At 61.0% G+C, this 195,927-nt stretch carries 175 protein-coding genes and 4 tRNA genes (1 of these 179 running past the window's edge); 83 read left to right on the top strand and 96 right to left on the bottom strand.

What is annotated here, in order from left to right:
• The first annotated feature begins 140 nt into the window (after window positions 1–140).
• Complete coding sequence (locus IE091_RS03255) at window positions 141–1,037, top strand: LysR family transcriptional regulator (protein WP_189462830.1); 897 nt, start codon at window positions 141–143, stop codon at window positions 1,035–1,037.
• Between the two features lie 83 nt (window positions 1,038–1,120).
• The gene (locus IE091_RS03250; RefSeq protein WP_039183474.1) at window positions 1,121–2,584 is read left to right on the top strand and encodes a metal-dependent hydrolase family protein; all 1,464 of its coding nucleotides are present in this window, start codon (window positions 1,121–1,123) and stop codon (window positions 2,582–2,584) included.
• Between the two features lie 20 nt (window positions 2,585–2,604).
• Here the strand turns inward: IE091_RS03250 and IE091_RS03245 are convergent, their stop codons facing one another.
• Window positions 2,605–3,501, bottom strand: coding sequence for a LysR family transcriptional regulator (locus tag IE091_RS03245; protein ID WP_039183475.1), 897 nt, complete (start codon window positions 3,499–3,501; stop codon window positions 2,605–2,607).
• A 48-nt stretch (window positions 3,502–3,549) separates the two neighbouring features.
• On the opposite strand from IE091_RS03245, the gene IE091_RS03240 reads away from it, so the two are divergent.
• On the top strand, window positions 3,550–3,957 hold the full coding sequence (locus tag IE091_RS03240) for a RidA family protein (protein ID WP_229800719.1): 408 nt from the start codon (window positions 3,550–3,552) through the stop codon (window positions 3,955–3,957).
• A 183-nt stretch (window positions 3,958–4,140) separates the two neighbouring features.
• On the top strand, window positions 4,141–4,569 hold the full coding sequence (locus IE091_RS03235; protein ID WP_039183486.1) for a membrane protein: 429 nt from the start codon (window positions 4,141–4,143) through the stop codon (window positions 4,567–4,569).
• 60 nt (window positions 4,570–4,629) lie between these two features.
• On the opposite strand, the gene IE091_RS03230 is transcribed toward IE091_RS03235, so the two are convergent.
• A complete protein-coding gene (locus IE091_RS03230; protein ID WP_189462828.1) occupies window positions 4,630–5,400 on the bottom strand; it encodes a potassium channel family protein in 771 nt (256 codons plus the stop codon).
• 244 nt (window positions 5,401–5,644) lie between these two features.
• Here IE091_RS03230 and IE091_RS03225 point away from each other — a divergent pair, with 244 nt between their 5' ends.
• The gene (locus IE091_RS03225; protein ID WP_189462827.1) at window positions 5,645–6,178 is read left to right on the top strand and encodes a hypothetical protein; all 534 of its coding nucleotides are present in this window, start codon (window positions 5,645–5,647) and stop codon (window positions 6,176–6,178) included.
• A 22-nt stretch (window positions 6,179–6,200) separates the two neighbouring features.
• Window positions 6,201–6,497 (top strand): DUF1330 domain-containing protein, encoded by a 297-nt coding sequence (locus tag IE091_RS03220; protein ID WP_189462824.1) that lies wholly within the window; start codon window positions 6,201–6,203, stop codon window positions 6,495–6,497.
• A 296-nt stretch (window positions 6,498–6,793) separates the two neighbouring features.
• Here IE091_RS03220 and IE091_RS03215 read toward each other — a convergent pair whose 3' ends face one another.
• Window positions 6,794–7,270 (bottom strand): LabA-like NYN domain-containing protein, encoded by a 477-nt coding sequence (locus IE091_RS03215; protein WP_189462823.1) that lies wholly within the window; start codon window positions 7,268–7,270, stop codon window positions 6,794–6,796.
• A gap of 324 nt (window positions 7,271–7,594) precedes the next feature.
• Here IE091_RS03215 and cml point away from each other — a divergent pair, with 324 nt between their 5' ends.
• On the top strand, window positions 7,595–8,782 hold the full coding sequence (gene cml / locus IE091_RS03210) for a CmlA/FloR family chloramphenicol efflux MFS transporter (RefSeq protein WP_422822511.1): 1,188 nt from the start codon (window positions 7,595–7,597) through the stop codon (window positions 8,780–8,782).
• Window positions 8,783–8,816: 34 nt separating this feature from the next.
• Here the strand turns inward: cml and IE091_RS03205 are convergent, their stop codons facing one another.
• Entirely contained in the window at window positions 8,817–9,398 is a 582-nt protein-coding gene (locus tag IE091_RS03205; RefSeq protein WP_189462819.1) for a DedA family protein, read from the bottom strand.
• A 333-nt stretch (window positions 9,399–9,731) separates the two neighbouring features.
• Window positions 9,732–10,643: a LysR family transcriptional regulator gene (locus tag IE091_RS03200; protein ID WP_189462818.1), complete on the bottom strand. Its 912-nt coding sequence runs from the start codon at window positions 10,641–10,643 to the stop codon at window positions 9,732–9,734.
• A gap of 101 nt (window positions 10,644–10,744) precedes the next feature.
• On the opposite strand from IE091_RS03200, the gene ectA reads away from it, so the two are divergent.
• Genes ectA through IE091_RS03185 form a run of 3 tightly spaced genes read left to right on the top strand, consistent with a single transcriptional unit; the run spans window position 10,745 to window position 12,453 of the window.
• Complete coding sequence (gene ectA, locus IE091_RS03195) at window positions 10,745–11,236, top strand: diaminobutyrate acetyltransferase (protein ID WP_189462816.1); 492 nt, start codon at window positions 10,745–10,747, stop codon at window positions 11,234–11,236.
• Entirely contained in the window at window positions 11,233–11,601 is a 369-nt protein-coding gene (locus IE091_RS03190) for an ectoine synthase (protein ID WP_189462814.1), read from the top strand. The genes ectA and IE091_RS03190 overlap by 4 nt, the downstream gene beginning before the upstream one ends.
• A 12-nt stretch (window positions 11,602–11,613) precedes the next feature.
• Window positions 11,614–12,453 (top strand): EamA family transporter, encoded by an 840-nt coding sequence (locus IE091_RS03185; RefSeq protein ID WP_189462812.1) that lies wholly within the window; start codon window positions 11,614–11,616, stop codon window positions 12,451–12,453.
• On the opposite strand, the gene IE091_RS03180 is transcribed toward IE091_RS03185, so the two are convergent.
• A complete protein-coding gene (locus IE091_RS03180; protein WP_229800715.1) occupies window positions 12,450–12,887 on the bottom strand; it encodes a DUF4357 domain-containing protein in 438 nt (145 codons plus the stop codon). The two genes, IE091_RS03185 and IE091_RS03180, sit on opposite strands and share 4 nt — an antisense overlap.
• Before the next feature lie 541 nt (window positions 12,888–13,428).
• Here IE091_RS03180 and IE091_RS03175 point away from each other — a divergent pair.
• The 5 genes from IE091_RS03175 to IE091_RS03155 all read left to right on the top strand — a co-directional run bounded on the left by IE091_RS03175 (window position 13,429) and on the right by IE091_RS03155 (window position 19,481).
• Window positions 13,429–15,303, top strand: a complete 1,875-nt coding sequence (locus IE091_RS03175) for a KAP family P-loop NTPase fold protein (RefSeq protein WP_229800714.1) — start codon at window positions 13,429–13,431, stop codon at window positions 15,301–15,303.
• Window positions 15,284–16,198, top strand: a complete 915-nt coding sequence (gene qatB, locus IE091_RS18605) for a Qat anti-phage system associated protein QatB (RefSeq protein WP_189462810.1) — start codon at window positions 15,284–15,286, stop codon at window positions 16,196–16,198. The genes IE091_RS03175 and qatB overlap by 20 nt, the downstream gene beginning before the upstream one ends.
• Window positions 16,195–17,463, top strand: coding sequence for a Qat anti-phage system QueC-like protein QatC (gene qatC / locus IE091_RS03165; RefSeq protein WP_189462809.1), 1,269 nt, complete (start codon window positions 16,195–16,197; stop codon window positions 17,461–17,463). The genes qatB and qatC overlap by 4 nt, the downstream gene beginning before the upstream one ends.
• Window positions 17,464–17,728: 265 nt before the next feature.
• Window positions 17,729–18,748: a retron Ec67 family RNA-directed DNA polymerase/endonuclease gene (locus tag IE091_RS03160; RefSeq protein WP_189462808.1), complete on the top strand. Its 1,020-nt coding sequence runs from the start codon at window positions 17,729–17,731 to the stop codon at window positions 18,746–18,748.
• Window positions 18,690–19,481 carry a hypothetical protein gene (locus IE091_RS03155; protein WP_189462806.1) on the top strand — a complete coding sequence of 264 codons (792 nt, stop codon included), beginning with the start codon at window positions 18,690–18,692 and terminating at the stop codon, window positions 19,479–19,481. The genes IE091_RS03160 and IE091_RS03155 overlap by 59 nt, the downstream gene beginning before the upstream one ends.
• A 7-nt stretch (window positions 19,482–19,488) precedes the next feature.
• On the opposite strand, the gene guaA is transcribed toward IE091_RS03155, so the two are convergent.
• From guaA to IE091_RS03135, 4 genes are all read right to left on the bottom strand, one after another.
• Window positions 19,489–21,066 (bottom strand): glutamine-hydrolyzing GMP synthase, encoded by a 1,578-nt coding sequence (guaA, locus tag IE091_RS03150; protein WP_189462804.1) that lies wholly within the window; start codon window positions 21,064–21,066, stop codon window positions 19,489–19,491.
• Window positions 21,067–21,154: 88 nt separating this feature from the next.
• Window positions 21,155–22,624 carry an IMP dehydrogenase gene (gene guaB / locus IE091_RS03145; protein WP_039183498.1) on the bottom strand — a complete coding sequence of 490 codons (1,470 nt, stop codon included), beginning with the start codon at window positions 22,622–22,624 and terminating at the stop codon, window positions 21,155–21,157.
• A 162-nt stretch (window positions 22,625–22,786) separates the two neighbouring features.
• On the bottom strand, window positions 22,787–23,473 hold the full coding sequence (locus tag IE091_RS03140) for a phosphate signaling complex PhoU family protein (protein WP_039183500.1): 687 nt from the start codon (window positions 23,471–23,473) through the stop codon (window positions 22,787–22,789).
• Between the two features lie 25 nt (window positions 23,474–23,498).
• Window positions 23,499–24,698: a Na/Pi cotransporter family protein gene (locus IE091_RS03135; protein WP_229800710.1), complete on the bottom strand. Its 1,200-nt coding sequence runs from the start codon at window positions 24,696–24,698 to the stop codon at window positions 23,499–23,501.
• Between the two features lie 228 nt (window positions 24,699–24,926).
• Between IE091_RS03135 and xseA the strand changes: the two genes are divergently transcribed.
• Entirely contained in the window at window positions 24,927–26,270 is a 1,344-nt protein-coding gene (gene xseA, locus IE091_RS03130) for an exodeoxyribonuclease VII large subunit (protein WP_189462802.1), read from the top strand.
• A 14-nt stretch (window positions 26,271–26,284) separates the two neighbouring features.
• Here the strand turns inward: xseA and IE091_RS18570 are convergent, their stop codons facing one another.
• On the bottom strand, window positions 26,285–26,419 hold the full coding sequence (locus IE091_RS18570; protein WP_254893829.1) for a hypothetical protein: 135 nt from the start codon (window positions 26,417–26,419) through the stop codon (window positions 26,285–26,287).
• A gap of 406 nt (window positions 26,420–26,825) precedes the next feature.
• On the opposite strand from IE091_RS18570, the gene IE091_RS03125 reads away from it, so the two are divergent.
• Window positions 26,826–27,680, top strand: a complete 855-nt coding sequence (locus tag IE091_RS03125) for an SDR family oxidoreductase (RefSeq protein ID WP_096922386.1) — start codon at window positions 26,826–26,828, stop codon at window positions 27,678–27,680.
• Window positions 27,681–27,792: 112 nt separating this feature from the next.
• On the opposite strand, the gene argA is transcribed toward IE091_RS03125, so the two are convergent.
• The 3 genes from argA to IE091_RS03110 form a co-directional block, all read right to left on the bottom strand.
• A complete protein-coding gene (gene argA / locus IE091_RS03120) occupies window positions 27,793–29,109 on the bottom strand; it encodes an amino-acid N-acetyltransferase (protein ID WP_039183507.1) in 1,317 nt (438 codons plus the stop codon).
• Window positions 29,110–29,266: 157 nt separating this feature from the next.
• A complete protein-coding gene (locus IE091_RS03115; RefSeq protein ID WP_189462801.1) occupies window positions 29,267–30,532 on the bottom strand; it encodes an inorganic phosphate transporter in 1,266 nt (421 codons plus the stop codon).
• Between the two features lie 9 nt (window positions 30,533–30,541).
• Window positions 30,542–31,222, bottom strand: a complete 681-nt coding sequence (locus tag IE091_RS03110; RefSeq protein WP_039183511.1) for a TIGR00153 family protein — start codon at window positions 31,220–31,222, stop codon at window positions 30,542–30,544.
• 131 nt (window positions 31,223–31,353) lie between these two features.
• Between IE091_RS03110 and IE091_RS03105 the strand changes: the two genes are divergently transcribed.
• Together IE091_RS03105 and IE091_RS03100 are read left to right on the top strand one after the other, a co-directional pair.
• Window positions 31,354–32,250 (top strand): CYTH domain-containing protein, encoded by an 897-nt coding sequence (locus tag IE091_RS03105; protein WP_189462799.1) that lies wholly within the window; start codon window positions 31,354–31,356, stop codon window positions 32,248–32,250.
• 38 nt (window positions 32,251–32,288) lie between these two features.
• Complete coding sequence (locus IE091_RS03100) at window positions 32,289–33,179, top strand: ion transporter (RefSeq protein ID WP_039183515.1); 891 nt, start codon at window positions 32,289–32,291, stop codon at window positions 33,177–33,179.
• Between the two features lie 71 nt (window positions 33,180–33,250).
• On the opposite strand, the gene IE091_RS03095 is transcribed toward IE091_RS03100, so the two are convergent.
• Together IE091_RS03095 and IE091_RS03090 are read right to left on the bottom strand one after the other, a co-directional pair.
• Window positions 33,251–33,871: an L-threonylcarbamoyladenylate synthase gene (locus IE091_RS03095; protein ID WP_016914813.1), complete on the bottom strand. Its 621-nt coding sequence runs from the start codon at window positions 33,869–33,871 to the stop codon at window positions 33,251–33,253.
• 81 nt (window positions 33,872–33,952) lie between these two features.
• Window positions 33,953–34,891 carry a PHP domain-containing protein gene (locus IE091_RS03090; RefSeq protein WP_189462798.1) on the bottom strand — a complete coding sequence of 313 codons (939 nt, stop codon included), beginning with the start codon at window positions 34,889–34,891 and terminating at the stop codon, window positions 33,953–33,955.
• Between the two features lie 145 nt (window positions 34,892–35,036).
• On the opposite strand from IE091_RS03090, the gene IE091_RS03085 reads away from it, so the two are divergent.
• Both IE091_RS03085 and mnmC read left to right on the top strand, forming a co-directional pair.
• On the top strand, window positions 35,037–35,336 hold the full coding sequence (locus IE091_RS03085) for a YciI family protein (RefSeq protein WP_016914815.1): 300 nt from the start codon (window positions 35,037–35,039) through the stop codon (window positions 35,334–35,336).
• A 207-nt stretch (window positions 35,337–35,543) separates the two neighbouring features.
• On the top strand, window positions 35,544–37,514 hold the full coding sequence (gene mnmC / locus IE091_RS03080; RefSeq protein WP_229800727.1) for a bifunctional tRNA (5-methylaminomethyl-2-thiouridine)(34)-methyltransferase MnmC2/FAD-dependent 5-carboxymethylaminomethyl-2-thiouridine(34) oxidoreductase MnmC1: 1,971 nt from the start codon (window positions 35,544–35,546) through the stop codon (window positions 37,512–37,514).
• Here the strand turns inward: mnmC and IE091_RS03075 are convergent.
• The 4 genes from IE091_RS03075 to IE091_RS03060 all read right to left on the bottom strand — a co-directional run bounded on the left by IE091_RS03075 (window position 37,508) and on the right by IE091_RS03060 (window position 43,210).
• A complete protein-coding gene (locus tag IE091_RS03075; protein ID WP_016914817.1) occupies window positions 37,508–37,780 on the bottom strand; it encodes a YheU family protein in 273 nt (90 codons plus the stop codon). The genes mnmC and IE091_RS03075 overlap by 7 nt on opposite strands.
• On the bottom strand, window positions 37,777–39,813 hold the full coding sequence (ligA, locus tag IE091_RS03070; RefSeq protein ID WP_096923409.1) for an NAD-dependent DNA ligase LigA: 2,037 nt from the start codon (window positions 39,811–39,813) through the stop codon (window positions 37,777–37,779). The genes IE091_RS03075 and ligA overlap by 4 nt, the downstream gene beginning before the upstream one ends.
• 140 nt (window positions 39,814–39,953) lie before the next feature.
• A complete protein-coding gene (gene zipA, locus IE091_RS03065) occupies window positions 39,954–42,089 on the bottom strand; it encodes a cell division protein ZipA (RefSeq protein WP_189462796.1) in 2,136 nt (711 codons plus the stop codon).
• Window positions 42,090–42,301: 212 nt separating this feature from the next.
• Window positions 42,302–43,210, bottom strand: a complete 909-nt coding sequence (locus IE091_RS03060) for a LysR family transcriptional regulator (RefSeq protein ID WP_189462795.1) — start codon at window positions 43,208–43,210, stop codon at window positions 42,302–42,304.
• 102 nt (window positions 43,211–43,312) lie between these two features.
• On the opposite strand from IE091_RS03060, the gene IE091_RS03055 reads away from it, so the two are divergent.
• Entirely contained in the window at window positions 43,313–44,482 is a 1,170-nt protein-coding gene (locus IE091_RS03055) for a mandelate racemase/muconate lactonizing enzyme family protein (protein WP_039183523.1), read from the top strand.
• On the opposite strand, the gene smc is transcribed toward IE091_RS03055, so the two are convergent.
• Genes smc through ccmA form a run of 10 tightly spaced genes read right to left on the bottom strand, consistent with a single transcriptional unit; the run spans window position 44,479 to window position 55,195 of the window.
• Complete coding sequence (smc, locus tag IE091_RS03050; RefSeq protein ID WP_189462793.1) at window positions 44,479–47,976, bottom strand: chromosome segregation protein SMC; 3,498 nt, start codon at window positions 47,974–47,976, stop codon at window positions 44,479–44,481. The two genes, IE091_RS03055 and smc, sit on opposite strands and share 4 nt — an antisense overlap.
• Before the next feature lie 33 nt (window positions 47,977–48,009).
• Complete coding sequence (gene ccmI / locus IE091_RS03045; protein ID WP_189462791.1) at window positions 48,010–49,257, bottom strand: c-type cytochrome biogenesis protein CcmI; 1,248 nt, start codon at window positions 49,255–49,257, stop codon at window positions 48,010–48,012.
• Window positions 49,254–49,724: a cytochrome c-type biogenesis protein gene (locus IE091_RS03040; RefSeq protein ID WP_081137339.1), complete on the bottom strand. Its 471-nt coding sequence runs from the start codon at window positions 49,722–49,724 to the stop codon at window positions 49,254–49,256. The genes ccmI and IE091_RS03040 overlap by 4 nt, the downstream gene beginning before the upstream one ends.
• Complete coding sequence (locus tag IE091_RS03035; protein ID WP_189462789.1) at window positions 49,715–50,242, bottom strand: DsbE family thiol:disulfide interchange protein; 528 nt, start codon at window positions 50,240–50,242, stop codon at window positions 49,715–49,717. The genes IE091_RS03040 and IE091_RS03035 overlap by 10 nt, the downstream gene beginning before the upstream one ends.
• Window positions 50,239–52,245 (bottom strand): heme lyase CcmF/NrfE family subunit, encoded by a 2,007-nt coding sequence (locus IE091_RS03030; RefSeq protein WP_189462787.1) that lies wholly within the window; start codon window positions 52,243–52,245, stop codon window positions 50,239–50,241. Before IE091_RS03030 ends, IE091_RS03035 begins: the two co-directional genes overlap by 4 nt.
• Window positions 52,246–52,303: 58 nt before the next feature.
• Window positions 52,304–52,813, bottom strand: coding sequence for a cytochrome c maturation protein CcmE (gene ccmE / locus IE091_RS03025; protein WP_039180034.1), 510 nt, complete (start codon window positions 52,811–52,813; stop codon window positions 52,304–52,306).
• Window positions 52,803–53,057 (bottom strand): heme exporter protein CcmD, encoded by a 255-nt coding sequence (gene ccmD / locus IE091_RS03020; RefSeq protein ID WP_189462785.1) that lies wholly within the window; start codon window positions 53,055–53,057, stop codon window positions 52,803–52,805. The genes ccmE and ccmD overlap by 11 nt, the downstream gene beginning before the upstream one ends.
• On the bottom strand, window positions 53,054–53,797 hold the full coding sequence (locus tag IE091_RS03015; protein ID WP_189462782.1) for a heme ABC transporter permease: 744 nt from the start codon (window positions 53,795–53,797) through the stop codon (window positions 53,054–53,056). Before IE091_RS03015 ends, ccmD begins: the two co-directional genes overlap by 4 nt.
• Before the next feature lie 14 nt (window positions 53,798–53,811).
• Entirely contained in the window at window positions 53,812–54,528 is a 717-nt protein-coding gene (gene ccmB, locus IE091_RS03010) for a heme exporter protein CcmB (protein ID WP_189462842.1), read from the bottom strand.
• 46 nt (window positions 54,529–54,574) lie between these two features.
• Window positions 54,575–55,195 (bottom strand): cytochrome c biogenesis heme-transporting ATPase CcmA, encoded by a 621-nt coding sequence (gene ccmA, locus IE091_RS03005; RefSeq protein WP_189462781.1) that lies wholly within the window; start codon window positions 55,193–55,195, stop codon window positions 54,575–54,577.
• A gap of 260 nt (window positions 55,196–55,455) precedes the next feature.
• On the opposite strand from ccmA, the gene IE091_RS03000 reads away from it, so the two are divergent.
• Both IE091_RS03000 and IE091_RS02995 read left to right on the top strand, forming a co-directional pair.
• The gene (locus tag IE091_RS03000; RefSeq protein WP_229800704.1) at window positions 55,456–55,875 is read left to right on the top strand and encodes a S24 family peptidase; all 420 of its coding nucleotides are present in this window, start codon (window positions 55,456–55,458) and stop codon (window positions 55,873–55,875) included.
• Between the two features lie 29 nt (window positions 55,876–55,904).
• Window positions 55,905–56,522, top strand: coding sequence for an IMPACT family protein (locus IE091_RS02995; protein ID WP_144982184.1), 618 nt, complete (start codon window positions 55,905–55,907; stop codon window positions 56,520–56,522).
• Window positions 56,523–56,604: 82 nt separating this feature from the next.
• Here the strand turns inward: IE091_RS02995 and IE091_RS02990 are convergent, their stop codons facing one another.
• The 3 genes from IE091_RS02990 to IE091_RS02980 all read right to left on the bottom strand — a co-directional run bounded on the left by IE091_RS02990 (window position 56,605) and on the right by IE091_RS02980 (window position 60,114).
• A complete protein-coding gene (locus IE091_RS02990) occupies window positions 56,605–57,927 on the bottom strand; it encodes a sodium ion-translocating decarboxylase subunit beta (protein WP_039180056.1) in 1,323 nt (440 codons plus the stop codon).
• Window positions 57,928–57,937: 10 nt separating this feature from the next.
• Window positions 57,938–59,764, bottom strand: coding sequence for a sodium-extruding oxaloacetate decarboxylase subunit alpha (oadA, locus tag IE091_RS02985; RefSeq protein WP_039180059.1), 1,827 nt, complete (start codon window positions 59,762–59,764; stop codon window positions 57,938–57,940).
• Between the two features lie 92 nt (window positions 59,765–59,856).
• Window positions 59,857–60,114: an OadG family protein gene (locus tag IE091_RS02980; RefSeq protein ID WP_039180064.1), complete on the bottom strand. Its 258-nt coding sequence runs from the start codon at window positions 60,112–60,114 to the stop codon at window positions 59,857–59,859.
• 127 nt (window positions 60,115–60,241) lie between these two features.
• On the opposite strand from IE091_RS02980, the gene IE091_RS02975 reads away from it, so the two are divergent.
• Window positions 60,242–61,213, top strand: a complete 972-nt coding sequence (locus tag IE091_RS02975) for a tRNA dihydrouridine synthase (RefSeq protein ID WP_229800701.1) — start codon at window positions 60,242–60,244, stop codon at window positions 61,211–61,213.
• Window positions 61,214–61,451: 238 nt separating this feature from the next.
• On the opposite strand, the gene IE091_RS02970 is transcribed toward IE091_RS02975, so the two are convergent.
• The 9 genes from IE091_RS02970 to IE091_RS02930 all read right to left on the bottom strand — a co-directional run bounded on the left by IE091_RS02970 (window position 61,452) and on the right by IE091_RS02930 (window position 68,803).
• A tRNA-Arg gene (locus IE091_RS02970) sits at window positions 61,452–61,528 on the bottom strand.
• Between the two features lie 67 nt (window positions 61,529–61,595).
• A tRNA-Arg gene (locus IE091_RS02965) sits at window positions 61,596–61,672 on the bottom strand.
• Window positions 61,673–61,716: 44 nt separating this feature from the next.
• Window positions 61,717–61,809: transfer RNA gene (locus IE091_RS02960), tRNA-Ser, on the bottom strand.
• A gap of 125 nt (window positions 61,810–61,934) precedes the next feature.
• Window positions 61,935–62,123: a carbon storage regulator CsrA gene (gene csrA / locus IE091_RS02955; protein ID WP_039180068.1), complete on the bottom strand. Its 189-nt coding sequence runs from the start codon at window positions 62,121–62,123 to the stop codon at window positions 61,935–61,937.
• A 192-nt stretch (window positions 62,124–62,315) separates the two neighbouring features.
• The gene (locus IE091_RS02950; RefSeq protein ID WP_039180069.1) at window positions 62,316–63,566 is read right to left on the bottom strand and encodes an aspartate kinase; all 1,251 of its coding nucleotides are present in this window, start codon (window positions 63,564–63,566) and stop codon (window positions 62,316–62,318) included.
• 106 nt (window positions 63,567–63,672) lie between these two features.
• Window positions 63,673–66,285, bottom strand: coding sequence for an alanine--tRNA ligase (gene alaS / locus IE091_RS02945; protein ID WP_189462779.1), 2,613 nt, complete (start codon window positions 66,283–66,285; stop codon window positions 63,673–63,675).
• Between the two features lie 333 nt (window positions 66,286–66,618).
• A complete protein-coding gene (locus tag IE091_RS02940) occupies window positions 66,619–67,092 on the bottom strand; it encodes a regulatory protein RecX (RefSeq protein ID WP_144982195.1) in 474 nt (157 codons plus the stop codon).
• A 35-nt stretch (window positions 67,093–67,127) separates the two neighbouring features.
• A complete protein-coding gene (gene recA / locus IE091_RS02935) occupies window positions 67,128–68,189 on the bottom strand; it encodes a recombinase RecA (protein ID WP_039180074.1) in 1,062 nt (353 codons plus the stop codon).
• Between the two features lie 89 nt (window positions 68,190–68,278).
• Window positions 68,279–68,803 (bottom strand): CinA family protein, encoded by a 525-nt coding sequence (locus IE091_RS02930; RefSeq protein ID WP_144982198.1) that lies wholly within the window; start codon window positions 68,801–68,803, stop codon window positions 68,279–68,281.
• Between the two features lie 123 nt (window positions 68,804–68,926).
• Here IE091_RS02930 and mutS point away from each other — a divergent pair, with 123 nt between their 5' ends.
• On the top strand, window positions 68,927–71,494 hold the full coding sequence (mutS, locus tag IE091_RS02925) for a DNA mismatch repair protein MutS (protein ID WP_189462777.1): 2,568 nt from the start codon (window positions 68,927–68,929) through the stop codon (window positions 71,492–71,494).
• A 151-nt stretch (window positions 71,495–71,645) separates the two neighbouring features.
• The gene (gene fdxA / locus IE091_RS02920; RefSeq protein ID WP_039180081.1) at window positions 71,646–71,969 is read left to right on the top strand and encodes a ferredoxin FdxA; all 324 of its coding nucleotides are present in this window, start codon (window positions 71,646–71,648) and stop codon (window positions 71,967–71,969) included.
• A gap of 473 nt (window positions 71,970–72,442) precedes the next feature.
• Here the strand turns inward: fdxA and eno are convergent, their stop codons facing one another.
• The 12 genes from eno to pilM form a co-directional block, all read right to left on the bottom strand.
• A complete protein-coding gene (gene eno / locus IE091_RS02915) occupies window positions 72,443–73,732 on the bottom strand; it encodes a phosphopyruvate hydratase (protein WP_144982204.1) in 1,290 nt (429 codons plus the stop codon).
• A 68-nt stretch (window positions 73,733–73,800) separates the two neighbouring features.
• Complete coding sequence (gene kdsA / locus IE091_RS02910; protein WP_096922340.1) at window positions 73,801–74,664, bottom strand: 3-deoxy-8-phosphooctulonate synthase; 864 nt, start codon at window positions 74,662–74,664, stop codon at window positions 73,801–73,803.
• Window positions 74,665–74,674: 10 nt separating this feature from the next.
• Entirely contained in the window at window positions 74,675–76,330 is a 1,656-nt protein-coding gene (locus IE091_RS02905; protein ID WP_039180087.1) for a CTP synthase, read from the bottom strand.
• 234 nt (window positions 76,331–76,564) lie between these two features.
• Window positions 76,565–77,983 (bottom strand): FAD-dependent oxidoreductase, encoded by a 1,419-nt coding sequence (locus tag IE091_RS02900; protein ID WP_039180089.1) that lies wholly within the window; start codon window positions 77,981–77,983, stop codon window positions 76,565–76,567.
• A gap of 32 nt (window positions 77,984–78,015) precedes the next feature.
• Window positions 78,016–82,458, bottom strand: coding sequence for a glutamate synthase large subunit (gene gltB, locus IE091_RS02895; protein ID WP_039180091.1), 4,443 nt, complete (start codon window positions 82,456–82,458; stop codon window positions 78,016–78,018).
• A 596-nt stretch (window positions 82,459–83,054) separates the two neighbouring features.
• Entirely contained in the window at window positions 83,055–84,161 is a 1,107-nt protein-coding gene (gene aroB, locus IE091_RS02890) for a 3-dehydroquinate synthase (RefSeq protein ID WP_189462775.1), read from the bottom strand.
• Window positions 84,158–84,724, bottom strand: coding sequence for a shikimate kinase AroK (aroK, locus tag IE091_RS02885; protein ID WP_096922335.1), 567 nt, complete (start codon window positions 84,722–84,724; stop codon window positions 84,158–84,160). The genes aroB and aroK overlap by 4 nt, the downstream gene beginning before the upstream one ends.
• Window positions 84,724–86,739 carry a type IV pilus secretin PilQ gene (locus IE091_RS02880; protein WP_189462773.1) on the bottom strand — a complete coding sequence of 672 codons (2,016 nt, stop codon included), beginning with the start codon at window positions 86,737–86,739 and terminating at the stop codon, window positions 84,724–84,726. The genes aroK and IE091_RS02880 overlap by 1 nt, the downstream gene beginning before the upstream one ends.
• A gap of 60 nt (window positions 86,740–86,799) precedes the next feature.
• Window positions 86,800–87,318, bottom strand: a complete 519-nt coding sequence (locus tag IE091_RS02875; protein ID WP_167385710.1) for a pilus assembly protein PilP — start codon at window positions 87,316–87,318, stop codon at window positions 86,800–86,802.
• Entirely contained in the window at window positions 87,315–87,959 is a 645-nt protein-coding gene (locus IE091_RS02870) for a type IV pilus inner membrane component PilO (RefSeq protein WP_039180103.1), read from the bottom strand. The genes IE091_RS02875 and IE091_RS02870 overlap by 4 nt, the downstream gene beginning before the upstream one ends.
• The gene (locus IE091_RS02865) at window positions 87,956–88,516 is read right to left on the bottom strand and encodes a PilN domain-containing protein (protein WP_189462771.1); all 561 of its coding nucleotides are present in this window, start codon (window positions 88,514–88,516) and stop codon (window positions 87,956–87,958) included. Before IE091_RS02865 ends, IE091_RS02870 begins: the two co-directional genes overlap by 4 nt.
• Window positions 88,513–89,574, bottom strand: a complete 1,062-nt coding sequence (pilM, locus tag IE091_RS02860) for a type IV pilus assembly protein PilM (protein ID WP_039180108.1) — start codon at window positions 89,572–89,574, stop codon at window positions 88,513–88,515. Before pilM ends, IE091_RS02865 begins: the two co-directional genes overlap by 4 nt.
• Window positions 89,575–89,765: 191 nt before the next feature.
• On the opposite strand from pilM, the gene IE091_RS02855 reads away from it, so the two are divergent.
• Complete coding sequence (locus IE091_RS02855) at window positions 89,766–92,294, top strand: penicillin-binding protein 1A (protein WP_189462769.1); 2,529 nt, start codon at window positions 89,766–89,768, stop codon at window positions 92,292–92,294.
• 104 nt (window positions 92,295–92,398) lie between these two features.
• Here the strand turns inward: IE091_RS02855 and IE091_RS02850 are convergent, their stop codons facing one another.
• The 4 genes from IE091_RS02850 to lhgO all read right to left on the bottom strand — a co-directional run bounded on the left by IE091_RS02850 (window position 92,399) and on the right by lhgO (window position 97,323).
• Window positions 92,399–94,411, bottom strand: coding sequence for a TRAP transporter permease (locus tag IE091_RS02850; RefSeq protein WP_039180114.1), 2,013 nt, complete (start codon window positions 94,409–94,411; stop codon window positions 92,399–92,401).
• Window positions 94,412–94,503: 92 nt separating this feature from the next.
• The gene (locus tag IE091_RS02845; RefSeq protein ID WP_039180119.1) at window positions 94,504–95,025 is read right to left on the bottom strand and encodes a DUF1850 domain-containing protein; all 522 of its coding nucleotides are present in this window, start codon (window positions 95,023–95,025) and stop codon (window positions 94,504–94,506) included.
• A gap of 13 nt (window positions 95,026–95,038) precedes the next feature.
• Complete coding sequence (locus IE091_RS02840) at window positions 95,039–95,998, bottom strand: TAXI family TRAP transporter solute-binding subunit (RefSeq protein WP_039180122.1); 960 nt, start codon at window positions 95,996–95,998, stop codon at window positions 95,039–95,041.
• 131 nt (window positions 95,999–96,129) lie between these two features.
• Window positions 96,130–97,323 (bottom strand): L-2-hydroxyglutarate oxidase, encoded by a 1,194-nt coding sequence (lhgO, locus tag IE091_RS02835; RefSeq protein WP_039180126.1) that lies wholly within the window; start codon window positions 97,321–97,323, stop codon window positions 96,130–96,132.
• A 111-nt stretch (window positions 97,324–97,434) separates the two neighbouring features.
• Between lhgO and csiR the strand changes: the two genes are divergently transcribed.
• The 6 genes from csiR (at window position 97,435) to gabT (ending at window position 104,009) form a co-directional block, all read left to right on the top strand.
• Window positions 97,435–98,124 (top strand): DNA-binding transcriptional regulator CsiR, encoded by a 690-nt coding sequence (gene csiR / locus IE091_RS02830; RefSeq protein ID WP_016914862.1) that lies wholly within the window; start codon window positions 97,435–97,437, stop codon window positions 98,122–98,124.
• A 100-nt stretch (window positions 98,125–98,224) separates the two neighbouring features.
• Complete coding sequence (locus IE091_RS02825) at window positions 98,225–99,403, top strand: acyl-CoA dehydrogenase (RefSeq protein ID WP_096922325.1); 1,179 nt, start codon at window positions 98,225–98,227, stop codon at window positions 99,401–99,403.
• Window positions 99,404–99,430: 27 nt separating this feature from the next.
• Complete coding sequence (locus IE091_RS02820; protein ID WP_039180133.1) at window positions 99,431–100,645, top strand: CaiB/BaiF CoA transferase family protein; 1,215 nt, start codon at window positions 99,431–99,433, stop codon at window positions 100,643–100,645.
• Between the two features lie 271 nt (window positions 100,646–100,916).
• A complete protein-coding gene (locus IE091_RS02815; RefSeq protein WP_096922322.1) occupies window positions 100,917–101,711 on the top strand; it encodes an EAL domain-containing protein in 795 nt (264 codons plus the stop codon).
• Window positions 101,712–102,650: a sensor domain-containing diguanylate cyclase gene (locus IE091_RS02810; RefSeq protein WP_189462768.1), complete on the top strand. Its 939-nt coding sequence runs from the start codon at window positions 101,712–101,714 to the stop codon at window positions 102,648–102,650.
• Between the two features lie 84 nt (window positions 102,651–102,734).
• Window positions 102,735–104,009 carry a 4-aminobutyrate--2-oxoglutarate transaminase gene (gene gabT, locus IE091_RS02805; protein WP_189462766.1) on the top strand — a complete coding sequence of 425 codons (1,275 nt, stop codon included), beginning with the start codon at window positions 102,735–102,737 and terminating at the stop codon, window positions 104,007–104,009.
• A gap of 62 nt (window positions 104,010–104,071) precedes the next feature.
• On the opposite strand, the gene IE091_RS02800 is transcribed toward gabT, so the two are convergent.
• Both IE091_RS02800 and ccoG read right to left on the bottom strand, forming a co-directional pair.
• Window positions 104,072–104,719 carry a hypothetical protein gene (locus tag IE091_RS02800; RefSeq protein ID WP_144982226.1) on the bottom strand — a complete coding sequence of 216 codons (648 nt, stop codon included), beginning with the start codon at window positions 104,717–104,719 and terminating at the stop codon, window positions 104,072–104,074.
• A gap of 32 nt (window positions 104,720–104,751) precedes the next feature.
• A complete protein-coding gene (gene ccoG / locus IE091_RS02795; protein ID WP_189462764.1) occupies window positions 104,752–106,182 on the bottom strand; it encodes a cytochrome c oxidase accessory protein CcoG in 1,431 nt (476 codons plus the stop codon).
• 206 nt (window positions 106,183–106,388) lie between these two features.
• On the opposite strand from ccoG, the gene mapR reads away from it, so the two are divergent.
• Complete coding sequence (gene mapR, locus IE091_RS02790) at window positions 106,389–107,873, top strand: GntR family transcriptional regulator MpaR (protein WP_308428114.1); 1,485 nt, start codon at window positions 106,389–106,391, stop codon at window positions 107,871–107,873.
• Here the strand turns inward: mapR and IE091_RS02785 are convergent.
• From IE091_RS02785 to IE091_RS02770, 4 genes are all read right to left on the bottom strand, one after another.
• Complete coding sequence (locus IE091_RS02785; protein WP_016914871.1) at window positions 107,833–108,081, bottom strand: YkoF family thiamine/hydroxymethylpyrimidine-binding protein; 249 nt, start codon at window positions 108,079–108,081, stop codon at window positions 107,833–107,835. The genes mapR and IE091_RS02785 overlap by 41 nt on opposite strands.
• 18 nt (window positions 108,082–108,099) lie before the next feature.
• On the bottom strand, window positions 108,100–108,912 hold the full coding sequence (locus IE091_RS02780) for an alpha/beta fold hydrolase (protein ID WP_189462840.1): 813 nt from the start codon (window positions 108,910–108,912) through the stop codon (window positions 108,100–108,102).
• Window positions 108,913–109,053: 141 nt separating this feature from the next.
• Window positions 109,054–110,100, bottom strand: coding sequence for a DNA polymerase IV (gene dinB, locus IE091_RS02775; RefSeq protein WP_189462762.1), 1,047 nt, complete (start codon window positions 110,098–110,100; stop codon window positions 109,054–109,056).
• A 63-nt stretch (window positions 110,101–110,163) separates the two neighbouring features.
• Window positions 110,164–111,657 (bottom strand): protein adenylyltransferase SelO, encoded by a 1,494-nt coding sequence (locus tag IE091_RS02770; protein WP_189462760.1) that lies wholly within the window; start codon window positions 111,655–111,657, stop codon window positions 110,164–110,166.
• Window positions 111,658–111,766: 109 nt separating this feature from the next.
• On the opposite strand from IE091_RS02770, the gene IE091_RS02765 reads away from it, so the two are divergent.
• On the top strand, window positions 111,767–112,381 hold the full coding sequence (locus IE091_RS02765; protein WP_189462757.1) for a DNA-3-methyladenine glycosylase: 615 nt from the start codon (window positions 111,767–111,769) through the stop codon (window positions 112,379–112,381).
• Here the strand turns inward: IE091_RS02765 and IE091_RS02760 are convergent.
• A complete protein-coding gene (locus IE091_RS02760) occupies window positions 112,378–113,244 on the bottom strand; it encodes an NAD-dependent protein deacetylase (protein ID WP_189462756.1) in 867 nt (288 codons plus the stop codon). The genes IE091_RS02765 and IE091_RS02760 overlap by 4 nt on opposite strands.
• Before the next feature lie 96 nt (window positions 113,245–113,340).
• On the opposite strand from IE091_RS02760, the gene IE091_RS02755 reads away from it, so the two are divergent.
• Together IE091_RS02755 and IE091_RS02750 are read left to right on the top strand one after the other, a co-directional pair.
• Window positions 113,341–114,513, top strand: coding sequence for a UbiH/UbiF/VisC/COQ6 family ubiquinone biosynthesis hydroxylase (locus IE091_RS02755; protein ID WP_189462754.1), 1,173 nt, complete (start codon window positions 113,341–113,343; stop codon window positions 114,511–114,513).
• Window positions 114,514–114,590: 77 nt separating this feature from the next.
• The gene (locus IE091_RS02750) at window positions 114,591–115,787 is read left to right on the top strand and encodes an E22 family MetX-like putative esterase (RefSeq protein WP_189462752.1); all 1,197 of its coding nucleotides are present in this window, start codon (window positions 114,591–114,593) and stop codon (window positions 115,785–115,787) included.
• Window positions 115,788–115,812: 25 nt separating this feature from the next.
• Here IE091_RS02750 and IE091_RS02745 read toward each other — a convergent pair whose 3' ends face one another.
• From IE091_RS02745 to IE091_RS02725, 5 genes are all read right to left on the bottom strand, one after another.
• A complete protein-coding gene (locus tag IE091_RS02745; protein WP_189462750.1) occupies window positions 115,813–116,508 on the bottom strand; it encodes an aspartate/glutamate racemase family protein in 696 nt (231 codons plus the stop codon).
• A 78-nt stretch (window positions 116,509–116,586) separates the two neighbouring features.
• Window positions 116,587–117,240: a DsbA family oxidoreductase gene (locus IE091_RS02740; RefSeq protein ID WP_189462748.1), complete on the bottom strand. Its 654-nt coding sequence runs from the start codon at window positions 117,238–117,240 to the stop codon at window positions 116,587–116,589.
• 64 nt (window positions 117,241–117,304) lie between these two features.
• Window positions 117,305–118,246 (bottom strand): cation diffusion facilitator family transporter, encoded by a 942-nt coding sequence (locus tag IE091_RS02735; RefSeq protein ID WP_189462747.1) that lies wholly within the window; start codon window positions 118,244–118,246, stop codon window positions 117,305–117,307.
• A 30-nt stretch (window positions 118,247–118,276) separates the two neighbouring features.
• Window positions 118,277–118,909, bottom strand: coding sequence for a PAS domain-containing protein (locus IE091_RS18565; RefSeq protein WP_189462745.1), 633 nt, complete (start codon window positions 118,907–118,909; stop codon window positions 118,277–118,279).
• A gap of 127 nt (window positions 118,910–119,036) precedes the next feature.
• On the bottom strand, window positions 119,037–120,008 hold the full coding sequence (locus IE091_RS02725) for a ribonuclease Z (protein ID WP_189462743.1): 972 nt from the start codon (window positions 120,006–120,008) through the stop codon (window positions 119,037–119,039).
• A 123-nt stretch (window positions 120,009–120,131) separates the two neighbouring features.
• On the opposite strand from IE091_RS02725, the gene IE091_RS02720 reads away from it, so the two are divergent.
• Complete coding sequence (locus IE091_RS02720; protein WP_189462741.1) at window positions 120,132–120,377, top strand: type II toxin-antitoxin system CcdA family antitoxin; 246 nt, start codon at window positions 120,132–120,134, stop codon at window positions 120,375–120,377.
• Window positions 120,377–120,694 carry a CcdB family protein gene (locus tag IE091_RS02715; RefSeq protein WP_189462739.1) on the top strand — a complete coding sequence of 106 codons (318 nt, stop codon included), beginning with the start codon at window positions 120,377–120,379 and terminating at the stop codon, window positions 120,692–120,694. The genes IE091_RS02720 and IE091_RS02715 overlap by 1 nt, the downstream gene beginning before the upstream one ends.
• Window positions 120,695–120,748: 54 nt before the next feature.
• Here IE091_RS02715 and IE091_RS02710 read toward each other — a convergent pair whose 3' ends face one another.
• The 7 genes from IE091_RS02710 to IE091_RS02680 all read right to left on the bottom strand — a co-directional run bounded on the left by IE091_RS02710 (window position 120,749) and on the right by IE091_RS02680 (window position 129,484).
• On the bottom strand, window positions 120,749–121,042 hold the full coding sequence (locus tag IE091_RS02710) for a HigA family addiction module antitoxin (protein WP_096922277.1): 294 nt from the start codon (window positions 121,040–121,042) through the stop codon (window positions 120,749–120,751).
• The gene (locus IE091_RS02705; RefSeq protein ID WP_139525088.1) at window positions 121,042–121,320 is read right to left on the bottom strand and encodes a type II toxin-antitoxin system RelE/ParE family toxin; all 279 of its coding nucleotides are present in this window, start codon (window positions 121,318–121,320) and stop codon (window positions 121,042–121,044) included. The genes IE091_RS02710 and IE091_RS02705 overlap by 1 nt, the downstream gene beginning before the upstream one ends.
• A gap of 409 nt (window positions 121,321–121,729) precedes the next feature.
• Window positions 121,730–122,434 (bottom strand): hypothetical protein, encoded by a 705-nt coding sequence (locus IE091_RS02700; RefSeq protein WP_189462738.1) that lies wholly within the window; start codon window positions 122,432–122,434, stop codon window positions 121,730–121,732.
• Window positions 122,435–123,073: 639 nt separating this feature from the next.
• Window positions 123,074–123,940: a DUF7281 domain-containing protein gene (locus IE091_RS02695; RefSeq protein ID WP_189462737.1), complete on the bottom strand. Its 867-nt coding sequence runs from the start codon at window positions 123,938–123,940 to the stop codon at window positions 123,074–123,076.
• Window positions 123,937–125,190, bottom strand: coding sequence for a hypothetical protein (locus IE091_RS02690; RefSeq protein ID WP_189462839.1), 1,254 nt, complete (start codon window positions 125,188–125,190; stop codon window positions 123,937–123,939). The genes IE091_RS02695 and IE091_RS02690 overlap by 4 nt, the downstream gene beginning before the upstream one ends.
• 8 nt (window positions 125,191–125,198) lie before the next feature.
• The gene (locus IE091_RS02685) at window positions 125,199–125,828 is read right to left on the bottom strand and encodes a condensin complex protein MksE (protein WP_081136542.1); all 630 of its coding nucleotides are present in this window, start codon (window positions 125,826–125,828) and stop codon (window positions 125,199–125,201) included.
• Window positions 125,825–129,484 carry an ATP-binding protein gene (locus IE091_RS02680; RefSeq protein WP_189462736.1) on the bottom strand — a complete coding sequence of 1,220 codons (3,660 nt, stop codon included), beginning with the start codon at window positions 129,482–129,484 and terminating at the stop codon, window positions 125,825–125,827. Before IE091_RS02680 ends, IE091_RS02685 begins: the two co-directional genes overlap by 4 nt.
• 185 nt (window positions 129,485–129,669) lie before the next feature.
• Here IE091_RS02680 and IE091_RS02675 point away from each other — a divergent pair, with 185 nt between their 5' ends.
• Window positions 129,670–129,975, top strand: a complete 306-nt coding sequence (locus IE091_RS02675) for a helix-turn-helix domain-containing protein (RefSeq protein WP_039180230.1) — start codon at window positions 129,670–129,672, stop codon at window positions 129,973–129,975.
• Here the strand turns inward: IE091_RS02675 and IE091_RS02670 are convergent.
• Window positions 129,972–131,012 (bottom strand): histone deacetylase family protein, encoded by a 1,041-nt coding sequence (locus IE091_RS02670; RefSeq protein WP_189462735.1) that lies wholly within the window; start codon window positions 131,010–131,012, stop codon window positions 129,972–129,974. The two genes, IE091_RS02675 and IE091_RS02670, sit on opposite strands and share 4 nt — an antisense overlap.
• Complete coding sequence (locus tag IE091_RS02665; RefSeq protein ID WP_189462734.1) at window positions 130,990–131,718, bottom strand: GntR family transcriptional regulator; 729 nt, start codon at window positions 131,716–131,718, stop codon at window positions 130,990–130,992. Before IE091_RS02665 ends, IE091_RS02670 begins: the two co-directional genes overlap by 23 nt.
• Window positions 131,719–131,934: 216 nt before the next feature.
• On the opposite strand from IE091_RS02665, the gene IE091_RS02660 reads away from it, so the two are divergent.
• The 6 genes from IE091_RS02660 to IE091_RS02635 all read left to right on the top strand — a co-directional run bounded on the left by IE091_RS02660 (window position 131,935) and on the right by IE091_RS02635 (window position 139,662).
• The gene (locus IE091_RS02660; protein ID WP_189462733.1) at window positions 131,935–133,494 is read left to right on the top strand and encodes an ABC transporter substrate-binding protein; all 1,560 of its coding nucleotides are present in this window, start codon (window positions 131,935–131,937) and stop codon (window positions 133,492–133,494) included.
• A gap of 61 nt (window positions 133,495–133,555) precedes the next feature.
• The gene (locus IE091_RS02655) at window positions 133,556–134,533 is read left to right on the top strand and encodes an ABC transporter permease (protein ID WP_081136550.1); all 978 of its coding nucleotides are present in this window, start codon (window positions 133,556–133,558) and stop codon (window positions 134,531–134,533) included.
• Entirely contained in the window at window positions 134,530–135,363 is an 834-nt protein-coding gene (locus IE091_RS02650) for an ABC transporter permease (protein ID WP_016914894.1), read from the top strand. Before IE091_RS02655 ends, IE091_RS02650 begins: the two co-directional genes overlap by 4 nt.
• Window positions 135,364–135,372: 9 nt before the next feature.
• Window positions 135,373–137,025: an ABC transporter ATP-binding protein gene (locus IE091_RS02645; RefSeq protein WP_189462732.1), complete on the top strand. Its 1,653-nt coding sequence runs from the start codon at window positions 135,373–135,375 to the stop codon at window positions 137,023–137,025.
• 119 nt (window positions 137,026–137,144) lie between these two features.
• A complete protein-coding gene (locus tag IE091_RS02640; RefSeq protein WP_189462731.1) occupies window positions 137,145–138,527 on the top strand; it encodes an FAD-binding oxidoreductase in 1,383 nt (460 codons plus the stop codon).
• A gap of 25 nt (window positions 138,528–138,552) precedes the next feature.
• Window positions 138,553–139,662: a pyridoxal phosphate-dependent aminotransferase gene (locus IE091_RS02635; RefSeq protein WP_189462730.1), complete on the top strand. Its 1,110-nt coding sequence runs from the start codon at window positions 138,553–138,555 to the stop codon at window positions 139,660–139,662.
• A gap of 28 nt (window positions 139,663–139,690) precedes the next feature.
• On the opposite strand, the gene IE091_RS02630 is transcribed toward IE091_RS02635, so the two are convergent.
• The 8 genes from IE091_RS02630 to IE091_RS02595 form a co-directional block, all read right to left on the bottom strand.
• Window positions 139,691–140,647: a branched-chain amino acid transaminase gene (locus IE091_RS02630; protein WP_189462729.1), complete on the bottom strand. Its 957-nt coding sequence runs from the start codon at window positions 140,645–140,647 to the stop codon at window positions 139,691–139,693.
• Window positions 140,644–141,750, bottom strand: a complete 1,107-nt coding sequence (locus IE091_RS02625; protein ID WP_189462728.1) for a class II histone deacetylase — start codon at window positions 141,748–141,750, stop codon at window positions 140,644–140,646. The genes IE091_RS02630 and IE091_RS02625 overlap by 4 nt, the downstream gene beginning before the upstream one ends.
• Complete coding sequence (locus tag IE091_RS02620) at window positions 141,747–142,778, bottom strand: histone deacetylase family protein (protein WP_189462727.1); 1,032 nt, start codon at window positions 142,776–142,778, stop codon at window positions 141,747–141,749. Before IE091_RS02620 ends, IE091_RS02625 begins: the two co-directional genes overlap by 4 nt.
• A 36-nt stretch (window positions 142,779–142,814) precedes the next feature.
• On the bottom strand, window positions 142,815–143,759 hold the full coding sequence (gene lhpI, locus IE091_RS02615) for a bifunctional Delta(1)-pyrroline-2-carboxylate/Delta(1)-piperideine-2-carboxylate reductase (protein ID WP_189462726.1): 945 nt from the start codon (window positions 143,757–143,759) through the stop codon (window positions 142,815–142,817).
• Between the two features lie 222 nt (window positions 143,760–143,981).
• A complete protein-coding gene (locus IE091_RS02610; RefSeq protein ID WP_189462725.1) occupies window positions 143,982–144,749 on the bottom strand; it encodes a helix-turn-helix transcriptional regulator in 768 nt (255 codons plus the stop codon).
• Window positions 144,750–144,868: 119 nt separating this feature from the next.
• Window positions 144,869–145,225 (bottom strand): RidA family protein, encoded by a 357-nt coding sequence (locus IE091_RS02605; protein ID WP_039180261.1) that lies wholly within the window; start codon window positions 145,223–145,225, stop codon window positions 144,869–144,871.
• 157 nt (window positions 145,226–145,382) lie between these two features.
• Window positions 145,383–151,850, bottom strand: a complete 6,468-nt coding sequence (locus tag IE091_RS02600) for a calcium-binding protein (RefSeq protein ID WP_189462724.1) — start codon at window positions 151,848–151,850, stop codon at window positions 145,383–145,385.
• A gap of 281 nt (window positions 151,851–152,131) precedes the next feature.
• A tRNA-Leu gene (locus IE091_RS02595) sits at window positions 152,132–152,218 on the bottom strand.
• Window positions 152,219–152,330: 112 nt separating this feature from the next.
• On the opposite strand from IE091_RS02595, the gene queA reads away from it, so the two are divergent.
• From queA to secF, 5 genes are all read left to right on the top strand, one after another.
• On the top strand, window positions 152,331–153,362 hold the full coding sequence (gene queA / locus IE091_RS02590; RefSeq protein WP_039180267.1) for a tRNA preQ1(34) S-adenosylmethionine ribosyltransferase-isomerase QueA: 1,032 nt from the start codon (window positions 152,331–152,333) through the stop codon (window positions 153,360–153,362).
• 53 nt (window positions 153,363–153,415) lie between these two features.
• On the top strand, window positions 153,416–154,543 hold the full coding sequence (gene tgt, locus IE091_RS02585) for a tRNA guanosine(34) transglycosylase Tgt (RefSeq protein ID WP_039180272.1): 1,128 nt from the start codon (window positions 153,416–153,418) through the stop codon (window positions 154,541–154,543).
• 74 nt (window positions 154,544–154,617) lie between these two features.
• Entirely contained in the window at window positions 154,618–154,944 is a 327-nt protein-coding gene (yajC, locus tag IE091_RS02580) for a preprotein translocase subunit YajC (protein WP_016914910.1), read from the top strand.
• A 135-nt stretch (window positions 154,945–155,079) separates the two neighbouring features.
• The gene (gene secD, locus IE091_RS02575; RefSeq protein ID WP_096922154.1) at window positions 155,080–156,933 is read left to right on the top strand and encodes a protein translocase subunit SecD; all 1,854 of its coding nucleotides are present in this window, start codon (window positions 155,080–155,082) and stop codon (window positions 156,931–156,933) included.
• 48 nt (window positions 156,934–156,981) lie between these two features.
• Window positions 156,982–157,908, top strand: coding sequence for a protein translocase subunit SecF (gene secF, locus IE091_RS02570; protein ID WP_189462723.1), 927 nt, complete (start codon window positions 156,982–156,984; stop codon window positions 157,906–157,908).
• Between the two features lie 83 nt (window positions 157,909–157,991).
• Here secF and IE091_RS02565 read toward each other — a convergent pair whose 3' ends face one another.
• Window positions 157,992–158,786 carry an inositol monophosphatase family protein gene (locus IE091_RS02565; RefSeq protein WP_039180303.1) on the bottom strand — a complete coding sequence of 265 codons (795 nt, stop codon included), beginning with the start codon at window positions 158,784–158,786 and terminating at the stop codon, window positions 157,992–157,994.
• A gap of 141 nt (window positions 158,787–158,927) precedes the next feature.
• Between IE091_RS02565 and trmJ the strand changes: the two genes are divergently transcribed.
• From trmJ to IE091_RS02490, 15 genes are all read left to right on the top strand, one after another.
• The gene (gene trmJ, locus IE091_RS02560; protein ID WP_144982376.1) at window positions 158,928–159,683 is read left to right on the top strand and encodes a tRNA (cytosine(32)/uridine(32)-2'-O)-methyltransferase TrmJ; all 756 of its coding nucleotides are present in this window, start codon (window positions 158,928–158,930) and stop codon (window positions 159,681–159,683) included.
• Window positions 159,684–159,802: 119 nt separating this feature from the next.
• Window positions 159,803–160,666, top strand: coding sequence for a serine O-acetyltransferase (cysE, locus tag IE091_RS02555; protein WP_039180308.1), 864 nt, complete (start codon window positions 159,803–159,805; stop codon window positions 160,664–160,666).
• A 76-nt stretch (window positions 160,667–160,742) separates the two neighbouring features.
• On the top strand, window positions 160,743–161,210 hold the full coding sequence (iscR, locus tag IE091_RS02550; protein ID WP_039180312.1) for a Fe-S cluster assembly transcriptional regulator IscR: 468 nt from the start codon (window positions 160,743–160,745) through the stop codon (window positions 161,208–161,210).
• 31 nt (window positions 161,211–161,241) lie between these two features.
• The gene (locus IE091_RS02545) at window positions 161,242–162,432 is read left to right on the top strand and encodes an aminotransferase class V-fold PLP-dependent enzyme (RefSeq protein WP_189462722.1); all 1,191 of its coding nucleotides are present in this window, start codon (window positions 161,242–161,244) and stop codon (window positions 162,430–162,432) included.
• Between the two features lie 28 nt (window positions 162,433–162,460).
• Window positions 162,461–162,787 (top strand): HesB/IscA family protein, encoded by a 327-nt coding sequence (locus tag IE091_RS02540; RefSeq protein ID WP_016914918.1) that lies wholly within the window; start codon window positions 162,461–162,463, stop codon window positions 162,785–162,787.
• 168 nt (window positions 162,788–162,955) lie between these two features.
• Window positions 162,956–163,381, top strand: coding sequence for a nucleoside-diphosphate kinase (gene ndk, locus IE091_RS02535; protein ID WP_039180317.1), 426 nt, complete (start codon window positions 162,956–162,958; stop codon window positions 163,379–163,381).
• Window positions 163,382–163,462: 81 nt separating this feature from the next.
• The gene (gene rlmN / locus IE091_RS02530) at window positions 163,463–164,641 is read left to right on the top strand and encodes a dual-specificity RNA methyltransferase RlmN (protein ID WP_039180320.1); all 1,179 of its coding nucleotides are present in this window, start codon (window positions 163,463–163,465) and stop codon (window positions 164,639–164,641) included.
• Between the two features lie 101 nt (window positions 164,642–164,742).
• Window positions 164,743–165,474, top strand: coding sequence for a type IV pilus biogenesis/stability protein PilW (gene pilW, locus IE091_RS02525; RefSeq protein ID WP_144982379.1), 732 nt, complete (start codon window positions 164,743–164,745; stop codon window positions 165,472–165,474).
• Window positions 165,475–165,514: 40 nt separating this feature from the next.
• On the top strand, window positions 165,515–166,462 hold the full coding sequence (locus IE091_RS02520; RefSeq protein ID WP_039180325.1) for a RodZ domain-containing protein: 948 nt from the start codon (window positions 165,515–165,517) through the stop codon (window positions 166,460–166,462).
• 8 nt (window positions 166,463–166,470) lie between these two features.
• Complete coding sequence (ispG, locus tag IE091_RS02515) at window positions 166,471–167,586, top strand: flavodoxin-dependent (E)-4-hydroxy-3-methylbut-2-enyl-diphosphate synthase (RefSeq protein ID WP_039180327.1); 1,116 nt, start codon at window positions 166,471–166,473, stop codon at window positions 167,584–167,586.
• 68 nt (window positions 167,587–167,654) lie between these two features.
• Window positions 167,655–168,971 (top strand): histidine--tRNA ligase, encoded by a 1,317-nt coding sequence (gene hisS, locus IE091_RS02510; RefSeq protein ID WP_189462721.1) that lies wholly within the window; start codon window positions 167,655–167,657, stop codon window positions 168,969–168,971.
• An 83-nt stretch (window positions 168,972–169,054) separates the two neighbouring features.
• Window positions 169,055–169,714 carry a YfgM family protein gene (locus IE091_RS02505; protein WP_096922148.1) on the top strand — a complete coding sequence of 220 codons (660 nt, stop codon included), beginning with the start codon at window positions 169,055–169,057 and terminating at the stop codon, window positions 169,712–169,714.
• Entirely contained in the window at window positions 169,714–170,895 is a 1,182-nt protein-coding gene (bamB, locus tag IE091_RS02500; RefSeq protein WP_189462720.1) for an outer membrane protein assembly factor BamB, read from the top strand. The genes IE091_RS02505 and bamB overlap by 1 nt, the downstream gene beginning before the upstream one ends.
• Window positions 170,892–172,295 (top strand): ribosome biogenesis GTPase Der, encoded by a 1,404-nt coding sequence (der, locus tag IE091_RS02495; RefSeq protein ID WP_039180340.1) that lies wholly within the window; start codon window positions 170,892–170,894, stop codon window positions 172,293–172,295. The genes bamB and der overlap by 4 nt, the downstream gene beginning before the upstream one ends.
• Window positions 172,296–172,485: 190 nt before the next feature.
• Complete coding sequence (locus IE091_RS02490) at window positions 172,486–173,100, top strand: hypothetical protein (protein WP_039180342.1); 615 nt, start codon at window positions 172,486–172,488, stop codon at window positions 173,098–173,100.
• Here IE091_RS02490 and IE091_RS02485 read toward each other — a convergent pair.
• Window positions 173,091–173,978: an ATP-binding protein gene (locus IE091_RS02485; protein ID WP_039180345.1), complete on the bottom strand. Its 888-nt coding sequence runs from the start codon at window positions 173,976–173,978 to the stop codon at window positions 173,091–173,093. The genes IE091_RS02490 and IE091_RS02485 overlap by 10 nt on opposite strands.
• A 97-nt stretch (window positions 173,979–174,075) precedes the next feature.
• Between IE091_RS02485 and IE091_RS02480 the strand changes: the two genes are divergently transcribed.
• Together IE091_RS02480 and IE091_RS02475 are read left to right on the top strand one after the other, a co-directional pair.
• A complete protein-coding gene (locus IE091_RS02480) occupies window positions 174,076–174,879 on the top strand; it encodes a M48 family metallopeptidase (RefSeq protein WP_039180348.1) in 804 nt (267 codons plus the stop codon).
• 26 nt (window positions 174,880–174,905) lie between these two features.
• Window positions 174,906–175,163, top strand: a complete 258-nt coding sequence (locus IE091_RS02475) for a hypothetical protein (RefSeq protein WP_016914931.1) — start codon at window positions 174,906–174,908, stop codon at window positions 175,161–175,163.
• On the opposite strand, the gene aroE is transcribed toward IE091_RS02475, so the two are convergent.
• The 5 genes from aroE to IE091_RS02450 form a co-directional block, all read right to left on the bottom strand.
• Window positions 175,160–175,981 carry a shikimate dehydrogenase gene (gene aroE, locus IE091_RS02470; RefSeq protein WP_189462719.1) on the bottom strand — a complete coding sequence of 274 codons (822 nt, stop codon included), beginning with the start codon at window positions 175,979–175,981 and terminating at the stop codon, window positions 175,160–175,162. The two genes, IE091_RS02475 and aroE, sit on opposite strands and share 4 nt — an antisense overlap.
• Window positions 175,978–176,955 carry an oxygen-dependent coproporphyrinogen oxidase gene (hemF, locus tag IE091_RS02465; RefSeq protein ID WP_189462718.1) on the bottom strand — a complete coding sequence of 326 codons (978 nt, stop codon included), beginning with the start codon at window positions 176,953–176,955 and terminating at the stop codon, window positions 175,978–175,980. Before hemF ends, aroE begins: the two co-directional genes overlap by 4 nt.
• A gap of 81 nt (window positions 176,956–177,036) precedes the next feature.
• Complete coding sequence (tsaC, locus tag IE091_RS02460) at window positions 177,037–177,594, bottom strand: L-threonylcarbamoyladenylate synthase type 1 TsaC (RefSeq protein ID WP_039180357.1); 558 nt, start codon at window positions 177,592–177,594, stop codon at window positions 177,037–177,039.
• Window positions 177,595–177,641: 47 nt separating this feature from the next.
• Complete coding sequence (gene dprA, locus IE091_RS02455; protein ID WP_189462717.1) at window positions 177,642–178,808, bottom strand: DNA-processing protein DprA; 1,167 nt, start codon at window positions 178,806–178,808, stop codon at window positions 177,642–177,644.
• A gap of 112 nt (window positions 178,809–178,920) precedes the next feature.
• The gene (locus tag IE091_RS02450) at window positions 178,921–179,964 is read right to left on the bottom strand and encodes a LysM peptidoglycan-binding domain-containing protein (protein WP_096922143.1); all 1,044 of its coding nucleotides are present in this window, start codon (window positions 179,962–179,964) and stop codon (window positions 178,921–178,923) included.
• Window positions 179,965–180,158: 194 nt separating this feature from the next.
• On the opposite strand from IE091_RS02450, the gene def reads away from it, so the two are divergent.
• The 8 genes from def to IE091_RS02410 all read left to right on the top strand — a co-directional run bounded on the left by def (window position 180,159) and on the right by IE091_RS02410 (window position 188,585).
• The gene (def, locus tag IE091_RS02445; protein ID WP_016914937.1) at window positions 180,159–180,671 is read left to right on the top strand and encodes a peptide deformylase; all 513 of its coding nucleotides are present in this window, start codon (window positions 180,159–180,161) and stop codon (window positions 180,669–180,671) included.
• A gap of 136 nt (window positions 180,672–180,807) precedes the next feature.
• Window positions 180,808–181,800, top strand: coding sequence for a methionyl-tRNA formyltransferase (gene fmt / locus IE091_RS02440; RefSeq protein ID WP_096922142.1), 993 nt, complete (start codon window positions 180,808–180,810; stop codon window positions 181,798–181,800).
• On the top strand, window positions 181,797–183,128 hold the full coding sequence (gene rsmB, locus IE091_RS02435) for a 16S rRNA (cytosine(967)-C(5))-methyltransferase RsmB (RefSeq protein WP_189462716.1): 1,332 nt from the start codon (window positions 181,797–181,799) through the stop codon (window positions 183,126–183,128). Before fmt ends, rsmB begins: the two co-directional genes overlap by 4 nt.
• Before the next feature lie 59 nt (window positions 183,129–183,187).
• The gene (locus IE091_RS02430) at window positions 183,188–183,394 is read left to right on the top strand and encodes a dodecin (RefSeq protein WP_016914940.1); all 207 of its coding nucleotides are present in this window, start codon (window positions 183,188–183,190) and stop codon (window positions 183,392–183,394) included.
• Between the two features lie 111 nt (window positions 183,395–183,505).
• Entirely contained in the window at window positions 183,506–184,879 is a 1,374-nt protein-coding gene (gene trkA, locus IE091_RS02425) for a Trk system potassium transporter TrkA (protein WP_039179559.1), read from the top strand.
• A 30-nt stretch (window positions 184,880–184,909) separates the two neighbouring features.
• A complete protein-coding gene (locus IE091_RS02420) occupies window positions 184,910–186,358 on the top strand; it encodes a TrkH family potassium uptake protein (RefSeq protein ID WP_039180372.1) in 1,449 nt (482 codons plus the stop codon).
• A 74-nt stretch (window positions 186,359–186,432) separates the two neighbouring features.
• On the top strand, window positions 186,433–187,677 hold the full coding sequence (locus IE091_RS02415; protein WP_189462715.1) for a TraB/GumN family protein: 1,245 nt from the start codon (window positions 186,433–186,435) through the stop codon (window positions 187,675–187,677).
• Complete coding sequence (locus tag IE091_RS02410) at window positions 187,674–188,585, top strand: DMT family transporter (RefSeq protein WP_096922139.1); 912 nt, start codon at window positions 187,674–187,676, stop codon at window positions 188,583–188,585. The genes IE091_RS02415 and IE091_RS02410 overlap by 4 nt, the downstream gene beginning before the upstream one ends.
• Here the strand turns inward: IE091_RS02410 and IE091_RS02405 are convergent, their stop codons facing one another.
• Window positions 188,586–189,362: a tRNA-uridine aminocarboxypropyltransferase gene (locus IE091_RS02405; protein WP_189462714.1), complete on the bottom strand. Its 777-nt coding sequence runs from the start codon at window positions 189,360–189,362 to the stop codon at window positions 188,586–188,588.
• A 168-nt stretch (window positions 189,363–189,530) separates the two neighbouring features.
• Between IE091_RS02405 and bioB the strand changes: the two genes are divergently transcribed.
• Genes bioB through bioA form a run of 6 tightly spaced genes read left to right on the top strand, consistent with a single transcriptional unit; the run spans window position 189,531 to window position 195,233 of the window.
• Window positions 189,531–190,619 carry a biotin synthase BioB gene (bioB, locus tag IE091_RS02400; protein WP_039180379.1) on the top strand — a complete coding sequence of 363 codons (1,089 nt, stop codon included), beginning with the start codon at window positions 189,531–189,533 and terminating at the stop codon, window positions 190,617–190,619.
• Window positions 190,612–191,751, top strand: coding sequence for an 8-amino-7-oxononanoate synthase (gene bioF, locus IE091_RS02395; protein ID WP_229800700.1), 1,140 nt, complete (start codon window positions 190,612–190,614; stop codon window positions 191,749–191,751). Before bioB ends, bioF begins: the two co-directional genes overlap by 8 nt.
• Complete coding sequence (locus IE091_RS02390; protein WP_096922137.1) at window positions 191,748–192,458, top strand: alpha/beta fold hydrolase; 711 nt, start codon at window positions 191,748–191,750, stop codon at window positions 192,456–192,458. The genes bioF and IE091_RS02390 overlap by 4 nt, the downstream gene beginning before the upstream one ends.
• Window positions 192,455–193,240, top strand: coding sequence for a methyltransferase domain-containing protein (locus IE091_RS02385; RefSeq protein WP_189462712.1), 786 nt, complete (start codon window positions 192,455–192,457; stop codon window positions 193,238–193,240). Before IE091_RS02390 ends, IE091_RS02385 begins: the two co-directional genes overlap by 4 nt.
• Complete coding sequence (gene bioD / locus IE091_RS02380; RefSeq protein WP_189462711.1) at window positions 193,237–193,959, top strand: dethiobiotin synthase; 723 nt, start codon at window positions 193,237–193,239, stop codon at window positions 193,957–193,959. The genes IE091_RS02385 and bioD overlap by 4 nt, the downstream gene beginning before the upstream one ends.
• A complete protein-coding gene (gene bioA / locus IE091_RS02375; protein ID WP_189462710.1) occupies window positions 193,956–195,233 on the top strand; it encodes an adenosylmethionine--8-amino-7-oxononanoate transaminase in 1,278 nt (425 codons plus the stop codon). The genes bioD and bioA overlap by 4 nt, the downstream gene beginning before the upstream one ends.
• Before the next feature lie 41 nt (window positions 195,234–195,274).
• On the opposite strand, the gene IE091_RS02370 is transcribed toward bioA, so the two are convergent.
• Window positions 195,275–195,927: the 3' portion of an SIR2 family NAD-dependent protein deacylase gene (locus IE091_RS02370; RefSeq protein WP_189462709.1), read on the bottom strand. 61 nt of this gene lie beyond the right edge of the window; only the last 653 of its 714 coding nucleotides appear in the window; its start codon lies off the right edge, out of view; its stop codon occupies window positions 195,275–195,277.

The following is a 195,927-nucleotide window of genomic DNA, read 5'->3' as shown; positions in this document are numbered from 1 at the left end:
GGGTGGCGGCGCATACCGCACTGGAGCAACTGTTTGCGGGGGAGGTGCCAGCCTTCATGCAGCAAGAAGCCCCGACTCAGCCAACCGGTGCTGAATAGTTACAAATCAACAATCACTTGCCACGACCAGGCCTGATAGCCATGCAAAGTACTCTGGAAGAGCAGCAAGCCTTCATTACCGTCGTGGACTGTGGCTCGATCACCGCCGCCGCCGAGCAGTTGGACATGACGGTCTCCGGCGTCAGCCGCGCCCTGCATCGGCTGGAACAGAAGCTGGGCACCACGCTCCTGCGCCGCACCACCCGGCGGCTGGAGCTGACGGAGGAAGGCGATACCTTTCTGGCCCACTGCCGCAGCATCCTGGCCGCCGTGGAAGCGGCCGAAGAGGCCGTGCAAGATCGTCATCAGCAGCCCAGCGGGCGGCTGCGCATCAATGCCGCGCCCAGCTTCATGCAATTCGTGGTGGTGCCGCTGATCGAGGAGTTTCGCGCCCGCTACCCGCAAATCACCCTGGAGCTGGATACCCATGACCGCTTTGTAGACCTGCTGGAACAGCGGGTCGACCTGGCCATTCGCATTGGCGCGCTGGAAGATTCGTCGCTCCATGCGCGCCCCCTGGGCCACAGCGCCCTGCGCGTGCTGGCCAGCCCCGCCTACCTGGCGCGCCATGGCACCCCCTCTCAGGTAGCGGAACTGGCCCAGCACACCCTGCTCGGCTTCAGCCAGTTGGACCACCTCAACCGCTGGCCGTTGAACGGCGCCAATGGCCAGCCGCTGCACATCACGCCCACCCTGGCGGCATCCAGCGGCACCACCCTGCTGGAGCTGGCAATCTCAGGCGTCGGTATCGTGTGCCTGGCCGATTTCATGACCCAGGCCCCACGCCAGCGTGGCGCGCTGGTGGAAGTGTTGCCCGACCACACCACGCTGATCACACAGCCCATCCATGCCGTCTACTACCGGCAGGCCACGCTTTCCCATCGTACCCGGCTGTTCATGGAGTTTCTGGCCGAGCGACTGCCACCGCATTACGTCTAGCAGCGCGCTACGGGCCAACATCGCTTAATCCACACCGCTGCCCTAAGATGCAGAGATAGCACCCCACCCACACGAGGCTACCCATGACGGTTGCTGCGCTGAACGCCCCGCTCTTTGCCCCCCATGCCCACGGCGCCTGCTGCTGCGGTTCACCGCTACTGCAACAGTTTCACGAACGGGTAATGGCCGACGTGAGCCGTAGGCAGGTATTGGGGGGCACCGCAGCCGTCATGGCCATGTTCGCCGGTCTGCAACTGCCGTCGCTGGCCAGCGCCCAGCCGCGCACCGCGAATGGCCCGCTGCTATTGACCCATCTACAGCTGTTCGATGGCAGCGGCAGCGCGCTGCAACGGGACGTGGCCGTACGGGTCGAAGAGGGCCGCATTCGCGCCATTCTGCCCGCAGATGCCGCCGCTGAAGGGGCCGAGGTCATCGATTGTGGAGGACGCACGCTGATGCCTGGGCTCATCGACGCCCATTGGCACACCACGCTGGCCGCCATCACCCAAACCACCGCCATGACCGCCGATGTGGGCTACCTTCACCTGGTGGCAGCTCAGGAGGCCCGGCGCACGCTGATGCGCGGCGTGACATCGGTGCGCGACGTGGGCGGCCCCGCCTTTGCCCTCCAGCGCGCCATCGATGAAGGCATCGTCGATGGCCCCCGTATCTTTCCGGCAGGCGCCATGATTTCCCAGACTTCCGGACACGGCGACTTTCGCCTGCGTCACGAGGTACCCAGAGGCAGCAACACGCCGCTCAGCGAACAGGAACGCCAAGGCGTCGCGGCCATTGCCGATGGTGAAGACCAAGTCCTGCGACGCACCCGGGAGCAGCTCATGCTGGGCGCGTCGCAAATCAAGCTGATGGCGGGCGGCGGCGTGGCTTCCCTCTACGACCCACTCGACAGCACCCAGTTTACCGAACGCGAACTGCGCGCCGCCGTGGAGGCCGCCGACGACTGGGGCACCTACGTGATGGTGCATGTCTACACCTCCAGAGGCATACAGCGAGCGCTGCGAGCCGGGGTGAAATCCATCGAACACGGCCAGCTGGCCGATGAAGAAGCCGCCCGCATGATGGCCGGTGAAGGTGCCTGGTGGAGCCTGCAGCCCTTTCTGCAAGACGAAGATGCCAACGTCTACCCAGACGCCGCCCGCCGAGAAGCCCAGCGGCAAGTCGCCGAAGGCACCGTCCGTGCCTACGAGCTGGCCCAGCGTTTCAACATCCACACCGCCTGGGGCACCGACATCCTGTTCAGCCCTCAGAATACGCCCAACCAATTGCGCCAGCTCGCCAAGCTCACGCGCTTCTACGACCCGCTTACCGTACTGGCCATGGCCACCGGGCGTAACGGCGAACTGCTGGCTCTTTCCGGCCCACGCAACCCCTACCCCGGCACGCTCGGCAAAATCGAGCCCGGCGCCTGGGCAGACCTGCTGTTGGTCGACGGCGACCCCAGCCGCAACCTGGACTTCCTGAACGACCCCGAGCAGAACCTGCGCCTGATCATGAAAGGCGGGCGTATTTATAAAGACACCCGCTAGCCCCAGCGCCAACACAAGCGCTAGAACGCCATGACCTCGACCACCCAATCGATGAATACGCGCAGTTTGGCGCTGACGTGTCGGTTGGGGGGAAAGGCGATGTACATCGGCATGGGCGCGATGTCCCAATCCTCGAACAGGCGCACCAGCTCACCGCGCGCCAGATGCCCCTGAGCAATGTAATCAGGAAGGCAGACGACCCCCAGCCCCGCCACGCCCGCAGCCAAGCAGGCATTGCCATCATCGACCGAAACGATGTAGCGGCCTTGTGCCTGAACACGCTGACCGCCCCGGTGCAGCACGCACGAAGAAGCGATTCCCGCACGCACCGACCGAAACCCCACAAGATAATGCGGAGGCGCCGACAACGCTTCAGGATGCGACGGAGAACCCGCTTTTTCCAGGTAACTGGGGGCTGCATAAACCCCCATCGTCAACTCGCCCACACGACGCGCCATCAAGGACAGATCGGTCAGCTCGCCGCCCCGCACCACGCAATCCACCCGCTCACCGATGATATCCACCATGCGGTCACTTACCCCCATCTCCAGTTGAATATCGGGGTATTTCGCGTGAAAGGCAGGCAACGCGGGTATCAGCATCATGCGCGCAAACGGGCTAGGCACATCGACCCGAAGCCGACCACGAGGGAGAACGGCGGCATTGGAAAGGCTGGTCTCGGCATCATCCAGCTCGGCCAACAGCTTGATGACGCGCTCGTAATAGGCCGCCCCGTCAGCCGTGACGTTCACTTTTCGCGTCGTTCTGTTGAGCAGCGTGACCCGCAGGCGCGCTTCGAGATACTGAACCTGCTGCGTCACGCTGGTTCGGCTGATCTGCAGTGTGTCAGCAGCCTTGGTAAAGCTGCCGGTTTCCACCACGCGGGCAAACGCCTGCATGGCATCAAAGCGATCCACGGTTGTCTTCCCTCCATGATTGTTTGGCCACAGCAAACAATGTTGATCATGATCCCGCGTTTATCCACACGCACGCCAGATTTACAGTGCTCCCACCATGAATCAAGGGTCGATCACAACGTCTACTCTGCGGCGGTACGCTCGGGTGATTTTCTGTTTGTCTCGGGCCAGGTAGGCAGCCGTGAAGATGGCTCACCGGAGCCAGACTTCGCCGCCCAGGTGCAGCTGGCCTTCGACAATCTGGCCAATGTCCTGAAAGCGGCCGGTGCCAGCTTCGAGGATATCGTCGACGTGACCAGCTTCCATACCGACCCCGAGGCCCAATTCGCTACCGTGATGGCAGCCAAGGCCCGCGCGTTCCCAGCAAAGCCCTACCCCAACTGGACGGCGGTCGGCGTCACATGGCTGGCGGGATTCGACTTTGAAATCAAGGTCATTGCAAGGCTGCCTGAGTAGGCACGCAGGGATGACATCGACAGGGCCATCAACCGCCAACCCTTTGAAAATGCTTGCTTCGCTTTGGGTATATGCAGGCTACTGACCTACACTGCTCAAGCAACACAGGAAGTCGTTGCTTGGCGGCTCAGCATGACACCCGCCAAGGATAGTCACTCGCTAGATCAGCATAAGGAGCATGCCGTGAAAGCTACCCATACACACACCTACCGACCGGGTCTCCCTCTCTTTCACTCAGTGTTGTTAGTGGGGTGCCTTCCGTTTTTTCTAGGGGCCACGCTCAGTAATTACGCCTACTACAGCAGCTATCAGGTTCAGTGGGCGACCCTTGCTTTCTGGCTCAACGCGGGCGGGCTGCTCTTTGCAGGCATTGCGCTACTCAGCGCCATGATCAGCTTTTTCCGTGCCAAGCCACGCAGCATGATGCTACTGGTATACCCTGCGCTACTGCTGCTCACGTGGATGCTCGGCTTTGTGAATGTCTTGATACATGCACGGGGTGCCTGGGGCATGATGCCGTTTGGTTTTGCACACTCATTGGTTGTCACCATTTTCGCGGGTACCGCCGTTTGGGTCGGATTTTCCCGTTTTGGCCACGGTGGCAAGCCATGAGCGAAGCGCTTGCCCCCAGAGTGCAGATAGGCAAACACGACACCACTTGTCATACCTGTTCTATTTCTCTGCCAGGTGGTCACGTTTCTGCTGAAACGCATCGCTGAATGCGGCCGCCAATATCCCTGTTGGCATGGCGATGATCCCAATGCCCGCCACGGCCGTTAAGCCCGCAAAAAATTTGCCCAGCGCCGTGACCGGTGTGACGTCCCCATAGCCCACCGTAGTGAGCGTGGCGATACTCCACCACAGCGCCCGGGGCACGCTGCCAAACGCTTCGGGCTGCGCGGCGGCCTCTACCAGATACAAGCAGCAAGACGAAAACAGCAGCAGCAAACCGGCCACGCCTGCACTGAGCCATAACTCATGGGAGCGCGACTTCAGCGCTGCCGCCAAGGCTGCCCACGCCTGGCTGAAGCGGCCCAGACGGGCAAGCCGCAGCATTCGCACCAAGCGCAGAAGGCGCAGCAGGAAAGCGTTGTTGTGGGCCATGAAGCCCAGAAAGTACGGCACGATGGCCAGTAAATCGACCAACGCCCAGAACGAGAACACATAGCGCACCCGCCCCGTCACTCCCCGATAGCGCGGGTCCTCCCCAACGGCATAAAGTCTCAACAGGTACTCGACCATAAACATGGCTACGAAGATCGCTTCCAGCGTCGAAAACAGCCTCGGTGACAGCGCTCGCAGCGTGGGTTCGGTTTCCAGGATCGCCGTGATCGATGCCAATAGAATCAACAGACAGATAATACGATTAGTGTCCGACAAGCCCTGCTGAAGGCGAGCTTCAGGAGCTAACTGCCGATGTAGCGCGGCTCTGAATGAGGTCATGTGATAGAAGCGCTCAGCCAGTAAGGGAAAAGAGACGTCACTATAGCGCTAAAATCTGCCAAGCTGCTTACCCGCCAATGGCTGCATGGCGGCACAGCGATTAGCATCCTTTTTGGCCGAGCCGACTGACCACGAAGCAACTTATGAAAGACAACGTACGAAAGATAATGTACGAAAGACACTGTGTAGAGAGGGCCAACATCCACTAAGGTGATGACACTCCATCGTTAAAAGGGATTGCGCAATGATCGAAACAAGGGAAGAACTCGACGCCATCAAGAAGTCCTGCCATGCCATGGTGACACGCAGCGCCGGCCTCTCCGCAGGTACGGCGATGATTCCCGTGCCGGGGCTGGACATTGGCTCGGACGTGGCGATCCTGATGCGCATCATCCCCAAGATCAACAGCCAGTTTGGGCTAACGCCGGAGCAGATCGACCGTCTGGATACCGAAAGCAAGCTGTTCGTCATGACCGCCATCTCCAATACCGGCAGCAAGATGGCGGGCAGGTACATCACCAAAAACCTGATCGTGACCCTGCTTGGCAAGATGGGCATCAAAGTTGCCGCCAAAGGCACCAGCAAATTCGTCCCGCTGATTGGCAGCGCCGTGGCGGGCGGCATCAGTTTTACCGCCATGAAATACATGGGCAACAGCCACATCGAAGACTGCTACAAGGTCGCGTTGGCCGCCCTGGAAAACCGTCAAATCGAACCGATGGCCGACGCCGACCCCGAAGCGCCAGCCGATGACTCCCCCCCGACCGAGACGCCGTAGCGTCGACCAACAAGGAAACACGATGCCTGCTTATGTCGTTTTGACCCGTGAACACACCCACAACAGCGAAGAAATGCAGCGCTACAGCGAAAAGGCCAAAGCCGCTCGGGAAGGCCACGACCCGAAGCCGCTGGCCTTCTACGGAGACTTCGAAGTGCTGGAAGGCAGCGCCATGGAAGGCGCCGTGATCCTGCGCTTCCCCGACATGGCCGCCGCCCGCGCCTGGTACCAAAGCCCCGCCTACCAGGAAGCCCGTCAGCACCGCTTCCTGGGCGCCGATTACCGCGTCTTTTTGGTAGAGGGTATTGAAGAGGTGTGATAAGCAAACACTCTCCTGCTGTCATCAGCGGGGGAGTGTCATCAAGGGACAGCTGCTATAGTGAACACTACAGAACGACTCAAGGAGCGCGGTGATGGTTCGCAATCCCCCCACAGATAAAGTCATCGTCTCTCGTGAGCGTATTGTGCGAGCCGTCGCCAGCTCAAGCGCGCTCGAGACAGGCGAGCGTACAGAGGTGATTGAAAAACGCCTGACGTCTCGCCCAAGGCTTTTCAACAAGTTGACCTTATCTTCCTGAAGCGAAGCAAACCACCCCCTCAGCTCAGCATTCTGTATCACCCCAGCAACAAGTCACCCTCGATGGGGATGAACTTGCTGGCGGCGTTGATCAGGGAAGCGGCGGTGAGCTGGGGCACGCCGTAGACTTCCACCCGTTTGCCGTGGGCCTCACGGATCTTCTGCGCCAACAGGTCGAAGTCGCCATCGCCGGAGACCAGCACCACTACATCCGCCTTCTCGGCGTATTCGATGGCATCGAGGGTGATGCCTACGTCCCAATCACCCTTGGCCGAACCATCCGCGCGCTGAATGAACGGCTTTAACCTGACCTCGAAGCCAATCGAACGGAGGATATTCTGGAACTCACGCTGCTTGGCATCGCCCTTGTCGATGGCATAGCAGCGGGCGGCCAGCACCTCCCGGTTCGCCGTTGCCTTGGCCCAGAAACGACGGTAATCGAAGTGCCTGCCGTAGGCGTCGCGTACGGTGTAGTAAACGTTCTGAGTGTCTACGAAGATGGCAACGCGGGTCATGGCATGGGGGCCTCGGCAATGAGTGTACTCCCATGGTACGCGATATATCTTGGCCCAGTGTTTTTGGCCGCTACAAGGATACTCCCCCGCCATTGCCTGGCCATGGGCTGAATAGCCTTTTATGGCTCGTCTCTGATACGCTAACAACGCCAAAGGCACCGCAACGTCGTCACCTCACGGAAAGCACCCATGGGTTCCAAAAAAGCAGACCGCTAGGCCGCAACAACCCTGCTTCACTCGTTGTTGCGGCAGCCTGACCATCCCATCGATGCCCTGCAGGCCGCCGTCGAATACGCTGATTCGTACGGAGCTTTTCCTGTGCCTATTCAAAACCCAAGCCCTTGGGCTTATCGCCTACCCCTGGCGCTGGCGTTGCTGGCCCCTTTCAATCTGCTTGCCTCACTCGGCATGGATATCTACCTGCCGGTGGTGCCTGCCATGCCGGGCATTCTCGATACCACGCCCGAGGTCGTTCAGCTTACGTTGACGCTCTACATGATCATGCTGGGCGTGGGCCAGATCCTCTTTGGCCCGCTTTCGGACCGCCTGGGCCGTCGCCCCATCCTGATCGGCGGCACCCTCGTTTTTGCGGCGGCCTCCTTCTTCCTGGCGTTCACCACGGAAGCCTGGCTATTCGTGGGGCTCAGGCTGGTGCAAGCCATGGGGGCCGCCGCCATGCTGGTCGCGATGTTCGCCACGGTGCGCGATGTGTACGCCAACACGCCGGAAAGCGCGGTCATCTACAGCCTGATGAATGCCATGCTAGCGGTGGTGCCTGCGCTGGGGCCCATCGCGGGCGCGCTGATAGCCCGTTACCTGGGCTGGAGCGCCCTGTTCATCACCCTGAGCATTCTGGCCCTGCTGACCCTCGGCTACGCCTTCCCGAGATGGCATGAAACACGCAAGGCATACGCCCCCACCCGCCTGGCGGATATAGGGCGCGTGCTCAACAGCGCTCATTTCTGGGTTTATACGGTCGCGTTCGGGACCGCCATGGGGGCGTTTTTCGTGTTCTTCTCGACGGCTCCCCGAGTGCTCATCGAAGGGGCGGGCTTTAGCGAGTTGGGGTTCAGCGTGGCCTTTGCGACGGTGGCCCTGGTCATGATCGTGACGGCGCGCTTTGCCAAACGTTTCGTGACGCGCTGGGGCATTCCCGGCTGCGCCCTGCGTGGCGCGCTGATTCTGCTGGCCAGCGCAGGCCTGCTGGGGCTGGGGGAAGTGTTCTTCACGCCAAGCCTGTGGTCGTTTGTTTTACCGATGTGGCTCGCCGCCGTGGGCATCGTGTTGATCACCTCCGTGACCGCCAACGGCGCGCTGCACGCCTTCAGCGACATGGCAGGCACCGCCGTGGCGCTGCACTTCTGTGTGCAGAGCCTGATCGTGGGTGGCGTGGGCACTGCGGTGGTGGTCATGCTGGATGGCAGCACGGCCTGGCCGCTGATTGCCTACACCGGCGGCATGGCAGCGCTCACGCTGGGGCTGCTCACCGAGCTATCTCGGCGGAGGCGGTAACGATAGGGTAATGCGTGTGCAGGGGTGGCTGCGCTCAATCGCGCATCTTCAAGCGCTGGGCCCTTCTCCGCTTGGCAGCCACCACGGCCACAATCGCGACGCAAAGCACGGCGGCCACCCCTGCCAACACCACATGGGAAAGGCTGCTCAGGCGCTCAAACAGTGGCGCGAGCGCCTGACCAAACAGATAACCGAGCGTGACCCAGGCGGCCGACCAGATCAGCGCCGACAGCGCATTGAGCACGATGAAACGGGGCCAGGGAAAGTTGGTCGTGCCGATGGTCACCGCACCGGCCATGCGCAGCCCATAAAGGAACCGCAAGGAGAACGCGAACGTATTCGGGTGGGCGTTGAACGTCGCCAGTACCCGCCCACCCGCCGCGCTACGCTGAACCGAGCGCACGATGGCGCTATTGCGCCACCCATGCCCGAGCAGGAAGAACACCTGGTCCGCCAGGAAAGCGCCCAAGGCAAGCGAGAGCACCGCTTCACCAAACCCGATCAGGTGCCGATGCATCATGATGCCGCCCAGCATCGCGACGGCTTCACCCTCCAGGCTCGCCCCCACGAACAAGCCGAGGCTGCCATAGTTCGCCACGAAATAATCAAGCGTCATGTGCATTCATTCATCAAGTAACCCCGCCAGGTGGGTGCCACGTCAACGCAATCTCTATCACGATTCAGGATGATGCGGAGGTGAATGAGGTTTATGGAAGGCAGGCAGCTGCTTCAGTTGGCAGCCAACCTGGCTGCCCCAAGCACATGAGCCGATTACCGCGCCTATTCGGCTCAGATGATGAGCCGATTATGGTTGATATTCGGCTCATGGGCTAGTGGATGGGCTTGCCCCGGCGACATCCCCCACTCTTTTCTCTGATGGGCCAAGAGTGCATCAAGATGATGCTACTTCTCACAAAGCGATGAATATGCTCTCCGACTTCTTGACTGGTTAGGCACGGCACGCCTGCAGCAGCTGCCGCCCGACGGGGCCAAGCGGCTTCTTTTTGGGCCAGAAGGCGATCAGTTGGCGAACGCCACGAGGCGACAACGGGCGCGTCACAAGATCGGCGTTGAGCTTATTCACCAACGCCAACGTGGGCACCAGACTGACGCCCACACCGTTAGCCACCATCTGTAGCAACGTGCGTGTATCGCGCACCCAAAAATCGACCTGCACCGCCCCTTCCGATGCTTCCAAGGAGTTTGCAAAAATTTGCTGAATCAACGCCTCACAGCCCCCGGATGACATGACCAACGGGTGCTCGGCCAGCGCTGAGACGCTTACGCTGGCGTGCTGGCTCAACGAATGGCTGCTGGGCAGCACAGCAACGATCTCGTCTTGTCTGATCAACTGCCAATCAAAGTGCTCACGCCAATAGCCCAGGTTGAGCCGCGTGGTATCCGTTGTGATGCCAACATCCACCACGCCGCTTTCTACCCACTCCTTGATTTCCTCCTCCACGCCTTCCAGCACCAGCCCCATGGCTTCTGGGTATCGGCTCGAAAAGACTGACAGCACCGAGGCTAACCAACCATGCAGCGCACTGGGTATCGCGGCAATCTTGAGCGTCGTGTCGGTTTCATGATGGTGGTGCGATACCTGATGACTGAGCACCTGTAGCTCACCCATGATCTTTCTCGCGCTAGCGAGTACTAACTCACCCAGCGCCGTCGGCTCGACTCCCTGCGGTGTTTTCACCATCAAGGCACCGCCGACACGCTGCTCCAATGACTGCATGGCATGGCTGACCCCTGATTGGCTAACACCCAAACGTTCAGCTGCACGGGTATACGACTGCGCTTCCTCAACGGCCAACAGTGCCCGTAACTGAGCAATGGTGATATCTGCGCCCCGGATCATGACCTCTCCTCATGGCTGGGATGAGCTAATCGAATTTTACACAAAAACCATTTAAAAAATAAAATCACATCAATCATTCTTAAAATCCGAAGGAAAAAAACATGAGCTATGAGTTTATACATCCTGGCATTGAAGATGCGCCATACATCTACCAACTTGCCCAGCAAACGCCACAACTGGACAGTTACCCTGAATATTTTTATCTACTTTGGTGCAGGGACTTTAAAAACACCTCGCTGATAGCTAAGAAAAACAACCGTATAGAAGGATTTATCATAGGCTACATGCGACCTAATGAGCCCTCAACCTTGCTCATATGGCAACAGGCCATGAGCAAAAGAATACTGAACAAAGGAATTGGGATAAAACTACTACACAAGCTAACAAGAACATGCAAAGCATCAGGAGCAAAACACATTGAAGCAACAATCTCACCAGAAAACAAAGTTGCTGAAAGGACCCTTATCGGAATCTCTAGATTACTAGACACCACTATAGAAAAAGAAGATATTTTCGACCAAAGTCATTTCAATGAAAGTCATCATAAAGAAATATTGGTCAGAGTAGGACCTTTTGAGGAGAAACAAAAATGAAAGTATTGACAACACCAGAAATGAAAAACTGCACAACTATTACAGAAGAAAAATTTACAAGCATAAGAGCAATAACTAGCCAGTACAATAAATTATTTTCGATTCACGAAACAACAGTTCATAAAAACAAAACATTAGAATTATGTTACGAAAACCATGATGAGTACGTCTATGTAATTGAAGGAAGAGGCGAGCTACACAACTATAAAACGGGAGAAAAACATCTCTTAAAACCCGGCACAATATATCATGTAGAAAAAAACGAAAGGCATTTATTAAAGACGCACGAAAGAATGCGCGGAGTGTGCATTTTCACTCCAGCATGCAAAGGTGACGAAAGACACAATGAAAACGGATCATATTAAACAGGATGATCAATGAGCATCACACTTGCTTTATCTGCAATGTTCTTAATTGGCATGACTCACTTTATCAATGGCATGATATCCCAACATTGCCCTGCCGTAAAAATTGCTTTATGCACTCATATCGGCGGTAGTTTTTGCGGGTTAATTTTATCATTTTCATTATCTAAATGGCACAACGATGCGATGATATGGGGTATGCTATCAGGAATAGGCTCAGCACTAGGAGCCCTTTTTCTATATCGAGCTCTATCAACCTCGCCTTTTGGTATCGTTGTACCCCTCAGCGCAGTATCAATGGTGTTGATATCAGTTCTACTGTCATTATTTTTTAATGGAGAAAACCCTAACTTAGCCGTTTGGCTTGGAATAGCAATATCTTTACCTGCTGTCTGGTTGATTTCAGGTGGAAAATCATTAAGAAAAAGACTACCCTCATTACATAAAAAATCCGGCTTAATTCTCGCACTACTCGCAGGACTTGGGTTTGCCGTACAACTTCACTTCTTGGGAAAAATATCCACTGAAGCGAATTTTTATGGAATATCCATCAGTATGGCCAGCGGAGCAATTCTTCTTCTCCCCTTTTGCCTAAACACTAAAAAAACAAAAAAAACGTTTTACACCTTATCATTCACAGCAGGTGGAATCAGTGTAGCAGGACTGGCTCTATACACCATCTCACAGGCAGGTCAGCTTGCTATAGTGAGCATCATCATTGTATCCATGTACCCATTAATCCCGGTAACACTAGGATCAATTGTAAGAAAGGAGAAGCTCAGCGGCTCCTCTATAATTGGTATAGTGCTCTCTATTGTGACGACAGCTCTTGTCACAATTGGCAGTTACTAAATCTTTGCCAAGCGCGCATCCTGCAAAGATTTTAACGTTACTCCATTTAGATCCTTCCAAGCCAAACGGCCATTGGCGCTACCGCCAACCAAGACGCCCGCTGCTGTTGAAGGAGAGGAAAATCGAAAATCCTGAGTGAATATCAACTTTCCATTTTGCGGTGCTAGTACGCCACGCATTTGCAGAAGTTGCCGCTGCTCGCGCATGTAGTCATGGATGGAAAGCGTCTCCTCAATACGTGCCAATGAGCATTTGAGTACCACAAAGCCATCAGCAACTTCTCTACCCGTGCCTTCGGCCCCACGTTCGTTGAGGTAAAGCGTCAGCGGCGGCTCGACTTGCTCTGAAGATGCCCCGGCGGCTTGGCTGCTAGCTGCTTCGACGCATCGATACCCAATAGCGGAAAAATCACCAGCATCCCGGCTAAAAACCACTCGGCATCAGCACGGTTGGCTTTAGAAAGCGGGGACGGGGTCCGAGCTAGGAAAGTGCCGTTATCTAGCACCCAATGGTCAGCGGTTTTCACCAGAGCTCATAGTCCTGGCTCCAGATAACGCGAGAAGGTATGGTGTCGGTAGCGGTCTGTCAGCAGCTACGTCGGTCATGATATCCATGTTTGAGACTTTCTACAGGGCCTCATCGCGGTACTCAGAGTGTAAGGTGCTAGAGCTCATAGCAACAATTATTGCTTTGCTTTCGATGAGATCTGCAATTATACGCTCCTACTACAGATTCTTAGAGATATCCGCATCCATTGTTAAAATGCACAATGCCGCGTTTGCTAGGATTCGGGCATGCATATCTTATTGACTTGTTAAAGATAGATGAATACTGATGGGCACTCTCTCATGGTGACGAATTATCTAGACCTCATACTGCCAAAAGTAGTAGAGGAATAGAGGCCACTGTCTACGTCTTATCCGCTACTATGTATACTTTTACAAATATTCATGCTGACAGCAGCCAAGGAGAGGCATGATGTGGGTCGATAACGAAACAGATACAGACTTCCTCAATTTTTCCGGGGTTGCCGACACCGTTGCTGAGATCGTTTACCAAGCCAATGGACGCCCCATTTCCATTGGTGTTTCTGGCGCTTGGGGGGCTGGCAAATCGTCAATGATCAAGCTTATTCAGGCGTCGTTGCGCAATCCGCCTGAGTCGGGGCATAAGCCTGAAAAAGACTTCGTTTTTGTCGAGTTCAATGCTTGGTTGTACCAAGGCTATGACGACGCCCGTGCGGCGTTGATGGACGTAATAGCATCCCGTCTACAGGAAGAAGCTAAGGCGCGTCAGACCGCTCTGGACAAGGCTTACGAGCTGGGTCAACGTGTGAATTGGCTGCGGGTTGCTAAGATGATGGGTATGTCGGCAGCTTCTGTAGCAGCCGGCGTACCGATGCCTGGCCTGATAGGTGATGCGTGGAGTTTGACCAAGCAATGGTGGTCTGGGGACGTCAATCAGGCGACAATTGACGCAACCCATGACAAAGCTGGAAAGGTAGCGGATGAAGCCAAACAGTTCATCAAAGCTCAACCTCAGATGCCTTCACCGCCCAAGGAAATCCAAGCACTACGAGATAATTTCGAAGCTGTCTTGGATGAGTTAGGCGTCACCCTCGTTGTGCTGATTGACGATCTGGATCGCTGCCTGCCCGAAACGACTATATCAACCCTTGAGGCTATTAGGCTGTTCTTGTTCCTGCGCAATACGGCCTTCGTCATCGCGGCAGACAACGAGATGATCAAGCATGCGGTGCGTCGTCACTTCAGTGGTGTCCCGGATGACGTGCTTGTCACCAGCTACTTCGACAAGCTTATTCAGGTTCCAATTCGAGTACCACCTCTGGGGACGCAGGAAGTTCGGGCGTACATGATGATGCTGTTCACCGAGAACAGCGGGTTACCTAGGGAGGAAATCGAGTCCATCCGCATCAAAGTCCGCGATCAGCTTCGAACAACATGGCAAGGTGGTCGGGTCGACCGGACTTTCATGCAGTCCCTATCCAAGAAATACCCTGCGGAACTGATTGGGAAATTCGATACAGCAGAACGTCTCGCGGCGGTGATGACCTCAGCGTCAGGTATTCACGGCAACCCACGGCTCATCAAACGTTTTCTTAACGCCCTGGCGATTCGGATGAGCATTTCACGCGCCCATGGCGTGGGTGTGGATGAAGCAGCACTGGTCAAACTGATGCTGTTTGAGCGTAGTGGTAATCCGAAGGCCTTCGAAGAACTTATGAAAGCGGTTGCGGCGGATAAGCACGGCAAGCCAGCAATACTCGCTGGTTGGGAGACCGATGTGAAACAAGGCAAGGATTTATCTTTGAATCAGCCTTGGGATCACCCGTTTGTGAAGGAGTGGCTAGCCTTGCCACCTGCGCTGGCAGACAAAGATTTGCGAGGTGCCATTTACGTCAGCCGCGAGCATGCACCGATCATCACGGACGAAGATCGCCTTTCTTCGAACGCTGCCGAGCTACTAACCGCGCTGCTCGATTCGCCTGATATGGCACCTCAACTCAGGGGGGCTCTTGGGCAGATTGCTCCCGTCGAGATCAGCGTCATCATGGATCGATTACTCGACAACGCGGGTAACGAGCAGGAATGGGGCGTACCGCCCGTTTTGGATGCGATGCTGGTCATCGCTGGCATCGATGGATTGCAGGGCCCGCGCCTCGCTGCCTTTTTGAAAGAGCGCCCACCCGCACAGATCCAGGCTGGGATCGTGCCAAAGCTCAAAGATGAGAGCTGGGCGAAGTCCGTATTCGATTACTGGCAAAGCCTTGATGTCAGCCCTCCTGTGAAGGCCGCGATAAGGAAAATGAATGGGAACATCACAAAATAGCGATGGGCCAGGCAAGGGAGTGCCAATGGTGCCTCCGTGGACGCCTCCATTGCCGCCGATGCCACCGGAACTACCTCAGCCTCCAGAGCCACCGGCTCCGCCAGCCCCTGAGCCGCCAGATCTTGAAGAGGATCAGGTTGATCAGGATAGTCATTCTGATGGCCCCCCTGAGGGGGATAACAAGCCCAAGACTGCACCGCAGTCGCCACCTCCATTAGCGCCGCCAGGCCGCTTTGGGGGCGCACGCAAGGGATTAAGTGACTACGCCAGGAACGGTGATCGCAGCGGCCTCCAACGCAGCCTGAAGCACTACGTCAAACATGGGTACGGCGGTGCTAAGACCACTACGGCTCGATTTGGTGGTACAGCGGCAGTTGCCGCGATGCTGGGCGGTACCCTTCAGTCGGTGGCAGAAGGAACCAGTCAGACCAACGCGAACCTCATTGACCCCGTCCTGCTGAAAGGTCGATCTGCCTCAGAAGTCATGGACGCGCTGGTCGAGGCCGTTCGACCTGTGGATGGGACTCAAGATGCAGAGGCAGAGCGGGCCTCGATTCGGGGGTCGCTGTCCGATGTTCTCGTGAAGTACCCTAACGCCGATCTGCTGAACTTGGCCCCTGAAGAGCGGGCCTACGCGATCGAACGCTTCACCGCAATGGATGTGTTTCACCGGTACGAGCTTGATCTGGGGAAAACCGTACAAGAGAAAGCCTCATCGGCTCTAGTTGCGGTACGTCGGCTGAAAGAGATCAAGGAATACATCAAAGAGTGCGTCTCGGCCTCGTTTCGCTCCATTGCAGCCACTGGAGTTCGGCTGACGACCGGACGTATTTCCCAAGTCGTAACCCAGGCGCTACAGGAGACTTTTGAGGTCTTCGAGGGGTATATCGAATGAAGTTTGTTTGCGGCCCCGCAGGATTTCAGGTGCAGGCTGTCGATCCCGCAATGCCGGTGGTGATCTATGGCCAGGCGGAAAAGGGGCAAGTCAGTGTTGGGGGATACACCCGTCACCTGATTAAGAAAACACACTTGGAAATCTCACCTCAGGCCTGGGATTTTCTGAGTATTGCCCTTTCCATAGTTGCGGCAGATTTCTCCGATCTACGCGCCAAAAGCGCAGACGGCTGGACGCGTACACTCGAACTTCATATTGCAGTTCAGGATCCTGTATTCTGGAATGCCCAAGCACGAGCGTTGGAAGCTGCGTTGCGCTTTTTGACGACAGACATTTGGACGTTCGTCTTTCATTCCGGTGGGTATGGACCACCTGCTCAGTTGCAAGCATTTCATCCTCAAGAGGATTCTGTCGCCTTGCTTTCTGGCGGGATGGATAGCCTGATCGGCACCATCGACTTGGTCAGCCAAGGGCGGAATCCTTATGCCGTCAGCCAGATTGTCCGTGGTGATGGGCAGAAGCAAGACGATTTCGCTCAGAGTCTTGAGTTGTCCAGGATTGGACTCAATCACGTTGCCAGGTCTCCAGGACTTCAAGAGCCTTCCCAGCGGGCACGATCCATCGTTTTCCTGGCATTTGGATTGGCCGTTGCGACATCACTTGATCGTTACCATCAGGGTGATCGCGTACCTCTTTACATCTGCGAGAATGGCTTCATCGCGATCAACCCTCCATTGACTGTGACCCGGCTGGGTAGCTTGAGTACCCGCACCGCTCATCCGGAATACCTAGGTCGATTGCAACAGATCTTCGATGCTGCTGGCATCAATGTTCAGATTCAGAACCCATACGCGCTGAAGACCAAAGGTGAGATGATGGCGGGATGTCTTAACCAGCATTTACTCAAACAGTATGCAGTGACATCCACCAGCTGCGGGCGTTTTCAGCGTTTTGGGTATAAGCATTGCGGGCGATGTGTTCCGTGTCAGGTCAGAAGAGCCTCCTTCATGCGATGGGGAGAGGTGAGAGACAGTACGCCATACGTTTACGACAACCTTAGTATCGATACCCCCCAGTATGGGCGCTTTGAAGATGTGCGCTCTGTAGGGATGGCAGTGGCGAGCGCTGCGCAGGACGGTTTCGATCAGTGGCTAGGTCACAGTCTTTTTTCGCCGTTTATTATTGACAGGGCTGGGTATAGGCGAATGCTCGTCCAAGGCTTGGACGAGCTGGCGACGTTGCACGCTTTCTATGGGCTTAAATGATTAGTGTAATATTCCCAGATTTCTTCTGCATACCCTACGCTGCTAATGCTGGATGTGCAAAACATGGCGACATGACACAGCCATTTAACTCTTGACATAGCGCCATAAAAAAATTTACCTTTAGGTTGCTTGCAGACAGATTTTTTTGTCATGCTTCGTGACAGGTGAAATCAATGTTAGGGGCTTTGCCATTTAGCATTCCTTGACGGTAGCGATGCTACCTGAACGCGCATAAGAGTGTCTGCAAGCATCAATGAGGATCAAAATGTCTGCTTTAAAAAAATTAAAATCAGCATGTGACATAAATGACTTGGCTAAACTTTTAAATTTCAAGTCTTCAAACATAGCTTATATAATTTACAGACTAAAAGAAGAAGAAAAATACTCTAGCTTCGAGATAAAGAAATCATCTGGCGGACTAAGAACTATCGACGCGCCAGAACCTAAACTTAAAAACCTACAGTCCAACTTAGCATACTTGCTACAAGAGTGCCTAACAGAGATTGAGAAAACATCTCAAATCAAAAGCACAGCATCTCAGGCTTTTCAGCCCAAAAAGTCAATAATCACAAATGCTTCTCTTCATAGGAAAAAAAGATTTCTATTCAATCTTGACATTGAAAATTATTTTGGCTCAATAAATTTTGGCAGAGTTCGTGGATTTTTTATCAAAAACAAAAACTTCGAGCTTGACCCAAAAATTGCAACTTTAATAGCCCAAATAGCATGCTACCGCAATAGACTACCACAAGGTTCTCCCGCATCCCCTATAATTTCAAATTTGATAAGCCATATCTTAGACATGCGCTTAATTGAATTATCAGCAAAAAACAAATGTTTTTATACACGATATGCAGATGATATAACTTTTTCAACAAACTTAACAGAATTCCCTCCAGAAATAGCTTACGAGAGTGAAGATAAAATATGGTCACCCTCCCAAAAACTAACAAAACTAATATTAAAAAATGGCTTTAACATAAATTACCAAAAAGTTCGAATGCAGCTTCATTTTTCAAGACAAGAGGTTACAGGCCTTACTACAAATAGAATCATCAATACGCCCATTGAGTATAGAAAAAATGCTAGAGCAATGGTTAGATCACTAATCATGAAAGGTAGTTTTCATATGCCTAAAGAAGAACAAGAGGCATCAGTTGAACAGCTTCACGGCATCCTATCTTTTATTGATCATGTAAAATTAGTCACAAAACATGGTCATAGCAATGATCCTCACTCTTTGCCAGCAGCTAAAGAAGAAAAAAAATCATCATTTGAAAAATGATTTTGCAGACTTTTTATTTTACAAATATTGCTACGCTCCAACTAAGCCTCTCATTATCTGCGAAGGTAAAACTGATAATATATATTTGAAATGCGCCATCAAATCATTGGACTCAAAATACCCGAAATTAATTCATCCAAACAACAAGCAAGATTTCAAAATAGATTTTTTTAAATACTCCCGCAGTCAAGGCGGAGATAGCCAAAAGGGAAGACTGCTTGAACTAAGAGGCGGCGAGGGGAATTTAAAAAACTTCATCTCAGCTTATGACAAAAAATGCACTAAAATACGCGCACCAGGAAAACTGCATCCTGTAATTGTATTAATTGATAATGACAAGGGTGGAAAACAAATACTTTCCTTAATAAAAAGCTTAAAAAGAGAAACGAGTACAGTGACAGGAAATGAAGATTATTACTTCATAAACAACAATTTATATGTCATACCAATACCCGACATAATGGGGAATAAGAACACTACCATTGAGGATTTTTTCTACAAAAAAACTCTTAACAGAAAAATAAACGGAAGAGTATTCAATAGAAAAAACGATCACTCTGGAAAAAATTTCTATGGTAAGTATGAGTTCGCCCAAAAAATAGTTCAGAAAGACTTAAAAAACATTAACTTTAAAAAATTTATCAAAATACTAGACAGATTTGAGCTTGTAATAAGCGATTACAAAAGACATCTAAAAAGTAAAGCCCTGCAGAATAGCAGGGCTAATCATTAAACAAGTATCACTCCCACTCAATCGTCGCAGGCGGCTTACTGCTCACATCATAGGTCACCCGCGACACGCCTTCCAACTCATTGATAATCCGGTTGGAGACCTTCTCCAGCAGCTCGTAGGGCAGGTGGGCCCAGCGGGCGGTCATGAAGTCGATGGTTTCGACGGCGCGGAGTGCGATGACCCATTCGTAGCGGCGGCCGTCGCCGACCACGCCAACGGATTTCACCGGCAGGAACACGGCGAAGGCCTGGCTGGTTTTTTCGTACCAACCGGCGGCGCGCAGTTCTTCGATGTAGATGGCGTCGGCATCGCGCAGGATGTCGGCGTACTCTTTCTTCACTTCACCCAGAATGCGCACGCCCAGGCCGGGGCCGGGGAACGGGTGGCGGTAGACCATGTCGTAGGGCAGGCCGAGTTCCAGGCCGAGTTTGCGCACTTCGTCCTTGAACAGTTCGCGCAGCGGCTCCACCAGCTTGAGCTTCATGGTTTCCGGCAGGCCACCCACGTTGTGGTGGGATTTGATCACATGCGCCTTACCGGTTTTGGAGGCGGCGGATTCGATCACGTCCGGGTAGATGGTGCCCTGGGCCAGGAATTCCACGCCTTCGATCTTGCTGGCTTCGTCATCGAACACGTCGATGAAGGTGTTGCCGATGATCTTGCGCTTGGCTTCCGGGTCCTTTTCGCCGTGCAGCTTCTCCAGGAACAGCTCTTCGGCGTCCACGCGGATCACTTTCACGCCCATGTGCTTGGCGAAGGTTTCCATGACCTGGTCGCCTTCGTTCTTGCGCAGCAGGCCGTTGTCGACGAATACGCAGGTAAGCTGCTCGCCAATGGCCTTGTGCAGCAGCGCGGCTACCACGGAGGAGTCTACGCCGCCGGAAAGGCCCAGCAGTACGTGGCGGTCGCCAACTTGCTCGCGTACGCGCTGTACCTGGTCTTCGATGATCTGGGCGGGGGTCCACAGTTTTTCGGCTTTACAGATATCCAGCACGAAGTGCTCGAGAATCCGCTGGCCTTGCAGGGTGTGGGTCACTTCCGGGTGGAACTGTACGCCGTAGAACTGCTTCTCTTCCCAGGCCATGGCCGCAATCGGGCAGCTCGGGGTAGAGGCGGTCACGGTGAAGGTGTCCGGGGCCTTGGCGACCTTGTCACCGTGGCTCATCCACACGTCCAGCAGGGCGTTGCCGGTGGCGGGGTCTACGTGGTCCTTGATGTCCTTGAACAGGGCAGTTTCGGCATCCAGACGGATCTGGGCGTAGCCGAACTCGCGCTGGTTGGAGCCTTCCACCTTGCCGCCCAGCTGCTCGGCCATGGTTTGCATGCCGTAGCAGATACCAAACACCGGCAGGCCCATTTGGAACACGCACTCGGGGGCGCGGGGGGAGTCCAGCTCGGTGACGGATTCCGGGCCACCGGCCAGGATGATGCCGTTGGGGTTGTATTCGCGGATCTCTTCTTCGGTGATGTCGAAGGCGCGGATTTCAGAGAATACGCCGATCTCGCGCACGCGGCGGGCAATCAGTTGGGTGTACTGGGAGCCGAAGTCGAGAATCAGAATCTTGTGGGCGTGAATGTCACTCATGGCGAAGCCTCTATAACGCGGAATGCCCGCATTGGCTAAAAAGCAGACGGCGGGGCAATGCCCGCCGCCGTGTCACTAACTGCGCTGGTTAGCTCACCCGGTAGTTGGGTGCTTCCTTGGTGATCTGCACGTCGTGAACGTGAGACTCGTTGAAGCCAGCGCCGGTAATCTGTACGAACTCGGGCTTGGTGCGCATTTCCTGAATGTCGCGGCAGCCGGTGTAACCCATGGAGGCGCGCAGGCCGCCCATCAGCTGGTGAACGATGGCGCTCATCATGCCCTTGTAGGGTACGCGGCCTTCGATGCCTTCCGGCACCAGCTTCTCGGCACCAGCGTCCTTGTCCTGGAAGTAGCGGTCGGCGCTGCCCTGGCTCTGCGACATGGCACCCATGGAGCCCATGCCACGGTAGGCCTTGTAGGTACGGCCCTGGTACAGCTCCACTTCGCCCGGTGCTTCTTCGGTACCGGCCAGCAGGCCGCCTACCATCACGGCGCTTGCGCCAGCGGCAATGGCCTTGGCCAAATCGCCGGAGAAGCGCACGCCGCCGTCGGCAATCAGCGGAATGTCGAAGGGCTTCAGCGCTTCGGCCACGTTGGCCACGGCACTGATCTGTGGCACGCCCACGCCAGCCACGATACGCGTGGTGCAGATGGAGCCGGGGCCAATACCCACTTTCACGGCATCGGCACCCGCTTCGGCCAGCGCGGTGGCGGCGGCGGCGGTGGCGATGTTGCCCCCGATCACTTGAATCTGCGGGAAGTGTTCCTTGATCCAGCGGACGCGGTCGATGACGCCCTTGGAGTGGCCGTGGGCGGTGTCGACGATGATCACATCGACGCCTGCTTCGGCCAGGGCCGCCACGCGGTCAGGGGTTTCCGGGCCGGTGCCCACCGCGGCGCCTACCAGCAGGCGGCCATCGCTGTCTTTGGCGGCCATGGGGTAGGTGCGGGCTTTTTCGATATCCTGGAAGGTCACCAGGCCGCGCAGGTGGAAAGCGTCATCGACGATGAGCATTTTCTCGATGCGGTGTTCGCGCATCTTGGCCTTGCTGACTTCAAGCTCGGTGCCTTCCGGTACGGTGACCAGGCGCTCGCGGGGCGTCATGATGTCGGCCACGCTGTCGCCCACGTTGGGCTGGAAGCGCATGTCACGCTCGGTGACGATGCCCACCAGGGTTTCGCCTTCCACCACCGGGAAGCCGGAGAAGCCGTATTCGCGGGCCATGGCCAGCAGGTCTTCCAGCTTGGCCTTGGGGCTCACGGTGACCGGGTCTTTGACGATCACGCTTTCGTGCTTCTTCACCTTGCGCACTTCCGCGGCCTGCTGGGCCATGGTCATGTTCTTGTGGATGATGCCGATGCCGCCTTCCTGGGCCATTGCAATTGCCAGACGCGCTTCGGTCACGGTGTCCATGGCGGCAGACAGCAGGGGAATATTCAGCGAGAGGTTACGAGTCAGGCGGGTTTTGAGGCTGACATCCTTGGGCAGAATGTCGGAGAAGCCAGGAACGAGAAGTACGTCATCGAACGTAAGCGCTTCTTGGGCCATACGTAGCATAGCGGCAACACCCAATGTAAAGTGGGAAGATGGGGCGTGAAAGGTTAATCGCCCATTATAACGTTTCGAGGGCCACCCCAGCAAACCATCCTGCGATGATCTGCTGAAGGTGGCCCTCTGCGTTGGCCTGGGCGAAGCCCACTGCGGTGTGGCGAGGGCGGTTTAGTCCAGCGCGCGGTCGTCGGCTTCGCTGGGGAAGTCGAGGTCTTCTAGGCGGCCCGTCACCGCCGTGGCGATGTTGGCCAGATGCGAGGCCACGCGCTTGTAGTGGCGCGCCAGCAGCGAGTAGGCCACGGCTTCGTGGAACTCGATGCTGTCCTCTTCCCGCAGCAGAGATTCGATCAGCTCGTCGCTGATGTGACGAATCTCCCGGGTGGCAGTGATGATGCCGTGGGCCTTTTTCTCGTCGGAGTTGCGCGTGGCCGCAATCAGCTCGCTGAACAGCCCCCGCAAGCGCTCGGAGATGCTGTCCAGGGGCTTCTGGTAACGGTCTACATGGAAGCCTTCGGTGTAGAACGCGCCTACCTCGAAGACGTTCTTGCAGTAATCGCCGATACGCTCGGCGTCCTTGGCCACGCTCATCAACGCCAGGCAAATGGCCACATCGTGGCCGGGGTTGACGGTCAGGTGGCGCAGCACCTTGCGGCGAATCGAGCGTTCCAGCTCGTTGACCGCCACATCGCGCTCGTACAGGGGCGTGCGTACGTCCTCGGCGGCCACGGTGCTGTACAGCACCTCGTTGGCTCGGGAGAACATCCAGGCGCCATGCTCCAGCATTTGGGTCAGGTCCGCGTAGGCCTGGTCGATGCTGGTTTCCGAGGTAAGCGCACTAAAAAGCTGTTTGAACATGGGGAAACCTCTCAACTGGCCGCGCTTAGCGCAGGCGGATAAAGAATTCGGTCAGCGTGATGCCCACCAGCGGCACGATCAGGAACACACCGATCAGGAACAGGAACGCATAGCGAATGTGCTGCCCTGCCAGGCGTCCATACCAGGTGGCAATACGCAGCGGAATGACCCGCAGCGGCCACCAGATCGCGGTGCCGGTAAGGTTGAAGATAACGTGAAACAGCGCCACCGTCATCGCCGCCGCAATCGGGTTGGCGGTCGCCGCCAGCACGCTGGTCACGGTGGTGCCCAGGTTGGCCCCCATCATGAACGGCAGCACGCGGCGCAGGCGCACCACCCCTGCCCCCGCCAGCGGCACCATCAGGCTGCTGGTGATCGAGCTGGACTGCACCAGCACGGTCGAGACCACGCCCACGCCGTAAGCCCGCGCATCGGTACGGAAGAAGTAGGTGCGGAACAGGCCATCCATATGGCGCAGCAGCGCGCCGCGCAGGTTCTGCACCATGAACACCAGGGCGGTGAACATCAGCAGCAGGCCGATGCCAGCCACCATCAGCCCGGCGGCAGCGGTGGTGGGCATCAGCGCCGCGCCCAGCCAGTTGGCGGCATCCACCACCGGGGCGGTAATGGTCTTGATCGGGCTGTTGGGGCGGGCAACTTCTTCCAGGCCAATCAGGTCTGCCAGCCAGGCCGCCAAACGGGTGAAGATGCCGTAGCCGCGCTCGTGGAACATGCCGGTCAGCCACTCCACCGGGAAGATCAGCAGCACCGTGAGGATGTTGAACAGGTCGTGCATCAGCGCCGCGGTGAACGAGCGGCGGAAGTTACGCTTGATGCGCACGTTGGCCAACGCCACGATGACGCCCGTGACGGCCGTGCCGATATTGGCCCCCATGATGGCGAACACCGCCGTGCCCAGGGTCATTTCGCCACTGGCCACCAGGGTCACGATCAGCGCCGAGGTGAACGAGGAGCTCTGCACGATCATGGTGACCAGCACGCCCGCCATCAAGGCAATGAAGGGGTTCTGGCCATAGGCGAAGGCGCGGGTCAGAACGTCGCTGTCGCTGCCGAAGGTGCCTAACCCCGCACCCAGAACGTTCAGAGCAGCCAGGAACAGATACAAGCACAAGCCAGCGTAGATACCTCTTAGCCAGGCGGGCACTTCGTGAGGCGCTTGGCGAGCCAGCGCAGGACGATCTTGTGAAGGTCCGAGATTCGACATGAGCAATCTGCCCTGTTGGTGAACATCTATTGTGACGCTTTCGTGACACTTTTGTGTCGGCGGGCACCCTAGCATGGTTTTGTGACATTTTGATGACGTTTATCTTGCAGCGCCGCCTTCCGCGCGCATGGTACGCCAGAGAACCCGTCAAGGCCATTGCTGTGCGCCCTGCACGTATTGTCTAATGAGCGGCCGCATCCCCGCTTTCACCCGCGACTGGAAACCCCCATGAGCGCTCCCAACGCCCCCCTGCTATCGGTCAGTCAACTCAACCTCAAGGCGCGCAAGGCGCTGGAGAACGACCTGGGCGATGTGTGGGTGGAAGGCGAGCTTTCCAACGTGTCGCGCCCGGCGTCCGGGCATATCTACTTCACGCTGAAAGATGACCGCGCCCAGGTGCGCTGCGCGCTGTTTCGCCAGCGGGCACGGTTCGTCTCGGCCCCCATGCGCGATGGCGACCAGGTCAAGCTGCGCGGCCGGGTCTCGCTGTTCGAGCCCCGCGGCGATTACCAGCTGATCGCCGACGCCGTGCAGGCGGCGGGGCTGGGCGAGCTGCTGGCGGCCTACGAGCGCCTGAAGGCGCAGCTGGAAGGCGAAGGAGTGTTTGCCAACGCCCGCCCGCTGCCCTTTCCGCCCCGTAAGCTGCTGATTCTGAGCTCCGCCAGCGGCGCCGCCATCCGCGATGTGCTGGCGGTGCTGGCAGCGCGTTGGCCATTGGCCGACGTAACGCTGATCCCCGTGCCGGTACAGGGCGCAGAGGCGGCCCCGGCAATGATCTCTGCCCTGGCGCTGCTCAACCGCCAGACGCGGCTCGACCCCGCCCAGGATGCGGTGCTGATCACCCGAGGCGGCGGCAGCCTGGAAGACCTGTGGGCGTTCAACAACGAGCACTTGGCCCGGGCCATCTTCCACTCCCGTTTGCCGGTGATGTCTGCCGTGGGCCATGAGGTGGATGTCACCCTGGCGGATTTCGCCGCCGACATGCGTGCCCCCACCCCTTCCGCCGCCGCCGAGCGGCTGGTGCCCGACCAGCACGCCCTCAAGCGCCAGCTCCAACAGGCCGAACAGCGCCTGCAGCGCGCCCTGCAAACCCGCCTGGAGCGCGATAGCCAGCGGCTGGACGCCCTGCGCGCTCGGCTCCGCCACCCAGGAGAGCGGCTGGCCCACCAGCGCCAGCACCTTCAAGCCCTTACCCAGCGGCTAGCGCGCGCCATGCAGTTCACGCTGAGCCAACAGCAGCGCCAGCTCGGCCAGCTCGGCCGCCGGCTGGCCAGCCAGGACATGGCCCGGCTGCACCGGGCAGAAAGCGAGCGCATCGAACGCCTGCAACGCCGCCTGGCCAGCGCCATGCAGCGCCAGCTGGAAGCGCGCCAGGCACGCCTGCACAGCGCCGCCCGGGCACTCAACGCGGTCAGCCCGCTGGCGGTACTAGGCCGTGGCTATGCCATCGCCCAGGACGAACAAGGCCAGATCGTGCGCCGCGCCCAGGATACTCAGCCAGGCCAGCTGCTCAAATTGAAGCTGGGTGAGGGGCGTTTGAACGTGGAAGTAAAACGGCGCTATCAGAAATAGCGCCGCACGGGTGATTACTTTTTGTCCGATGACTCGTCCGGGGAAGGATTGACGTGATGGGTATCCGGCATCGGATTGGCGTCGTCGTGATGATCGTCGCGCTGGTCTTTTTTCTGCTCTTGCTTCTGGTCGTGTTTATCCGGGGACATGCTACCTCCTGATCCTTGGTGGTGTGTGTTGCCTCCCTCACTATAGCCGCTCCCCACCCGCTTGCCATGAAGGCCGCACCGCTGAGCCGTGCAATGCCCTGCCTGGTTTTCAGGCTTCTCTTTCCAAAGCAGCGAGTTACCCCCTTCCCGGCCCGTTTGGCACCCACTCATGCAGTGTTTAAATAGCATTTATTAATTGTCGCTATCGGAAGTGATTGGCCTGCTCAGGCATTTGCCCCGGCCTGCGCCTTTGGTCTACGTTGTAAGCACGGCGCTGGAGCGCTCTGCACCCCAGGATGCGGGTGGCAGCGCTCGTCGCAGCGTCGTGTGTACTTGCCTTCATGAAATGTGTATTGGCCTTCATGGAAGGAGTTACGTGTCTGTGCCTAAAAAGGAGTGACCGCACATGAGCGACCAACAGCAACCCCCACAGCATCAGCAAAAACAGCCGGGCGATGAGCATGCCATGCGCCCCGAGCCCGAGTACATTCGCGACAGCTATCGCGGTGCCGAGAAGTTGTTGGATAAAGTGGCGATCATCACCGGTGGCGACAGCGGCATCGGCCGAGCCATTGCGGTGCATTACGCCCGTGAAGGGGCCGACTGTGTGATCGTGCACCTCAAGGAGAGCCGCGACGCCGAAGAGACCAAGCGGCTGGTAGAGGCCGAAGGCCGCCGCTGCCTGGTGCTGAAAGGCGATGTGGCTGCGCCCAGCTTCTGCCGAGAAATCGTCAACCGCACCCGGCAGGAGTTCGGCAAGATCAATATCGTGATTCACAACGCAGCCGAGCAGTACGACTGGGATGACATCACCGATATCCCGGACGACCAGCTGCAGCGCACCTTCCAGACCAACGTGTTCAGCCACTTCTATCTGACCAAAGCGGCGCTGCCTCATCTGAGCGAAGGCGACACCATCATCGCCACCTCCTCCATCAACGCCTTCAAGGGCAATGACACGCTGATCGACTACACCGCCACCAAGGGTGCCATTCAGGGGCTGATACGCTCGCTGGCGATGTCGCTGATGGACCGAGGCATCCGTGTCAACGCCGTGGCTCCCGGCCCCATCTGGACACCGCTGATTCCGGCCAGCTTCGATGAAGAGAAAGTCGCGGAGTTCGGCAATCAGGTGCCGATGAAACGTGCCGGACAGCCCAGTGAAATCGGCCCGGCCTACGTATACCTGGCCTGTGAAGAGTCATCCTACATGAGCGGCCAAACGCTGCACCTGAACGGTGGCGTGATTCTGAATACCTGAGCAGCCTTCCGGGGCGGCTCCTCGCCGCCCCTTCGCGGGTGCCTCGCTGCGCTCGTTACCACGCGCTACGATACTGCTACTGGCTCTTCACCCCTCACTCCTCACGCCAATACTAACCCGCCAGATTTTTCACCAGCACCTTGGATTTACGGGCGTGGTTGTAGGCCTCGCGTTTGAGGGGGGGCAGGTCTTCCAGGCTGGCGGCGCGGAAGCCGCGCTCCACAAACCAGTGGGCGGTATGGGTGGTGAGCACGAACATATCGGAAAGCCCCCGCTGGCGGGCGCGTCGTTCCAGGGCTTCGACCAGTCGCTCGCCGCGCTCGCCGCCCCGGTAGTTGCCATGCACGGCCACGCAGGCCAACTCGCCCACGGTGGTCTCGGGGAAGACGTGCAGCGCCGCACAGCCGATCACCATGCCGTCGCGCTCGATGACCATGTAGTCGTCGATTTCATGCTCCAGACGCTCCCGGGAGCGGGCCACCAACATGCCGCGCCGCTCCAGGGGTTCCAGCAGCTCCAGCAGGCCCGCCACGTCATTGAGCGTGGCCGGGCGAAGCTGCTCGTAGCGGTGCTGGGTGATCATGGTGCCCACGCCGTCGCGGGTGAACAGCTCCCCCAGCAGCGCATCATGGTTGCGCCAGGAGAGCAGGTGCGTGCGGGCCACGCCTTCCCGGGCGGCGGTGCAGGCGGCGTTGAGATGGCGCGCCAGCTCGCTGCCGGGTACGGCCTGCTGCAAGCGCGGTTCGGCTTCGAAAGGTGAAAGCTGGCGCAGCAGCGCGCCCTGCTCGTCTTCCAGGCCTTCGGATTCGCCCAGCAGAATCAGCTTGTCTGCCTTGAGCGCCACGGCGGCGTGCTGGGCCACTTCCGAGGCGTCCAGGTCGAATACTTCTCCGGTGCTGGAGAACCCCAGCGGCGGCAGCAGCACCAGCGAGCCCTTCTCCAGCAGCCCTTCGATGGCGCTGGCGCGCACCCGGCGCACCTCACCGCTGTGATCGAAGTCTACGCCTTCGCGCACGCCCAGCGGCTTGGCGGTGACCAGATTGCCGGAAATCACGCTCAGCTCCACGCCGTGCAGCGGCGTGCTGGGCAGCCCCAACGAGAGCCGCGCTTCCAGCCAGAGCCGCTGGTGCGCCGCTACCTGCTCCACATGGGCCATCACGGCGCGGTCGGCGACCCAGCGGCCATCCACCCGGGTGGGCTCCACGCCGGCGGCCGTCAACGCTTCATGCACCTGGGGGCGAATGCCGAACACCACCACCAGGCGCACGCCCAGCGTATGCAGCAAGGCCAGGTCCTGAATCAGCTGCTCTCCTCGGCCCGACGCCATGGCTTCGCCTTCAATCAGGATGACAAAGGTTCGCCCCCGGTGGGCATTGATGTACGGGGAGGCATTACGAAACCAGTCGACAAAGGGGAAACGTGTGTCCAAGGGCCGCTCTCCGGCAGCAGGTGAATGAAAGTGATCACGCTTACTTTAACAGAGCATAAAAAACAGCGGCACCTTCTATTGCAGCGATCTCCTGTCGAGACCGGCTGCCGAAGGTGCCGCCGTATACCCGCCAAGCGTTAGCCTGGGGAGAGGTGTATCAGCCGAACATGCCCTTGAACATGAAGAAGAACACGATGGCCAACCCAGCCCCGGCGGGCAGGGTAATCAGCCAGGACATGACGATGGTGCCGATCACCCGCAGGTTCAGCGCCGCCATGCCGCGGGCCAGGCCCACGCCGAGGATCGCCCCGACCAGCGTGTGGGTGGTCGAGATGGGCAACCCGGTGCCCGAAGCCAGCACCACGGTGGTGGCTGCCGCCAGCGTGGCGGCAAAGCCACGGCTGGGGGTCAGTTCGGTAATGCCGGTGCCCACGGTGGCAATCACCTTATGGCCGTAGGTCACCAGGCCAAACACGATGCCGCCACCGCCCAGCACCAGCACCCACCAGGGCACCAGCGCGGAACTGTCGATCACGCCGTCGCTGCGCACCACGCTGATCACCGCCGCCAGCGGGCCAACGGCATTGGCCACGTCGTTGGAGCCATGAGCAAACGCCATGGCACAGGCAGTGAAGATCATCAGCACGCCGAACACCCGCTCCACGTTGGCATAGCCGAAGTGGTCGCTGGCGCTCTGCACGTACTTGATACGCCGCTGCATGACCACCCCGACGCCCATGATCACGATGCCGATCAGAATCGACAGCAGGAAACTCTGGCCAAAGCTCAGGTCGAGCCCCACGTGGGTCAGCCCCTTGGTGAGGGTGACCATGGAGACGATGAAGCCTACCAGGAACACATAGCCCGGCACGTAGCGCTTGGCGGCGGCAAACGGGTCCTTGTTCTCGAAAATCAGGTACTGCACCGATTTGAACAGCACGAAGCCGATGGTGCCCGCCAACAGCGGCGAAATGACCCAGCTGGAAGCAATGGTGCCCACGCGGCTCCAGGCCACGGCTTCCACGCCCAGTCCCACGGCACCAAAGCCCACGATGGCGCCCACGATCGAGTGGGTGGTCGACACCGGCCAGCCTCTGGCCGAGGCAATCATCAGCCAGATACCCGCCGCCAGCAGGGCCGACAACATGCCGTATACCAGCAGTTGCGGGTTGGCTTCCAGCAGTGCCGGGTCCAGCATGCCGCCACGAATGGTGGCGGTGACTTCGCCCCCGGCCAGCCAGGCCCCCAGGAACTCGAAGATGACCGCAATGATGATGGCTTGCTTGATGGTGATCGCTTTCGATCCCACCGAGGTGCCCATGGCGTTCGCCACGTCGTTGGCACCCACCCCCCAGGCCATGAAGAAGCCAAACAGGCAGGCCAGAATGATAAAGATGTCACCGTGCTGAGCAATAATCTGCATGGGAGCCCCTTAGCGTGCGGTCAGGATCTGCAGGCGGCTGCCCACGCGTTCGGCGCGGTCGGAAACTTCGCCGACCCAGTCGATGATCTTGTAGAGGAAGATCACGTCCACGGGGGGAAGCTGGCTTTCCAGCTCGAAAAGACGGCGGCGAATCGCCACCTGCTGATCATCCGCCTGGTGCTCCAGCACGTGCAGCTCGCGGATCATGTTCTGCATCACGTCCGAGACGTTGCGCCCAAAGCCGGACTCCAGCAGGTCCTTCAACTCTTCCAGCGCCTGGCGCGCCTGGGCCACGCAGGCCACACTGGTGGCCATGTACTCGCGCATCAAATCGGCCAGCTCGTCGGGCACGCGCATTTTACGGCCCAGCATGATGCCGGTAATGTCACGCACCTTGTTGGCGATCTTGTCCTGTACGCTGATCAAGTCGAGCAGGTCCGAGCGCGATACCGGCAGGAACATGCTGTTGGGCAGGTTGAGCCGCAGCTCGGTCTTGAGGGTGTCGGCTTCGTGCTCCAGAGAAGTCACCTGCTCGCGCAGCTCGGCGGCGGCGTCCCAGTCACCGGCAAGGGTCGCTTCGAAGAACGGCAGGAGGAGGTCGGCGCATTCATTGGCCTTGACGATGTGGGCCAGCAGCGGCTGGAATGGCGAGCGGCCAAACATCGCGGAAAAAGGGTTGGAGGTTACCATAGAGCCTTTAGCCTGTTTTCGGGGAGCCTGGAAATGGCGGGCGACAGTATAAAGAGTGCGCTCGGCTTCGTCATAAAAAGTTCATTCAACCGTCATCAATAAGCAACATAGACCACTTGGCAGGAAGCGTCATGACCCAACACCCTCATCCGGCAGCCCCTCAGGAAGTCGAACTGAAGCTGGCCCTGGGGCCCGGCGCGCTCGACGCGCTGCTGGCCCATCCGCTCTTGGCAGAGCCGCCCCAGCAGCAGGCCTTGACCAACACCTATTTCGATACTCCCCAGGGCCATCTGGCCGCTGGCCGGGTCGCCGTTCGGCTGCGCCGACTGGGCCAGCGCGTGCTGCAAACGGTCAAGACCGCAGGCCAGGGCGGCGGCGGGTTATCGCGTCGTGAAGAGTGGGAGTGGCCGCTGGACGAGCACGCCCTCGACCAGGTCGGGCTGGCCAAGCTGCCGCCGTTTCAAGGGCCGTTGGCCGAACAGATAGCGGCGCTGCAACCCACGCTGAGCACCGATTTCCACCGCCGTACCTGGCAGCTGGCATGGCAAGGCAGCGCCATCGAGCTGGTGGTGGACGAAGGGGAAATCGTGGCGGGCAGCGCCCGCGCCCCTATTGGCGAGGTCGAACTGGAGCTGAAAGAGGGCAGCGCCGATGCGCTATGGGGGTTGGCCCTGGCACTGGCAGAGCGGGTGGCACTGCGCCCTTCCGACAGCAGCAAGGCCGCCCGAGGCAATGCCCTGGGCCAGCAGCAGTGGACACTGCCCGAGGCCAGCACCCCCAGCGCATGGCTGCACCGCGCCACCGTGGCGCTGGACGCCTTCCATGACAGTGGCCACCCCGAGCACCTGGCGGCGGCCCAACAGGCGCTGAGTGAACTGGCCCAACACCCAGCGCTGGATGACACCGCACGGCGCGAGGCCCTCACGCTGACGGCCGAGCTGGGCACCACCGGCCAGCCCACGGCGGCGTACGGCGTTGCAGCGTTGACGCTGGCCCGTCGCCTTGGCCAGCAAACCGCGCTACGCTGAAACGCATCCCCCTTGGCCGCTTATTTCAGGACGAAACCATGAGCTTTGACCTCAGCCCCGGTGCCGAAGGATTGCGCACGCGGTTATTCCACGTGATTTTCGAGTCGGATACCCCGGGGGCCAAAGCGTTCGATATCGCCTTGATCATCGCCATCCTGCTGAGCGTGGCGGTGATTCTGCTGGGCAGCGTAGAGCAGTACGCCCAGCGCTATGACTCGCTGTTTTTCTACATGGAGTGGATGTTCACGCTGCTGTTCAGCCTTGAGCTGCTGGTGCGTCTTTACTGCCTGGAGCGGCCCACCGTCTATCTCAAGAGCTTTTACGGGGTGGTCGATGTGATTGCGATCATCCCCACCTGGCTGGTGCTGCTGTTGCCCGGCGCCCATGCGCTGGTGATCGTGCGGATTCTGCGCGTGCTGCGCATTTTCCGCATCCTGCGCCTGATGGAGTTCGTCGGGGAAGCACGGCTGCTGCTGGATGCCCTGAAGCGCAGCCTGCGTCAGATTTTGCTGTTCTTTTTCAGCATTCTGATGCTGGTGACGCTGTTTGCCGCACTGATGTACACCATCGAGTCCGACGAGGCAGGTTTCACCAGCATCCCGATCTCCATTTACTGGGCCATCGTCAGCATGACCACGGTGGGCTACGGCGACATCGTGCCCGCTACGCCGCTGGGCAAGGCCATCACCGTCATCCTGATGCTGATTGGTTACTCGATCATTGCCGTGCCCACCGGGGTATTCTCGGCCCAGGTGATCCGCTCCATCCGCGAAGACCGCTACTCGGAAGAAGCCTGCCCCGGCTGCGGCCACGACCGCCACGAAAAGCGCGCCCGTTACTGCCTGCGCTGTGGCACCTGGCTGGACGAAGAGAGCGAAGACCCGCGCAAGCCCAAGGAAGAACCGCCCGAGGAAGCCCCCCAACAATAACGCCAGCGCCGGGAAGCGCTGGCGTCATGGCCAGCTGGAAAAAGGGCTTGTGAAAGAGAACGAGTGAAACGCTACTGGAAAGGCGTGGTGTCGCCGCGCCCTTCCCGCACGATGGTCGGCGGCAGTTCGCGCAGGTCGATGACGCTGGTCGGGTCCAGGTGGCAAGCGCCGCCGTCGATGATCAGATCCAGATGCGCCCCAAAGCGCTCGCGGATCTCTTCCGGGTCGCTCATGGGCAGCGTTTCCCCCACCGGAATCAGCGTCACGCTCATCAGCGGCTCACCCAGCGCTTCAAGCAAGGCGTGGGTAATCCGGTGGTCCGGCACGCGTACGCCTATCGAGCGGCGCTTGGGGTGCAGCAGCAGGCGCGGCACTTCCGTGGTGGCATCCAGAATGTAGGTGTAAGGCCCCGGCGTGTGGGCTTTCAGCAGCCGGAACACGGCGTTGTCTACCTTGGCGTAGGTACCGATCTCGGAAAGGTCCGAACACATTAGGGTAAAGTTGTGCTTGTCGTCCAGCGAGCGCAGCCATTTGATCTTCTCGATGGCCTTCTTTTCGCCCAGGTGGCAGCCCAGCGCATAGCCGGAATCCGTGGGGTACGCCACCACGCCCCCTTTGCGAATGATCTCGGTGGCCTGATCGATCAGCCGTTTTTGCGGGTTCTCGGGGTGAATCTGGAAATATTGGCTCATCGCTTGCTCCTGCCGTTCGGCGGTCCGTTCGTTGCACATTCGTTGGCGCGATACCTACAGCTTAGCCGATACGGCGCGTGATCACCCAGCCGCCAGCATGCCCGGCGCGGCATCGCGCATGTGCGCCAGCCGGGGGTGTTCCCAGATGGGCGGCGCGGCGGTACGTGGCACCACGCTCATGCTGCCGGGGGCGGCGTGGCTGCCGGGAAAATGAAAATCGCTGCCCAGCGAGGCGTACAGCGAGCGCTCCACCAGCTGACGCGCCAGGTCACGGGTGCTGTCCGGGTTTTGCTGGCCGCTGACCAGCTCGACCGCCTCGCCCCCTGCGGCGGTGAAAGCATCCAGCAACAGGCCGCGCTTGCGCCGGGTCAGCCCGTAGCGCAGCGGGTGGGCCAGCACCGCGACGCCGCCGGACGCCACCACCCAGCCCACGGCATCGGCAATCTCGGGCCAGTGGGCTTTCACATCGCCCTTCTTGCCGCTGCCCAGGTAGCGCTTGAAGGCTCCGGCCCAGTCGGCCACCACGCCTTCCGCCACCAAGGCACGGGCAAAATCCGGGCGCCCCAGCGGGCGGTCGCTGCCGGCCTGGGCGCGGGCCTTGGCCAACGCATCGGGCAGGCCCATTTTCTCCAGCCGCTCGGCTATCACTTCAGCCCGCTGGATACGCGCCTGGCGCTGCTGCTCCAGGCCCTCCACCAGCGCTCCCTGCAGGCCGCCCGGCATCAACGCCACCACGTGAATATTGATGCCCTGCCAGCGCGTGGATAACTCGCAGCCGGGCACCAGGCACAGGCCCGCTTGCTCGGCGGCCAGGCTGGCTTCTGCCGTGCCATCCATGGTGTCGTGGTCGGTGAGGGCAATGTGCGTCATGCCTCGGGCGGCGCACAGCGCCACCAGCTCGTCAGGCGGCAGCGACCCATCCGAGGCGGTAGAGTGCATGTGCAAATCGACCGGGTAGCGCTGATCGGCATCGAACACACGGGGCAGTGCAGGGGGAAAAGCTTCAGGAAGTCGTGGCATTAGCATGACGCCGTGTGGCGAGTTTGTCAGAATAGGCGTGTGGTACAACAACAGCTCGCCATGGTGCGCGTTAACCAGCACGCGGTCAATGCCGGGAGCGATTGCAAGGCTTCCCCAACCGCACTGCCTTCAAGGAGTTATCCCCATGCTGTATGCAATTATCAGTGAAGATGTGGCCAATAGCCTGGAGCGCCGACTGGCCGCCCGCCCGGACCATCTGGCACGGCTGGAAGCGCTGCGTGACGAAGGCCGTCTGGTATTGGCTGGCCCCCACCCGGCCATCGACACCGACAACCCCGGCGAAGCGGGCTTTAGCGGCAGCCTTGTAGTGGCCGAATTCGACAGCCTGGAAGCGGCCAAGGCCTGGGCGGACGCCGATCCATACATCATTGCCGGGGTCTATGCCAAGGTAATTGTTAAGCCGTTCAAGAAAGTTTTGCCTTGACCCACAAGGGCGACTGTGGAGGGTCCGCCTGCTTTTTCACAGAGCCTGTGGAAAACTCTGTGAAAACACGGCGGACGCTTTTCTATAAGCCAGAGATAGCGCCCTGCTGAACAAATTGATCATTTTTTGACCACCTTCGTTCACCCTTCGACCACCACGGATATTCGCGTGACCCAGCGCCCCACTGACCTGCCCCCGCTGGCGGCCATGACCGCCCCGACGCTCTCCTGGAGCGACGATGCCCCGCACTCCGATGCCTTCGGTGACGTCTATTTTTCCCGGGAGGACGGTCGCGCGGAAACCGAACACGTCTTTCTGGCGGCCAACCACCTGCCCCAGCGGTTTGCCGAGTGGCAGGCACCCCGAGCATTCGTGATTGGAGAAACCGGCTTTGGCACCGGGCTGAACATGCTGTGTGCCTGGGCCTGCTTCGAACGCCACGCCCCGCCAGGGGCACGGCTGCACCTGCTCTCTACCGAAAAATTCCCGTTAGGCCACACTGCCCTGGCGCGTGCCCTGAGCGCCTGGCCATCGTTGGCCAGTTATTCACAGGCGCTCTGCGCCCTGTGGCCCGATCCCGTCAGCGGCGTTCACCGTTTGCACCTGAGCGAACGCGTCACCCTGGACCTGCACTTTGGCGACACCACCGAACGACTGGAAGCCTTGCAAGGCCAGGTGGATGCCTGGTTCCTGGATGGCTTTGCCCCTTCCAAAAACCCGGAGATGTGGCAGCCCGAGCTGTTTGCTGCCATGGCGGCCCGTTCGCGGCCCGGAGCCACCTTTGCCACCTTCACCTGCGCGGGGATCGTCAAGCGCGGCCTGAAAGCCGCAGGCTTCGCCTGGCAGAAGGTGCCTGGCTTCGGTCGAAAGCGGGAAATGCTGGCCGGCAGTATTGCCACACCGCCTGTGGACAACCGCCGCCAGCGGACGCCGTGGTTTACGCCACCGCCCACCCTTCGCTCACAGCACATCGTGGTGATTGGCGCAGGCATGGCCGGGAGCAGCGTGGCGGCCGCCCTGGCACGGCGCGGCCGCCAGGTAACGGTGCTGGAGCGTGAGCAGCCCGGCGCGGGCGGGTCGGGTAATCGGCAGGGGGCGCTGTACGTGAAGCTTGCGGTGGAAACCAACCTGCAGAGCCGCTTCTACCTGGCGGGGCTGCTCTACAGCCAGCGCTGGCTGGGCCAACTCGCGGCCGCGGGGCCACAGCAGCCGCCGCTCTGGCAGCCCTGCGGCGTAGTGCAGCTGGCCTTGAGCGAGAAAGAGGCGAGCCGCCAGCAGCGCTTCATGGCCCACCACCCGCTGCCTGAAACGCTGGTCGCGGCCAGCGAGGCCCCCGACGCGCTGGCCGGAGTGCCCACGGCAGCGGCACAGGGCCTTTTTTACCCACAGGCGGGATGGGTACAGCCCAAACGGCTGTGCGAGCAACTGCTGCAACACCCCGGCATTACCCTGCGCCACGGGGAAGCCACGGCGCTGCACGCCACGCCAGCGGGCTGGCAGATCACCCTGGCCAACGGCGACACCCTGGCCACCGACCAGGTGGTGATTGCCACGGCGTCATTGGCCAACGGTTTCGCCCAGACGGCGGAGCTGCCGCTGCAGCAGGTGCGCGGCCAGGTGAGCGAGCTACCGCTGCCGGAGGGCACGGCGGCTCCTCAGCGCGTGGTGTGTGCGGGGGGCTATGTCTCGCCGCCGCTGGAGGGCGTGCTCACCTTCGGCGCCAGCTTCGTGCCCAACGATGCCACTACCCACACCGCCGACGCAGACCATCAGCGCAATATCGACGAGCTGCGCCAGGCCTTGCCTGACTGGGTCGCGGCGCTGGAGGCCGCCACAGGGCCGCTGACGCCCAGCACCTTGACGGGCCGAGCCGCCTTGCGCGCCGCCAGCCCCGACAAGACACCCTATGCCGGGCCAGTGCCCGACGCGGCGGCGTGGCGCACGGCCTACGCGGCGCTGGCCAAGGATGCCTCGAAGGTGCCAGAGACCCCAGGCCAACACCATGGCGGGCTGTGGATCTCCACTGCCCACGGCTCTCGTGGGCTGGCCAGCGCGCCGCTGTGCGCCGAAGTGCTGGCTTCCAGCCTGTGCGATGAGCCGCTCCCCCTGGAGCAGCCGCTGGTGGACCACCTGCACCCGGGAAGGCGCCTGATCAGTGCGCTGATCCGCGCTCAGTAATCGCCCTCTTCCTCGTCATCGGCCAGCTCTCGCCCAAAGGCACGCCATTGGGCGAGCGTCATCACTTCGGTCATTTCCAGCTCCAGGTCATGGGCGATGATCAGCTCGTGACGCTCCAGCTGCCGCTTGACCTCGGCGACCCAGCCGCGCATGCCTTCACCGGTATCGGTGGTATCGTAGCCCTGGCGGGTCACGAACGCCTCCAGCAGCGCATCCAGCGTCTCGGGCGGCAGCATGCGGGCGGGTACTTCTATGAAACGGCTCATTCGCTCTGCTCCCACGCGCTCAAACGCTCGATAAAGGTGGCTTCGTCGATCACTTCGACGCCTAGTTCCTCGGCTTTGGTAAGCTTGCTGCCCGCAGCCTCACCGGCCACCAGGCAGGTGGTCTTTTTGGACACGCTGCCCGCCACTTTGGCCCCCAGCGCCTGCAAACGCGCCTTGCCTTCGTCACGGGTCATGCTCTCCATGGCGCCGGTCAGCACCCAGGACTGACCTTCCAGCGGCGTGGGCCCTTGGGCCACCTCGGTTTCCTGCCAGACGACCCCCGCCGCAATCAGCGCATCCAGGGTGTCGAGGTTGTGCGGCTGCCGGAAAAAGGTATGGATGTGTTTCGCCACGATGGGCCCCACGTCGTTGACCGCTTCCAGCGCGGGCGTGTCGGCCTCCTGAAGGGCTTGCAGCGTGCCAAAGTGGTTGGCCACGTTGGCAGCGGTGGCTTCGCCCACTTCACGAATGCCCAGTGCGTAAATGAACCGTGGCAGCGTGGTCTGCTTGGCTTTTTCCAGCGCATTGACCAGATTGGTGGCGGACTTTTCCCCCATGCGCGGCAGGCTTTTGAGCTGCTCGACGGTCAGGTGGAACAGCTCGGCGGGGGTCTTGACCCAGTCCTGCTCGACCAGTTGCTCGATCAGTTTCTCCCCCAGGCCGTCGATGTCCATGGCCTTGCGGCTGGCAAAGTGCTTGAGCGCTTCCTTGCGCTGGGCCGCGCAGTAGAGGCCGCCGGAACAGCGGGCCACCGCCTCGCCTTCCAGGCGCTCGACCTCGGAGCCACACACCGGGCACTGGTCAGGGAACACAATGGCGCGGGCTTCGGCAGGCCGCTTCTCGACATCGACACGTACCACCTGAGGAATCACGTCCCCCGCCCGCCGAATGGCCACGGTGTCGCCAATCATGACGCCCAGCCGTTCGATCTCGTCGGCATTGTGCAGCGTGGCGTTGGACACGGTCACCCCAGCCACCGTGACCGGCTCCAGCCGTGCCACCGGGGTAATCGCGCCGGTACGGCCGACCTGAAACTCCACGTCGTTGAGCAGCGTGACCTCTTCCTGGGCAGGGAACTTGAAAGCCACCGCCCAGCGTGGCGCGCGGGCCACGAAGCCCAGCTCCCGCTGGTGGCGCAGGTCGTTGACCTTGATCACCACGCCGTCGATGTCGTAGCCCAGCTGGTCACGCTTTTCGCCCAGCCGTTCACAGTAGTCGGCTACGGCGTCTGGCCCCTGCAATACGCTCAGCTCGGCGCTGGTTTTGAACCCCAGTTGGGAGAGCCTGGCCATCAAGGCGCTATGGGTGGTATCGCCCATATCGGGCTCCAACCGCGCCGCCTGATAGGCGTGGAACTCCAGCGGTCGCGTTGCGGTGATGCGCGGGTCGAGTTGGCGCAGGCTGCCTGCTGCCGCGTTACGCGGGTTGGCAAACACCTTGCTGCCCTCGTCTCGGGCACGCTGGTTCAGCGCTTCGAACCCGGCGTGGCGCATGATGACCTCGCCACGCACCTCCACCAGCTCGGGCAACGTGCCTCCCATCAGCTTCAGCGGCACCGAGCGCAAGGTACGCAGGTTGGAGGTAATACCCTCGCCCGTACGCCCATCGCCGCGCGTTGCACCGCTGACCAGCACACCCTGTTCGTACACCAGCGAGACCGCTGCGCCATCCAGCTTGGGTTCGCAGCTGAATTCGATCTCCTCGGGCTGGCACTCCAGACGTTCGGCCACCCGCTGGGCGAAGGCGATGATGTCTTCACGGCTGAAGGCGTTGTCCAGCGACAGCATGGGAATGGCATGGGCCACTTCCGGAAAGCCTTCCGCCGGTGCCGCGCCCACTCGCTGGGTGGGCGAGTCTGGCGATATCAGGTCAGGGTGTTCTGCCTCGATCTGCTGCAAACGTTGCAGCTTGCGGTCGTAGTCGGCATCGGTCAGCGTGGGCTCGTCCAGCACGTAGTAGCGATAATTGGCGTCATCCAGATCAGCGCGCAATTGGCCAATCTCTTCTAGCAGGGCGGGGTCTAGCGAACTCATGCGGGCATTCCGAAACAGATGAAAAAAGGGGTCAGTGCGACATAAAAATGGACAGTATTAAAAACGCGCAGCAATCGAAACGGCAATAACAAAAACACCCGCCTTCGGGTAGAAGGCGGGTGTGGGCATGACAGAAACGTTTAGCGTGCCTGCAACTGGCGATGCAGTCGATGACGACGCTCGAACTCGCGCACCCGCTGGCGGGCAAACTCGATGGTTTGCGCCGTCATGACGCTACGGTTCTCGTCTTTCAATTCGCCGCCCATGTGGCGCACCACCACCATGGCGGTTTCCACCATGGCCTCGAAGGCAGCCGCACTATCCAGCGCGCCGGGCAGCGGCATCAGGAAGGTGATGCCAGGGGTGACGAACTCGTCCATCTCTTCGATGGGGAAAGTGCCGGGCTTCAGCACGTTCACCATGGAGAACTGCAGCTCGCTCTCGGCGCTTTCGGTTTCGAACCGGTGGAAGACACCCATGGTACGGCTGTAACGCAGGCCACACGCCATCATCAGTTCCAGAAGCTTGCTGCCGTCGAACCCTTCCGGGTCGCGAGACAGCACGCTGATGACGATCATCTCTTCGGCATCGGCCAGGGTTTCTCGTGCGTGTTCGCCGTTGACGTCGTGGCGCAGCGCTTTCTCCAGCGTCGGATGAGCGCGTACCACGCTTTCGCGTGCCTCATAGGCAGGCTCTTCATAGGCACCATCGAATTCTGCGTAGGCATCATCGTAGTCGGCAGCATCGGTGCGACCCGCATCATAAGCCGCATAGCGGTCATCATGATGGGAAGCAGCATCGTCATAGGCACCGCGGGCAGCGGCGGGGGCTGCGTAGCGGTCGGCGTCATCGTAGCTGTCCAGCGCCGGGGCCTTGCCACGCGAGGTGCGTTTGGCAGCAGCGTCCGTCGCCGCCAGCTCGCGAGCCTGGGCTTTTTCCTGAGCAATGCGCGCTTTCTCTGCTTCTGCCGCTTCCTTGGCCACGCGGCGCTGCTCGGCCTCCAGGGCTTTGCGCTCGGCTTTCTGCTTGGCCAGCGCTTCGGCACGCTTGGCTTTTTCGGCTTTCTTGATCGCTTTCTGTTTGCGGCGTTCGATGATACGGCGCTTGAAGGAGCGGCCAATACCTTCGAAGTCGACCAGGCGGTAGCGGTCTACCTCGTCGTCATCCAGCTCGTCCACGTCGCCTGCGATATCCGAACGCAGCTGCCGACGCCTGGGCGTCTCGGAGGACTTGGCAAAGACGGCATCTTTCGGCTCGGCGCGCAGCACCGGCTCGGCATCGGGTTCCGGCTCTACGGCGCTCAGCGGCGTGCTTTCCGGCGTGTCCGTGGCGGACAGAACAGGCTCGACGCTCTCAGCGGCAGCGGCCGCCGTGGCTTTGTGGTCGTCTTCAGCAGCCGCTGCGGTGGATACGGGCTCAACCGCAGGCTCGGATACCGTAGGAGCAGCCGTTTCTGGAGAAGGCTGCTGCTGGATGGCTGACTCGACGGGAACCGGAGCAGCAGACGCCACGGCGATAGCTTCAGGAGCCACAGCTTCTGGGGCTGCAGTTTCTTCTGACACCAGAGATTCTGGAGTCTTGGCTTCTGAGACGGTGCTTTCTGAAGCAATGGCTTTTGAAGCGATGGCTTCTGGAGCATTGGCTTCTGAAACAGTTGAAACAGTGGCTTCTGGAGCTACAGCTTCATGCTGAGACGCCGGCTCACCCGCGAACAGGCTGGGCTCACGGCGAGGCTCGCTATGGGCGGCTTCTCGGGAAGCAGCGGACGCTGCCTCGGGCACGGCACTGTGTGCAACAGGAGTTGAGACGGGCGACGGGGACATCGACGGTTCGGCACGTGATGGAGCCGCCTTCGGGGGCTCGCTGCGCTTGGCGGTCTCACCGTTCGCTGCTGCCGACTGGGCCACGGCAGGTTTGGAAGACTTCGAAGTAAACGACTTGGCGTTTGCGGTCACGGATTGAGCAAACGAGCGGCGGAAGTCAGAAAGGACTTTGGAAGGCCCGGGGTGGTCCTGACGCTTCAACTTGGGCTTTTGGCCCAGGCCACTGTAATCGGCGGGTTTGACGACCCGAGCACCGCCATTGGGCAGTTCCCAGTTGATTTCCGCTTCCTTGGCCTCGTCACTCAACTCTTCCGGCTTGACGGCGGGCAGATCCTTGCCAGCCTGATCCAGCTGCGGGACACGACGTTGACGCTGAAGCCTTCGCGCACCATCAACGACGATGAGCGACACCAGAGCCAGTCCTAGAATGATTAACCACTCTCTTAATTCCATGTCGAGCATTCCATGGGTCAACTAACCGGTTACCAGATGCAGCGCGTGCGCGGCACCCAAATATGGGGGACCTTCTTATCAAGATACGTTTAGTGCCAAGCATAGCGCGATTATTACAAAAAGGGCCACTTTTTGCAGGCATTTGCACTTTTAAACTTGCATATACGCTTTTTAGGCCAATCTAAAGACCTTATCAAGCCCATAAAGTGCCGCTATCGAGTGATCACTTTCTGACCTCTCTGAGTAGCCACCAGCGTTTGCCAAAACGCGCTGGCGAAGGGGCTGGCCAATTGGCGTGGCCGTGTCAGCTGAATGGCCACCGGCACGTCCCACTCCGGGGGCAGCGCGCGCACCAGGCGCCCTTCCGCAACTTCTTGTTCGGAAAGACTTTCAGGCAGCCAGGCCAACCCCTTGTTCTCGATGGCCATGGACATCAGCACGGCGGCCAGATGGCTGCTGAAATGGGCCTGGGAAGAGAGTGTGGCTGGCTGCCGCTGACCCAGACGATGGCGCAAGATGCGCCCTAGCCCCGAGGCGTCAGTGTACGCTAAATAAGGAAAAAAAGAGGAAGCCGCGCCAAGCCCCAGCTCGCGCCCCACCAGAGGAATCAATCGATCCTGACCGACGGTGAGACTCTCGAAGTGCTCCGCTTCCAGAGGCGAGTCGACGGCGGGGTCTCGATGGCTCAATAAAAACTGTGCCGTTCCGCGCAGTAAGAGCTGCTCGCAGTTGGCCATGGTATCGGAGTGAAGTTGTACGGCATGCAGCGCGGCACTTTGCTCCTGTTGGCGTATCCAGCGCGGAAAGAAAGTAAACGAGAGTGAATGAGTGGCCGCAAACTGGAGCGCCGCCGTTGCACGCTGGGCAACTTCCTGGGCTTCACTGCGTAAACGATAGAGTCGCCCTGTGGAATCGATGACACTGGCCTGAATATGCTGGCCCGCCTCGGTCAACGTGGTGCCTTGGGGCGTGCGCACGAAAAGGGCCACCCCCATCCACTGCTCCAGCGCTCTGATTCGACGGCTGAACGCGGGTTGCGTCACATGGCGCGCCTGGGCGGCACGGATGAAACTGCCGTGTTCGGCCAGGGCATTGAAGTCTTCCAACCAGTTCAGTTCCATCGCGGGCAATGCCATTTCAGCATGGGGTAGCTGACTAATAGCATTAGTCAGCCGCCACTGTCACCCCCTATGGTGATGCGACCACTGTTTGAGGAGCCTGCCATGCGTATTCTGGAAATTCGTGAGAAAACCGTCTCTATCGCCTCCCCCATCGCCAATGCGTACATCGACTTTTCCAAGATGACCTGTTCGGTGGTGGCAGTCGTCACCGACGTCATCCGTGACGGTAAGCCTGTGATTGGCTACGGATTCAACTCCAACGGACGCTATGGCCAGGGTGCTCTGATGCGCGACCGTTTCCTGGATCGCATCAAGGAGGCCGACCCGAACAGCCTGATCGACCATGCGAACGACAACCTGGACCCGTTCGCGATCTGGAAAACCTTGATGACCAACGAGAAGCCAGGCGGCCACGGCGAGCGTTCCGTGGCGGTAGGCACGATCGACATGGCCATCTGGGATGCCGTCGCGAAAATCGAGGGCAAGCCGCTGTATCGCCTGCTGGCCGACCGGTATCGCGGCGGGCAGGCCGACGACAAGGTGTGGGTCTATGCGGCAGGAGGCTATTACTACCCCGGCAAAGACCATTCCAAGCTGCAAGACGAGATGCGTAGCTACCTGGACCGCGGTTACGAGGTAGTGAAGATGAAAATTGGCGCGGCCTCTCTGGATGAAGACCTGCGCCGTATCGAGGCCGTGCTGGAGGTGGTGGGCGATGGCAGCCGCTTGGCGGTCGATGCCAACGGGCGGTTCGACCAGCCAACGGCCATTGCCTACGCCGAGGCAATGAAGCCTTACCGCCTGTTCTGGTACGAAGAGGCCGGAGACCCGCTGGATTACGCGCTGCAGGCGGAACTGGCCAACCATTACAGCCTGCCCATGGCCACCGGCGAAAACCTGTTCTCCCATCAGGATGCGCGCAACCTGCTCCGTCATGGCGGCATGCGCCCAGACCGAGATTTCGTGCAGTTCGACTGCGCGCTTTCTTATGGCCTGGTGGAGTACATGCGCACGCTGCAAGTCATGGATGAGCTTGGCTGGTCCTCACGCCGCGTGGTGCCTCACGGTGGCCACCAAATGTCGCTGAATATCGCGGCGGGGCTGCACCTGGGAGGCAACGAGTCCTACCCGGATGTTTTCCAGCCCTTCGGTGGCTTTGCCGACGGCATTCGCGTCGAGAATGGCTACGTGGGGTTACCGGACATTCCCGGCGTGGGCTTCGAAGCGAAATCGGCGCTGTACGCGGTGATGCGGGAGCTGGGCGAAGGCTAATCCACCAGCGCGGCGGCTTCGTCGATGCCCACCGACACCAGCCGCGAGACGCCGGGCTCCTGCATGGTCACCCCCATCAGGCGCTCGGCGGCTTCCATGGCAATCTTGTTGTGGGTGATGTAGATGAACTGGACGTTCTCCGACATCTCCTTGACCAGCTTGGCATAGCGCCCCACGTTGGCATCGTCCAGCGGCGCGTCTACCTCGTCGAGCATACAGAACGGCGCGGGGTTGAGCTGGAAGATGGCAAACACCAGCGACAGCGCCGTGAGCGCTTTTTCGCCACCGGACAGCAGGTGAATGGTGCTGTTCTTCTTGCCCGGTGGGCGTGCCATGATCGCCACACCGGTTTCCAGCAGGTCGTCTCCTGTCAGGGTCAGCCAGGCAGCCCCGCCACCGAACACTCGGGGGAACAGGGTTTGCAGCCCGGTATTGACCTGTTCGAAGGTTTCCTTGAAGCGCACCCGGGTTTCCTGGTCGATGCGCTTGATGGCGCGCTCCAGAGTCTCCAGCGCTTCGCTGAGCTCTGCATGCTGGGCTTCCAGGTAGTTGCGCCGCTCCGCCTGCTGGTCATACTCTTCGATGGCCGCCAGGTTGATGGCGCCCAGGCGACGAATCTTCTCGGAGGTATTCTCCAGCCGCTCCTGCCAGGTGGGTTCGCTGGCGTCCTGGGGCAGCGTCTCGGCCAGTTCATCGGCATTGTGCCCCAGTTCCGCCAGCTGCTCGTCCTGGGTGGCCGCCTTGAGCGCCAGCGCTTGCACATCCATGCGCCGCTGCTGTAGCTGTTCGCGGCTCTGCTCCAGATTGCGCTCGTGCTGTTGGCGAGCCAGCTCGTCATTGCGCAGCTGCTCGGCCAGGGCCTGGGCCTGCTGGCGCGTCTCGTTCAGGCGGCGCTCCTGCTGCTCGCGCTGATGCAGCAGCTCTTCCAGCTCTTCGCTGGCGAGTTCATCCGGCTCTACCAGCATTTCCCGCGACTCTTCCAGCTCGGCAATGCGCAGGGTCAGCCGCGCCTCGCTATCGCTGGAGCGGGCCTGCTGGGCTTGAAGGCTGTCACGCTCGGCCTTCAACCTTTCCCGCTCTAGCGCCAGCGCCTGTTGCCGTGCCTTGAGCGGGGCGTGCTGCTGATTGAGCCGCTCGCGCTGCTCACGCTGTTGATGGCGCTGCTCGGCGCTGGTTTCTCGGGCTTCGGAGGCGGCTTCCAGCTGCTCCATGGCGGTATGCCAGCGGGCGCGCTGCTCTTCCAAAGTAAGCGTTAACTCCGCCTCATCCTCTTGCAGCTGGGCCAGCTCATCGTCCAGCTCGGCGGCACGGCCTTGCAGATGCTCCAGCCGCTGGGCCAGGCGCTGCTCCTGGATGGCCAGCTGTTGGCGGGCGCTGGCGTGATCACGCTCCTGCTCGGCCTGCTGCTCACGCTGCTCCTCCAGCGCGTCCAGCGCCTCGCTGGCCGTGTCGCACTGCGCATCGAGCAGCGCCAGCGCCTCTTCGGCCTGGGCGCGCTGCTCGGCAAGCTCGGTGAAGCGGCGGCGGGTCACCAGCAGGGCATCCACGCCTTCGCCGTTGGCCTGCTGATGCAGCCACCCCCGCCCACGCCAGACACCATCGCGGCTGACCACGCTTTCACCCTTGGCCAGGCTGGGCAGCAGCGCCTCAATGTCATCCGCGCTGTCGACGAAGTGAATGCTCGCCAACCACTCGCTCAAGGCCCCCGCCCCGGTGACCAGTGCGTGCAGCCGCTGGCCCGTATTGGGCAGCCCGGCGGGCAGCGCCTGGTCGATCAGGCACCAGTCGGTGGCCAGTGCTTCGGGTAGCGCCTGCAGCTGTTGGGTGGCCACCAGCCGCGCGTTGAGCCAGGGGGCCAACAGCCAGGAAATCACTCGTTCCCAGCCCGCCGACACGTCGATGGCCTCGCCCAGCCGCGGCGCCTCGGCCAAGCCATGTGCTGCCAGCGCCTCGCTGGATTGAGGGTCGTGGTCCGCCAGAGCGGCATCGATCAATGCTTGCAGCGATGCCAGCTCGCCCTGCTGCTGGCTGAGCGCCTGACGCTGCTGGTCTCGCGCTTCCTGGGCTTGCTGATAAGCCGCCTTGGCATCGCTGAAGCGCTGCTGCCACTGCTCGCGCTGGCTCTGGAACGTGGCGGCGCGCTGGTCGGCCTCGGCCAAGCGAGCGTGATGCTCGGCGTGCTCCTGGCGCAAGGCGGCCATGTCGGCCAGCTCGCCGCGCTGTTGGCGGCGGCGCTGGCCTTGGGCCTGGAGGCGGGCAATTCGCTGCTCCAGATCACGCAGCTGATCCTGGCGGCGGTCGGCATCGCGGCTGGCTTCGCGCCAGCGATTCTCGGCATCGCTCCACTGCTGCTCGGCGGCCTCCAGCGCTGGCGTTGCGTCGGCCAGGGTCTGTTCGAGCATTTCGAGCTGCTCTTCCAGCGCTTCGTGCTCGGGCAGCAGCTCCTCAAAGCGCTCGTCGATCACCGCGAGCCGCTCTTGGTCGCCCTCGCTGACCTGGCGCTGCTCGTCGAGATCCCGTCGGGCGGTGGCAATGTCGTTAGCCAGCTGCGCTTCGCGGCTGCGGCGGTGGGCTTGGTCCTGCTCTAAGCGGGCAATGCGCGTGGTGGTTTCATAAAACTGCTGCTGGTGGCGGTCCAGCACGTCGGCCAGCTCGTCGTGCTGTTCGCGGGCTTGCTCCAGGCGGGTTTCGCACTGACGCACGCCAAACACGTCTTTCTCGACGGCAATTTCCAGCTCGCGGACACGGCTCTCTTGGTGAGACTGTTCGGCCCGCAGGGTGCGGCCGCGCAGCAGCGCCAACTCGCCTTTTAAGCGGTACTCTTGCTGTTTGAGCTCCTGGTAGCGTTTGGCAGCTTCGGCCTGGCGTTTGAGGCGCTCCAGCTGCTTGTCCAGCTCGTCGCGGATGTCGTCCAGGCGCTCCAGGTTCTCCTGGGTGCGGCGCATGCGGTTTTCGGTTTCCCGGCGGCGCTCCTTGTACTTGGAGATACCGGCGGCCTCTTCGAGGGTGGCACGCAGGTCGTCGGGGCGCGCTTCGATGAGCCGCGAAATCATGCCCTGGCCGATGATGGCATACGAACGCGGGCCAAGGCCGGTACCCATGAACAGGTCGGCGATGTCCCGGCGGCGGCACTTCTGGCCGTTGAAGAAGTAGTTGGACTGCCCGTCTCGGGTGACCAGGCGCTTGACGGCAATTTCAGCGTACTGGGCATAGACACCGCCCATGCCACCGTCGCGGTTGTCGAACTTGAGTTCGATAGAGGCCTGCCCGACGGGCTTGCGCCCCGTCGAGCCGTTGAAGATCACGTCGGCCATGGATTCGCCGCGCAAGGTCTTGGCAGACGACTCGCCCATGACCCAGCGCACGGCGTCGATGATATTGGACTTGCCGCACCCGTTGGGCCCCACGATGGCGGTCATGTTGCCATCGAAGGGTACGGTGACCGGATCGACAAAGGACTTGAACCCGACAAGACGAATGGAGGTTAAGCGCATTGTGATCCTTTCCTGCAGCGAAAGTCGCGGAGGTTACTCAAAAACGCGGTTGATGACCACCTCGGCCGCTTCATCGTCCGTGATCGGGCCTACCGTGACACTCTCCAGGTCACCGAACAGGTCCCCGGGTTGCGGCGTGGCCTGACCCGAAGGCGACACACGCACCATCAGGCGCGCTTCACGCACCTGTGAGATCTGGGCATCCGCCGACATCGCCGCCGCATCGTCCAGCACTACCGTCATCGGCAGCTCTGAAACCTGGGCACGAATCACCGCCAGGGGCGGTAGCTCACCGTCCATGTCACGGGCGGTGATGAACACCGTGGCGTCGTCACTGACGCTGCCTTCCAGCTCGGCGTCCAGCGAAACATTCACCCGAATTCCCTGGCTTTGTGCGGCCGCAGCATCAGCATTTTCCGGTACGACACCCATCCGCTCCTGAGCCACACGGATACCGTCGCGCAGGGAGGCCGTCGTTTCCGGATTTTCGATGTTGGCCACGGCCCGGCGCCAGCGGTCGATGGCCGTTTCGTAATCGCCACTATCGAAGGCGTGAATGCCCAGCAGGCCGAGTACCGTGGGCTGGCGCGGGTCTAGCTCCAGCGTCTCGTCTACCAGCGCCTGTACTTCCGGCGTCAACTGACGCTCGGCCATGAAGAACTGCAGCTGTGCCATTTGCGCCAGCAGGGGCGGGATACGCCCTTCGATGGCCAGCAAACGCTCCAGCGCTTCCTCGGCCTTCTCGGGCTGGCCAGTGTCGCGATAAATGGGAAACAGCGCGCTCCACACGTTGGGGTTGTTGGGCTGGCGCTCGGCTTCGGCTTCCATCCGCTCGGTGAACATGCTCAGCGAGCCTTCAGGGTGCTGACGCACTTCCTGCTGGATGGCGTACAGCGTCAGGTCACCTTCGGCACCATACTGCTGGTACCAGAACGTGCTGGCACCGACCACGGCCACCATCACCAGCGGCACCATCAAGCGGCCAGCACTGGCTGATTTCAGCGGCCGACGGGTCTCGTCGACGGTGTCTTCCAGCAGGCTGCGCTCCAGTTCCAGGCGATCTTCCTGGTAGCGTGCGTCGTCGATGTCTCCCCGATCCCGGGCGGCCTCCAGCGAGGCCAGACGGCGCTGAAAAATCGCCACGTTCTGCTCGGCCGTGGTGTCGTTGGCCTCGAAGGTTTCCAACTGGTCACGCAGCGTGCGAGCGCCGCGCATGGGTGCCACCAGCAGCCACAGCGCAGGTATCAGCAGTAAAGCAATCGCAATCCAGACCGGTGTCATGACGACCTCTCGCGGTTAATCAGGGCATTCAGGCGGGCGCGTTCTTCTGCGCTCAGGGCCTTGGCAGAGGCGTTGCGGCGGGCACGCACCACCATGATGACGACCACCAGGCCAATCAACACCAGAACGATGGGCAACCCCCACAGCAGATAGGTGCGGTTCTCCAGACGCGGGTTGTAGAGAATGTAGTCACCGAAACGCTGCACCATGTGGTTGATGATTTCGATATCGGCGTAGCCTTCGTTCAGCAGCACGTAGACGCGCTCGCGCATGTCCGCCGAAATGGGCGCATCGGAGTCGTCGATGGCCTGGTTTTCACACAGCGGGCAGCGCATGGAGGCGGTCAGGTCGCGGTAGCGCTTCTCCAGTACCGGATCATCGAACTCGCGCACTTCGATTCCGCCTGCCATGACGCTACCGGCGGTGGCCAGCAGCATGGCCGTCACTATCCAACGAATTATCGCCATTTTTCTACCTCCGGCAGGATACGGTCACGGACATCTTCCGGGGAGACATAGCCCTTGTGGTGATAGCGAATCACGCCCTCGGCATCCACCAGAAAGGTTTCCGGCGCGCCGTACACGCCCAGGTCGAAACCGAGGCTGCCATCCGGGTCAAAGATGTTGATCTCGAAGGGGTCGCCGAATTCGGTCAAAAACTCCAGGCCTTTCTCGCGGGTATCCCGATAGTTGATGCCCACCATGCGGATACCCTGATCCGCCAGTGACAGCAGCTGCGGCATCTCCTGTTTGCAGGCCGGGCACCACTCGCCCCAGACGTTGACCAGCGTCACTTCGCCGGTGAGCAGCGACTGGTCTACCTGGCGTTCGGCGTCACGCAAGGTAGTGGCCTGAAACTCGGGAAACTCCCGCGCCATGAGGGCCGAATCCCGCTGGGAAGGGTCCTGCCCCAACCCTTGATAGAGAAACAGCGCGATGCCCACAAAACCGATGGGTAAAAGAAGCAGCAGCAGGCGGCGTGTCATACCGTGGCCTCCTGTGACGGAGATTGATCACTACGTGAGGATGCAGGTTGGCGCGCGGCTGCGCGGCGGTAGCGCTTATCCGCTACGGCCAAGATGCCGCCGAAGGCCATGAGCAGGCCACCCAACCATAGCCAACGCACGAAGGGCTTGTATTGCACGCGCATGGCGTAGCTGCCATCGCCCAGGTCTTCGCCCATGGCCACGTAGAGGTCACGGAAAAAACCGGGGCGCAGCGCTACCTGGGTCATGGGCATGCCGGTGGCCAGGTAGAGGCGTTTTTCCGGTCGCATGACGAAGCTGCGTCCTTCTTCACCGCGCTGAACCTGAATGATCGAGGTATCCGCCAGGAAGTTGGGGCCACGACGATTGGTCAGTTCGGTCATGGTGAACTGGTATCCGGCAACTTCCACCGTCGTACCCGGCGACATGCGCACGTTACGCTCGATGTTGTAGTTCGACACCACGGCCACGCCCACGATGGTGACCGCCACGCCCAGGTGGCCCAGCACCATGCCCCAATAGGAGAGCGACAGCTTGCGCAGGCCCGCCACGAACGAACTGGCGTGGCGTGTCTTGTCGAACAGGTCGCGCACCATGGGCAGCACGATCCACAGCGCCGAAATGATGCCCAGCGCTACCCACAGGTTCCATTCACGGCCATACACCAGCGGCATGGCGATGCCCAGCGCCAGCGAAGCAGCGCCCGCCAGCCACAGTTTGCGCCACAGTTCCTTGCCGCTCATGCTCTTCCAGCGGGCCAGCGGGCCAAGGCCCATGAAGATACACATCACCACGGTCAGCGGAACGAACAGGGCATTGAAGTAGGGAGGCCCGACGCTGATCTTGCCCAGCCCCAGCGAATCCAGAATCAGCGGATACACGGTGCCCAGCAGTACCGTCACGGTCATGATGACCAGCAGGACATTGTTGATCAGCAGCAAGGAGTCACGAGAGAGCCAGTTGAAGCCCACCTTGTGGCTGACCCGCGGAGCACGCAGGGCAAATACCAGCAGCGACAGGGTGACCGTGATGGCCAGCAGCATCAGGATGAAAAAGCCACGGGACGGGTCGTTGGCAAACGCGTGGACCGAGGTGAGCACGCCCGAACGTACCAGGAACGTACCCAGCAAGGAGAGCGAGAAAGTCGAGATGGCCAGCAGTACGGTCCAGCTCTTGAACGAGCCGCGCTTCTCGGTCACCGCCAGCGAGTGCACCAGCGCCGTGCCCGTCAGCCAAGGCAGCAGCGAAGCGTTCTCCACCGGGTCCCAGAACCACCAGCCGCCCCAGCCAAGCTCGTAGTAGGCCCACCAGCTACCCAGCGCGATACCCACGGTCAGAAACGCCCAGGCAATGTTGGTCCAGGGGCGCGCCCAGCGGGTCCAGGCAGCATCCAGGCGGCCACCCAGCAGCGCCGCAATGGCAAACGCAAACACCACCGAGAAGCCCACGTAGCCCATGTAGAGCATCGGCGGGTGGACGATCAGCCCGAAGTCCTGCAGCAGCGGATTCAGGTCAGCGCCGTCGGCGGGCATGTTGGGCAGCAGCCGCTCGAAAGGGTTGGAGGTCATCAGGATGAACAGCAGGAAGCCGACACACACCATGCCCATGACGCTCTGCACCCGGGCCACCATGTCTCGAGGCAACTCCTTGGAGAACACCGAGGCCGCATAGCCCCAGCCTGCCAGCATCAGGCTCCAGAGCAGGACCGAACCTTCATGGTTGCCCCAGACGGCGCTGAACTTGTAGTACCAGGGCAGCAGGGAGTTGGAGTTGTTGGCCACGTTGGCCACGCTGAAATCATCCAGCATGTAGCTGGTGGTCAAGCACAGGTAGGCAATGGCCACGAACAGGAACTGGCCGGTTGCCATGGGGTAGCCATAGGCCATCCAGAGGGGGCGGCGGGTGGCGGCTCCCAGCAGTGGCATCACGGCCTGCACGATCGCCATCAATAGCGCGATGACCAGCGCAAAGTGGCCAATTTCAGGAATCATTTTAATCAGCATGAGCGCTCCGCATTGGCATTAGGCATTAGGCATTACCGAATGGTGCAGGGGTAAGCCGTTAGTAATCGCTTGCTTGTGGAACGCCCTGCTGCTCCAGGCGCTTACCCACTTCGGCGGCCTTGGCCTGGAAATCAGCGGGCGAGTAGCCAGCCTCTTCCAGTGCCTGGGCGACTTCCGGCGGCATGTAGTTTTCGTCGTGACGCGCCAGCACTTTATCGGCGTAGAGTCGGCCATCGGCCTGCAGCTGGCCCACCACCACCACGCCCTGCCCTTCACGGAACAGGTCGGGCAGGATGCCGCTGTAGTAGACCTCGACGTCGTCCACGTAGTCGGTCACCGTGAACGCTACGTCGAGGCTGTCGGGGTCACGCAGTACCGAGCCTTCTCTGACCATGCCACCGGCACGAATCTGGCGATCCAGAGGAGCATCTCCCTGGGCGATCTGTACCGGGCTGAAGAACAGATTGATGTTGGCGCGCAGCGCATACAGCGTAAGCCCCACGGCGATGGCGGTCAGCGAGACCAGTCCCAGAAAGATAAACAGCTTTTGCTTGCGTTTAGGCGTCATTGCGAACATCCCCTTGAGCAGAGTTAACCGGGTTCTGCGCAGGCGTAGCGCTATAGGGGGAAGCCGTGCGCTGCGCCTTTTCACGACGCATGCGGCGTTTGACGACCTTGATCAACTGCCGCCGCTCCAGGCGAGCGTGCAGCAGGATCCCCAACATCAGAAGCGCAGTTACGCCCCAGGCAGCCCATACATAGAGACCGTGGCCGCCCATGGCAAAGAATTCGTTCAGCGAGGCAAAGGTCATTGGCCCACCTCCTCGGCGAGTTCACGCACCCAGCGCTTGTTGGCTTCCCTGCGCAGAATTTCACTGCGGGTACGCATCAAGGCAAGCGCAATAAAAAAGCTGTAGAAGCCCAGCACCATGATCAGCAGCGGCGCCCACATTTCCATCGGCATGGCCGCGCGCCCGGTGATGGTGAACGTGGCCGGCTGGTGCAGGGTGTACCACCAATCGACGGAGTACTTGATGATCGGGATATTGATGACGCCCACCATGGCCAGCACGGAAGCCGCCCGCGACCCGCTGTCACGACTGGTGAAGGCGCCACGCAGAGCGATGACCCCCAGATAGAGGAACAGCAGGATCAGCATCGAGGTGAGCCGAGCATCCCACATCCACCAGGTGCCCCAGGTGGGCACGCCCCAGACGGCGCCCGAAAACAGCGCGATGAAGGTCATGGCGGCGCCCAGCGGGGCAATCACGGTGGCCAGCATGTCGACGACCTTGATTTTCCAGACCATGAACACCAGCCCGGAAATGGCCATGGAGACAAAGATGGACTGGGCCAGAAACGCAGCAGGCACATGCACGTAGATGATGCGAAAACTGTTGCCCTGCTGGTAGTCGGCGGGTGCGAACACCAGCCCCCATACGGTGCCCACGGCCAGCAACAGCGCGGCTGACACCCAGAACCAGGGTTGCAGCTTGGCACTGATCGCATAAAACCACTTGGGAGATCGCAGTTTGTTTATAAAGCCCCACATGGTTTTCCCATCCTTTAACCGTTAATGCTGATGCGTAGCGACGCGGCAATCGCCCAGGGTGCCAGCATGAGCGACACCGCCAGCAGCGCTCCCAGTATGGCCAGGTGAGCGGCCATCCCATCGCCCAGAATGGCGGCCTGCACCGCGCCTGCCCCAAAAATCAGAACCGGGATATACAGCGGCAGTACCAGCAGGGAGAGCAGTACCCCGCCCTTGGCCAGCCCCACGGTCAGCGCTGCGCCAATGGCCCCTATCAGGCTCAGGCTCGCGGTGCCCAGCGCCAACGACAGCGCCAGCACCCCGTAGCTGCCTGCTGGCAGCGACAGCATGATGCCCAGCACCGGCGCCATCAGCGCCAGCGGCAGCCCGGTCAACAGCCAGTGCACGGCCACCTTGGCAAGCCCCAGCGCCGCCAGCGGCTGGGGGGCCAGCAGCAGCTGCTCCAGGCTGCCGTCTTCGTAATCGCTGCGAAACAGGCTATCCAGCGACAGCAGGGCCGCCAGCAGCGCCGCTACCCACAGCAGTCCTGGCGCGATGCTGGCCAGCAAGACAGGGTCAGGCGAAATGCCAATGGGAAACAGCGTGATGACCAGTGCAAAAAACACCAGCGGATTGAGCACCTCACCCTTGCGCCGCAGCATCAGCGTCAGGTCGCGCTTGAGCGTGGCATGAATGGCCACTCCAAGCCCCCCCTGCGGTGTATGCAGAACCACCTCAGGAGCACTCGACAGGGCATGTGAAGATAGGGCGTGTGAACGTTGCAACGCTGACTCCTTTTTACCCCAGCTGAATACGTCTCAGCACCGATGATTCGGTCAGTGCATGGTGGGTCGTCACCAGGACACAGCCGCCAGACTGGGCATGTGCGACCAGCTGCGCTTCCAACGCCATGACACCGTGGCGGTCAATCGCCGTGAAAGGCTCATCCAGGACCCATAGCGCGCGCGGCGTCAGCGTCAGCCTGGCCAGGGCAATACGGCGCTGCTGACCAGCGGAAAGCTGCCCTGCCGGGACATCTTCAAAGCCCGCAAGGCCAACCTCGGACAGCGCTTGTTCGCGCTGTTTATCGCTGCCTTTTTCGCCATTGAGCGCTTGATACCACGCCAGATTTTCCAACGGCGTGAGACCCGCTTTAACGCCGGGGGCATGCCCTAGATAGAGTAGGTTTGCGAGAAAATGTTCACGGGTCTGGTGCATGGGGGCACCGTTCCAGAATAGCTCGCCACGGTAGTCGGTCAGTTGGCCGGAGAGAATCTTCAACAACGTGGTTTTACCACTGCCGTTGGGGCCTTCGACGCGGACGATCTCGCCGCCCTTGATGTCGAGGTCAAGTCCTTCAAACAGCCAACGATCATCGCGTTCACAGGCCAGTTGTCGGGCTTGCAGGCACAGGCTCAAAAGACTCTCCAGACGCATTAATTTTGGGTCGAACTCTACACGGAAAGGCGCTTTCTCGCCAGTCACCCTCTGCGGCCAGGGGTCGCAGCATGACACAGCTCAAGCTCTCGCCATAAAAGCGACGCGTCAAACAGCACTAGCACTGTATGCAAAAACAGGCTTATACTGTAACCACTGTATGAATAGACACCCATCAAACCCCGTTTGTCCATTCACTCACTCGACCGCCTTGGCACAGGCGCTGCATGGGAGAACACACAATGACGATCTGCCTCGCCCCTCAGGTAACGTCTCACGTACCTTCTCAACCGCTGCCACCGTCCAACGTGCGCCAGCGCCTTGCCCCTCACCCCCGCGAGGCAAACCAGGACGGTCAAGTGACCCGGCACAACACTTATGCCCTGCGCATTCGCGGCGACCGCCTGCAGGCCAGCCAGCTCTTCGACGGTGATCTGGTCATTATCCACCGGCATCAGCACGACACCCAGCAGGAAACGGCGACCCTGACCATCAACGATCGCCAGCTTCCCTTGAGCCATTTATCGATTACCCGCCTGGGGGTGCACTTGCGCCCCGAAGATACAGCAGTGCCCGCGCTATTCCTGCATAATGGCGACATCCAGGTGCTGGGCATGGTCATGGGCGTGGCGCACCACACCCGGCAGACTCGGCACCACTGATTCGCGCTTATGTTGGCCAGGAGTCCTGCTTGCGTTACCACGTTCCCGACATTGCCCCCGAGGCGTGGCACTCCACCGAGACCGAGGTAGAGAAAAGCCAGTTTCTGACCTGGCTATGCCACGCCCCCAGCCCCAGCGCCTTCGACGCCTTGCTGCAGGCCGCCAGACTGGCCCACCCCAATGCCAGCCACCACTGCACCGCCTTTATCGCCGGCCCACCAGGGGAGCAGACCCGCATTGGCTTTTCGGATGACGGCGAACCGGGTGGCACGGCGGGACGGCCCATGTTCCAGGCGCTGCAAGGCAGCCAGTTAGGAGAAGTGGGCTGCGTGGTGATTCGCTACTTTGGCGGCACCAAGCTGGGCACCGGCGGCCTGGCCAGAGCCTATGCCCAGGCCGTCAATGCAGGGCTGGAAACCCTGCCCACTCGGGAAGTGATCGAACGCGACAGCTATCGGTTACGCGTAGGCTTCGCCCATGAAGCGCAGGCCCGAGCCTGGTGTGAAGAGCAGGCACTGCCTGTGGAACAGGCTGAATACGATGGGCATGGCGTGTGCCTGACCATCGGCTGGCCCAGCGATGTAGCGCTGGATATCGGCAGCCTGGAGAATCGACTGAAAACGACCGTGGCGTTCGAAGCGCTGTAAGTAAGTTCACGGCCTGCCGATGAAAGCTCGGCAAGCCGTGAAAGGGCTCAGGTTCAACTCGGCTCTATCCCAGTCACCCGTTCTATCCCAGGTACTTGATCATGACCCCGGCGGCCACCGCCGAGCCGATCACCCCGGCCACGTTCGGCCCCATGGCATGCATCAGCAGGAAGTTATGCGGGTTTGCCTCCAGCCCCACCTTGTTGGCAACCCGCGCCGCCATCGGCACTGCCGAGACGCCAGCCGCGCCAATCAACGGGTTGATGGGCATCTTGCTGACCATGTTCATGAGCTTAGCCATCAATACACCCGCCGCCGTCCCGATACCAAAGGCAACGATGCCCAGGCCCAGAATCCCTAACGTCTCGAACGTCAGGAAACTGTCGGCCATCAGCTTGGAGCCCACGGACAAGCCCAGAATGATGGTCACGATATTGATCAACGCATTCTGCGCGGTGTCCGACAGCCGCTCCACCACGCCACACTCACGCATCAGGTTGCCAAAACAGAACATGCCCAGCAGCGGCGCTGCATCCGGCAAGAACAGCGCGACGGCAATCAGCAGCATCAGCGGGAAGATCACCTTCTCAAGCTTGGAGACCGGACGCAGCTGCGTCATGGTGATCTTGCGCTCTTTCTCGGTGGTCAACAGCCGCATGATCGGCGGCTGAATGAGTGGCACCAACGCCATGTAGGCATAGGCCGCGACGGCAATGGCTCCCAGCAACTCTGGCGCCAGGACGCTGGACACATAGATCGACGTAGGCCCGTCCGCCCCACCGATGATGCCGATGGCGGCCGCCTGATTGAGCGAAAAGTTCATGACGCCCAGAGAGGTAAGCAGCACTGCACCAAACAGCGTGGCAAAAATCCCGAACTGGGCGGCCGCTCCCAGAAACAGCGTACGCGGGTTGGCCAACAGAGGACCAAAGTCGGTCATCGCACCTACGCCCATGAAGATCAGCAGTGGTGCAATGCCCGAGGCAATGGCAACACGATAGAAGCTGTAGAGCATGCCATCGTTGTAGCCTGCGCCCAGGGCAATGTCCTTGGCCACACGTAGCTGATCGTAGGCCGCCGTATCGTGAGCGACGGCTTTCAGCACCTCACGCCACCCCTCGACCCCCGCCAAGGGGTCCAGGGTAACGCCCAGCGCAGCCGCCATCTGTTGCAGCACGGCAGGCTTGGCCACCTCGATGGCCTGATCGAGCGCCGAAATGGCCAGCCCAGCTTCCGGAATATTGGCCAGGATGCCACCGAAACCAATCGGCACCAGCAGCAGCGGCTCGAATTTCTTGTAGATCGCCAGGTACAAAAGCCCCAGCCCTACCAGAATCATGACCGCCTGGCCAAGCTCCAGGTTATAGAGCCCGGAGCCTTCCCATAAGGTGATTAGTTTGTCCATGCGGGTGCCCTTAAAGCTCGATCAGCGCATCGCCAACGGCGACGCTATCGCCCTCGCTGACATTGACCTTGGATACCGTTCCAGCGCTGCTGGCACGCACTTCGGTCTCCATTTTCATGGCTTCGAGGATGATGACCACGTCGCCTTCGGCCACTTGGTCGCCGGGGCGTACGTTGACCTTGAAGATATTGCCTGCCAGCGGCGCATCGATACTTTCGCCGCTACCTCCAGCGCTTTCTGCCGCACCCGCTCCAGCGCTAGCGCCTCCACTGACGGCAGCTTGCTCCTTGATCTCGCCAATATCGCCACCCGGAGATACCTCGACCACATAGGCTTTGCCGTTGAGCTTGACGGTATAGGTTTCCGGACCGCTGTTGACCACAGCAGCAGGTGCAGCCGGTTCTGCCTTGGCAGGCACGGCTGCCTTTGTTTCTACTTGTGGCGCGGGCTCGAAGGCTTCCTTGTCGTCACGGTTCTTGAGGAACTTGAGGCCAATTTGCGGGAAGAGTGCGTAGGTCAGCACGTCATCCACCTGCCGCTCGCCTTCTGCCAGGCGCAGCTTGTCGGCACTGGCTTTCTCTTTCAGCTCCGTGGCCAGGCGCTCCATCTCTGGTGACAGGTTGTCCGCAGGACGGCAGGTGATCGGCTCGCCGCCTTCCAGCACGCGCTTTTGCAGCTCCGCATTGAAGGGGGCAGGTGCCGAGCCGTATTCGCCTTTCAACAGCGCCTGGACCTCTTTGGAAATCGACTTGTAGCGCTCGCCCATCATGACGTTCATCACTGCCTGGGTGCCGACGATCTGCGAGGTCGGCGTCACCAGCGGGATGAAGCCCAGGTCTTCACGTACGCGCGGAATTTCACCCAGCACGTCGTCCAGCTTGTCGCCAGCGCCCTGCTCTTTCAGCTGGCTCTCCATGTTGGTCAGCATGCCGCCCGGCACTTGCGCCACCAGAATGCGTGAGTCGATACCCCGCAGCGAGCCCTCGAATGCCGCATACTTCTTGCGTACCTCACGGAAGTAACCGGCAATGTCTTCCAGCAGCTCCAGGTCCAGCCCCGTGTCACGGTCCGTGTCCTTGAGCATCGCCACCACGGATTCGGTGGGGCTGTGTCCATAGGTCATCGACATCGATGAGATGGCCGTATCCACGTTATCGATGCCGGCTTCCACGGCCTTCAAAATGGTGGATGTCGAGAGCCCTGTGGTCGCGTGGCAGTGCAGGTGGACGGGAATGGAGAGTTCTTTCTTCAGGCGCGTCACCAGGTCGAACGCCGTGTAAGGCGTCAACAGTCCCGCCATATCCTTGATAGCCAGTGAATCTGCGCCCATGTTGGCAATGGTCTTCGCAAGATCTACCCAGCTATCCAGGGTATGTACCGGACTGACGGTATAGGAAATGGTCCCCTGGGCATGACCACCCACGGCACGCACTGCCTTGATGGCACGCTCCAGATTACGCGGGTCATTCATGGCGTCGAACACGCGGAACACATCGACCCCGTTGGTCTTGGCTCGCTCGACGAACTTGTCGACCACGTCGTCGGCATAGTGACGGTAGCCCAGCAGGTTCTGCCCGCGCAGCAACATCGCCTGCGGCGTGTTGGGCATCGCCTCTTTCAGGGCGCGAATGCGCTCCCAGGGGTCTTCACCCAGATAGCGAATGCAGGCATCGAAGGTGGCGCCGCCCCAGGTCTCCAGCGACCAGTACCCGACCTTGTCGAGCTTTTCGGCGATAGGCAGCATGTCATCGAGCCGCAGCCGAGTCGCGAATAGCGACTGGTGGGCATCGCGCAGCACAACATCAGTGATTCCTAACGGGCGTTTTACGTCGTTCATGGTCGTGACTCACCGTTTAGCATTATTGATTTGTAGTAAATTTAACAAAACTTATTCTTGAAACGCCGCCATGGCGCCTTCTGTATCCGTACTCAGCGGCGCTGGGCGGCTCGATAACGATGCACTGCAGCACTGATCACGGCCACGACCTCGTCGTCAGGCCCGGCCTGAGCAGTGGCCGGACGTTTTTTTCGGCCAGCAGCGGGAGCCGCCACCGCCGGTTGAAAACGCCCTACCAGTTTCGACATCAGCGTTACGCTGACCACCAAAACCGTAAGAAAAACAAAAACAAACCCCATGCCGAGCCCCATCAGGGCGAGCCCCTCCTGGAGTAACTCCGACCCTTGCATAGCGTGCTCTCCTTGTTGTTTAAGGTGGTTGGCACACCAAACGCCCTCAGAGGCGCTTGGCGGAGTAAGGGTAATACACTAACCTGCCACATCCAGAATAGAATGCAATCGCGCCATAGTGGAAGTCATGGTTGTTAATTTACTACATAAAGGCAAGATCGGCCTTGCGCCAATGGAAGGGGTCATCGACGCGCTCACCCGCGACCTGCTGACCCGCCAGCCCGGTTTCGACTGGACGGTGACAGAGTTCGTACGGGTGGTGGATACACGCCTTCCGCCCAGAGTGTTCTACAAGCACTGCCCCGAGCTCCAGCAACGCCCTGTGGCCACCCCAAGCGGTATTCCGGTGCACCTGCAGCTGCTCGGCTCCGACCCCAGCGCGCTGGCCGAAAATGCTCGTCAGGCGCTGGCGCTGGGCGCCATCAGCGTCGACCTCAACTTTGGCTGCCCAGCCAAGCTGGTCAATCGTCACGACGGCGGGGCCTCTCTGCTGCGCCAGCCCGAACGGGTCTATCAGGCCGTCAGGGCGGTGGCCGACGCCTTGGCAGGCGAGATCCCGGTAACCGCCAAGATACGCCTGGGCTTCGCCAATCGACGCCTGGCCGTGACCTGCGCCCAAGCGACCCAGGCAGGCGGCGCCGCGCGGCTGGTGGTACATGGCCGAACCCGCGATGAGGGCTACCGCCCGCCCGCGCACTGGGAGTGGATCGGCAAGGTTCGTCACCACGTGGACATCCCCGTGGTGGCCAATGGCGATATATGGACGCTGGAGGACTACTGGAAGGCGCGCACGCTGTCGGGCTGCCGTGACGTCATGCTGGGCCGCAGCGCCCTGGCAGACCCCTGGCTGGCCCCACGTATTCGCCACTGGCAGGAAACCGGCGAGCGGCTGCCAGAAACCACCTGGGCAATGCGCGCCAGCGTGCTACAAGAGTACGCCGAGCATCAGCGTCAGCAGCTGCCGGATCGCGTCGTGGTTTCTCTGGTGAAACAGTGGCTGGCACAAATGCGCCAAGGCAATGCCGAAGCCGAGCAGCACTTTCAGCGCCTGAAGCGGGTCACGGACCTGGACATACTGCTCGACAGCCTTGTGCCGTAACGCTTCGCCCTCTGGCACAGAACCCAACGCTACGAACAAGAAGCTATCGAACCAGAACCTATCGAACCTGAACCTATCGAACCTGAACCCACCGAACCATAAACTACCGAGCAAAAAAAAGCGCCCTTCCGCAAGATGCGGGGGCGCTTTACACGATCGCAAGATCAACGCGCGAGCCACGTCGATCAGGCTAGAAGCAGAAAACCCGCCCTCTGATAAGAGAGCGGGTTTTGGAATCTGGCGCGCCCGGGAGGATTCGAACCTCCGACCACCTGATTCGTAGTCAGGTACTCTATCCAGCTGAGCTACGGGCGCTTGACAGTCATGCTTTTCTCGAAAAGCAATGAAACTACTGTAACATCAAAACCTTACGTTTGCAACTTGGCGCGCCCGGGAGGATTCGAACCTCCGACCACCTGATTCGTAGTCAGGTACTCTATCCAGCTGAGCTACGGGCGCGTATCGAACGATGCTACGTATCAAACAATGTTACATGGTGCGGCTGGCGGAGAGGGAGGGATTCGAACCCTCGATAGGGCTATAAACCCTATACTCCCTTAGCAGGGGAGCGCCTTCAGCCACTCGGCCACCTCTCCTCAACAGCACGGCGCGAATGTTACCGATTATGAGGGCTGGTGTCCACCCCTGTGCCGATTTTTTTTCGCGCCGACCTGATAGTTACCGCTAAAGCGCCCTTTGTGAGCGCGACACTGGCGGCCATTTATTCTGCTTCGCTTTCGCTATTACGTTCACGCTGAATGCGCTGATAGATCTCTTCACGGTGTACCGCGACATCTTTTGGTGCGTTCACACCAATGCGCACTTGATTACCTTTCACACCTAACACTGTGACGGTGATTTCATCACCGATCATCAGCGTTTCGCCAACGCGGCGGGTTAGGATGAGCATGGCTGATCTCCTTCTCAGACGTTTTTATACAACGGGATGTGTCCGCCGGTGGCGTCACCACGCCATTATGCGGCATGGTGACCCCTGCCACCAATGGCTTTAACCCTATGACACCTTAACCTCCCGTTGAATGGAAGCCCACCACCACTCGGTAGCGAGTACCTTCAGCGTAGAAGGTTTGAGGGACAATTGTTATTCAGATTCGATATCGGCCTTGTCCAAGCCGAATGCCTTGTGCAAGGCATTGACCGCAAGTTCCATGTGTTTTTCGTCGATCACCACGGAAATCTTGATCTCAGACGTCGATACCATGCGAATATTCACGTTCTCTTCGGCCAGCACGCGGAACATTTTCGATGCCACGCCAGCATGCGAGCGCATACCTACGCCCACCAGCGACACCTTGGCAATGTTGTCGTCGCCGCGCAGTTCGCCGCCGCCGAGATCGGGAATGACGGTCTCTTCCAGCAGCTTCTTGGTGGCCTTGTAGTCACCTTTTGCTACCGTGAAAGTGAAATCGGTGTAGTCACCGGCCGGTGCTACATTTTGGACGATCATGTCCACTTCGATGTTGGCGTCGGCAATGGGGCCCAGGATTCGAGAGGCAACGCCGGGCACATCGGGCGTGTGCAGCAGGGTCAGCTTGGCTTCGTTCTTGGTAAACGCGATACCGGAGATTAGCGGTTCTTCCATAGAGTCCTCGTCTTGGTCAGAGTCTGCAACAATCAGGGTGCCAGGGCCATCTTCAAAGCTCGACAGTACCCGTAGCGGTACGTTGTACTTGCCAGCGAATTCCACCGCGCGAATCTGCAGCACTTTGGAGCCCAGACTGGCCAGTTCCAGCATTTCCTCTACCGTGATGCTCTCCAGGCGCTGAGCCTTGGAGCAGACGCGTGGGTCCGTGGTGTAGACACCGTCCACGTCGGTATAGATCTGGCACTCATCGGCCCCCAGGGCCGCTGCCAGCGCCACGCCAGTGGTGTCCGAGCCGCCACGCCCCAGCGTGGTGATGTTGCCGTTTTCGTCCACCCCTTGGAAACCGGCGACCACCACGACCTTGCCAGCATCCAGATCGGCTTTCAGGTCATCGGTTTCGATACGCTGGATACGCGCTTTGGTATACGCGCTATCGGTATGAATGCCTACCTGTGCACCGGTATGGGACGTTGCCGAGACGCCAATGTGCTGCAGCGCCATGGCCAGCAGAGAGATGGTGACCTGCTCGCCTGTCGAGAGCAGCATATCCATTTCACGCGGGGCGGGGTCTTCGTTCAGGGCATGCGCCATATCGGTCAGGCGGTTGGTTTCGCCACTCATCGCAGAGACGACGACGACGACCTGGTGCCCCTGGTCACGAAAGCCTTTGACCTTTTCCGCCACGGCTTTGATACGGTCGACAGAGCCCACCGAAGTGCCGCCGAACTTCTGTACGTATAGTGCCATATGCCGTTTTTCCTTTACGTTCGGGAATGGAGGGTGAATGTTGTTATTGCCAATTTTCCTGACGAACAAAAAGGCCGGCAGCAAATAATGCCACCGGCCTTCCTTTTTAGCTAAGCGTGTTTTCCAACCAGGCCGGAACGCTATTCAACGCTCCTGGCAGCGCATCGGGCTGGCTACCGCCCGCTTGAGCCATATCGGCACGACCGCCCCCTTTACCGCCGACCTGGGAGGCCACATGGTTGACCAGCTCGCCAGCCTTCACACGGCCAGACAGATCGTCCGTGACGCCGGCAATCAGGCTGACCTTGCCAGCAGCGGCATCGGCCACGCCCAGCATGATGACGCCCGAGCCCAGCTTGTTCTTGAGCTGATCCAGCACGCCGCGCAAGTCCTTGCCAGAGACGCCTTCGAGCTGAGTGACCAGCAGCTTCACGCCAGCCACTTCCTGAACCTGGCTGAGCATGTCGCTGCCTGCCGCGCTGGCCAGCTTGGCCTTCAGTTGCTCCAGCTCTTTCTCCAGGCTGCGGTTGCGCTCGACCAGCGATTCCACGCGCGCTTCTACCTGCTCGGGCTTGGTTTTCAGACGCTCGCCCAGGCGCTGTACTCGGGCCTCCTGCTCGCGGAAGTACGCCAGCGCGTTTTCTCCGGTGATCGCCTCGATGCGGCGTACGCCGGAGGCAATACCCACTTCGCTGACCACATGGCAGCAGCCGATGTCGCCACTGCGGCTTACGTGAGTACCGCCACACAGCTCGATGGAGAAATCGTCGGCACCAATGGTCAGTACGCGCACGTTGTCGGCGTATTTCGCCTCGAACAGTGCCGCCGCGCCTTTGGCCTTGGCATCGGCCAGGCTCATCTGCTCGATCTTCGTCGGAGCATTGGCCAGGATCTGAGCGTTGACGATGCGCTCCACTTCAGCGAGCTGATCAGCGGTCATCGGCTCGAAATGGCTGAAGTCAAAGCGCAGGCGCTCGGCGTTGACCAGCGAGCCTTTCTGCTGAACGTGATCGCCAAGCACCATACGCAGCGCTTTGTGCAGCAGGTGGGTCGCCGAGTGGTTGCGAATGGTCGCGCTGCGCAAGCTGGCGTCCACTTCACCGCGTACGTGGGCACCCACGCTCAGCGAGCCTTCCACCATCACCCCCTGATGCAGGTGATGGCCGCGCTGCTTCTGAGTATCGGTGACCTGGAAGCGGCCACCATCGACGTGCAGGTAGCCCGTGTCGCCCACCTGGCCGCCGGACTCGCCGTAGAATGGCGTGCGGTCCAGCACCACGGTGCCCTTCTGGCCCGCTTCCAGGGCCGCCAGAGCATTGCCTTCGCTGTCCACGAGCGCCGTCACGGTGGCCCGATCTTCCAACTGCTCGTAGCCGGTAAACTGCGTCTCGCCTTCCAGTTCGATGGAGGCGGTGTAGTCGGCCCCGAACTGGCTGGCGGCACGCGCGCGTTCACGCTGCGCTTCCAGTTCACGCTGGAAGCCTTCTTCATCCAGGGTGACTTCCCGCTCGCGGCACACGTCGGCGGTCAAATCGAAGGGGAAACCGTAGGTATCGTACAGCTTGAACACGGTCTCACCGGGCAGCACGTCGCCTTGCAACTCTTCCAGCGCAGCATTCAGCAGCCCCATGCCATGATCCAGCGTACGGGCGAACTGCTCTTCCTCTTTCAGCAGCACGCGAGCAATCTGCTCGCTGGCCTCACGCAGCTCGGGGTAGGCATCGCCCATTTCGGCATCCAGCGCGCTCACCAGCTTGTGGAAGAACGGCTCGGCCGCGCCCAGCTTGTGGCCATGGCGAATGGCGCGACGGATGATACGACGCAGTACGTAGCCGCGCCCTTCGTTGGAAGGCAGCACGCCGTCGGCAATCAGGAAGGCGCACGAGCGAATATGGTCGGCAATCACGCGCAGTGATGGCGTCGTCGTGTCCTGATGCCCGGTCGCCTGGGCCGCGGCTTGCAGCAGGTTCTGGAACAGGTCGATCTCGTAGTTGGAGTGTACGCCCTGCATCACCGCCGCCACGCGCTCCAGCCCCATGCCGGTATCGATCGACGGCTTGGGCAGCGGGTGCAGCGTGCCATCGGCTGAACGGTCGTACTGCATGAAGACCAGGTTCCAGATTTCGATGAAACGGTCACCGTCTTCCTCAGGCGTTCCGGGCGGGCCACCCCAGACTTCCGGGCCGTGATCGAAGAAGATCTCGGAACATGGGCCACAGGGGCCGGTGTCGCCCATCTGCCAGAAGTTGTCCTTGGCACCAATGCGCGCAATGCGTTCGCGTGGCACACCAATCTCATCGGCCCAGATGGCGTAGGCCTCGTCATCTTCGGTGAACACCGTGACCCACAATTTTTCGGCAGGCAGCCCCAGACGCTCGGTCAGGAACGTCCAGGCAAAGCGAATGGCATCACGCTTGAAATAGTCGCCAAAGCTGAAATTGCCCAGCATTTCGAAGAAAGTGTGGTGGCGCGCGGTGTAGCCGACGTTATCCAGATCGTTGTGCTTGCCGCCAGCACGCACGCAGCGCTGCGCAGATGCCGCACGAACGTAGGGTCGCGGATCTCGGCCTAGGAACACATCCTTGAAGGGCACCATGCCTGCATTGGTGAAGAGCAGCGTCGCGTCGTTGCCCGGCACCAAGGAGCCGGTGGGCACAACGGTGTGCCCCTGCTGTTCGAAATAATCGAGAAAGGCCTGTCTGAGTTCTGCGCTTTTCATAGGGTATCCGTGACAAGAAAGCGTGATGCCCCAGGGCGCTGTCGCCGCTACCCGCTGGGGTCGCAAAACGCCCATTATAACGCAGTTGTCAAACGACTAAAGCCGCAGATAGTGGCAGAGCCCCTAATGACACAATAAATAGAGGGCGGGTGGCACGATAATTTAGAGGTAGGGAACCGCGTGGTGAACAGCCTTGGGCGGGCTTATAAACAGCCCTGAGCGGGGTTATAGACAGCCTTGAGCGGGTTTATAGACAGCCTTGAGCGGGCTTATAAACAACCCTGAGCGAGGTACTAGACAGCCCTGAGCAGGCAGATGAAACCCCTGAACGGGTTAAGAAGAGGGCGACAAACAGGAGATTGCATAGCGAATTTGCTCGAAATCGAAGCCACGCCCGGCCAGAAAACGTTCTCGCTTGGCGCGCTCCTTGGGCGTCTCGCCCGGCGAGCTGAAGCGGCGCTCCAACGTTTGGCGGGCCAGCTCGAACCAGTCCACGGCTTCGCGCGCTTCCACCGCCACCAGCGCAGCGGCAAAGGTTTGCGCATCGACACCGCGCTGGCGCAGCTCTCCCTTGATGCGAATCACTCCCTGTCCGCGAGCGATGCGTGAGCGGATGAAGCTTTCGGCAAAACGCTCGTCCGACTGCAGCGCCTGCTCGGCCAGCGCATCGAGGCAGGCGCTGATCTCGTCAGCCTCGAAGGCCTTTTGCTCGAGCTTGCGGGCCAGCTCGGCGCGGGAGTACTCGCGCCGAGCCAGCCACTGAATCGCCCACTCTCTTGGCGAAGCATCGGCTTTAGCAGAAAACATTCACGTCTCCTGCCCGACAACGCCAACAGCCTGGTTCAAAGCAGATCGTCATCACCCTCGGCTGCCACATCTGCTGCTGGGGCTTCTTCTTTCTTCGGCTCTACCTTGGCCAGCAGTTGCTCACGGATTTGAGATTCGATCTCTTCCATGATCTCGGGATGCTCTTCCAAGTACTGGGCCGCATTGGCCTTGCCCTGGCCGATCTTGCTGCCCTTGTAGCTGTACCAGGCGCCCGCCTTGTCTACCAGGCTGCACTGCACGCCCAGGTCGATGACTTCGCCTGCGTGATAAATGCCCTTGCCGTAGAGAATCTGGAACTCTGCCTGGCGGAACGGCGGTGCGACCTTGTTCTTCACGACCTTGACGCGGGTTTCGTTACCCGTGACTTCGTCGCCAGACTTCACGGAGCCCGTACGGCGGATATCCAGGCGCACGCTGGCGTAGAACTTCAGGGCATTACCCCCGGTGGTCGTTTCGGGGCTGCCGAACATCACGCCGATCTTCATGCGGATCTGGTTGATGAAAATCACCAGACAGTTGGCGTTCTTGATGTTACCGGTGATTTTACGCAGCGCCTGGGACATCAAACGCGCCTGCAGGCCCACGTGGGAATCACCCATTTCGCCTTCGATCTCGGCACGGGGCGTCAGCGCCGCCACGGAGTCGATGATGATCACGTCCACGCCGCCCGAGCGGACCAGCATGTCGGTGATTTCCAGCGCCTGCTCACCCGTATCGGGCTGGGAGACCAGCAGGTCGTCCAGGTTGACGCCGAGTTTTTCGGCGTAGCTGGGGTCCAGCGCGTGCTCGGCGTCCACGAAGGCACACACTTTGCCCTGCTTTTGCGCCTGGGCAATGACTGACAGGGTCAGCGTGGTTTTACCGGATGACTCTGGGCCAAAGATTTCGACGACACGACCAAACGGCAGCCCGCCGATGCCGAGCGCAATGTCCAGCCCCAGCGAACCGGTGGAGACAGACGGCATGACGACGCGAGGCGCATCGCCCAGACGCATGACGGTGCCCTTGCCGAACTGACGATCGATCTGGCTGAGTGCCGCGTTCAGCGCTTTTGTGCGGTTGTCTTCCTGAGCCATGCAGAGATTCCTCATAACAAGCTGTATAATTAGCCAGTAGTATGCCAAAGATCAGCGATGAAACAAATCCTCGGCGGCAACTTTAACGATTATTTCTTGGCGGCCAGGGCAGAAAGCCGAGCGACCAACCCTGCCAGAGCTTCACGGACCGCCTGCTCGCGCACCGCCTGGCGGTCACCTGGAAAATGAAAACGCTCTGCCTGCTGGCTCTCGGCATCGCCCCAGGCCAGCCACACGGTGCCCACCGGTTTCTCCTCGCTACCGCCTTCCGGCCCGGCAACCCCGCTGACCGCTACGGCCAGGTCGGCACCGCTGTCACGACAGGCGCCCGCTACCATGGCCCGCACGACCGATTCACTGACCGCGCCATGGGCTTCCAGCAGCGCAGGCTCGACCCCCAGCAGGCGAGTCTTGGCAGCGTTGGAGTAGGTCACATAGCCTGCGGTGAAGTAAGCCGAGCTACCGGCCGTGGAGGTAATGGCGCTGGCAATGCCACCTCCCGTGCACGACTCGGCGGTGGTCACTTCGACGTGCAGCTGCTGGCAAAGCCGCCCAAGTCGTTGAGCCAACAGTGATAAATCGAGATTCTTGAGACTGGAAACACTGGGGGCCATGGTGACTCCTTCATGTAAGACCTTAGGGTAGCGTAGAATACTGCGTTTAGCTTTCTCAACGAAATTGCCCAACGAACATGCCGCATGCCGTTCAGGTCTGCGCCACGCTCAATCAGGACGCTCATGTCACAGGCCAGCCCCGCCCATACGCCGATGATGGCGCAGTATTTGAAAATCAAACGCGAGCACCCCGAGGTATTGCTGTTCTACCGCATGGGGGACTTCTACGAACTGTTTTTTGACGACGCCAAACGGGCAGCAGCGCTGCTGGATATCACCTTGACCCAGCGCGGTCAGTCGGGCGGCAAGCCGATCCCCATGGCAGGCGTGCCTTATCACAGCGCCGAGGGCTACCTTGCCAGGCTGGTAGCGGGTGGCGAATCGGTGGCCATTTGCGAGCAAATTGGCGACCCCGCCACCAGCAAAGGCCCTGTCGAGCGCCAGGTGGTGCGCATCGTGACCCCTGGTACGCTGCACGACGAGGCGCTGCTGGATGCCCGACGCGACAACGTGCTGGTGGCCGTGGCCCCGGGCAAGGAAGGCTGGGGGCTTGCCTGGCTGGAGCTTTCCAGCGGGCGCTTCAACGTGCTGGAGGTAGAGAGCGAGGCCGAAATGCTGGCCGAGCTGACCCGCCTGTCACCTGCCGAACTGCTGGTGCCTGAAAGCCTTTCGCTGCCCGACGCCTGGTCGCACAAGCGCAGCCTGCGCCGCCAGGGTGAATGGCTATTCGACCTGGAAAGCGCCACGCGCAGCCTGTGCGACCAGTTCGAAGTGAGCGACTTGCGCGGGTTTGGCTGCGCGCATCTCTCCACCGCTTTGGTGGCCGCAGGCGTCTTGATCGACTATGCCCGGGACACCCAGCGCTCGCGGCTGCCCCATGTCACGTCCATCAGCGTGGAGAATCGCGACGACGCGGTGGTGATCGATGCGGCCAGCCGCCGCAATCTGGAAATCGACATCAACCTCGGCGGCAACGGCGACAACACCCTGGCCAGCGTACTGGACACCTGCGCCACCGCCATGGGCTCACGGTTGCTCAAACGCTGGTTGAACCGCCCCCTGCGCCAACGAGACATCGTCGAAGGACGCCAGGCGGGCGTTGCCCTGCTCTCCATCGATGCCGCTTACATGAGCCTGCGCGAGACGCTGAGCGATGTAGGCGACGTGGAGCGGATTCTCGCCCGGGTTGCCCTGTACAGCGCTCGCCCACGTGACCTGGCAAGACTGCGTGACGCCCTCACCACGCTGCCTACCCTGGAAGCGCTGCTGGCCGATATCGATACCGGTAGCGCTCTGGACGGCCTGACACCGAACATCCGCCCCTACCCGACGCTGGCCGAGACGCTGAACCGAGCCCTGGTCGACAACCCACCGGTGGTGATTCGTGACGGCGGCGTGATTGCCGATGGCTTCGATGCCGAGCTGGATGAACACCGGGGCATGGCCGAGAACGCGGGCGATTACCTGGTCCAGCTCGAACTGCGCGAACGCGAGCGCACCGGCCTGGCCAACCTCAAAGTGGGTTACAACCGCGTCCATGGCTACTTCATCGAGCTGCCCCGCTCCCAGGCCCAGCAGGCGCCTGCAGACTACATTCGTCGCCAGACGCTGAAAAACGCCGAACGCTTCATCATTCCCGAGTTGAAAGAGTTCGAAGACAAGGCACTGTCCGCCAAGTCACGCGCACTGACCCGAGAGAAATGGCTCTACGAACAGCTGTTGGCCACCCTGAATGAGCAGCTGCATGCCCTGCAAGCCACCTCGCGGGCCTTGGCCGAGCTGGACGTGCTGTGCGCCTTTGCCGAACGCGCCGAGGCGCTCAACTGGGTGCGCCCACAGTTGGTCGCGACCACGGGCATTACCATTACCGCGGGCCGCCACCCGGTCGTGGAGCAGGTCAGCGACAAACCGTTCGTGCCCAACGACGTCATGCTGACGCCTGAACAGCACATGCTGATCATTACCGGCCCCAACATGGGGGGTAAATCGACCTACATGCGCCAGACGGCACTCATTGCCCTCCTGGCACACAGCGGCAGTTTCGTGCCTGCCGATGCCGCCGAGGTTGGCCCCGTCGATCGCATCTTTACCCGTATCGGCTCCTCCGATGACCTGGCAGGCGGGCGCTCCACCTTCATGGTGGAAATGACCGAAACCGCCAATATCCTGCACAATGCCACCGAGCACAGCTTGGTACTGATGGACGAGATCGGGCGCGGCACCAGCACCTTCGACGGCTTGTCGCTGGCCTGGGCCAGCGCCGAACATTTGGCCCGGGCCCGCGCGCTGACGCTGTTCGCGACGCACTACTTCGAAATGACCGCGCTGCCCGAGCAGGCCGAGGGGGTGGCCAACATTCACCTGACGGCCACCGAGCACGGGGATGGCATCGTCTTCATGCACCGCATCGAAGCCGGCCCCGCCAGCCAGAGCTACGGGCTACAGGTCGCTCAACTGGCCGGGGTGCCGGGGCCGGTGATTCGTCGCGCACGGGAGAAGCTGATGACGCTGGAACAGCGCGACGTGGACACTCAGCAGCGGCCCTTGTCAGGCTCCCAGGCGCCTCAGCAGAACGACCTGTTTGCCAGCGCGCCACATCCGGTAGTGGACGCACTGACCAGCACTGACATCGACGATTTATCACCACGCGAGGCGCTGGATCTGCTCTACCAGTGGCGCTCGATGCTGTAAACACGGGTGAGATTGATGCCTGGCGCTTGCCGCCATGGGGCAGCACTACTAAAATGGCGCCACATTTAGCTTATAAAAAACGGCTAATCTATAACCATTCGCGATTAAACACGACCGGAGAACGCTCCGGTCCCGCAAGAGGGATAGTGAGATGACGTTTGTCGTTACCGAGAACTGCATCCAATGCAAGTACACCGACTGCGTGGAAGTTTGCCCGGTCGACTGTTTCTATGAAGGCCCCAACTTCCTGGTCATCCACCCGGATGAGTGCATCGATTGCGCCCTCTGCGAGCCGGAGTGCCCCGCCGAGGCCATTTTCTCGGAAGACGAGATACCGGATGGGCAAGAGCAGTTCATCGAGATCAACGCCGAGCTGGCCGACGTGTGGCCCAATATTGCCGAGAAGAAAGACCCGCTGCCCGATGCCGAAGAGTGGGACGGCAAGCCCGGCAAGCTCGAAAAGCTGGAGCGCTGATCGCAGCGACACGGCATTTCCTGAGAACCAGCGTTCGCGCTGGTTTTTTTTGGCCTGACTAATGCGCACGCAAAAAAAAGGCGGCCCGTAGGCCGCCCGCTCCAAGCACTTCCTCTGACCACTCCCTGGGTCAACCTCCTCAGGTGACTTCCTTGCCAGGGCTCACATCACTGTGTCACCCGGCGCACCTGCATACATCCCGTTGCATCCTGCCTGAAGCATCCTTGCCTCCCCTTGTCCTGAATGCATTGTGGCAGAACAGCGCAACTTCTCAAGCGGACCCAATACGCAAAAGGCGAGCCCAAGGGGCTCGCCTTTCTTTCATAAAACCCAACCAAGACAATCACTTAAAGTTGGATTAGTGAAAAATTTCGCTTTTTCTTACAAGGTTTCGAGCGAATGTCGTCGGCATTTGTAAGAGATCTCTTACAAATTTTTGAGAGATCTCTTACACGCCGCCTCTGGTTTTTCGCTTATTGGCCCTTGATGGCCTTCAAACCGGGGTAGGTCACTTCCCCCAGCTCTGCTTCGATGACCAGCAGACGGTTGTATTTGGCCACACGGTCAGAACGACACAGCGAGCCGGTCTTGATCTGTCCTGCACACGTGCCCACGGCCAGGTCGGCAATGGTGGTGTCTTCGGTCTCACCACTGCGGTGAGAGATGACCGCCGTGAAGCCAGCGTCCTGGGCCATCTTGATCGCATCGAGGGTTTCGGAGAGCGAGCCAATCTGGTTGAACTTGATCAGGATCGAGTTACCGATCTGCTCGTCGATGCCACGCTTGAGGATCTTGGTGTTGGTCACGAACAGGTCATCGCCCACTAGCTGCACCTTGTCGCCCAGCTTGTCGGTCAGGGCTTTCCAGCCCGCCCAGTCGGATTCGTCCATGCCGTCTTCGATAGAGACGATGGGGTAGTCCGCACACAGGCCCGCCAGGTAGTCGGCAAACCCTTCGGAGTCGTAACGCTTGCCTTCTCCGGCCAGGTCGTACTGACCGTCCTTGTAGAATTCGGAGGCAGCGCAGTCCAGCGCCAGGGTGACATCGCTGCCCAGGGTATAACCGGCATCGGCCACCGCCTGCTTGATGACGGCCAGTGCCTCGGCGTTGGATGTCAGGTTGGGCGCGAAGCCACCCTCATCCCCTACCGAGGTAGACAGCCCCTTGGCAGACAGCACTTTCTTCAGCGCGTGGAAAATTTCCGCGCCCATGCGCAGGCCTTCACGGAAGTTGGCAGCGCCGACCGGCTGCACCATGAACTCCTGAATATCCACGTTATTGTCGGCGTGCTCACCGCCGTTGAGGATGTTCATCATCGGTACCGGCATGCTGTACTGGCCTGGTTGACCGTATAGCTCGGCAATGTGCGCATACAGCGGTACGCCCTTGGCGTTGGCAGCGGCTTTGGCAGCGGCCAGCGACACGGCCAGAATGGCGTTGGCGCCCAAGGTGGCCTTGTTGTCGGTGCCGTCCAGCGCCAGCATGGCGTCATCCAGACCGCGCTGGTCCCGTGCATCCATCCCCAACAACGCATCACGGATCTTGCCATTCACGGCGTCCACGGCTTTCAACACGCCTTTGCCGAGGTAACGCGCCTTGTCGCCATCACGCAGCTCGAGTGCTTCGCGGGAGCCGGTAGAGGCACCGCTGGGCGCGCAGGCGCTGCCTACGGCACCGCTTTCCAGACGCACGGTTGCCTGAACGGTCGGGTTGCCGCGCGAATCGAGCACTTCCAGCGCACTGATTTCAACAATTTTGGTCATGACAGTGTCCTTTGGTTGTCGGTCTGATGGAGGTTAGGTCCAATGTATACCACGGTTTATCGCAGCGATTAACGGATGGTCAAAGGGTCGAAGCCTTTCACCAAGGTATCCAACTGCGCCAGCTGCGTCAGGAAGGGCTCCAACTGGTCCAGCGGCAGCGCACACGGGCCGTCGCATTTGGCGTTGTCCGGGTCCGGGTGGGCTTCCAGAAACAGCCCCGCCAGGCCTACCGCCACGCCCGCACGGGCCAGCTCGGCCACCTGGGCACGGCGGCCGTCGGCGCTGTCGGCACGGCCACCGGGGCGCTGCAGGGCGTGGGTCACGTCGAAAAACACCGGATAGCCGGTGTGCTTCATATCGCCAAAGCCCAGCATGTCCACCACCAGGTTGTTGTAGCCAAAGCTGGTGCCGCGCTCGCAGAGCATCAGGCGGTCATTGCCCGCTTCCTGAAACTTGCTGAGGATATGGCGCATTTCATGGGGTGCCAGAAACTGAGGCTTCTTGATGTTGATGGCAGCGCCCGTCTTGGCCATGGCCACCACCAGATCGGTCTGGCGCGCCAGGAAAGCCGGAAGCTGGATGATATCGGCTACCTCGGCCGCAGGCGCAGCCTGCCAGGGCTCGTGCACATCGGTAATGATGGGCACGTTATAGCGCGCCTTGATATCGGCCAATATCTGCAGCCCTTTCTCCATCCCAGGGCCACGATATGAGTGAATCGAGCTGCGGTTGGCCTTGTCGAAACTGGCCTTGAACACATACGGCATGCCCAGCTTTTGCGTCACGGCCACGTAAGCCTGCGCGACTTCATCGGCCAGTTCCGCCGACTCCAGCACGTTCATGCCGCCCAGCAGCATGAGTGGCAAAGAATTGCCGGCGGTTAAGCCGGCAACGTGGATGTGATGCTCTGGGAATTGGGATTGAGAAGACATGCTTCCCCCTTTATTCCTGAGGTGTGGCGTGGGCACGGGTACGTGCCGTCTTGTACTCGAGCGCGGCGTTGACGAACCCGGAGAACAGCGGATGGCCATCACGCGGCGTGGAGGTGAATTCCGGATGGAACTGACACGCCACGTACCAGGGGTGGTCGGCAAGCTCGACCATCTCCACCAGCGACTGGTCCACGCTCTTGCCTGAAATCACCAGGCCTGCACGCTCCAGCTCGTCGATGAACTGGTTGTTGACTTCGAAGCGATGGCGATGGCGCTCGACGATCTCGTCAGCGCCGTACGCCTCGCGCGCCTTGCTGCCTGACGTCAAGTGACACACCTGGCCACCCAGACGCATGGTGCCGCCCAGATCAGAGGCCGCATCGCGCAGCTCGATCTTGCCTTCGGCGTTGATCCACTCGGTAATCAGCCCCACTACCGGGTGCTTGGTGTCGTGGGTGAACTCGGTGGAGTTGGCGTCTTTCCAGCCTGCCACGTTACGTGCGAACTCGATCACCGCCACCTGCATGCCCAGGCAGATACCCAGGTAGGGGATGTTGTTTTCACGGGCGAACTGGGCGGTCAGAATCTTGCCTTCGACGCCACGCTCACCAAAGCCGCCCGGCACCAGAATGGCGTCTTTGCCAGCCAGGCGCTCGGTACCGTGACGCTCGATATCTTCGGAGTCGATGTAGTCCACGTTGACCTTGATACGCCCCTGGATACCGGCGTGGATCAGCGCTTCGTTCAATGACTTGTAAGCATCCAGCAGCTCCATGTACTTACCGACCATGGCGATGCTGATGGATTTCAGCGGGTTGAGCTTGGCATCGAGTACCTTGATCCACTCGGAAAGATCGGCCGGTGCCGCTTCCAGGCGCAGCTTGTCGCAGACGATATCGTCCAGACCGTGCTCGTGGAGCATCAGCGGAATGCGGTAGATGGTGTCGGCGTCTTGCAGCGGCACGACCGCACGCTCTTCCACGTTGGTGAACAGCGCGATCTTGCGACGCTCGCTCTCTTCCAGCTCGACTTCGCTGCGGCAAATCAGAATGTCCGGCTGGATACCGATGGAGCGCAGCTCCTTGACGCTGTGCTGGGTCGGCTTGGTCTTGGTTTCGCCAGCGGTCTTGATATAGGGCACCAGAGTCAGGTGCATGTAGATGGCGCGGCTGGCGCCCAACTCGCTGCGAATCTGACGAATGGATTCCAGGAAGGGCAGCGATTCGATATCGCCGACCGTGCCACCGATCTCCACCAGCGCCACGTCGAAGCCTTCGCCGCCGGCGTAGACACGCTGCTTGATCTCATCGGTGATATGGGGAATGACCTGTACCGTGCCGCCCAGGTAGTCACCACGACGCTCCTTGCGCAGTACGTGCTCGTACACTCGGCCGGTGGTGAAGTTGTTGCGCTGGGTCATCTTGGTACGGATGAAGCGCTCGTAGTGCCCCAGGTCCAGATCCGTCTCGGCGCCATCCTCGGTGACGAACACCTCGCCGTGCTGGAAAGGACTCATGGTGCCCGGATCCACGTTGATGTACGGGTCGAGCTTGAGCATGGTGACCTTAAGGCCGCGAGCCTCGAGAATCGCCGCCAGCGAGGCCGACGCGATGCCCTTGCCAAGAGAGGACACAACGCCGCCGGTCACGAAGATATATCGTGTCATGGAAAACCTGTCGAAACGTGATCAAAAGGCGTAACAGAAAGCCACACCAGGATGGGACGACAGAATAGCAGATTACACCCTTCGGCTCAATTTGAACTGAAATGAGCGCCGTGCCGGGTCGCGAGCTAAAGCTGCCTCCCACACTAACCACTGGCTACCCATAAGCAGTGGGAGGCCGATTTATCGGGCAAAGGGGTGCCTCAGGCACCCCCTATCAGCCGCCTCGTTACACGCTTAAACGCCCAGGTAGTCCAGAATGCCTTCGGCGGCCTGGCGGCCTTCATAAATGGCCGTCACCACGAGGTCCGAACCGCGCACCATATCGCCACCAGCAAAGATTTTCTCGTTGCTGGTCTGGAACGCATACTGGCCATGCTCGGGTGCCTTGACCAGATCCCAGTCGTTGACCTCGATATTGGCGCTTTTGAACCATGGGGCCGGGCTTGCCTGGAAACCAAAGGCCACCACCACCGCATCGGCGGCAATGATCTCTTCGGAGCCGGGCACCACTTCCGGGCGACGGCGACCGTTTTCATCCGGCTCGCCCAAGCGCGTCCGCACGACCTTCACGCCCTCGACCTTGTCGTCCCCAACCACCGCCACCGGCTGGCGGTTGAACAGGAACTCGACGCCCTCTTCCCGGGCGTTGGCCACTTCACGGCGCGAACCCGGCATGTTCTCTTCGTCGCGGCGATAGGCACAGGTCACGCTGGCAGCACGCTGACGAATCGAGGTGCGGTTACAGTCCATGGCGGTATCGCCACCACCCAGCACCACGACCCGCTTGCCTTCCATGGAGATGAAGTCGCTGGGGTCTTTTTCGAAGCCCAGGCGGCGGTTGACGTTGGCAATCAGGAAGTCCAGCGCCTTGTAGACACCGGGCAGGTCTTCGCCGGGGAAGCCACCCTGCATGTACTTGTAGGTGCCCATGCCCAGGAACACCGCATCGTACTCCTGCAGCAGCGTCTCGAACTCGATGTCGGTGCCGATTTCGGTATTCAGGCGGAACTCGACGCCCATCTCCTCGAAGACCGCGCGGCGGCGCTCCATGACGTTCTTTTCCAGCTTGAACTCCGGGATACCGAAGGTCAGCAGGCCGCCAATTTCCGGGTACTTGTCGAACACCACGGGCTTGACGCCGTTACGCGCCAGAATGTCGGCACAGCCGAGGCCCGCAGGCCCCGCCCCTACAATGGCGACCTTCTTGTCGGTCCAGACCACCTTGGACATGTCCGGGCGCCAGCCCATGGCAAAGGCGGTATCGGTAATATACTTCTCTACGGAGCCGATGGTGACGGCACCAAAGCCATCGTTCAGAGTGCAGTCGCCCTCGCACAGGCGATCCTGCGGGCACACGCGGCCACACACTTCCGGCAGCGAGTTGGTCTTGTGGGACAGCTCGGCGGCTTCGATGATGTTGCCTTCCACCACCAGCTGCAGCCAGTTGGGAATATAGTTATGTACCGGGCACTTCCATTCGCAGTACGGGTTGCCACAGTGCAAGCAGCGATGCGCCTGACTGGCCGCATCGGTGGGCTTGAAGGGCTCGTAGATTTCCGCGAACTCTTTGGCACGGGTATGTGCCGGTTTTTTCTCGGGGTCTTTACGACCCACGTCGACGAACTGAAAATCGTTATTCAAACGGTTGGCCATGATCTCTCTCCTCGAAGCGTAGGCGCGGACGGTTATTGCGGCTGACGCCGGGATTGATCCAGCAGACTACCCAGGCTGGCGGCCTTGGGCTTCACCAGCCAGAAGTGGCGTGCGTAGTCGCTGAAGTCTTCCAGAATCGCCGCACCACGCGCAGAGCCGGTCGCCGCCACGTAGGCTTCGATCATTTCGCGCAGGTGACGACGATAGGCTTCCATCGCTTCGGTATTCACCCGGTGGATTTCGACCAGCTCGTGGTTGTACTTGTCCACGAAGGTACGATCTTCATCCAGTACGTAGGCAAAACCACCGGTCATGCCTGCCCCAAAGTTGACGCCCGTCTCACCCAGCACACAGACCAGGCCGCCGGTCATGTATTCGCAGCAGTGGTCCCCGGCGCCTTCGATCACCGCCGTGGCGCCAGAGTTACGCACGCCAAAGCGCTCGCCTGCCGTACCCGCCGCAAACAGCGTGCCGCCGGTGGCACCATAGAGGCAGGTGTTGCCGATGATGGCAGTCTTGTGGCTTTCGAACTGGCTGACCTTGGGCGGCACGATCACGATGCTGCCACCGTTCATCCCCTTGCCCACGTAGTCGTTGGCGTCGCCTTCCAGGTAGAGATTCAAACCACGCGCGTTCCAGACACCAAAGCTCTGGCCCGCCACCCCTTTGAAGCGCGCGGTGACCGGCGCCGCTTCCAGGCCATCCTCGCCGTAGCGCTTGGCAATCGCCCCCGAGGTGAGCGCGCCCACGCTGCGGTCGCAGTTGGTGATGGTGAAATCGAAGGTGCCGCCGGACTGAGTGTCGATGGCCTCTTTCAGCGCCGCCAGCACTTCCTGGTTCTTGGCACCGGGGTCGTGGGGCACGTTGCGGCTGACCACGCAGAACTGCGGCGCGTCGGCAGGCACGAAATCGTTGGCCAGCAGCGGCGTCAGGTCCAGCTTGCGCTGCGACGCGGTGTTGCCTTCCAGCACTTCCAGCAGGTCGGTACGGCCAATCAGGTCGGTGAGTTTGCTCACGCCCAGCATGGCCATCAGCTCGCGCACTTCCTCGGCAATGAAGCGGAAGTAGTTCTTCACCATGTCCACGGTGCCACGGAAATGCTCGCCGCGCAGGAAGTCATCCTGAGTAGCGACACCGGTAGCACAGTTGTTGAGATGGCAAATGCGCAGGAACTTGCAGCCCAGCGCCACCATGGGCGCCGTGCCAAAGCCGAAGCTTTCGGCCCCCAGAATGGCCGCCTTGACGACATCCAGTCCGGTTTTCAGGCCGCCATCGGTCTGTAGACGAATCTTGTCGCGCAGGCCATTGATCCGCAGTGCCTGATGCACTTCCGGCAGGCCCAGCTCCCAGGGGGAACCGGCGTGCTTGATGGAGGTGAGCGGGCTCGCCGCCGTGCCGCCATCGTAGCCCGATACGGTGATCAGGTCCGCGTAGGCCTTGGCAACGCCGGTGGCAATGGTACCGATGCCGGGCTCGGAGACCAGCTTCACCGACACCTGGGCATCAGGGTTGACCTGCTTCAGGTCGAAGATCAGCTGCGCCAGGTCTTCGATGGAGTAGATGTCGTGGTGCGGCGGCGGCGAAATGAGCGTCACGCCGGGCACCGAGTAGCGCAGGCGGGCAATCAGTTGATTGACCTTGCCGCCTGGCAGCTGGCCGCCTTCGCCGGGCTTGGCCCCTTGGGCAACCTTGATCTGCAATACGTCTGCATTGACCAGGTAGGCCGGCGTCACGCCGAAACGGCCAGAGGCGATCTGCTTGATCTTCGAGCTGCGGATGGTGCCGTAGCGGGCTGGGTCTTCACCGCCTTCCCCGGAGTTGGAGCGACCTCCGGCCTCGTTCATGGCCTGGGCCAGCGCCTCATGGGCCTCGGGGGAGAGTGCGCCCAGCGACATGCCTGCGCTGTCGAAGCGTGGAATCAGCGCTTCGATGGGCTCGACCTCTTCCAGCGGAATCGGCGTAGCCGCAGGCTTGAGTTTCAGCAGGTCACGAATGGTGGCCACGGGGCGCTCGTTCACCAGCTGCGCGAACTTCTTCCACTTGGTGTAGCTGCCCTCTTGCACCGCCGCTTGCAGCGCCTTGACCACATCCGGGTTATAGGCGTGGTACTCGTGGCCGTGCACGTACTTGAGCATACCGCCCTGAGAAATGCCCTTGCGCGGAATCCAAGCGTCCTTGGCCAGCAGCTCCTGCTGGAGCTGCAGCTCGGCAAAGCCGGTGCCCTGAATGCGCGACGCCATGCCGACGAAACAGGTATCCATCACTTCATCGGCCAGGCCCACGGCTTCGAACAGCATGGAGCCACGGTAGGACGCCAGCGTCGAGATACCCATCTTCGAAAGAATCTTGAACAGCCCCTTCTGCAGGCCCTTGCGGTAGTTCTCGCGGGCATCTGCCGGGTTACCGGTGAGTTCGCCAGTGCGGTGCATGTCGGCCATCACCTGATAGGCCAGCCACGGGTAGACCGCCGTGGCGCCCACGCCGAACAGTACGGCCATCTGGTGGGCGTCGCGGGCATAGCCGGTTTCGACCACGATGTTGGCATTCGGGCGCAGCGCCAGACGCCCCAGGTGCGAGTGCACGGCACCCACGGCCAGGGCTGCCTGGATGGGCAGTTGGCCCTTGGGCAGTTCGGCATCGCTCAGTACCAGAATTACCTTGCCCGCCTTGACCTGCGCTTCGGCTTCCTGGCACAGCGCCACGATGGCTTGCTGGAGGCTGGTGCTTTCCGGGTCGTAACCCAGCGGCAGCAGATGGCTGGCAAATGCAGGGTCGTCCTGACTCACCAGCGCAGTGAACTTGCGTGGCGACAGCACCGGCGTGGTCAGGATCAAGCGGTGCGCGTGCTCCGGCGTGGCCTTGAAGACGTTCAGCTCGGCACCGCAGCAGGTTTCCAGCGACATGACGATCGCTTCGCGCAGCGGGTCGATGGGCGGGTTGGTGACCTGAGCAAACTTCTGACGGAAGAAGTCGGTCAGCAGGCGCGGACGGCTCGACAGGACCGCCATGGGCGTATCGTCGCCCATGGACCCGACGGCTTCCTGGCCGCTTTCTGCCAGCGGACGCAGCACCTGGTCGCGCTCTTCGAAGGTCACCTGGAACATCTTCTGCTGGACGTTCAGGGCGTCGGTATCCATGGTCTGGAACCGCGCCAGCTCGGTCAGCGCCGACTCCAGGTAGCTGGCTTCCTGCTTCAGCCAACGCTTGTAGGGGTAGGCAGATTTCAGGCGGTCATCGATGTCCTGGGTGTGCAGCACTTCGCCGGTGTGGGTATCCACGGCCAGCATCTGACCAGGGCCGACTCGACCTTTGGCCACCACGTCTTCCGGCTGATAGCCGTAGGTGCCGATTTCCGACGCCAGCGTGATGTAGCCATTCTTGGTGATCACCCAGCGCGCCGGGCGCAGCCCGTTACGGTCGAGCATACACACAGCCTGACGGCCGTCGGTCATGACCACGCCAGCGGGGCCATCCCAGGGCTCCATGTGCATGGAGTTGTATTCGTAGAACGCCCGCAGCTCGGCATCCATGGTTTCCACGTTCTGCCAGGCAGGTGGCACCATCATGCGCACGGCGCGGTGCAGCTCCATTCCCCCGGTCAGCAGTACTTCCAGCATGTTGTCCATGCTGGAGGAGTCGGAGCCGGTGGTGTTGACGATTTCATCCAGCTTGGCGATATCGGGCAGACGCTCGTTGACGAAGTTCGCCTTGCGCGAGTTCGCCCAGCCGCGGTTGGCTTCGATGGTGTTGATTTCACCGTTATGTGCCAGCAGGCGGAACGGCTGCGCCAGGGGCCAGCGCGGCGCCGTGTTGGTCGAGAAGCGCTGGTGGAAAACACAAATGGCGGTTTCCAGGCGCGGGTCGTTCAGGTCCTTGTAAAAAGCTGGCAGGTCTTCCGGCATCACCAGGCCTTTATAGGAGACCACTTCGCTGGAAAGCGACGCCACGTAGAAGTCTTCATCACTGCGCAGGGCCTGCTCGGCATAGCGGCGCGCCATGAACAGGTCGACATCGAAGTTGTCGCTGCTGCCGGGCGCCACGAACAGCTGCTCGATACGCGGCAGGCAGTCCAGTGCCATGGGCCCACAGACACTGGAGTCGGTGGGCACGACTCGCCAGCCCAGCACGTCCAGGCCGCGGGCGCTCAGCTCGCCGACCAGGGTTTCCCTGGCCTTGCTGGCACGCGCATCGTCGTCAGGCAGGAATACCACGCCCACGGCAAAGCGCTCGCCCAGCGCCACACCGAGCGCCTCTTGAGCTGCCGCACGCATGAACTGCGCTGGCATCTTGAGCAGCAGACCACAACCGTCGCCGGTTTTGCCGTCTGCCGCGATACCACCGCGATGCGTCATGCAGGTAAGTGATTCAATGGCCGTTTTCAGCAAGTCGTGACTGGCCTGCCCTTCCATATGGGCAATCAGGCCAAAACCACAGTTATCGCGAAACTCGCCAGGCTGGTGAAGACCTCTATTCATTGGGCGTGCCTCTAGTCAGCGTATTTTACCAGCAGCGTTTTTATGGTATTATTTCGGGTTTTTCTTTTTTTATGACTCTTATTACCCGCCTGAAATAAGGCCTTTCCCGCATCCGCTGCTGCAAGAAAATGGTTGCTCAGCATAGCGATTTGCAGCCGCGTAGCGCAATCACCCAGAACTCGCCAACTGCAAAAAAACCTTGTCAAATCCTGTAGTTGCATGCTCAAACTACAAAAAAATACATACACTTCAAGCACTTGCACAGTCATTGCACGATTTTTAAACGCTGCCTACAAAGCATTAGACTTTGGTCTAAAATAAAGCAAAAAACCCATGCCGATAGCGCATAAGCCATGCTGATTGGGTACTGACAGCCAATAAAAAGCCCGCCGTGGCTGGGCGGGCTTTGCCATTGTCATGACTGACGCATGATCAGCATCCGGCGCTACCTCGCTAGGCTTTGTACGAAAAGTCGGCGAGCGATGGCCAGACAAGGCAAAAATCGGCGAAAAGACGGAGTTTACAAGGTGTAAATGAGTACTTTGAGCCGATTTTTAACGCCGTATGGGCGAGCGTAGGCAGTTTTCGTACAAAGCCTAGGCGCGAGGGTAGCCGGTCAGCAGCTCGGTCAGCAGTTCCGGGGGCGTGGCATCGCTGACGCAGGCATCCCCCAGCGCCTTGAGCAGCACCAGCCGCAGGCGCGCATCGACGTTTTTCTTGTCCAGGCGCATGCGCACCAGAAAGTCGTCTGCGCTCATATCGCGCGGCGCGGCCAGCGGTAGTCCGGCACTTTCGATCACCGACCGAGTGCGCGCCAGCGCATCCTCCGTGATCCAGCCCAGCTGGCATGACAGCGTGGCCGCCATGGCCATGCCCGCCCCCACCGCCTCACCGTGCAGCCAGTTGCCATACCCCTGATGCGCTTCGATGGCATGGCCAAAGGTATGCCCCAGGTTCAACAGTGCGCGAACCCCCTGCTCGGTTTCGTCTTCGGCCACGATGTCGGCCTTGATCTGGCAGCTTCTGGCAATCGCCTCGGCCACGATGCCTGGCTCCACCTGACGCAGGGCATCCATGTGCGCTTCCAACCAGCCCAAAAAGTCTTCGTCACGAATGAAGCCATACTTCACGACTTCTGCCAGGCCCGCCGACAGCTCCCGGGGCGGCAGCGTGACCAGGGTATCGATATCGACGATGACGGCTTTGGGCTGCCAGAAAGCGCCAATCATGTTCTTGCCCAGCGGATGGTTCACCCCGGTCTTCCCGCCCACCGAGGAGTCCACCTGCGAGAGCAGGGTGGTGGGCACTTGAATGAACGCGACGCCACGCTGATAGGAGGCCGCCGCATAGCCCACCATGTCGCCAATCACTCCACCGCCCAGCGCAATGAGCGTACAGCGGCGGTTGAACCCCGCCTCCAGCAAGGCATCCCAGATACGGCTGACCTGTTCGATGCTCTTGTACTGCTCGCCATCGGGCAGCACCAGCGTGCGTACGTCAAGGTGCTCGGGCAAGCTTTGGCACAGCGCGTCGAGATAGTGCGGCGCAACGGTCTCGTTGGTGATCACCATGACCTGCTCACCCGCCAGGTAAGGCACGAACCGCTCAGGGCGGTTCAACAACCCCACGCCGATATGAATGGGGTAGCTTCGCTCACCCAGATCCACGTTCAGAGTGCGTTCTATGCCTGAGGGCTGTGTCATGACGATACCTTTGTTTGCGTTGTGCCTGTTGCTTCCAGCGGGTCGACCAGCCGGTGGACCCGGCGCAGAATTTCATTGACCACGGCACGCGGGCTGCGTCGATCCGTACGTACGGTAATATCGGACGTGGCGCGATAGAGGGGGTCACGGGTGGCGAACATGTCGTTGAGCACCTGCTCCCGATCGGCACACTGGAGCAGCGGACGATTACGGTCCTTGGCCGTGCGCTTGAGCTGTTGCTCTACGGTGGTCATCAGGTATACCACGGTACCGCGTTCACGCAGTGCACGGCGATTCTCTTCGCGCAGCACCGCCCCACCTCCGGTGGCCACCACCACGCCAGCAAGCCGTGTCAGCTCATCGATCATCTGGATTTCGCGCTGACGAAAACCGGGCTCCCCTTCCACGTCGAAAATCCACGGGATATCGGCACCGCAACGATCCTGTATGGCATGGTCGCTATCATGAAAGGAGCGCGACAGCTCCGCCGCCAACAGGCGACCTATCGTGCTCTTGCCAGCCCCCATGGGGCCGATCAAAAAAATATTGGGTAAATCCTGCATCAGCGAACCGCCAAACCATCATCAAGTAATCGGGGAGTGATAAAGACCAGTAACTCTACCTTTTCATTGCTCTCTTCGGTATAGCGGAACAGCCGACCGATAAAGGGCAGATCACCCAGCAGCGGCGTCTTGGCCATCTGGCTCAGTTGCTCGGTGGTCAGGATACCGCCCAGTACCACCGTCTGACCGTTGTCCACCAACACCTGGGTTTCGATCTGATTGGTGTCGATGGGCGGCTCGCCGCCAAACTCGCTTTCACGGAAACTGTCGTTCTTGATTACCAGATCCATGATGATGCGATTGTCCGGGGTAATTTGCGGCGTGACCTCCAGCGACAGCTCCGCCTCCTTGAACTCGGTATCGGGGTTGCCTTGGGCATCGACGCTTTGGAAGGCCCGCTCTTCGCCTTGGCGGATGGTGGCCGTACGCTGGTTGGCGGTAATCACGCGTGGCTGCGAAATGGTCTGGCTCTTGCCTTCGCTTTCCAGGGCGCGCAGCTCCAGGTCGAGCAGAATATCCCCCGAGAGATAGCCAAAGCTGAAGCCCGTGCTGGCCGCGGCGGTAGAACCCAGGTCAACGGCCAGCCCACCCTGGGCACGGTTGAGGCCGCCAGGATTGATGTTGCGCGGCACGAACTGCCCGGCTTCGTTTTCCAGGAAGCCTCGCGTGCTGGAGACGCCCCAGTTCACCCCCAACTCCCGGGAAGCGGTATCTCGGGCAATCACGATACGTGCCTCGATCTGCACCTGACGCACCGCCACATCCAGCCTGTCCAGAGTACGCATGATGTCGCGCACCTGTTCCGCCGTGTCTTGAATGAGCAGCGTATTGGTACGCTGATCGACGCTGACGCGGCCACGGTCGGTCAACAAGCCAAACCCGTCACCACCGCGCAGCAGCTGCGCCAGGTCTTCTGCCCGCGCGTACTTGACCTCAACGAACTCGGTGATCAGCGGGGCAAGGGTCTGCTGCTGGTTGCGCGCCTCGATCTCCTGCCGCTCCAGGTCAGCCAGCTCGCTGGCGGGGGCCACCACGATGACATTGCCCTGCTCGCGACTGGAGAGCCCCTGGCTTTGCAGAATCAATGCCAGCGCCTGGTCCCAAGGGACTTCGTTCAGGTTCAAGGTGACGCGCCCCGTCACGCTGTCGCTGGCCACCAGGTTCAGGCCAGTAAACTCGGCCAGCGTCGCCAGCACGGCACGCACTTCGATATCCTGAAAGTTGAGACTCAGGCGATCACCCGTGAACGACTGCCCTTCGCGCTCGCGCTGCTGCTGCGGTGCCTGGCTCACCGGCTGGACCTCGATGGTCAACGTGCGGCCACTCTGCGAGGACAACATGGCGTAAGGGCCTTCCGTTTGCAGCTCCAGCAGCGTGTCACGCTGCCCGGAACGGGGCGTGATGCGGGTAATCGGCGTAGCAAAATCGGTGACATCGTAAATCTGGTTCAAGGCATCGGGGATGTCCACGTCTCGCAATTCGGCAATCACGCGCCCCCCGCTGCCTTCACGCACCTGAGTGACGACACCGTCACGGTCGAAGGTCACCAACAGGCGCCCCGAGCCATCCGTACCGCGGCGGAAGTCGATATCACTGACCTGGGGGCCTTGCGACGTTTCCAGGCCTCCCTGAGGCGAGGCATCAGGCGAGAGCGTAATCCTCAACCGGTCGCCGTCGACCCGTGAGGTGTATTCCAACGGCTGGCTCAGGTCGACCACCAACCGCGTTCGGCCATTGCCTTCCAGCGCCGTGATGCGTTCGACGTCTGCGCTGCCGACATTGATGCGACGCTGTGCCAAGCCGCTTTGCGTATCGGCCAAGTCCAGCGCCAGACGCGGCGGCGCATCCAGGCGATAGCCGCTCAGCTCCGCCACGCCACCGCTGAACTGCAGCAGCAGCTCCACATCGCCACGCGAGGTTTCTCGAACGTCCAGCGCAGTGAGCACGGAGCCCCAGGCCAGCGCAGGCATCATGGCAAACAGGGAAAGCGTTATTTGGCGGAGCGTGATGGCCATAAAAAGTCATCCAGTAACTGAAAAAGGTCGAAACACGTTATGTGGCAGGGCGCTTGCGGCTTACTCCAACGTCAGCGCCGCCGGGCGCTCCTGCCAGCCTTGCTGCTGATTGAAAATGCGCTCGGTCAGCCGCACCTGCTGCGGTTCAATGGCCGTGATGCGTCCATGGTCGGTACCCAGGTAGTTGCCCACCCTGACGCTGGTCACACTGCCATCCGGAGCGGCAATCATGCCCACCTGCTGACCGCCCATGCGCAGCGTGCCCACCAGGCGCAGCGATGGCAACGGAAACTGCTCCAACGGCTCGGGAGGGCGCTGCTGGTCCGGGGCAAGGGCACTTTCCAGCAAGGCCGACGAGGCCTGCGTACGAATGCTCTCGGGTGCTAAAAAGGGGCTACGTGCATCACTATAACGATAATCGACCACTCGGTAATCGGGAATCGTCGGTATTTCTATCGGCGGCTGCCCCGCCGGGCTACGCCGAATGTCATTGAGCTGTTCGTCCAACTGAGCCAGGTTGGCATCCCCGCAGCCAGCCAGCAGTAACAGGCACCCTACCAGGACGGGCCAACGCTTCATGGTGTGCCCCCCTGCTCTGCATCATCTATATAGCTATAGGTGCGCGCCAGCAGCGACATGCGCAGCGTATCACTGCCCTGCTCGATAGGCACCAGAGTGACATCCTGCTGGGTGATGATCCGCGCCTGCTGGCTGATATCCGCCACGAAGCGTGCCAGCTCATGAAAGCCGCCCCTCACCTGGATATCGAAGGGGTGCTCGACATAGTGGGTATTGAGTACCGTGGGGCGAAGGCGAATGGTCTCGATGGTCAGATTGTTGCTCACCGCAGCATCGCTGATACCGTCCAGCAGCGTGGGGATCTCGGCGCTGGTGGGGAGCATGGCACGCATCGAGGAAATCTGCTCTTCCAACAGCGTCAACTGGTCGCGTACCTCCGGCAAGAAAGCCGCTTCACCCACCTTGCCACGATACTCACCCAGCAAACGCACTTCCTGGCGCTGCGCCGCTTCCAGCGCGATGCGTTTCTCGCCGACCAGCCACCAGCTCAGACCGCCGAACACGATGACGAATGCCAGCAAGCAGCACAGGCCTTTCAACAAGGTGGGCCACTCGCCCGCCTCTTTTACATCCAGCGCTTGCCAATCGACGCTCTGCAGACGCTGCCACTCGTCACGCCACCGCTGTCGGCTCCAGATCATGGCGCTGACTCCTTGCTACCGGGCAGCACTTGCACCACCTCGAACTGAAAAACCCGGCTGGTGCCATCCTGGCCGCTGGCGACTTCCGACAACAGCGGCACTCCCAAGCCTGGCATGTCGGCGATTTGACGAAGCTGCTCGGATACCTGCCGCTCGTTACCGGCCATGGCCGAAATACTGACACGGTCACCACTGCGCGCCAGACGCTGATACACCACGCCATCGACCACGCTGGCGGCGATGTCATTGAACAACTTGACCGTGCTGGCCCGCTCGCCCTGCAGCGTTTGAAACAGCGTCAATTGCTCACCCAGGCGAGCGACCGAGGCCTGATAGCGCTGCACATCGGCAATTTCACTGTTCAAACGCTCGAGCTGTTGCGTGATGTACGCATTGCGCTGCTGCTGCGCCGCCAGCTTCTGCTGATAAAGTTGCGAAGCGCCCAGTCCAAGCCCCACGCCCAGCAGCAACATCAGGATGACCAGTTGCGCGAAGCGTCGCGTGCGTCGCTGCCGTCGCGCCTCACGCCAGGGCAGCAGGTTGATGGTGATGCTCATAGCCCGGCCCTCATGGCCAGCCCACCCGCGGTCAGCATGGCCGGTGCATCGTTGGTGAGCCCTTCGATATTGAGACGCTTGTTGATCCGCATGCGCTGAAACGGATTGGCAATGGTCACCGTCATGCCGCTATCTTCGGAGATGCGCTCTGCCAGGCCGGGTATCACGCTCGACCCGCCGGCCAGAACGATATGCTGCACTTCATGCTGGCGGCCAGCGGTGTAATAAAGCTGCAAGGAGCGCCCCACCTGCTGGACGACCGTGTCGAGAAAGGGATTGAGCACTTTCTCCTGATAGTCATCGGGCAAGCCACCGCGTTTCTTGGCAAACCCGGCTTCTTCGATACTGAGCGAATAGTAGTCACGGATGGCATCGGTCAGCTGTCGGCCACCAAACACCGTGTCGCGGCTGTAGACGATATGGCCACCGCGCACTACATGGAAGGCATTCATGTTGGCCCCGACATCCACCAGGCCTACGCAGGCGTTGGGGTCGCTATCCACCTTCAGCTGGCGGCGCAGCTCGGCCAACGAGCGCTCCATGGCGAAGGTTTCCACGTCGACGGCAGCGGGTTCGAGCCCTGCACGCTCCAGGGTTTCGGTCAATTGGGAGACATCCTGCTGACGGCAAGCCACCAGAATGACCTGCTGCTGCTCTTCATCGAAAGGCGCAGGGCCCAGGCAGTGAAAATCGAACGCCACTTCACTGAACGGAAAGGGGATATGGCGGTCAGACTCGGCGATGATCCGTTCTTCTATCTCGTCTTCGCTGAGCGAGACGGGAAATTGCAGCGTTTTGGTAATCGCAGCGCTGGCAGGAACGGCGACGGCGGCCTTGCGGGTCGAAGGCTTGGCATGCTCCACTGCCCGGCTCAACACGTTGGCCACATCGTTGATATCTCGGATGCGTCGCTCGACCACTGCGCCTTCACGCAGGGGGCGCACGGCGTAGCTTTCTACCTGAAAATTGTCATTGCACTGCTTGAGTTCGAGCAGCTTGACGGTCGCCGAGGTAATATCGACACCAATCAACCCTTTACTGGGTGCTAGTAAGCGCATGTTGAGTCCGGCTCCGCCTGCCTATCGTGCAAGTTTCGAGGTTACATGATTTTTGCTTAAGGCACACGCCAATGCCTCTACGCCATATCAACACTGGTGGCCGCTGCTTCCCCTTCCTATAATGGCAGCCATTGCGCGCTATGGCGGTTACACCACCATACCTACTCTCTTTTCATGGGTGCCCACTGTTCATGACGTTTTTACGAACTCTAGTGCTGTCGCTATTTTCGCTGGTCGTTGCGCTGATGGGCGCCACGGTACTGGCGGTCATCGGCGCGGCGATCTACTTCTCTCCGGGTTTGCCCGACGTTCGGCAACTGCAGAATTTCGAGCTGCACACGCCGCTCCGTATCTACACCAATGACGGCAAGCTGATTGGCGAATTTGGCGAAGAGCGCCGCATGGCGATCGACTTCGATGACATCCCGGACAACATGGTCAACGCGCTGATTGCCGCCGAGGATGCCAGCTTCTTCAACCATGCCGGTGTCGACCCGCGCGGCCTGGCCCGGGCAGCGGTCGAGCTCGTTCAGAGCGGGGGTTCCATCCAGTCCGGTGGCTCCACCATCACCATGCAGGTGGCGCGTAACTACATGCTGACACTGGACCAGACGTTCACGCGTAAAATACGCGAGATCCTGCTGGCCCTGCAGATGGAAAAAGTGCTCAGCAAAGAGGAAATCTTCGAGCTCTACGTCAACAAGATCTTCCTTGGCAACCGCGCCTACGGTATCGCCGCAGCGGCGGAGACCTACTACAACAAGCCGCTGGCCGAGCTGAGCCTGGCCGAAACTGCCATGATTGCAGGCCTGCCCAAGGCGCCATCTGCCTTCAACCCGCTGGCCAACTCCGAGCGCTCGCTGATTCGTCGTAACTGGATCCTGTTCCGCATGCGCGAACTGGGCTACATCGACAACGAGGCTTACCAAGCCTCGGTGCAGGACCCGGTCACCGCTCGTCGCCACTTCACCCAAACCGAGGTGGATGCGGCCTATGTCTCTGAAATGGCCCGTCAGTACGCCATCGAGCGCTTTGGCGATGCGGCCTATACCGGCGGCTACCGCATTTACACCACCATCGACAGCACCATGCAGCCTTTCGCCCGCCAGGCATTGGCCAACGGTTTGATTGCCTATGACCTGCGTCACGGCTGGCGCGGTGCCGAACAGCGCGAAATCGCCCCTAGCCTGGTCGAAGCCCAGGAGCAGACCAATACCCAGGGCCTCGAAGAGGAGCTCTCGGAGTCACCTGAAATTCGCCAGACCGCTCGTCAGGCCGCCCAGCGCAGCCAGACGGAAGTGGAAGGTGTCGATGGCGACGTGAGCAACTGGCTGCAGGTACTCGAACGCACGCCCAACTATGGCCTGCTGCGTCCCGCCATCGTGGTCGAAAGCAGTGGCCGCGAAATGCAGGTACTCACCCGTGGCGGTGAACTGCACACCATCGCCTGGAGCGGCTTGAGCTGGGCGCGCCCCTACCTCAGCCCGCGCAGCCGAGGTGCCGAACCCAGCAGCGCCAGCCAGATTGCCGAGCGTGGCGACCTGATTCGTGTCATCGAGAATGACGACGGCTCCCTGCGTCTCTCTCAACGCCCGGATGCCGAAGGCTCCCTGGTGGCCCAGGACCCGCGTACCGGTGCGATTCTGGCCCTGCAAGGTGGCTTCGACTTCAACGCCAGCAAGTTCAACCGCGCCGTACAGGCTCAGCGCCAGTCGGGCTCCATCTTCAAGCCGTTCATCTATCTGGCGGCACTGGAAGATGGCGAAATGAACGCCGCCAGCGTGGTCAATGATGCCCCCGTAGTGCTGGACGACGGCAGCAACGCCCTGTGGCGCCCGGTGAACTCCAGCCGTGACTTCCAGGGCCCCATGCGCCTGCGCCCTGCGCTGGCTCGCTCTCGCAACCTGGTCACCATTCGTGTGCTGCAGACCATGGGGCTGGATCACACCATCCAGTACCTGGAAGGGTTCGGGTTTGCGCCCCAGCGCCTGCCACGTGGCCTGTCGCTGGCGCTGGGCAGTGCCGACCTGACGCCGCTGGAAATGACCAATGCCTACGCCGTGATTGCCAACGGCGGCTTCCAGGTCTCCCCTTGGTTCATCGACCGGATTACCCGCGATGACGACAACGAGTTGATCGACGAAGCCACCCCGCAGGTGGCCTGTGCCAGCTGTGCCGAAGGCCAGGAAAGCGTGGAGATCAACGGCAAGACCTACCCGATTGCCCCCCGTGTGGCTGATGCAGCGGCGGTGTATATCCTGCGTGACATGCTGCGCGACGTCATCACCTCGGGCACTGGCCGTGCGGCGCTCAGCTTGAATCGCGATGATATCGTGGGCAAGACGGGCACCACCAACAGCCAGCGAGATGCCTGGTTCGCGGGCTTCAACAGCGCGCTGGTGACCACCGTTTGGGTCGGCAAGGACAGCAATGAAACCATCGCCGAGTATGGTGCCAATGCCGCCCTGCCCATCTGGATCGAGTTCATGGGGGATGCGTTGGCAGGCTCACCGTCGGCGATTCCGGATCGCCCCGACACGGTGGTCTCGGCACGCGTAGACTCGGAAACGGGACGTCGCCTGCACGATGACCAGCCGGGCGGTATTTCCGAGCTGTTCCACCGTGACCACTTGCCCGACTACCAGGCACGCCGGATCAGCCAGGAGCTGGAAGAAGCCAGCGGCTCACAGGGCTCAGGCGCAGCAGAATCGATCTTCTAACTGCCCGCCAGCCCGCCCTGAGGTCGACAGTCCAACCTGAACCGCAGGCATGAAAAAGCCCGGGAACCTCTCAAGGTTTCCGGGCTTTCTGTTAGGGATGGCCGTTAACTCGCTACGCTCAGCGCCTCACGTCGGCTGGCTTGCCAGTTGGCCGCAATGACCACCGCCATGACCACCACGCCTGCGATTTCTGTCCACAGGCTGGGGTAGAACACTGCGAAGATCGCGCCGCCAATGGCCAGACGCGGCACCCAAGACATGCGCGTGAACAGGTAGCCCTCCAGCGACGCGGCAAACGCCCCCAGCGCCAGAATGGCGATGACGCCGTTCCAGATCACCACCGGTACCGGCCCACCCACGATGATCTCCGGGTTGAACACCATGAACAGCGGGATCAGGTAGAGCCCCTTGGCAAACTTCCACGCCTGCACGCCGGTTTCCATGGGTTTACTGCCCGCAATCGCTGCCCCGGCAAAGCCTGCCAAGGCGATGGGAGGCGTCACGTTGGAGTCCTGGGAGTACCAGAACACCACCAGGTGAGCGATCAGCAGCGGCACGCCGAACTCGGCTGTCAAGGCTGGGCCGACCAGCACGATCAATACGATATAGCTGGCCGTCACGGGCAGACCCATGCCCAGAATCAGACTCGCCAGCAGGACCATCAACAGTGCCAGCACCAGGTTACCGCCAGAGAAGGCCAGCATCATGGAGGAGAACTTGAGCCCCAGGCCAGTCAGCCCCACGACGCCCACGATGATCCCTGCCACAGCACAGGCCATGGAAACCGCCACGGCGTTGCGCGCGCCCAGCTCCAGCCCCTGAACCAGCTTCACCAGCCCGGCCCACAGCACCCCCTTGGTGCGCTCGAAGGTCACGGGTTGGCCCTGCTTGGGAGCCACGAAGAAGTACCACAGCGCATAGCGGATCACCGCCACGGCGACCATGGTCACCACCGCGTAGTAGCCCACCCGCATGGGCGACATGCTCATGGCCAGCAGCCATACCAGCACCGCCAGCGGCAGCAGGAAATGCCAGCCATCCTTCATTACCTGGCGCATCTGCGGCAGCTCGCTCTTGGGCATGCCCTGCATGCCTTGCTTCAAGGCGATGATGTGGACGAAGAGATACACCGTGGCAAAGTACATGATGGCCGGCAGAATACTGATCTTGACGATTTCCAGGTACGGCGTATTGGTGTACTCGGCAATCAGGAACGCCCCGGCCCCCATCAGCGGCGGCATGATCTGCCCACCGGTAGAAGCCGCCGCCTCGATGCCTCCCGCCTGCTTCGGCTTGTAGCCCAGCTTCTTCATCAGCGGAATGGTGAACGCTCCGGTGGTCACCACGTTGGCGATGGCACTGCCAGAAATCGACCCCATGCCCGCCGATGCCAGCACCGCCGCCTTCGCCGGGCCACCACGCTGCCTGCCCGTGGCTGCGTAAGCCATGTCGATGAAGAACTTGCCTGCGCCCGTGCTTTCCAGAAACGCACCAAACAGGACGAATATGAAGATATAAGTGGCGGCCACGCCCAGCGGCAGGCCGAAGATGCCTTCTTGCCCCAGGTAGAGCTGACCCGCCACGCGGTCGAGGCTGTAGCCACGGTGAGCCATGATGCCGGGCATCCACTCGCCCAGCCAGGGCAGCTCGCCCCGTGGCCCGGCAAAGGCATAGATGATCGCCAGCAGGCCAATGATCGTCATGCCCAGGCCCACCGCACGGCGGCTGGCTTCCAGTACGGTCACCGTGGCAATACAGGCCACCAGAATGTCCGTCTCGTTCCAGAATCCGGCGCGGCTGAAAATGGCGTCCAGGTTGAGCACCAGGTACCCCCCGGTGATCAGCGCCCCGGCGAAGAAGATAAAATCGATCCCCCAGCCCAGCACACCGCGTTTACGGTGAGGGCCAAAAGCCGGAAACATCAGAAACGCCAACAGCATGATCAGCGCAAGGTGGATACTGCGCTGATAGAAGAGACCCAGGGGTTGAATACCCGCAGAATAGAGTTGGAATAACGAAAGCCCCACGGCAACAATGGTGATACACCACAGCACAATGCGGGGTTGAATCGCATTCCCGCCCGGCATGATGACCGGCGGTGGAGTGGATTCGTTCATGAAGTCCTCGGAAGCGTTAGCTAACTTATACGTTATGTAATAGCGCCAGGCGTGGTACACCCGGCTTTATGTGATGTGCTTGGCAACAGCTTTCATTGACAGATATCGTCATGGGGCAAGACGTCGCGAGCCTCCATCAGTTGAATCGTGACACGCTGCCCAGCCACCCGCTCGCTCAAGCTGCACGCGGCATGCTCACCATCGGGCCAGACCACCTGATGGTTTACCGCGAGAGCCCCCACCCGTAGTGCGTAGCGGTTATTGGGCACCGATTCGTTAATCTCATTGATCCAGTAGCCACCCTCCCCATCCGACACTTGCTCGCCACGTCCCAGGACATGCCCGAGCCCAGCGGCAAAATCCGGCTGATGGCTACGCTCCAGCTGCAGCGTTCCTGCCGCATTACGGTAGCAGTCCAGGACCGTGAAATGCTTTACCGAGTGCTGCCACTGGATGCACCAGCGGCTGCCGCTGGGTGCCGCGACATCCAGCAGCGCCTGATGGTCTGCGGTCGTGACGACCAGACGCTGCGACGCCGAAGCAGGGGTAGCCCCCGCTTCGGCGCACATGCCGCTCATCGTGAGAAGCGCCACCAGTGGAAAATACCACCGCATAGCGGCTCCGCGATTACGGGCGCAGGTTGTCAGGGATATCCGCACCGGCTTCTTCGAAGTAGCGGATAGCGCCCGGATGCAGCGGCACTGGCGTAGAGCCCATGGTGAACTCGACGGTAGTGTCGTTGGCTGCCGGGTGAACGGCGATCAGCTCATCGATGTTTTCGAACAGCAGGTGGGTCAGTTGGTAGGCCAGCTCTTCGTCCATATCGGCATTGACGACCAGTACGTTGGGAATACCAATGGTCTGGACCGCTTCGTCCATGCCATCGTACATGCCCGCGGCCAGTTCATAAGGCGCAAACACCGCTTCCACTTCCTGAGCGTTGGCAATCTCTTCATCGGACAGGCCGATCAGGCGAATATCGCGCGTGGCAGCAAGGTTGAGAATCGAGCTGGTGGGCGGACCAACGCTCCAGAAACCGGCGTCGATATCGCCATCACGAATGGCATCGGCGGTTTCGTTGAAGTTCAGGCGCTGGGGAGTGAAGTCGCTGTAGCTGACGCCATTGGCTTCCAGCAGAGCACGCGCGTTCAGCTCGGTGCCGCTACCCGGCGCACCCACGGAGACGCGTTTTCCAGCCAGATCCGCAATGCTGTGAATGTCCGACTCGGCCAGCGTCACGAGCTGCACCGCGTTCGGGTAGACCGAGGCCAGTGCGCGAGTATTCTCGATCTGACGACCTTCAAAATCACCCGTACCGGTATAGGCCTGATAAGCGGTATCGGCCAGGACCAAGGCCAGATCGGCATCACCGCGCATGATCAGCCCCATGTTCTCGACGGAAGCGCCGGTCACTTCGGCGGTCGCCTGAGCGCCATCGATATGGTTGTTGATCATTTCGGCAAAGCCACCACCGATCGGGTAGTAAACGCCGCCGGTACCGCCGGTCGCGATGGAGAGCTGCTGAGCGCTGGCGGGCAGAGCAGCCGCCATCATGGTCGCTGCAACGGTATATTTTAGTTTTTTCATTGGAATTGCCTCCGTCCTGCTTGGACTTATTGATTATGGTTGACGTAAAGGAGGTAAGGAGCCAGTTTCTCGCCGCCGTCAGCGGCGCCGAGAACGGTATTTAAACGTTAGCACGGCAGTCGCGTTAGATACTAATCCAACAACGTTTTCACCTGCTCCACGATATGCGCACCAATGGGTAGCGCCGAGGTCGCCGCAGGCGATGGCGCATTGCCCACGTTGACCGTGCGCGGAGTATTCACGAACAGGAAGTCATCCACCAGCCGACCATCGTTGGAGACCGCCTGAGCGCGTACGCCCGCCGGGTAAGGGGTCAAATCCTCCAGGGTCAGGCTCGGGCAGTACTTGCGTACCAACTCCAGATAGCCGCGCTTGTAAAGCGAGTTTTTCATTTCTACCAGCCCAGGCTTGAGATGCTTGCCCAGCACTTTCAGGATGCCCGGGTGGCTGAACATCTGCCCCATATCGCGTAGCGACATGTCCTGCTTGCGATACCCTTCGCGCTTGAGCGCCAGCACCGCATTGGGCCCAACGGTGACCGTGCCGTCGATCATGCGGGTCAGGTGAACACCCAAAAAAGGCATGGCGGGGTCGGGAATCGGGTAGATCAGGTGGTTGACGATGCGGTTGTGGCGCTCGGGAAGCAGGTAGTATTCGCCACGGAAGGGGCAAATCGTGAAACCGGGGTCCTTGCCCAGCATGCGGATCACCCTGTCGGCCATCAACCCCGAGCAGGAGACCAGATAGCGGCTGGTGAAGGTCTCGTGCTCGGTGGTCACCACGACCTCATCGGCCCGCTCGTCAAGGCCCGTCACGCAGTGATCGAAGCGAATCTCGCCGCCCAGCCGGGTGAACTCGGCGGCCATCGCCTGGGTGACTTCGGCATAGTTCACGATGCCGCTGGAAGGCACGAAAATGCCCGCCACACCGGTAATGTTGGGCTCTCGCTCCTTGAGCGCCGCGGCCTCCAACCACTCCCGCTCCAGACCGTTGGCCGCCGTGCGCTCCCAGAGCGCTTCCATACGCTGCTTTTCCAGCGGATTGGTGGCCACCAGCAGCTTGCCGCAGATGTCGTAACGCACGCCATGCTGGTCACAGAACTCGCGGGTCGCACGGTTACCCTCCAGGCAAAACTTCGCTTTCAGGCTTCCTGGCGTGTAATACACCCCGGCATGAATCACGCCGCTGTTATGGCCGGTTTGATGCTGAGCGGGGCCTGCTTCCTTTTCCAACACCAGCAAGCGTTTGTCCGGGTAGGCCTGTTGCAACTGCATGGCGGTGGAAAAACCCAGTATGCCGCCGCCGACAATGATGAAATCCCACATGAATGTCGTTACCTGTGCCAAATTTTCAAAATTTATTGATAATAGCCGTTATTCTACGTTGACCGCCACGCCCCTACATTGGTCTAAGCCACACTGATCCAAGGAGTCCCCATGGAGCACGATGCACCGCGCCAGAACCTAGCGATTAGCGCTTACCACGCGCTCAAGCAGGACATCATTCGTGGCCGCTATGCCCCCGAAGAGAAGCTCTTGATGAGCCGTTTGAAAGAGTATTACGGCGTGAGCACCGGCCCCCTGCGTGAAGCGCTGTCACAGCTGGTCGCCGACCGGCTGGTCGTGGCCATCAGCCAACGGGGCTACCGGGTGGCGGCCATGTCGCTGGCCGAACTGAACGATATCTACGACGCTCGCGCTCAGTTGGAAGGGCTGATTTTGCGCCTCGCCATCGAACGTGGCGACGACGACTGGGAAGCCAACGTCCTGGCCACGGCACACCGCCTGGCCAAAGTCACCGACGTCAGCTCCCCCGACGAACTGCTGGACGGCTGGGATTTACGCCACAAGGCGTTCCATACCGCCATTGCCAGCGGCTGCAACTCCCCCCACCTGCTGCAGATGCGCAACACCCTGTTCGATCAGGTAGAGCGCTATCGCCACCTGTGGCTGCAAGAGACCGTCATGTCGCCCCAGGCGCTGGACATCAAGCGCCAGGAGCACGCTGCGCTGGTCGACGTCATTCTCGCCCGCAACACCGAGCAGGCGGCCGACCTGATGCGCGACCACCTGATGACCCCGGTGCCTATCATCACACGGGTACTGCAAGCCCGCGGCATCGATTGAATGCCGGGCGATTAAATTCTGCGTTTTAAAAAAATGTAGATATTTTTAAATAACGGCGATACATTGGGCTCAACAAGATCATCTTTCGGAGTTCAACGCCATGACACGCTTCAACTGGGACGACCCGCTGCTTCTCGAATACCAGCTCACCGATGAAGAGCGCCAGATTCGTGACGCCGCCCACGACTACTGCCAGGAAAACCTGCAACCACGTGTGCTGAGCGCTTTCCGCGAAGAGCGTTTCGATCGTGACATCATGTCCGAGATGGGCGAGCTGGGCCTGTTGGGCGCCACGGTTTCCCCGGAATACGGCGGCGCGGGCGTCAACCACGTGGCTTATGGCCTGATCGCCCGTGAAGTGGAGCGTGTCGATTCCGGCTACCGCTCGGCCATGAGCGTGCAGTCATCGCTGGTGATGTACCCCATCGAAGCGTATGGCTCCGAAGAGCAGAAACAGAAATACCTGCCCAAGCTGGCCAGTGGCGAGATGGTGGGCTGCTTCGGCCTGACCGAACCCGACCATGGCTCCGATCCGGGCTCCATGATCACCCGTGCGGAAAAAGTCGATGGTGGCTACCGCCTGACCGGCGCGAAAATGTGGATCACCAACAGCCCGATTGCCGATATCGCGGTGGTCTGGGCCAAGTCCGCTGCCCACGATAACCAGATCAAAGGCTTCATCGTCGAGCGTGGCACCGAAGGCTTCTCCACCCCGAAAATCGAAGGCAAGGTCTCTCTGCGTGCATCGATCACCGGCGAAATCGTCCTCGACAACGCCTTCGTTCCCGAAGAGAACCTGCTGCCCAACGTCAGCGGCCTGAAAGGTCCTTTCGGCTGCTTGAACAAAGCACGCTACGGCATCGCCTGGGGCGTGATGGGCACCGCTGAATTCTGCTGGCACGCTGCCCGTCAGTACACCTTGGACCGCAAGCAGTTTGGCCGCCCGCTGGCCGCCAACCAGCTGATCCAGAAGAAGCTGGCCGACATGCAGACCGAAATCACCCTGGGCCTGCAAGCCGCCCTGCAGGTGGGCCGCCTGATGGACAGCGGCAACTGGGCGCCGGAAATGATCTCGCTGATCAAACGCAACAACTGTGGCAAAGCGCTGGACATCGCCCGGGTGGCGCGCGACATGCACGGTGGCAATGGCGTCTCCGACGAGTACGGCGTGATCCGCCACATGGTGAACCTGGAGTCCGTGAATACCTATGAAGGTACGCACGATGTGCACGCCCTGATTCTGGGCCGCGCACAAACCGGCATTCAGTCGTTCTTCTAACGTCGTCATCACTCAGCGAGGCACCCCATGAGCACAGTCGCAAAGCCCCTGGCAGGCATCAAGGTACTCGATATCTCTCGGGTACTGGCAGGCCCCTGGTGCGGGCAGATGCTGGCCGACATGGGTGCCGAGGTGATCAAGGTAGAGCGCCCCCAAAGCGGCGATGACACGCGCCACTGGGGGCCACCCTGGCTCTCCGGCAGCAACGAGTCGGCCTACTACCTGTGCGCCAATCGCGGAAAACGCTCGGTGACGGTCGATATGGCCAAGCCCGAAGGCCAGGCACTGATCAAGCAGTTGGCGGCCCAATCGGACGTGGTGCTGGAAAACTTCAAGGTCGGCGGGCTGAAAAAGTACGGCCTTGACTACGCGAGCCTGAAAGCACTCAATCCTGGCCTGGTCTACTGCTCCATTACCGGCTTTGGCCAGGAAAGCCCCTACGCCCATCGAGCGGGCTACGATTTCATGATTCAGGCCATGGGCGGCCTCATGAGCCTGACCGGCCAACCCGACGGTGAACCCGGTGGCGGCCCGGTCAAGGTGGGGGTCGCCATTACCGACATTTTCACGGGCCTGTATGCCACCAATGCGGTGCTGGCAGCGCTATACCAGCGCCGCGATAGTGGCGAAGGCTGCCATATCGACCTGGCGCTCATGGACGTACAGGTAGGTGTGCTGGCCAACCAGGCACTCAATTACCTGACCTCCGGCCAGGTACCCCAGCGGCTGGGCAATGCGCACCCGAACATCGTGCCCTATCAGGCGTTTGCTACCGCCGATGGCCACATGATCGTGGCCGTCGGCAACGACGAACAGTTCAAACGCTTCTGCCAGGTCATCGACCAGCCACACCTGGCGCAAGACGAACGCTTTGCCACCAATGGCAGTCGTGTACAGCATCGCGAAGCGCTGGTGCCGATCCTGGCGCTCGCCCTGGCAGCACAGCCTACCGATACCTGGCTGGCAGCCTGCGAAGCGGTCGGTGTGCCCTGCGGGCCTATCAATACCCTTGATCGCGTGTTCGACGATCCTCATGTCAAGGCACGCGGGCTCAAGCAGACGCTGCCCCATGCACTGGCAGGCGAAGTCAATCTCGTCGCCAACCCGATTCGTATCAACGGGCAGTCACTGAGTGCCCAGAGCGCTCCCCCGACCCTGGGCGAGCACACCGATAGCGTGCTGGATGCCATTGGCATCAGTGACGAGCAGCGCGCGGCGCTTCGCGCGGCAGGCATCATCTAGTACTGCTCTCTTGCGAATATGACCCACTTTAACTATTACCCACTTTAATTATGAACCTATGTCGATGTAGTACCCCTTGAAACGCCCAGCCGGGCGTTTTTTTTGTCTGCCATCGCCACTCTATACAAAACCTATACAGACAATGCCGTTATCGCTAGACTAAGCTTAACTCTTGGCAGCACGTTGCCAATGCGAGCACGTGCTTTTCGACGATTTCCAATCCAGGCGACGTGACCCGTCGGCCGAATGAAAGACGACATGGGGTAACGGCATGGCTAACTGTGCGCGAGTGAACGGAGTGTGTAAACGCTGTGAAGGCGAGCTGCCCTTTGAGTTCACCATGGCCTTCCAACCCATCGTCGACCTTTCCCAGGCCCGCGTGGTGACCCATGAAGCCCTGGTTCGCGGCCTCGATGGCGCTTCTGCCTGGAGCATCCTGTCCCAAGTGACCGACGACCTGTTGTATCGCTTCGATCAGGCGTGCCGGGTCCGTGCCATCGAACTGGCCAGCGAGCTGGGCATGGAGACCGATCTCTCCATCAACTTCCTGCCCAACGCCGTATATGAACCCGAAGCCTGCATTCAAGCCACCTTGGAGGTATCTCAACGGGTGGGATGGCCCACCGACAAACTGATCTTCGAGATCACCGAGACCGAGCGGGTACGCGACCGCCAACACTTGTGCAACATCATCGATGCTTACCGCAACATGGGTTTCAAAACGGCCCTGGACGACTTTGGCAACGGCTATGCCAATCTGGATCTGTTGACCGTTCTGGCACCTGACAAGCTCAAGATCGACCGTGAGCTGGTCATGAACTGCGATCAGCACCCACGCCGTCAGGCCCTGCTCAATGCGATCATCCTGCTGGCCAGGGAACTGGACATGACGCTGATTGCCGAAGGCGTGGAAACGCGCCAGGAAGCGCTGTGGCTGGCTCGGGCAGGCATCACCCGGCAACAGGGCTTCTTGTATGCAAAGCCCATGATTGGCGAGCTGGCCACTGGGCTTACGCCTATGCTGGAAGCACTACGTCACGAGATATCGTCAGGCACGGAGCGCTGAATGAACGCGATTAGCACCGACCAGCTGTACCAGCTGATACACCGCTCGAAGCGCAATACGGAGAACGTTATCAAGACGGCACCCTTGGGTATCTGCATCACCGACCCCCATGGTCATTTCGAGATGGTCAACCCGGCCTACTGCCAGTTCTACGGCTACCAGGAAGAGGAGCTGATTGGTCAGCACTTCACCATCGTGGTGCCCGAAGCGTATCGCCAACAGATCAGCCAGCTTCACGATGTCTTCATCAAGGGCAACGATACGCACGAGCTGCGCCAGGAGTGGGAAGTGCGCTGCAAGAATGGCGAAGTACGCACCATCATCGCCGAAGCCGCTCGCATAGAGGGCGATGATGGCCTGGCCCGCAAGGTCACGTTCATCGTCGATATCACCCAGCGCAAGCGGCTGGAAGAGCGCCTGAAGCAAGCCAACGAGCGCCTGGAGTATCTGGCGCACCACGATGAGTTGACCGGCCTGCTCAACCGTCGCCAGGGGCTTGCCAAGCTGGAGGAAGCCATCGAACGCTGCCAGCGCTACGGCAACCCGCTGAGCATTGCGCTCTTCGACCTGGATGATTTCAAGCAGATCAACGACACCTATGGGCATGGCGCCGGCGACGGCGTGCTCCAGGAGCTGACGCGGGTGGTCAACCAACAGCTGCGCACCACGGATGTCCAGATACGTCTGGGAGGCGAAGAGTTCCTGATCATCATGCCGGAGATCGACGCCGAAGGGGCTCAAACCGCCCTGGAGCGCATCCGCCAAGAGGTGGCACAAACGCCCTATACCCAGCACCAGCTCACCGTGACGCTGTCGGCAGGCATCGCATGTTACAGTAAAGGCTCCAGCACTCGGATGCTGGATCAGGCAGACAAGGCCATGTATCAGGCCAAGCAGGCAGGACGCAATCGCGTCGTCATCGCATCGTCATCTGTGTGATACACGCTGATGCACACGATGTCGAGATGCGCACTATGCTTACAAGATGCTGACAAGCACACCCCAACCCAAAGGAGTTGAGCCATGAGCAATGCCGAGCTAAACGAACTAAAGCAGAAATACGTCGCGGCGGGCGCTGCAAGCCCCGCCACCGCCTTTGCGGACCGCGCCGAAAACGCTGAGATCTGGGACGCCGACGGCAACCGCTTCATCGACTTCGCGGGCGGTATCGGTGTCTTGAACGTGGGGCATCGCCACCCGAAGGTCGTCGCGGCGGTAAAAGCCCAGCTCGACAAGGTCATGCACACCTGCCAAACGGTCATGCCCTATGAAGGCTACGTCAAGGTCGCCGAAAAGCTCAGCCATCTCGTTCCCGTACGCGGCCATGCCAAAGTCATGCTGGCCAACTCCGGTGCCGAAGCGCTGGAAAACGCGGTGAAGATTGCCCGCGCCGCCACCGGCCGCTCCAACGTGATCTGCTTCGATGGCGGCTACCACGGCCGTACCTTCTACACCATGGCCATGAACGGCAAGGTCGCGCCCTACCAGACCGATTTCGGCCCGATGCCTGGCACCGTATTCCGCGCGCCCTACCCGGTGCCCTACCACGGCGTCAGCGAAGACGAAGCGATTCGCGGCCTGAAGATGACGCTGAAAACCGACGCCAACCCCAAAGACACTGCCGCCATCATTCTGGAGCCGGTGCTGGGTGAAGGCGGCTTCTACCCCGCCCCGACCAGCTTCCTGAAGAAGATTCGCGAAATTTGCGATGAGCACGGCATGCTGATGATCATCGACGAAGTGCAGTCAGGCTTTGGCCGCACCGGCAAGATGTTCGCCATCGAGCACAGCGGCGTCGAGCCGGACATGATGACCATGGCCAAGAGCATGGCCGACGGAATGCCGATCTCGGCCATCGTCGGTACCGACAAGGTGATGGACGCCTCTGGCCCCAACTCCCTGGGCGGCACCTACACCGGCAGCCCCACTGCCTGTGCGGCTGCGCTGGCCGTCATGGAAATCTTCGAAGAGGAGAACATCCTCGAGAAAAGCCAGGCACTGGGCGAGAAGCTGGCGTCGCGCTTCAACGAGTGGCAAGACAAGTTCGATTGCATCGACCACGTGCGCAACATGGGCGCCATGGCCGCCTTCGAACTGGTCAACAACAAGACCGACCGCACCCCGAACCCGGAGCTGGCGGCGGCGCTGTGCAAAAAAGCCCGTGAAGAGGGTCTGATCCTGCTCTCCTGCGGCATGTACGGCAACACCATCCGCTTCCTGATGCCCGTCACCATCGAAGACGACGTGCTGAACGAAGGCCTGGACATCATCGAGTCCTGCCTGGAATCGCTGATCTGAGTATGTTGCACTACCCACAACGCCGCCCATGAGGCGGCGTTGTCGTTTCACACGGCTTATTTTTAGTTGAACAGGGGCGTTAGCTGATTCAACTGTCTCGCCTGATAAAGATCATGAAGATAGGTATCGAGCTTGAAGATCAGGATATTCAAGACCACCACACCCCATATCGCCGATAGGATCATCACCGGTTGATTGACCCACGCAAATGCCGATACGTCCACAGAGTAGTGAATGGTATACACACTCATTGCCGCCAATAGCTGTACGATTCCGCAGTTCGCGATGACCGCCAGTATGCATCCCTTCCTGACATCGATAGAGGGCAACCTCGTCTTGAACAGCCGCAGATGGCGAGCGCGAATACCTCCCTCTTCTGCCGGACACATCGGACCGCTCATGAGCACTCTCTTACGTCGCAGAAGTGGTACACCATAGCGGTTGCGCCCTTCCTGAGAGAACGCAATACGCAGGGCTTCCAGGTTGACCCCAGGTCCAAAGATACGCGTCGCCGCCTCATCAAATCGTGGAGTATCCACCTCATCCGATGACCGCTCGAGAGCTGCCGTGAGCGTATCCATCTGCCTGCTTTTATTGCCCGAGAGCGCCGTTTCGTCAGGGGTATTGATCTTGAAATGCATTTGGTAAATCTGATACCAAGCGGCTGTTATGCCCACGAATATCATCAAAAAAATCAGCATGGTCATCATGTATCTTTCCTCATTACTGCCTGGCCTCACGCTTACTGACGAGCCGGTCCTAAAAACCGCGTTTCCTTGCTGTAGTAAATCGCGGGCTCATCCAACACAGTGATATGCAGCACCACCGGGTGACTCGGCTGGGTCATCACTGACGCCTCAGCATCGAGCGATACGCGTAGCTGCCTCGTCTCATTAGCGGCCAGGATGAGCGTGCTGGCACCTTGCAAGCGCAGACCTGGCAAACCAGTGGCAGATAACGCGTATCGCTGCTCCTGCGTATCCTGATTGCGCAGCGTCACGGTGTAGTAGTTGATAATGCGCCCCTCGGCCGTACTTTCAAATAGCGTCTGACGATCTCGAGCAATATCTACATCAATAGGCACTCGAGCGATCAAGAACCCCATCAGCAAAATCACCATAGACAGCAGAACGGCCGCACAAGCAAACAGCTGAGGGCGCCAAAACCGCGTAGGCTGGCCTTTCAACGCGCGCTCGGTAGTGTAGCGAATCAGGCCCAGCGGCTTATCGATACGCGCCATCACGCCATCGCAGGCATCGATACATGCCGCACAGCCGATACACTCATACTGCAGGCCATCACGAATATCGATCCCGGTGGGGCATACCTGAACGCACAGTTCGCAATCGATACAGTCTCCAACAACCGCTTTCGCAACCTCTTTTCGATGGTCACGACGCGGTTCACCACGGGCGACATCGTAAGAAACGATCAGCGTATCGCTATCGAACATCACCGACTGAAAGCGTGAATAGGGGCACATGTGCAGGCATACCTGATGGCGCAACCAGCCAGCGTTCAGGTAGGTAAACAGGGTGAAAAAACCAATCCAGAAAAGCGCCCAAGGGTGTACCTCCAGGCTGAGGAGATCCTTCACGAGCCCAACCATCGGCGTAAAGTAACCCACGAAGGTGATGCCCGTTACCAGCGCGATCAGTAGCCAAGCGGTATGTTTGGCGCCTTTTCGCCATAACGACTCCAGCGTGCCAGGTGCATTATCGCGGCGTATCCGACGGTGTCTTGGTCCTTCCAGCCGATGCTCAAACCAAATAAACAGAAACGTCCATACGCTTTGTGGGCAACTATAACCACACCACACTCGCCCCGCTGCCACCGTGATCAAAAACAGACCAAAGGCGCACAGCACCAGAATCCAGGTCAGCAGGATAAAGTCCTGAGGGTAAAACGTCGCTGCAAAGAGGTGAAACTCCTGGGCAGAGAGGTCAAACCACACCAAGGGGCGGTCACCCCACTGGAGCCACGGCAGGCCCACATAGAGCGCGATCAGCAGCCAGTTGGAATAACGCCTTATGCGCTGGAAAAACCCCCGTATCTCTCGCACATAGATATGCCCAGATCTGGATGGCAAGTGACCCGCAGGTTTCACCTGAGGCGAATGGTGTTCAACGGCTGCATCGGTGGTCAGGTCTTGCAGTGGAATGCGTTGCGTCATACCGATATCCAGGAAAGAGAGAGTGGCAAGCTGTACGGTCGAGAGGCTTCACCGAATGAGCTGCCACTATGCCCTTCTGGACAACCAGTAAAACAGATGCAGTTTTAGAGAAAAAAGCCGTATCAGTTTTGATATGCTGTTGATTGAGAGTATCGATCCTGTCGATCACCCAAAGCACCAGCGCCTAGCACCCGCGGATTTAAGCCATGAAACGCTATGAACAGTTTGCCGACGAAATAGCCACACTGATTCGCCAGGGCGTACTGGGCCCTGGCGAGCGCATACCATCCGTGCGCCAGGCGAGCCGCCATCACGGCATTAGCCCTTCGACGGTGTTTCAGGCCTACTATTTACTGGAAAACCAAGGGCTGATCATCGCACGGGCACGCTCGGGTTACTTTGTTCGTGAACATGCGCGGCGCCTGATCAACGAACCCCGCGTCACGCTACGCCCCACCGACCCAGCAGAAGTGAAGGTCAGCGAGCTGGTGTTTTCGGTGCTGGATTCACTGCAGGATGACCAAACGGTGCCGTTTGGCTCGGCCTTCCCGAGCCCGGAACTGTTTCCGCTCTCTCGCTTGAGTATCAGCATGACGCGCGGGTTGCGGGCACTTTCGCCCCAACAGGTGGTGGCCGAGATGACCACCGGGCATACCGACCTGTGTCGGCAAATTGCCTTACGTTACGTGCTGGGCGGCATTCAATTGCCGATGGACGAGCTGGTAATTACCAATGGGGCGATGGAGGGGCTCAATCTTGCCCTGCAGTGCGTGACCAAGCCGGGGGACCTGGTCGCCGTTGAGTCGCCTGCTTTTTATGCCAGCTTGCAGGTACTGGAGCGGCTCCAGCTTCGCGCGGTGGAAATTCCGGTTCACCCTCGGGAAGGGATTGACCTGGAGGTGCTGGCAGAGCGATTAGCGGCGCTGCCCATCAAAGCCTGCTGGTTTATGAGCCACCTGCAGAACCCCATCGGTGCCAGCCTAAGCAACGAGCGCAAGCAGACGCTTTACCAGTTACTCAAGCAGTACCAAGTGCCCATGCTAGAGGATGACGTATATGCCGAGCTCTATTTTGGCAGCACGCCACCCACCCCCGTGAAAGCCTTTGATGATGAGGGCCTGGTGATTCACTGCAGCTCTTTTTCGAAATGCTTGGCACCCGGCTATCGGGTGGGTTGGGTAGCGGGCGGTCGCTATGCTCAGGAGATCTCGCGGCTAAAGCTGATGACCACCATTTCCCCCTCAATCCCCGCCCAGGCCGCCATTGCTGACTACGTGCAACACGGTGCCTACGACCGCCATTTGCGCAAGCTACGCCATGCCTTGGAAGCCCAGCAAGCCAGCATGCTGGCAGCAGCAGATCGCTACTTTCCATCAGGAACTCGCATTACCCGCCCGAAGGGCGGTTATTTCCTTTGGGTGGAGTTTCCCGAACACGTCGATTCGCTTCAGCTGTTTCGTATAGCGCTCGACCATGGCGTTAGCCTCGCGCCTGGGCCGATTTTCTCCGCGACCCAGCAGTTTCGCCACTGCATCCGCTTAAGCTATGGCCACCCATGGACCCAGCGCAGCGAACGGGGGATGGAAACGCTGGGCAAGCTATTGAGCTTTTTTAGCCCTATGAAGAACATCACGCGCGAGAGGGTTTCATTTACCGGGGCCGCCGATCACCTTCCAAAAAGTTGGCGGTAAACACGGCTTTGCCGTGGGTCTCGAACGACCACTTCATCACCTCGCCGAGTGCCGCCATCACCTCATCGAACTCGCCAAATACCTGAGTGCTCATTCGGTTGGGGTGTACTTCCAACCCGGTGGCCTCCAGGCGTTTGACCACTTCTTTCACCACGGGCTTGAAATCATCGGCCAGCGGGTAGTAGCTCAGCTGTACGGAAAGGTACATATCGACTCCTTGAGCGCCCTATGACGACGCTGTTTGAAACTGCTGCCACGCGGCCAGAATCGCCGAGCGGGTCTCCTCCGGGTGCTCCATGGGAAACATATGGGTGCCCGGCACCGTACTGACCGGCAACCCCCGGCGGGCGATGCGCTTGACCCGCGATGGCGTCATCAAGTGCGACTCCAGCCCAGCCACTAGCTGTACGGGTACGCCTACCCGTTGGGGCAAGCCGGAGAGGTGATCCGGCAGGTGGCGGAAAATCTCCAGCTCGATGCGCGGGTCGAAGGTCAGCTCGGCGCTGCCATCGTCCAGCAGCCGTGTGCCTGCTTCAATGTAGTCGTTGAGTGCCTCGGGGGTAAAGCGACGAAACAGCCCTCGCCGCCGCAGCGACGTCGCCATGGCCTCACGGCTGGGCCACACCGTGCGCCGCCCCTTGGTTTTACCCGCTGGGGTGATACGGTCCATGAACCCAAACCGTTTGGCCGCTTTCATGGCCCAGGCGTCTGGCCCCAGCATCAGCGGCGGGTCGAGCATGATCACACCGCGAAAACGCTCCGGCTGCTTGTCGGCGGCCATGGCCATCAGCGTGCCGCCCAGCGAATGCCCTACCCCCAAGAGCGGTGCATCTGTGTCGGGCAGGTAGCTCAACAGCTCCTCTACCAGGTTGCCCCAGTTGTGGTTCACCGGGTAATCCGGGTGGTGGCCCAAGCGGTCCAGCGGGTGAACATCGAACGATTCCGCCAGCGGCTCTAACAGGCTGCGGTAACTCAAGCCGGGAAAGCCGTTGGCATGGGCAAACACTAAACGGGGGCGTTGGGTGGCATCGGCAGGCATGGCGGGCTCGTGGGTCATCTGGCGGTTCGGGGGCGATCACATAAGGGCTATCACATAAGGGCTGTCACGCAAGCCCTATCATACAACTGTTTTAACGCGAGCCTGAGTACCCGTCAATCCACCCAAGGGTTAACCGGCTAATTAAAACAGCGAGAGCTGCTGGACTGCCGTCTCTTCCGCCAACCGATACCCCACCCCCAACAGGCGCACGGGGCGTTCACCTCTGGCCCAGCCCACGTTCAGCAAGGTTTCGAACTGCTCCAGATCGGGCGCCGGGTCGGCGTGTTCGACGGTGGTTTGAGTGAAGTCGTTGAACTTCACCTTCACCATCAGCCCACGCACGGCGGGTGCCGGGTCGAGGCGTGCGTAGCGGCGCTCCAGGTCGCTGATCAGCTCTGGCAGCTCATGGCGGCAGGCGTCGAGGGTCGGCAAGTCCCGAGAGTAGGTTTGTTCGGTGCTGATCGACTTGCGCTCGCGGTGGGTCTTGACCGGTCGCTCATCTCGCCCGTGGCTAAGCTCGTGCAGCCGATGGCCGAAGCGACCAAAGCGCTCCACCAGCTCGGTCAGCGACCGGGCGCGCAGATCCGCCCCCGTTTGAATCCCCAGTTCGGCCAGCTTTTCAGCGGTACGCGGCCCCACCCCATGAATCTTTTTCACCGGCAGCTGCTGCACGAAGGCGTCGATGTCGTCTGGCGTGATGACAAACAGCCCATCGGGCTTGCGCCAGTCGCTGGCGATCTTGGCGAGAAACTTGTTGGGTGCCACCCCCGCCGACACGGTAATGCCGACTTGCTCTTTCACCCGCTGGCGAATGGCTTCTGCCATGCGGGTGGCGCTGCCGTGATACTGGGTGACGTCCGAGACGTCCAGAAAGGCTTCGTCCAGCGAGAGCGGCTCGATCAGTTCGGTGACATCGCGATAGATGGCAAACACCTGGCGTGCCACGGCCTTGTACTTTGCCATATCGCCACGAATCACCGTGAGGTGGGGGCAGCGTTTGAGCGCCTGAGCCATGGGCATGGCGGAGTGGATGCCAAACGCGCGGGCAGGATAGTTACAGGTGGCCACCACCCCGCGCTGCTCCACACTGCCGCCAATGGCAATGGGAATCTCCGCCAGCGCGGGGTTGTCGCGCATCTCGACCGCCGCATAGAAGCAGTCACAGTCGCAGTGAATGATTTTGCGCACAGGCCGACCTTGCCTCCGCCCTTACCTGTAAAAAAGCACAGTTTATCACAGGGTGTGCCACCGTCACGTACCACAAAAAGTGCGCAGCACCTGCTCACTGGCCGTGGCAGGGGCGGCCAGTTGGCGCGCGGCTTCCGATTCATCGAAAGGCTGAGTGACCGCCGCGAGCAGCGTGTGGAAAGGCTCGAAATCACCTTCTGTTGCCGCGTCGATCACCGCTTGAATGCGATGGTTACGGGGAATCACCACCGGGTTGGCGCGGCGCATGGCCTCCAGGCGCTCACTCTGCTGGCTGGCTTGCTGGGCGTTCTCCCAGTCGGCCAGCCAAGCGGCAAAGCCATCTGGCTGAGTGGTCAGCGCCAGCAGCGCCTCTTTTTGGGAGTGGGCTGGGATGCCCGTGCTCAAGGCTTGGGCACCCAGCGTTTTGGCATAGTGCGTCAGCGCGTCGAACGTCGCGGTCATGTCCATGCGGCCCTGATGCATCTGGGTTTCCAGTGCCTCCATCAGCGCTACGGCGCGGTCGCTTTCCGGAGCAAGGCCCAGCTTGTCGGCATGCAGGCGGCGCTGCTCGGCGCCAAAACGAGCGGTAAAGCCGCGAAGCACCTCGGTGGCCTGCTCTACAACGGCCTCGCCCTCTTCCCACATCAGCGGCAGCAGGGTTTCGGCAAAGCGGGCCAGGTTCCATTGAGCAATGCCCGGCTGATTATTGAAGGCGTAGCGCCTGCCCTGGTCAATGGAACTGTACACCTTCTGCGGGTCGAACTGTTCCATAAACGCGCAGGGGCCGTAATCGATGGTGTCGCCAGCAATGCTGCAGTTGTCGGTGTTCATCACGCCATGAATAAAGCCCAGGCTCATCCAGCGCGCCACCAGCGCCGCCTGGCGGGCGGTAACGGCTTCCAGCAGGGCAAGGTACGGATCGTCAGCATTGGCCGTTTCTGGGTAGTGGCGAGCAATCACATGGTCGGCCAGCGCTTTCAGCACCGCTTCATCGCGACGCACGGCAGCAAACTGGAAGGTGCCCACGCGGATATGGCTGCGAGCCACACGGGTCAGGATGGCCCCCGGCTCGGCCATCTGGCGTACCACGCGCTCCCCCGTGGTCACGGCCGCCAGCGCCCGAGTGGTGGGCACGCCCACGGCGGCCATGAACTCGCTCACCAGATATTCCCGCAGCACTGGGCCAAGCGGCGAGCGCCCATCCCCGCCCCGTGAAAACGGCGTGCGACCACTGCCCTTGAGCTGCACGTCCTGCCGCTGGCCCTGCTGATCCACCACCTCCCCCAGCAGCAGCGCCCGACCATCGCCCAACTGAGGCACGAAATTACCGAACTGATGCCCGGCATAGCCCAGCGCTCTAGGCTCGGCCCCTGGCGGTAGCCGGTTACCGCTGAACCATTGGGCCAGCGTGGCATCGTCGGGCCGCGTTTGCATGCCTAGCGCCACGGCCAAGGGTTCGTTGAATGCGATCAGGGTGGGTTGCGCCACGGGCGTGGGCTGGCAGGCCGCCCAGAGCGGTTCTGGCAAGGTGGCGAACTGGTGTTCGAAAGTCAGCACGGGCAACTCCGCTGTTCAATGAATGGCCTACAGAATACCCTAGCAGCTTACTCAAGTAATGGGCGATAGCATGCCGCATAGAGACGCTTTAACCCGTATTAAATTACCGATGGAACAAGAGGCTTTCACGCCCCTGCCCCAGGCCTTCTACAATCGCGATACGCTGGAGGTCGCCCGCGATTTGCTGGGCTGTTTACTGGTACGCCAGCTCGATGGCGAACTCATGGCAGCACGCATCGTGGAAACCGAGGCTTACCGGGGCTCGGAAGATTCCGCCTGCCATGCCCATCGGCGCCGAACCCCGCGCACCGAGGCGATGTTTGGCCCACCTGGCCACGCCTACGTGTATCTGGTGTACGGCATGCACTGGCTGCTGAACGTGGTGACACAGCCGGAAGGCAACCCCTGCGCGGTACTGATTCGAGCGGTAGAGCCGGTGATCGGCGAGCCTGCCATGCGGGCATGGCGCAGCGTGGCGGGGCGCAATCTCAGCAACGGCCCCGGCAAACTCACCCGTGCACTGCGTATCGACAACGCCCTCTACGGCCACGACATGACGCAACGCGACGACCCCACGAACGGGCTATGGATTTCACCGGGCGAACCACCCGGCGCCGTTGCCAGCGGCCCACGCGTGGGCATCGATTACGCCCAGCCCGCCGACCGCGACGCCCCCTGGCGGTTGTGGAGCGAGGGCAACCCTTGGGTATCTAAAGCGCGTTAAGCGTTCTGCAAGCAGGCTACTGCCTGCTCCAATACCGGCGTCAGCGGTGCGCGCCACTGGTGGGTCAGCAATGCATCGGCGCGGGTCACGCCCAACGACAGCGAGGCCACGGGCAAGCCCATGGCGTGGGCATCGCGACAGAACCGGTAGCCGGAATAGACCATCAACGACGTACCCACTGCCAGCACCGCGTCGGCACGTTGCAGCGCCTCCTGAGCCGCCAGGCGCCGCGCCGGAGGGACCACATCGCCGTAGTAGACCACCTGCGGTTTGAGGATGCCCCGGCAGCGCGGGCAGTCCAGCACCTCGAAGGTGGAGAAATCGGTTTCCAGATCCGCATCGCCGTCCGGCGCGTGGCGGGCCTCCAGCGCAGCGAAGGCGGGGTTCATGCGGGCCATTTCACTGTGCATGGCGTGGCGCATCATCTGGTAGCCACAGGCCATGCAGGCGACCACGTCTGCCCTGCCGTGCAGATCGATCACCTTTTTCGAGCCCGCCCGCTGGTGCAGGCGGTCGACGTTTTGCGTGACGAGAAGCTCCACATGGCCCATGGCCTCGAGCTTCGCCAACGCACGATGCGCGCCGCTCACCTGGGCTTCACGCATGGCCTTGAAGCCTACCAGCGCTCGCGCCCAGTAGCGCTGACGAACGGCGAAGGAACTCATGAAATCGCCGTGCTGCACCGGCGGCGGGCGCTTCCACTGGCCATCGGCATCGCGGTAATCGGGGATGCCGCTGTCGGTGCTGACGCCCGCCCCGGTAATCACCCAGAGTTTGGGGTAGCGCCTGATAAAGGCGGCCAGTGCTTCCCCGGCCACTTGGCTGCTCTCACGTTTTTCGACACTTTCCACGGCCTGCGTCAATGGATCACCCTAGGCAATACTGCGACAAGTCAACGATACTGTAGGACAATATAAGCACATGCAATGTGCCCTCGATAGCGGATTAAGGAGCCTCTCATGCAGTGGGATCACGAGATTGTCATTGTTGGTGGCGGCATGGTGGGCGCGGCCCTGGCGGCCAGGCTGGGCCAGGCGGGCATGTCGGTTGGCCTGGTAGAGCGCGCCAGCGCTCCCACGCCCCCCAGCGGCGATTACGACCTGCGTATTTCATCACTCAACGCCCGCTCGCTGGCGTTCGTGAAAGCCAGCGGTGCGGTCCTGCCGGGAGAGCGCTGCTGCCCGTTCCGGCACATCGATGTCTCCAACCTGGATGGCAGCGGTCACTCGCTGTTCTCGGCCCACGACAGCGGCATGAACGATTTCGGTATTTTCATCGAAAACCGCGCCCTGCAGTACGCCCTTTGGCAGCGCCTGGAGCAGCTTCCCAGCGTCACTTGCTACACCCAGTGTGCCCCGGTGAGTACGCTGGCCGCCAGCACCCATCGGCTGCTGGAGCTGGACAACGGCAAGACCCTCAGCGCCCGGTTGATGGTGGCCGCAGATGGCGCACGTTCAACCCTGCGTGAGCTGGCAGGCATCTCCACCAGCAGCTACGACTACCACCAGCGGGCGCTGATCATCAACGTCGAGACCGAGCTGCCCCAGCAGGATGTCAGCTGGCAGTACTTTACCCCCACAGGCCCGCTGGCCATGCTGCCGCTGCCCGGCCACCGCGCCTCGTTGGTGTGGTACGACAGCGATGAGGCCACCAAGGCCCGTGAACAGCTTTCCAACGACGCCCTGCAACACGCCATAGAAACCACCTTCCCCAAACGGCTGGGCAAATTGACCCGGGTGGTGGCACGGGCCAGTTTCCCCATCAAGCGCCAGCACGCCAAACGCTACATCGGCAAACGGCTCGCGCTGATCGGCGACGCCGCCCACGTGGTGCACCCGCTGGCAGGTCAAGGCTTGAACATCGGCCTGCACGACGCCGACACCCTGGCCGAGCTGATCATCAAAGGCCGTGACCCTGGCGACCACATCAGCCTGCACCGTTTCGAGTGCCACCGGCGTTTGGCCAACCAGGCGATGATTGCCGCCACCGACAGCTTCCACCACCTCTTCACCGGGGCCAAGCCGCTCCGCCAACTGGGTGATCTCAGCCTGCACCTCGCCGAGCGAGTGCCGTTTGCCAAACGCATGATGATGCAGCAGGCCAATGGGTTGAATCCGTTCAAGGTGGGCTGAAGCTGACTATGCTGAGGGAGTGGCTGCGGAAAGCAGCCCTAAAACAACCACAATAACCCCTCAAAAAAGGAAAGCGCATGCGACGCAAGCAACCATTCGCGCTAGTAACGGCCGCCTCGTTCACCAGCATTGGCCTGTTGCTGGCCACGCCCTTATGGGCCTGGGATGGCATGGTCGAGAAGCAGCGGTTCGAGATCGAGAGCTTTACCACCCAGGGCGGCGAGACGATTCCCAACGTGGCGGTGGGCTGGGAAGCCTACGGCGAGCTGAACGAGGCGCGCGATAACGCCATTCTGATTACTCACTTCTTCTCAGGCACCAGCCACGCCGCAGGCCGTTACGAGGCCGAGGGTGAGGCTACCGGCTACTGGGATGCCATCATTGGCCCTGGCAAGCCGCTGGATACCGATGAGTACTACATCATCTCGTCCGATACGCTGGTCAATTTGGGGGCGAACGACCCGAACGTGATCACCACGGGGCCTGCCTCCCTTAACCCCGATACCGGCGAGCCCTGGGGCATGGATTTTCCCGTCGTGACCATCCGTGATTTTGTCGAGGTGCAGCGCGCCTTGCTGGAAAGCCAAGGCATTGAATCACTGCATGCGGTCATGGGCGCTTCCATGGGTGCCTTGCAGGCCATCGAGTGGGCCAGCGCTTACCCAGAACGGGTCGAGCGGTTGATTCCCGTGATTGGTGGCGGTGTGGCCGACCCGTGGCTGCTGGCCACGCTCAGCGCCTGGGCCGCGCCGATTCGCCTGGATGCCCACTGGAACGAAGGCGACTATTACGACGGCGAACCGCCCACCGACGGGCTTAAAGAGGCGCTGAAGCTGGTGACGCTCAATGCCAACCACTGGCAGTGGGCCAACGAAGCGTTCAACCGCGACTGGGCCGACGACGCGCGCGACCCCGCCCAGGACATCACCGCCCGCTATGCCATCGAACAAACCCTGGATGACATCGCCGCCGCCCGTGCGGCGCTTTCCGATGCCAACCACCTGCTCTACCTGGTGCGCGCCAACCAGACCTTCATGGCTGGATACGGCGACTCGCTGGAAGCGGGGCTGGCCGCCATCGAAGCCCCCACATTGATGCTGTATAGCGAGAACGACTTGGTCTTCGCCCCCGAGGGCGTACGCCGCACCGCCGAGCTGATCGAAGCCGACGGTACTGAGGTGACGCTAGAAACGCTGGAAGGCAGCCGAGGCCACCTGGATGGCGTGGTAGCCATCGAGCAAGCCAGCGATACGCTGCGGGCGTTTTTGGAGTGACACAGCGCCTGGAAGGCCAATCTCGCTAGCGGCTTTCCAGCGCCCACTGCACCGCCTGCTCTGCATGGATCTCGGTCGTATCGAAGAGCGGCACGGGAGTGTCGGCCTGTTGAACCAGCAGGCCGATTTCGGTGCAGCCTAGAATCACCCCTTGCGCGCCGAGCTCGGCAAGCGCCTCGATGATCTCCAGGTAGTCGGTTTTGGCCTCTGCTTTCACCACGCCCAGGCACAGCTCCTGGTAGATCACCGTGTGCACGCGCTCGCGCTGTGATTCGGTGGGCACCACCACCTCGATACCGTGGCGCTGCAAACGCTCGATATAAAATGCCTGCTCCATGGTGAACCGCGTGCCCAGCAAACCTACGCAGGTAATGCCCTGGCGCTGCAGCACCCAGGCCGTGGCATCGGCGATATGCAACAGCGGAATGGAGACCGCCGCTTCCAGCGGCTCGGCAACCTTGTGCATGGTGTTGGTACACAGCACCAGACAATCGGCCCCCGCGGCCTCCACCGCGCTGCCCGCCGCTGCCAATATCTCGGCAGTCGCCTCCCAGTTACCCTGATGCTGCAGCGCCTCGATGTCGGCAAAATCCACGCTGTACAGCACCACCCTGGCAGAGTGCAGCCCGCCCAGCGCCGTGCGCACATGCTGGTTGACGAGGCGGTAGTAGGTTTGGGTGGACTCCCAGCTCATGCCCCCGATCAAGCCGATGGTTTTCATGGATTCATTCACCTTTTCGAGGCCTGGAAACATTGTGCAGCGAAGGCTGCCCATACTTCAGGCAGCGCTTTTCACACATTAGCCGCTGGCGTTTTCCTCGGCCACCTGACGCAACGCATCGACCAGCACATCGGCGGGCTGGGCGCCGGAAATCAGGTAGCGGCCATCGAGAATGAAGCCCGGCACGGCACTGACGCCCATGTCCATGAAGCGCTGCTCTGCCTCACGAACTTCTTCGGCGTATTGGTCGGAGCGGGCGATGGCCTCGGCGGTGTCGCCATCCAGACCCACCTCGATGGCTTTTTCGCGAAGCACCAAGGGGTCGGCGGGATTTTTCGCCTCGCCGAAGTAGGCCTCGAATAGCGCCAGTTGCAGCGCCGTTTCCTGGTGCTGCGTGCCGGCCCAGGCCAGCACACGGTGCGCGGCGAAGGTGTTGTTCGCTCGGCGCTCCAGCGCGCCACGGAAATTCAGGCCAAGCGCTTCGGCGGCAGCCATGATCTCGCGCTGGGACTGTTCCATGGTGGCCGCATCCTTGCCGTACTTGCGGCACAGATGCTCCAGAATCGGCTCGCCCTCGGGCGGCATGTCCCGATTCAGTTCGAAAGGCTGCCAGACCAGCTCGACCTCGATCTCGCCAGCGAGCACCTCCAACGCCTGCTCCAGGCGCCGATAGCCAATCGCACACCACGGGCAGGCCACATCGGATACCAGATCGATTCTTACCTTTTGCATGGGGTGTCTCCTTTGGGTTCATTCATCATGGGTAACATCCGGCAGATGGGGCCATGCCACTGCCTCAGTCCGCCCACTCCAGGTCTCCAGTAAACACGACCGTCAGCCAGCGGTGCGGCCCTTCGTCGCCCAGCAAGTCACTGACTTCGTTACGCAGGGCATCCCATTCGCCAATGGTGCGCGGGTGCGCATCGGCGGGGACGATAAAGTAGAGCTCGATTTCCCTGGAGCGACCCACCCGCGCAATATAGGCGCGGTAGGTGGTAAACCCGTGCTGTTGCACGAAAGCCTGTGCCACCTGATCCACATGCTGCTTCAAGGCGCTCGGGGTGACCAGGAAGATATCCGCCAACGCGCGGCGCACGGTGGAAATCGGCAGCGGAATGATGATGACGCACACCACCGCCAGCACCGCCGGGTCGATGTAGGGCGAGATCGACTCCCACGACGTGCCCTGCACCAGATAGCCTAGCGAGAACGCCACCAGCAGCGCCGCCGTGATGCCTGCCGACATGATCCAGCCCCGCACGTCCAGGCGCACGAAGTCAGAGCCGATACGGCGATTGGCGCGAGCCTCCACGATAGCGGTGGCAACACACGCCACCAGGGTGATCACCGCGTAGACGATTGCCCAGCCAAACTCCAGCTCGCGCCCGCCTTCCAGCAGGCTGCTGATGGCGTTGACCAGGGCATACACCGCCACGCCAATCAGCAGCGTGCCGTTGACCCCCAGCACCATGGGCTCCAGGTGCCAGAAGCCCACGGAAAAGCGCTCTCTCAGCTTGCGCGACAGCCCTTTCGACGACACGAACGAGGTAATCAGGTTGACCACCAGCAACGAGAGCAGGCTCATGCTGGCATCCACCAGGGCATAGATGCCGTCGAACATGATCGAAAACGACCCCGACATCAGGCCAAAGCCGATGCCCAGCCCCGCAATCACCAGCGTGACGGCAATGGACGTTCTCAGTACGCCGCTCTCGTCGCTCAGGTCGAAACTACGCATGACGGTATCCCTTTCAGTGCGAAAATCCGCTCAATCCTGCAACTCTCTTAATTGCTTCATCAATCCCGTAATCACTTTTGCCGAGCTGCTGGTGTCATCCGCCAGGCGGCGCACGTGCTCGGCAACCACCGCGAAACCTTTGCCAGCCTCGCCTGCCCGCCCCGCTTCGATACCCGCATTGATGCTGAGCAGTTGCAGCATCTTCAGTGAATGGGCAATTTTCTCGGTTTCGGTGGCAATGTCGCGGCTGATGGTGCCCAGCTGCTCTTCACTTTGCCGCCGCTGCTGAATGTCGGTGACCACCCCTTCAAGGCAGATGACGTTGCCCTGGTCATCTTTCACGGCACCGCCGTACTCGCTCACCCAGCGCAGGCGGCCATCTTTACAGCGCACCCGATAATCGGCGTGCCAGTTCTTGTCGGCGGCGATGGCCCGCTCGATGGCCTGATCCAGCCCCGGCGCATCCTCAGCATGAATCAACGCCACGTAAGATTGCTGGCGGTTGCCGATCAAATCATGGCTGGCATAGCCCGTCAGCTCCTGAACCCTGCCGCTCAGGTTCAGCATGGTGTAGTGCTCATCGTTGCGGCAGCGGTACAGAAACCCGTTCATGCGCGACGCAATGCTTTCATAGATCCTGTCTTGCTCAGACATGCTGGTCATGGCCCTTCATGGTGGAATGCAACGGTACGTCAGCCCTTTACCCAGCGACTTAAGTCGTACTCTTCGAGGGGCACTATGCCGAGACCGCACCGCCAAGTCCAACGCCAAACTCACTTGCAAGCAACGATTAACCAGGCGGCTCCTGGGTTTGCTCGGTGACATGGCCCGCTTTATCCAGGTGGTACTCGCTAAAGTCCTGCGCCAGGAAGAGCGCGCCTGAGTAAACGCTTTGTGCCTCGCGTTGGATATCCGCGATGGAAGGCACGGTATGGGAAATGAGCGGGTAGCGGGGGCTGAAGTGGGTCAACACCAGGTGGGGCAAGCCGACCTGCTCGGCAAACGCCGCCACCTGCCTGCCGTAGCTATGCCCTACCTCACCGGCTTTCTCGGCCATCGCTTCGGTGTAAGTGGCTTCGTGTACCAGCACCTGCGCCCCGGCACAGGCTTGCGCCAACAGCTCGGGCTGGTCGTTGTCCCCGGCAATCACCACTTTTCTGGGGGCGTGTTTGAACAGCAGGTAATCCTGGCTGCGCAGCGGCTTGCCCTCGAATGCTACCTCCCTCCCCTGCTTCAACTGCCCCCACAACGGCCCTCTGGGAATGCCGTGCCGATCCAATTTACCCACGTCCAGGGCGGCCTCCACGTTGCGCTCGGTGAACGTATAGGCGTAGCACGGCACGCGATGGGAAAGCGCACTCGTTTCCACCGCCATGTTCTCGAATTCGATGCTGGGCAGGTCATCGGCGCAGATGAACTCCAGCGCGAAGGGCAGGCAGAGCTGGGTGACCGCACAGGTGGTTTCCAGCCAGGTTTGGATACCCTTGGGTGCCACAAGGGTCAGCGGCGCCGTGCGCCCACCCATGGCCGCACTGGCCAGAATGCCCGGCAGCCCGTAGCAGTGGTCGCCGTGCACATGGGTAATCAAAATGGCCTTCAGCGAATGAAACGACAGCCTGGTGTGCAACACCTGGTGCTGAGTGCCCTCCCCGCAATCGACCAGATACCAACCCTTGCCCTTGCTCTCTTGCAAGGCGATGGCAGAGACGTTGCGTTGTTTGGTAGGCACGCCTGCGGAAGTACCGAGGAAGAGTAGGTTCATATCTTATTGGCGAGTCAACAATGAGCGTTAAGGGATGACGTTCGAAGCAACGAGGCGTGCTTGAATGCGCATTACCATGCGCATAAAATCAGACGATACATCAAGAGCCACCAGGAGACGACGATGGCCGAACTCTACGATGCAGCCGCCCCCAAAAAAGCAGCGAATCTCTCCATCAATAGCGACTTGCTGCGCAGGACACGTGAATTGAACATTAACTTGTCTGCCACCCTGGAGCGAGCGCTGAAAGAAGAGCTTGCCAAATGCGAAGCACAACGATGGGTCGAAGAAAATCGAGCTGCGATAAAAAGTTATAACGATTTTGTCGAACGACACGGATGCTTTGGCGACGAATTCAGGGAATTTTAATGGCACAGTTCGATGTATACCCTAATCCAAGCAAAACCAGCAAAGCGCACTACCCCTACCTTGTGGATGTGCAAAGCAGTTTGCTAAGCGAACTGGCCACTCGCATCGTCATCCCGCTGGGCAACCGTTCCACCTTCGGCAACGACACCCTGCAAGGACTCACTCCAGAAATCAGCTTTGGCGATCAGGCGCTGTTGCTGTTAACGCCACAGATTTCGTCGGTGCCTGAAAAACATCTCCAGAATCCCATCGGCTCTCTCTCGCATGTTAGAGACCAAATTGTCGGGGCTCTGGACCTGGCGATCACCGGCTTTTAACACTGGCAGGATGCGGCAACCTCATGGAGGCAAAGCCGCCATGTCAAACGCTTATCAAGCGGCGTTAAATTCCAGTGGATGGAGGCCATCCAGATTGACCGTACTCCGCGCCACCCAGAGATCATGCATATCCTGCATCGCCAACCAGCTCTCAGGGCTACGCCCCAGCACTTTGGAAAGGCGCAGCGACATTTCCGGGCTAATGCCACTTTCTCCTTTGAGCAGCCGGGACAACGTGGACGGTGAAACGCCCAGACTCGAAGCAAGCTGACGCGAGCTAATGCCAAAGGGTTCCAGATACACTTCCCGAATAAATTCACCAGGATGCGGCGGATTATGCATCGTCATTAGTGATAATCCTCATAATCAAGAATGTAGGCGTTGCCGTCCTGAAATTCGAACGTCATACGCCAATTTCCGTTCACCCAAATCGACCATCGCCCTTTGTCTTTCCCTTTCAATGGGTGAAGCCTAAAGCCAGGGATGTTCATATCTTCGACTGAAGTGGCGGTATCCAGAGCAAGAAGCTGCATACGTAGCTTCTTGGCATGATCCGGCTGTATGCCAGCGGTGCTGCCAGTCGAGTAGAACCGTTTCAGCCCTTTGTGCCGGAATGATTTAATCATGAAGAAACCATAGCATGATGCGCACCGCGCAACAACCGTCTAGCGCTCATCGCCAAAATTGAAATCAACAACGCTTGTCCTAACATCGGGCACATCGAACTATAAGGCCTGTCAGCGAGGTATCATGCGGTACAGTATCAAAGAAAAGCTTTGCCGGTGAGGCTGGTCTTGCAACAGATCTACATCTCGGGCTGGAGCGAATGCTGGTAATTCATCACCGCCATGGCGTTCTGATTGTGATTGTAAACCTTGAAGCGCGGCATGCTTACCACTCCTCGTCTGTTTTCCCGATCCTACCAAAACCTGGCTGTCAAAGGTTTTTTTCTACAGCCTCAACGCCGCTCAGCACGGGCGGCTTCGGAATGGAGGCGCAGCCGCAATGCAGTAACCGTCTCCGTGTCTGGCATGGTTATGGACCCACTACACTGTGAAAGCCGCACGAACTCGTAACATCTCTGCACAAATCAAAAAACTTTGGAACCAGCTCGTCATGACACTCCATCAGAAACTGAACGGCATCCCTTCTATGAATATGCGAAGTGCGGTAGACGATTTTTCCTCTATCATCAACAACTGGCAACTTGGCTTCGAACTCTTCAAACTCCAAAACATCCCAGTTATTAGCAACTCTGATTAGGTGCCTATGTTTTGCAATATTGACGTATGATTTAACGACGTTGAAGCTTTTTTCAATCATAAAACCCTTTAGCGCGCTATAGAAAACATGACTTTCATACCGGTTTATGAAGTCTTCGCTCCATCTAATATTGCTAGGCCTAAGAGTGGGCTTTGTGGGAATGACCAAATTCAGCAAATGGGGAAATGAATCAAGGAGCGCATGAAGGCTATTTAGAAATCCAATTATGTTTGCTTCATATACATAGCGATACTCAACACTCTCCCCGCCTCTCCGGTATTGCCCAATCCGGTCTAGCACAAGGTCTGGTCGATCACTTGAGTGCGGCAAGTTAGAGTAATGGTACAGGCAATATTTTAACCATCTATGGATTGACTGCCCTGCTAACATAATTTCTTTGTCTATGTCAGGTTCGACGGTCCCAGATACTGAGGCTCTCAATCTAGAGAACAACTCCAGGTCAAGCTCATTGTTCATGCATCCCCCCATGCTTAATTGAAGCCATAACGCCAATGTTCAGCGGCGAACTTAACGCAGCGAAGCGGAGAAAAGGGCGTCCGGTGGAGGCCCGCCAGGGCCGGAATGAACTAGAATGACTGGTTAGATTTTCGTACCGAGTCTAACCTTACGCCCACCTGCTCAGTCGACTGACTTTAAGCCCGTGTACTCATCCTCAGGAGGTAACATGTCTACGTTCGCCGGCGCATTCCCCACCTTCAAAGTGAATACCGCTCCTGGATGCAACTCGGTCTCCGTCTGCGTTCCACATTCGGTGGTAACTCTAATTCTCAGCGGCGAACTCTGGTGATTATGGAAGCGCATAGTGTCGCCAGAGTTCAGTCTATGAGACTGGATATTATATCCTGAGCCACTGCCATCCATGAAACCTCCTTAAAATCTAACAGTGATTAAACGCCCTGCCATGAAACCTCAATGAACGCGACATCACAATGACTGAGGTTTCATAGCCACCAAATCGAACCTACCCACTGATTCTACAGCATGCGAATTTCGGCGATAAAGCCAACATTCGCATGCTGGCGCGTTTTGCTTTGACTCATTAAATTACCAGAAACGCACTGCGCGGCGGATGCACCATACAAAGCCCACAAGCCGCTAACCAACCCCCACCGCCACCACGTCCCCCTCAAACCACTGCTGCTTAAGCCCCCGCTGTTTTTCCAGCAGCGTGAGGTAGGGCCTTAGCGGGTGTTGGGCCGGTAGGCTGACGTGGAGCTGGCGCAGGCGCCGTTGGTAGGGGAGCTGCCCGGCGGGCTGGTGCAGGGGGGTGGCGTGTTGGGTGAGCCATGCCATGTCGGGGAGCAGCAGGTGTGTGGCGCCGCTGTCCAGCGCGAGGGTAACACCCTTGGCGTCGAAGTCGCCTGCGTAGAGGTGCGGCCTGCGGTTTTTGCGCCATACCTCGGCCAAGTGGGCGAAGCCGCCGCCGTAGTGGCTGTCGCCTCGGTAGGCGATGAGCGGCTGGGCGTAGCCGCTGAGGGCGCTGATGTTCGGGTTGAAAGCGTAGAAGCTGTCGAGGTTTTCCACCTGCACCAGCGCGCCGAAGGCCCCCAGCGTGAGGTTGCGAACGTCCACGTCGCGACTGCAGCGCGGCTCGTTGGAAAGCCCTGGTGTGGGCTGGGGCGGCAGGTTGAGCAGTACGCGCCAGGCGCGGGGGCCTTCGCGGGTGGCTTTGTCCTCCTCTACGCCCTCTTTGGCTTGGGCGGTGCTGCTCAGGCCGCTGAGCGAGCGGCCCAGCGGGGCGAGGTGGGCGCTGGCCAGAACGCTATCGATCTGCGCCAGCAGCTCGGCATCGAAGCGCAGGGTCTGGCTGGAAAGCCGCAAGCCGAGATCGATATCCTGCTGGCGGCACCAGGCCACCACGTCTTCCACCCACTGGCGGCGGGGCTTCTCCACCGTGGGCTGGCGGTTGAGTTCCCGGGCCACGCCGTTGAGCCCTGCCCGTGCGCGGCTGGGCAGGTTCATACCGCCACCGCCAGGGCCACATCATGAATCAACCGCAGGTCGTTATAGGCGCTGGCCCTGCTCTCTTCCTGGTGAAGGCGAAAGGCCTGCTGCTCGCGGCGCGGCAGGCCCTGGTATTCGGCGATCACCTGAAACAGCCAGATTTCATCTGCCCACTCCAGGCCGCTCTGTTGCAGGTAGGCCAGGGCGCTGACCGGCTCGGCAGGCGGCTGGTCGAGCACTGCGAGGTAGAAGCGTTCGACGTCCAGCTTGAGGGCCTGCTGGCGTGCGGCGGCCAGGCTCTCTTCGGCGAGCTGCACGGCGTTGGCCACGGCGACGTTCTGCGCGGCGTGGCGTGGGGCGGGCAGCTCATGCAGCAGCTCAGCCAGTACCCGGGTGTCCAGGGGGCGGTCCAGCGCTGGGGCGGCGGCGGCGTTGAGCGGTGCGGCGCGGTTGAACAGCGCGGGCACCTCGCTGCGCTGGGCGTAGTTGCCGGGCACGAAGCCCGGGTGTTCGCGCATGAAGGCGGCCATGCCGGTCATCAGGCGGCTGCGGGCCTGCTGCTTGCGGAAGCGGGCCATGAGTTCGATCAGCCGCCGCTGCACTTCCCGCAGGCTGGTGTAGTGGTGGCTCAAGCGGTTCTGGAGCTGGCTGATGAGCAGCTTGCGTAGGCTGCCGTCGCTGCCCACCAGGGCGATCAGCTCGTCGAAGTCGATCAGCGCGAGGCCGTCGAGCAGGCGCACGATCTGCTTCTGGGCGCGGTCGTTCTCGCGGATCTTGTCGTTGAGCTGGCTGACGAAGCCGAAATCGCTGTTGAGCCGCTGCCACAGGCTGTCGATGGCGTCGGCAAAGCGGCCGTTGAGGTCGTCTACCTCCTGGCGCAGGCGCAGTAGCTGCTGTTCCTGGCGCCAGTGTTCGCCCTTGCTGCGGGCTTCCCGGTAGCTATCTACCTGGGTACGAATCAGCTCCAGGGTTTCGGCCACATCGGCATTGACGTGGCGGCGGGTTTCGTCGGCGAGCATTTCGGCGATCAGGTCGCGCACCTTGGGCGAGAGTTTGACGCCGCTCTGCTCGTCGGGCCGCCACAGCACTCGGGCGGCCAGCAGTTTGCGCAGCGCACCGTCGCTCAGGCCTTCCAGCGGTACGTCGTCGCGTGTGTAGGCCTGCATCAGCCGTTCGGCGTGCCTGCCCAGCAGTGCCAGGCGTTCCGCGCCGGTCTTGAGCAGGCGGCTCTCCAGCTCGCCCACGCCACTGCCCGCCCCATTGCCCATACTTCTACTCACAGCAGGGCCTCCTGCGTGCCGGTGTCCTCGTCGGCATCGATGGGCAGGTTCTCTTCGTCGCGTATGAAGCGCACCACGTCCACGAGGTAGTCCATCTTGCCGGTCACCACGAACACCTGGCGTTCGCTGTGGGGCTGCATCAGGTAGCCGTGCTCTTTCAGCCGTTTGAAGATCTGCTTCACCTGGGCATCCAGCTGGTCGCTCTGGGAGCCAAAGAAGCTGTCCGTGGCCAGCCGTTCCAGGCGCTCGCGCAGGCTCTGGTTGTCTTCGCACTTGGCGCTGAACTCGGCGGGCTTGAGCACGTCGCCAGGGGCGGCCAGGGCGTCGCGGCCCAGCGCTTCCTGCACCAGTTGCAGCCACTCCAGCATGGGCAGCAGGCTGTTGAGGGTGTCGGCGAGCTGGCGGGAGAGCTGCTCCCGTGCGGTGTCGTTGAGCTGCCGCCAGGCCAGGAAGTAGACGCTGGCATCCTCGTTGCTGGCCAGCCGCCGATTGAGCGGGCGCAGGTAGGCGTCGATGGCCTCGCGGGTCTCTTCGTTGGCCAGGTGGCGGTAGGCGTTGTCGTCGCTGACGGCGCAGATGAAGTCGCCTGCCAGCAGGCGTTCGAGCAGGGGGCCGTGTTCGATCATGCGCTCACCTCCTGTTGGCGCTGCTTGATTTTCTGCGCCAGCGCGCTGAGACGCGGCTCGATACGCTTGAGCTGGCGCTGTTGCTGGGCGTCCCGTTCGATGAGGTAGCGGTTGGCGAACAGCAGCAGCACGTCGGATTCCGGGTTAGGGAAGGCCCCGACGATATGGATGCGGTTGCTGTCGCAGGCATCGAACAGTTTTTCGACGTTGTGGTAGGCCAGGGTGCCGATCTCATCGATGGGCCAGTGGATGGCGATGTGCGCATCGCCCCGCAGCAGGCGGGTAAACGCCAGCAGGAACTTGCACAGAATCAGATACGCCATGCCGTGGCTGGAGGACTCCAGCAACTGGCGGTCGTTCTTGATCACCAGGTCCGTGCCGCCTTCGTTCAGGTGCAGCTCCAGGCGCAGCAGGCTTTCGAAGCTGTACTGCTGGTCGCTGCGCAGCAAATCGACCACGTCGGCCAGGGCGTTGAGGTAGTCGTCGCTGGGCAGCGTCTGGCCGGACTCCCGCCACGTCTTGTAGCGCTGGGCGAACAGCTTGAGCGGTTCCCAGAAGCCCAGCTCGTCGATGGTGGATTGAATGCGCACTTCCGCCTTGGTGATGCCTTCCAGGCGCAGGTCGTCGGCGACCTCCTCCGAAAGCCGACGGCTCTGGGCGCTGATGCGCCGGTTCAGGTCGCGGAAGACGCTGAAGAACTTGTCCAGGTCATCGCTGAGGTTGCGGCCTTCCTGAATCAGCTGCTGCTGTTGGTCTTCCAGCAGCTTGAGCATGCCGCGCAGCAGCGGCAGCAGTAGCCGGGGGCTGTCGCTGGGCAGCTTGTCGCGCTCGCTTTGCAGGGCATCGGCAAAGCCGCTGCTGGCGTCCTTGATCAGTTGGCTTTCGACGTCCAGACAGCCTCGGCGCAGTTGCTCCAGCTGCTGGTGGCGGCTGGCCAGGGCCTGGCGGGTGCGCTCGATGCGCTCGTCCACATCGCCCAGGCTGGCTTCCAGCGGCGCGCCTTCGGCCACCAGCTCCAGGCTTTCCAGCTGGTTGAGCAGCGGTGTCAGGGCTTCCAGGGTGCCACGGGCGCTGTCGCGCTGGGCCTTCAGGCCGTTCACCGCCTGCTGGTGGGCCTCTCTGGCGGCGTGGAAGGCGTTTTTCAGATGCGCTTTGTCGCGCTTGAGCTGTTGGTCGCGCTGGGCCAGCTCGGCCTCTTCCGCCACCAGTTGGGGTTTGTGCTGGCCCCACTCGATGCGCATGAAGCGCTGGTACTCTGCCAGCTCCTCCTGGCGGGCGGCGGTTTTGCGAATGCGCTCGTTCTGCGCTTCCAGGCGGGTTCGCGTGGCCTTGAGCTGGGCGGGGTCGACGCCCTGTTCGACCAGCTCCTGGCTGAAGGCCTCTTCCAGCTCGGCGCGCTGGCGCTGGTGTTCGGCGTTGGCATCGCTGAGCTGCTGTTTGTAGGTGCGTAGCTGGGCATCGAGGCTATCGAGCTGACTTTGGGCATCGGCCTTGAGTTCCAGCAGTTGGCCTTGATGGGTTTCAGCCAGCTCGGCCAGGGCGTCGCGCTTCTCGTCGCGCAGCTCGGTTTGGGCCTGCTCCTGGCGGGCCAGGGCGGCTTCGATGTGGGCACGGCGGGCTTTCTGGCTCTCCGCGTGGCGGGCCTGCTGTTGGCGGCGCGCTTCCAGGGCGTACTCCACCTCCTGCTCGGCGCGCTGGTGGGCCAGGCGGGCGGTGTCCTGGGCGTCATCGGCCTGCTGTACCCGCTCGTTGTGCTGCTTGAGGGCCTTTTCAGCGGCGGTGCAGGCGGTGTGGGCTCGGGCCTTGGTGCTCTCGGCTTCCTCGATGGCGGCCAGCAGGCTGGCTTCGTCCTGGGCGTAGTCGGGCAGCGCGATGGCGGAAAGGTCCAGCGCCAGCCCGAACAGGTCGTCGCTGGCGTGGTCGGCCAGTTGGGGGGCGAGGTCGCGGCGCTCCAGCAGTTCCGGGGCGATCACCTTGCCGAGCTGCTGTTCCCAGCCGGGGCGGTGGTAGCGCAGGAAGTGGCGCAGGCTGCCCTGTTCGGGGGTCTGCTGCTGATAAAGCGTGTAGCAGTGCTGCTCGGCGCGCTCCCGCTGCTGACGGCACTGCACGAGATGCTGTTCGGCGGTGTCGCGCTCGCGCTTGTGGGCTTCCAGCTCGCGGCGAAGCGCTTCCAGGGTGGCCCCGGCCGCACTGCGGGCCTGCTGGGCGTCGTCCAGCCGCGCTTGGGCCAGCTCGGCCTCCTGGGCTTCTTCGCGGGTTTGGCTGGGCATGGCCAGCTGAGCCTTCAGCTCGGCCAGCTGCTCGACGCCTAGCTCCAGCTGGGCCTGATACTCGCTCTCCAGCCGCTGGCGGGCCTGCTGGTAGCGCTCGTTATGCTGCTGTTCGGTTTGCCACTGCTGCTCGCGGCGCTCGGCTTTCTCCTCCACCAGCGCGTCGATCAGTTCCTGGTTCTCTTGAGTCTGGCGGGCGAGGTTTTCGGAGAGTTCGCGCAGTCGGCCATCCAGGCGCGCCTGGCTTTCCTTGACTGCGTCCTGCATCACTTGCAGGTGTTGCTGCAGCTGGTCGCGCTGTTCGCGCCACTGGGGCAGCGCGTTGATGTCCCGCTCCAGGCCGGGCATGTCGGCATCGGCGTACTGCTCGAAGCGGGTTTGCAGGTCGTTGAGGCGGTGCTGGGCGTGCTGCAGCTGGCTTGCCACTTCGCTGTGCTGGTCGTTGAGCGCATCCCGCCGTTCGCCGTAGGCCTGCTCTTCGGCCTGAAACTCCCGCTGGTGGCGGTTGAGTTCACCTTCCAGGTCAGCGACCTGCCGCTGGGCCTGTTCGCGGTCGGCGGCCAGCTGGGGTTTGAGTTGCCACAGGGTGGTATCAAGCTCGGCCAGTTCCCGGTCGATGCCAGAGAGCTTGGCCAACGCGGCCTGCAGTGGCTCCAGGCGCATGGATTGGCGCATCTGGTGAATCCACTCGCGGGCCTTGGCACTGCGAATGCGGGTAACCGGCAGCTCGACACCGTCCTCTTCGAAAATCGCCGCCAGCATGGTCTTGAGGGTGTCCATCTTGCCCTCTTTGGCGTGCACCGCCGAGACCAGCTTTTCGATATGGCGAATGCGCCGCTCGGGATTGACCAGGCTGAACTGGGCAGCGATCTGGCGCAGCTTCAGGCCATCGCGGCTGTTGCCGTGGAGCTGGGTAAAGTCGTTCTGGATCACCGAGCGGAACTCGGAGGTGGCCCCCAGTTTAGGCGACACCGGCGTGCCGCTGCGGCGCAGCCCGCTGGCCCACTGGGTGTAGTCCAGCGCCAGCGGGCCCTGCTCGGTCTCGACCAGATAGTCTTCCGGGCGGTAAGGCGCGCCGACGAAGCGATACTCCACGCCGCCTTCCTGCTTGCGGGTCAGCACCGCCTGGCACACGTTGCCCGCTTCGCGGCGGTATTCGTATACCAGGTAGCTGTTGCGATGGGGCAAATAGAACGCATCGAATTTCATGCGGGTTTTCGGCACCACCTTGTTGGGCAGCTCGCCGTAAAACACCGGCACCAGCCGCTGGAGCGTGGTTTTACCCGACGCGTTGGTGCCGCAAATATTGGTGTGGCCGTCCACACTGAGTTCGACCACGCCGTTCAGGTGGCCGTGAATCATCACGATGCGTAGCAGATGCGCCATGCCGTGTCCTTGATCGTTTAACGTCCGAAAACGCTATCTTGCCAGACACAGACCAAAGCAGCTACGCGGTTCAAAAAGGGCAAGTCATATATAGCACCGAGTGCCACACATGGATGATAAGAATTATAATGACACGGCATTGACCGAAGCCATCAGGTATGGCGCATTGATCGAGGTTAAAAACGATGGATAAATCAATTCTGGATATGGTGCATGAAACGGCTCAAGACCTGCACACGGCGGGTGTGATGAAAGACACCACGCTGCGTGAGTTCGATGCGCTCTGTCTGCCGCCTGTCAAAGAGTATACAGCCATACAGATCAAGCAGATCCGCACCAGGAATCACGCCAGCCAAGGCGTGTTCGCCGCATACCTGAACACTAGCGTGTCTACCATCCAGAAGTGGGAACAAGGCCAGAAAAAACCCAATGGTCCTTCGCTCAAGCTGCTAAACCTGGTGGCCGAAAAGGGGTTGGAAATACTGGCTTAATCGTTCTCCCTTCTTTCTTTCGCTCCCAGCAATCCTTCAAAAAAGCTCACCGCGTTGGCTTCCAGCCCTTCCAGGTAGTAGCCGCCTTCCTGTACCACCAGGGTGGGCACATCGAGGCTTGCGATGGTGCGTCCCAACTCGCCAAAACCGGGTGTCGATACCGCTACTTTGGCCTGAGGGTCGCGCTCATGAATATCGAACCCCAGCGCCAGCACCAGCGCATCGGGCTCGAACAGGCGAATGGCCTGGCAGGCTTGGGCCAGGCGGTCGAAAAACACCGCTTCTGCCGAGCCGTGGGGCATGGGCAGGTTGAGGTTGTAGCCCAGCCCGGCCCCTTCCCCGCGCTCCTCTTCGAAGCCGGAAACCGCCGGGTAGAAGTTGGTGGTATCGCCATGGATGGAGATATAGAGCACATCGTCGCGCTGGTAGAAGATCTCCTGTATGCCCTGACCGTGGTGCATATCCGGGTCGAGCACGACGATGCGCGGAAACCGCGCGGTGAGATGCTGGGCAGCAATGGCGGCATTGTTGAGAAAGCAGAAACCACCGGCGGAGTCGATGCCCGCATGGTGGCCTGGCGGGCGTGACAGAGCATACGCGAAGCGCTCCCCAGCCAATAACGCCTCCGCCCCGGACACGGCACTTTGCGCCGACCAGTACGCCGAGTGCCAGGTGTGCTGGCCCACTGGCGCGCTGCCATCGGCCAGGTAACGTGCCGCTTCGGCCAGGATACCGCGCAGGGCGTTGGGCGAGCGCACGAAGATGTTGGAGATCACTTCGTCCCCCCAGTCTTCGTCCAGCGCATGCCAGCGCCGATAAGCACTTTCCAGAAAACGCAGGTAGGCCAGCGAGTGCACGGCCCTCAACGGCGCGACGCCGTGGTCGATGGGAGCCTGCACATCAAACCCCAGCCGGTGCACGGCCGACAGCAGCGCCGTGGCGCGTTCGGGTACTTCCTGCGGGGCGCGCATCTTGCCCCGCGAGAAGTAGGTGCGCGGATGGTGCCGGCGCTGTTCAGCGTGAAAGAAGGTCTTCATTGGCCGGGTCTCCATTCTCGCTTTCGCTCTCACTCTCGCCCACCCCCTTCACCACGAAGTCTCTGGCCACTCCGATATGAAAATCGATGGCCTCGCGGCAGGCTTCCGGGCGGCCCGTGGCCAGGGCGTCGAGCAACTTGAAATGGCTGGTGGCGATGGTCTCGGGGGCTTCATGGGTTTTGGTGATCAGCGCGATGCAGAGGCGTAATTCATGGGCCAGGTCATCGAAGGCCCGCAGCAGACGCTCGTTGCCTGCGTAGTGCAGCATCAGGCGGTGGAACGTCAGGTCTTCTTCGATGCGGCGCGTGCCGTCGTTTCCGGCGGCAGCCTCGCACAGCACGGCTACCTGCTGCTTCAAGGCCTGTTCGGCCTCGGGCGTGTAACGCTCGCACAGGCGCTGAATGGCGTGCCGCTCCATGCACAGCCGCAGGTCGAAGACATCCTCCAGTTCAACGGTATTCAACGCACGTACGAAGAAGCCCTTGCGCGGCTTCGAAATCAGCAAACCGCGGCTCTCCAGCAAGCGCGCTGCTTCACGGACCGGCGCACGGCTCACCCCCAGCGCACGAGAAAGCTGCACTTCAGAAAGCCGTTCGCCGGGTAAAAAGTGTTGCTGAATAATTGCTTGGGTCAGGTAGTCCGCCACCTGCTCGACCAGATTGTGCTGCTGGATAACCGCCTGCGGCGCCGTTGGCAAAGGGGCCATAAAGTTTACTCTTGGTCGCCATGACATGGCTTGAGTATGACAAAAAAACCGCACTTGTCGACGGACGATTGACGACTGTCGACAGTTTTACCAGCCGCTGCTATGGTCAAAAAGGGCCGCCAAAAAACACCACAATCAGGCCCAGACACGTCACGCCTCGCTCGACTAACGACGACGTAAAGCTTTTACGTACCAATAAACCGAGGAGCAGGAAACATGAAAACACCTTTGGCTTTGGCACTCTCTGCCGTCACGCTTGCGCTGGGTTCCACATCCGTGCTGGCCGCAGACCCGCAATCCGGTGGAACGGTCAACACCATCATTCAACCCGAGCCGCCGGGGCTGGTACTGGGCATGATTCAGAACGCCCCCACGCGTACCGTGGCGGGCAATATCTATGAAGGCCTGCTGCGCTACACCACCGACCTGGAGCCCACGCCCCAGTTGGCCGAGTCCTGGGAGGTCAGCGACGATGGCCGGGTCTATACGTTCCATTTGCGCGATAACGTCACCTGGCACGATGGAGAGCCCTTCACCGCCGACGACGTGGTGTTTTCTGCCGATGTTTTCCACCGTGAGTTGAACCCCAGCGCACGGGCCGTGTTACAGCATGTGGAAAGCATCGAGGCCAGCGACGACCACACGGTGGTGTTTACCCTGACCGAGCCCTTCGGCCCCTTCCTGATCTCGTTCGAGGCGGGCACCTTCACCATGGTGCCCAGGCACTTGTACGAAGGCACCGACTTCCGCAATAACGAGCACAATGACCACCCGATTGGCACGGGGCCGTTCAAGTTCGCCAACTGGGAGCGTGGCACGGTCATCGAGCTGGTCAGAAACGACGACTACTACGAAGAGGGCCTGCCTTACCTGGATGGGGTCAACTGGCACGTGATTCCCGATGGCGGCTCTCGGGCTGTGGCCTTCGAGAATGGCACCATCGATGTCCTGCCCAGCGGCACCGTGGAAAACTTCGATATTCCGCGCCTTTCGGCCATGGATAACGTCTGCATGACCGAACAGGGCCATGAGTATTTCAGCCCCTTTGCCATGCTGTGGATGAACAACCGGGAAGGCCCCACCGCCGACAAGCGCTTCCGCCAGGCCGTGATGTACGCCATGGACCGCGAATTTGCCCGCGACGTGCTCTGGAATGGGCTGGGCAATGTACCGCTGTCGGCCTTTGGTTCGAATGCCAGCTTCCAGTATGACGGCCTGGAGCCCTACGACCACAACCCCGAGCGCGCTCGGGAGCTGCTGGCAGAAATGGAGTACGACGGCGAAGAGATCACCATTCTGCCGCTGCCTTACGGCGAGACCTGGACCCGCTGGGCAGAAGCCGTGCAGCAGAACTTGCGTGAAGTAGGCATCAACGTCCGCACCCAGGCCACCGACGTGGGCGGCTGGAACCAGCGCCTGGGTGACTGGGATTACGACCTGGCCTTTACCTATCTTTTCCAGTACGGCGACCCTGCGCTGGGCATTTCACGTACCTATCTGTCTGACAACATCGCCAAGGGCTCCCCCTGGAATAACGTTCAGGGTTATGAGAACGAGCGGGTAGATGAGCTGTTCAATGCCGCCGCCACGGCGTTTCCTGATGAGGAGCGCGAAGCCCTCTACCGTGAAGTGCAGGAAATTCTGCATGAGGATGTTCCGGTTGGCTGGCTGATGGAGCTTGGCTTCCCCACCCTTTACCGCTGTGATGTTCAGGACCTGGTGACCTCAGGGGTCGGCGTGAACGATGGCTTCAAGGATGCCTGGCTGGACCGCTAGGTAGGTGCCACCCGGGCCGCCATGGCGACCCGGGTGTTTCAGCTATGTCAGGAATATGCTCATGTTATATGCCCGCTTGATCGTCATGCGGCTGTTCAAAGCCGTGATCGTCCTTTTTTTGATCGTGATCTTCAACTTCTTCCTGATTCAGATGGCCCCCGGCGACCCGGCGGCCATTCTGGCCGGGGAAGCCGGTGCCGCCGACCAGGAGTTTCTCGACCAGCTGCGCGTGCGCTTCGGCCTCGACCAGCCTATCTACGTGCAGCTATGGCGCTACGTCTCTGGCATTGCCATGCTGGATTTTGGCTACTCCTACCGGCTGGGCACGCCCGTCTTCGACCTGATCATGGCGCGCTTGCCCGCCACGCTGCTGCTCACCGGTACCGCCTTTGTGCTCTCGCTGGTGCTGGGCATCATTGCCGGTTCCATGGCGGCGGCCAGAGCCAAGAAGCCATCGGGCTCGCTGATCATGGCGCTGGCACTGGTGTTCTACGCAACGCCGCTGTTCTGGGTGGCGCTGATGTCCGTGGTGGTGTTCTCGGTGTACCTGGGCTGGCTGCCTGCCTATGGGTTGTACACCGTGGGCGCTGGCCATACCGGGCTGGCCCTGGCGCTGGACGTGGCGAAACACCTGGTGCTGCCTGCCACGACCCTGGCGCTCTTTTTCATGGCGATTTACACCCGCATGACGCGCACCTCCATGCTGGATGCCGCTCAGCAGGACTATGTCAAAACGGCCCGGGCCAAGGGGCTCAAGCCGGGCGTCATCCAGCGCCGCCATGTGCTGCGCAACGCTCTGCTTCCCATCATCACGCTGGCGGGCCTGCAGGCCGGGCAAATGGTGGGCGGCGCGATCCTCACCGAAACCGTGTTCGCCTGGCCCGGCATCGGCAGGCTGATGTTCGAAGCGCTGCAACAGCGTGACTACAACCTCTTGCTGGGTATTTTCTTCTTCTCTGCGGCGCTGGTGATCGTGTTCAACATTCTCACCGATCTGGTGTATCGCCTGGCAGACCCACGCATCAAGGGGGCCTCATGAGCTTTTTTGCACGTTTCGCCCAGAACCGCGGGGCGCTGGTGGGGCTGGTCATCCTGCTGGTGATCATCGCCATGGCCCTTCTTGCCCCGCTGCTGTTTCCCGAATCGCCCTGGCGCATGGTGCAGCGCCCCTTCCTGCCGCCGTTCTCGCAGGAGGGGTTTCCCCTGGGCACCGACACCATGGGCCGCAATGTGGCGGCGGGCCTGATGCATGGCGCCTGGGTATCGTTGCTGATTGGCTTGGTGTCCACCAGCGTGGCGCTGCTGATTGGCGTGCCGCTGGGGGCCATTGCCGGGTATTACGGTGGCTGGATCGATGACGTGCTGATGCGCATCACCGAGTTTTTTCAGACCATCCCCAACTTTGCCCTGGCCATCGTGCTGGTGGCCATCATGCAGCCCAGCGTGACCTCCATCGTGCTGGCCATTGCCCTGGTGAGCTGGCCGCCCGTGGCCCGCCTGGTGCGGGCAGAGTTCATGTCGCTGCGCCACCGGGAGTACGTCGAGGCCGCTCGGCTGGTCGGCCAGTCCAATACCACCATCATCCTGCGCCAGATCCTGCCCAATACGCTCTCGCCCATCATCGTGCTGGCCTCGCTCATGGTGGCCACGGCGATTCTGCTGGAGTCGTCGCTCTCGTTTCTGGGGCTTGGCGACCCGAACGTCATGTCCTGGGGCTACATGATCGGTGCCGCGCGTACCGTGATTCGCCAGGCATGGTGGCTGAGCTTCTTCCCTGGCGTGGCCATTCTGCTGACCGTTCTGGCACTCAACTTGGTCGGTGAAGGGCTGGACGATGCGCTGAACCCCAAACTTTCCCGTGAGCGTTAGGAGCCTGCCATGAACGATGTCGTGCAACCCGCTGGCCAGGACGAGGCGCCCGCCGTACTACAGATCGAAGGCTTGAGCGTGGCGTTGCCCAAAGGCGCAGACCGGCCGCTGGCGGTGGAGAATGTCAGCTATAGCGTCAACCGTGGCGAGATCATGTGCGTGGTCGGGGAGTCCGGGTCGGGCAAGTCCATGGCCGCCAACACGGTCATGGGCCTGCTGCCCAAGGGCGTTCGCCCCGTGCAGGGCAGCGTCACGTTCGAAGGCCAGAACCTGCTGGCCCTGAGCGAAAAGCAGCACCGAACGCTGCGCGGCCTGAAGATCGGCATGATCTTTCAGGAGCCAATGACAGCACTGAACCCCTTGATGCGCGTGGGCGCACAGATTGCCGAAGTGTTCGAGGCCCATGGCCAGCTCAGCCCCCGGCAGCGCCAGGCGCGGGCGCTGGAACTGCTGGTGGAAGTGGGTATCCCGCAGCCAGAAAAGGCCATCAGCGCCTACCCCTTCGAGCTTTCCGGCGGGCAGCGGCAGCGGGTGATGATTGCCATGGCGCTGGCGCTCGAACCGGTGCTGTTGATTGCCGATGAGCCCACCACGGCGCTGGATGTGACCACCCAGGCGCAGATTCTGGCGCTGATTCGTGACCTGCAACAGCGGCGTGGCATGGCCGTCATGTTCATCACCCACGACTTTGGCGTAGTGGCGGAAATCGCCAACCGTGTCTGCGTCATGCGCCATGGCCGCATCGTCGAAATCGGCAATGCTCGGGATGTGCTGGAGAACCCCCAGGATGCGTATACCCAGGCCTTGATCGCCGCCATTCCCAGCAACGCCCTTCCGCCGCACCGGGCACCCGCCGCCTCGGCGCCCCTGCTGGAGATCAAGGGGCTCAACAAGGTATTTCGTTCACGCGGGGGCTGGTTCAAAGCCACTCGGGAAGTGCGCGCGCTGGATGACGTATCGCTGACGCTGGCCAAAGGCGAGACTGTGGGTATCGTGGGCGAGTCCGGCTCGGGCAAATCGACCCTTGGCCGCTGCGTGGTGCGCCTGGAGCACCCGGATAATGGCGAGCTGCTGCTGGATGGGGTCAATTTTTCGCAGTTGAGCGGCAGCGCGCTGCGCCGCGAGCGCCACCGGGTGCAGATGATTTTTCAGGACCCTTATGCGTCCTTGAACCCGCGCACCCGGGTCGGCATGGCCATCGCCCAAGGTCCCATGGCCAACGGCACTCCGAAGGCCGACGCGCTCCGCCAGGCCGGTGAGCTGTTGGAGCTGGTGGGGCTGGGTGCCAGTGCGGTGACGCGTTTCCCCCATGAGTTTTCAGGCGGCCAACGCCAGCGCATCGGCATTGCCAGAGCGCTGGCGCTCAACCCTGAATTGATCGTGGCCGATGAGGCGGTCTCTGCGCTGGACGTCTCCATTCAGGCGCAGGTGCTGGAGCTGCTGGAATCGCTGAAACAGCGGCTGTCGCTGTCACTACTGTTCATCACCCACGACTTGCGGGTGGCCGCCCAGATTTGTGATCGCATCGTCGTCATGCAGCATGGGCGCATCGTCGAGCAAGGCAGCGCCGAGCAGATATTTCTGGCCCCCCAGGCGGCCTATACCCGTTCGCTGCTCGATGCGATTCCGGGGCGCGAAGCGCCTGCCGCCGCGTCGGCCTGATTAGCCTTTGATGCGTCACACGCTGGTTCATGAGTGTTGATTCATACGTCTTTATTTACACAACTGTCTTCAAACAACTGTCTTCACACAACAATGGAACGTCACGTAAGGAAACAGGCATGCAGATTACCCTGGAGGCGCTTCGCGCCATCGTCGGCCCCGCGCACGTACTCACCGGAGACGATGTGCGTAGCCGCCGCGTCGACTGGATGACCGGCGCTCCCTGCCTTGCCGGTGCCATCGTGCGCCCGGCCAGCACCCAAGCGTTGGCCGAGGTGATGCGCGCTTGCCACGAGGTCCGGCAGCCGGTGGTGACCCACGGCGGGCTGACCGGGCTGGTGCATGGCGCCGACGCCAGCGAAGAGGAGCTGGTGATTTCACTGGAGCGCATGACCGCCATCGAAGAGATCGACCACGTTGGCGGTACGCTGACCGTCCAGGCCGGTGCCCCTTTGCAGCGGGTACAAGAAGCCGCCAGCGACGCGGGCTTGCAGTTCCCGCTGGATTTGGGCGCCCGGGGCAGTTGCACGATTGGCGGTAATATCGCCACCAACGCCGGGGGCGTGCGGGTGATCCGCTATGGCATGATGCGCCAGCAGGTGCTGGGGCTGGAAGCCGTGATGGCCGATGGCCGTATCGTGAGCTCCATGAACCGCATGCTGAAAAACAATGCCGGGTTCGATCTCAAGCAGCTGTTCATTGGCAGTGAAGGCACGCTGGGCATCGTGACCCGCGCGGTGCTGCGCTTGCAGCCGCCCACGCCCAGCGAACAAACCGCGCTGGTGGCCTGCCCCTCGTTCGAGGCCTTGACGGCCCTGCTCCGCCACATGGGCAAGGCGCTGGGCGGTAGCCTGGGGGCTTTCGAGGTCATGTGGCAGAACCATTACCGCCTGCTGACGGAAACCTCGGGACGCCACACGCCCCCCATTGCCACCAGCCATCCGTTTTATGTCATCATCGAATCCCTGGGTAGCGATGCCGAGCGCAATACGACCCAGTTCCGAGAGGCCCTGGAGAGCGCGCTAGAGAACGAGCTGATCGTCGATGCGGTGCTGGCTCAGTCAGCGGCCCAGCGAGACGGCCTGTGGGCCATTCGTGAAGACATCGAAGGCCTGGTCCAGGCCATGACCCCGGTATTGACGTTCGATGTCAGCCTGCCGATTGCCGATATGCAGCGCTACACCGATGCCCTGGAGCACCAGCTGACCCAGCGCTGGCCCGATGCCCGGCTCGTGGTCTTTGGCCACCTGGGCGATGGCAACCTGCATATTTCGGTGTGCGTGGGCAGTCATGAATTGGCGGTACGCCGGGAGGTCGAGACCCTGGTGTATCAACCCCTGGCGGCGCTGGGCGGCTCGGTGTCTGCCGAACATGGGATCGGCCTGGAAAAGCGCCCATGGCTGGAGACCTGCCGCTCGGCAGAGGAAGTTGCGCTGATGCACACCCTCAAGCAGGCACTCGACCCTCATAAGCTGCTGAACCGTGGCAAAATATTGCGTTGAACATTGAACTGATCAGGACCTGATTATGCCCCGCTACCCCGACCACCTGACGGGCGTTGGCCCCGTGAACCCTTTCCCCGGCATCAAGGTGCTGGAGCGGCGGCTCGGCCGTGAGATCCCTCACCGCCTGGGCTCCAACGAGGGGCTGGACATGCCCCACCGCGCGCTGCGGGAACACTTCGGTGATGCCGTGGCACAACACGTGTATTGCTATGGCGATGCCGAAGCACTGGGCGTTCGCCAGCGCATCAGCGCCCAGCAAGACATTCCCCTTGACCACCTGCTGGTGGACGCCGGTGCCGACAGCCTGATCGCCCTGGCACTGCGCACCACCTGCACCGTGGGCGAGACCGTGGTGAGCACCGCAGGCACCTACCCCACCTTCGGGTATTTTGCCCAGGGCCAGGGCTGCCGGTTGGTCGAGCCCAGCTACCATGAAGCGCCTGGCGTGCTCGCCCCCGATCTGGAAGCGCTGGCGGCAGCGGCCCATCAGGAGCAAGCGCGGCTGGTGTACCTGGCCAACCCGGACAACCCCAGCGGCCACCTGCACAGCGATAGCGCCATTCTCAAGTTTCGCCAGGCGCTCCCCAACGACTGCTGGCTGCTGCTGGATGAGGCCTACGGGGATTTTCGTGACGATGCGGGAAGTGAGTTTCTGGGCCAGGCGCTGCCGGGGGTGATTCGCCTGCGCACGCTCTCCAAAGCCCATGGCCTGGCGGGCATGCGGATTGGCTACGCAATTGCCGAGCCCGACGTGCTGGCGATGATGATGAAAGTGCGTATTCACTACGCGGTCTCTTCCTTCACCCAGGCCGCCGCCGAGGTCGTGCTCGACCACCCCGAGGAAGTGCAGCAGCATATTGCGGATGTCAAAGCGCGCCGTGAACAGCTGGCGCTGCACTTCACGGCGCTGGGGGCAGACGTGCTGCCCAGCGCCACCAACTTCGTCGGCATCCGCCTATCCAGCGCCGAGCTGGCCGCCACCGTGCATCAGGAGCTGCTGGACGATGGCGTGCTGGTGGCCCGCCTTGCGCACCCGCAACTGGCCAACGTGATTCGCATCACGGCGGTAGAAGAGGCACTGCAGCCGGGCAGGCTGGCGGCGCTGGAAAAAGCGCTTCGACAGCACGGCTAGCCGCGCAGGCCCCGGCGCCACTCCCCTCTCATGCCGGGGTCAGCCAGTGCTGGTAGGCCTCCAGCTCGCCGCGTACCACCTGGCGATAGAGCTGCTGCAGCTGCGCCGTGACGCTGTGGGCAGGTATCGGCTCGCTGGGCGGCGGCGCTTCGGCACGATGGCCAATGCGTCGTCCATCCAGCTCCCTGAGCGGCAGAATTTCAGCAGCGGTGCCGGTCAGGAAGGCTTCGTCGGCGGTGTACAGCTCATCGCGGGTGATACGCCGCTCTTTCACTTCGATGCCCAGCACGTCGCGGGCCAGTTGTATGACGCTGTCTCGGGTGATGCCCTGCAGGCAAGAGGTGACTTCCGGGGTGTGCAGCACGCCATCGCGCAGCAGGAAGACATTCGCCGCCGAGGCCTCGGCCACGTACCCTTCGGGGTCGAGCATGATGGTCTCATCGAACCCGGCCTTGACCGCCGTGTTGAGCGCCAGCATCGAATTCACGTAGTGGCCGCTGGTCTTGGCGCGGCACAGGCTGATGTTGACATGGTGGCGCGCCCAGGAAGAGGTCAAGGCACGCAATCCATGGGTCGCGGCCTGCGGTGAAAGGTACGGCCCCAAATCCCAGGCGGCGATCATCACATGGGTGGTCAACCCCTGGGCGCGCAGCCCGAGGCCTTCTGAACCCAGAAACACGGTGGGCTTCAGGTAGGCATCCTGCAAGCCGTTTTTGGTGATGCTTTTGCACTGAGCATCGATCAGCTCGGCTTCACGAAACGGCAGCGGAATATCCAGCGCGTGGGCGCTTTCCACGAGCCTGCGGGTATGCTCCTCCACCCGGAACAAGCACGGGCCTTGCGCACCGGCGTAGGCCCGCACGCCCTCGAAGCAGCCCATCCCGTAATGTAGCGTATGGGTGAACACATGAACCCTGGCATCTCGCCAGGCAAGCCACTGGCCGTCCTGCCAGATCCAGCCGTCTCGATCATGAAGAGGTGTCATCGGGTGGTTTGCTCCCACTGTCGTTGCCAGGTATCGATCAATGCCTGCTGGTGCGGCTGCAGCGCCTGATACCCCCAGGCGGCGATTTCGTCGTTTTGCGGGTCGAACACGGCGGTCGTGCTGCTCGCCAGCGTCTGGACCACCGCATGGCCGCAGAGCGGCACGTAGCCTTCGGAGTAGCCGCCTTCGTGCACGATCACCAGCTTGCCAGCGCAACAGCGCTCCGCCACGGCCTTTACTTGCGCCGTCATGGTGGCGAAGGCCTGACTGTTGAGCAGCATCTTGCCCAGCGGGTCCTTGGCACAGGCGTCGTAGCCACAGGCAACGATGATGAGATCGGGCTGAAAGGCTTCCAACGCAGGCAGTACCAGCCTTTCCATGGCATACGCATAGGCCCCCAGGCCACATCCAGGGGGCAGCGGCAGGTTGAGGTTCGTCCCGGTTCCAGCGCCCTCCCCCTGCTCTTCGAAAGCGCCGCTCTCCAGTGGGTAGTTGGCTGCCTGATGTATTGAGATGGTGAAGGTGTTCGGGTCGCGATAGAACGCAGCCTGCTGGCCGTTACCGTGGTGTACGTCCCAGTCGAGAATCGCCACGCGACTGGCCTGGCCCAGCGCCTGGGCACGCATCACCGCCACGGGAATATTGCCTAACAGGCAGAACCCACGGCCCTGATCGGCTTCGGCATGATGGCCCGGCGGGCGGCACAGGGCGTAGGCGTTGCGTACTTCGCCCCGGGCGACGGCGTCTACGGCGGCGATGGCCAAGCCCGCCGAGTGGGTCGCGGCGGCCCAGCTGCCCGGCATGTAGGGCGCGCAGTCGCCGCCGTTACCGCCCCTTGCCGCATCGCCTGCCTGAAGTTCTTCCAGGTAGCGCGGCGTGTGAAAGCGCAGCAGGTCTTCCAGCGTGGCGGCGGGCGGCTTGACCACGTAAAGCTCGTCGATCAGCCCGCTGACTTCCAGAATGTTTTTCAGCCGCCGCTTGCTTTCGGGGCTTTCCGAGGCGGCCTGGGGCTGCAAGAATTCACCCGGCGCCGAGAACACGCCGATGGCCCCCTGGTCGTGCCAGAAGCAGCGTTCGTGCCAGTAGAAGCCGGTACCGCTCATGCGTTAAACCCCTCCATGAAGGCCGCCAGGTTGGCGCTGAGATGTTCGGTGGGGTAGCCGCCTTCCTGCACGATCACCATGGGGAGCGACAGCGCGGCCAAACGCTTGCCTACCTCGATAAACGCTTCGGTTTCCACGTTCAAACCGGCCAGCGGGTCTGACTTATGGGCATCCAGCCCCAGAGCGACCACCACTGCATCCGGTTCGAAACGCTGCAAGTGATCGATCAAAATCGCCAGCGCGTCCAGATAGACCTCACCGTCGCTGCCCACCGGCAGGGGGAGGTTCACGTTGGCGCCCACGCCGTCATCGCTACCTTCTTCGTCGGGCCCGCCCCAGAAAAAGGGGTAGAAGTCGCTGGGGTCGGCGTGCAGCGAACCGGTCCATACATCGTCTCTGGCGTAGAAAATGTCCTGGGTGCCGTTGCCGTGGTGCAAATCCACATCGATGATCGCCACTCTGGCAAAGCGTTCACGCAGTACGGTCGCGGCCAGCGCCGAGTTGTTCAGCAGGCAAAAGCCGCCTGCCCGCTCGGGCCCGGCATGGTGGCCGGGTGGGCGACACAGCGCATAGGTCACCGTCTCCCCTGCCAACACCGCTTCTGCCGCCGCTTCGGCCGTAGCAGCCGAGGCCAATGCGCCCTGGAAACTGGTGGCGCTGAGCGGACAAGCCATGTCGTGCAGGTGCCAGCCCGCCTGGCCTATGGGGTGGCGGGGGTAGTGGTGGCCGCCGCCGCAGGGGTGAATGTTGGGCGCCACCAGCGCGGCGGCGTTGGGCAACGCCTGCCAGCGGGCATGGATCGTTTCCAGAAAGGTCAGGTAGCGCGGCGTATGAATCCGCGCCAGCCGCTTGCGCAGCTGGGGCGAGTCCGACGCGCCCGGAGCCACCAGCGCCAAGCCCACCTTTGCCAACCCCTGAGTGAGCAGCTCGGCCCGCATCGGCCCTTCCGGGGAAGGCGCCAGCTGGCCACGCAGCAGGAAAGTGGGCGGCGCATGCAGCGCCTGATCAGGATGATAAAAACACTTCATGGTCACCGTCCTTTGGCCATTTGGAGCTAGCAAGGGCTACTTCAGCGTAGCGGGTAACGACTCCCAGAGCTCGATCGCCGCGGCTAAATCTTCCAGAGAAGCGCCCACCGACTTGAACAGCGTGATGGCCTGCGGGCTGGTGCGCCCGGGCTTCTCGCCACGCAAGACGTCGGCCAGCTCCGCCTGGATCTCCTCGAACTGGAAGGCGCCTGCCTCGATGGCCTGCAGGATGTCGCCCGCCTCACCTTGTGCCCCCGCGTAGGTATCCACGAACACCTGGGCACGGCGCAGGCACTCGGCATCGGTTTCGCGCATTTGCGGACGAAAGGCACCAATCAGGTCCAGGTGCGTGCCTGGGGTCAGCCACTCGCCCCGGATGATGGGCTGGGTGGAGAGCGTCACGCAGCTGACGATGTCGGCCTCTGCCACGGCGGTGGCCAAGGTATCGACGACCTGGGTATCGAAGCGGTCTGCATACTCTTCGGCAATGGCGGCTGCCTTGTGAGGGTTACGCCCCCAGACCAGCACGCGCTTGATGGGCCTGACGCTTGCGTGGGCTTCGATCACCATGGGGGCCAGCTTGCCGGTACCCACCACCAGCAGCGTTTCGGCGTCTTCCCTGGCCAGCACCTGAGCCGCCAGCGCAGAAGCAGCGGCGGTGCGGCGGCGGGTCAGTTCGCTGCCATCGATGCACGCCAGCGGCTGGCCGTGTTGGCCTTCGCTGAGCAGGTAAAGGCCGGAAATGGCCGGCAGGCCGTTTTCGGCATTTTGCGGAAACACGTTGACCATCTTCACCCCGATATAGCCTGCCGCTTCCCAGGCGGGCATCAGCAGCATGGTGGCTTCGCCATCCGGCCGATGCATGGCGTGATGGTGGCGCGGTGGCGACTCCACCCCGTTCACGAAGGTGTGGCGCAGGCGCTCGATCAGGCCTGGCCAGGCTAGAAGCTGCTCGACTTCCTTGGCAGAAATGACCTTCATGCCCACTCCCCCTGCAGGTGATAGACGAGGCCTTGCACAATGGCCCGATGGTTAGCAAAGGCCACCGCGTGCGTGTGGGTATGGGGATAAAACAAGGGTGGTAGCATCAGCGCTCTCCAGCGTCATCGAACTTCTCTTGAGACTACGACGATGCAGCAGCGGTTGCTTGCCCGAAACTCTGGCAAGTTTGCCCGTAAGTCAGGTAGGCAGCGGTTTCAGACGCTAGCGATCCGACGAAGGGGAAATGTCGAAGTAACGACGGTAGGCGCGGGAAAAGCTGCCCTGGTCGCGAAAACCCACCAACATGGCGATATGGCCAAGGCTCATGGCGCTATGGCGTACCAGAGTACGTGCATGCTCCAGCCGCCTGCGCTGCACATAGGCCAGCGGCGTCATCCCGGTCAGCTCACGAAAGCAGCTATGAAAGTGGCCGGGACTCAAGGCGCACAGTGCGGCCATCTGCTCGACACGAATGTCATCGGCCAGGTGCTGATCGAGCCAGGCATCCAGGCGCTCCAGGTCCAGCCGCTCACTGATGCAGCGCGCGCCCATCTGGGCTGCCGTCTGGAGCGGTGCATCCTGCAGGTACATGTAGAGCGCCCGCAGTAACAGTGCGGCAATTTCGTTTTGCAGGGCTGGGCACTGTTCCAACTGATGGGCCAGCGCGTGGGTGAGCTGGTTCAAGGCGGGGGGAACGGTAAAGAAGCGCGGTTTATCGAATAGCCGCTCGATCTCACTGCCCTTTTCCAGCGTGGCCAAGTGCTGCACGGGGATATCCAGCACCAGGGTTCGGTTGCTGCCATCGCCCTGATACTCGTGATGGCGTGACGAAGGGATCAAGCAGCCCCGGCGAGCGGTCACCCGCTCCCCCTGGCCTTCCATGGACAGTTCCGTCACGCCACACGTGGCCAGTATCAACTGGTGAAAATCGTGGGTGTGCGCCACCTGCTCTTGCGCCAGATTGCGGCTATGCAGCTCGAACTGGACCATGACCGTACCGTTCGGGAAGTGAGAGAAGCAGGCTCCACTATAAAACGATCGTAGAATAAAAATCGAGGGGGCGTTAACGCTCGGTTAACGCCCCCTCGTGACAGCCTTGAAGCAACCGATCAGGCGTCGGGCAGTGCCGCGATGACCATGATTTCCACTTTCCACTCGGGCTTGGCCAGCTTGGCTTCCAGCGCAGCACGCACCGGCGGACGACCCGGTACCACCCAGGCTTCCCACGCTTCGTTCATTTCCGCGAACTCGGCCATGTCGGTGACCCATACCTGCGCAGAGATCAGGTGCTCTTTGGAAGTGCCCGCCTGCGCCAGCAGCTCATCGATACGCGCCAGCACTTGCTCGGTTTGGCCACGCATGCCCACCGTGGCATCGGCTGGCACCTGGCCCGCGAGGTAGACGGTTCCGTTATGAACAGCCACTTGGCTCATACGCGCATTGCTTTCGTGATAGGTCACGCCCATGGGGTTGTCTCCCGCGACATTGGGTTGATGAAGTGATGACATGTGTGGCCAGCCAATTGCCTGGCCACGCGCTGATAGTGGCATGATTTACGCTGCACACCAACACAAGCCCGCCCCTGCCAGGCCTATCTTGCCACTGCAGGGGCTTTCGCATGCATCAAGTGATGCTGTAGTTGGTATTCCAGTTCTCTTCGAGGAAGCCGTTGAGGTCCAGATTTTCGAAGTTGGCGAGTAACTGGGTATCGAAGTCACTGCCTGTGAGCTCAACACGGAATAGCTGAGCATCATCTTCAATGTCGGGGGTGTCTCCATTACCTGCCAACAGGTACACCACTTCGTCACTGTTCAGGCCAAGTTGATCCAGCCAACCTGCCGTGCCATTCATGAACTCTTCAGTGGTAAATACGGCAAACGCAATATCCTCACCTAACGCAGTCAAATCGTCATAGCGCTCAAAGCCAGGCTCATCACCGCGCAGCGCATCGAACTCATTGGCCGTCAGGTCGATGAACAGCTGATCGAAGCCTGGTTCACTTCCTACTCGGAAATCCGTGATCAGCTCAATACCGTCAGCCGCTTGGCCGTCAACATTAAACGTTTTGGATAGCTGCGTGACGCTCCCCCCCGGTGCGGCGCCTGGCTGGTGGGTATAGCCGTTGACCGTAAAAGTGATATTCAGGTCTTGCTCATCATCACTTTCGAGCGGGTCATCAATAATGACAATACTTGCTGCATCATCGATCAAGAATTCAGCAGGAACACCATTATTACCCGCTACATTGAGTGTATAAATATTCGCATAGGTATCCTGGACTACCCAAGTGGCTAATGACGATAGAGGAGTATCGCTATTGACCGCTCCCTCCAAGAGTAATGTCGATGTCTCGAACAACCGCTCGGCTGCCCGAGCATCCAACGCCCCTGCATCAAAGAACGATGCTTGATCCGTTTGCAAGGCATAATTCTCGGGAAGACTTAAGCCATCCAGAGAGCGCTGTATCAAAGCACTTAGTGGGTACGTGACGGTCAGCCCTTCTTGGTCAAAGTTGGGTAGCTCGCTGAGCACTTCAAAGTCCTGGAAGCTAATTTCGTCCACGTTCACCCGAACACTGCTAGCGGCAGACAAAGCCTCACTACCTATTGAGTTGAGCACTTGATCAACACTATCTTCGATTACCCAATTTAACAGCGTTTCACGGTCGAGACTTTCAGCATTGCTTGCCCCTGAGAGAATCTCCTCTACCGTCACTAACAGAGACTCTACTTCACTGACCACTAACGATGCGGCATCGAATGGCTGTCCAGCATTAATTTCATAGCTACCCGGACGCCCCTCATTACTGCCGGGCAGCTCCCCCCCTGCATTGACTTCAGCAATCGCTTCCTCTAGCGAATAGCTGACATTAACATTATCGAGATCTACGTTGCCTAAGGTAACAAAGGCCTCGTACTGCTCAGGAGTCAGAGATGCACTACTACCCAGATCCAATGTAATCGTGTCCGCTCCGCTGATCCACGGAGCGGCGCCCGCAGCAAGAAGCTCGTCTGGCTGAGCGCTCGTGATGCTCCACGTCTGCAGTGCTTCAACACTCACCGCTTGACGATTAAGCGCTCCATCTACAATGGCTTGTGTAGCCTGATAACGTGTCTCAGCATTAGGCACGCTAGTAAGTAAGAAGTTGGGTATTTCAACCCTGCTTGCCACAATTTCATAGCTATCAGCAATGTTTTCGATATCACCAAGCGTCAAGTTGCGGGTAAAGATAAATCTGACAGGCGTATCTTCCAGCTCAAAATTACTCAGCCGTTGTAACCGCTGAAGGTCTGCAATGGCGAGAATATCATTATTGACCGACACCTGTTCTGCGCCTGTCAAATACAAAGGAAACTGATTATTCGATTGGGTAGCCAACAAGGCAGAAGCTGAGTCGATAACGCTCCATTTCAGCAGCTCATTCACCGCGGGAACAGGGGCGTTCGCACCTGAAAGGGCGAGTACGGCGCTCTCTACAATGGGTCTTACTTCTTCCGCCGTCAAAACACCAATCGACAGTTCTGTATCAGCAAGACGGTAGCCTGCACTATTGCCCTCTTCTCCCTTGACAAGCGCCTCCACCCCTTCTGACTCAATGATTTCTAACGCTTCTTCAAGCGTATACAAAATCTCCACCGGATCACTATTGTAATCGTAGTTGCCAAGACCAATGAGTGACTGGTACTGTTCATAAGTCAACTGCGCATCCGTAATTTGAACACGATCGGCCAAGACAATATGATCTTGTGCAATAGCTTGAATAATATTGCTTGCCGTATCGTTCACCGTCCAGTCAAACAGACGTTGAGCGGTCTCGTTATCACTCTCTACATTTCGACCCGCTTCTAATACTGCACGCACATTTGTTAGCTCGTTTGCAGCCTCTTCAACGACGAGTTTCGCTACAAAAGGTGTTGCAGTATCATTCAGCACGAAGCGACCATCAGGCGCTAATATATCCGCCGACTGAGCTCGAAGTGCATCATTGATATCAGCGTAAACTACGGTTACCTCTTCCCCTAAACTGAAATTATCTAATCTACCCATCAGTTGCTCATATTGAGCTGCTGTCAGCGTTTCGTCTGTCACCTCAACACTTTCAGCAAGTTGGAGGCCGTCAGGAGCAGAAGCACCCAAGCGTGACTGAATATTGTTGTAGCTATCCAGAATGCTCCAGGAGTAAACGCTACTCAGGTCAGGCGAGTTCTCTGCCCCACCTAACAACTCGCGAACGATAGACAGATTCTCGATGGCATCTTCCGCTGCCAGGGACTCCAGAACAAGCTGCGGCTGTGTATTGATAAGATAATTATCTACCACATCATCGGGGCCTCGCTCAAATGCCTGGCCGAGGGTGTATTCAACCTGTTCATTGCCGCGCTGATAACCCCGATTATCATTTTCAATCGCCAATAAAGATTCGAATTGATCAACTGTAATCTGCTGATCAGTAAGACGAATCTCGTCAGCACCAACCATGAAAGCAGCACCTTGCTCGATTGCTAGAACGGCACTTGCACTATCTTGAACGATCCAATTAAAAAGCTCGTCGACATTTAAACTATCAGCATTATCAGCACTACCTACAACCAACTCCACACGCTCAAGAGTCGAGCGAGACTGAGCAACACTCAGCTCACTTGGTGCATAGGTATCTGTCTCTAATAAATAGCTATCGGGTAACGCAACATCTGTATTGACGGCACCTTCAAGCGTGTATCGCACGACCGTGGAGCCTAAGTCGAAATTTTCTAACTCGATAAGACGCTCATATTCTGGCTGGCTAATTTCAGCATTTGAAACAAACACCTGATCAGCTAACGCAACGTGATTCTCGAACAAGTCTTCAATAATCACGGTGGCATCATCAACGACTACCCAATGGAAAGGTAGACGCTCGCCTAAGCTGTCACGATTTTCAGCACTGTCTACCAGTTCAGTGATCTGTAGGTAGGCCTCTTGTGCTTCCGCAACACTCACCTCCCCTGCGTCAAGCAGGCTGTCTACACTAATCGCATAGCCATTCAGCAAGGTTCCTCTATCATCCGCTCGGATAGCTTCTTCCAGCGTGTATTCGACGACTTCGCCAGTCCTTATGTAGTTACTATCTAAACCAAGGAGGCTTTCATACTCTGACAGTGTGATTAAGTCATCACTGACGCTAACTGACGTTGCTCTCAGCAGGTGCGGCACATTATCCGCACTTAAAATATTATCCGCACTATCTACAACAGTCCAATTAAAGAGCTGGTCCGCGTCTAAGGACTGTGCGTTCATAGCACCTGACAAAATCAACTCTACCGAGCTCAGCAACTGCTCTGCCTCTACGACACTCAAACTACCTGCATTTAACACAGAGCTATCTGAAATATCGTAATTCTCCGCAATCACCGCTGCGTTAACCGCTTGATAAAGCGTATAACTTACGACGGTTTCTCCCAACTGGAAATTATCCAGACCATTAAGAAGCTCAAACTCTTCTACAGTGATGGCACGATCACTAATCACGACAGGGTTGGCCCCAGTAACGGCGCTCTCTTCAATACTATCAATAATAGCACTTGCTGTGTCACTAACCGACCACTGGAACAATGACACAGGGGGTTGATTATTAGCTCCTTGCAAAACCCGAGAGACATCCGCAAATGATGCAATCGCCTGAGAAACAGTGACCACACCAGCATCCAATGGAGCATCTAAATCGAGAACATAATTAGCGGGCAATGTTTCTACCGCCAACGCATTCTCCAAGGTATAAATAACGTCTGTGACACCCAGGTCAAAATTATCAAGCCTGCTCAGCTGTGAAAATTGAGCCGGTGTAATTATGGATTCGGTCACACTCACACGCCCCGCCTCATTCAACTGAGGATCAGCGCTGGACGCGCTAATAACGTTTTGGAAGCTATCCAAAACAGTCCAGTCAAGCAGCATCTCTCGCGTCAAACCATCTTCTTCGGCATTAACTGCACGGTCTATCAGCAAACGTGTTGCATCAATCAACTCCGCTGCTTCGCGAAGCGTCAAGTCGTTTTTGAGCAGTAGAGTATCTGGGTCAAGAGTATAATTCGCAGGCATTTCAGATGTATTAAGCGCCTGCTCCAAACGATAAGGTACTATCGTGTTGCCCAACACAAAGTTATCCAGCGTGTTTAAATCTGCAAACTGGTCAGGCCTAATGGTGTCGTTGGTTACCATGACACGTGTGGCACCCAATACCGCTGGGCGCTCAAGACCACCTGTCACCAATACATCTTCTACACGTGCGCGAATAGCCCACGTATATATATCTTCAAGCGCGATGGGGGCACTATCAGCATCGTAGTCACCTTCCAGAATTTGCTGCACAAGCACCAAGCGGTCAGCTGCCACCGTTAGCCCGAGATTACCGGACGCAAAGGGCTGGTCCGGATTAAGCAAATACTGAGAGGGTAATTCGTTATTTTGTGACAGCGTAACGGCTTGCTGTAACGTCAAATAGGGTAGGTCAGCACGGGTTTCAATAGTGTCGGATAGGCTGCTATCAGGGTTTTGCGCATCACGCTGTGCATCGCGCAGCGGGTTACGCACACCTTCACGATAGGCCTCTACATTCAGATTTTCACCCGCCGCATCAATGGCATCCAGCGCCTGCGTCACTTGGCCTGCAATTGTCGGCAAACCCAGTAAATCGGCCATTTCCTGATTACTGAGTGGCGCATCGACATCATCAGCCTCATTAAACGCCTCAGCCAGCAGAGACAGAGCATCCTCATTACTGATACCTGCCGTCGCAGCCATGGCCAACAAACTCGAAACCTTGACACCGGCAATAAGCAAGTCTGCGTTCGGCGACGACTCAGCCAGTGGGTCAGTGTTCACCAGGTCAATACGCTGGTCGAGTCCTAACGCCGTTTTAATAGCCGTTTGGGCGTCCGCATCATTCAAATTAAACTGCTGAGCCAGTTGTACCATCATAGTGGTGAGCGGTGTAATGACGGTCGCCCCCTCAGGCGCCCGCAGCTCACCGACAAAAGGCAGACCGGTCGAGATATCGACCCCGCCAGTCGCGGTCAAGATACCGCTGCCCTGCAAGCCCTCAAAAAAGCCTTCTCGATTGGTCGTCACACTATTAGCGTCAAGCGCTCGTGTAACGGTAGCGCCTGAAATATAGCCATCAATGACATAACCGCTCACCGTTACAGGCGGCTCTGGCGTTGGTTCTGGCTCTGGTTCTGGTGCTGGCTCAGGTGGTGGCGAGCTGCCACCGCCGCCACCACCACCGGCAGCCGCCGCACCTACCGCAATGGCACCACCACCGATATAGAGCCATGGTGGGATATCGGCAAACGAGCTGACCGGCGCACTGTTCGAGCCAGTGGTCCCCGCCGCGGCAGCGGCGCCCGATGGTGCCGACGTAAACGAGGCGCTTGGCACGAACAGTAAATTACCGAAATCTTCTCCAGCGGCAATGCCTTGCTGCAGGGCATCGCTGGGGCTGATCAACAACAGGTCACCCTGCTCGACCACCGCCCAGCGTGGCACCACGACCTGCGACCCATCGGCCATCGTCACCAGAGCGTTCCCGTCAGGCAACAGCTCCCAGGTTTGCACATCCGGTAGCTGACTGAGCGGCACCAAAAGACCGCTGTCATTACCGAGCTGTTGCATGAGAGCGTCCACATCGACCACGACACGTCCGTTGGCCAGCGCCACGTCTGCCGCCATCAATTCGATACGCTGGCCGCTGTTCATCATCAGTGTGAGGCTGCCGTTGGGCTGGCGAATGACTTCTGACACGCCTTGCAGGTCATTCACTGGCACCATCTTGTCGGCCAAGGCCTGCTGGGCGAGCAAGGGCAGCACCAATGTAGCGGCCATACCGCCTTGCTTGAGGGTCTTCTGGTTCTTTTCCATCCAGCGGCGCACGAAGGCCACACGCTCATGGGGGTCCGCCGGTATCTCAATGCGCGATACGTCGCTACGGGTGTCGGCAAGTGCTTGCCAAGCGCCCTGAGCCTCTACGCTGCTGACCCTGACGCCATTGAGCAAATGACCGTTGACAACGCCAGGCTGCGTCGACTTGAGAATATCGGCTGATGACATCGCCATTGAGCACATCTCCACTGAAGGTTCGCAAGCGCCCATGGCGAATGCTTTTTCTAGTTAGTTAGGCGAACATCGCCCCGGCAGCCTCACGGAAAGGCGCCATTCAAATGGGGTCAAGTATTTCATAAAGAAGTAGGAAAGAAACCTGAAAAAAGAGGGGGTAATGCCCTGTTTAAGAGCATTAGAAAACACATGGGCGCTCTCGGGCAGAATACCGTGACACGAAAGGACACTTTGGACAGAACAAAAAAGGGCCTGACGTTGAACGTCAGGCCCTTCATGTTTGGTGCCGGTGGCCAGACTCGAACTGGCACACCCGTAAAGGCGGCGGATTTTGAATCCGCTGCGTCTACCAATTCCGCCACACCGGCATAGGAGGCGCATTATACGGAGTTAACCTGCAAGGTCAATCACATCAACTGACTTTATGCGCCTAAAGCGCTATCCTAGGCGGCTTGTTTGACCACCGAAAGAGCACTCCCCATGCAGCGAGCAGATTTCCATTTCGAGCTACCCGATGAGCTGATTGCCCGCTATCCGTCCGAGCAGCGCAGCGATTGCCGCTTGCTATGTGTGGATGGCCAGAGCGGTGCGCTGGCGCATCGTCGCTTTCCCGATCTGCTGGAGCTGCTGGAGCCAGGCGACCTGCTGGTATTCAACGACACCCGAGTGATACCGGCACGCCTGCACGGCCACAAGGCCAGTGGCGGAAAAGTCGAGATGCTGCTGGAGCGCCCGCTGGACAGCCACCGTGGGCTTGCCCATCTGCGTTCCAGCAAGTCGCCCAAGCCGGGCACCGAGCTGATCTTCGAAGGCGACATTCATGCCGTGGTGGAAGGCCGCCGCGATGCGCTGTTCGAGCTGCGCTTTCTGGGCGACACGCCGATGATTGCTCTGCTGGAGCAGCACGGCCATATGCCGCTGCCGCCCTACATCACTCGGGAAGACGAGCTGAGCGACCGCGAACGCTATCAGACCGTGTATGCGCGCCGCGACGGTGCCGTGGCCGCTCCTACGGCGGGGCTGCACTTCGATCAGCCGCTGCTGGATGCACTGGCCGAAAAAGGCATTCAAAGTGCCTTCGTGACCCTGCATGTGGGCGCAGGCACCTTTCAGCCCGTGCGCGTCGACAATATCCTCGAACACCACATGCACAGCGAGTGGATCGAGGTCACCGAAGCCACCTGCCAGCAGGTGCGTGATACCCAGGCGGCCGGCAAGCGCGTGGTGGCGGTAGGCACCACCAGCGTGCGCTGCCTGGAGAGTGCCTGCATGAAAAGCAGCGACGGCGAGATCGCCCCGTTCAGCGGCGATACCGATATCTTTATCTACCCTGGCTACCAGTGGCGCTGTGTCGATGCACTGATCACCAACTTTCACCTGCCCGAGTCGACGCTGCTGATGCTGGTGTCGTCCTTTGCAGGCTATGAACACATCATGCACGCCTACCGCACGGCGGTAGAAGAGCGCTACGCCTTTTTCAGCTATGGCGATGCCATGCTGCTCACCCGCTAGCGCTGTGCCACCCGATAGATCAACGAGCGATTGTGATGCGAAACGAATGCTTTATGCGCTTTGAGCGCCTTGCGGAAGACGGCCGTGCGCGCCGGGGCCGCCTTCACTTCCCACGGGGCACGGTAGAAACGCCAGCCTTCATGCCGGTGGGTACCTACGGCACCGTCAAGGGCATGACGCCCGAGTCGGTGAAAGAGATCGGCGCGGAAATCATCCTGGGCAACACGTTCCACCTCTGGCTGCGCCCGGGCACCGATGTCATCGAAGCCCACGGCGACTTGCACGACTTCGCCCAGTGGGACAAGCCGATCCTCACCGACTCAGGCGGCTTTCAGGTCTTCTCGCTGGGCGAGATGCGCAAAATCACCGAGCAAGGCGTGCATTTCCGCTCGCCGGTGGACGGCAGCAAAGTGTTCATGGGGCCGGAAGAGTCCATGGCCGTGCAGCGCTCGCTGGGCTCTGACGTGGTGATGATCTTCGATGAGTGCACCCCCTACCCAGCCACCTTCGAAGAGGCCGAGAAGTCGATGGAGCTGTCGCTGCGCTGGGCCAAGCGCTCACGCACGGCACACGGTGATTCGCCTTCGGCGCTGTTCGGCATCATTCAGGGCGGCATGTACCCTGAATTGCGCGAACGCTCGCTCAAGGGGCTGCTGGACATTGGCTTCGACGGCCTGGCCATCGGCGGCCTGTCGGTGGGTGAGCCCAAGGAAGAGATGATCAAGGTCCTCGACTACCTGCCCACCTGGATGCCCGACGACACCCCGCGTTACCTGATGGGGGTCGGCAAACCCGAGGATCTGGTCGAGGGCGTACGCCGCGGCGTGGACATGTTCGACTGCGTCATGCCGACCCGCAATGCGCGTAATGGGCACCTGTTCACCTCGGACGGCATCGTCAAGATCCGCAATGCCAAGCACCGCTTCGACACGCGTCCGCTGGATGAAGAGTGCGATTGCCACACCTGCCAGAATTTTTCCCGTGGCTACCTGCATCACCTGGACCGCTGCAACGAAATGCTCGGCTCGATGCTCAACACCATCCATAACTTGCGCTACTACCAGCGCGTCATGGCTGATTTGCGCGCAGCAATCGAAGCGGGTACATTGACGACCTTTGTGGAAGGCTTCTATGCACGGCGCGGCTTGCCGGTGCCTCCCCTTGCGGGACCTGAAACCTGATAACTAACCGCCACCGGCCATGCTGAGTGGCGTCAACCGGTTCACCCATTGTTCTAACTCAGGAGTTCTCTGCAATGCTGGATTTCTTCATCTCACCAGCCCATGCCCAGGAAGCCGCCGCTGGCGGTGGTATTGCGCAAATCGTCATGCTCGTCGGCTTTGTGCTGATTTTCTACTTCCTGCTGTGGCGCCCCCAGGCAAAACGTGCCAAGCAGCACCGTCAGCTGGTCTCCAGCCTGGCCAAGGGTGATGAAGTGGTCATCGGTGGTGGCCTGGTAGGCCGCGTGACCAAAGTCAGCGATGAGTTCCTGACCCTGGAAGTATCGGAAGGTACCGAAGTCAACGTGCAGAAGAATGCCGTGGCTGCCGTACTGCCCAAGGGCACCATTAAGTCCATCTAACGCTCGCACCTCCCCCCTGCCGACTCCGTGCCAGCCACCCCGGCAGGGGTGACATGGTAGCGTCGATGGTGAACGTTGCTGTGCACAGCTTGTCTGTGCACAGCGATTCCGTTTGTAATTGAAGGCAGGGCTTGCATGCTCAACCGTTACCCCCTGTGGAAGTATCTGCTGATACTGGTCGTCCTGGTGGTTGGCCTTATCTATTCACTTCCCAATCTATTTCCCGCCGATCCCGCCATTCAGGTGAGCGATGCCCAAGGCAACATGCTTGATGAGCGGCAAATCAATCGCGTCGAACAAGCGCTGAACGACAACGACATTGCCATCAAGGCCGTGGAAGAGGTCGACGGGCAGTGGTTGATTCGTTTGCAAAGCAACGATGACCAGCTGAATGCTCGGGATATCGCGGCTGACGTGCTGGGTAGCGGCGCCACCGTTGCCTTGAACCTGGCGGAAGCCACGCCCGGTTGGCTGCAGGCCTTCTCCGCTACGCCCATGACGCTGGGTCTGGACTTGCGCGGCGGCGTTCACTTCCTGCTGGAAGTGGACATGGAAGCAGCCCTGACCCAGCGCCTGGAAGTAAATGCCAGCGCCATCCGTGAACTGCTGCGTGGCGAGCGTATCCGCTACCGCAATACGGAGATCGCCGAGCGTTCGCTGTCCATCGATTTTGCCAGCAGCGAAGATCGCGACGCTGCGCGTCGAGTGATCAGCCGCGACTTCCCCAACTTCGATTACAGCAACCAGGGCGATGGCCGCGCTTCCAGCCTGGTCATGTCGCTGAGCGACGCGACGGTCAGCGAAATTCAGGACTATGCGGTCAACCAGAACCTGACCACCCTGCGTAACCGTGTCAACGAGCTGGGCGTGGCCGAGCCGATGGTACAGCGCCAGGGCCCCAGCCAGATCGTGGTCGAACTGCCCGGCATTCAGGACACAGTGGCAGCCAAGCGCATCGTCGGCGCCACGGCCAACCTGGAGTTCCGTCTGGAAGCACGTAACGACACGCCCGACATGGAAACCGAGCGCTTCGACTTCCGCAACGACAGCGGCCGTTCTGCGGACCTGATGCGGGACGTGATCATTACCGGTGACAGCGTTTCCAGCGCCAGCCACAGCTTCGATGAAAATGGCCGCCCACAGGTCAACATCAACCTGGATGGCACTGGCGGTACGCTGATGAACCGCGCCACGCGCACCAACATCGGGCGCAACATGGCGGTGCTGTTCATCGAGCACAAGAGCGAAGACCGCGTCGAGACCGACCCGGAGACTGGCGAGCAGACCATCATTCGCGAGCCTTACACGGAGCGCGGCTTGATCAGCCTGGCGACCATCCAGAGCGCGCTGGGCAACAGCTTCCGCATTACCGGGCTCGACTCGCCCACCGAAGCTGCCGAACTGGCCCTGCTGCTGCGTTCAGGCTCTCTGGCTGCGCCCATCTACTTCGTGCAGGAACGCACCATCGGCCCGAGCCTGGGTCAGGACAACATCGAACGCGGCCTGCTCTCGGTCCAGATTGGCCTGTTGCTGGTGGTGATGTTCATGCTGGTGCGCTACAAGGTGTTCGGCGTATTTGCCAACGTGGCGCTGGCGCTCAACCTGACCCTGCTGATTGCCGTGATGTCGATGCTGGGGGCCACCCTCACCCTGCCGGGCATTGCCGGTATCGTGCTGACCCTGGGTATGGCGGTAGATGCCAACGTACTGATCTTCGAACGTATACGCGAAGAGTTGCGCAACGGTCTGTCGATTCAACAAGCCATTCATGCGGGTTACGAGCGTGCCTTCACCTCGATCGTGGATGCCAACATCACCACCCTGCTGGTCGCCATCATCCTGTTCTCGATTGGCACTGGCCCGGTCAAAGGCTTCGCGGTAACGCTCTCCATCGGTATCTTGACCTCGATGTTCACGGCCTTGATGGTCACACGAGCCATGGTCAACCTCACCTATGGCAGCAAGCCCGTCAAGAAGCTCTGGATCTGATCTCGTGAAGCAGACATACGCGCTCCGCACAGAATTGAAGAGGTGGTAATGAAACCCCTATCGCAGCTACGCATCGACTTCATGGGACGACGCAACCTTGCGTTCATCGTCTCGGCGGTGATGCTGATCGTCTCTATCGGTGCCATCGTTTTTCAGCAGCTCAACCTGGGGCTGGACTTCACGGGCGGCACCCTGGTCGAAGTACGTTACGGTGCCGCACCGTCACTGGATGCCATCCGCCAACTGCTGGAAAACAGCGGCTTTCAGGATGTGTCCGTACAAACCTTCGGTGCTTCTACCGAAATTCTGATTCGCCTGCAGCAGGCCTTTGACCCCGACATCGGCAGCGAAATCGTCGGGCTGCTGCGCGCCGATGGCGCTGACGTCAATCTGGTGCGCGCGGAGTTCGTGGGTGCTCAGGTAGGTGAGCAACTGCGCGACCAGAGCGGCATGGGCATGCTGGTGGCCCTCGGCGTCGTGATGGTCTACGTGGCCTTGCGCTTTCAGTACAAGTTCGCCGTCGGCGCTCTGCTGGCGCTGATGCACGACGTGGTCATCGTGGTGGGTGTCTTCGCGCTGTTCCAGCTCGACTTCAACCTGACGGTACTGGCCGCACTGCTCGCGGTCATCGGTTATTCCCTCAACGATACCATCGTGGTGTACGACCGTATCCGCGAGTCCATTCGCACGTCGCGGATCGACAACATGGGGCAAATCATCAACGAAGCGATCAATGCCACGCTCTCGCGTACGCTGGCAACGTCGGGTACCACCATCCTGGTGCTGCTGGCCTTGCTGCTGCTGGGCGGCGACATGATCGAGAACTTCGCCATCGCACTATTGGTTGGCATCGTGGTGGGCACCTTCTCCTCCATCTATATCTCTGGCGCCCTGCTGATCCCGCTCAAGCTCTCTCGGGAAGACCTGATCCCGACCAAGAAAGAGAGCGATGAAGAGGAAGAAGAGCTGCCGTAAGGCGCGAATGCTCTCTTCAGCAAAAGGCCTTGCCGCTTACGCGACAAGGCCTTTTTCATATCATCAGGGAACTGACATCACGCTCAGAAATGCGGCGCCAGCTGTTTGATCAGTGCTTTATAAAGGCGCGGGCCAGCGGCCATCAGTTGGCCTTCTGCGGTGACGGTGGGCTGGCCGTTGGGCGTGCCCATCAGCGCGCCGGCTTCTTTCAGCAGCAGCGTACCGACCTGCATGTCCTGCTCTTCCAGGCCTAGAACGAACACGCTGTCGACGCGGCCAGCGGCCAGTTCGCAAATGTCCAGCAGGCCAGAGCCCGTGGCGACCAGGGTTTCCACCTGGGGGGCCAGTTGCTGCGTCACGGTCAGGTAGGCAGGCAGATGGCTGGGGCGCAGCCAGGCTTCCGGCAGGCTCATGGCCATGCGGGTACCGGGAATGGCCGTGGGCTTGCTCACGCGCATACGCTTGTCGTTGTGCTGGGCGCCACGGCCACGGCTGGCGATGTATTCGTCATCGCCAAAGGGAGAGACCACCACCGCGTGTTCGGGGCGACCTTTGATCAGACACACCACTGAGAGTGCAAAGCCCTTGCCTGCCACGGCCAGGTTGGAATAGCCATGCAGGGGTTCGATCTTCCAAACGATCTCTTCGCCTTCACCCTCACCCGCTTGATGGGGGGTGTAGCGGCCGGAGAAGCCATGCTGCGGATAGCCGCGCTGCAGTTGCTGAACGATGGTGGCTTCGGCCTTGCGGGCCGTGTCTTCCAGCAGGCGGTCGAGATTGAATTCTTCGTGGGCGTTTTCGATACGCTCACGGACACGCAGAAAATGTTCAACCGCGCTACGCGCAGCGCGCAGCGTAAATTGGACCATTGGATTCATGATCGGGCCTTGTCACAGTGATGTTAAAGAACGGGGGCAGGCGCAGGACACCTTGATGGCGGGCAATTCTACCAGAGGCCCCTCGGGCATGCCATCGACTCGTGCTAAACTGCGCTTTTTACGTCGTGAACCGGGCTTATCATGCTTGACCGCATTCGAATCGTTCTTATTGGCACCAGCCATCCTGGCAATATTGGCGGCGTGGCACGCGCCATGCACAACATGGGCCTGGCGGATCTGGCGCTCGTCGCCCCCCGCTGCGACGTGCTCACTCAGGAGAGCATCTCACGGGCGTCAGGGGCCGACCATCTGCTCCATCAGGCGGCCATTCATGCCACGCTGGAAGATGCCGTGGCCGACTGCACCCTGGCCGTGGGTGCCAGTGCCCGCTCACGTACGCTGCCTTGGCCGATGATCTCTCCCCGAGAGCTGGCCGAACGCCTGCCAGCCGAGTGCCGCCCTGCCAATGCGCGCATCGCGCTGGTGTTTGGGCGCGAGGACAGCGGCTTGACCAATGCCGAGCTGCAGCGCTGCCATGCCCACGTACACATTCCCACCAATGCGGATTTCAGCTCGCTGAACCTGGCGGCAGCGGTACAGGTACTCGCCTACGAGTGTCGCATGGCCTGGCTGACGCAGGCCGACGCGCCCCCCGCTCAAGAGGATGACGAAGAGGCCGCGCTGGCGTCCCACGAAGAGCTGGAGCGGTACTTCGAGCACCTGGAGCGCACGCTGATCGCCATCGAGTTTCATGACCCCGCACAGCCGCGCCAGTTGATGGCACGCCTGCGCCGCCTGTACCTGCGAGCTCGCCCCGAGAAAATGGAAATGAACATCCTGCGCGGTATCCTGTCGGCCACGGAGAAGGCAGCCCAACAGCACACGACACCTCGTTGATACGCGCCACGGTCAGCCCGATGGCCTAAACTTGAAGTTATCCGGTGGTGCCCCCACATTTGGGGGCCGACCCCAGCACAGCCTGCCCTGCTGCCGCTTTTACGCCCAAGGACACTCCCATGTTTCAACGCCTGCGCGAAGACATCAACAGCGTATTCGACCGCGACCCAGCGGCACGCAACTTTCTCGAGGTCTTGACCAACTACCCGGGCCTGCATGCTCTGCTGCTGCACCGCTGTGGCCACTGGTTATGGAAGAAGAACTTCAAGTGGCTGGCGCGCACGGTATCTACCTTCTCCCGCTGGATGACCGGTATCGAGATCCACCCCGGCGCCACCATTGGTCGGCGCTTCTTCATCGATCACGGCATGGGCGTGGTGATCGGTGAGACCGCCCAGGTCGGCGACAACGTGACGCTCTACCAGGGAGTCACGCTAGGCGGCACCAGCTGGAATAAAGGCAAGCGTCACCCCACGTTGGAAGATGGCGTGATCGTCGGGGCAGGTGCCAAAATTCTGGGCCCGTTCACGGTTGGAGCCGGTGCCAAGATTGGCTCCAACGCCGTGGTGACCAAAGAGGTGCCCGCGGGCGCAACGGTGGTCGGCATTCCTGGCAAGATCGTCAAGCGCGCCGAGCCTGATGTAGAGGAAGCGCTGGATATCGACCCGGCTCGCCGCGAAGCCATCTGCCAGAAATTCGGTTTCGATGCCTACGGCGTCAGCCAGGACATGCCCGATCCGGTAGCACGCTCCATGCAGGCCATGCTGGACCATATGCACGCCGTGGACGAGCGTATCGAACGCATGTGCTCTACCCTGCGCAAGCTGGATGCCAGTTACCGTGACGGCCAACTGCCCGAACTCAGGGATGAGGACTTCGCCGACATTCTCGACGAAGGCGAATCGGGCTGCGCGGGGTCAGGCAAACACCGCAGTGACAAGGTCAGCGCTGCCGAAACCTCCGACACGCGCCCCAATAGTTGACCAAAGCACTCAGGATTTCCATAATGGCGCTACACTTGCCGCCAGTGCGCTGAGGTTCAGCGACGAGGTACCTGTTATGCGCTTGACTACCAAAGGCCGATACGCCGTTACCGCCATGCTGGACCTGGCGATCAATACGCCTCAAGGCCCTACCAGCCTTGGCGATATATCCCAGCGCCAGGAGATCTCGCTCTCGTATCTGGAGCAGCTGTTTGCGCGGCTGCGGCGCAGCGGGCTGGTCACCAGCGTGCGTGGCCCTGGCGGTGGCTATCTACTGGCCAAGCCTGCCGCCGAGATCAGCGTGTCCCAGGTCATCGATGCGGTCAATGAAACCGTCGATGCCACCCGCTGCCAGGGGCTTTCCGACTGCCAGCAGGGCGACACCTGCCTGACCCATCACTTGTGGTGCGAACTTTCGGGGCAAATACGCCACTTTCTGGATGACGTGACGCTGGCGCAGCTGATGCAACGCCCGGACGTCATTCGTATTGCCGCTCGACAGAAGCAGCGCGCCGACGCCGGGATTCTTGCCTCTTCCCCCTGACGCCATTCACTGCCCGTTGGAACTCAAACTCATGACAGCCACGCCCTCACTGCCCATTTACCTCGACTATGCCGCCACTACGCCGGTAGATGAGCGCGTGGCCGAGGTGATGACGCGCTACCTGACCGTCGACCAGCTGTTTGCCAACCCGGCATCGCGCAGCCACATGCTGGGCTGGCAGGCAGAGCAGGTGGTAGAGCAGGCACGGCGCCAGGTGGCCGACCTGATTCATGCCGACCCTCGCGAGATCGTGTGGACCAGCGGTGCTACCGAAGCCAACAATCTGGCGCTGATCGGCTTCATGCGCGCCAACCGCCCGCGCGGCATGCACCTGGTCACCTCGTCCATCGAACACAAGGCCGTGGTGGATACCGCCAAGGCGCTGGAAAGCGAAGGCTTCGAGGTCACCTGGCTCAAGCCCCAGCGGGACGGGCGCATCACCCCCGAACAGCTGCGCGAGGCCATGCGGGATGACACCGCCCTGGTGTCGCTGATGGCAGTGAACAACGAGCTGGGCAGCATCAACGACATCGCAGCGCTGGCAGCCGTGGCCCACGACTTTGGCGCGGCCTTCCATACCGATGCCGCTCAGGCGGTAGGACGCATCCCGCTGGACGTGGTCGAACAGCACATCGACTTGATGTCGCTGTCTGCCCATAAAGCCTATGGCCCCAAAGGGGTGGGCGCTCTGTACGTGAAACGCCATCCGGACATGCGTGTCGAAGCGCTGATTCACGGCGGCGGGCACGAGCGCGGCATGCGTTCCGGCACGCTGCCCACCCACCAGATTGCGGGCATGGGGGAAGCCTTTGCCGTCATGCAGCAGCAGCAAGCTCAGGATCAGGCGCATATTGCCGCCCTTCGCGAGCAACTGCTGAATGGCCTGAGCACGCTGGAGGGCGTCATTCCCAACTCGCCCCAGCAGCATGGGGTGCCCAATATTCTCAATCTCGCGTTCGAGGGTGTCGATGGTGAAGCGCTGCTGATGGCCCTGCGCGACGTTGCCGTGTCTACAGGCTCTGCCTGCAACTCGGCCAGCGTCGACCCCTCTTACGTCCTGCTGGGCATCGGAACGCCCCGTCGGCTGGCGCTCTCTTCGCTGCGCTTGAGCTTTGGACGGTTTACCCAGCCAGCCGATATCGACCACGCACTGACACTACTGCACCACGCCGTCAGCGGCCTGCGTGCTTCGGCGCGCCAGGCCACTGCGCCTGGCCGCTGACCGACCGACTTTTCAAGGAGAGTGCTCCATGGCAACGCTTAACATTTCCCCCGCCGCCGCCGAGCAGATCCACCGCGTCCTCGAAGAGCGCGGCAAGGGGCTTGGCCTTCGGGTATCCGTCAAACCCAGCGGCTGCTCTGGCTACAGCTATGTGCTCGATTTTGCCGACGAGGCTCAGCCAGATGACGTGCACTTCGAGTCCCACGGGGCCAGCGTCTACGTGGCCACCGATGCCGTCGAGATGCTGGACGGCAGCGAAGTGGACTACGTCAGCGAAGGGCTCAATCGCTTCTTCCGCTTCAACAATCCCAACGTCAAGGATCAGTGCGGCTGCGGTGAAAGCTTTACCGTTTAAGCGCTCTTTGACGTCACTCATCGGTATTCATCCCCTGCGTGAGACGCTATAATCGCGGCCACTCGGCCTGCGGCATAGCGTCCAGACAAGGCCGGACACATTTTCCTGTGCCGCCCTGGCTTTCCGGGGCGGCAATTTCTGCTTTATCCCTTTCTAGGAGATCTCTGCATGGCGACTGAACGTACTCTTTCCATCATCAAGCCCGATGCCGTAGCCAAGAATGCCATCGGCGACATCATCGCACGCTTCGAAAAGGCTGGCCTGCAAGTGGTCGCGGCCAAGATGCTGCACCTCTCCGAAGAGAAAGCCGGTGGTTTCTACGCCGAGCACAAAGAGCGCCCCTTCTTCAAGGATCTGGTCGGTTTCATGACCTCTGGCCCGGTCGTCGTTCAAGTGCTGGAAGGTGAAGGCGCCATCGCCAAGAACCGTGAGCTGATGGGTGCTACCAACCCTAAAGAAGCCGCTCCGGGCACCATCCGCGCCGACTTCGCGGAAACAATCGACGCCAACGCTGTCCATGGTTCCGACTCTGCCGAAAGCGCTGCACGCGAAATTAGCTACTTCTTCGGTAACGACGAAATCTGCCCGCGCTAAACCAGCGCTGCCGTTTCAACATTCGTTGCCGGCCATTTTTGCGGGGGCCTGGCCCCCGCCTCTTTCTGAACGCTGACCGCCATGACCACCACTGTCGCTCCATCATCACCGTCTTCTCTATCCATCGCTGACCACGCCACGCAGGCGGAGCCCGCACGCCAGAACCTGCTGGGGCTCTCTCGTGAGCAAATGGAAGCTTTCTTTTCATCCATTGGTGAGAAGAAATTCCGTGCCACCCAGGTCATGAAGTGGATCCACCAGGAGGGCGTCGATGACTTTGCCGTGATGACCAACCTGTCCAAACCGCTGCGCGACAAGCTCGCTCAGGTGGCCGAGATTCGCGGCCCAGGCGTCGTGTATGAAGGCACGTCCAGCGACGGCACGCGCAAATGGGTGCTCGAAGTGGAAGATGGCAGCTATGTCGAAACGGTTCTGATCCCGGCAGAGAACGGTAAGCGACGCACCCTGTGCGTGTCGTCACAGGTCGGCTGCTCGCTGGATTGCAGCTTCTGCTCCACGGGCAAACAGGGCTTCCAGCGCAACCTCACGGCCGCTGAAATCATTGGTCAGGTCTGGGTAGCGCAACGCAGCGTTGGCCCTCGGCGGGATACCGCCAACCGTCCGGTGACCAACGTGGTCATGATGGGCATGGGCGAGCCGCTGTTGAATTTCGACAACGTCGTGCCTGCCATGAAGCTGATGCTCGACGACAACGGCTATGGCCTCTCCAAGCGCCGCGTCACCCTCTCCACGTCGGGCGTGGTGCCGATGATGGATAAACTGGGCGATGAGATGGACGTCAGCCTGGCGATTTCGCTGCACGCCTCCACCGATGAGCTGCGTAACGAACTCGTCCCGATCAACCGCAAGTACAACATTCGTGCCTTGCTGGATGCCTGTCACCGCTACCTGGCCAAATGCCCGGACAACCGTCAGGTGACCATCGAGTACACCTTGATCAAAGGCGTGAATGACCAGCAGGAACACGCCGAACAGCTGGCGGCGCTTCTCAAGGAGCTGCCCTGCAAGATCAACCTGATTCCCTTTAACCCGTTCCCCAATTCGGGTTATGAAAAGCCCTCGCGCAACCAGGTCATGCGTTTTCAGCAATGGCTTTATGACCTGGAGTACAACGCCACCGTCCGCACCACCCGAGGGGATGACATCGATGCCGCCTGCGGCCAACTGGTCGGACGCGTAAAAGACCGCACCAAGCGCAGTGCGCGCTATATTCAATCGGTTCAACTGGATGCAGACTAAGGCCGCTGTCTTGACTTCCACACAACACAGCGCTTTGATGGTCACGTTTTTTTATTAACGTCATCAGTGCGAGCAAGGCCGCACTGTTCAAGAGGACATACATGATCGGTCATCGCAGGTGCTTCTCCTTTTTCAGAGTGCCCATGCTGTCCGTCCTTGCTGGCAGCCTGCTGCTGGCGGGGTGTGCGACCTCGACGCCCACGTTCAACGAGAGCAACCCGGATGCCGCCGATGCCTATGCCCAATTGGGGGTGGCCTACCTGGAGCGGGATAACCTGCCCCGCGCCCTGAGCGCGCTGGACCGAGCACTGGAGCTGGATGCTCGCCACCCAGAGGCACTTCAGGCGATTGCGCTGGTCTATCAGCAGCAGGGAGAGCGCGATCTCGCCAATCGCTATTTCCAGCAGGCGCTGAGCGCCTCGCCCTCGTTTACGCGGGCACGCAACAACTATGCTGCCTTTTTGTATCAGCAGGGGCGCTACCCAGAGGCCTGCGAGCAGTTGGAAGCCGCCTCTGAGGATGCCCAATATGCCAATCGTGCCCAGCTATTCACCAACCTGGGTCAGTGCTATTTGGCGATTGACGAATTCGACAGGGCGCGCGACCGTTTGCAGCGCGCCCAGAGTATCGACCCGCGCAACACTCGCGGGTATTTAATGTTAGCCGAACTGGAAGTTTCGCAGGGACGATACGATCAGGCCTGGGAGCCGCTGCAAAGCTACCTGCAGTTGGCTGGCCCCGACCCGGCAGCGTTGGAAATGGCGATAGATATCGCCCTCGCCCGCGGCGACAGCGCGGCGGCCGCCGAATACCAACGCCTGCTGAACCCTTGATCAGTGCCCTGACCACCTATTTTTTGAAGGATGCTCAGCCATGAGCGAGACACAGTTACACGATAGCGTTACCTCCACCAGCACCGCTGGCGAACTGCTCTCCCGTCAACGTGAAGCGCTGGGCGTGCCGATTGTTGATGCTGCCCGTGCGCTGAATCTGCGCACCGCCGTGGTCGAAGGCCTGGAAAAGGACAACTACGAAGAAATTCCTGTCACCGCTTATCGCCGTGGCTACCTGCGTGCCTATGCAAAATACCTGGGCCTGGATGACAAGCTGGTGCTGGATGCCTATCAAGCGCGCCACGGCAGCAGCGAAACCGAGCGAAAGATCGCGCCCGTTGCCGTCACTCGCCCCCCATCAAAGGTGGGCGCCTGGTTATTCAAGCTGGTCACCCTGCTGGTGATCGTGGGCCTGATCGGCGTCACCGTTGCCTGGTGGCAAAGCCGTGGCGGCAGCGAGCCCCCAAGCATGGGCACGTCTTCCACGTTGGAAGAGGATGCCGCCGACAGTGCGACGCCGCCACCCGCCGAGCCGATGGTCGAGCCCGATCCCGTGGTGATCCCGCCCATGATCGACGAGCCTCAAGTCAGCATGGAGGACGAAGACGCCAGCACTGACGCCGATGCCAGCACTGAACCCGCCAGCGACGTGGCCGATGCCAGCGCCGAGCCGGTGACCGATGTCGCCGAGGCACAGGCGCCGGAAGCGCCCGCGGAAGATGCCGCGCCGGAACCCGTCGCCAACCCCAATCTGCTGGAACTGACCTTCAACGAGCAGTCCTGGACCGAGATCTTCGATGCCAACAACCAGCGCGTCTTCGTTGGCCTGCAAACGCCCGGCACCACCGCCAGCGTCGAGGGTACGCCGCCCTTCCGCCTGACCATCGGTAATGCCACCGGTGTCGAGCTGCGCTATCAAGGCGATACCGTCAACCTGGCGCAACGCGCCGGTGCCAACAATGTTGCCCGCTTTACTCTAGGAGAGTGACCCGTCCTATGCACGCCCCTTCTCCGATCAAACGTCGCCCCTCGCGCCAGATACACGTTGGTAACGTCGCCGTGGGCGGCGATGCCCCGATTGCCGTTCAAAGCATGACCAACACCAACACCCTGGACGTAGACGCCACCGTGGGTCAGATCCAGCAGTTGGAAAAAGCCGGTGCCGACATCGTCCGTGTGTCGGTCCCCGACATGGATGCTGCCGAAGCCTTCGGCAAGATCAAACAGCGGGTCGATGTGCCGCTGGTGGCCGACATCCACTTCGATTACAAGATTGCCCTGCGGGTCGCCGAGTTGGGCGTGGATTGCCTGCGTATCAACCCGGGCAATATTGGCCGGGAAGATCGCGTCCGCGCGGTGGTCAGTGCGGCCAGAGAGCACGGCATTCCGATTCGCATTGGCGTCAATGCCGGTTCGCTGGAAAAGGACCTGCAAAAGAAATATGGCGAGCCCACGCCTGCCGCGCTGGTCGAGTCGGCCATGCGTCACATCGACTACCTGGATCGGCTCGACTTCCAGGAGTTCAAGGTCAGCGTCAAAGCCTCGGACGTGTTCATGGCCGTGGCCGCCTACCGTGACCTGGCCACCCGCATCGAACAGCCGCTGCACCTGGGCATTACCGAAGCAGGTGGCCTGCGCTCGGGTACGGTCAAGTCATCGATTGGCCTCGGCATGCTGTTGATGGATGGTATCGGCGATACCATTCGCGTCTCGCTGGCCGCCGACCCGGTGGAAGAGATCAAGGTCGGCTTCGACATGCTCAAGAGCCTGAGACTGCGCGCCAAAGGCATCAACTTCATCGCCTGCCCCAGCTGTTCACGGCAGAACTTCGATGTCATCAGCACCATGAACCAGCTGGAAGAGCGCCTGGAAGACATCATGACCCCGCTGGATGTCTCGGTGATTGGCTGCGTGGTCAACGGCCCTGGCGAAGCCAAGGAGACCGATATCGGTCTGACCGGTGGTTCACCCGCCAACCTGGTCTACATCGACGGCAAACCTGCCAGCAAACTGCGTAACGACCATCTGGTGGATGACCTGGAAAAGCTGATCCGCGACAAGGTACGCCAGAAAGAGCAGCAGCAAGAGAACATGATTGCACGCAGCGTTTGACACCTGCGTTGCCTGCAACAGGCGGCACGCCTTGCGCCTCGCGCTGCCGCCCAGACAAGGAGTTTTCATTGAGCAAGTCCGCCGCTAAAAAGATTCAAGCCATCCGTGGAATGAACGACCTATTGCCCAGCGACAGCCCTCGCTGGCAATTTTTTGAGGCCAAGGTACGCCACTTGATGCAGCGCTACGGCTTTGATGAGATCCGTACGCCAATCGTGGAGCAAACCGCCCTGTTTGCCCGTTCCATCGGGGAAGTCACCGATATCGTCGAAAAAGAGATGTACACCTTCGACGACCGCAACGGCGACAGCCTGACCCTGCGCCCGGAAGGCACCGCCAGCTGCGTACGCGCTGCCATGGAGCATGGCCTGCTGCACAACCAGACCCAGCGGATTTGGTATCAGGGTCCGATGTTCCGCCACGAGCGGCCCCAGAAAGGACGCTACCGTCAGTTTCATCAGGTGGGCGTGGAAACCTATGGCTTCGACGGCCCGGACATCGACGCCGAGGTCATTCTGCTCTCTGCCCGCTTATGGCAAGAGCTGGGCCTTCTCGAACATGTCACTCTGGAACTGAACTCCCTGGGCTCCAGCGACGCCCGCGCAGCCTACCGCGACAAGCTGGTGGCGTACTTCGAACAGCACCATGCGCTACTGGATGAAGACTCCAAACGTCGCCTGACCAGCAATCCGCTGCGCATTCTGGATTCCAAGAATCCCGATATGGCCGAGATGCTGAACGGCGCACCGCAGCTGATGGATCACCTGGACGAGACTTCGCGGGAGCACTTCGAGCAGCTCAAGGCCATGCTCGACGCGGCCAACATTCCCTACGTGGTCAACCCGCGCCTGGTGCGGGGCCTGGACTACTACTGCCGTACGGTGTTCGAGTGGACCACCACGGCGCTGGGCAGCCAGGGCACCGTCTGTGCCGGTGGCCGCTACGATGGGCTGGTCGAGCAACTGGGCGGCAAGCCCACACCTGCCGTGGGCTTTGCCATGGGGATCGAGCGGCTGATTCTGCTGCTGGAAACTCTCGACCTGGTACCGGAAGAAGCCTTGGGCGGCTGCGACGTCTACCTGGTGCCGATGGATGACAGCGCCACCGTGGCAGCTCTCACCCTGGCAGAACAGCTGCGCAGCGCACTGCCCGACCTGCGCCTGCAGCTGCACTGCGGTGGCGGCAGCTTCAAGAGTCGCATGAAAAAGGCCGACAAGAGCGCCGCGCCCATTGCCATTCTGCTGGGTGAAGACGAGCTGGCTCAGCAAACGGCCACCCTGAAATTCCTGCGCGATGACCGTGAGCAGCAACAGGTAGCCCAGGCCAGTCTTGCCAGCACGCTGAGCGACCTGCTGGCCGCCACACCAGGCAACGCGACCCACTAAACGCTGCCCACCGAGCGTCTCGTGTGGGCGATGCATACCTGTCAGCCGCTGCGGCGGCTGAGTGATTGAATAGGAGGCCGCCCGTGGCGGATCTGAGAAGCGAAGAAGAGCAGCTGGACGTCGTCAAGCGCTGGTGGAAAGAGAACGGTACGTCGCTGATTGCCGGCGCGGTGCTGGCTGCCGCCGGTGTGTTCGGCTGGAATGCCTGGCAGAACTACCAGGAAGGCCAGTCGGAAGCGGCCTCTGCCCGCTACCAGCAGCTGGTGACCATCACGGCCGCCAACTCGCTGGAAGAGGACCAGCTCGCGGCAGCGAGGGAACTGATCGGTGAACTGACCGACCAGTATGGCCGCACTCTGTATGCCGAGCTTGCCCAGTTGCTGGAAGCCCGCCTGGCTGTACAGGAAGGCGACCTGGCAACGGCCAGAGAAGCCCTCGACAGCGTCGCCAACGGCTCGTCACGCCGTTATGTTCAAAGCCTGGCCTGGCTGCGGCTGGCGCGTATCGAACTGGCCGAAGGCAACCCCGAGGCGGCACTGGAGCTATTGGACCAGCCGATCACCGACACGCTGGCCGCCCAACAGGCCAACGTACGCGGCGATGCTCACCTGGCGCTTGGCCAGCCCGAGCAGGCTCGCGAAGCATGGCAAGCCGCGCTGGAGATTGCCCAAACGCAGAACCAGCCGCTTTATGGCGTGCAGTTCAAGCTCGACGATATCGGCGCCGAGGAGGCGAATCAGTGATGACCAACAGCCTGTTAAAACCACGTTTTTCCACTTCGCTGATGCGTGCCACGCTGGGCGCCGTTGCGCTGGCCTTGCTGGCGGGTTGCGCCAGCAAGGGTGAGCCTGCCTACACCCCCAAAGAGCTGCGTAGCTTCAACGAAACCTCGTCACTGGATAGCCAGTGGCGGCGCAGCGTTGGCGACGGTTTTGGCCGTGCCCGCTACCCGATTGCACCGGCGCGCGAGGGTAATACCGTGTTTGCCGCCGATGCCAACGGCCTGATAACCGCCTTCAATGCCCAGAGCGGTGAGCGTGAGTGGCAAGTCGAGCTGGATACCCCCATCTCCAGTGCACTCAACGCCATTGCCGGCCAAGTTTACCTGGGCACCCGCAACGGTGAAGTGATTGCGCTGAGCCAGCGTGACGGCAGCGTGAGCTGGCGTTCGCGCGTGTCCAGCGAAGTGCTGGCCGCTCCCCAGGCCAACCAGCAACTGCTGCTGGTACAGAGCATCGACGGCCAGATAACGGCCCTTGATCGCGCCAGCGGTGAAGAGCGCTGGGTCTACACCAGCTCTCAGCCTGCGCTGACACTGCGCGGCACCGGCACGCCCATGGTCATCGACCCGGTCACCTTCGTGGGTACGGCCAACGGACGCCTGGCGACGCTGGATAACCGCAGCGGCCAGCCCCTTTGGGAAATGCAGATTGCCACACCACGTGGCCGTAGCGATGTCGAACGTCTGGTGGACCTCTCTGGTCAACCGGTATTGAGCCCGGATGGTCGCCTGTTCGTCACCAGCTACAATGGCCGTGTGGTGGCACTGGAAGCTACTCAGGGCGGTACGCTGTGGGAAGCCAACATTTCCAGTCGCCATACTCCCGTTCTGGTCGGCAACCTGCTGCTGGTGGTGAGCGACAATAGCCACGTCATTGCACTGGATGCCAATAGCGGCCAGGAAGTATGGCGTAATACGGATCTGGAAGATCGCTGGCTGACGCCTCCCGCCTTTGCGGATGGCCGTCTGGTGGTCGGTGATTTCGAAGGTTATGTGCACCTGCTGGATGCCCGTGAAGGCAATCTGGTAGGACGTACCCGCGTCCACAGCTCCGGTATCAGCGTGCGCCCTGTCACTGAAGGCAGCACCATTCATGTCCAGGCCAACAATGGTCGCCTGGAAACCCTGGAAGTCACTCCATGACACCCGTCATAGCGTTAGTGGGTCGACCCAATGTGGGAAAATCGACCCTGTTCAACCGCCTTACCCGCTCGCGCGACGCGCTGGTGGCGGATTTTCCCGGCCTGACCCGAGACCGTAAATACGGCAACGGCATGCTGGGTAACAAGGCCTATACCGTGATCGACACGGGCGGCATCAGCGGCGACGAGGAAGGCATCGACGCCGCCATGGCAGAGCAATCGCTGGCCGCCATCGACGAAGCAGACATCGTGCTGTTTCTGGTGGACGCCCGGGCGGGGCTCAACGTGGCCGACGAGGCCATCGCCAATCACCTGCGTGTCAATCAGAAGAAAACCTGGCTGGTGGTCAACAAGACCGATGGGCTCGAAGAGCACTCTGCCATGGCCGACTTCTGGAAGCTGGGCCTGGGCGACCCGTGGCCTATCGCCGCCGCCCACGGGCGCAACGTGTCGCTGCTCATCGATACCGTGCTGGAACCCTTCCCCGAGCGCGACCCGACCATTCCTGCCGACACCGGCACGAAAGGCATTCGTATCGGTGTGATTGGCCGCCCGAACGTGGGCAAGTCCACGCTGGTCAACCGGCTGCTGGGTGAAGACCGCGTTGTAGTGTTCGATGAAGCAGGCACCACTCGCGATGCCATCGAGATCCCCTTCGAGCGTAACGGCCATCCCTATGTGCTGATCGACACGGCCGGGATACGTCGACGCAAGAACGTGCGTGAAATTGCCGAGAAGTTCTCCATCATCAAGACGCTGGACGCCATCAAGGAGAGCCATGTGGCGGTGATGGTGCTGGATGCCCGCAGCGGTCTGGTCGAACAGGATCTGCACCTGCTGGACTACGTCCTGACCACGGGTCGGGCGCTAGTGCTGGCAGTGAACAAGTGGGACGGGCTGGAAAGCGAAGCCAAGGAGAAGATGCGGGCGGACATCAAGCGCCGTCTAGGCTTCGCCGACTACGCCGAGCTGCATTTCATCTCGGCACTGCACGGCACGGCCGTTGGCGACCTCTACCCCTCCATCGAGCGGGCCTTCAAGGCAGCCAATGCCCACTGGTCCACCAACCGCCTGACCACGCTGCTGCAAGATGCGGTCAGCCAGCATCCGCCCCCCATGGTCAACGGTCGGCGGATCAAGCTGCGCATGGCCCACCAGGGCGGCAGCAACCCGCCCATCATCGTGGTCCACGGTAACCAGACCGAATCGCTGCCCGAGGCCTACCGCCGTTACCTGATCAACACCTTCCGCAAGGTGCTGAAGGTACGCGGCACGCCCATGCGCTTCGAGTTCCGTTCAGGCAGCAACCCTTTCGACAAGATGGCAGGTGCCAGCGACAAGGAGAAAGCCAAGAAACGCGAGCTGAACCGCACCAAGGAAGCCCGCAAGAGCCGCCGCTAGGCGCTGCTGGAAAACTGGCCTTGTCTGCATCGCCCGCCTATATGGCGGGCGATGGCTTTTCGGTTTTTGCGACCAGCGCAACTTTCAGTGCCAACAAATCCGCTTGACAGCCATGGGCGGTGGCCCTCAAATAGCGGCGCTTTCGAGCATCCGCTACACTGACCTTTTGCCCTTTCTCTGGGGGAAACACATGCACCATGCCCTTCGCCGTGGCCGCAGCCTGATTCTGCTGCTGCTCGCTGCTCTACTGACCGGCTGCCTTGCGCTGCCACAAACCGGCCTGTTTGCCTTCCGGCTGGCCGTTACTTCTCTGGGAGTCGAAGAGGTACGCATCGGGCCATACAGCGTGAATGCCGGCCTGGATACCAGCGACATGACTCGCCTGCTGGCTTCGAGCCTGGGCGCTGGCAGCCTGCCAGTGCAGGCCACCCTGGCCATGGGCCTGGGGCTACCGGCAGGCATGCCTGCCGTTGAAATGTCCGGGTTTCGCTGGACGCTGGACATGCCGGGCGTCGACCCCGTGCAGGGGCAGTATCAACAGGACGTGACCCTCACCCCAGGCGACGACGCCAACCTGCGCCTGCCGGTGGCGTTCGATATTCTGGCCACCGACACCCAGCGCATGACGCCCATGATCGAGCTGGCCAGCCAGTTGGCAAGCCAGGGTGAGCTGCCCCCCGGTAGCGAGCTGGCCATCACTCCTGGGGATCTGCGCGGCCTGGGCATGACGCTGCCGTCAGGCCTGCTGACGCCGACCATCCGCTTGAACGTCGGCGCCGATGGGCAGCTGATTCCTCAGCGCTGATCGGCGCGCTGACGCTCCTCTTGCAGCCGCTTGCGGCCCACGTACTGGGCCGCAAACTGCCACGCCGTTCGGCCGCTGCGCCCACCGCGCAGGGTGGCAAAACGTACGGCTTCCGCCCGCGCGCCATCGTCCCAGTCGTTACCGCTACCTGTGCGGTTGACCCAGTGCTCACAGACCTCCAGGTAGGTTGCCTGGTTGAACGGGTGAAAGCCCAGCCACAGCCCGAAACGGTCTGACAGCGAGATCTTCTCCTCCACGGCGTCACCATGGTGCAGCTCTTCGCCTACCAAACGGCTTCCCTGATTATCCTCCATCGACTCCGGCAGCAAGTGTCGGCGGTTGGAAGTGGCATACAGCAGCACGTTCTCGGGAGGGCCAGTCAAGGCGCCGTCCAGCACGCTTTTCAGCGCCTTGTAGGCATCATCGTTGCCTTCGAACGACAGGTCATCGCAGTACACCACGAAGCGGTGGGGCTGATGGCGCAACTGCTCGACCAGCCGTGGCAGGCTTGCCAGGTCATGGCGGTCGACCTGGATCAGGCGTAACCCTTCGCTGGCCAGAGAGTTGAGCAGCGCACGCACCACCGACGACTTGCCGCTGCCACGAGAGCCCCACAGCAAGGCATGGTTGGCAGGCAGCCCCTGCAGAAAGGCGCGGGTGTTATCGACCAATGCCAGTTTCTGCCTCTCGATGCCCAGCAGGTCGTCCAGCGTCATGCCATCTCGGGGCGGCACCGGCACCAGTTGGCCGCCCAGCGGGTGGCGCTGCCAAATGGCCGCCACATGGGTCTGCCAGTTCACCGGGGTGGGCACTGGCGGCAACCAGTGGTCGATGTGATCGAGTAGCTGCGTCAAGCGCTGGCTTAATTGCGCATCCATGGTGGCCCTCAGAGTAGGTTATGATAAGAGTTGATTTACCGCTGTCAGTGGTTATCTTGTGTGCAAGGATCCCTTCTCGTCTATTAGGAAACCGTCTATGCGCTGGCTTCGACCCTTTGCCGTCACCGCTTTGTGCGCCTCTCTGGCTGCCTGCTCCACGTCCCCCACCGGCCGTTCGCAGCTGTTGCTGCTCTCGGAAGACCAGCTCAATCAGATGGGCCAGCAGGCGTTCGCGCAGTACCAGCGCGACGTGCCTACGGCCAACCAGGCGAGCCATCGCTATGTCCAGTGCATCACCAACGCCATCGTCGACATTCTGCCCGGCGAACAGCGTAATCTGGATTGGCAAATTCGCGTGTTCGAGTCCGAGCAGCCCAACGCCTTCGCCCTCCCCGGGGGCTACATGGGCGTCAATACCGGCATGCTGAACGTGGCCACCAACCAGGATCAGCTGGCATCGGTCGTCGGCCACGAGATCGGTCACGTGCTGGCACGCCATGCCAACGAGCGCGCCTCGACCCAAAGCGCCACTTCGCTTGGCCTGTCGGTCATTTCCAGCGCCTCCGGTATGCAAACCCCGGCGGGCCAGCAGTTGATGGGCGTGCTGGGCATGGGCGCCGAGTACGGCATTTCGCTGCCCTTCTCTCGCCGCCATGAAAGCGAAGCCGATGTCATCGGCCTGCAGCTGATGGCACAGGCAGGCTTCGATCCCCGCGAAAGCGTGACTTTGTGGGAAAACATGCAGGCCGCGTCCAGCGGTGGCGCGCCCCCCGCCTGGATGTCGACGCACCCAAGCCAGGGGCAGCGCATCCAGGGCCTGCAGGCCAACATGGAGCCCGCCATGGCCAGCTTCGAAGAAGCTCGCCAAAGCGGCCGCACGCCCAACTGCCCACGCCCCTGATATACGCTCCTGACATTGAGGTTTAGATGATCCGACTGGGTTTACTGCTGCTGGTACTGCCGATTCTGGTGCTGCTGAGCGTCTATTTCTGGGAACTGGGCGACGTGCGCGCCTGCCATCTCGAAGGGGGCTACTGGAACTACCTGGAAAGCGCCTGCCGCGAGACGCCCCAGCCGTTCGTCTCCTGGCTGGAGCGCTCTCCCTTGCTGGTGAACGGAGGCATGCTGCTCTCCGTGGTGGGGCTGGTGATGTGCATGGTGGGGTTCTATACCAAACCCCGCTAGCCGCCCGTCAATGACTGTCGAAGCCGCGTGCGCACCTGAGACGTCTCGGGGCGCACGTTGCGCCACAGGAAGAACGACTCGGCGGCCTGCTCGACCAGCATCCCCAGGCCGTCCAGCGGCTGTGCGCCCTGCGCCTCGGCCCAGCGCAGAAAGACCGTGGGCTCGGCCCCGTACATCATGTCGTAGGCCCAGGCACCCTCGCTGAACAGCGCCTCTGGCAGCGGCGGCAGCGCACCAGAGAGGCTGGCACTGGTGCCGTTGATCACCACATCGAACGGCCCCTCGATGGCCGCGTAACCACTGCCGCTGATCGGCCCCAGGTCGGCGAACGCAGCGGCCAGCTGAGTGGCTTTTTCGGCCGTCCGGTTGGCCACCTGCAGGCAGGCGGGCTTTTCCGCCAGCAGCGGCTCCAACACGCCCCGAACGGCACCGCCAGCGCCCAGCACCAGCAGGCGTTTACCCTTCAACGTCACGCCCTGATAGGCAAGGTCACGTACCAGCCCGACCCCATCCGTGGTATCGCCATAGGTGCGGCCATTGCCGCCGACGATCAGCGTATTGACGGCCTGCGCGCGTTTGGCCCGGTGGCTGAGCGTGTCGCACAGCGCAAAGGCATCGCCTTTGAAAGGCACGGTCACATTGGCACCGCGCCCGCCCGCCACCACGAAGGCCTGCCAGGCACGAGCGAAGCCGTCGGTGGGGGCCAGCTGCGCGACGTACTCCATGGCCTGCTCGGTCTGGCGGGCAAATTCAGCGTGAATCATCGGAGACTTGGAGTGCTCGATGGGGTTGCCGAACACGCAGTAACGGTCGCTCATGAGGCCTCTCCACTGGGCTGGCGTTGCGATTGAGGCTGGGCCTGAGACTGCGGGGACTGGCCCGCTTCACCCAGCCAGTCACGCGGCACCAGGTAATCGTGCAGCTGCGCTTCGCGGCTGCCCTGGGCAGGCGTGAAGTCATACTCCCAGCGCGCCAGGGGCGGCATGGACATCAGAATCGACTCCGTGCGCCCACCGCTTTGCAGGCCAAACAGGGTGCCCCGGTCCCATACCAGGTTGAACTCCACGTAGCGGCCCCGACGATAGAGCTGAAAATCGCGCTCCTGCTCACCCCAGGCATCGGCCTGACGACGCTCGACGATGGGCAAGTACGCCGCCAGGAAGCTGTCCCCCACGGCGCGCTGAAAGGCAAAGCACTCCTCGAAGCCGCCTTCGTTGAGGTCGTCGAAAAACAGCCCGCCCACGCCTCGGGTCTCCTCCCGATGCTTGAGGTAGAAATAGTCATCGCACCACGCCTTGTAACGCTCGTACACACCTTCCCCAAATGGGGCGCAGGCGTCACGCGCCACGCGATGCCAGTGCACCACATCCTCGAATACAGGGTAGTAGGGTGTGAGGTCGAAACCGCCGCCAAACCACCAGACCGGCGGCTCGCCCTCCTTCTCGGCAATGAAGAAGCGCACATTGCCGTGGCTGGTGGGGATATGCGGGTTTTCAGGATGCATGACCCAGGACACCCCCACCGCATGGAAACTGCGCCCCGCCAGCTCCGGGCGGGCGGCGGTGGCCGACGGGGGCAACTGAGCACCAAAGACATGCGAGAAATTGACGCCGCCCTTTTCGAACACCCGCCCATCGGTCATGACGCGTGAGCGACCACCGCCGCCCTCTTCACGCTGCCAGCTATCCTCCCTGAACGTGGCCTGGCCATCGGCGGCGCTCAAACCGGCGCACAGCCGATCCTGCAGATCCAGAAGGTAGTGTTTGACGTCGTCGAGGTGTTCGTGGGCCACGGTAGCTCCTGGTGAGATGAATCGTGAATCGTAAGTCATGAACCGATGATGACGAAGCGATGATGTCGGGGCACTAGTGACTCAAGCGCGCATCACCTTGCCGGTCAGCAGGTCTCTGATGGTGCTGGGCTTAGCATTGCCTCCCAGCTCTCCGGCCACGATGGCCGCGACTTCCTCGCCAAAAATGGTGACGACCTCGTCGGCGCTCATGGCGGGTGGGTCACCGGCTCGATTGGCCGAGGTGGACACCAGCGGCCCGCCAAAGGCTTCACAGAGCGCTTTCATCAGCGGGTGGTCGGTGACGCGCAGAGCCACACTTTGGTGAGCGCCGCGCACGAGGCCATGGCTACGGCCGTTATCGGGCACCAGCCACGTATTGGGACCAGGCCAACTGGCGGCCAGCGGCGCATGCAGCGCCAGGGGTAGCTGGCTCAGCCAGGGCTGGAACTGTTGAATACTGGCCGCCACCAGAATGACGCCCTTGGCCGGGTCACGCTCTTTCATGCGCATCAGGTGCGCCAGCGCCTCATCATTGTCCGGGTCACAGCTCAACCCCCAAACGGCCTCGGTAGGGCAGGCAATCACTCCCCCTTCCCGTAGCGCCTGCACCGCTGCTTTCACGTCAACCGCCGTTTTCATGGACGCTCCTACTGGCTATCGAACCATCAGATCGAGAAAGCGCCATCTTACCATGCTGCCGTCAGCCGAACCCAGCCACCCGCACGCTGGGCCACCTGCCCTTCCAGCTCCAGCATCAACAGCCGCTGCTGACACTCACTGACCGACAGCCCCGTGCTCTGCACCAGCCAGTCGATGGGCGTGGGGGAAGGTCCCAGCGCGTGCAGCAGGCGGTCAGGCGGCTCTGTCTGGGCAGAGTCTGTCTGGGCAGAGGGCGTTGGCGACATCGGCGCGGGGGCCACAGGCGAGGCCTTCTCGGCAGGCGCTTCCTCCGAGGGCGTTAGCATCGGCCAATAATGCGGTGCCCAGTGCTGAAGCTCGGCCAGAATGTCCTCCACGTGGCGCACCAGCGTCGCGCCATTGCGCAGCAGCTGCAGGCAACCACGGGCTTGAACGTTATGCAGCGACCCCGGCAGGGCAAACAGCTCTCGCCCCTGCTCCAGCGCCAGCCGGGCACTCACCAGCGAGCCGCTTTTCTCGGTGGCTTCGACCACCAGGGTTCCCAACGAAAGCCCCGTGATGATGCGGTTGCGGCGTGGAAAAAAGGCCGGCCGCGCCACGGTGCCCGGCGGGTGTTCGGAAAGCAGCAGCCCGCCGGGCTGGGTGCTCAGCTGCTCGTGCAGCTCGCGGTGGCGCGCCGGATAAATGACGTCCACCCCACACCCCAGCACGGCGATCGAATGCCCACCGGCGGCCAGCGCGGCGCGCTGGGCAACGCCATCGACGCCCAGCGCCATACCGCTGACAATACACCAGCCACGGCTGGCCAGCTCACGGGCAAACGCCTGGGCATGGCCACTGCCTTCGGCGGTCGGTTTACGGGTACCTACCATGGCCAGGCCCGGGCCCTCCAGCGCCTGCAAATCCCCTTGTGCCCACAGCACCACGGGCGGGTCCGGCAATTGGTTCAGCAGCGCAGGCCAGGCCGGGTGGTCGCGGTGCAGCAGATGACGATGGGGCGCCTTGCCCAACCACACCTCGGTCTCTTCCACCACCTGCTGAAGCGGGCTGCGCTGAGGCTGCGCCAGCCATAACCTGAGGGCATTGGCCGCCGCACTGGGCAGCGCCGCCAGCCAGCCCTGTGGCCACTGGGGCGAGCGGGCCACCAGCTGTGCAATACGGGCTGCGCCCATGCCGGGCAATGCATTGATTACCAGCCACTCCCTGGCGTCCATCGCCACCTCCTTTTCATCGTTCGAGTACACCTGCGGCCTAACAGGTTATGTACGAAAGCCAGGCTATGTATGAAAACCAGGCCATGTACGAAAACCAGGCTGAGTACGAAAACTAGTGCTGGGGAGTTCTCACCACGTCACCCACGGCCAGCACATTGGAAGCCTGCATGACCAGCGCATAGCTCATGTGACTGTAGGGTTTGAAGATCATCACGAGACCCGCTTCGGTGGCAGGCAACTGAATCAGCTCCTGGGTGCGCGGGTCGTCGACCACTTCCCCTTGCTGATCGACACGCAAGACATGGCCGGGCTGCAGGCCATCCTGGGTGCCCACATCCAGCGCCACGACCTGCAACCAGCCAATGAAGCGAACGCCGCTGGGCACGGCCACGATCCGCCCGGCCACCTGGTTCAGCGGCGCCCTGGGAGCAAAGGCCTCGCTGCCCGGAATATCTTCCAGCGGCAGCAGGATGTCGTTGTTGCGCACTTCCTGGTTGGCACGCAGTACTTCGACACGTGAAATATCGCCTTCACTGCTGATGCGCCGCGCTTCGCCGATACTGATCAACTCGTCGCCCAGCAGGGTGCCGTCTGCTGCCAGGTAAGGCTCGCCGGGGCGATAGATCCCCAGCCGCTGGCGGGCGGGCAGCTCGCCACGCACATAGAGCGTATCCCCGGCACCGCTGATCAGCCGCTGGTTGTCGCCACCCACCACATAGGCCAACTCCTGAATGTCCTCACCCGGCTCGACCACCCGGTGATCGCGCAAAAAAGAGCGCACCACGTCCATGGGAATGGGCGTGATCGCTTCCCGCTCGGGAATGCTGCGCATTTGCGGCGATAGCCGAACCACGCTTTGGCCACGCTCCAGCGTCAGGCACGGCTGGCCCTGGCAATCGCCCAGTACCAGTACGTCGCCTGGGTAGATGAGATGCGGGTTGCGAATCTGCGGGTTGGCTTGCCACAGCGCGGGCCACTGCCAAGGGGAGCGCAGGTAGCGTGCGGAGATATCCCATAGCGTATCCCCGGCGACCACTTCGTAGCGCTCGGGTGCATCGCTGCGCAGCCGCTCCCAGGCCTGCGCCGCCGGGCTCAGCGCCAGCCAGGTCAGCAGCACTCCCAACACGCTGTGATAAAACGGCTTTCCAGCTACCATCCTAGCCACCATCCGTTCTCCCCTCGTTATCCCCTGGTGATTGTTTGAAGCAGTTGCGGGGGCGCCACGGCGCGGCGCGTGCCCAGGAACGCTTATGGCATGATATAGTGGTCAATATAAAGCACTTAGGCCCGCCGACACAGCGCGGCGCCTGCTCATCTTCAAGACTCTGCATAAACGGTGACGGTAACGCCATGGCCAAACTTCCTATTCTCGTATTTCCTGACGAGCGCCTGCGCACCAAGGCGGTCGCGGTGGAAACCGTGGACGACGAGGTCCGCCAGCTCGTGGATGACATGCTGGAGACCATGTACGACGCCCGTGGCATCGGCCTGGCCGCCACGCAAATCGACGTGCACCGCCGGGTGGTGGTCATGGACGTCAGCGACGATAACTCCCAGCCGCTGGTGATGATCAACCCCCGCTATGAGCCTATCGGCGAAGAGCGTGAGCCGCTGTCGGAAGGCTGCCTGTCGATTCCCGAGTATTACGCCGAAGTACCGCGCTACCTGAAGGTCAAGCTGACGGCGCTGGACCGCCACGGCGAGCCCTACGAGCTGGAAGCCGACGGCTTGCTGGCCCACTGCATTCAGCATGAGTACGATCACCTGGAAGGCGTGCTGTTCGTGGATTATCTGTCCCCGCTCAAGCGCGACCGGGTCATGAAAAAAATGCAGAAACGCTACAAGCAGATGAACGACGCCTGACCCCGGTTGCGTCATCTGGCCCTGGGCCGAGCTGACAACGTTGCCCCACAAGCTTACCTGTGACGACAACGCTGCCTCTCGGCCCTCCTGCGTTTCATCGGCAGCACTTTCTCTTTTCACTCAAGGGCTCTCCACCATGTCACCGTTACGCGTTGTTTTTGCTGGCACGCCAGACTTCGCCGCCTCCAGCCTTGCTGCCGTTCTCGACAGCGAACACGAAGTGGTGGCGGTCTACACCCAGCCCGACCGCCCCGCTGGACGTGGCCGCAAGCTCACGCCCAGCCCGGTCAAACAGCTGGCTCAAGCCCAGGCGCTGCCGGTGTATCAACCCGTCAGCCTGAAAGACGCCGAGGCCCAGGCCGAGCTGGCGGCACTGAACGCCGATGTGATGGTCGTGGTCGCCTATGGTCTCCTGCTGCCCCAGGCGGTGCTGGATACGCCGCGCCTGGGCTGCATCAACGTACACGCCTCGCTGCTTCCCCGCTGGCGGGGTGCGGCGCCGATTCAGCGTGCCATTGAAGCGGGCGACAGCGCCTCGGGCGTCACCATCATGCAGATGGATGCGGGTCTGGATACCGGCGCCATGCTGCACGAAGTGCGTACCCCAATTACCTCCCGCACCACCGGTGGCGACCTCCACGACCGCCTGGCCATTCAAGGGGCCAACGCGCTGATCCACGTGCTGGACAACCTCGACAACGGCAGCCTAGAGGCAACGCCTCAGCCGGACGAGGGCGTGACCTACGCCGCCAAGCTCAGCAAAGCCGAGGCCGAGCTAGACTTTAGCCAGCCCGCCGAGCAGCTGGCGCGCAAAATCCGCGCCTTCAACCCGTGGCCGGTGGCTTGGTGCACGCTAGGTAACGACCGCCTGCGCCTACTCATGGCCAGCGTCGAGCAAGGTGAGCAGCCGCAATCGCCCCCCGGTACGCTGTTGGCACATGGCGACGAACACCTGCGCATTGCCTGCGGTGCCCAGGGCCAGGAAGTGCTGTGCGTTAGCCGTGCCCAGCTGCCCGGCGGCAAAGCCATGGCAGTGCGTGATCTTTTGAATGCCCGCCAAACGCCCTTGAGCGAGGGTGTTCGCCTTGGACAGCCTTCACAGCCAGCCTCGCAAGGAGCGCACCCATGAGCGAGCGACCCACCAAAGGCGGCAGCGGCCTGGACGTGCGCGCGGTGGCGGCCAGAAGCCTGGTGCCGATCCTCACCGACAAGGGCTCCCTGGCGGGGCTGGACGAGCACAGCGTAGTAGCCAGGGACCGTGCGCTGCTCAAGGAGCTGTGCTATGGCACCTGCCGTCGCTTGCCGCGCCTTCAGGCGCTGGCCCAACGCCTGCTGAAACAGCCGTTCAAGAAGCGCGACGCCGACGTTCAGGCCCTGCTCCTGATCGGTATTTATCAACTGCTCTACATGCGTACCCCGGCCCACGCCGCCGTGGGCGAAACCGCCGGCGCCGCCCGTCTGCTGGACAAGGAGTGGGCAACACGAGTGCTCAATGGCTGCCTGCGACGCCTGCAGCGCGAAGCCGACGCGCTGCAGGCCGAAGTGGACCGTGATGAAAGCGTCGCCCTGGAGCACCCCCAGTGGCTGCTGGGTAAGCTGCGTAGCGCCTGGCCCGATCAGTGGCGGGCCATCGCCCAGGCCAACAACGAGCCCGGCCCGATGACGCTGCGCGTCAACCAGCGTCACAACGACCGTGAAGCCTACCTCACGCGACTCACCGAGCAGGGGTTGAGCGGCGAGCTGTGCCTGCACGCCCCGGACGGCATTACGCTGCACACCCCCTGCGACGTGACCGTACTGCCCGGCTTTGCCCAGGGGCACGTCAGCGTGCAAGATGAAGCCGCCCAGCTGTCGGCCGCTCTGCTGGGCCCGGCCCTGGCGCCCAGGCCCGGCGCCCATGTGCTGGATGCCTGCTGCGCCCCGGGCGGCAAGACGGCCCATTTGCTGGAGCAGTTCGATATCGCCCTGACGGCGCTGGACAGCGACAATCAGCGCCTGGCCCGTGTCGATGACACCCTCGCTCGGCTAGGGCTCGCTGCAGAGCTGAAACATGCCGATGCGACCACCCGCGACTGGTGGAGCGGGACGCCGTTCGATGCCATTTTGCTGGATGCCCCCTGCTCCGGCACGGGCGTGATTCGCCGCCATCCGGACATCAAGGCCCTGCGTCGCAAGGAGGACATTCGTCAGTTGGCCAGCCTGCAGCAGCGCCTGCTCGACAATCTTTGGCCGCTGCTCCGCCCCGGCGGTACGCTGCTCTACGCCACCTGCTCGGTGCTGCCGGAAGAGAACAGCGGCCAGATCGAGGCCTTCCTGGCCCGCACCCCCGACGCCCGGGCCACCACGCCGAACGATGTGGCCTGGGGCGAGCCCAGCGGGCCGGGCAGGCAACTGTTTCCCGCACAAAACAGTCACGATGGCTTTTTTTATGCCAGACTGGAGAAGCAGACTGCCTAAGGCAAGCGCCTGGCCTCAGGGGCATTAGGCAGTGAATTCATGACAAGGATGGAGAACACATGAGTCATCACACCTACAAGCACATCGAACTTACCGGCTCTTCCGAAAAAGGTATTGAGGAAGCCGTTCAGAACGCATTGGCCAAAGCGTCCGAAAGCGTGCACAACATGCGTTGGCTGGAAGTGACCGATACGCGCGGTCACATAGAAGATGGGCGTGTTGCCCACTGGCAGGTCACGATCAAGGTCGGCTTCACGCTGGAGTAATCGTCACCTGCTTTTCGACGGCGGCTGGTTTACACTGGCCGCCGTCTTTGTTGCAGCGCACACCGCGTGCTGATAAAACGCTGGCGCTCATAACGGAACCGATGCTTAGCGATGAAAATCATCATTCTCGGCGCCGGCCAGGTCGGCGGCACCCTGGCGGAGCACCTTGCCCGCGAGGAAAACGACATTACCGTCGTCGACACCGACGGCGCCAAGCTACGCGAGCTGCACACCAAGCTGGATATCCGCACGGTCACCGGCGCGGGCTCCTACCCCATCGTGCTGCGCCAGGCGGGCTGTGAAGACGCCGACATGCTGATCGCGGTGACCAACACCGACGAGATCAACATGATCGCCTGTCAGGTGGCCCACACGCTGTTTCGCACCCCCACCAAGATCGCGCGGGTTCGCTCCACGGCTTACCTCACCCGCAAGGGCCTGTTTGCCCACGAAGCCATTCCCATCGACGTCTTGATCAGCCCGGAACAGGTGGTGACCGACCACGTGCGCCGTTTGATCGAGCATCCCGGCGCCCTGCAGGTGCTGGAGTTTGCCGGGGGGCTGGTGCAGCTGGTGGCGGTGAAAGCCTTCTACGGCGGCCCGCTGGTGGGCCAGAATCTCGCCTTCCTGGGCAAGCACATGCCTAACGTGGAAACCCGCGTCGCCGCCATCTACCGGCGCAATCGACCGATCATCCCCCAGGGCGACACGGTCATCGAAGCCGACGACGAAGTGTTCTTCCTGGCGGCACGGCGGGATATCCGCGCGGTGATGAGCGAGCTGCGCAAGGTGGAGCGCGACTTCCGCCGGGTGGTGATTGCCGGGGGTGGCAACATCGGCGAACGCCTGGCGGAGCATCTGGAGCATAGCCATCAGGTCAAGATCATCGAACACAGCCTGGAGCGCTGCACCACGCTCTCGGAGCGGCTGGACCGCACCGTGGTGCTGCACGGCAGCGCCACCAGCAAGCGCCTGCTGGAAGAAGAGAACATCGAGGATTGCGACATCTTCTGCGCCCTGACCAACGACGACGAGGTGAACATCATGTCGTCGCTGCTGGCCAAGCGGCTGGGGGCCAAGAAGGTGCTCACGCTGATCAACAACGCCGCCTACGTGGACCTGGTCCAGGGTGGTGATATCGACATCGCCATCTCCCCACAGCAGGCCACCATCGGCAGCCTGCTGACCCACGTGCGCCGGGGCGATATCGTCAACGTGCACTCCCTGCGCCGGGGCGCGGCGGAAGCCATCGAGGCCATTGCCCACGGCGACAAGCAGTCTTCCAAGGTGGTGGGCCGCACCATCGATGAGATCGAGCTTCCCGAAGGCACCACCATCGGTGCCGTGGTGCGCGGCAAGGAAGTGATGATTGCCCACGGCGACGTGCGCGTGGAGAGCGGTGATCACCTGATTCTGTTCGTGATCGACAAACGGCGTATCCGCGACGTCGAGCGGCTTTTCCAGGTGGGATTGACGTTTTTCTAGGAACCAGCCAGCAATGAGACCCTCCCTGCCATGAGCCTGCGGATTATTCTACGTATCTTGGGCCTGCTGCTGATGCTGTTCAGCCTCACCATGCTGCCTCCCATGCTGATGTCGCTATGGTTTCGCGACGGCGTTTGGCATGCGTTCATGAGCGGCATTGCGATTTCCGTCATCACCGGCCTGCTGATCTACCTGCCGAACCGCCGGGCGCGCAAGGAGCTGCGCATTCGGGACGGTTTCATCATCGCGGCCATGTTCTGGACCGTGCTGGCACTGTTCGGCTCGCTGCCGCTGATGCTGTTTGGCGAGGACTCCCTGAGCATTACCGATGCCGTCTTCGAATCCTTTTCGGGCCTGACCACCACCGGGGCCACGGTCATTACCGGCATCGATTTTCTGCCCGAGTCGATCCGCTACTACCGCCAGCAGCTGCAGTGGCTGGGCGGTATGGGCATCGTGGTACTGGCGGTGGCCATCCTGCCGACCTTGGGGGTCGGGGGCATGGCCCTGTACCGCACGGAAATTCCGGGGCCGCTGAAAGACTCCAAGCTGACGCCGCGCATCACCGAAACCGCCAAGGCGCTGTGGTATATCTACGCCACCTTGACCTTTGCCTGCTTCGTGGCTTACATGATCGCGGGCATGGATTGGTTCGATGCGCTGGGCCACAGCTTTTCCACGGTCGCCATCGGCGGATTTTCGACTCATGACCTGAGCATCGGCTATTTCGACAGCGCCGCCATCGAGCTGATCTGCATCAGCTTCATGCTGATTTCGGCGGTGAGCTTCAGCCTCCACTTCGTGGCCTGGCGCGAGAAGCGCCTGACCCACTATTTTCAGGACCCGGAAGCCCGGTTTCTGCTGCTGTTCCTGACGGGTCTGACCGTGATTACCGTCATTACCCTGTGGCTGACCAAGACCTATGACGACATCACCGGCCTGCGGCATGCGCTGTTCGAGGTCGTCTCCGTGGCTACCACGGCGGGATTCGCCGTGGCCGACTTCTCAGGCTGGCCTGGGGCAATTCCGTTTCTGCTGTTCATTGCCGCCTTCGTAGGGGGCTGCTCGGGCTCCACCGCTGGCGGCATGAAAGTGATCCGCATCATCCTGATTCTCAAGCAGGGCATGCGCGAAGTCATGCGCCTGATTCACCCCAACGCGGTGATTGCGGTGAAGGTCGGCAAGGTCAGCGTACCCGACAGCATCGCGCAGGCGGTATGGGGCTTTTTTTCGGCCTATGTCATGCTGTTCTTCCTGATGCTGGTGGGCGTGATGGCCACCGGCGTGGATCAAGTGACCGCCTGGTCGGCGGTGGGCTCGGCGCTCAACAACCTGGGCCCTGCGCTGGGCGAAGCCAGCAGCCACTATGGCGACTTACCCAGCCTGGCCAAATGGATTCTGGTACTGGCCATGCTGATGGGGCGCCTGGAAATTTTCACCGTCCTGGTGCTCTTTACTCCGGCCTTCTGGCGGCGTTGATACACCACTGAGCCCCGGTATTGACGGCTTGTGTACGTTTTCACCTTTTTATACTTATACATCGAGACTGTTGAATGACCCACGATGACACTACGCGGCCACCGACGCCGCCCCTGCCCTCCACTAGCGGCCCGCTGAAAACCGTGACCGTGGGCGACACCTGCTACACCCTGCTGGGCACGGCCCATGTCTCGGCCGAAAGCGCCGACGACGTGCGCCAATTGATTGCTACCGGCCATTTCGATGCGGTGGCCATCGAGCTGTGTGACGCCCGCCATCACAGCATGGACAACCCCGATGCCATGGGCGAGCAGGACCTGTTTCAAGTGTTCAAGCAGGGCAAGGCCGGCATGGTCGCCGCCAGCCTGGCGCTGGGTGCCTTCCAGCAGCGTATCGCCGAGCAGTCAGGCATCCAGCCGGGCGCCGAAATGCGCGCGGCGGTGGATGAGTGCCGTGCTCGCCAACTGCCGCTGCTGCTGGTGGACCGCGATGTGGGCATCACGCTCAAGCGCATCTACAGCAACGTGCCTTGGTGGCAGCGCTTCTCGCTGTTTTCCGGGCTGATTGGCAGCGTGCTCTCCCGCCAGGATGTCTCAAAGGAGGAGATCGAAAAGCTCAAGGAGGGCGATATGCTGGAAGCCACCTTCAGCGAATTCGCAGCGGAATCAGAAACGCTCTACACCCCGCTGATCCGCGAACGCGACCGCTACATGGCGCTACGCCTGGCCGAAGAGGCACCTCCCGGGCGCTACTCGAACGTGCTGGTCGTGCTCGGCGCAGGCCACCTGAAAGGCACCGGCGAGCACCTGGAAACACCGCTACCGGAAAACCCGACCCAGGAGCGGGAATCGCTGGAAGCTACTCCGCCGCCCTCCAAGCTATGGAAAGTCATGCCTTGGCTGATCACCGCGCTGGTGCTCACCGGCTTCGTGGTCGGTTTTTCGCGTAATACCGAGCTGGGCTGGCAGCTGGTGATGGAGTGGTTCTTGATCAATGGCCTGCTATCCGGGGGGGCGACCCTGATTGCCCTGGCGCATCCGCTCACCGTGATCGCGACCTTCTTTGCTGCGCCGCTGACGTCGCTCAACCCCACCATTGGCGCCGGTTTCGTGGCCGCCGGGGTCGAGCTTTACATGCGCAAACCCAAGGTGCGCGATTTCTCCACCCTGCGCCATGACGTGACGCAACTGAAAGGCTGGTGGAAAAACCGCGTGTCACGCACGCTGCTGGTGTTCATTCTCGCCACGATAGGTTCGGCCATTGGCACCTGGGTGGCAGGCTTCAGAATTGCCGGGGCGCTGTTTGGCGGCGCCGCGTGAGCCATAGCACCATCCGGCAAGCCCCCTGGCAGGCCGATGCCCTGCTGCTGCTGGTGACCACTCTGGCAGCAGGCGGGTGGATATTTTCCAAGGAAGCGCTGGCAGGCATGCCTCCGCTGCTGTTCATCGGCACCCGCTTTCTGCTCGCGGGAGTCATTCTGCTGGGCTTCGCCTGGCCGACACTGCGCCATTTGCCTGCCCGGCGTATTCGGCGCGGCCTGCTGGTAGGCGTACTGTTCAGTGCGGCCATCGCTTTCTGGGTGCTGGGATTGCATCACTCCCAGCATCTGGGAGAAAGCGCTTTCATCAACAGCCTGGGCATTCTGCTGGTGCCGGTGGTGGCCCGCCTGCTGTTTGGCGACCGTCCCGCCACCAGCACCTGGGTAGCCCTGCCCGTCGCGCTGACAGGCTTTGCGCTGTTATCGCTGAATGCCGGTTTTCGGGTGGAGGCCAGCCAGCTGCTGATGCTTTGCGCGGCCTTGTGCTTCGCGCTGCTGATCAACGTCAATACGCGGGTGGTGCGCAATGTGCCTGCCCTGTCGTTGACGACGCTGCAGCTGCTTTCCGTGGGCATCGTGTTGACCGCTGTTTCATGGGTAGTGGAAGAGCAGACGCTCTCCCTCGATGCCCCGATTCTGGGCTGGTTTCTGGCCAGCGTGCTGCTGGCCAGCTCACTGCGGTTCTTTCTTCAGATCAAGGCGCAGGGCATGACCACGCCAAGCCATGCAGCGGTCATTCTGATGCTGGAGGCCGTCTGGACGGCGCTGCTGGCCGCCTGGTGGTTCAACGAAACCATGTCGGCGCTTCAGCTCACCGGCTGCGCGCTGATTTTCGCGGCCCTGCTGATCAACCGCTGGTACTGGGTGCGCAAGGTGCTGTTGCGCTGGCTCCCCGGCGCCAGGCCTTGATCAGCGCGGCGCATCCCCCGCCTTTCGGGCCAACAGCCGAGTCATGGCCGCCGTTGGCTCCTCGATCTTGCGGTAGTAGCGGCTCTCGGCGTAGCTGTCGTTGAACACGTCGAAGTAGTCGTCCAGCACGCTGGCGGCATTTTCATCACCGCTCTGACGCAGCAGTTCGATGGCCACCTCGGCGGTGCACAGGTGGGCTTTCGAGGCGGGCTTGCGCAGCCGGTAGCGGGTTTCGCGCTCGGTGTGCAGCGGCAATACCGGCAGCGTGTCCAGGTAAGGGCTCTTGCGGAACATACGCCGGGCCTGTCGCCAGGTGCCGTCCAGAATGATGAAGACTGGAATACGCGACTGCTGCTTGACCGCCTGGACGGCCTCCAGCCCCACCACTCGTTCCGCGTAATCCGGCTGGTCGTCAGGAAAAATCACGAACGGAGCATAGCGCGGGTCTTGCAGCAGTGCGGCCAGCGCCTCGTCCGGCGCCGTGCGATACCAGGTAAATACCCGAGTGTTGGTCAGCACATCACCAATCAGGCGGCCGGTATTGGTCGGTTTGAAGTGCTCGATGGAGTGGGTCAGCAGCCACACCTGGGCGTCACTCTCTGCCTTGACCTGATAAGGGCACAGGCAGTTCAGCTCGGGCAGATTGCACCCTTCGCAGCGCTTGACGAAGCTGCCGCGCGCTTTGAATTCGCGCCGCGGCGGTCGCGGGTGCCCCGTGGCCGGGTCGCGGTCGGTCAAGGCGTCATGTTCAGGGGGCAGCGAGGTCGCGTCAGGCATCTGCGCTCCAGTGGTGATCAAAGGGCGCAGAGTATAAAGCAGGCCGTGCATCGTGACGAATGTTCCCTTCCTCCGCCCTCCAGTAAACCAACCAATCATTAAAAGTTGACACCCTTGACATCTCACCGCTAGAGTCCTGTCAACTTTCAAATTAAAAAAGGTTTACCCGTGACCACTCACACGACGGCTTCTCACGCGGCTGATGCCGCTCCGCGCCATGACTGGACCCTCGAGGAAATCGACGCGCTGTTTGCGTTGCCCTTCAACGACCTGCTGTTTCAGGCCCAGCAGGTGCATCGGGCACACTTCGATGCCAACGCAGTGCAGGTGTCTACCCTGCTGTCGATCAAGACCGGGGCCTGCCCGGAAGACTGCAAGTACTGCCCCCAGTCGGGTCACTACAACACTCAGTTGGAAAAAGAGAAGCTGCTGGAAATAGAGAAAGTGGTGGCCCAGGCCAAGGCCGCCAAAGAGGCGGGCGCCAGCCGCTTCTGCATGGGAGCGGCCTGGCGCAGCCCCCGGGACAAGGATCTGCTGGCGGTGGAAGAGATGGTGCGCCAGGTGAAAGCGCTGGGGCTCGAAACCTGCATGACGCTGGGCATGGTCGATGGTGAACAGGCCACCCGGCTGGCCGCCGCGGGGCTGGACTACTACAACCACAACCTCGACACCTCCCCCGACTACTACGGCGAGATCATCACCACGCGCACCTACAGCGACCGCCTGGAAACTCTAGCCACCGTGCGCGACGCCGGTATGAAGGTGTGTTCTGGCGGTATTCTCGGCATGGGCGAAGGCGCCCAGGATCGCAGCGCGCTGCTGCAACAGCTGGCCAGGCTCTCCCCGCATCCTGAGTCGGTGCCGATCAACATGCTGGTAAAGGTGCCGGGCACCCCGCTGGAAAACGCGGAGGACCTGGACCCGCTGACGTTCATCCGCGCCATTGCCGTGGCGCGCATCATGATGCCCCAGAGCCATGTGCGCCTCTCGGCAGGCCGCGAGCAGATGAGCGAATCCACCCAGGCGCTTGCCTTTCTGGCCGGTGCCAACTCGATCTTCTACGGCGACAAGCTGTTGACCACCGGCAACCCCCAGGCAGAGCGCGACCGCGCGCTGTTTGCCAAGCTGGGCCTGCACCCCGAGCGCCGCGATACCTGCGAAGACGACACGCAGCATAGCGAGCGGCTGGCTCAGCAGGCTCAGCGCAATGCCCAGGCCGAACGCGCCGCGGCGCTGGCGGTGGACGCCAGTGTCTGAGGCGTGGCAGCAGCGCTTGGCAACCGCCCGCGACCAGCGAGAGCGCCTGCAGCGCTGGCGCTCCCGCCGAGTCGCGTCTCACGATGCGCTGGACTTTGCCGGCAACGACTACCTGGGCCTCGCCCAGGACCCACGGGTGCAGGCCGCCCAGGCAGAAGGCGCCAAGCGCTTTGGTGCCGGGGCTGGGGCGTCGCATCTGGTCAGCGGCCATCTGAGCATTCACGACGCCCTGGAAGCTGCGCTGGCCGAGTGGACCGGGCGCGAGCGGGCGCTGCTGTTCTCCACCGGCTATATGGCGAACCTGGGCGTGCTGCAAGCGCTGGCGGATTCCCACACCGCGATTTTTCAGGACCGCCTCAATCACGCCTCGCTACTCGACGGGGCCGCGCTGAGCGGCGCCCGTTCCCGACGCTACCACCACCGCGATGGCCAGGATCTGGCGCGTTTACTGGCGCGCAGCCGGGCCACCCATCAGCTGGTGGTCAGCGACGGCGTGTTCAGCATGGACGGTGATATCGCCGACATCGAACAGCTCGCCCACCTCAGCCAGCAACACGGCGCCTGGCTGATGATCGACGATGCCCACGGGCTTGGCGTCCTCGGCGAAAACGGCGCAGGCTGCGTGGCAGGCTTCAATAGCCAGCAGGTGCCGATTCTGGTCGGCACCCTGGGCAAAGCGCTGGGCACCGCGGGCGCTTTCGTGGCGGGGGATGCGGCCCTGATCGAACACTTGATTCAGTTTGCCCGCAGCTATGTGTACACCACCGCCCAACCGCCCGGCATTGCCGCCGCCACCCTGGAAGCGCTCACCATCGTCCAGCGGGAACCGGAGCACCGCCAGCGGCTTGCGCGCCACATCGACTACTTCCGCCAGCAGGCCACGGCCCTGGGGCTTCCTTTGGGCCACTCCCAAACGCCGATTCAGCCGCTGCTGCTGGGCAGCGAGCAGCGCACCATGGCCTGGGCCGCCCGTTTCGATAAACACAACGTTCAGGTAGGCGCGATACGCCCGCCCACGGTGGCCAACGGCGAGGCGCGACTGCGTATCACGCTCAGCGCCCGCCATACCCAGAGCGATATCGACCGACTGTTGGACGTGGCCGCGACCTGCCTGCACGAGGAGCCGCGATGAAGCTCATACTGCTGTCGGGCTGGGGCGTCGACCGCCGCATCTGGCAGACGCTTTCGGAACACTGGCCCAGCCCTGTCGAGCCCAGCGCGGTAGAGTGGCCCGGCTACGGCGAATCTCCTGCGCTACCTACCTCGACGGGCCTTGATGCACTGGCCGAGCGGATGGCACCCGAGCTACCCAGCGATGCCGTTTGGGTCGGCTGGTCGCTGGGTGGGTTGCTGGCCACAGCGCTGCTCGATCACTTGCCACCTCCCAACGCCCTGCTCTTGTTGGGTATTGGCCAGCGTTTTTACGACGACGCGAAAGACGGCGGCGTGACCAGTGGCGAGCTTGCCAGCTTTCAGCGCGCCTTTCGCCGCGACGCCATGGCCACATGGCGCCACTTTCTACGCTGGCAGTGCCAGGGCGAACCCAACGCTCGCGAGGCCCACCGCCAACTCCGTGGGTTGCTGGGCGACGCGCCCTGCGCGGACTCTGCCACCCTGGCCCAAGGCCTGACATGGCTGGCCACGCTGGACAACCGCGCGCACTTCGCGGCACCGCCCTGTCCTATCCACCTGCTCGCAGGCGCCCAGGACCCGCTGCTGCCAAACCGCACTCGCCAACAGGCCTCGCGGCTGGAAGACACCGGGCACTGCCCGATGCTCTCACGCCCGGCCCAGCTCGCCGCTCGGCTGGCCGAGCAGGCGACACAGGTGCCGCGATGAACTCACCATTGCTCTCTACCCCCGTCCCCCACTGGCAGACCCGCGTTGCCCGGGCCTTCTCCCGAGCGGCGCCGCGCTATGACGCGCTCGCCAGCGCCCAGCGCGATATCGGCGAAGCGCTCTGGCAAACGCTGCCGAAGAGCGCCCAGCAGGTGCTCGACCTGGGCTGCGGCACCGGCTACTGGACCCAGAGGCTGGCCACCCGTTACCCGGAGGCCGCCATCACCGGGCTCGACCTGGCCCCAGGCATGCTCGCCTACGCCCAGGCAACCTATGGCGAGGCCATCCGCTGGCAGTTGGGGGACGCCGCGGCGCTGCCGCAAAACGACGCCAGCGTTGAGCTGGTGTTCTCCAATCTGGCGATTCAGTGGTGCCCGAGCATCGAGGATGTCATGCAGGAGTTGGCGCGGGTGCTTGCCCCTGGCGGGCAGGCGCGCATCACCACCCTGCTGCCCGGCACGCTTCATGAGGTGGCCACCGCCTGGCAGCGGCCCGAGGCCCTGCTGCAAACGCCGGACGCCAGCACCGTGCAACGGGCAATTGCACGAAGCGGCTTGCGGCTTACCCACCACGTGTGCGAGCAGCGGCGCTTTTTCTATCCCGACCTGAATGCCGTCATGGCTTCCATCAAGGGCGTGGGCGCTCAGGTGGCAAGACCCAACGCGCAGCTCACCCGCCAGGCACTGACCGATGCCCGGTTGCGCTATGAAACACTACGCACGCTGCGGGGACTGCCGGTGAGCTACCACTGCCTGACGCTATGTCTGGAAAGCGCGAAATGAACAACACCTATTTCATCACCGGTACCGACACCGATGCGGGCAAGACCCTGGCCGCCAGCGCACTGCTGTGTGCTGCCCGTCAGCGCCAGTACACCACGCTGGGGTTGAAACCGATTGCCTCCGGCAGCGAGGCCGCGCCCAGCGGCTTGCGCAATCGTGACGCCCTGGCGTTACAAGCACAAAGCTTCCCGCCGGTGGATTACTCGACGGTCAATCCGTGGGCCTTTGCCCCCGCCATTGCGCCCCATTTGGCGGCTCTGGAAGCGGGCATGGTGCTGCGCGTGGCAAGCGTGACTCAAGCGCTGCGCGCTATCCTGAGCCAAACGCCACGCGACCTGACGCTGATCGAAGGCGCCGGCGGCTGGCGAGTGCCGCTCAATGAGGAGGAGGATTTTTCCGACCTGCCTCGCGCGCTGGGCCTTCCGGTGATTCTGGTCGTCGGGCTGAAACTCGGCTGTCTCAACCATGCGCGGCTCACCGCCGAGGCCATCGCCGCCGATGGCGTGACGCTGGCGGGCTGGGTGGGCAGCGTGGTGGACCCGGCCTTTGCCAGCAGTAGCGCACGGTTTGCCGCCAATGTGGCGCTGCTCGAACGCGCTCTGCCTGCGCCCTGTTTAGGGCTCATTCCCTATTTGTTACAGGCAGATGCCCACATCGCGCAGCGTTTTATCTTCCTGGATACGCTGCTCTCCCTCTCCGCTCAGGAGCCTACGCCATGAACTCTCCCGTGTGGCACCCCTACGCCCACCTCAAGACCCAGACACCGGCCCCCAAGGTGGTGGGCGGTAGCGGCAGCCACTTTACACTGGAAAGCGGTGAACGCCTGCTGGATGCCACCTGCTCCTGGTGGTGCATGATTCACGGCTACGGCCACCCGCGCCTGGTGGCCGCCATCCGCGAACAGGCCAGCGAGCTGTGCCATGTGATGCTGGGGGGCCTGACCCACGGCCCCGCCGACCAGCTGGCACGGGCGCTGGTGCGCATTACCCCGCCGGGGCTAAACCACGTGTTCTTCTCCGACAGCGGTTCGGTGGGCATGGAGGTGGCCATGAAGATGGCGCTGCAGTATCAGGTGCTCACCGGCCAGCCCGGCAAGCGCAAGATGCTCTCGCTGATGAAGGCGTACCATGGCGACACCACCGGCTGCATGGCGGTATGCGACCCCGAAGAGGGCATGCACGGGCTGTTCGCCAGCCTGCTGCCTCAGCACCACTTCGCCCCGGCCCCTAAGGCACCGTTCGATGCCACGCCAGCCCAGGTAGAGCGTGACCTCGCTGCGCTCCGAGAGGTGCTGTCGCGCCACCACCAGGAGATCGCCGCACTGCTGATGGAGCCGCTGCTGCAAGCGGCAGGCGGGCTGAACATGACCTCGCCGCACTACCTGCGCGGCGCCCGGGCGCTGTGCGACGAGTTTGGCGTGCTGCTGATTTTCGACGAAGTGGCCACCGGCTTTGGCCGCACCGGCAGGCTGTTTGCCGCCGACCACGCGGGCGTCACGCCGGATATCATGGTGCTCTCCAAGGGGCTGACCGGCGGGTATGTGGGCCATGCGGCCACGCTGGCCACCGACCGAGTGCACGACGCGTTCATTGGCGACAGTCAGCACCACGCCTTCATGCACGGCCCTACCTTCATGGGCAATCCACTGGCCTGCCGCGTGGCGCTGGAGAGCCTGCGGGTGTTCGAAGAGGAGCATTACCTGGAGAAAATCGCCGCGCTCAGCCAAGTGCTACAGCGCGAGCTGCTGGAAGACACAGCGCTGCGCGCGCACCCGGCAGTGGCAGATGTCCGGGTGCTGGGCGCGACAGCGGTGATCGAGACCCATGGCAGCGAGGCGCTGGCGGGCGTGGCCGCGTTTGCCAGAGCACGGGGCGTGTGGCTGCGCCCCATTGGCCGCTGGCTCTACACCATGCCCGCCTATATTGCGACGGACGTCGAGCTCATCCAGATTACCGGAGTCATGAAAGCGTGGTTTCTGGAAGCGCGCCGGTAATCTGCCATCCATCGGTTCGCTCACCCCGCCCCGTCGTTGACTCAAGGCAAGAGCAAGTTCCCCTGCTTACACCACTGGTGAACCAGCGCTGGCACGCCTTCCCCCGCCGTGGTGTTGATCGCCAGCACGCCAGGCGGGCTGAGCGCATCGGCATCGGGGTCTATCAGTGCACAGGGGGTGTCGTAGTCGATGTAGGTCAGCAGCGACGCGGCGGGCATCACCGCCAGCGAGGTGCCTACCACGAGCAGGAAATCGGCCTGGCTGACCAGCTCGCAGGCCTCTTCGAAGAGCGGCACGGCTTCACCGAACCACACCACGTCCGGGCGCAGCTGGCTGCCTTTGTCGCACACCTCCCCTAGGCGGATTCCTCCCTTGGGCAGCGGGTAGCGCAGCCGGGCATCGACGGATGAGCGCGCCTTGAGAATCTCGCCGTGCAGGTGCATCACGTGGCGCGAACCGGCACGCTCGTGCAGGTCGTCGATATTCTGCGTCACCACGCTGACTCGGAAGCCTTCCTGCTCCAGCGCGGCCAGCGCCTTATGGGCGGCATTGGGTTTTGCCCGGCGGATCTGCTCACGGCGCTGGTCGTAGAAAGCCAGCACCCGTTCGGGATTGCGCCGCCAGCCCTCGGGCGTGGCGACGTCCTCCACGGGGTGATCTTCCCACAGGCCGTCGCTGGCCCGAAAGGTCTTGA

It is taken from the genome of Vreelandella hamiltonii (genome assembly GCF_014651775.1).
Lineage (GTDB): Bacteria > Pseudomonadota > Gammaproteobacteria > Pseudomonadales > Halomonadaceae > Vreelandella > Vreelandella hamiltonii.
This window is presented reverse-complemented; position numbering and strand designations above follow the sequence as displayed.

Excerpts from the sequence above, each read along its gene's own strand:
- trmJ (WP_144982376.1), top strand. The coding sequence starts at position 158,928 with ATGCTTGACCGCATTCGAATCGTTCTTATTGGCACCAGCCATCCTGGC.
- IE091_RS02840 (WP_039180122.1), bottom strand. The coding sequence starts at position 95,998 with ATGAAAAAACTAAAATATACCGTTGCAGCGACCATGATGGCGGCTGCT.
- yajC (WP_016914910.1), top strand. The coding sequence starts at position 154,618 with ATGCTGGATTTCTTCATCTCACCAGCCCATGCCCAGGAAGCCGCCGCT.
- IE091_RS03115 (WP_189462801.1), bottom strand. The coding sequence starts at position 30,532 with ATGCAGATTATTGCTCAGCACGGTGACATCTTTATCATTCTGGCCTGC.
- qatB (WP_189462810.1), top strand. The coding sequence starts at position 15,284 with ATGGGAACATCACAAAATAGCGATGGGCCAGGCAAGGGAGTGCCAATG.
- IE091_RS02685 (WP_081136542.1), bottom strand. The coding sequence starts at position 125,828 with ATGATCGAACACGGCCCCCTGCTCGAACGCCTGCTGGCAGGCGACTTC.
- IE091_RS02765 (WP_189462757.1), top strand. The coding sequence starts at position 111,767 with ATGGAACAAGAGGCTTTCACGCCCCTGCCCCAGGCCTTCTACAATCGC.
- IE091_RS02545 (WP_189462722.1), top strand. The coding sequence starts at position 161,242 with ATGACAGCCACGCCCTCACTGCCCATTTACCTCGACTATGCCGCCACT.
- trkA (WP_039179559.1), top strand. The coding sequence starts at position 183,506 with ATGAAAATCATCATTCTCGGCGCCGGCCAGGTCGGCGGCACCCTGGCG.
- xseA (WP_189462802.1), top strand. The coding sequence starts at position 24,927 with ATGAGCGCTCCCAACGCCCCCCTGCTATCGGTCAGTCAACTCAACCTC.
- IE091_RS02705 (WP_139525088.1), bottom strand. The coding sequence starts at position 121,320 with ATGATTAAATCATTCCGGCACAAAGGGCTGAAACGGTTCTACTCGACT.
- IE091_RS02665 (WP_189462734.1), bottom strand. The coding sequence starts at position 131,718 with ATGGCCCCTTTGCCAACGGCGCCGCAGGCGGTTATCCAGCAGCACAAT.
- zipA (WP_189462796.1), bottom strand. The coding sequence starts at position 42,089 with ATGGAATTAAGAGAGTGGTTAATCATTCTAGGACTGGCTCTGGTGTCG.
- IE091_RS02475 (WP_016914931.1), top strand. The coding sequence starts at position 174,906 with ATGATCCGACTGGGTTTACTGCTGCTGGTACTGCCGATTCTGGTGCTG.
- tgt (WP_039180272.1), top strand. The coding sequence starts at position 153,416 with ATGCGCTTTGAGCGCCTTGCGGAAGACGGCCGTGCGCGCCGGGGCCGC.
- IE091_RS03110 (WP_039183511.1), bottom strand. The coding sequence starts at position 31,222 with ATGGTAACCTCCAACCCTTTTTCCGCGATGTTTGGCCGCTCGCCATTC.
- cysE (WP_039180308.1), top strand. The coding sequence starts at position 159,803 with ATGTTTCAACGCCTGCGCGAAGACATCAACAGCGTATTCGACCGCGAC.
- rsmB (WP_189462716.1), top strand. The coding sequence starts at position 181,797 with ATGAGCGAGCGACCCACCAAAGGCGGCAGCGGCCTGGACGTGCGCGCG.
- ndk (WP_039180317.1), top strand. The coding sequence starts at position 162,956 with ATGGCGACTGAACGTACTCTTTCCATCATCAAGCCCGATGCCGTAGCC.
- IE091_RS02490 (WP_039180342.1), top strand. The coding sequence starts at position 172,486 with ATGCACCATGCCCTTCGCCGTGGCCGCAGCCTGATTCTGCTGCTGCTC.
- IE091_RS02485 (WP_039180345.1), bottom strand. The coding sequence starts at position 173,978 with ATGGATGCGCAATTAAGCCAGCGCTTGACGCAGCTACTCGATCACATC.
- IE091_RS02660 (WP_189462733.1), top strand. The coding sequence starts at position 131,935 with ATGAAAACACCTTTGGCTTTGGCACTCTCTGCCGTCACGCTTGCGCTG.
- IE091_RS02740 (WP_189462748.1), bottom strand. The coding sequence starts at position 117,240 with ATGCAAAAGGTAAGAATCGATCTGGTATCCGATGTGGCCTGCCCGTGG.
- IE091_RS02600 (WP_189462724.1), bottom strand. The coding sequence starts at position 151,850 with ATGGCGATGTCATCAGCCGATATTCTCAAGTCGACGCAGCCTGGCGTT.
- IE091_RS02850 (WP_039180114.1), bottom strand. The coding sequence starts at position 94,411 with ATGAACGAATCCACTCCACCGCCGGTCATCATGCCGGGCGGGAATGCG.
- def (WP_016914937.1), top strand. The coding sequence starts at position 180,159 with ATGGCCAAACTTCCTATTCTCGTATTTCCTGACGAGCGCCTGCGCACC.
- pilM (WP_039180108.1), bottom strand. The coding sequence starts at position 89,574 with ATGCGCTTACTAGCACCCAGTAAAGGGTTGATTGGTGTCGATATTACC.
- IE091_RS02635 (WP_189462730.1), top strand. The coding sequence starts at position 138,553 with ATGCCCCGCTACCCCGACCACCTGACGGGCGTTGGCCCCGTGAACCCT.
- kdsA (WP_096922340.1), bottom strand. The coding sequence starts at position 74,664 with ATGTCTTCTCAATCCCAATTCCCAGAGCATCACATCCACGTTGCCGGC.
- bioA (WP_189462710.1), top strand. The coding sequence starts at position 193,956 with ATGAACTCTCCCGTGTGGCACCCCTACGCCCACCTCAAGACCCAGACA.
- alaS (WP_189462779.1), bottom strand. The coding sequence starts at position 66,285 with ATGAAAAGCGCAGAACTCAGACAGGCCTTTCTCGATTATTTCGAACAG.
- ccmI (WP_189462791.1), bottom strand. The coding sequence starts at position 49,257 with ATGACACCGGTCTGGATTGCGATTGCTTTACTGCTGATACCTGCGCTG.
- IE091_RS03205 (WP_189462819.1), bottom strand. The coding sequence starts at position 9,398 with ATGACGCTTGATTATTTCGTGGCGAACTATGGCAGCCTCGGCTTGTTC.
- IE091_RS03105 (WP_189462799.1), top strand. The coding sequence starts at position 31,354 with ATGACCCAACACCCTCATCCGGCAGCCCCTCAGGAAGTCGAACTGAAG.
- guaB (WP_039183498.1), bottom strand. The coding sequence starts at position 22,624 with ATGCTACGTATGGCCCAAGAAGCGCTTACGTTCGATGACGTACTTCTC.
- IE091_RS02655 (WP_081136550.1), top strand. The coding sequence starts at position 133,556 with ATGTTATATGCCCGCTTGATCGTCATGCGGCTGTTCAAAGCCGTGATC.
- IE091_RS03225 (WP_189462827.1), top strand. The coding sequence starts at position 5,645 with ATGATCGAAACAAGGGAAGAACTCGACGCCATCAAGAAGTCCTGCCAT.
- mnmC (WP_229800727.1), top strand. The coding sequence starts at position 35,544 with ATGACCGCCCCGACGCTCTCCTGGAGCGACGATGCCCCGCACTCCGAT.
- csrA (WP_039180068.1), bottom strand. The coding sequence starts at position 62,123 with ATGCTCATCCTAACCCGCCGCGTTGGCGAAACGCTGATGATCGGTGAT.
- der (WP_039180340.1), top strand. The coding sequence starts at position 170,892 with ATGACACCCGTCATAGCGTTAGTGGGTCGACCCAATGTGGGAAAATCG.
- IE091_RS02780 (WP_189462840.1), bottom strand. The coding sequence starts at position 108,912 with ATGCCTGCCGATGCCACCCAACGCCCCCGTTTAGTGTTTGCCCATGCC.
- IE091_RS03220 (WP_189462824.1), top strand. The coding sequence starts at position 6,201 with ATGCCTGCTTATGTCGTTTTGACCCGTGAACACACCCACAACAGCGAA.
- IE091_RS02725 (WP_189462743.1), bottom strand. The coding sequence starts at position 120,008 with ATGAACCTACTCTTCCTCGGTACTTCCGCAGGCGTGCCTACCAAACAA.
- ispG (WP_039180327.1), top strand. The coding sequence starts at position 166,471 with ATGCACGCCCCTTCTCCGATCAAACGTCGCCCCTCGCGCCAGATACAC.
- IE091_RS03135 (WP_229800710.1), bottom strand. The coding sequence starts at position 24,698 with ATGTCGAATCTCGGACCTTCACAAGATCGTCCTGCGCTGGCTCGCCAA.
- lhpI (WP_189462726.1), bottom strand. The coding sequence starts at position 143,759 with ATGAAGGTCATTTCTGCCAAGGAAGTCGAGCAGCTTCTAGCCTGGCCA.
- IE091_RS02950 (WP_039180069.1), bottom strand. The coding sequence starts at position 63,566 with ATGGCACTATACGTACAGAAGTTCGGCGGCACTTCGGTGGGCTCTGTC.
- IE091_RS02845 (WP_039180119.1), bottom strand. The coding sequence starts at position 95,025 with ATGCGGTGGTATTTTCCACTGGTGGCGCTTCTCACGATGAGCGGCATG.
- IE091_RS03085 (WP_016914815.1), top strand. The coding sequence starts at position 35,037 with ATGCTGTATGCAATTATCAGTGAAGATGTGGCCAATAGCCTGGAGCGC.
- IE091_RS02565 (WP_039180303.1), bottom strand. The coding sequence starts at position 158,786 with ATGAATCCAATGGTCCAATTTACGCTGCGCGCTGCGCGTAGCGCGGTT.
- ccmE (WP_039180034.1), bottom strand. The coding sequence starts at position 52,813 with ATGACGCCTAAACGCAAGCAAAAGCTGTTTATCTTTCTGGGACTGGTC.
- IE091_RS02870 (WP_039180103.1), bottom strand. The coding sequence starts at position 87,959 with ATGATCTGGAGCCGACAGCGGTGGCGTGACGAGTGGCAGCGTCTGCAG.
- recA (WP_039180074.1), bottom strand. The coding sequence starts at position 68,189 with ATGGCTCAGGAAGACAACCGCACAAAAGCGCTGAACGCGGCACTCAGC.
- IE091_RS02670 (WP_189462735.1), bottom strand. The coding sequence starts at position 131,012 with ATGAAGACCTTCTTTCACGCTGAACAGCGCCGGCACCATCCGCGCACC.
- IE091_RS03255 (WP_189462830.1), top strand. The coding sequence starts at position 141 with ATGCAAAGTACTCTGGAAGAGCAGCAAGCCTTCATTACCGTCGTGGAC.
- ligA (WP_096923409.1), bottom strand. The coding sequence starts at position 39,813 with ATGAGTTCGCTAGACCCCGCCCTGCTAGAAGAGATTGGCCAATTGCGC.
- IE091_RS03240 (WP_229800719.1), top strand. The coding sequence starts at position 3,550 with ATGATCCCGCGTTTATCCACACGCACGCCAGATTTACAGTGCTCCCAC.
- IE091_RS02630 (WP_189462729.1), bottom strand. The coding sequence starts at position 140,647 with ATGACACCTCTTCATGATCGAGACGGCTGGATCTGGCAGGACGGCCAG.
- lhgO (WP_039180126.1), bottom strand. The coding sequence starts at position 97,323 with ATGTGGGATTTCATCATTGTCGGCGGCGGCATACTGGGTTTTTCCACC.
- IE091_RS03040 (WP_081137339.1), bottom strand. The coding sequence starts at position 49,724 with ATGGCGATAATTCGTTGGATAGTGACGGCCATGCTGCTGGCCACCGCC.
- IE091_RS02680 (WP_189462736.1), bottom strand. The coding sequence starts at position 129,484 with ATGGCGCATCTGCTACGCATCGTGATGATTCACGGCCACCTGAACGGC.
- IE091_RS02675 (WP_039180230.1), top strand. The coding sequence starts at position 129,670 with ATGGATAAATCAATTCTGGATATGGTGCATGAAACGGCTCAAGACCTG.
- IE091_RS02785 (WP_016914871.1), bottom strand. The coding sequence starts at position 108,081 with ATGTACCTTTCCGTACAGCTGAGCTACTACCCGCTGGCCGATGATTTC.
- IE091_RS03190 (WP_189462814.1), top strand. The coding sequence starts at position 11,233 with ATGAAAGTATTGACAACACCAGAAATGAAAAACTGCACAACTATTACA.
- IE091_RS02695 (WP_189462737.1), bottom strand. The coding sequence starts at position 123,940 with ATGAACCTGCCCAGCCGCGCACGGGCAGGGCTCAACGGCGTGGCCCGG.
- fmt (WP_096922142.1), top strand. The coding sequence starts at position 180,808 with ATGTCACCGTTACGCGTTGTTTTTGCTGGCACGCCAGACTTCGCCGCC.
- IE091_RS02640 (WP_189462731.1), top strand. The coding sequence starts at position 137,145 with ATGCAGATTACCCTGGAGGCGCTTCGCGCCATCGTCGGCCCCGCGCAC.
- IE091_RS02715 (WP_189462739.1), top strand. The coding sequence starts at position 120,377 with ATGGCACAGTTCGATGTATACCCTAATCCAAGCAAAACCAGCAAAGCG.
- IE091_RS02405 (WP_189462714.1), bottom strand. The coding sequence starts at position 189,362 with ATGCCTGACGCGACCTCGCTGCCCCCTGAACATGACGCCTTGACCGAC.
- IE091_RS02865 (WP_189462771.1), bottom strand. The coding sequence starts at position 88,516 with ATGAGCATCACCATCAACCTGCTGCCCTGGCGTGAGGCGCGACGGCAG.
- IE091_RS03100 (WP_039183515.1), top strand. The coding sequence starts at position 32,289 with ATGAGCTTTGACCTCAGCCCCGGTGCCGAAGGATTGCGCACGCGGTTA.
- qatC (WP_189462809.1), top strand. The coding sequence starts at position 16,195 with ATGAAGTTTGTTTGCGGCCCCGCAGGATTTCAGGTGCAGGCTGTCGAT.
- IE091_RS03075 (WP_016914817.1), bottom strand. The coding sequence starts at position 37,780 with ATGAGCCGTTTCATAGAAGTACCCGCCCGCATGCTGCCGCCCGAGACG.
- IE091_RS02800 (WP_144982226.1), bottom strand. The coding sequence starts at position 104,719 with ATGATGACCATGCTGATTTTTTTGATGATATTCGTGGGCATAACAGCC.
- smc (WP_189462793.1), bottom strand. The coding sequence starts at position 47,976 with ATGCGCTTAACCTCCATTCGTCTTGTCGGGTTCAAGTCCTTTGTCGAT.
- IE091_RS03160 (WP_189462808.1), top strand. The coding sequence starts at position 17,729 with ATGTCTGCTTTAAAAAAATTAAAATCAGCATGTGACATAAATGACTTG.
- aroE (WP_189462719.1), bottom strand. The coding sequence starts at position 175,981 with ATGAGCGACCGTTACTGCGTGTTCGGCAACCCCATCGAGCACTCCAAG.
- IE091_RS02745 (WP_189462750.1), bottom strand. The coding sequence starts at position 116,508 with ATGAAAACCATCGGCTTGATCGGGGGCATGAGCTGGGAGTCCACCCAA.
- IE091_RS03000 (WP_229800704.1), top strand. The coding sequence starts at position 55,456 with ATGACGATCTGCCTCGCCCCTCAGGTAACGTCTCACGTACCTTCTCAA.
- IE091_RS18570 (WP_254893829.1), bottom strand. The coding sequence starts at position 26,419 with ATGTCCCCGGATAAACACGACCAGAAGCAAGAGCAGAAAAAAGACCAG.
- rlmN (WP_039180320.1), top strand. The coding sequence starts at position 163,463 with ATGACCACCACTGTCGCTCCATCATCACCGTCTTCTCTATCCATCGCT.
- IE091_RS02540 (WP_016914918.1), top strand. The coding sequence starts at position 162,461 with ATGGCAACGCTTAACATTTCCCCCGCCGCCGCCGAGCAGATCCACCGC.
- IE091_RS02450 (WP_096922143.1), bottom strand. The coding sequence starts at position 179,964 with ATGGTAGCTGGAAAGCCGTTTTATCACAGCGTGTTGGGAGTGCTGCTG.
- IE091_RS03030 (WP_189462787.1), bottom strand. The coding sequence starts at position 52,245 with ATGCTGATTAAAATGATTCCTGAAATTGGCCACTTTGCGCTGGTCATC.
- IE091_RS02750 (WP_189462752.1), top strand. The coding sequence starts at position 114,591 with ATGCGACGCAAGCAACCATTCGCGCTAGTAACGGCCGCCTCGTTCACC.
- aroK (WP_096922335.1), bottom strand. The coding sequence starts at position 84,724 with ATGCAGGATTTACCCAATATTTTTTTGATCGGCCCCATGGGGGCTGGC.
- IE091_RS02610 (WP_189462725.1), bottom strand. The coding sequence starts at position 144,749 with ATGGTCCAGTTCGAGCTGCATAGCCGCAATCTGGCGCAAGAGCAGGTG.
- oadA (WP_039180059.1), bottom strand. The coding sequence starts at position 59,764 with ATGAACGACGTAAAACGCCCGTTAGGAATCACTGATGTTGTGCTGCGC.
- IE091_RS03055 (WP_039183523.1), top strand. The coding sequence starts at position 43,313 with ATGCGTATTCTGGAAATTCGTGAGAAAACCGTCTCTATCGCCTCCCCC.
- IE091_RS02755 (WP_189462754.1), top strand. The coding sequence starts at position 113,341 with ATGCAGTGGGATCACGAGATTGTCATTGTTGGTGGCGGCATGGTGGGC.
- IE091_RS02480 (WP_039180348.1), top strand. The coding sequence starts at position 174,076 with ATGCGCTGGCTTCGACCCTTTGCCGTCACCGCTTTGTGCGCCTCTCTG.
- IE091_RS02650 (WP_016914894.1), top strand. The coding sequence starts at position 134,530 with ATGAGCTTTTTTGCACGTTTCGCCCAGAACCGCGGGGCGCTGGTGGGG.
- eno (WP_144982204.1), bottom strand. The coding sequence starts at position 73,732 with ATGACCAAAATTGTTGAAATCAGTGCGCTGGAAGTGCTCGATTCGCGC.
- aroB (WP_189462775.1), bottom strand. The coding sequence starts at position 84,161 with ATGACACAGCCCTCAGGCATAGAACGCACTCTGAACGTGGATCTGGGT.
- IE091_RS02700 (WP_189462738.1), bottom strand. The coding sequence starts at position 122,434 with ATGAACAATGAGCTTGACCTGGAGTTGTTCTCTAGATTGAGAGCCTCA.
- IE091_RS02825 (WP_096922325.1), top strand. The coding sequence starts at position 98,225 with ATGACACGCTTCAACTGGGACGACCCGCTGCTTCTCGAATACCAGCTC.
- tsaC (WP_039180357.1), bottom strand. The coding sequence starts at position 177,594 with ATGAAAACGGCGGTTGACGTGAAAGCAGCGGTGCAGGCGCTACGGGAA.
- IE091_RS02620 (WP_189462727.1), bottom strand. The coding sequence starts at position 142,778 with ATGAAGTGTTTTTATCATCCTGATCAGGCGCTGCATGCGCCGCCCACT.
- csiR (WP_016914862.1), top strand. The coding sequence starts at position 97,435 with ATGGAGCACGATGCACCGCGCCAGAACCTAGCGATTAGCGCTTACCAC.
- IE091_RS02390 (WP_096922137.1), top strand. The coding sequence starts at position 191,748 with ATGAAGCTCATACTGCTGTCGGGCTGGGGCGTCGACCGCCGCATCTGG.
- IE091_RS02880 (WP_189462773.1), bottom strand. The coding sequence starts at position 86,739 with ATGGCCATCACGCTCCGCCAAATAACGCTTTCCCTGTTTGCCATGATG.
- gabT (WP_189462766.1), top strand. The coding sequence starts at position 102,735 with ATGAGCAATGCCGAGCTAAACGAACTAAAGCAGAAATACGTCGCGGCG.
- IE091_RS02710 (WP_096922277.1), bottom strand. The coding sequence starts at position 121,042 with ATGACGATGCATAATCCGCCGCATCCTGGTGAATTTATTCGGGAAGTG.
- IE091_RS02430 (WP_016914940.1), top strand. The coding sequence starts at position 183,188 with ATGAGTCATCACACCTACAAGCACATCGAACTTACCGGCTCTTCCGAA.
- IE091_RS02690 (WP_189462839.1), bottom strand. The coding sequence starts at position 125,190 with ATGGGCAATGGGGCGGGCAGTGGCGTGGGCGAGCTGGAGAGCCGCCTG.
- IE091_RS03155 (WP_189462806.1), top strand. The coding sequence starts at position 18,690 with ATGATCCTCACTCTTTGCCAGCAGCTAAAGAAGAAAAAAAATCATCAT.
- IE091_RS02605 (WP_039180261.1), bottom strand. The coding sequence starts at position 145,225 with ATGGGCGTGACCTATCACGAAAGCAATGCGCGTATGAGCCAAGTGGCT.
- IE091_RS02420 (WP_039180372.1), top strand. The coding sequence starts at position 184,910 with ATGAGCCTGCGGATTATTCTACGTATCTTGGGCCTGCTGCTGATGCTG.
- ectA (WP_189462816.1), top strand. The coding sequence starts at position 10,745 with ATGAGCTATGAGTTTATACATCCTGGCATTGAAGATGCGCCATACATC.
- bamB (WP_189462720.1), top strand. The coding sequence starts at position 169,714 with ATGACCAACAGCCTGTTAAAACCACGTTTTTCCACTTCGCTGATGCGT.
- IE091_RS03015 (WP_189462782.1), bottom strand. The coding sequence starts at position 53,797 with ATGTGGGGCTTTATAAACAAACTGCGATCTCCCAAGTGGTTTTATGCG.
- IE091_RS02385 (WP_189462712.1), top strand. The coding sequence starts at position 192,455 with ATGAACTCACCATTGCTCTCTACCCCCGTCCCCCACTGGCAGACCCGC.
- secD (WP_096922154.1), top strand. The coding sequence starts at position 155,080 with ATGCTCAACCGTTACCCCCTGTGGAAGTATCTGCTGATACTGGTCGTC.
- IE091_RS02810 (WP_189462768.1), top strand. The coding sequence starts at position 101,712 with ATGAACGCGATTAGCACCGACCAGCTGTACCAGCTGATACACCGCTCG.
- IE091_RS02975 (WP_229800701.1), top strand. The coding sequence starts at position 60,242 with ATGGTTGTTAATTTACTACATAAAGGCAAGATCGGCCTTGCGCCAATG.
- IE091_RS18565 (WP_189462745.1), bottom strand. The coding sequence starts at position 118,909 with ATGACCAGCATGTCTGAGCAAGACAGGATCTATGAAAGCATTGCGTCG.
- IE091_RS03230 (WP_189462828.1), bottom strand. The coding sequence starts at position 5,400 with ATGACCTCATTCAGAGCCGCGCTACATCGGCAGTTAGCTCCTGAAGCT.
- IE091_RS03175 (WP_229800714.1), top strand. The coding sequence starts at position 13,429 with ATGATGTGGGTCGATAACGAAACAGATACAGACTTCCTCAATTTTTCC.
- ccoG (WP_189462764.1), bottom strand. The coding sequence starts at position 106,182 with ATGACGCAACGCATTCCACTGCAAGACCTGACCACCGATGCAGCCGTT.
- mutS (WP_189462777.1), top strand. The coding sequence starts at position 68,927 with ATGTCACAGGCCAGCCCCGCCCATACGCCGATGATGGCGCAGTATTTG.
- bioD (WP_189462711.1), top strand. The coding sequence starts at position 193,237 with ATGAACAACACCTATTTCATCACCGGTACCGACACCGATGCGGGCAAG.
- IE091_RS02980 (WP_039180064.1), bottom strand. The coding sequence starts at position 60,114 with ATGCAAGGGTCGGAGTTACTCCAGGAGGGGCTCGCCCTGATGGGGCTC.
- gltB (WP_039180091.1), bottom strand. The coding sequence starts at position 82,458 with ATGAATAGAGGTCTTCACCAGCCTGGCGAGTTTCGCGATAACTGTGGT.
- IE091_RS03140 (WP_039183500.1), bottom strand. The coding sequence starts at position 23,473 with ATGTTCAAACAGCTTTTTAGTGCGCTTACCTCGGAAACCAGCATCGAC.
- IE091_RS02875 (WP_167385710.1), bottom strand. The coding sequence starts at position 87,318 with ATGAAGCGTTGGCCCGTCCTGGTAGGGTGCCTGTTACTGCTGGCTGGC.
- IE091_RS03095 (WP_016914813.1), bottom strand. The coding sequence starts at position 33,871 with ATGAGCCAATATTTCCAGATTCACCCCGAGAACCCGCAAAAACGGCTG.
- IE091_RS02520 (WP_039180325.1), top strand. The coding sequence starts at position 165,515 with ATGAGCGAGACACAGTTACACGATAGCGTTACCTCCACCAGCACCGCT.
- IE091_RS03060 (WP_189462795.1), bottom strand. The coding sequence starts at position 43,210 with ATGGAACTGAACTGGTTGGAAGACTTCAATGCCCTGGCCGAACACGGC.
- IE091_RS02720 (WP_189462741.1), top strand. The coding sequence starts at position 120,132 with ATGGCCGAACTCTACGATGCAGCCGCCCCCAAAAAAGCAGCGAATCTC.
- IE091_RS02855 (WP_189462769.1), top strand. The coding sequence starts at position 89,766 with ATGACGTTTTTACGAACTCTAGTGCTGTCGCTATTTTCGCTGGTCGTT.
- IE091_RS02415 (WP_189462715.1), top strand. The coding sequence starts at position 186,433 with ATGACCCACGATGACACTACGCGGCCACCGACGCCGCCCCTGCCCTCC.
- IE091_RS02940 (WP_144982195.1), bottom strand. The coding sequence starts at position 67,092 with ATGTTTTCTGCTAAAGCCGATGCTTCGCCAAGAGAGTGGGCGATTCAG.
- IE091_RS02990 (WP_039180056.1), bottom strand. The coding sequence starts at position 57,927 with ATGGACAAACTAATCACCTTATGGGAAGGCTCCGGGCTCTATAACCTG.
- IE091_RS02905 (WP_039180087.1), bottom strand. The coding sequence starts at position 76,330 with ATGACACGATATATCTTCGTGACCGGCGGCGTTGTGTCCTCTCTTGGC.
- IE091_RS03090 (WP_189462798.1), bottom strand. The coding sequence starts at position 34,891 with ATGCCACGACTTCCTGAAGCTTTTCCCCCTGCACTGCCCCGTGTGTTC.
- IE091_RS02625 (WP_189462728.1), bottom strand. The coding sequence starts at position 141,750 with ATGAGCGGTACCGGCTTCTACTGGCACGAACGCTGCTTCTGGCACGAC.
- IE091_RS03185 (WP_189462812.1), top strand. The coding sequence starts at position 11,614 with ATGAGCATCACACTTGCTTTATCTGCAATGTTCTTAATTGGCATGACT.
- IE091_RS02900 (WP_039180089.1), bottom strand. The coding sequence starts at position 77,983 with ATGGCCAACCGTTTGAATAACGATTTTCAGTTCGTCGACGTGGGTCGT.
- IE091_RS02930 (WP_144982198.1), bottom strand. The coding sequence starts at position 68,803 with ATGGCCCCCAGTGTTTCCAGTCTCAAGAATCTCGATTTATCACTGTTG.
- ccmD (WP_189462785.1), bottom strand. The coding sequence starts at position 53,057 with ATGACCTTTGCCTCGCTGAACGAATTCTTTGCCATGGGCGGCCACGGT.
- queA (WP_039180267.1), top strand. The coding sequence starts at position 152,331 with ATGCAGCGAGCAGATTTCCATTTCGAGCTACCCGATGAGCTGATTGCC.
- iscR (WP_039180312.1), top strand. The coding sequence starts at position 160,743 with ATGCGCTTGACTACCAAAGGCCGATACGCCGTTACCGCCATGCTGGAC.
- pilW (WP_144982379.1), top strand. The coding sequence starts at position 164,743 with ATGATCGGTCATCGCAGGTGCTTCTCCTTTTTCAGAGTGCCCATGCTG.
- IE091_RS03250 (WP_039183474.1), top strand. The coding sequence starts at position 1,121 with ATGACGGTTGCTGCGCTGAACGCCCCGCTCTTTGCCCCCCATGCCCAC.
- secF (WP_189462723.1), top strand. The coding sequence starts at position 156,982 with ATGAAACCCCTATCGCAGCTACGCATCGACTTCATGGGACGACGCAAC.
- IE091_RS02735 (WP_189462747.1), bottom strand. The coding sequence starts at position 118,246 with ATGCGTAGTTTCGACCTGAGCGACGAGAGCGGCGTACTGAGAACGTCC.
- IE091_RS03035 (WP_189462789.1), bottom strand. The coding sequence starts at position 50,242 with ATGACACGCCGCCTGCTGCTGCTTCTTTTACCCATCGGTTTTGTGGGC.
- IE091_RS02820 (WP_039180133.1), top strand. The coding sequence starts at position 99,431 with ATGAGCACAGTCGCAAAGCCCCTGGCAGGCATCAAGGTACTCGATATC.
- guaA (WP_189462804.1), bottom strand. The coding sequence starts at position 21,066 with ATGAGTGACATTCACGCCCACAAGATTCTGATTCTCGACTTCGGCTCC.
- IE091_RS03215 (WP_189462823.1), bottom strand. The coding sequence starts at position 7,270 with ATGACCCGCGTTGCCATCTTCGTAGACACTCAGAACGTTTACTACACC.
- fdxA (WP_039180081.1), top strand. The coding sequence starts at position 71,646 with ATGACGTTTGTCGTTACCGAGAACTGCATCCAATGCAAGTACACCGAC.
- mapR (WP_308428114.1), top strand. The coding sequence starts at position 106,389 with ATGAAACGCTATGAACAGTTTGCCGACGAAATAGCCACACTGATTCGC.
- IE091_RS03200 (WP_189462818.1), bottom strand. The coding sequence starts at position 10,643 with ATGATCCGGGGCGCAGATATCACCATTGCTCAGTTACGGGCACTGTTG.
- IE091_RS02645 (WP_189462732.1), top strand. The coding sequence starts at position 135,373 with ATGAACGATGTCGTGCAACCCGCTGGCCAGGACGAGGCGCCCGCCGTA.
- dprA (WP_189462717.1), bottom strand. The coding sequence starts at position 178,808 with ATGGACGCCAGGGAGTGGCTGGTAATCAATGCATTGCCCGGCATGGGC.
- IE091_RS02815 (WP_096922322.1), top strand. The coding sequence starts at position 100,917 with ATGGCTAACTGTGCGCGAGTGAACGGAGTGTGTAAACGCTGTGAAGGC.
- IE091_RS03125 (WP_096922386.1), top strand. The coding sequence starts at position 26,826 with ATGAGCGACCAACAGCAACCCCCACAGCATCAGCAAAAACAGCCGGGC.